Annotated in this window: 204 protein-coding genes, 9 tRNA genes, 3 rRNA genes, 3 pseudogenes and 1 riboswitch (2 of these 220 only partly in view); of the genes and pseudogenes, 115 read left to right on the top strand and 104 right to left on the bottom strand. The window is 55.1% G+C overall.

Going from position 1 to position 227985, the window contains the following annotated elements; all coding sequences use genetic code 11:
* From thiH to ACMGG1_RS22710, 7 genes are all read right to left on the bottom strand, one after another.
* Window positions 1-771: the 5' portion of a 2-iminoacetate synthase ThiH gene (gene thiH, locus ACMGG1_RS22740; RefSeq protein WP_116691432.1), read on the bottom strand. It extends 363 nt beyond the left edge of the window; 771 of the gene's 1134 nt are visible here — the first part of the coding sequence; it begins with the start codon at window positions 769-771; its stop codon lies off the left edge, out of view.
* Window positions 771-1550, bottom strand: a complete 780-nt coding sequence (locus ACMGG1_RS22735; protein ID WP_130016993.1) for a thiazole synthase — start codon at window positions 1548-1550, stop codon at window positions 771-773. The genes thiH and ACMGG1_RS22735 overlap by 1 nt, the downstream gene beginning before the upstream one ends.
* 1 nt (window position 1551) lies before the next feature.
* Complete coding sequence (gene thiS / locus ACMGG1_RS22730) at window positions 1552-1752, bottom strand: sulfur carrier protein ThiS (RefSeq protein WP_046374694.1); 201 nt, start codon at window positions 1750-1752, stop codon at window positions 1552-1554.
* The gene (locus tag ACMGG1_RS22725) at window positions 1749-2498 is read right to left on the bottom strand and encodes a HesA/MoeB/ThiF family protein (RefSeq protein ID WP_414161039.1); all 750 of its coding nucleotides are present in this window, start codon (window positions 2496-2498) and stop codon (window positions 1749-1751) included. The genes thiS and ACMGG1_RS22725 overlap by 4 nt, the downstream gene beginning before the upstream one ends.
* 4 nt (window positions 2499-2502) lie before the next feature.
* A complete protein-coding gene (gene thiE / locus ACMGG1_RS22720; protein WP_046374692.1) occupies window positions 2503-3141 on the bottom strand; it encodes a thiamine phosphate synthase in 639 nt (212 codons plus the stop codon).
* Window positions 3134-5077: a phosphomethylpyrimidine synthase ThiC gene (thiC, locus tag ACMGG1_RS22715; RefSeq protein ID WP_020828732.1), complete on the bottom strand. Its 1944-nt coding sequence runs from the start codon at window positions 5075-5077 to the stop codon at window positions 3134-3136. Before thiC ends, thiE begins: the two co-directional genes overlap by 8 nt.
* A 114-nt stretch (window positions 5078-5191) precedes the next feature.
* A riboswitch (TPP riboswitch) is annotated at window positions 5192-5316 on the bottom strand.
* A gap of 38 nt (window positions 5317-5354) precedes the next feature.
* The gene (locus tag ACMGG1_RS22710) at window positions 5355-5858 is read right to left on the bottom strand and encodes an Rsd/AlgQ family anti-sigma factor (protein WP_020828731.1); all 504 of its coding nucleotides are present in this window, start codon (window positions 5856-5858) and stop codon (window positions 5355-5357) included.
* Window positions 5859-5957: 99 nt separating this feature from the next.
* Between ACMGG1_RS22710 and nudC the strand changes: the two genes are divergently transcribed.
* From nudC to ACMGG1_RS22680, 6 genes are all read left to right on the top strand, one after another.
* Window positions 5958-6725: an NAD(+) diphosphatase gene (nudC, locus tag ACMGG1_RS22705; RefSeq protein ID WP_261136878.1), complete on the top strand. Its 768-nt coding sequence runs from the start codon at window positions 5958-5960 to the stop codon at window positions 6723-6725.
* A 40-nt stretch (window positions 6726-6765) separates the two neighbouring features.
* The gene (gene hemE, locus ACMGG1_RS22700; RefSeq protein ID WP_020828729.1) at window positions 6766-7830 is read left to right on the top strand and encodes a uroporphyrinogen decarboxylase; all 1065 of its coding nucleotides are present in this window, start codon (window positions 6766-6768) and stop codon (window positions 7828-7830) included.
* Between the two features lie 9 nt (window positions 7831-7839).
* A complete protein-coding gene (gene nfi / locus ACMGG1_RS22695; protein WP_046374690.1) occupies window positions 7840-8526 on the top strand; it encodes a deoxyribonuclease V in 687 nt (228 codons plus the stop codon).
* 48 nt (window positions 8527-8574) lie between these two features.
* A complete protein-coding gene (locus ACMGG1_RS22690; protein ID WP_004953973.1) occupies window positions 8575-9165 on the top strand; it encodes a YjaG family protein in 591 nt (196 codons plus the stop codon).
* 188 nt (window positions 9166-9353) lie between these two features.
* A complete protein-coding gene (gene hupA, locus ACMGG1_RS22685; RefSeq protein ID WP_012004757.1) occupies window positions 9354-9626 on the top strand; it encodes a nucleoid-associated protein HU-alpha in 273 nt (90 codons plus the stop codon).
* 69 nt (window positions 9627-9695) lie between these two features.
* Entirely contained in the window at window positions 9696-10334 is a 639-nt protein-coding gene (locus ACMGG1_RS22680; RefSeq protein ID WP_020828727.1) for a DUF1481 domain-containing protein, read from the top strand.
* A gap of 45 nt (window positions 10335-10379) precedes the next feature.
* Here the strand turns inward: ACMGG1_RS22680 and purD are convergent, their stop codons facing one another.
* Both purD and purH read right to left on the bottom strand, forming a co-directional pair.
* Window positions 10380-11663, bottom strand: coding sequence for a phosphoribosylamine--glycine ligase (purD, locus tag ACMGG1_RS22675; RefSeq protein WP_142816092.1), 1284 nt, complete (start codon window positions 11661-11663; stop codon window positions 10380-10382).
* Window positions 11664-11711: 48 nt separating this feature from the next.
* On the bottom strand, window positions 11712-13301 hold the full coding sequence (gene purH / locus ACMGG1_RS22670) for a bifunctional phosphoribosylaminoimidazolecarboxamide formyltransferase/IMP cyclohydrolase (protein WP_128865722.1): 1590 nt from the start codon (window positions 13299-13301) through the stop codon (window positions 11712-11714).
* Between the two features lie 666 nt (window positions 13302-13967).
* Between purH and ACMGG1_RS22665 the strand changes: the two genes are divergently transcribed.
* The 5 genes from ACMGG1_RS22665 to rrf all read left to right on the top strand — a co-directional run bounded on the left by ACMGG1_RS22665 (window position 13968) and on the right by rrf (window position 19104).
* Window positions 13968-15508 (top strand): 16S ribosomal RNA (locus ACMGG1_RS22665).
* 75 nt (window positions 15509-15583) lie between these two features.
* Window positions 15584-15660 (top strand) — tRNA-Ile (locus tag ACMGG1_RS22660).
* A 37-nt stretch (window positions 15661-15697) separates the two neighbouring features.
* Window positions 15698-15773 (top strand) — tRNA-Ala (locus tag ACMGG1_RS22655).
* Window positions 15774-15978: 205 nt separating this feature from the next.
* Window positions 15979-18886 (top strand): 23S ribosomal RNA (locus ACMGG1_RS22650).
* Between the two features lie 102 nt (window positions 18887-18988).
* A 5S ribosomal RNA gene (rrf, locus tag ACMGG1_RS22645) occupies window positions 18989-19104 on the top strand.
* Together the 16S, 23S and 5S rRNA genes with 2 tRNA genes alongside form the textbook arrangement of a ribosomal RNA operon.
* A 198-nt stretch (window positions 19105-19302) precedes the next feature.
* Here rrf and actP read toward each other — a convergent pair.
* The 3 genes from actP to acs form a co-directional block, all read right to left on the bottom strand.
* A complete protein-coding gene (actP, locus tag ACMGG1_RS22640; RefSeq protein WP_122076651.1) occupies window positions 19303-20955 on the bottom strand; it encodes a cation/acetate symporter ActP in 1653 nt (550 codons plus the stop codon).
* Window positions 20952-21263 carry a DUF485 domain-containing protein gene (locus ACMGG1_RS22635; protein ID WP_020824859.1) on the bottom strand — a complete coding sequence of 104 codons (312 nt, stop codon included), beginning with the start codon at window positions 21261-21263 and terminating at the stop codon, window positions 20952-20954. The genes actP and ACMGG1_RS22635 overlap by 4 nt, the downstream gene beginning before the upstream one ends.
* A 92-nt stretch (window positions 21264-21355) precedes the next feature.
* On the bottom strand, window positions 21356-23314 hold the full coding sequence (acs, locus tag ACMGG1_RS22630) for an acetate--CoA ligase (protein WP_048762782.1): 1959 nt from the start codon (window positions 23312-23314) through the stop codon (window positions 21356-21358).
* Between the two features lie 833 nt (window positions 23315-24147).
* On the opposite strand from acs, the gene gltP reads away from it, so the two are divergent.
* Entirely contained in the window at window positions 24148-25464 is a 1317-nt protein-coding gene (gene gltP, locus ACMGG1_RS22625) for a glutamate/aspartate:proton symporter GltP (RefSeq protein ID WP_414161038.1), read from the top strand.
* A gap of 71 nt (window positions 25465-25535) precedes the next feature.
* On the opposite strand, the gene actS is transcribed toward gltP, so the two are convergent.
* Window positions 25536-26285, bottom strand: coding sequence for an amidase activator ActS (gene actS / locus ACMGG1_RS22620; RefSeq protein WP_414161037.1), 750 nt, complete (start codon window positions 26283-26285; stop codon window positions 25536-25538).
* Between the two features lie 210 nt (window positions 26286-26495).
* On the opposite strand from actS, the gene ACMGG1_RS22615 reads away from it, so the two are divergent.
* On the top strand, window positions 26496-27119 hold the full coding sequence (locus ACMGG1_RS22615) for a DUF2238 domain-containing protein (protein WP_259219786.1): 624 nt from the start codon (window positions 26496-26498) through the stop codon (window positions 27117-27119).
* A gap of 79 nt (window positions 27120-27198) precedes the next feature.
* Window positions 27199-27945 (top strand): sulfite exporter TauE/SafE family protein, encoded by a 747-nt coding sequence (locus ACMGG1_RS22610; protein WP_414161036.1) that lies wholly within the window; start codon window positions 27199-27201, stop codon window positions 27943-27945.
* A 141-nt stretch (window positions 27946-28086) separates the two neighbouring features.
* On the opposite strand, the gene torD is transcribed toward ACMGG1_RS22610, so the two are convergent.
* Genes torD through torC form a run of 3 tightly spaced genes read right to left on the bottom strand, consistent with a single transcriptional unit; the run spans window position 28087 to window position 32451 of the window.
* Window positions 28087-28728: a molecular chaperone TorD gene (gene torD, locus ACMGG1_RS22605; RefSeq protein ID WP_122076668.1), complete on the bottom strand. Its 642-nt coding sequence runs from the start codon at window positions 28726-28728 to the stop codon at window positions 28087-28089.
* A 12-nt stretch (window positions 28729-28740) separates the two neighbouring features.
* Window positions 28741-31275, bottom strand: a complete 2535-nt coding sequence (gene torA, locus ACMGG1_RS22600; protein ID WP_414161035.1) for a trimethylamine-N-oxide reductase TorA — start codon at window positions 31273-31275, stop codon at window positions 28741-28743.
* A 12-nt stretch (window positions 31276-31287) separates the two neighbouring features.
* Window positions 31288-32451 carry a pentaheme c-type cytochrome TorC gene (gene torC / locus ACMGG1_RS22595; protein WP_130016072.1) on the bottom strand — a complete coding sequence of 388 codons (1164 nt, stop codon included), beginning with the start codon at window positions 32449-32451 and terminating at the stop codon, window positions 31288-31290.
* Window positions 32452-32585: 134 nt separating this feature from the next.
* Between torC and torR the strand changes: the two genes are divergently transcribed.
* Complete coding sequence (gene torR / locus ACMGG1_RS22590; RefSeq protein ID WP_414161034.1) at window positions 32586-33281, top strand: two-component system response regulator TorR; 696 nt, start codon at window positions 32586-32588, stop codon at window positions 33279-33281.
* Here torR and torT read toward each other — a convergent pair.
* Window positions 33261-34310: pseudogene (gene torT, locus ACMGG1_RS22585) on the bottom strand (TMAO reductase system periplasmic protein TorT); the annotation flags it as partial. The gene torR and the pseudogene torT sit on opposite strands and share 21 nt — an antisense overlap.
* Window positions 34311-34391: 81 nt before the next feature.
* Between torT and torS the strand changes: the two are divergent.
* Complete coding sequence (gene torS / locus ACMGG1_RS22580; RefSeq protein WP_400827123.1) at window positions 34392-37133, top strand: TMAO reductase system sensor histidine kinase/response regulator TorS; 2742 nt, start codon at window positions 34392-34394, stop codon at window positions 37131-37133.
* A 398-nt stretch (window positions 37134-37531) separates the two neighbouring features.
* On the opposite strand, the gene ACMGG1_RS22575 is transcribed toward torS, so the two are convergent.
* From ACMGG1_RS22575 to aspA, 6 genes are all read right to left on the bottom strand, one after another.
* Window positions 37532-37607: transfer RNA gene (locus ACMGG1_RS22575), tRNA-Phe, on the bottom strand.
* A gap of 159 nt (window positions 37608-37766) precedes the next feature.
* The gene (dicD, locus tag ACMGG1_RS22570; RefSeq protein WP_020824878.1) at window positions 37767-38342 is read right to left on the bottom strand and encodes a division control transcriptional repressor DicD; all 576 of its coding nucleotides are present in this window, start codon (window positions 38340-38342) and stop codon (window positions 37767-37769) included.
* A gap of 40 nt (window positions 38343-38382) precedes the next feature.
* A complete protein-coding gene (locus ACMGG1_RS22565) occupies window positions 38383-40092 on the bottom strand; it encodes a protein-disulfide reductase DsbD (protein ID WP_409325261.1) in 1710 nt (569 codons plus the stop codon).
* On the bottom strand, window positions 40068-40391 hold the full coding sequence (gene cutA, locus ACMGG1_RS22560) for a divalent cation tolerance protein CutA (protein WP_020824880.1): 324 nt from the start codon (window positions 40389-40391) through the stop codon (window positions 40068-40070). The genes ACMGG1_RS22565 and cutA overlap by 25 nt, the downstream gene beginning before the upstream one ends.
* A gap of 124 nt (window positions 40392-40515) precedes the next feature.
* The gene (locus ACMGG1_RS22555; RefSeq protein WP_044553921.1) at window positions 40516-41817 is read right to left on the bottom strand and encodes an anaerobic C4-dicarboxylate transporter; all 1302 of its coding nucleotides are present in this window, start codon (window positions 41815-41817) and stop codon (window positions 40516-40518) included.
* 126 nt (window positions 41818-41943) lie between these two features.
* On the bottom strand, window positions 41944-43380 hold the full coding sequence (gene aspA, locus ACMGG1_RS22550; protein WP_020824881.1) for an aspartate ammonia-lyase: 1437 nt from the start codon (window positions 43378-43380) through the stop codon (window positions 41944-41946).
* Window positions 43381-43725: 345 nt separating this feature from the next.
* Here aspA and ACMGG1_RS22545 point away from each other — a divergent pair, with 345 nt between their 5' ends.
* From ACMGG1_RS22545 to ACMGG1_RS22530, 4 genes are all read left to right on the top strand, one after another.
* Window positions 43726-44217 (top strand): FxsA family protein, encoded by a 492-nt coding sequence (locus ACMGG1_RS22545; protein ID WP_020824883.1) that lies wholly within the window; start codon window positions 43726-43728, stop codon window positions 44215-44217.
* 184 nt (window positions 44218-44401) lie between these two features.
* Complete coding sequence (locus tag ACMGG1_RS22540) at window positions 44402-44695, top strand: co-chaperone GroES (protein ID WP_004952634.1); 294 nt, start codon at window positions 44402-44404, stop codon at window positions 44693-44695.
* Between the two features lie 44 nt (window positions 44696-44739).
* Window positions 44740-46386 carry a chaperonin GroEL gene (gene groL, locus ACMGG1_RS22535; protein ID WP_020824884.1) on the top strand — a complete coding sequence of 549 codons (1647 nt, stop codon included), beginning with the start codon at window positions 44740-44742 and terminating at the stop codon, window positions 46384-46386.
* A gap of 239 nt (window positions 46387-46625) precedes the next feature.
* Window positions 46626-46970, top strand: coding sequence for a DUF4156 domain-containing protein (locus ACMGG1_RS22530; protein WP_020824885.1), 345 nt, complete (start codon window positions 46626-46628; stop codon window positions 46968-46970).
* Between the two features lie 83 nt (window positions 46971-47053).
* Here the strand turns inward: ACMGG1_RS22530 and epmB are convergent, their stop codons facing one another.
* Window positions 47054-48082 (bottom strand): EF-P beta-lysylation protein EpmB, encoded by a 1029-nt coding sequence (gene epmB / locus ACMGG1_RS22525; protein WP_142816086.1) that lies wholly within the window; start codon window positions 48080-48082, stop codon window positions 47054-47056.
* 42 nt (window positions 48083-48124) lie between these two features.
* On the opposite strand from epmB, the gene efp reads away from it, so the two are divergent.
* The 4 genes from efp (at window position 48125) to sugE (ending at window position 49678) form a co-directional block, all read left to right on the top strand.
* Window positions 48125-48691 carry an elongation factor P gene (gene efp / locus ACMGG1_RS22520; protein WP_020824887.1) on the top strand — a complete coding sequence of 189 codons (567 nt, stop codon included), beginning with the start codon at window positions 48125-48127 and terminating at the stop codon, window positions 48689-48691.
* Window positions 48692-48762: 71 nt separating this feature from the next.
* A complete protein-coding gene (locus ACMGG1_RS22515; protein WP_232103375.1) occupies window positions 48763-48891 on the top strand; it encodes an entericidin A/B family lipoprotein in 129 nt (42 codons plus the stop codon).
* 122 nt (window positions 48892-49013) lie between these two features.
* Window positions 49014-49145 (top strand): entericidin A/B family lipoprotein, encoded by a 132-nt coding sequence (locus tag ACMGG1_RS22510; protein ID WP_020824888.1) that lies wholly within the window; start codon window positions 49014-49016, stop codon window positions 49143-49145.
* 215 nt (window positions 49146-49360) lie between these two features.
* A complete protein-coding gene (gene sugE, locus ACMGG1_RS22505; protein WP_020824889.1) occupies window positions 49361-49678 on the top strand; it encodes a quaternary ammonium compound efflux SMR transporter SugE in 318 nt (105 codons plus the stop codon).
* Here the strand turns inward: sugE and blc are convergent.
* The 5 genes from blc to frdA all read right to left on the bottom strand — a co-directional run bounded on the left by blc (window position 49672) and on the right by frdA (window position 53596).
* The gene (blc, locus tag ACMGG1_RS22500) at window positions 49672-50205 is read right to left on the bottom strand and encodes an outer membrane lipoprotein Blc (protein ID WP_020824890.1); all 534 of its coding nucleotides are present in this window, start codon (window positions 50203-50205) and stop codon (window positions 49672-49674) included. The two genes, sugE and blc, sit on opposite strands and share 7 nt — an antisense overlap.
* Before the next feature lie 87 nt (window positions 50206-50292).
* The gene (gene frdD / locus ACMGG1_RS22495) at window positions 50293-50652 is read right to left on the bottom strand and encodes a fumarate reductase subunit FrdD (protein WP_020824891.1); all 360 of its coding nucleotides are present in this window, start codon (window positions 50650-50652) and stop codon (window positions 50293-50295) included.
* 12 nt (window positions 50653-50664) lie between these two features.
* On the bottom strand, window positions 50665-51057 hold the full coding sequence (frdC, locus tag ACMGG1_RS22490; RefSeq protein WP_020824892.1) for a fumarate reductase subunit FrdC: 393 nt from the start codon (window positions 51055-51057) through the stop codon (window positions 50665-50667).
* Between the two features lie 15 nt (window positions 51058-51072).
* Entirely contained in the window at window positions 51073-51807 is a 735-nt protein-coding gene (locus tag ACMGG1_RS22485) for a succinate dehydrogenase/fumarate reductase iron-sulfur subunit (protein ID WP_128865700.1), read from the bottom strand.
* Complete coding sequence (frdA, locus tag ACMGG1_RS22480) at window positions 51800-53596, bottom strand: fumarate reductase (quinol) flavoprotein subunit (protein ID WP_020824894.1); 1797 nt, start codon at window positions 53594-53596, stop codon at window positions 51800-51802. The genes ACMGG1_RS22485 and frdA overlap by 8 nt, the downstream gene beginning before the upstream one ends.
* Before the next feature lie 385 nt (window positions 53597-53981).
* Here frdA and epmA point away from each other — a divergent pair, with 385 nt between their 5' ends.
* The gene (epmA, locus tag ACMGG1_RS22475) at window positions 53982-54959 is read left to right on the top strand and encodes an elongation factor P--(R)-beta-lysine ligase (protein WP_020824895.1); all 978 of its coding nucleotides are present in this window, start codon (window positions 53982-53984) and stop codon (window positions 54957-54959) included.
* Window positions 54960-55027: 68 nt separating this feature from the next.
* On the opposite strand, the gene mscM is transcribed toward epmA, so the two are convergent.
* The 3 genes from mscM to rsgA all read right to left on the bottom strand — a co-directional run bounded on the left by mscM (window position 55028) and on the right by rsgA (window position 60411).
* Window positions 55028-58375 (bottom strand): miniconductance mechanosensitive channel MscM, encoded by a 3348-nt coding sequence (gene mscM / locus ACMGG1_RS22470; protein WP_048762797.1) that lies wholly within the window; start codon window positions 58373-58375, stop codon window positions 55028-55030.
* Between the two features lie 13 nt (window positions 58376-58388).
* On the bottom strand, window positions 58389-59285 hold the full coding sequence (asd, locus tag ACMGG1_RS22465; RefSeq protein ID WP_414161033.1) for an archaetidylserine decarboxylase: 897 nt from the start codon (window positions 59283-59285) through the stop codon (window positions 58389-58391).
* 76 nt (window positions 59286-59361) lie between these two features.
* Complete coding sequence (gene rsgA / locus ACMGG1_RS22460) at window positions 59362-60411, bottom strand: small ribosomal subunit biogenesis GTPase RsgA (protein ID WP_020824898.1); 1050 nt, start codon at window positions 60409-60411, stop codon at window positions 59362-59364.
* Window positions 60412-60594: 183 nt separating this feature from the next.
* Between rsgA and orn the strand changes: the two genes are divergently transcribed.
* From orn to ACMGG1_RS22440, 4 genes are all read left to right on the top strand, one after another.
* Window positions 60595-61140, top strand: coding sequence for an oligoribonuclease (gene orn / locus ACMGG1_RS22455; RefSeq protein ID WP_020824899.1), 546 nt, complete (start codon window positions 60595-60597; stop codon window positions 61138-61140).
* A 204-nt stretch (window positions 61141-61344) separates the two neighbouring features.
* Window positions 61345-61420 (top strand) — tRNA-Gly (locus tag ACMGG1_RS22450).
* Window positions 61421-61484: 64 nt separating this feature from the next.
* Window positions 61485-61560, top strand: a tRNA-Gly gene (locus ACMGG1_RS22445).
* A 55-nt stretch (window positions 61561-61615) separates the two neighbouring features.
* Window positions 61616-61691: transfer RNA gene (locus tag ACMGG1_RS22440), tRNA-Gly, on the top strand.
* 299 nt (window positions 61692-61990) lie between these two features.
* On the opposite strand, the gene queG is transcribed toward ACMGG1_RS22440, so the two are convergent.
* Entirely contained in the window at window positions 61991-63130 is a 1140-nt protein-coding gene (gene queG / locus ACMGG1_RS22435; RefSeq protein ID WP_414161032.1) for a tRNA epoxyqueuosine(34) reductase QueG, read from the bottom strand.
* Here queG and nnr point away from each other — a divergent pair.
* The 16 genes from nnr (at window position 63129) to ACMGG1_RS22355 (ending at window position 81805) form a co-directional block, all read left to right on the top strand.
* Window positions 63129-64640: a bifunctional ADP-dependent NAD(P)H-hydrate dehydratase/NAD(P)H-hydrate epimerase gene (gene nnr / locus ACMGG1_RS22430; RefSeq protein ID WP_142816083.1), complete on the top strand. Its 1512-nt coding sequence runs from the start codon at window positions 63129-63131 to the stop codon at window positions 64638-64640. The genes queG and nnr overlap by 2 nt on opposite strands.
* A 14-nt stretch (window positions 64641-64654) precedes the next feature.
* Complete coding sequence (gene tsaE / locus ACMGG1_RS22425) at window positions 64655-65125, top strand: tRNA (adenosine(37)-N6)-threonylcarbamoyltransferase complex ATPase subunit type 1 TsaE (protein ID WP_142816082.1); 471 nt, start codon at window positions 64655-64657, stop codon at window positions 65123-65125.
* A gap of 7 nt (window positions 65126-65132) precedes the next feature.
* A complete protein-coding gene (gene amiB / locus ACMGG1_RS22420; protein ID WP_020824903.1) occupies window positions 65133-66929 on the top strand; it encodes an N-acetylmuramoyl-L-alanine amidase AmiB in 1797 nt (598 codons plus the stop codon).
* Between the two features lie 26 nt (window positions 66930-66955).
* Window positions 66956-68830 (top strand): DNA mismatch repair endonuclease MutL, encoded by a 1875-nt coding sequence (gene mutL, locus ACMGG1_RS22415; RefSeq protein ID WP_142816081.1) that lies wholly within the window; start codon window positions 66956-66958, stop codon window positions 68828-68830.
* Complete coding sequence (gene miaA, locus ACMGG1_RS22410) at window positions 68823-69764, top strand: tRNA (adenosine(37)-N6)-dimethylallyltransferase MiaA (RefSeq protein ID WP_020824905.1); 942 nt, start codon at window positions 68823-68825, stop codon at window positions 69762-69764. The genes mutL and miaA overlap by 8 nt, the downstream gene beginning before the upstream one ends.
* A gap of 114 nt (window positions 69765-69878) precedes the next feature.
* Window positions 69879-70187: an RNA chaperone Hfq gene (hfq, locus tag ACMGG1_RS22405; RefSeq protein ID WP_012004894.1), complete on the top strand. Its 309-nt coding sequence runs from the start codon at window positions 69879-69881 to the stop codon at window positions 70185-70187.
* Between the two features lie 95 nt (window positions 70188-70282).
* The gene (gene hflX, locus ACMGG1_RS22400; RefSeq protein ID WP_020824906.1) at window positions 70283-71563 is read left to right on the top strand and encodes a ribosome rescue GTPase HflX; all 1281 of its coding nucleotides are present in this window, start codon (window positions 70283-70285) and stop codon (window positions 71561-71563) included.
* Window positions 71564-71631: 68 nt separating this feature from the next.
* Window positions 71632-72891: an FtsH protease activity modulator HflK gene (gene hflK / locus ACMGG1_RS22395; protein ID WP_115060329.1), complete on the top strand. Its 1260-nt coding sequence runs from the start codon at window positions 71632-71634 to the stop codon at window positions 72889-72891.
* A gap of 3 nt (window positions 72892-72894) precedes the next feature.
* Window positions 72895-73902: a protease modulator HflC gene (gene hflC / locus ACMGG1_RS22390; RefSeq protein ID WP_020824908.1), complete on the top strand. Its 1008-nt coding sequence runs from the start codon at window positions 72895-72897 to the stop codon at window positions 73900-73902.
* A 63-nt stretch (window positions 73903-73965) separates the two neighbouring features.
* Window positions 73966-74166 carry a DUF2065 domain-containing protein gene (locus ACMGG1_RS22385; protein WP_020824909.1) on the top strand — a complete coding sequence of 67 codons (201 nt, stop codon included), beginning with the start codon at window positions 73966-73968 and terminating at the stop codon, window positions 74164-74166.
* Between the two features lie 97 nt (window positions 74167-74263).
* Window positions 74264-75562, top strand: a complete 1299-nt coding sequence (locus ACMGG1_RS22380) for an adenylosuccinate synthase (protein WP_041415174.1) — start codon at window positions 74264-74266, stop codon at window positions 75560-75562.
* Window positions 75563-75795: 233 nt separating this feature from the next.
* Window positions 75796-76221 (top strand): nitric oxide-sensing transcriptional repressor NsrR, encoded by a 426-nt coding sequence (nsrR, locus tag ACMGG1_RS22375; RefSeq protein ID WP_020824911.1) that lies wholly within the window; start codon window positions 75796-75798, stop codon window positions 76219-76221.
* A gap of 59 nt (window positions 76222-76280) precedes the next feature.
* Window positions 76281-78767, top strand: coding sequence for a ribonuclease R (rnr, locus tag ACMGG1_RS22370; protein ID WP_020824912.1), 2487 nt, complete (start codon window positions 76281-76283; stop codon window positions 78765-78767).
* Between the two features lie 59 nt (window positions 78768-78826).
* Window positions 78827-79558, top strand: a complete 732-nt coding sequence (rlmB, locus tag ACMGG1_RS22365) for a 23S rRNA (guanosine(2251)-2'-O)-methyltransferase RlmB (RefSeq protein WP_020824913.1) — start codon at window positions 78827-78829, stop codon at window positions 79556-79558.
* Window positions 79559-79687: 129 nt separating this feature from the next.
* Entirely contained in the window at window positions 79688-81319 is a 1632-nt protein-coding gene (locus ACMGG1_RS22360; RefSeq protein WP_414161031.1) for an isovaleryl-CoA dehydrogenase, read from the top strand.
* An 87-nt stretch (window positions 81320-81406) separates the two neighbouring features.
* The gene (locus ACMGG1_RS22355; RefSeq protein ID WP_020824915.1) at window positions 81407-81805 is read left to right on the top strand and encodes a DUF350 domain-containing protein; all 399 of its coding nucleotides are present in this window, start codon (window positions 81407-81409) and stop codon (window positions 81803-81805) included.
* Here the strand turns inward: ACMGG1_RS22355 and ACMGG1_RS22350 are convergent.
* The gene (locus ACMGG1_RS22350) at window positions 81802-82077 is read right to left on the bottom strand and encodes a DUF1471 domain-containing protein (RefSeq protein WP_020824916.1); all 276 of its coding nucleotides are present in this window, start codon (window positions 82075-82077) and stop codon (window positions 81802-81804) included. The genes ACMGG1_RS22355 and ACMGG1_RS22350 overlap by 4 nt on opposite strands.
* 122 nt (window positions 82078-82199) lie before the next feature.
* Complete coding sequence (bsmA, locus tag ACMGG1_RS22345) at window positions 82200-82508, bottom strand: biofilm peroxide resistance protein BsmA (protein ID WP_020824917.1); 309 nt, start codon at window positions 82506-82508, stop codon at window positions 82200-82202.
* Window positions 82509-82634: 126 nt separating this feature from the next.
* Here bsmA and yjfP point away from each other — a divergent pair, with 126 nt between their 5' ends.
* Window positions 82635-83387, top strand: a complete 753-nt coding sequence (gene yjfP / locus ACMGG1_RS22340; protein ID WP_414161030.1) for an esterase — start codon at window positions 82635-82637, stop codon at window positions 83385-83387.
* Between the two features lie 94 nt (window positions 83388-83481).
* Here the strand turns inward: yjfP and ACMGG1_RS22335 are convergent, their stop codons facing one another.
* Entirely contained in the window at window positions 83482-83748 is a 267-nt protein-coding gene (locus ACMGG1_RS22335) for a DUF1471 domain-containing protein (RefSeq protein ID WP_020824919.1), read from the bottom strand.
* A 457-nt stretch (window positions 83749-84205) separates the two neighbouring features.
* Between ACMGG1_RS22335 and rpsF the strand changes: the two genes are divergently transcribed.
* From rpsF to ACMGG1_RS22310, 5 genes are all read left to right on the top strand, one after another.
* On the top strand, window positions 84206-84604 hold the full coding sequence (gene rpsF / locus ACMGG1_RS22330; protein ID WP_006317459.1) for a 30S ribosomal protein S6: 399 nt from the start codon (window positions 84206-84208) through the stop codon (window positions 84602-84604).
* Between the two features lie 8 nt (window positions 84605-84612).
* Window positions 84613-84930: a primosomal replication protein N gene (gene priB, locus ACMGG1_RS22325; protein WP_006317460.1), complete on the top strand. Its 318-nt coding sequence runs from the start codon at window positions 84613-84615 to the stop codon at window positions 84928-84930.
* Window positions 84931-84934: 4 nt separating this feature from the next.
* The gene (gene rpsR / locus ACMGG1_RS22320) at window positions 84935-85162 is read left to right on the top strand and encodes a 30S ribosomal protein S18 (protein WP_000135199.1); all 228 of its coding nucleotides are present in this window, start codon (window positions 84935-84937) and stop codon (window positions 85160-85162) included.
* Window positions 85163-85201: 39 nt separating this feature from the next.
* Entirely contained in the window at window positions 85202-85654 is a 453-nt protein-coding gene (gene rplI / locus ACMGG1_RS22315) for a 50S ribosomal protein L9 (protein ID WP_004933629.1), read from the top strand.
* Between the two features lie 110 nt (window positions 85655-85764).
* Window positions 85765-86124 (top strand): DUF488 domain-containing protein, encoded by a 360-nt coding sequence (locus ACMGG1_RS22310; RefSeq protein ID WP_128865489.1) that lies wholly within the window; start codon window positions 85765-85767, stop codon window positions 86122-86124.
* On the opposite strand, the gene ACMGG1_RS22305 is transcribed toward ACMGG1_RS22310, so the two are convergent.
* The gene (locus tag ACMGG1_RS22305; protein WP_128865490.1) at window positions 86121-86789 is read right to left on the bottom strand and encodes an OapA family protein; all 669 of its coding nucleotides are present in this window, start codon (window positions 86787-86789) and stop codon (window positions 86121-86123) included. The genes ACMGG1_RS22310 and ACMGG1_RS22305 overlap by 4 nt on opposite strands.
* 288 nt (window positions 86790-87077) lie before the next feature.
* Here ACMGG1_RS22305 and fklB point away from each other — a divergent pair, with 288 nt between their 5' ends.
* The gene (fklB, locus tag ACMGG1_RS22300; protein ID WP_020824922.1) at window positions 87078-87698 is read left to right on the top strand and encodes an FKBP-type peptidyl-prolyl cis-trans isomerase; all 621 of its coding nucleotides are present in this window, start codon (window positions 87078-87080) and stop codon (window positions 87696-87698) included.
* 43 nt (window positions 87699-87741) lie between these two features.
* Here fklB and ytfE read toward each other — a convergent pair whose 3' ends face one another.
* Together ytfE and ACMGG1_RS22290 are read right to left on the bottom strand one after the other, a co-directional pair.
* Entirely contained in the window at window positions 87742-88407 is a 666-nt protein-coding gene (ytfE, locus tag ACMGG1_RS22295) for an iron-sulfur cluster repair protein YtfE (protein ID WP_046374657.1), read from the bottom strand.
* Window positions 88408-88526: 119 nt separating this feature from the next.
* On the bottom strand, window positions 88527-90479 hold the full coding sequence (locus ACMGG1_RS22290; RefSeq protein ID WP_414161029.1) for a bifunctional 2',3'-cyclic-nucleotide 2'-phosphodiesterase/3'-nucleotidase: 1953 nt from the start codon (window positions 90477-90479) through the stop codon (window positions 88527-88529).
* 256 nt (window positions 90480-90735) lie between these two features.
* Between ACMGG1_RS22290 and cysQ the strand changes: the two genes are divergently transcribed.
* Window positions 90736-91476 carry a 3'(2'),5'-bisphosphate nucleotidase CysQ gene (gene cysQ, locus ACMGG1_RS22285; protein WP_041415176.1) on the top strand — a complete coding sequence of 247 codons (741 nt, stop codon included), beginning with the start codon at window positions 90736-90738 and terminating at the stop codon, window positions 91474-91476.
* Between the two features lies 1 nt (window position 91477).
* Here the strand turns inward: cysQ and ACMGG1_RS22280 are convergent, their stop codons facing one another.
* Window positions 91478-92035, bottom strand: a complete 558-nt coding sequence (locus ACMGG1_RS22280; protein WP_400827097.1) for a YtfJ family protein — start codon at window positions 92033-92035, stop codon at window positions 91478-91480.
* A 326-nt stretch (window positions 92036-92361) separates the two neighbouring features.
* Here ACMGG1_RS22280 and ACMGG1_RS22275 point away from each other — a divergent pair, with 326 nt between their 5' ends.
* Window positions 92362-92568: a DUF1107 domain-containing protein gene (locus ACMGG1_RS22275; RefSeq protein ID WP_012004917.1), complete on the top strand. Its 207-nt coding sequence runs from the start codon at window positions 92362-92364 to the stop codon at window positions 92566-92568.
* A gap of 196 nt (window positions 92569-92764) precedes the next feature.
* On the opposite strand, the gene ACMGG1_RS22270 is transcribed toward ACMGG1_RS22275, so the two are convergent.
* Together ACMGG1_RS22270 and msrA are read right to left on the bottom strand one after the other, a co-directional pair.
* On the bottom strand, window positions 92765-94096 hold the full coding sequence (locus ACMGG1_RS22270; protein WP_020824927.1) for a hemolysin family protein: 1332 nt from the start codon (window positions 94094-94096) through the stop codon (window positions 92765-92767).
* 177 nt (window positions 94097-94273) lie between these two features.
* On the bottom strand, window positions 94274-94915 hold the full coding sequence (gene msrA / locus ACMGG1_RS22265) for a peptide-methionine (S)-S-oxide reductase MsrA (protein WP_020824928.1): 642 nt from the start codon (window positions 94913-94915) through the stop codon (window positions 94274-94276).
* Window positions 94916-95201: 286 nt separating this feature from the next.
* On the opposite strand from msrA, the gene tamA reads away from it, so the two are divergent.
* The 3 genes from tamA to ACMGG1_RS22250 are packed head-to-tail and all read left to right on the top strand — an operon-like array spanning window position 95202 to window position 101103.
* A complete protein-coding gene (tamA, locus tag ACMGG1_RS22260; RefSeq protein WP_128865492.1) occupies window positions 95202-96938 on the top strand; it encodes an autotransporter assembly complex protein TamA in 1737 nt (578 codons plus the stop codon).
* The gene (tamB, locus tag ACMGG1_RS22255) at window positions 96935-100753 is read left to right on the top strand and encodes an autotransporter assembly complex protein TamB (protein ID WP_414161028.1); all 3819 of its coding nucleotides are present in this window, start codon (window positions 96935-96937) and stop codon (window positions 100751-100753) included. The genes tamA and tamB overlap by 4 nt, the downstream gene beginning before the upstream one ends.
* A gap of 2 nt (window positions 100754-100755) precedes the next feature.
* Window positions 100756-101103: a gamma-glutamylcyclotransferase gene (locus ACMGG1_RS22250; RefSeq protein WP_006317485.1), complete on the top strand. Its 348-nt coding sequence runs from the start codon at window positions 100756-100758 to the stop codon at window positions 101101-101103.
* 52 nt (window positions 101104-101155) lie between these two features.
* On the opposite strand, the gene ppa is transcribed toward ACMGG1_RS22250, so the two are convergent.
* Window positions 101156-101686: an inorganic diphosphatase gene (gene ppa / locus ACMGG1_RS22245; RefSeq protein ID WP_004952787.1), complete on the bottom strand. Its 531-nt coding sequence runs from the start codon at window positions 101684-101686 to the stop codon at window positions 101156-101158.
* A 256-nt stretch (window positions 101687-101942) separates the two neighbouring features.
* Between ppa and ACMGG1_RS22240 the strand changes: the two genes are divergently transcribed.
* On the top strand, window positions 101943-103496 hold the full coding sequence (locus ACMGG1_RS22240) for a methyl-accepting chemotaxis protein (protein ID WP_020824932.1): 1554 nt from the start codon (window positions 101943-101945) through the stop codon (window positions 103494-103496).
* A gap of 37 nt (window positions 103497-103533) precedes the next feature.
* Here the strand turns inward: ACMGG1_RS22240 and fbp are convergent, their stop codons facing one another.
* Entirely contained in the window at window positions 103534-104538 is a 1005-nt protein-coding gene (fbp, locus tag ACMGG1_RS22235; protein WP_020824933.1) for a class 1 fructose-bisphosphatase, read from the bottom strand.
* A gap of 168 nt (window positions 104539-104706) precedes the next feature.
* On the opposite strand from fbp, the gene mpl reads away from it, so the two are divergent.
* Window positions 104707-106086, top strand: coding sequence for a UDP-N-acetylmuramate:L-alanyl-gamma-D-glutamyl-meso-diaminopimelate ligase (gene mpl / locus ACMGG1_RS22230; protein WP_020824934.1), 1380 nt, complete (start codon window positions 104707-104709; stop codon window positions 106084-106086).
* 203 nt (window positions 106087-106289) lie between these two features.
* On the opposite strand, the gene yhcN (ACMGG1_RS22225) is transcribed toward mpl, so the two are convergent.
* From yhcN (ACMGG1_RS22225) to argR, 3 genes are all read right to left on the bottom strand, one after another.
* Window positions 106290-106553, bottom strand: a complete 264-nt coding sequence (gene yhcN / locus ACMGG1_RS22225; RefSeq protein WP_020824935.1) for a peroxide/acid stress response protein YhcN — start codon at window positions 106551-106553, stop codon at window positions 106290-106292.
* Window positions 106554-106677: 124 nt separating this feature from the next.
* Complete coding sequence (gene yhcN, locus ACMGG1_RS22220; RefSeq protein WP_048762811.1) at window positions 106678-106941, bottom strand: peroxide/acid stress response protein YhcN; 264 nt, start codon at window positions 106939-106941, stop codon at window positions 106678-106680.
* Between the two features lie 405 nt (window positions 106942-107346).
* Window positions 107347-107817 (bottom strand): transcriptional regulator ArgR, encoded by a 471-nt coding sequence (gene argR / locus ACMGG1_RS22215; RefSeq protein ID WP_020824937.1) that lies wholly within the window; start codon window positions 107815-107817, stop codon window positions 107347-107349.
* A 47-nt stretch (window positions 107818-107864) separates the two neighbouring features.
* On the opposite strand from argR, the gene ACMGG1_RS22210 reads away from it, so the two are divergent.
* Both ACMGG1_RS22210 and mdh read left to right on the top strand, forming a co-directional pair.
* Complete coding sequence (locus ACMGG1_RS22210; RefSeq protein WP_153263177.1) at window positions 107865-108032, top strand: hypothetical protein; 168 nt, start codon at window positions 107865-107867, stop codon at window positions 108030-108032.
* Between the two features lie 251 nt (window positions 108033-108283).
* Window positions 108284-109222, top strand: coding sequence for a malate dehydrogenase (mdh, locus tag ACMGG1_RS22205; protein ID WP_020824938.1), 939 nt, complete (start codon window positions 108284-108286; stop codon window positions 109220-109222).
* 68 nt (window positions 109223-109290) lie between these two features.
* Here mdh and ACMGG1_RS22200 read toward each other — a convergent pair whose 3' ends face one another.
* Complete coding sequence (locus ACMGG1_RS22200) at window positions 109291-109551, bottom strand: helix-turn-helix domain-containing protein (protein WP_020824939.1); 261 nt, start codon at window positions 109549-109551, stop codon at window positions 109291-109293.
* 182 nt (window positions 109552-109733) lie between these two features.
* On the opposite strand from ACMGG1_RS22200, the gene ACMGG1_RS22195 reads away from it, so the two are divergent.
* On the top strand, window positions 109734-110084 hold the full coding sequence (locus ACMGG1_RS22195; protein ID WP_020824940.1) for a DNA-binding protein: 351 nt from the start codon (window positions 109734-109736) through the stop codon (window positions 110082-110084).
* A gap of 49 nt (window positions 110085-110133) precedes the next feature.
* On the opposite strand, the gene ispB is transcribed toward ACMGG1_RS22195, so the two are convergent.
* Window positions 110134-111105 carry an octaprenyl diphosphate synthase gene (gene ispB / locus ACMGG1_RS22190; RefSeq protein WP_020824941.1) on the bottom strand — a complete coding sequence of 324 codons (972 nt, stop codon included), beginning with the start codon at window positions 111103-111105 and terminating at the stop codon, window positions 110134-110136.
* A 269-nt stretch (window positions 111106-111374) separates the two neighbouring features.
* On the opposite strand from ispB, the gene rplU reads away from it, so the two are divergent.
* From rplU to cgtA, 4 genes are all read left to right on the top strand, one after another.
* Entirely contained in the window at window positions 111375-111686 is a 312-nt protein-coding gene (gene rplU / locus ACMGG1_RS22185; protein ID WP_004933561.1) for a 50S ribosomal protein L21, read from the top strand.
* A gap of 17 nt (window positions 111687-111703) precedes the next feature.
* Window positions 111704-111961, top strand: coding sequence for a 50S ribosomal protein L27 (gene rpmA, locus ACMGG1_RS22180; protein ID WP_004933559.1), 258 nt, complete (start codon window positions 111704-111706; stop codon window positions 111959-111961).
* A 106-nt stretch (window positions 111962-112067) separates the two neighbouring features.
* A complete protein-coding gene (locus ACMGG1_RS22175) occupies window positions 112068-113039 on the top strand; it encodes a DMT family transporter (protein WP_414161027.1) in 972 nt (323 codons plus the stop codon).
* 16 nt (window positions 113040-113055) lie between these two features.
* Window positions 113056-114228 (top strand): Obg family GTPase CgtA, encoded by a 1173-nt coding sequence (gene cgtA, locus ACMGG1_RS22170; RefSeq protein ID WP_020824943.1) that lies wholly within the window; start codon window positions 113056-113058, stop codon window positions 114226-114228.
* A 51-nt stretch (window positions 114229-114279) separates the two neighbouring features.
* On the opposite strand, the gene pmrB is transcribed toward cgtA, so the two are convergent.
* The 3 genes from pmrB to dacB are packed head-to-tail and all read right to left on the bottom strand — an operon-like array spanning window position 114280 to window position 117445.
* Window positions 114280-115344: a two-component system sensor histidine kinase PmrB gene (pmrB, locus tag ACMGG1_RS22165; protein ID WP_142816072.1), complete on the bottom strand. Its 1065-nt coding sequence runs from the start codon at window positions 115342-115344 to the stop codon at window positions 114280-114282.
* Window positions 115341-116003, bottom strand: coding sequence for a two-component system response regulator PmrA (pmrA, locus tag ACMGG1_RS22160; RefSeq protein ID WP_020824945.1), 663 nt, complete (start codon window positions 116001-116003; stop codon window positions 115341-115343). Before pmrA ends, pmrB begins: the two co-directional genes overlap by 4 nt.
* A gap of 8 nt (window positions 116004-116011) precedes the next feature.
* The gene (gene dacB / locus ACMGG1_RS22155) at window positions 116012-117445 is read right to left on the bottom strand and encodes a serine-type D-Ala-D-Ala carboxypeptidase (RefSeq protein ID WP_414161026.1); all 1434 of its coding nucleotides are present in this window, start codon (window positions 117443-117445) and stop codon (window positions 116012-116014) included.
* A 256-nt stretch (window positions 117446-117701) separates the two neighbouring features.
* On the opposite strand from dacB, the gene greA reads away from it, so the two are divergent.
* Entirely contained in the window at window positions 117702-118178 is a 477-nt protein-coding gene (gene greA / locus ACMGG1_RS22150) for a transcription elongation factor GreA (protein ID WP_020824947.1), read from the top strand.
* A gap of 114 nt (window positions 118179-118292) precedes the next feature.
* Here the strand turns inward: greA and yhbY are convergent, their stop codons facing one another.
* A complete protein-coding gene (yhbY, locus tag ACMGG1_RS22145; protein WP_004933536.1) occupies window positions 118293-118586 on the bottom strand; it encodes a ribosome assembly RNA-binding protein YhbY in 294 nt (97 codons plus the stop codon).
* A 144-nt stretch (window positions 118587-118730) separates the two neighbouring features.
* Between yhbY and rlmE the strand changes: the two genes are divergently transcribed.
* From rlmE to yedF, 19 genes are all read left to right on the top strand, one after another.
* Window positions 118731-119360, top strand: a complete 630-nt coding sequence (rlmE, locus tag ACMGG1_RS22140; protein ID WP_012004940.1) for a 23S rRNA (uridine(2552)-2'-O)-methyltransferase RlmE — start codon at window positions 118731-118733, stop codon at window positions 119358-119360.
* Window positions 119361-119416: 56 nt separating this feature from the next.
* Window positions 119417-121348, top strand: a complete 1932-nt coding sequence (gene ftsH / locus ACMGG1_RS22135) for an ATP-dependent zinc metalloprotease FtsH (RefSeq protein ID WP_041414147.1) — start codon at window positions 119417-119419, stop codon at window positions 121346-121348.
* A gap of 92 nt (window positions 121349-121440) precedes the next feature.
* A complete protein-coding gene (gene folP, locus ACMGG1_RS22130) occupies window positions 121441-122274 on the top strand; it encodes a dihydropteroate synthase (protein WP_020824949.1) in 834 nt (277 codons plus the stop codon).
* A 7-nt stretch (window positions 122275-122281) separates the two neighbouring features.
* Window positions 122282-123619, top strand: a complete 1338-nt coding sequence (gene glmM, locus ACMGG1_RS22125; RefSeq protein WP_020824950.1) for a phosphoglucosamine mutase — start codon at window positions 122282-122284, stop codon at window positions 123617-123619.
* Window positions 123620-123871: 252 nt separating this feature from the next.
* Entirely contained in the window at window positions 123872-124207 is a 336-nt protein-coding gene (gene secG / locus ACMGG1_RS22120; protein WP_020824951.1) for a preprotein translocase subunit SecG, read from the top strand.
* A gap of 77 nt (window positions 124208-124284) precedes the next feature.
* Window positions 124285-124371, top strand: a tRNA-Leu gene (locus ACMGG1_RS22115).
* Between the two features lie 60 nt (window positions 124372-124431).
* Window positions 124432-124508 (top strand) — tRNA-Met (locus ACMGG1_RS22110).
* A 217-nt stretch (window positions 124509-124725) separates the two neighbouring features.
* Window positions 124726-125178, top strand: a complete 453-nt coding sequence (gene rimP, locus ACMGG1_RS22105) for a ribosome maturation factor RimP (protein WP_071827073.1) — start codon at window positions 124726-124728, stop codon at window positions 125176-125178.
* A 21-nt stretch (window positions 125179-125199) separates the two neighbouring features.
* Window positions 125200-126708, top strand: coding sequence for a transcription termination factor NusA (nusA, locus tag ACMGG1_RS22100; RefSeq protein ID WP_004952855.1), 1509 nt, complete (start codon window positions 125200-125202; stop codon window positions 126706-126708).
* 24 nt (window positions 126709-126732) lie between these two features.
* On the top strand, window positions 126733-129420 hold the full coding sequence (gene infB / locus ACMGG1_RS22095; protein ID WP_020824953.1) for a translation initiation factor IF-2: 2688 nt from the start codon (window positions 126733-126735) through the stop codon (window positions 129418-129420).
* A 68-nt stretch (window positions 129421-129488) separates the two neighbouring features.
* A complete protein-coding gene (gene rbfA / locus ACMGG1_RS22090; RefSeq protein ID WP_020824954.1) occupies window positions 129489-129899 on the top strand; it encodes a 30S ribosome-binding factor RbfA in 411 nt (136 codons plus the stop codon).
* Window positions 129899-130843 carry a tRNA pseudouridine(55) synthase TruB gene (truB, locus tag ACMGG1_RS22085; RefSeq protein ID WP_020824955.1) on the top strand — a complete coding sequence of 315 codons (945 nt, stop codon included), beginning with the start codon at window positions 129899-129901 and terminating at the stop codon, window positions 130841-130843. Before rbfA ends, truB begins: the two co-directional genes overlap by 1 nt.
* Window positions 130844-130966: 123 nt before the next feature.
* Window positions 130967-131236 (top strand): 30S ribosomal protein S15, encoded by a 270-nt coding sequence (gene rpsO, locus ACMGG1_RS22080; protein ID WP_012004950.1) that lies wholly within the window; start codon window positions 130967-130969, stop codon window positions 131234-131236.
* A 255-nt stretch (window positions 131237-131491) separates the two neighbouring features.
* A complete protein-coding gene (pnp, locus tag ACMGG1_RS22075) occupies window positions 131492-133609 on the top strand; it encodes a polyribonucleotide nucleotidyltransferase (protein ID WP_020824956.1) in 2118 nt (705 codons plus the stop codon).
* Window positions 133610-133737: 128 nt separating this feature from the next.
* Complete coding sequence (nlpI, locus tag ACMGG1_RS22070; RefSeq protein ID WP_012004952.1) at window positions 133738-134622, top strand: lipoprotein NlpI; 885 nt, start codon at window positions 133738-133740, stop codon at window positions 134620-134622.
* Window positions 134623-134738: 116 nt separating this feature from the next.
* The gene (gene yrbN / locus ACMGG1_RS22065) at window positions 134739-134819 is read left to right on the top strand and encodes a protein YrbN (protein WP_096335046.1); all 81 of its coding nucleotides are present in this window, start codon (window positions 134739-134741) and stop codon (window positions 134817-134819) included.
* On the top strand, window positions 134809-136776 hold the full coding sequence (locus ACMGG1_RS22060; protein ID WP_020824957.1) for a DEAD/DEAH family ATP-dependent RNA helicase: 1968 nt from the start codon (window positions 134809-134811) through the stop codon (window positions 136774-136776). The genes yrbN and ACMGG1_RS22060 overlap by 11 nt, the downstream gene beginning before the upstream one ends.
* 147 nt (window positions 136777-136923) lie before the next feature.
* Window positions 136924-138138: a selenium metabolism membrane protein YedE/FdhT gene (gene yedE / locus ACMGG1_RS22055; RefSeq protein ID WP_414161025.1), complete on the top strand. Its 1215-nt coding sequence runs from the start codon at window positions 136924-136926 to the stop codon at window positions 138136-138138.
* Window positions 138135-138374 carry a sulfurtransferase-like selenium metabolism protein YedF gene (gene yedF, locus ACMGG1_RS22050; RefSeq protein ID WP_046374647.1) on the top strand — a complete coding sequence of 80 codons (240 nt, stop codon included), beginning with the start codon at window positions 138135-138137 and terminating at the stop codon, window positions 138372-138374. Before yedE ends, yedF begins: the two co-directional genes overlap by 4 nt.
* A gap of 82 nt (window positions 138375-138456) precedes the next feature.
* On the opposite strand, the gene ACMGG1_RS22045 is transcribed toward yedF, so the two are convergent.
* Window positions 138457-139470, bottom strand: coding sequence for a luciferase-like monooxygenase (locus ACMGG1_RS22045; RefSeq protein WP_414161024.1), 1014 nt, complete (start codon window positions 139468-139470; stop codon window positions 138457-138459).
* A gap of 224 nt (window positions 139471-139694) precedes the next feature.
* Here ACMGG1_RS22045 and ACMGG1_RS22040 point away from each other — a divergent pair, with 224 nt between their 5' ends.
* The 4 genes from ACMGG1_RS22040 (at window position 139695) to ACMGG1_RS22025 (ending at window position 144167) form a co-directional block, all read left to right on the top strand.
* Entirely contained in the window at window positions 139695-140666 is a 972-nt protein-coding gene (locus ACMGG1_RS22040; protein WP_122076769.1) for an HlyD family secretion protein, read from the top strand.
* Complete coding sequence (locus ACMGG1_RS22035; RefSeq protein WP_414161023.1) at window positions 140648-141802, top strand: ABC transporter permease; 1155 nt, start codon at window positions 140648-140650, stop codon at window positions 141800-141802. The genes ACMGG1_RS22040 and ACMGG1_RS22035 overlap by 19 nt, the downstream gene beginning before the upstream one ends.
* A complete protein-coding gene (locus tag ACMGG1_RS22030; protein WP_020824962.1) occupies window positions 141799-142941 on the top strand; it encodes an ABC transporter permease in 1143 nt (380 codons plus the stop codon). Before ACMGG1_RS22035 ends, ACMGG1_RS22030 begins: the two co-directional genes overlap by 4 nt.
* Before the next feature lie 104 nt (window positions 142942-143045).
* Window positions 143046-144167, top strand: coding sequence for a JmjC domain-containing protein (locus ACMGG1_RS22025; RefSeq protein WP_414161022.1), 1122 nt, complete (start codon window positions 143046-143048; stop codon window positions 144165-144167).
* 68 nt (window positions 144168-144235) lie between these two features.
* Here ACMGG1_RS22025 and ACMGG1_RS22020 read toward each other — a convergent pair whose 3' ends face one another.
* Both ACMGG1_RS22020 and ubiU read right to left on the bottom strand, forming a co-directional pair.
* Window positions 144236-145114, bottom strand: a complete 879-nt coding sequence (locus ACMGG1_RS22020; protein WP_020824964.1) for a U32 family peptidase — start codon at window positions 145112-145114, stop codon at window positions 144236-144238.
* A gap of 11 nt (window positions 145115-145125) precedes the next feature.
* Window positions 145126-146121 (bottom strand): ubiquinone anaerobic biosynthesis protein UbiU, encoded by a 996-nt coding sequence (ubiU, locus tag ACMGG1_RS22015; RefSeq protein ID WP_044553975.1) that lies wholly within the window; start codon window positions 146119-146121, stop codon window positions 145126-145128.
* Window positions 146122-146375: 254 nt separating this feature from the next.
* Between ubiU and ubiT the strand changes: the two genes are divergently transcribed.
* Together ubiT and ACMGG1_RS22005 are read left to right on the top strand one after the other, a co-directional pair.
* Window positions 146376-146897 (top strand): ubiquinone anaerobic biosynthesis accessory factor UbiT, encoded by a 522-nt coding sequence (ubiT, locus tag ACMGG1_RS22010; protein ID WP_020824966.1) that lies wholly within the window; start codon window positions 146376-146378, stop codon window positions 146895-146897.
* Entirely contained in the window at window positions 146891-147394 is a 504-nt protein-coding gene (locus ACMGG1_RS22005; protein ID WP_020824967.1) for a GNAT family N-acetyltransferase, read from the top strand. The genes ubiT and ACMGG1_RS22005 overlap by 7 nt, the downstream gene beginning before the upstream one ends.
* Here the strand turns inward: ACMGG1_RS22005 and ACMGG1_RS22000 are convergent.
* The 4 genes from ACMGG1_RS22000 to speFL all read right to left on the bottom strand — a co-directional run bounded on the left by ACMGG1_RS22000 (window position 147381) and on the right by speFL (window position 151696).
* On the bottom strand, window positions 147381-147689 hold the full coding sequence (locus ACMGG1_RS22000) for a GIY-YIG nuclease family protein (RefSeq protein WP_139285490.1): 309 nt from the start codon (window positions 147687-147689) through the stop codon (window positions 147381-147383). The two genes, ACMGG1_RS22005 and ACMGG1_RS22000, sit on opposite strands and share 14 nt — an antisense overlap.
* Before the next feature lie 90 nt (window positions 147690-147779).
* Complete coding sequence (gene potE / locus ACMGG1_RS21995) at window positions 147780-149096, bottom strand: putrescine-ornithine antiporter (protein WP_041415181.1); 1317 nt, start codon at window positions 149094-149096, stop codon at window positions 147780-147782.
* 60 nt (window positions 149097-149156) lie between these two features.
* Entirely contained in the window at window positions 149157-151322 is a 2166-nt protein-coding gene (gene speF / locus ACMGG1_RS21990; protein ID WP_414161021.1) for an ornithine decarboxylase SpeF, read from the bottom strand.
* A gap of 269 nt (window positions 151323-151591) precedes the next feature.
* The gene (gene speFL / locus ACMGG1_RS21985; protein WP_112363015.1) at window positions 151592-151696 is read right to left on the bottom strand and encodes a leader peptide SpeFL; all 105 of its coding nucleotides are present in this window, start codon (window positions 151694-151696) and stop codon (window positions 151592-151594) included.
* A 438-nt stretch (window positions 151697-152134) separates the two neighbouring features.
* On the opposite strand from speFL, the gene ACMGG1_RS21980 reads away from it, so the two are divergent.
* Together ACMGG1_RS21980 and ACMGG1_RS21975 are read left to right on the top strand one after the other, a co-directional pair.
* On the top strand, window positions 152135-152563 hold the full coding sequence (locus ACMGG1_RS21980) for a YhbP family protein (RefSeq protein ID WP_414161464.1): 429 nt from the start codon (window positions 152135-152137) through the stop codon (window positions 152561-152563).
* A 47-nt stretch (window positions 152564-152610) separates the two neighbouring features.
* Window positions 152611-153249: an NAD(P)H-binding protein gene (locus ACMGG1_RS21975; protein WP_201895808.1), complete on the top strand. Its 639-nt coding sequence runs from the start codon at window positions 152611-152613 to the stop codon at window positions 153247-153249.
* On the opposite strand, the gene phnP is transcribed toward ACMGG1_RS21975, so the two are convergent.
* The 11 genes from phnP to phnF are packed head-to-tail and all read right to left on the bottom strand — an operon-like array spanning window position 153200 to window position 161501.
* Window positions 153200-153982, bottom strand: coding sequence for a phosphonate metabolism protein PhnP (gene phnP / locus ACMGG1_RS21970; RefSeq protein ID WP_041414151.1), 783 nt, complete (start codon window positions 153980-153982; stop codon window positions 153200-153202). The two genes, ACMGG1_RS21975 and phnP, sit on opposite strands and share 50 nt — an antisense overlap.
* Before the next feature lie 14 nt (window positions 153983-153996).
* The gene (locus ACMGG1_RS21965) at window positions 153997-154599 is read right to left on the bottom strand and encodes a DapH/DapD/GlmU-related protein (protein WP_261135918.1); all 603 of its coding nucleotides are present in this window, start codon (window positions 154597-154599) and stop codon (window positions 153997-153999) included.
* Entirely contained in the window at window positions 154596-155165 is a 570-nt protein-coding gene (gene phnN, locus ACMGG1_RS21960) for a ribose 1,5-bisphosphokinase (RefSeq protein WP_116691394.1), read from the bottom strand. The genes ACMGG1_RS21965 and phnN overlap by 4 nt, the downstream gene beginning before the upstream one ends.
* Entirely contained in the window at window positions 155165-156301 is a 1137-nt protein-coding gene (gene phnM / locus ACMGG1_RS21955; protein WP_414161020.1) for an alpha-D-ribose 1-methylphosphonate 5-triphosphate diphosphatase, read from the bottom strand. The genes phnN and phnM overlap by 1 nt, the downstream gene beginning before the upstream one ends.
* Window positions 156301-157005, bottom strand: a complete 705-nt coding sequence (gene phnL / locus ACMGG1_RS21950) for a phosphonate C-P lyase system protein PhnL (protein ID WP_020824977.1) — start codon at window positions 157003-157005, stop codon at window positions 156301-156303. Before phnL ends, phnM begins: the two co-directional genes overlap by 1 nt.
* A 16-nt stretch (window positions 157006-157021) precedes the next feature.
* Entirely contained in the window at window positions 157022-157810 is a 789-nt protein-coding gene (gene phnK, locus ACMGG1_RS21945; protein ID WP_414161019.1) for a phosphonate C-P lyase system protein PhnK, read from the bottom strand.
* On the bottom strand, window positions 157810-158670 hold the full coding sequence (locus tag ACMGG1_RS21940) for an alpha-D-ribose 1-methylphosphonate 5-phosphate C-P-lyase PhnJ (protein ID WP_414161018.1): 861 nt from the start codon (window positions 158668-158670) through the stop codon (window positions 157810-157812). The genes phnK and ACMGG1_RS21940 overlap by 1 nt, the downstream gene beginning before the upstream one ends.
* Window positions 158663-159748 (bottom strand): carbon-phosphorus lyase complex subunit PhnI, encoded by a 1086-nt coding sequence (locus ACMGG1_RS21935; RefSeq protein WP_142816062.1) that lies wholly within the window; start codon window positions 159746-159748, stop codon window positions 158663-158665. Before ACMGG1_RS21935 ends, ACMGG1_RS21940 begins: the two co-directional genes overlap by 8 nt.
* Window positions 159748-160329, bottom strand: a complete 582-nt coding sequence (phnH, locus tag ACMGG1_RS21930) for a phosphonate C-P lyase system protein PhnH (protein ID WP_130016099.1) — start codon at window positions 160327-160329, stop codon at window positions 159748-159750. Before phnH ends, ACMGG1_RS21935 begins: the two co-directional genes overlap by 1 nt.
* A 2-nt stretch (window positions 160330-160331) precedes the next feature.
* A complete protein-coding gene (phnG, locus tag ACMGG1_RS21925; RefSeq protein WP_046374634.1) occupies window positions 160332-160775 on the bottom strand; it encodes a phosphonate C-P lyase system protein PhnG in 444 nt (147 codons plus the stop codon).
* Complete coding sequence (gene phnF, locus ACMGG1_RS21920) at window positions 160776-161501, bottom strand: phosphonate metabolism transcriptional regulator PhnF (RefSeq protein WP_170868571.1); 726 nt, start codon at window positions 161499-161501, stop codon at window positions 160776-160778. It abuts the gene before it with no gap.
* Window positions 161502-161761: 260 nt separating this feature from the next.
* Between phnF and ACMGG1_RS21915 the strand changes: the two genes are divergently transcribed.
* Window positions 161762-162820, top strand: a complete 1059-nt coding sequence (locus tag ACMGG1_RS21915; RefSeq protein ID WP_130016100.1) for a permease — start codon at window positions 161762-161764, stop codon at window positions 162818-162820.
* A gap of 45 nt (window positions 162821-162865) precedes the next feature.
* Here the strand turns inward: ACMGG1_RS21915 and nrdG are convergent, their stop codons facing one another.
* The 3 genes from nrdG to ACMGG1_RS21900 form a co-directional block, all read right to left on the bottom strand.
* Complete coding sequence (gene nrdG / locus ACMGG1_RS21910; protein WP_116691389.1) at window positions 162866-163330, bottom strand: anaerobic ribonucleoside-triphosphate reductase-activating protein; 465 nt, start codon at window positions 163328-163330, stop codon at window positions 162866-162868.
* Between the two features lie 173 nt (window positions 163331-163503).
* A complete protein-coding gene (gene nrdD / locus ACMGG1_RS21905) occupies window positions 163504-165642 on the bottom strand; it encodes an anaerobic ribonucleoside-triphosphate reductase (RefSeq protein WP_020824988.1) in 2139 nt (712 codons plus the stop codon).
* A gap of 283 nt (window positions 165643-165925) precedes the next feature.
* Window positions 165926-166834, bottom strand: coding sequence for a LysR family transcriptional regulator (locus tag ACMGG1_RS21900; RefSeq protein WP_187962185.1), 909 nt, complete (start codon window positions 166832-166834; stop codon window positions 165926-165928).
* Window positions 166835-166938: 104 nt separating this feature from the next.
* On the opposite strand from ACMGG1_RS21900, the gene ACMGG1_RS21895 reads away from it, so the two are divergent.
* Window positions 166939-167463, top strand: a complete 525-nt coding sequence (locus ACMGG1_RS21895; protein WP_048762834.1) for an NAD(P)H-dependent oxidoreductase — start codon at window positions 166939-166941, stop codon at window positions 167461-167463.
* 28 nt (window positions 167464-167491) lie between these two features.
* Here the strand turns inward: ACMGG1_RS21895 and treC are convergent, their stop codons facing one another.
* Together treC and treB are read right to left on the bottom strand one after the other, a co-directional pair.
* Window positions 167492-169156: an alpha,alpha-phosphotrehalase gene (gene treC / locus ACMGG1_RS21890; RefSeq protein WP_400827059.1), complete on the bottom strand. Its 1665-nt coding sequence runs from the start codon at window positions 169154-169156 to the stop codon at window positions 167492-167494.
* Window positions 169157-169212: 56 nt separating this feature from the next.
* Window positions 169213-170628, bottom strand: coding sequence for a PTS trehalose transporter subunit IIBC (gene treB / locus ACMGG1_RS21885; protein WP_020824992.1), 1416 nt, complete (start codon window positions 170626-170628; stop codon window positions 169213-169215).
* A gap of 331 nt (window positions 170629-170959) precedes the next feature.
* On the opposite strand from treB, the gene ACMGG1_RS21880 reads away from it, so the two are divergent.
* The gene (locus ACMGG1_RS21880) at window positions 170960-171376 is read left to right on the top strand and encodes an Exc2 family lipoprotein (RefSeq protein ID WP_410529121.1); all 417 of its coding nucleotides are present in this window, start codon (window positions 170960-170962) and stop codon (window positions 171374-171376) included.
* 90 nt (window positions 171377-171466) lie between these two features.
* Here the strand turns inward: ACMGG1_RS21880 and ACMGG1_RS21875 are convergent, their stop codons facing one another.
* From ACMGG1_RS21875 to treR, 5 genes are all read right to left on the bottom strand, one after another.
* Window positions 171467-171739, bottom strand: a complete 273-nt coding sequence (locus ACMGG1_RS21875; RefSeq protein ID WP_128865506.1) for a colicin immunity domain-containing protein — start codon at window positions 171737-171739, stop codon at window positions 171467-171469.
* A 137-nt stretch (window positions 171740-171876) separates the two neighbouring features.
* A complete protein-coding gene (locus ACMGG1_RS21870; RefSeq protein WP_400827056.1) occupies window positions 171877-172419 on the bottom strand; it encodes an S-type pyocin domain-containing protein in 543 nt (180 codons plus the stop codon).
* Between the two features lie 63 nt (window positions 172420-172482).
* Entirely contained in the window at window positions 172483-172749 is a 267-nt protein-coding gene (locus ACMGG1_RS21865) for a colicin immunity domain-containing protein (protein WP_142816056.1), read from the bottom strand.
* A complete protein-coding gene (locus ACMGG1_RS21860) occupies window positions 172746-173261 on the bottom strand; it encodes a colicin D domain-containing protein (protein ID WP_277986134.1) in 516 nt (171 codons plus the stop codon). The genes ACMGG1_RS21865 and ACMGG1_RS21860 overlap by 4 nt, the downstream gene beginning before the upstream one ends.
* Before the next feature lie 817 nt (window positions 173262-174078).
* On the bottom strand, window positions 174079-175026 hold the full coding sequence (treR, locus tag ACMGG1_RS21855) for a trehalose operon repressor TreR (RefSeq protein ID WP_130016107.1): 948 nt from the start codon (window positions 175024-175026) through the stop codon (window positions 174079-174081).
* Window positions 175027-175443: 417 nt separating this feature from the next.
* On the opposite strand from treR, the gene mgtA reads away from it, so the two are divergent.
* Together mgtA and ACMGG1_RS21845 are read left to right on the top strand one after the other, a co-directional pair.
* Window positions 175444-178152 (top strand): magnesium-translocating P-type ATPase, encoded by a 2709-nt coding sequence (gene mgtA, locus ACMGG1_RS21850; protein ID WP_400827053.1) that lies wholly within the window; start codon window positions 175444-175446, stop codon window positions 178150-178152.
* 272 nt (window positions 178153-178424) lie between these two features.
* Window positions 178425-180818 carry a beta-N-acetylhexosaminidase gene (locus tag ACMGG1_RS21845; RefSeq protein ID WP_400827051.1) on the top strand — a complete coding sequence of 798 codons (2394 nt, stop codon included), beginning with the start codon at window positions 178425-178427 and terminating at the stop codon, window positions 180816-180818.
* A gap of 79 nt (window positions 180819-180897) precedes the next feature.
* On the opposite strand, the gene ACMGG1_RS21840 is transcribed toward ACMGG1_RS21845, so the two are convergent.
* From ACMGG1_RS21840 to ACMGG1_RS21785, 12 genes are all read right to left on the bottom strand, one after another.
* The gene (locus tag ACMGG1_RS21840) at window positions 180898-181626 is read right to left on the bottom strand and encodes a proteasome-type protease (protein WP_020824997.1); all 729 of its coding nucleotides are present in this window, start codon (window positions 181624-181626) and stop codon (window positions 180898-180900) included.
* 75 nt (window positions 181627-181701) lie between these two features.
* Window positions 181702-182496: a transglutaminase family protein gene (locus ACMGG1_RS21835; RefSeq protein ID WP_046374624.1), complete on the bottom strand. Its 795-nt coding sequence runs from the start codon at window positions 182494-182496 to the stop codon at window positions 181702-181704.
* Window positions 182493-183422 carry an alpha-E domain-containing protein gene (locus ACMGG1_RS21830; RefSeq protein WP_020824999.1) on the bottom strand — a complete coding sequence of 310 codons (930 nt, stop codon included), beginning with the start codon at window positions 183420-183422 and terminating at the stop codon, window positions 182493-182495. The genes ACMGG1_RS21835 and ACMGG1_RS21830 overlap by 4 nt, the downstream gene beginning before the upstream one ends.
* The gene (locus ACMGG1_RS21825; protein ID WP_041415185.1) at window positions 183416-184852 is read right to left on the bottom strand and encodes a circularly permuted type 2 ATP-grasp protein; all 1437 of its coding nucleotides are present in this window, start codon (window positions 184850-184852) and stop codon (window positions 183416-183418) included. The genes ACMGG1_RS21830 and ACMGG1_RS21825 overlap by 7 nt, the downstream gene beginning before the upstream one ends.
* A 245-nt stretch (window positions 184853-185097) precedes the next feature.
* Window positions 185098-188079, bottom strand: coding sequence for an amino acid adenylation domain-containing protein (locus ACMGG1_RS21820; protein ID WP_400827048.1), 2982 nt, complete (start codon window positions 188077-188079; stop codon window positions 185098-185100).
* A 207-nt stretch (window positions 188080-188286) separates the two neighbouring features.
* A complete protein-coding gene (ridA, locus tag ACMGG1_RS21815) occupies window positions 188287-188673 on the bottom strand; it encodes a 2-iminobutanoate/2-iminopropanoate deaminase (RefSeq protein ID WP_044554008.1) in 387 nt (128 codons plus the stop codon).
* Between the two features lie 157 nt (window positions 188674-188830).
* Window positions 188831-189295, bottom strand: coding sequence for an aspartate carbamoyltransferase regulatory subunit (pyrI, locus tag ACMGG1_RS21810; RefSeq protein ID WP_020825003.1), 465 nt, complete (start codon window positions 189293-189295; stop codon window positions 188831-188833).
* A 12-nt stretch (window positions 189296-189307) separates the two neighbouring features.
* Window positions 189308-190243, bottom strand: coding sequence for an aspartate carbamoyltransferase (gene pyrB, locus ACMGG1_RS21805; RefSeq protein WP_400827046.1), 936 nt, complete (start codon window positions 190241-190243; stop codon window positions 189308-189310).
* A gap of 313 nt (window positions 190244-190556) precedes the next feature.
* Window positions 190557-191561, bottom strand: a complete 1005-nt coding sequence (locus ACMGG1_RS21800) for a FecCD family ABC transporter permease (RefSeq protein ID WP_400827044.1) — start codon at window positions 191559-191561, stop codon at window positions 190557-190559.
* Entirely contained in the window at window positions 191561-192517 is a 957-nt protein-coding gene (locus ACMGG1_RS21795) for an ABC transporter substrate-binding protein (protein ID WP_046374621.1), read from the bottom strand. Before ACMGG1_RS21795 ends, ACMGG1_RS21800 begins: the two co-directional genes overlap by 1 nt.
* Before the next feature lie 236 nt (window positions 192518-192753).
* A complete protein-coding gene (locus ACMGG1_RS21790; RefSeq protein WP_187962196.1) occupies window positions 192754-193542 on the bottom strand; it encodes an ABC transporter ATP-binding protein in 789 nt (262 codons plus the stop codon).
* Between the two features lie 19 nt (window positions 193543-193561).
* Window positions 193562-194803, bottom strand: a complete 1242-nt coding sequence (locus ACMGG1_RS21785; RefSeq protein ID WP_130016112.1) for an amino acid deaminase — start codon at window positions 194801-194803, stop codon at window positions 193562-193564.
* A 193-nt stretch (window positions 194804-194996) separates the two neighbouring features.
* On the opposite strand from ACMGG1_RS21785, the gene ACMGG1_RS21780 reads away from it, so the two are divergent.
* Genes ACMGG1_RS21780 through ACMGG1_RS21770 form a run of 3 tightly spaced genes read left to right on the top strand, consistent with a single transcriptional unit; the run spans window position 194997 to window position 197754 of the window.
* Window positions 194997-195860 carry a MurR/RpiR family transcriptional regulator gene (locus tag ACMGG1_RS21780; protein WP_046374619.1) on the top strand — a complete coding sequence of 288 codons (864 nt, stop codon included), beginning with the start codon at window positions 194997-194999 and terminating at the stop codon, window positions 195858-195860.
* Window positions 195861-195898: 38 nt separating this feature from the next.
* On the top strand, window positions 195899-197359 hold the full coding sequence (locus ACMGG1_RS21775) for an amidohydrolase family protein (protein ID WP_400827040.1): 1461 nt from the start codon (window positions 195899-195901) through the stop codon (window positions 197357-197359).
* Complete coding sequence (locus ACMGG1_RS21770) at window positions 197356-197754, top strand: RidA family protein (RefSeq protein ID WP_020825011.1); 399 nt, start codon at window positions 197356-197358, stop codon at window positions 197752-197754. Before ACMGG1_RS21775 ends, ACMGG1_RS21770 begins: the two co-directional genes overlap by 4 nt.
* 237 nt (window positions 197755-197991) lie before the next feature.
* Here ACMGG1_RS21770 and ACMGG1_RS21765 read toward each other — a convergent pair whose 3' ends face one another.
* A complete protein-coding gene (locus ACMGG1_RS21765; protein WP_400827038.1) occupies window positions 197992-199560 on the bottom strand; it encodes an ABC transporter substrate-binding protein in 1569 nt (522 codons plus the stop codon).
* Between the two features lie 201 nt (window positions 199561-199761).
* Entirely contained in the window at window positions 199762-200781 is a 1020-nt protein-coding gene (gene argF / locus ACMGG1_RS21760) for an ornithine carbamoyltransferase (RefSeq protein WP_400827036.1), read from the bottom strand.
* A gap of 163 nt (window positions 200782-200944) precedes the next feature.
* On the opposite strand from argF, the gene rraB reads away from it, so the two are divergent.
* Window positions 200945-201373: a ribonuclease E inhibitor RraB gene (gene rraB, locus ACMGG1_RS21755; RefSeq protein WP_020825014.1), complete on the top strand. Its 429-nt coding sequence runs from the start codon at window positions 200945-200947 to the stop codon at window positions 201371-201373.
* A 99-nt stretch (window positions 201374-201472) separates the two neighbouring features.
* A complete protein-coding gene (gene miaE, locus ACMGG1_RS21750; protein ID WP_187962200.1) occupies window positions 201473-202237 on the top strand; it encodes a tRNA isopentenyl-2-thiomethyl-A-37 hydroxylase MiaE in 765 nt (254 codons plus the stop codon).
* A gap of 24 nt (window positions 202238-202261) precedes the next feature.
* On the opposite strand, the gene ACMGG1_RS21745 is transcribed toward miaE, so the two are convergent.
* Window positions 202262-203869: a GMC family oxidoreductase gene (locus tag ACMGG1_RS21745; protein ID WP_400827034.1), complete on the bottom strand. Its 1608-nt coding sequence runs from the start codon at window positions 203867-203869 to the stop codon at window positions 202262-202264.
* Between the two features lie 352 nt (window positions 203870-204221).
* On the opposite strand from ACMGG1_RS21745, the gene ACMGG1_RS21740 reads away from it, so the two are divergent.
* Window positions 204222-205211, top strand: a complete 990-nt coding sequence (locus ACMGG1_RS21740; protein WP_414161017.1) for an acyltransferase family protein — start codon at window positions 204222-204224, stop codon at window positions 205209-205211.
* 47 nt (window positions 205212-205258) lie between these two features.
* Here ACMGG1_RS21740 and ACMGG1_RS21735 read toward each other — a convergent pair whose 3' ends face one another.
* The 4 genes from ACMGG1_RS21735 to pepA form a co-directional block, all read right to left on the bottom strand.
* Entirely contained in the window at window positions 205259-205762 is a 504-nt protein-coding gene (locus ACMGG1_RS21735) for a GNAT family N-acetyltransferase (RefSeq protein WP_041414155.1), read from the bottom strand.
* 328 nt (window positions 205763-206090) lie between these two features.
* Complete coding sequence (locus ACMGG1_RS21730; protein WP_116691369.1) at window positions 206091-208967, bottom strand: valine--tRNA ligase; 2877 nt, start codon at window positions 208965-208967, stop codon at window positions 206091-206093.
* Between the two features lie 13 nt (window positions 208968-208980).
* Window positions 208981-209430, bottom strand: a complete 450-nt coding sequence (locus ACMGG1_RS21725; RefSeq protein WP_012005017.1) for a DNA polymerase III subunit chi — start codon at window positions 209428-209430, stop codon at window positions 208981-208983.
* Window positions 209431-209639: 209 nt separating this feature from the next.
* Entirely contained in the window at window positions 209640-211151 is a 1512-nt protein-coding gene (gene pepA, locus ACMGG1_RS21720) for a leucyl aminopeptidase (protein ID WP_020825020.1), read from the bottom strand.
* 280 nt (window positions 211152-211431) lie between these two features.
* On the opposite strand from pepA, the gene lptF reads away from it, so the two are divergent.
* The 5 genes and pseudogenes from lptF to ACMGG1_RS21695 form a co-directional block, all read left to right on the top strand.
* Window positions 211432-212526: an LPS export ABC transporter permease LptF gene (gene lptF, locus ACMGG1_RS21715; protein WP_020825021.1), complete on the top strand. Its 1095-nt coding sequence runs from the start codon at window positions 211432-211434 to the stop codon at window positions 212524-212526.
* Window positions 212526-213596: an LPS export ABC transporter permease LptG gene (gene lptG, locus ACMGG1_RS21710; protein WP_198640272.1), complete on the top strand. Its 1071-nt coding sequence runs from the start codon at window positions 212526-212528 to the stop codon at window positions 213594-213596. Before lptF ends, lptG begins: the two co-directional genes overlap by 1 nt.
* Before the next feature lie 562 nt (window positions 213597-214158).
* A tRNA-Leu gene (locus tag ACMGG1_RS21705) sits at window positions 214159-214243 on the top strand.
* A 240-nt stretch (window positions 214244-214483) separates the two neighbouring features.
* Window positions 214484-215119 (top strand): carbonic anhydrase, encoded by a 636-nt coding sequence (locus ACMGG1_RS21700; RefSeq protein WP_020825036.1) that lies wholly within the window; start codon window positions 214484-214486, stop codon window positions 215117-215119.
* Window positions 215120-215272: 153 nt separating this feature from the next.
* A pseudogene (locus tag ACMGG1_RS21695) lies at window positions 215273-215410 on the top strand (transposase); the annotation flags it as partial.
* Window positions 215411-215417: 7 nt separating this feature from the next.
* Here the strand turns inward: ACMGG1_RS21695 and ACMGG1_RS21690 are convergent.
* Window positions 215418-215705 (bottom strand): annotated as a pseudogene (locus ACMGG1_RS21690) (hypothetical protein); the annotation flags it as partial.
* Between the two features lie 884 nt (window positions 215706-216589).
* On the opposite strand from ACMGG1_RS21690, the gene ACMGG1_RS21685 reads away from it, so the two are divergent.
* The 4 genes from ACMGG1_RS21685 to ACMGG1_RS21670 are packed head-to-tail and all read left to right on the top strand — an operon-like array spanning window position 216590 to window position 223834.
* Window positions 216590-218080 carry an ATP-binding protein gene (locus ACMGG1_RS21685; RefSeq protein ID WP_414161016.1) on the top strand — a complete coding sequence of 497 codons (1491 nt, stop codon included), beginning with the start codon at window positions 216590-216592 and terminating at the stop codon, window positions 218078-218080.
* Complete coding sequence (locus ACMGG1_RS21680) at window positions 218070-220820, top strand: Z1 domain-containing protein (RefSeq protein WP_414161015.1); 2751 nt, start codon at window positions 218070-218072, stop codon at window positions 220818-220820. Before ACMGG1_RS21685 ends, ACMGG1_RS21680 begins: the two co-directional genes overlap by 11 nt.
* A complete protein-coding gene (locus tag ACMGG1_RS21675) occupies window positions 220810-221778 on the top strand; it encodes a PD-(D/E)XK motif protein (RefSeq protein WP_414161014.1) in 969 nt (322 codons plus the stop codon). The genes ACMGG1_RS21680 and ACMGG1_RS21675 overlap by 11 nt, the downstream gene beginning before the upstream one ends.
* Window positions 221771-223834, top strand: coding sequence for an AIPR family protein (locus ACMGG1_RS21670; RefSeq protein WP_414161013.1), 2064 nt, complete (start codon window positions 221771-221773; stop codon window positions 223832-223834). The genes ACMGG1_RS21675 and ACMGG1_RS21670 overlap by 8 nt, the downstream gene beginning before the upstream one ends.
* 91 nt (window positions 223835-223925) lie before the next feature.
* On the opposite strand, the gene ACMGG1_RS21665 is transcribed toward ACMGG1_RS21670, so the two are convergent.
* A complete protein-coding gene (locus tag ACMGG1_RS21665) occupies window positions 223926-225500 on the bottom strand; it encodes a DNA cytosine methyltransferase (protein ID WP_414161012.1) in 1575 nt (524 codons plus the stop codon).
* Between the two features lie 65 nt (window positions 225501-225565).
* Between ACMGG1_RS21665 and ACMGG1_RS21660 the strand changes: the two genes are divergently transcribed.
* Window positions 225566-226024 (top strand): very short patch repair endonuclease, encoded by a 459-nt coding sequence (locus tag ACMGG1_RS21660; protein ID WP_308530106.1) that lies wholly within the window; start codon window positions 225566-225568, stop codon window positions 226022-226024.
* 42 nt (window positions 226025-226066) lie between these two features.
* Here the strand turns inward: ACMGG1_RS21660 and ACMGG1_RS21655 are convergent, their stop codons facing one another.
* Window positions 226067-227497, bottom strand: coding sequence for a 6-phospho-beta-glucosidase (locus tag ACMGG1_RS21655; RefSeq protein ID WP_414161011.1), 1431 nt, complete (start codon window positions 227495-227497; stop codon window positions 226067-226069).
* 222 nt (window positions 227498-227719) lie between these two features.
* On the bottom strand, window positions 227720-227985 hold the end of the coding sequence (gene ascF, locus ACMGG1_RS21650; protein WP_414161010.1) for a PTS cellobiose/arbutin/salicin transporter subunit IIBC. Its footprint extends 1177 nt past the window's final position; the window shows 266 of its 1443 coding nt (coding positions 1178-1443); its start codon lies beyond the right edge, outside the window; it ends in the stop codon at window positions 227720-227722.

Here is a 227985-nt window from a genome sequence, read left to right as displayed (position 1 = left end):
GGAATAACGGCTCTGCCAATAGGTTTGCTGCAGGTAGAATAAGTGCTCGGCCAGCATATAGCAGTCGGTGCGCCAACTGTTGGAGAGCCCGACCAGAGCGCCGAGACCGATCTTGTCGATCCCGGCGCGGCCCAGGCGATCCGGCGTGGCCAACCGCCAATGAAAGTCCTGTTTCTGCCCACGGAGGTGATGCTGCAGATAGGTGGCGGGATGATAGGTTTCCTGATACACCAACACGCCATCCAGCCCCAGCGTTTTCAGTTCGGCATACTCTTCCTGCGCCAGCGGTTGAACCTCCATCATCAGCGAACTGAAATGGCGGCGGATCGCCGGAATATGCTGGCGAAAGTAATCCATGCCGACCTTGGTTTGGTGTTCACCGGTGACCAGCAGCAGATGCTCAAAACCCAAAGCTTTAATCGCCAGACACTCGCGTTCGATTTCTGCGGCATCCAGGGTTTTGCGCTTAATGCGATTGCTCATTGAAAAACCGCAGTAAGTGCAGTCATTAGCGCATAGATTAGACAGGTATAAGGGCACATAGAAGCTGACCACGTTACCAAAACGTTGGCGAGTCAGTTGCTGTGCACGTTGCGCCAAAGGTTCCAGATAGTGCGCCGCGGCAGGGGAGATCAATGCCATAAAGTCTTCACGCGTCAGCTTGTCCGCATTGAGTGCACGCTCCACATCCCGCGGCGTCTTACTGTTAATGCGCAGCGAGATGTCGTCCCAATCCAACTGCTGCCAGCGGCGGCTGAAATCATCGGCCATCACAACGTCTCCCCGGCCTGGCTGAGAAAAGCCGTCAGCGGGCTGGAAGCCGCCGCACTACGTTGGCTACTGCCCAAACCGGCCTGACGCGCCAGTTCACCGGCTTCCAAGGCCAAACGGAAAGCATGCGCCATCTGTACGGGATCGCGTGCCACGGCGATAGCCGTATTCACCAGCACCGCATCGGCACCCAGTTCCATGGCTTCCAGTGCATGGCTCGGCGCACCGATACCGGCGTCCACCACCACCGGCACTTTGGCCTGTTCGATAATGATCTCCAGAAAGTCGCGGGTGCGCAGCCCCCGGTTGGAACCGATTGGCGATCCGAGCGGCATGACCGCCGCGCAGCCCACTTCTTCCAGCCGTTTGCATAGCACCGGGTCGGCACCGCAGTAAGGCAGCACCACAAAGCCTTCTTTTACCAAGGTTTCCGCCGCTTTCAGGGTTTCGATGGGATCTGGCAGCAGGTATTTCACATCAGGGTGAATTTCCAGTTTTACCCAGTGAGTACCGAGTGCCTCACGCGCCAGCCGGGCGGCGAATATCGCTTCGGCAGCGGTTTTGGCACCAGAGGTGTTGGGCAGCAGGCGTACGCCCAACTGTTGCAGCGGCGCCAGAATGGCATCATTGCCGCCGTGCAGATCGACGCGTTTCATCGCCATGGTGACCAGCTGCGAACCGGAGGCCTGCAGGGCTTCCAGCATCAGCGCTGGGGTGGCGAACTTGCCGGTGCCGGTAAACAGGCGTGAAGTAAAGGTGGTATCGGCGATTTGTAGCATGTCAGCCTCCGGCGATCGCTTGAAACAACAGGATGTCATCACCGTCCTGCACCTGGTGGTTAGCCCAGTCGGCGCGCGGGATGATGGTTTGGTTGATAGCCAGCGCGGTACCCGGCTGGTGGCGTTGCAGTTGCTCCAGCAAAGCATCGACGCTCAGGGGCTGCGCCAGTTCCAACGGCTGGTCATTAAGCCGGATCTTCATGCTGCCCCTCCGCATACCGCACAGGTGCTGGCCTGGCTGAGTTGCAAGGTGCTCCAACTTTGTTGTTTACCGTCGAACAACCGTAGTTTGCCGTTCAGTGGTGAAGACATACCTGCCAGCATCTTTATCGCTTCCAGGGCTTGCAGCGTACCGATGACGCCGACCACCGGGCCGAGCACGCCAGCGGTGCGGCAATTGCGCTGCGGTTCTGCCGATTCCGGGTAAAGGCAAGCGTAACAGCCGTGGACATAAGGCGGTTCAATGACCAGCAACTGGCCGCTGAAGCCCACCGCGCTGCCGCTGATAAGCGGCTTGTCGGCACTGATGCAGGCGGCGTTCACCGCATGGCGGGTTTCCATATTGTCGCTGCAGTCCAAAATGAGATCGGCGCGCTCCACGGCGTGGTGCAAGGTTTCGCCTTGCAGCCGTTGCACAAGCGCAATAGCTTCAACCATCGGGTTCAGTGCCTGTAACTGGCGCTGCGCCAGAGCGGCTTTGCTTTTTTCCACGTCGGGGCTGCGGTACAGGATCTGGCGCTGCAGGTTGGTGACGTGAAGCGTATCGTCATCGGCCAGCAACAGCGTACCGACACCGGCAGCAGCCAGATAGAGCGCTGCAGGGGAGCCTAAGCCCCCAAGCCCGACGATCAGCGCCGTCGAACGCTTCAGCTTCTCCTGACCTTCCGGGCCGATATCTTCCAGCAGCAGTTGGCGGCTGTAACGCAGGAACTCTTGATCGTTCAACATGGCGTTACTCCTTGCCTTCGATCAGCTGCAGCAGTTGAGCGGTGGCGGCGCGCCAGTCCGGCGCCTGAGTAATGGCGCTGACCACCGCCACGCTACCTACGCCACAGGCCAACACGTCGGCCACGCGATCGATACTGATCCCGCCGATCGCCACCGTCGGATAGTCACTCAACCCGAGGATATGGCGTTTCAGCTCTGCCAGGCCCTGGGGAGCGGAAGGCATGTCTTTGGTTTGCGTCGGGAAGATATGCCCCAGCGCAATATAAGAAGGCTTCACCGCAATGGCTCGCGCCAGCTCGGTGTCGTCATGGGTGGAAACGCCTAAACGCAATCCGGCGCGGTGAATGGCCGCCAAATCGGTGGTCTCCAGGTCTTCCTGGCCCAGGTGTACGCCATAGGCATCGTGTTTAATCGCCAATTGCCAATAGTCATTAATAAACAGCCGGGCGTTGTACCTTTTACCGAGCGCAATGGCGGCGGCAATATCCTCTTCGACCTGCTCATCCGGCAAATCCTTGATGCGCAGTTGGATCGTGGTAACACCCGCATCCAGCAGGCGAGCAATCCATTCGACACTGTCGACTACCGGGTATAACCCCAGCTTGTGCGGAGTGGCGGGGAAAGGCGTGGTGATATCAGTCATTGCTCAGTTCCTCTTGCAGGTTGCCGGCGCTGTGGTAGAGCTCACTGCCGCGTGAACGGAACTCGGCCGACATTTTTTCCATGCCGGTGAGTTGTACTTCTATCGGTTTGGCGGCTTCCTGCGCAGCGGCATAGTCGCGTACTTCCTGCGAAATTTTCATCGAGCAGAATTTGGGGCCGCACATGGAACAGAAGTGGGCGATTTTGCCGGACTCTTGCGGCAGGGTTTCGTCGTGATAAGCGCGGGCGGTAGCCGGGTCGAGCGCCAGGTTGAACTGATCTTCCCAGCGGAATTCGAAACGCGCCTTGGACATGGCGTTATCGCGGATCTGGGCACCCGGGTGGCCTTTGGCCAAATCGGCGGCGTGGGCGGCAATTTTGTAGGTGATCAGCCCCTGTTTGACGTCTTCTTTGTTCGGCAGCCCGAGGTGCTCCTTCGGCGTGACGTAACACAGCATGGCGCAGCCGAACCAACCGATCATCGCGGCGCCGATGCCGGAGGTGAAGTGGTCATAGCCCGGGGCGATATCGGTGGTTAGCGGGCCAAGGGTGTAGAACGGCGCTTCGTGGCAATGCTCCAACTCTTCGGTCATGTTGCGGCGGATCATTTGCATCGGTACATGACCCGGGCCTTCGATCATCACCTGCACGTCATATTCCCAGGCAATTTTGGTCAGTTCGCCCAGCGTGTGCAGTTCGGCGAACTGCGCTTCATCATTGGCGTCCTGAATTGAGCCGGGGCGCAGGCCATCTCCCAGGGACAGCGAGACGTCATAGGCGGCGCAAATTTCGCAGATTTCGCGGAAGTGCTGGTACAGGAAGTTTTCCTGATGGTGTGACAGACACCATTTAGCCATGATCGAACCGCCGCGCGAGACGATGCCGGTCAGGCGCTTGGCGGTCATCGGTACATAGCGCAACAGTACGCCGGCGTGGATGGTGAAGTAGTCAACGCCTTGCTCTGCCTGCTCAAGTAACGTATCGCGGAACATTTCCCAGGTCAGGTTTTCCGCCACGCCGTTCACTTTTTCCAGCGCCTGATAGATAGGCACCGTTCCGATCGGTACCGGGCTGTTACGCAGGATCCATTCGCGGGTTTCGTGGATATAGCGGCCGGTGGACAGGTCCATCACCGTATCCGCGCCCCAGCGGGTGGACCAGACCAGTTTTTCGACCTCCTCTTCGATGGATGAGGTCACCGCCGAGTTGCCGATGTTGGCGTTAACTTTCACCAGAAAATTGCGACCGATGATCATCGGCTCGGATTCGGGATGGTTGATATTAGCGGGGATGATGGCGCGTCCAGCGGCCACTTCCTGGCGAACGAATTCCGGCGTGATGTTCTCCGGCAGATTGGCGCCCCAACTTTGCCCTGGATGCTGCTGGCGCAGGACATCGCCACGGATACGCTCGCGGCCCATGTTTTCGCGGATGGCGATAAACTCCATCTCAGGGGTGATTACGCCAGCGCGGGCGTAGTGCAACTGGGTGACGCATTTGCCGGGTTGCGCCTTGCGCGGCCGCGGCAGATGTTCAAAACGCAGGTGATCCAGACCTTCATCCGCCAGGCGCTGCTGGGTAAAGCCGGAACTGACGCCATTGAGCAGTTCGGTATCACCGCGTTCAGCTATCCAGCCTGCACGCAGTTTTACCAGGCCGGTATGCACATTAAGTTCAGATTGCGGATCGCCATAAGGACCGGCAGTGTCGTATACCGGAATGGCTTCGTTGGGCTGGTACTGTGGGTTGTCTTTGTCGCCGCCAAGCAGCGTCGGGCTAAGCTGGATTTCACGCATCGGCACCTGCAGATCGTTGCGTGAGCCCTGCAGATAAATCCGGCGTGAATTGGGAAAGGACACGCCCTGAAGGGTATCGATAAACTGCTGGGCTTCTTCGCGTTGCTCTTTACGGGCACGGGGTTTTTTAACGTTAGACATAGCAAGTTCCTACCAGTGTGTTGGGTTGGGAATGTTGCTTGTCTGGAGCTCGGAGGGAGTAATGATGCTGGCCGACAGGGCGGGATTATCCCTGTTGGGATCACCTGCCTGTGGCGATAGATTACTCTTGTTCCCTTCGCGGGTATTAACCCGATCAGGTTCCGCGGATCCCGAATTAACGGTCTCAGCCTGGCCAATTTGATGAACAAATCAGGCGCTAGGCACTCCGACAAGATGCCCCCAGTATAGGAGGGTGAATAAAAAAAACTACAAAATTCTAACGTGCCTGATCCAGCGCTTTATCCGGCATCGTTTGCTGCCAGGCTTCGGTCGCCAGTTGGATCAGCTTATCTTCCAGGGTAAAACGTGCCGCCAGGGTTTCACCGATATCCGACAATGCCTGATGGAGTTCCAGGCACACATCCTGATCGATATCCACTTCGGTATAGCGATCGTGAAATGCCATAATCTGTTCGGTATTTGCCCACAGTTTGGGGTAGATGTTTACCGACAGCGTCATTTTCGGACTGGATGCGCCTTCCACTTGCTTGATAATTCTGTCATAGATATGAAAATGACCGGCGGAAAGGTAATCCACCAGATTATGGCAAAAGTTCTCCAGCGCTTTTTCATTCAGCGGCGTATGCTTTTCTTTATTCGGTTTGATACCCACGAGGGTGCAATAGGCGACCAGCAATTGCTTGCGAGCCTGAAGCCATTGATCAACTAATTCATTACTACCACCAACGCGCTGAGTCAGGCTTTCCAAACGGTTGAGCATGTTTGACTCCGTAAGTAATAAAACGTAACAGTAAGTTATTAAAATGTTACAAGGCCGATTTGTAGAGTGCCAGTGAAGCTGAGGTTGTGCAACAACGATATGGAACTTGCATTAACGGGTAATGAAATTGGCTGGTGGATTGTCAGCCATGAAAGCAAACTTTGGTTACCAAACGGTGAATTGCCGTGTGGTTTGGCGGCGTCATTCTCCCTGCAGGGGCGGATGGCCAGGGCTATTGGTGAATGGGAAGGGCTGCCGGTCTGGCTGGTGCGTCAGGCGATGCCGCAGGACATGGGCTCGGTACGCCAACTGCTTGAGCTCGATCGTGGACTGTTCCAGCTCGCTGGGCGCGGGGTGCAACTGGCCGACTTCTACCGTTCCCATCGCTACTGCGGTTACTGCGGCCATGAGATGCATCTCAGTCGCACGGAGAGTGCCTGTCTGTGCGGCAATTGCCGCGAGCGTTACTACCCGCAAATCGCCCCTTGCGTGATTGTTGCCATTCGACGTGACGACGAGATCCTGCTGGCCCAGCACGTGCGCCATCGCGGTGGAATTCATACTGTCCTGGCCGGTTTTGTTGAGGTCGGCGAAACGCTGGAGCAGGCGGCTGCGCGCGAGGTAATGGAGGAAAGTAATATTGAAATCAAAAACCTGCGCTACGTCACCTCGCAACCCTGGCCATTCCCGCATTCGCTGATGATGGCCTTTATGGCCGATTACCATCGGGGTGAGATCCGTCACGATCCGAAAGAGCTGCTTAACGCCGGCTGGTACCGCTACGATCGGTTGCCGCTTTTGCCGCCGCCTGGCACCGTGGCGCGCCGCCTGATAGAGGACACCGTAGCCTTATGCCGCGAGCAATAACTCGCTACAATAGCGGCAGATGAATAAGGGAGCCCCATAAATGAATGAGTTGAAGAACGATCGTTACCTGCGCGCGCTGCTGCGTCAGCCGGTGGATGTGACCCCCGTATGGATGATGCGTCAGGCCGGTCGTTATTTGCCGGAGTACAAAGCCACCCGTGCCCAGGCCGGTGATTTTATGTCGCTGTGCAAGAATGCGGAACTGGCTTGCGAGGTTACGCTGCAGCCGTTGCGCCGCTTCCCGCTGGATGCGGCCATTCTGTTCTCCGACATCCTCACCATTCCCGATGCCATGGGGCTGGGGCTGTATTTCGAAACCGGCGAAGGCCCGCGTTTCTCCTCGCCGATTACCTGTCGTGCCGACGTGGACAAGTTGCCGGCCTTCGATCCTGAAGTGGAGCTGGGCTATGTGATGAACGCGGTGCGTACTATCCGCCGCGAGCTCAAAGGCGAAGTGCCGCTGATCGGTTTCTCCGGCAGCCCGTGGACCCTGGCGACCTATATGGTGGAAGGCGGCAGCAGCAAGGCCTTCACCAAGCTGAAAAAAATGATGTATGCGGAGCCGGCTACGCTGCACCTGCTGCTGGATAAGCTGGCAGACAGCGTCATTTTGTATCTCAACGCCCAGATCAAAGCCGGCGCGCAGTCGGTGATGGTTTTCGATACCTGGGGCGGCGTGCTGACCGGCCGTGACTACCGCGAATTCTCTCTGCATTACATGCATAAGATTGTCGATGGGCTGCTGCGTGAAAACGATGGCCGCCGCGTGCCGGTCACGCTGTTCACCAAAGGCGGTGGCCAGTGGCTGGAGGCTATGGCGGCCACCGGTTGTGACGCGCTGGGTCTTGACTGGACGACCGACATCGCTGACGCGCGCCGTCGCGTAGGGGATAAAGTCGCGCTGCAGGGCAACATGGATCCTTCTATGCTGTATGCGTCACCTGAGCGTATTGCCCAGGAAGTGGAAACTATTCTGGCCGGTTTCGGTCACGGTGAAGGGCACGTATTTAACCTGGGTCACGGCATTCATTTGGATGTGCCACCAGAAAACGCCGGCGCCTTTGTCGAGGCGGTTCACGCTCAATCGGGCAAATACCATCGCTAAGGGCCGGACGTGATAGATACTCAAGCCCTACGCGCGGAGCAATTGCAGCGCGCCTCGGAGGTGATTCGTTACGATGACTTCCAGACCGAGTCGCCGGCCTTTATTGCCGGTGCCGACGTGGGCTTTGAACAGGAAGGTGAGGTGACGCGTGCTGCCATTGCCATTCTGCGCTATCCATCGCTGGAGCTGGTGGAGTACCGGGTGGCTCGTGTCGCGACCACCCTGCCTTACATTCCCGGTTTTTTATCATTTCGTGAATACCCTGCGTTGCTCGCGGCTTGGGAGCAATTGCAGCAGAAGCCGGACCTGGTTTTTGTCGACGGCCATGGTATCTCACACCCGCGCCGTCTGGGCGTTGCCAGCCATTTCGGTCTGTTGGTCGACGTACCGACCATTGGCGTCGCCAAAAAGCGCCTGTGCGGTAAATTCGCCCCTTTGGACGCCGCCGCCGGCGCGTTGGCGCCGCTGGAAGATAAAGGCGAGCAGCTTGGCTGGGTGTGGCGTAGCAAGGCGCGTTGTAACCCGTTGTTTATCTCTACCGGCCACCGCGTCGGGGCCGACAGTGCGTTGGCCTGGGTACAACGTTGTATGGCGGGCTACCGTTTGCCGGAACCTACGCGCTGGGCCGATGCCATCGCCTCGCGCCGGCCGGCCTTCCAGCGCTGGTTGCAGCAGCATCCAGAGGTGTCGCAATGACCGATTTCGGGTACACTGCGGCGCAGATAACGCGTAAGAGAGTGAATAATGCTACGTAACCCGATCCATTTACGTCTGGAAAAGCTTGAAAGCTGGCAACATTTGACCTTTATGGCCAGTTTGTGCGAGCGTATGTATCCGAATTACCAGATGTTCTGCCTGCAAACCGAGTTTGGCGATCCGGCGATTTACCGCCGCATTCTGGATTTGGTGTGGGAAACGCTGGTGGTCAAGGACGCCAAGGTCAACTTTGACAGCCAGTTGGAGAAGTTGGAAGAGGCGATACCTTCGGCAGAAGATTACGATCTTTACGGCGTTTACCCGGCTATTGACGCCTGTATCGCATTAGGGGAACTGATCCATTCGCGACTCAGCGGGGAGACGCTAGAGCACGCCATCGCCATTAGCGAAACGTCAATTCGCACCGTGGCGATGTTGGAAATGACTCAGGCCGGTAAAGAAATGACCGACGATGAGCTCAAGGTTTTGCCTGCGGTAGAGGAAGAATGGGACATCCAATGGGAAATTTTCCGCCTGTTGGCTGACTGTGAGGAACGCGATTTAGAGCTGATCAAAGGCTTGCGTTCTGACCTCCGCGAGGCCGCGGTGAGTAATATCGGGATAAATTTAACGCAATAAGGCAAGAAAACGTGATTTAACGCCTGATTTGTCATGCCTTAAGGCTTCACATCCGCACCCTGTCTGGTCTACATTTGGGGGGCGTAAAAAAAGTGGCTATCGGTGCGTGTATGCAGGGAGTGCTGTCAATCGGCATATCCGTCGCACTCGATGCTTTGCAAACGATAAACACACTGTAAGGATAACTTATGAACAAGACTCAACTGATTGATGTAATCGCGGACAAGGCTGACCTTTCCAAAGCACAAGCTAAACTGGCTCTGGAATCCACCCTGGCTGCTATTACTGAGTCTCTGAAAGAAGGTGATGCAGTACAATTGGTTGGTTTCGGTACTTTCAAGGTCAACCACCGCAACGAGCGCACTGGTCGCAACCCGCAGACTGGTAAAGAAATCAAAATCGCAGCTGCTAACGTGCCTGCGTTCGTTTCTGGTAAAGCACTGAAAGACGCGGTTAAGTAATACTGCGTGTTGGTGAAAAGATTAAACAGAGGGGCAATAGCGCCCCTTTTGTTTATCCGACAGGCGCTCATGGTCATCGGCCTTGCCGGTGTCCTGAGCGCCTGCAGCAGTCATTCAGATCCCCCTGCCTTTAGTGCCAGCGGCTTTGTGGCCGACCAGGGCGTTATTCGCCTGTGGCGCAAAGACGACGATCGGCATCGCCCACAGGTGCTGATGAGCGTCTACAGTCCTTATCGCGGTCCGGGCACCGTCACCACGCTGTACGAATACCAAAACGGCGAACTGCGCCAGATTAAACGCACCGATGCCGATGGCGATCGTGACTCTATTCAACTTCGCTTCACCGATGACGGCGAAGTAAGCTTTATGCAGCGTCAACTGGCCACGCGGCGTGAACAACTGACCGCCGATGAAATCGCGCTGTACCAATACCAGGCGCGTCGAGTGCTTGAAGTGAGTAATGCGCTGCGTGCCGGCAATGTGAAACTGCTGCAGGGGCGTTGGCAACAGGGCACGGTGCAAACCTGCGATGGCCAAACGTTGAAACCAGGGCTGGACGGCAGTGCCGAAGCCTGGATTGAGCGTCGCGCCCGCAACAGCAGCCAACCGGTGAATATTGCCTGGTTGGATGCGCCGGAAGGGCGTGAACTGCTGCTGGTGGCAAACGACGATTTTTGCCGCTGGGAACCGAAAGAAGATCAGCTATAAAAAAGGCCCCGCATGGCGGAGCCCTCAGAGATTTTAGCGTTCAGATCATTTGCCGCGTGCAATCGCACGATAGCCAATGTCCTTACGGCAGAAGCTGCCTGTCCACTGAATGCCATCCGCCAATTGGTAAGCGCGTTGTTGCGCCTGAGCCACCGTTTCACCCAGCGCGGTAACGCACAGCACGCGGCCACCGCTGGTCACCACGTCGTTACCCTGCATGCGGGTGCCGGCATGGAATACCTTGCCGTCGGCGCTTTCTTGCTGCGGCAGACCCTGAATGACCTCACCGTTGTTATAGTCACCCGGATAACCGCCGGCTGCCAGTACCACGCCCAACGCAGGACGTTCATCCCATTCAGACGTTTTCTCATCCAGCTTACCTTCCGCACCGGCCAGGCACAGTTCAACCAGATCAGAGCGCAGACGCAGCATGATCGGCTGGGTTTCCGGATCGCCAAAGCGGCAGTTGAATTCAATGACTTTCGGTTGACCGTCCGCAGAGATCATCAGCCCGGCATAAAGGAAGCCGACATAGGTGTTACCTTCCGCCGCCATGCCACGCACGGTTGGCCAGATAACCTGGTCCATCGCGCGCTGGTGGATTTCATCGGTTACCACTGGCGCCGGGGAATAAGCCCCCATACCGCCGGTGTTCGGGCCGGTGTCGCCATCGCCGACGCGTTTGTGATCCTGGCTGGTGGCCATCGGCACTACGTTTTCACCGTCGACCATAACGATAAAGCTGGCTTCTTCCCCATCCAGGAATTCTTCCACCACGATGCGGTGGCCTGCATCGCCGAAGGCGTTGCCTGCCAGCATGTCTTGCACGGCGTCTTCCGCTTCCTGCAGCGTCATGGCAACAATCACGCCTTTACCGGCCGCCAGGCCGTCGGCCTTGATGACGATCGGTGCACCTTTACTGCGAACATAGGCCAGCGCCGGTTCGACTTCGGTAAAGTTTTGGTACTCGGCGCTTGGGATATTGTGGCGCGCCAGGAAATCTTTGGTGAAGGCTTTAGAGCCTTCTAACTGGGCTGCGGCCTGAGAGGGGCCAAAGATTTTCAGACCGGCGGCCTGGAAGGCGTCAACCACGCCAATCACCAGCGGCGCTTCCGGCCCGACAATGGTGAGGCCGATATCGTTGCTCTGGGCAAAAGTGAGCAGGGCCGGAATATCGGTAGCGGAGATCTCGACGTTCGTAAGACCTGGTTCCAGCGCGGTACCGGCATTGCCCGGTGCTACGTAAACTTTGTCCGCCAGCGGTGATTGGGCTGCTTTCCAGGCCAGCGCGTGTTCGCGTCCGCCGTTGCCGATAATTAAAATGTTCATCAGGTGCTCCACGAAGGGCGTGCGCCGCAGCGCACGCAGCAAAAAGGATTAATGGCGGAAGTGACGCATATCGGTAAAGATCATCGCAATGCCGTGTTCGTTGGCGGCGGCAATCACTTCATCATCACGGATCGACCCGCCTGGCTGGATCACGCAGGTGATGCCAACGGCTGCCGCGGCATCGATGCCGTCACGGAACGGGAAGAAGGCGTCGGACGCCATGGCGGAGCCTTTGACTTCCAGACCTTCGTCGGCGGCTTTGATGCCGGCGATCTTGGCTGAGTAAACGCGGCTCATTTGCCCCGCACCTATGCCGATGGTCATGTTGTCGCGCGCATAAACAATGGCGTTGGACTTAACAAACTTGGCCACTTTCCAGCAGAACAGCGCATCACGCAATTCCTGAGCGGTAGGTTGGCGTTCGGACACTACGCGCAGATCGCTTTCACTCACCATGCCCAGATCGCGATCCTGCACCAGCAAGCCGCCGTTGACGCGCTTGAAGTCCAGAGCGGCAACGCGTTGCTGCCATTGGCCGCAGGCCAGCACGCGGACGTTCTGTTTGGCGGCCAGCAGGGAGCGCGCTTCCTCGCTGATGCTAGGTGCGATAATCACTTCCACAAACTGACGACTGATAATGGCTTGCGCAGTGGCGGCGTCCAGTTCGCGGTTGAAGGCGATGATGCCGCCGAACGCGGAGGTAGGATCGGTTTGATAGGCACGCTCATAGGCTGCCAGAATATCGTCGCCTATCGCCACGCCACAGGGGTTGGCGTGCTTGACGATAACGCAGGCCGGTTCGGCGAACTCTTTCACGCACTCCAGTGCCGCATCGGTATCGGCGATGTTGTTGTACGACAACGCTTTGCCCTGTAGCTGATCGGCGGTGGCGACAGAAGCTTCCTGAACATTCTCTTCTATATAGAAGGCGGCCTGCTGGTGGCTGTTCTCACCGTAGCGCATATCCTGCTTCTTGATGTAGTTAAGGTTCAGCGTGCGAGGGAAGCGACCGGAAGGCTGCTCGGTTTCGCCATGGTAGGCCGGCACCAGCGCGCCGAAGTAGTTGGCGATCATGCTGTCGTAAGCGGCGGTGTGTTCAAACGCCTTGATAGCCAGATCGAAACGGGTGGCGTATTGCAGTGAGCCGTCGTTGTTATCCATCTCGGTAATGATAGCGGCGTAGTCACTGCTCTTTACCACGATGGCGACGTCTTTATGGTTCTTGGCCGCGGAGCGCACCATGGTCGGGCCGCCGATGTCGATATTCTCTACTGCATCTTCCAGCGAGCATTCCGGGCGCGCCACGGTTTGGGCGAACGGATACAGGTTTACCACTACCATGTCGATCGGCTTGATGTCATGTTGGCTCATGATGCCATCGTCCTGACCGCGACGGCCCAGAATGCCACCGTGCACTTTCGGGTGCAGCGTCTTTACTCGTCCATCCATCATTTCCGGGAAGCCGGTGTAGTCGGAAACTTCGGTAACAGGTAGACCGGCATCTGCCAGCAGGCGAGCGGTACCGCCGGTGGAGAGCAGTTCAACGCCACGGCTTGAAAGCGCTTCGGCGAATTCAACGATACCGGCTTTGTCAGAGACGCTGAGCAGGGCCCGGCGGATTGGACGAGGTTGTTGCATGGTTTTATCCCTTGGCTTTGGAGTCGCAATAAAAGAGCGTTACGTGAATTTCCACCTTCTACTCTCTATAAGGAAAGGTTTTTCTCTCTATAAAGGGGGTATCGGGCACAAATTCAGGTAACGCCCCCATAAAAAGGGGAGCGTTTCGTCGCGGGGAATTGTAGCGAAAACGTTTGCGTGGCGCTCGTAAATTTTCCGTGCAAATGGCTTCTGTGGATAAGTTTGTGCACAACAGGGTATAAGGCGGGCTTTTGCTGTGGAATGCAGCAAACGATCGTTTTTGTCGAAAATACCTGTTGCGGCCTGCGAGGAACTCCCTATAATGCGCCTCCATCGACACGGAACATGTGAACAACTTCACAGAGTCTCCGGGGTTCGAAGAGAAAAAATCCTGAAATTTAGGGGTTGACTCTGAAAGAGGAAAGCGTATTATACGCCACCTCGAGATAGCAAGCTACGGCGGCTAACTCACTGCTCTTTAACAATTTATCAGACAATCTGTGTGGGCACTCCACAAGACGATATCCAGAACCTTCGGGTTCAAAAAAATATCAAGTCTTGAAGAGTGACCAAGCAATAATTCATTTAGTTGACGTGTTTAACTGATGAATATTACGAAAGTTAATTTTCGAGCATCGCTTCACGAGTTGAAGCAAATCAAGCTTTTAATTGAAGAGTTTGATCATGGCTCAGATTGAACGCTGGCGGCAGGCCTAACACATGCAAGTCGAGCGGTAGCACAGGGAGCTTGCTCCTGGGTGACGAGCGGCGGACGGGTGAGTAATGTCTGGGAAACTGCCTGATGGAGGGGGATAACTACTGGAAACGGTAGCTAATACCGCATAACGTCTTCGGACCAAAGTGGGGGACCTTCGGGCCTCATGCCATCAGATGTGCCCAGATGGGATTAGCTAGTAGGTGGGGTAATGGCTCACCTAGGCGACGATCCCTAGCTGGTCTGAGAGGATGACCAGCCACACTGGAACTGAGACACGGTCCAGACTCCTACGGGAGGCAGCAGTGGGGAATATTGCACAATGGGCGCAAGCCTGATGCAGCCATGCCGCGTGTGTGAAGAAGGCCTTCGGGTTGTAAAGCACTTTCAGCGAGGAGGAAGGGTTCAGTGTTAATAGCACTGTTCATTGACGTTACTCGCAGAAGAAGCACCGGCTAACTCCGTGCCAGCAGCCGCGGTAATACGGAGGGTGCAAGCGTTAATCGGAATTACTGGGCGTAAAGCGCACGCAGGCGGTTTGTTAAGTCAGATGTGAAATCCCCGCGCTTAACGTGGGAACTGCATTTGAAACTGGCAAGCTAGAGTCTTGTAGAGGGGGGTAGAATTCCAGGTGTAGCGGTGAAATGCGTAGAGATCTGGAGGAATACCGGTGGCGAAGGCGGCCCCCTGGACAAAGACTGACGCTCAGGTGCGAAAGCGTGGGGAGCAAACAGGATTAGATACCCTGGTAGTCCACGCTGTAAACGATGTCGACTTGGAGGTTGTGCCCTTGAGGCGTGGCTTCCGGAGCTAACGCGTTAAGTCGACCGCCTGGGGAGTACGGCCGCAAGGTTAAAACTCAAATGAATTGACGGGGGCCCGCACAAGCGGTGGAGCATGTGGTTTAATTCGATGCAACGCGAAGAACCTTACCTACTCTTGACATCCAGAGAATTCGCTAGAGATAGCTTAGTGCCTTCGGGAACTCTGAGACAGGTGCTGCATGGCTGTCGTCAGCTCGTGTTGTGAAATGTTGGGTTAAGTCCCGCAACGAGCGCAACCCTTATCCTTTGTTGCCAGCACGTAATGGTGGGAACTCAAAGGAGACTGCCGGTGATAAACCGGAGGAAGGTGGGGATGACGTCAAGTCATCATGGCCCTTACGAGTAGGGCTACACACGTGCTACAATGGCGTATACAAAGAGAAGCGAACTCGCGAGAGCAAGCGGACCTCATAAAGTACGTCGTAGTCCGGATCGGAGTCTGCAACTCGACTCCGTGAAGTCGGAATCGCTAGTAATCGTAGATCAGAATGCTACGGTGAATACGTTCCCGGGCCTTGTACACACCGCCCGTCACACCATGGGAGTGGGTTGCAAAAGAAGTAGGTAGCTTAACCTTCGGGAGGGCGCTTACCACTTTGTGATTCATGACTGGGGTGAAGTCGTAACAAGGTAACCGTAGGGGAACCTGCGGTTGGATCACCTCCTTACCTAATGATATTGATTCGCGTGAAGTGCTCACACAGATTGTCTGATGAAAAAGTAACGAGCAGAAATACCTTTATAGGCTTGTAGCTCAGGTGGTTAGAGCGCACCCCTGATAAGGGTGAGGTCGGTGGTTCAAGTCCACTCAGGCCTACCACTTCTCGAAGTGGAAAAGGTACTGCACGTGACTGTATGGGGCTATAGCTCAGCTGGGAGAGCGCCTGCCTTGCACGCAGGAGGTCAGCGGTTCGATCCCGCTTAGCTCCACCATATAGTCCTGTATTTCAATACTTCAGAGTGTACTGGCAACAGTATGCTGCGAAGTATTTTGCTCTTTAACAATCTGGAACAAGCTGAAAATTGAAACATGACAGCTGAAACTTATCCCTCCGTAGATGTATTGGGGTAAGGATTAACCTGTCATAGAGTCTCTCAAATGTAGCAGCACGAAAGTGGAAACACCTTCGGGTTGTGAGGTTAAGTGACTAAGCGTACACGGTGGATGCCTAGGCAGTCAGAGGCGATGAAGGGCGTGCTAATCTGCGATAAGCGTCGGTAAGGTGATATGAACCGTAATAACCGGCGATACCCGAATGGGGAAACCCAGTGCAATTCGTTGCACTATCGTTAAGTGAATACATAGCTTAACGAGGCGAACCGGGGGAACTGAAACATCTAAGTACCCCGAGGAAAAGAAATCAACCGAGATTCCCCCAGTAGCGGCGAGCGAACGGGGAGGAGCCCAGAACCTGAATCAGTTCTTGTGTTAGTGGAAGCGTCTGGAAAGTCGCACAGTAAAGGGTGATAGTCCCGTACACTAAAATGCATTAATTGTGAGTTCGATGAGTAGGGCGGGACACGTGACATCCTGTCTGAATATGGGGGGACCATCCTCCAAGGCTAAATACTCCTGACTGACCGATAGTGAACCAGTACCGTGAGGGAAAGGCGAAAAGAACCCCGGCGAGGGGAGTGAAATAGAACCTGAAACCGTGTACGTACAAGCAGTGGGAGCACCTTCGTGGTGTGACTGCGTACCTTTTGTATAATGGGTCAGCGACTTATATTTTGTAGCAAGGTTAACCGTATAGGGGAGCCGTAGGGAAACCGAGTCTTAACTGGGCGAATAGTTGCAAGGTATAGACCCGAAACCCGGTGATCTAGCCATGGGCAGGTTGAAGGTTGGGTAACACTAACTGGAGGACCGAACCGACTAATGTTGAAAAATTAGCGGATGACTTGTGGCTGGGGGTGAAAGGCCAATCAAACCGGGAGATAGCTGGTTCTCCCCGAAAGCTATTTAGGTAGCGCCTCGTGAACTCATCTTCGGGGGTAGAGCACTGTTTCGGCTAGGGGGCCATCCCGGCTTACCAAACCGATGCAAACTCCGAATACCGAAGAATGTTATCACGGGAGACACACGGCGGGTGCTAACGTCCGTCGTGAAGAGGGAAACAACCCAGACCGCCAGCTAAGGTCCCAAAGTCATGGTTAAGTGGGAAACGATGTGGGAAGGCATAGACAGCCAGGATGTTGGCTTAGAAGCAGCCATCATTTAAAGAAAGCGTAATAGCTCACTGGTCGAGTCGGCCTGCGCGGAAGATGTAACGGGGCTAAACCATGCACCGAAGCTGCGGCAGCGACGCTTAGGCGTTGTTGGGTAGGGGAGCGTTCTGTAAGCCGTTGAAGGTGACCTGTGAGGGTTGCTGGAGGTATCAGAAGTGCGAATGCTGACATAAGTAACGATAAAGCGGGTGAAAAGCCCGCTCGCCGGAAGACCAAGGGTTCCTGTCCAACGTTAATCGGGGCAGGGTGAGTCGACCCCTAAGGCGAGGCCGAAAGGCGTAGTCGATGGGAAACAGGTTAATATTCCTGTACTCGGTGTTACTGCGAAGGGGGGACGGAGAAGGCTAGGCTAGCCGGGCGACGGTTGTCCCGGTTTAAGCGTGTAGGGGGAGTGACCTGGTAAATCCGGTTACTTATTAACCCTGAGGCGTGATGACGATGCACTACGGTGCAGAAGTAGTTGATGCCAAGCTTCCAGGAAAAGCCTCTAAGCATCAGGTAACACAGAATCGTACCCCAAACCGACACAGGTGGTCAGGTAGAGAATACCAAGGCGCTTGAGAGAACTCGGGTGAAGGAACTAGGCAAAATGGTGCCGTAACTTCGGGAGAAGGCACGCTGGCGCGTAGGTGAAGAGACTTGCTCTCGGAGCTGAAGCCAGTCGCAGATACCAGCTGGCTGCAACTGTTTAATAAAAACACAGCACTGTGCAAACACGAAAGTGGACGTATACGGTGTGACGCCTGCCCGGTGCTGGAAGGTTAATTGATGGGGTCAGCCGCAAGGCGAAGCTCTTGATCGAAGCCCCAGTAAACGGCGGCCGTAACTATAACGGTCCTAAGGTAGCGAAATTCCTTGTCGGGTAAGTTCCGACCTGCACGAATGGCGTAATGATGGCCAGGCTGTCTCCACCCGAGACTCAGTGAAATTGAACTCGCTGTGAAGATGCAGTGTACCCGCGGCAAGACGGAAAGACCCCGTGAACCTTTACTATAGCTTGACACTGAACATTGAGCCTTGATGTGTAGGATAGGTGGGAGGCTTTGAAGCGTGGACGCCAGTCTGCGTGGAGCCAACCTTGAAATACCACCCTTTAATGTTTGATGTTCTAACTCGGCCCCGTGATCCGGGGTGAGGACAGTGTCTGGTGGGTAGTTTGACTGGGGCGGTCTCCTCCCAAAGAGTAACGGAGGAGCACGAAGGTTAGCTAATCACGGTCGGACATCGTGAGGTTAGTGCAAAGGCATAAGCTAGCTTGACTGCGAGAGTGACGGCTCGAGCAGGTACGAAAGTAGGTCTTAGTGATCCGGTGGTTCTGAATGGAAGGGCCATCGCTCAACGGATAAAAGGTACTCCGGGGATAACAGGCTGATACCGCCCAAGAGTTCATATCGACGGCGGTGTTTGGCACCTCGATGTCGGCTCATCACATCCTGGGGCTGAAGTAGGTCCCAAGGGTATGGCTGTTCGCCATTTAAAGTGGTACGCGAGCTGGGTTTAGAACGTCGTGAGACAGTTCGGTCCCTATCTGCCGTGGGCGTTGGAAGATTGAGAGGGGTTGCTCCTAGTACGAGAGGACCGGAGTGAACGCACCACTGGTGTTCGGGTTGTCATGCCAATGGCACTGCCCGGTAGCTAAGTGCGGAAAAGATAAGCGCTGAAAGCATCTAAGCGCGAAACTTGCCTCGAGATGAGTCTTCCCTGGGCCTTTAAGGTCCCTGAAGGAACGTTTAAGACTAAGACGTTGATAGGCTGGGTGTGTAAGTGCAGCGATGCATTGAGCTAACCAGTACTAATGATCCGTGAGGCTTAACCTTACAACACCAAAGGTGTTTTAGAGAGATTGTAGAGATTTTCAGCGAGTTCCGAGATTGGTTTCAATGGCTGCGAGAGTAGCGGTTGGAATGAAACAGAATTTGCCTGGCGGCAATAGCGCGGTGGTCCCACCTGACCCCATGCCGAACTCAGAAGTGAAACGCCGTAGCGCCGATGGTAGTGTGGGGTCTCCCCATGCGAGAGTAGGACACTGCCAGGCATCAATTAAGCCAAGAGGCCATCCGCAAGGATGGCCTTTTTGCTGTGCGCAAAAGAAAAAGGCGCAGCCAGGCTGGGTCTTGTATTCCTCGTCGTCAAATCTCTTTTCCAGCAATACCGTTAATCATCTTTATCCAAGAGAAAAGGCCCCGAAGGGCCTTTGATTAGGGTGTGTTTGCTTTTTTCACTTATTATTCGTTTAGTGTGAGCTGCCCTGGGAAATGCCCAGGCCGGTTTGTGAACGTACAAATTGAGCACGGAAGCGTTCGCGTTCTTGTTGCCCGGCTAAAGAGCTGTCGGTAACCGAGAACAGCCAGGTGCCGACGAACGCGACAATCATCGAGAACAGCGCCGGATATTCATACGGATAGATGGGTTTCTCATGCCCCAGGATCTGCACCCAGATCGTCGGGCCGAGGATCATCAGGATCACCGCAGTGAGCAGACCCAACCAGCCGCCGATCATGGCACCACGGGTTGTCAGACGTGACCAATACATCGAAAGAATAATAATCGGGAAGTTACAGCTGGCAGCGATAGAGAAAGCCAAGCCGACCATAAAGGCGATATTCTGTTTCTCAAACAAAATCCCCAGAGCTATCGCCACGATACCCAGGATCACCACGGTAATCTTGGAGACGCGCAGTTCGTCACGCTCAGTCGCTTTGCCGTTTTTAATCACGCTGGCGTACAAATCGTGAGATACCGCTGAAGCCCCCGCCAACGTCAGGCCTGCGACTACGGCCAAAATGGTGGCAAAGGCGACAGCAGAGATAAAGCCGAGGAAGAAGTTGCCGCCCACGGCGTTGGCTAAATGCACCGCCGCCATATTGGTACCGCCCAGCAGCGCCCCGGTGGCATCTTTGAACGCCGGGTTAGGGCTGACCAACAAGATGGCCCCGAAGCCGATAATAAAGGTCAGGATATAGAAGTAACCGATAAAACCGGTGGCGTAGAACACGCTTTTGCGGGCCTCTTTAGCGTCGCTCACGGTAAAGAAACGCATCAGAATATGTGGCAGACCAGCGGTACCGAACATCAGCGCCAACCCCAGAGACAACGCAGAAATAGGGTCGGAAACCAGACCGCCCGGGCTCATGATGGCGAGGCCTTTTGGATGCACCTTCACGGCTTCGGCAAACAGGGTGTTGAAGTCGAAATTGACCGATTTCATCACCATCAACGCCATAAAGCTGGCGCCGGCCAGTAACAGCACCGCCTTGATAATCTGCACCCAGGTGGTGGCCAACATCCCACCGAACAAGACGTACAGCACCATCAGAATACCGACCAGAATGACCGCCACGTGGTAATTGAGGCCGAACAGCAGCTGAATCAGCTTGCCGGCACCGACCATTTGGGCAATCAGATACAGTGCGACCACCACCAGAGAGCCACAGGCGGAGAGCGTACGGATTGGCTTTTGTTTTAACCGGTAGGAAGCCACGTCGGCAAAGGTGTAACGGCCCAGGTTACGCAGGCGTTCTGCAATCAGGAACAAAATGATCGGCCAACCGATCAGGAAACCGATGGAGTAAATCAGTCCGTCATAGCCGGAGGTATACACCAGGGCAGAAATACCCAGGAAAGAGGCCGCTGACATAAAATCGCCGGCAATCGCCAGACCGTTCTGCAGACCGGTAATTTTCCCGCCGGCGGTGTAATAGTCCTGACGTGAGCGAGTGCGTTTTGAGGCCCAATAGGTGATATACAGCGTGGCGCCGACAAACAGGATGAACATGACGATGGCCTGAATGTTCAACGGTTGGCGCTTCACTTCACCGCCAATGGCATCGGCAAAGGCCAGGCCCGGTAGCATCATCAGAGCGGCGGCGGACAGTAAACGCTTCATTTCTTCACCTCACGCAGGATTTCTGCAGTCAGGCGATCGAATTCGCCGTTGGCGCGGAATACGTAGATCCCGGTGAGCACAAAAGAGATTACGATCAGGCCAACGCCTACCGGGATCCCGCGGGTAATAGTAGATCCTGCGGCGATCGGGGTGCCCAACCACTGAGGATCGAAGGCGATCAATAAAATAAAGCCAACGTAGAGCGCCAGTGTAATCAGCGACAGCAGCCAGGCAAATCGGCTGCGTTTTCGCACCAGCTCGATAAAGCGCGGGTTTTCCTCAATCCCTTGATAAATGGTGTCATTCATCAGAGTGTCTCCAGTAGGTATTGAACGAATACGCCGCGCTTGAAGCCGATCATTGGGTTATCTTCCCGCCGATCGGCCAGAGGCGGCGTAAATTATGACGGCACTTTCATTGATTGTTTTTCTTCCAACAGCTTGTCGACTACGGCCGGATCCGCCAGCGTTGAGGTATCCCCCAGGTTGCTGGTATCGCCGGCGGCAATTTTGCGCAAGATACGGCGCATGATCTTGCCGGAGCGCGTTTTGGGCAGGGAATCTGTCCAGTGCAGCACGTCCGGGGTAGCGATCGGCCCTATTTCTTTACGTACCCAGTTACGGACTTCGGTATAAAGCTCAGGCGAAGGTTCCTCGCCGTGATTGAGCGTGATATAGGCGTAAATAGCCTGGCCTTTAATGTTATGCGGAATGCCGACTACCGCCGCTTCGGCGATTTTCGGATGAGAGACCAGGGCGGATTCGATTTCGGCGGTGCCCAGACGGTGGCCGGACACGTTCAGAACGTCGTCGACGCGGCCAGTGATCCAGTAGTATCCGTCTTCGTCACGGCGCGCGCCGTCACCGCTGAAATACATGCCTTTAAAGGTGGAGAAGTAGGTTTGCTCGAAGCGATCGTGATCGCCGAACAGGGTTCGCGCCTGGCCAGGCCAGGAGTCGGTGATCACCAGATTGCCTTCGCAGGCACCTTCTTGCGGCGTGCCGACATTATCGACCAGCGCCGGCTGTACGCCGAAGAACGGACGCGTTGCCGAGCCGGCTTTCAGCTCGGTGGCGCCCGGTAGTGGGGTGATCATAAAGCCGCCGGTTTCGGTCTGCCACCAGGTGTCTACGATGGGGCATTTGCCGTTGCCGATTTTATTGTAATACCACTCCCAGGCTTCCGGGTTGATTGGCTCACCCACCGATCCCATGATACGCAGCGAGTCGCGTTTGGTGCCTTCGATCGCTTTGTCGCCTTCAGCCATCAGGGCACGAATGGCGGTGGGCGCGGTGTACAGAATATTGACCTGATGCTTGTCGATCACCTGTGACAGACGGTTGACGCCAGGGTAGTTCGGCACACCTTCAAACATCAGGGTAATGGCGCCACAGGCCAGTGGGCCGTACAGCAGATAGCTGTGGCCGGTGACCCAACCGACGTCGGCGGTACACCAGTACACGTCGCCATCGTGGTAGTCGAACACGTACTTAAAGGTCAGGGCGGCATAAACCAGGTAGCCGCCAGTGGTGTGTAGCACACCCTTGGGTTTGCCGGTTGACCCCGAGGTATAAAGGATAAATAGCGGATCTTCCGCATTCATCTCTTCCGGCGGGCAGTCGGCTGAGACGCCTTCGGTCAGCTCATGCCACCACAGATCGCGGCCTTCCTGCCAGTAGCCCGGTTTGCCGGTGCGCTTGAACACCACAACGTTGGCGACGCTTTTCACACCAGGATTTTTCAGCGCATCATCGACGTTTTTCTTCAAGGGTACGGCACGTCCGGCACGCAGGCCTTCGTCAGCGGTAATAACCAGTTTTGAGTTGGAATCGATAATGCGTCCGGCGACCGCTTCCGGTGAGAAACCGCCAAAGATGACCGAATGCACGGCCCCGATGCGGGCGCAGGCCAGCATGGCTACCGCAGCTTCCGGTACCATCGGCATATAGATAGCCACGACGTCGCCTTTTTTAACGCCCAGCTTTTTCAGCACGTTGGCGAACTGGCAGACATCGTGGTGCAGTTGTTTGTAGGTCACTTTTTTTGACTGGGTGGGATCGTCACCTTCCCAGATGATGGCAGTTTGGTCACCACGTTCGGCCAGGTGGCGATCGAGGCAGTTGGCCGCCAGGTTCAGGGTACCGTCTTCAAACCAGCGAATGCTGATATGGCCCGGATCAAACGAGGTGTTTTTTACCCGGCTATAAGGCTTTATCCAGTCGAGAATTTTTCCCTGCTCGCCCCAGAACGTTTCTGGGTCTTGCACAGATTGTTGATAATATTGTTGATATTGTGTCGGACTGATCAGGGCGTGTTCTGCAATTGCAGAAGGAATAGCGTGTTTATGCACTTGGCTCATAGCTTTTCTCCTTGAAGTTGTTAATGATATGTCAACTGAAGGTTAAGTATAGTTTGCTCCGATTCTTTGTTTCTTTTTTGCGCGGCAGATCACGCAACGAAGATATTGATTTGTAATAGTTCTGCCCCATTTGTGTTGAGCATCTATCTGCTTGGCGGGAAAAAACGTTCAGATACCAAGTTTTCGCCAGAAAACACTATCTAAAGAACTAAAAAGAATAAACAATCCCACAATAAACCCGTTTTTTATCGCCATTTTTTAATATAAAACGCCACTGTTAAAATCTCGGTTAAATCCTTTTGGAACATAGTTCCCTTTTGATATTCGATGTTGATATTAATAGTGGAGTGGTCAGTCAGCGGCGTTAATAAGAGAATGATTTGAGAATCATCCTAATAAATAGACGATAAAATGCGGTACCTGAACGTTCTGATATTTTCATTTTTAAAACTTTATTGCAACAAAATATAAACATGTACGATGGACTAAATATGCAAGATTAGCGAAAATAAACGCACTTCCATCCGGCTAAAAAAGCAAAGTATGAGGTGGTTTCGTGATACATCTCGCATAAAATTATGCTTTTAATAACAACTAATTATGTTTGGTGAAATTAAATACTAAATTCATTGGTGATTATATTTTGCACAGAAGGTCGATAAAACAAGGCTTGCAGAGCATGCCTTTCAGATGGTACAGATTTAAATAGCGTCACACTAAGGGCAGGTGAGCGCTTCGTTGTCATCAACATAAGCCTGTATTAAATGATTAAGTATTCTTTTCGGCGAATTGTTTTAAATACGCGGAAAAGAGTCTTTGAGGACTTTTTGGGTATGAAAAGTGTAAAAATCAGTCTTGCTTGGCAAATCCTGATCGCGTTGGTACTGGGTATTATCGTTGGGGCCGTACTCCATAATCAGACGGAATCACGAGAGTGGTTAGTCAGCAATATTCTTAGCCCGGCGGGAGATATATTTATTCGCCTGATTAAGATGATTGTTGTGCCGATTGTTATTTCTACACTGGTTGTCGGTATCGCCGGGGTGGGAGATGCGAAAAAGCTGGGTCGGCTCGGATTGAAAACCATTATTTACTTTGAAGTGATCACCACTGTTGCCATCGTGGTGGGGCTGACGCTAGCTAATGTTTTTCAACCCGGTCACGGTATCGACATGTCGACGCTGACCGCAGTCGATATCTCGCAGTATGAAAAAACCACTGAGCAGGTGCAAAGTGGATCGCACAGCCTGGTTGCCACGGTTCTGTCGTTGATCCCGTCGAACATTTTCGCTTCGATGGCGAAGGGCGACATGTTGCCGATCATCTTCTTCTCGGTGCTCTTTGGTCTTGGTCTGTCGTCATTGCCGAAAGAAACCAAAGAGCCGCTGCTGAAGGTGTTTAAAGCCGTTTCCGAAAGCATGTTCAAAGTCACTCATATGATCATGCGCTATGCGCCGATCGGGGTATTTGGTCTGATCTCAGTGACGGTTGCCAACTTTGGTTTCGCCTCGCTGTGGCCTTTGGCCAAGCTGATGGTGCTGGTGTACTTTGCTATCGCCTTCTTCGCTTTGGTGGTGCTGGGCGCCGTTGCCCGCATCTGCAATCTGCGTATCTGGACGTTGATTCGTATTTTGAAGGATGAACTGATCCTGGCCTTCTCCACAGCCAGTTCAGAAACGGTGTTGCCGCGTATCATCGAAAAAATGGAAGCCTACGGTGCACCGAAGGCGATCACCAGTTTTGTGGTGCCGACGGGTTATTCCTTTAATCTGGACGGCTCGACGCTGTATCAGAGCATCGCCGCCATTTTTATTGCGCAGCTGTACGGTATTGAGCTGTCCCTGGGGCAGGAGATTGTCCTGGTGGTGACGCTGATGCTGACCTCTAAGGGCATTGCCGGCGTGCCGGGGGTTTCCTTTGTGGTGCTGTTGGCCACGCTGGGCAGCGTCGGGATCCCGTTGGAAGGTCTGGCGTTTATCGCCGGGGTTGACCGTATTCTGGATATGGCACGTACCGCGCTGAACGTGGTGGGTAATGCGTTGGCGGTATTGGTGGTCGCGAAATGGGAGCACCAGTTTGACAGCAAAAAGGCGCGGGCTTACGAACAAGCGTTCTTGTCCGGCAAGGTAAAGCAGGTCAACGAGTCTTAACGGCTATTGCGCTTGCTTATGAAAAAACCCGCCTTGTGCGGGTTTTTTTTCGTTCATTTTCCACAGAGGAATTAACAGGAAGGTGCGGAACCTTGCGGTGGCAAGAAGCGCAGCGGATCCAGAGCGGTAGCGCGATAGCGTATTTGGAAGTGCAGCATGACCTTATCGGTACCTGTGCTGCCCATGGTGGCGATTTTTTGCCCGGCTTTCACTTCCTGCGCGTTGCGCACCAGCAGGGTGTTGTTATGAGCGTAGGCGCTGATGTACTCGTCATTGTGTTTGATCATAATCAGGTTGCCGTAGCCCCGCAGTTGGTTACCCACGTACACCACTCGACCTTTGGCTGCGGCAAATACCGGCTGCCCGCGGTTACCGGCGATATCAATGCCTTTATTGCCACCGTCGGCGGTAGAATACTTGCTGACGATATTGCCCTGGGTTGGCCAGCGCCAGCATTTGATACTGCTGCGGATCGGCGGCGCAGCGACCGCAAGTTGGCCTGTCGATTTCGTTTTACGCGTTTTACCTTTCTGCGCCGTCATATTATTTAACGCCAGCTTTTGGCCAATCTCGAGATTGTAAGGCTTGGGGATCTTGTTGCGACGCGCCAGCTCGCTGACTTCACTATTGGTGATCCAGGCAATATAGAACAGAGTATCACCGCGTTTGACGGTATAGGTGCTGCCGCTATAGCTGCCTCTGGCCAGGCTATCGTAGTCGCGGTCATAGGTGTTGGCCTTCTTTCCGGAGCCACAGCCCAGCAACGCAAGACTGACTACGCACACGGCAATCAGCCGCCATACAGCGAATGTGCTTCCCATACTCAAATATCGTCCTTAAACGTCGTCGCCCTTAGTAGTTATGCTGCCAGGTGGTACTTGTGCGGGAGCATAGTGATCTTCGTATAGTAACATCAACGGCTATGTGGTCAAAAAAGCTGCCTGGTGGTTTCACTGGACGGCGAAATATGCCGCCTTCATTTTGTCACTGTATAATAATGCGATAATTTTCACCGTCCTGGTAACTTCACCATGTCCCTCTTGTCTGCCCGTTATTTATTACCCACCGCCGCGTTGTTGCTGATTGCATTGCTGATTTATAGCGGTGTTTACCCCTATGACCGAATGACCTGGCTGATGGAAGTCATGCCGGTTGTGATAGCGCTGGTCGTCTTGGGGCTGACCCGGCGTCGTTATCCGCTAACCCCCTTGTTGTACCAGCTGATTTTTCTCCACGCGTTAATTTTGATTTTTGGCGGTATGTATAGCTATGCGCGCGTGCCCGCCGGGTTTTACGTGCAGGAGTTATTGGGATTGGGGCGTAACCCCTACGATAAGCTTGGGCATTTTTTCCAGGGGCTGGTGCCTGCGCTGGTGGCGCGGGAAATTCTGCTGCGTGGGGATTATGTCCGGGGCCGAAAAATGTTGGGTTTCGTGGTGTGCTGCATTGCGTTGGCCATCAGCGCGGTTTATGAACTGATCGAATGGTGGGCCGCATTGGCATTAGGGCAGGGTGCCGATGAGTTTCTGGGAACACAGGGCGACCCATGGGATACCCAGTCTGACATGTTCTGTGCCCTGTTGGGGGCGGCATGTGGGCTGTTGCTGTTCGGCCGTCGACAGGATCGGCAACTGGCTGGTTTAAGCGCGAAATAGCGTTCCTCCGTTTATCAACTAAAGTATTAGGTTTTAGCCTGCAGCTCGCTTCGGGGTAATGGAGTAGGCGGAAATGGATATGCAAGAAACCTTAACGCTCTCAAGCTATCTGGTACTGGCCGCCACCTTGCTGGTGGCCTATGTCATTTTCGGCATTGCCGGTTTTGGCTCGGCGTTGGTCGCCAGTCCGGTGATGGCGCTTTATATTCCGGTAGCGAAAATTGTTCCTTTGCTGGCGCTGCTGGACATGTGCGCGGCCATTGTTAACGTCAGCCGCGATGGTCGCAATGCACAATGGGCAGAATTAAAACGGCTGATCCCGGTGATGATTATCGGCAGTCTTCTGGGCGCGGTGATCCTGCTGAAAACCCGGCCGGATATCCTCTTGTTGGCGTTGGGCGTTTTTGTGGTGCTCTATGCTCTTTATTCGCTCAGCGGTTTAAAACCCGATCGGCAATTTTCGCCCAAGGCTTCGGTGCCTTTTGGCCTGGTGGGCGGGATTTTCAGTGCATTATTCGGCAGCGGCGGCTTTATCTATGCCATCTATCTCAGCGGTCGTATTGAGAAGAAAGAGGCTTTCCGGATGACTCAAACCACGCTTATCGGGATGAGTACGCTGACGCGGGTGGTTATTTTCACCTTTGCCGGTGTTTATCTGGACATTGATTTATTGCTACTGGCATTGGTGCTGCTGCCGGGGATGTTGGTGGGGATTACCCTGGGGCGTCATTTCACTTTGAAAATGTCACGTGAGCAATTCCTGAAGCTAATCAATGTGATTTTGTTGGCCTCGGGTACCGCGCTGATGATTAAGTATTTCAGTTGAGCATGCTGGGCGGAATGCTTTCTGCCATGCCAGCGAGCTTTGCTTCGATCCTAATTAAGCGGCGCTGGTGGGTGTGGCCACTTATTCAGGCATTCTCTCAGGCGCGCCAGGCCCTCAGGTTATGAGGGCCAAGCCGGTGATTTATTGCATGGGCATGCCGGCATCAAGGCGCATCAGGGCAAGCAGTAAGCCGCTGAGTGCGGCATAGAAGCCAAACTTGTCGTAACTGAGGCAGCGCTGATTAAACTCCGGCAGCCAACTCAGACAGTGAATCAAGGCTTCACTTCGCAGTTCAAGCAATTCTCTGCGCTCATTCCCAGCTTCTGTTAATGCGAAATTCAGGTGGCTCAACAGTTCGACAACCAGAGCTAAATGATCTTCCGGTTCGCCAAAGGAACTCTCCACCGCCATGCCCGATTGTGCCAACAGCGCTTTCATCTGCGCGCTGGGTTCCTGCTTAAAACGCGAAGATTCCAACTGATAACAAGAGGAATAGGGTAACGCAGCGGACTTCTCCGTCATCAGGAACAGCCCGGCGAAGTCGGCGGCCAATTCCAGTTGGGCGTCGGGCCGCTGTTGGAGTGCCGTAACGGTTTGTCTGAATTGGGTTACCGGCGCTGTCAGCCCCGGCAGCGGTTCAATTATTGCCAGCCATGCGGTGAGTTCAGGGCTGGTCAGTTCTGCAATTTGCAGGTCGCTAAGCTCGCGGGCGAAACTGCCGGATAACCAGGCATAGAGGCAAGCATAATGCGGATGTCCCAGCGCTGAAATATTATCTTCCATGGAACCACCTCCTTACTGCGGCACGTTTGCTGGCGTCATCGGCACGTAGTCGCATTGCGCAACCATTTCCAATGGGCCATCAAAGGCGGTAACAGGTTCGATTTTGCCATTAAAGCGTTCAATCTCAACCAGTGCCGTATGGGCGCTAGTCGCCTGAGCCAGCTCGGAAGAACCGATATCCAACGTCAGTACATTTGGATTGCCGTATTTGCACAGGCTACCCGCCACGCCGCCACGTTCAGGATCGTACCAGGCACCCTCATGGATGCGGATCACTCCCGGCGAATAGCGATCTGAAACTACCGCACCCGCTAAAACCTGCCCGCGGGCGTTAAACACCCGAACAACATCACCATTATTGATGCCGCGAGCATCCGCATCTTCCGGGCTGATAAATACCGGTTCCTTACCTGCAACGCTGTACTGTGCACGCAAGGTTTCAGACTCGCACAGCTGGGAGTGCAGCCGGAAATCGGGATGTACCGACTGCAAATGAAGTGGATAGCTCGCTGAAAGCGGCCCGCCGTGTGAACGTTCTGCCTTTTCAAACCACATTGGGTAACCTTTGCAGTTCTTATAATTCATATCCGCAATACTCTTTGAGTAAATCTCGATCAGGCCGCTTGGGGTGCCTAAAGGTTCCAGATCCGGGTCTTGACGAAACGCCTGGTGACGCACGAACATTTCGGGGTGATGGAACTCGACGTAGCCATCGCCATCCCAAAACTCATCGAATGCAGGCAAAGTCACGCCGCGTCCTTTGCCCTGGCGCGCGCCGTCCTGATAAATGCGTTTGATCCAACCCATGTCATCCAGGCCTTCGGTGAAATCACGTTCGCGATCGAACAGTTTGCAAAGTTCGCGCAGGATATCGAAGTCATTACGTGCCTCAAATTGCGGCGGTACCAGCTGTTTCATCGCGATAATGCCGCGATTGGAGTGGTTGCCAAACTGATCGAGATCGTTGCGTTCGAATTGTGTGGTAGCAGGCAGAACGATATCGGCAAAACGACAGGTTGAGGTCCACTGATTATCAATAGAAATCACGGTTTCCAGTTTCTGCCAGCCGGCAATCATCCGGTTAACCTGCTGATGGCGATGGAACGGATTGGTGCCTGCAAACACGCACATTTTCAGCATTGGCAGCTTGACGCGTTTGCCATTCCAATCGATCTCCTTGCCCGGCTCCAGCATGGCATCGATAAAGCGCGCGATCGGAATGGTACTGCTGTAACCTTTGAAATCCCCCTTGGCATGGCGTGCCGGCGTAGCGGTGGAACCGGAGAAACCGCTCAGGATCACCCCTTTGCGGCTCGGTGTACCTGCGCCGTTGTAGTGCCAACCAAAACCGAACCCGCCGCCAGGTAAGCCGATTTGGCCAAGCATCGCCGCCAGCACTACCGTCATCCACGCCCATTGTTCGCCGTGTTGCATACGTTGCACGCACCAGCCCGCAATGATTTGCGTACGGTTGGCTGCCATTTGGCGGGCCAGTGCCCGGATGATTTCGGCATCAATACCACACAGCGCCGATGCCCATTGGGCATCTTTAGGTTGGCCGTCCGTTTGGCCCAGCAAATAAGGGAGGAATTGCTCGAAGCCAACGCAATAGGTTTTGAGGAAGTGGGTATCGTGCAGATTCTCGCTGTACAGCGTGTGTGCCAGCGCTAACTGTAGGGGCACGTCTGTTTGCGGATTCAGAGCGATGTGCTGCACATGCTCACGGCCTAAAAACGCATGGGTAGATGACACCACTGGGTCAATGCTGACGACGTTGATTTCGCCTTTGGCCACTTTGGCTTTAAGTTCGGCGTAATATTCATAAACATCATGATCCGGACACCACCAGTTGGCCTGCTGGTTTTTCACCAGATCCGATCCCCAAAGCACCAGGGTTTTGCTGTTTTGCAGCACCAGTGGCCAGGAAGTTTGCTGTTCATACACTTCCATTGAACCCACCACCCTCGGCAGAATCACCTGGGCGGCACCGGTTGAATAGTCGCCGCCGGTACCGACAGAATCTCCGTGCAGGGCCAGCGCCCGAGCCAGCATGCCCGCGGCATTGTGGAACATGCCGGTCGATTGCCAACCGGTGCCGGATAGCAGAGCAGACGGGCCGTAGGTGTTCTGCACCCGCTCAAGCTCTTGATAGAACAGGTTCAGTGCTTCATCCCAACTTACCCGCACAAAACGGTTGTCGCCGCGCTGTGTGGTATCACTCAAATGGCGTTTACGCATCCAGTCAATTCGTACCATCGGGTAACGGATGCGTGCCGTGCCATGGACATGGTCGGGTAAGCCCGCAATCATTTTCGAGGGATATTTATCCATTTCGAAGGGTTTGGCAGCGACAAATCGCCCGTCCACCACGGTCGCGCGGATGGCTCCCCAATGGGAACCGGTCAGTATGCCTTCTTGCAACCCTCCCTGAGCCAGGGCGTTTTTGGGTACTAACAGCGAAGGGCCTATCATGCCAATGGCCGTTAAGCCACCAAGCTGAGCCAGAAAACGACGGCGGGACAAGCTGACTTTCTGTGATGATTTCATGTGCATTCTCCCTTAGTGCTTCTGGTCTGCGCCGCCGGTATCGGAAGCATTCATCTGCAAATATTTCAGCAGGGTGCGTTCTTCGCGCTTATCAAGGCTGGTAAAGCCGACCATGCCGTTCAGCGTGCCGATCCAGCCGTTGGCATCAAAGTGCGCAATGTCAGGGGCACCGTGGCACTGATTGCAGGTTCCGGTGTACAGCGCGCTGGTGTAGGCCCAAATCGGTTTGATATCGTTGACCAGGTCGCCTTTTTGTACCCAGGCGGTGGTTTGCAGTTTGCTCCACTCCGCACCGGTGGCGGCTACCGTGGTTTTTTCAAGCGTTTGGGCGTGTTTTTGCACTTCATCGCGAATGGACGAAACAAAAATGCGTTTGCCAGGCAGCAGCGAAAGCACGCGTTGGCGCCCCTCGGTTTCTGTCCAGCCCACGATTTGCACTTCGAGCCAATCGCCGTCACGTTTTAAGACCTTAACTTCTGAGGCCGGCAGCAGAGAGCCCGCCGGTTCTTTATCGCCTTTGGCCGCGTAGATAGGTTTCATGTCCAGCGTATATAGCGTGTTGCCGTCGCTGTTTTCGTTGGCCTGCAGGCGCATATCTTCAAATTGCTTGCGGAAACCGCTACTCATGTCCGGCAGTTGGTGAGCAATCCCCTTGTGACAATCAACGCAAGACTGATTGTCCTTCGCCGCAATGCTCATCTGTTTGGCCGCTTCCGGGTGCTGCTTGCTGTGCTCCATGGCCTCGTAGTTATGGCAAGAACGGCAGCCGACGGAGTTGTTGTCTTTCATGCGCTTCCATTCACGCTTGGCCAATTCGGCGCGTTTCGCTTCGAATTTCTCAGGCGTATCAATCGAATGGGCAATAAAGTTTTGATAGAGATCGTTGGCTGCTTCCAGCTTGCGCCACAGCATGCCTGGAATATCTGGTGGGATATGGCAGTCACGGCATTCTGCGCGTACGCCGGACGCATTCTTGAAGTGAACGGACTGTTGATATTCTTGATATACCGGCTGCATCGCATGGCAACTGACGCAGAATTCCGTATTGCTGGTCAGCTTAATGCCAGCGTGCGGCACGATGATGATGGCCAATCCGAGAATACAACCGATCCCTAACAGTGCCAGCACTGACCATTTGGCGCTGGGCCGTGTCAGTTTTCGCCAAAGTTTGCTCATAAATAAACCTTCTCGTTATTATGGGTACTCCTTTAGTAGGATATTGAGTAAATATGAATGGGGTCACCGGTCTGGATGAATGGAGTAAGTCAGAATATGAATGGATATGAACAGGCTGAAGCGAGCGTGAAATCATGAGCCATCACATTGTTATCGTTGAAGACGATCCGGTTACACAGGCGCGCTTACGTGATTATTTTGTTCATGAGGGCTATCAGGTTTCTGTAGCCGAAAGCGGGGCGGGGCTGAAGGAAATTATGCTGCTTCAGCCGGTGGATCTGGTACTGCTGGACATCAACCTGCCCAATGAAAACGGCTTGTTGCTGACCCGATCTCTGCGTGAACGCTCAAACGTCGGCATTATTCTCGTGACCGGCCGTTGTGAGCAAATTGATCGGATTGTAGGGCTGGAAATGGGGGCGGATGACTATGTCACTAAACCCCTCGAGTTGCGTGAGCTGGTGGTGCGCGTCAAAAACCTCCTTTGGCGTATCGATTTGGCCAAGACGCCAGCAAGGCAAGGGCAACAGGAAAACTGCTATCTGTTCGCCGGATATTGCCTTAATCCTTCCAGGCATACGCTGGAATGCGAGGGGGAGCCGATTCGCCTGACGCGAGCCGAATACGAAATGCTGCTGGCGTTTATTACCAACCCGGGCACGGTGTTGAGCCGCGAACGGCTGTTGCGCATGTTGTCATCGCAGCGGGTGGAACAGCCGGATCTCCGTACTGTGGATGTGCTGATCCGCAGATTGAGAAACAAACTGAGCCACGAGCTGTTCGTCACCAGGCATGGCGAGGGTTATTTTCTCGCGGCTGAGGTTAGCTGAAGGGAACAGGTACACCGGGCGAAAACCCAGGGGAGAAAGGGATAGCTTTACCTTCTCAGGGGAAATGTTCGCTGGCGTCAGTACCAGAATTTGCGGGCTGATGTTCATGTCCACGTTTTGATGCTGCAAGGCTCGAATGGCTTGATCGACGGCCAGCTCGCCCTGTAGCGCCATCTGGTCACTGGCTGCCACGATGATTCTGCCCCGTTTCAGTCCCCGATATACCTGATGTGACAGGTAAAAAGAGACAATTCCCAAGGGATGGCGACGGTTGCGTGCTTCCCCCATGGCGACCTGAGCGGCAATGGCATTCCCGGCAATCAGGTTGATTTCAGGGTGTTTTTCCAGCATGTCCTGTAATAAGTTGCGCTGTATCTCTACGTCGTTATCGCCATAAACCACATCAACGATCTGTATCGAACTTCCTTCCACCGCGGTGCGAAATCCGTCAACCATTTCCCGGCTGCCTCCGGCATCCTTTGGCCCAGGCATCAGCAGCACATGGAGTGAAGGGTGAGGGGGATGCTCGGCCAGATATCGGCCGGGTTGGTAGCCCATTTGAAACCAGGGCACGCCCACCCGGGCTTTGGCCGCCGCAAAATTCAGTTCATTCACCACGGCAATCACCGGCGTGTTGCCAACGGATGCTGCCAGGTTGGGGAATTGAGCCAGGCTGCTGCCAAGCAAAATCGCATCGGCCCCCCATTGGCGACAGAGCGTTAATTGTTCGCGTTGGGTTTCAAGCTGCGAATAGCCACCGGCTTCAAATATCTTCAGCTGCACTTTGGTTCGCTGGGCTTCACGGATCATGCCGTAATTGATCGAGAGCCAGTAAGCGTCCTTCAGGCTGGGGTAGAGGGCGCACAATTTCCAACGGCGTTCCATCTGCAATACCGGCATGGCGGCAACCGGCTCTGATTGTCGCTCGTTTAGCCAGCGCACCAGAGGAGCTTGCGAAACAGCCAATGCCGAGCAGGTTATCGTGCCGCAGAAAAACGGCAGAAGAAAACGGAAAATCGCGCTGCGCATAATAGCCTCATATTTAATAAGTCTTTATGCTAGAGGTTTCGTCACTGATAAAACAACTTTAATTTCATCATCAGGATACCTATGGGGCACCCTTCGTTAACACAGCGACTTTGGTTGGCTTTTCTGCTGATGGCAGGGTTAGCGCTGATCAGTTCGCTGATAGGTTGGTTGGGTTTTCGCTTTATGGGCGAGGTCGAACAAAACCACACCCGGTCGGTGATCCCGACGATGAATTTGGCCCGGCAACTCAGTGAGGCCAGTGCATACGAACTGTTTTCCGCCCAAAGTTTAACGAATGCCGATACCCAAGCCGATTGGATGGCACAGGGAAAGATGCTCACGGTGCAAAGTTTGCGTATCAGCCGGCTTTTGGAACGTTTGCGCAGCCAAGGGTTTGATACGACGGCGATAGAGCAGCAGGAGTCCGACATTACGCGCAGTTTAGGTCTGCAGGGTGAGTTGGTTGGTCAGCGCCTGACGCTGCGAAAACAGCAGCGCGATCTTTCCCGTGAAATTATGGATGCAGCGGCCCGCATTGCCGAGTTGGCCAAAGGGCAGTTAAACAATGCCGCAACGGCCGCAGGCGTTACGCAGGCAGGGATTTACGATTTGATTGAGCAGCATCGCAATCAGGCCGCGGAGCAGGCGTTAGACCGCCTGATCGATATCGATTATGAATATCAAAATCAAATGGCCGAGCTACGGCTCAATGCGATACAAATTGAGCATCTGATTTTGCTGCTGGAGAAGGAGCTGGCCGAGCGTGCGCCAGCAGAATTAATCTCCCGTATCGGCAACTACGTTCGTATTCTCCAGCGCAGGCAGGAGCGAGTCGAAGATCCCCTTACAAGCGAAAAGATAGCGCGTGAATTACAGACCCTGGAACGTTATCAACAGCTTGCGGCACTGTATCAGCGGGAACGGGATCTCCGCGCGCAGCTTCAGGCGCTGTCGCAAGACAACCTGGATATGTTTACTCGCTTCAGTACTGAAATCAGCCGTCAGGTCAGCGATATCGAGCGGCGTAATACTCAGGCGTTAGAGGCACTTCGGCAGGCTCGGGAAACGGGAAAGTTCTGGCTGATTATCTTGAGTTTTTTCTCGTTGGTGGCGCTGTCATTGATCCTGTGGCGCGTGGTGTGGCGCTCGGTGACGTTGCCCTTGGCGAAGCAAACAGCGGCTCTGGAAGGGTTATTGGAGGGCGATCTCAACACGCCATTCCCGGCGACTTCCGGTGTGCGGGAGCTAAATACCATGGGGCAGTTGATGGAGGCTTTTCGCGCCAATGCCTATGCCTTACAAAACCAGCGCCAAGACCTGGTGAAGCAGGTCGAATTACGTACTGCAGAATTAGAAGCCATGGTAATGGAGCACCACCAGGCTCGCGCTGAGGCGGAAAAGGCCAACCGGGCTAAGTCGGCCTTTTTGGCCGCGATGAGCCATGAAATTCGAACCCCGTTGCACGGTATTCTGGGCACGGCTCAGCTGTTGTCGGAACAGGCGCTGTCGCTAAAGAACCTCTCCTACGTACAGGCGATCAATGACTCCGGTGAGAGTCTATTGGCGATCCTCAACGATATTCTGGATTACTCTGCGCTCGAGGCGGGTAAGAGCAGCGTGACGCTCAACGAAGAGGCTTTCGACCCACGTCAGTTACTGGCGAGTATCATGAGGTTAATCTCCGGGCGGGTACGTAATCGTGAGATTACATTGGCTCTCACTTGTGCTGACGAATTGCCGCAATGGCTCAAGGGTGATGCGCGGCGTATTCGCCAAATTGTGATGAATTTGTTGGCTAACGCCCTGCGTTTCACCGATCAAGGCCGGGTGGATATTCGCTGCCATATTGATGGGCCGCGCTGGCAAATTGACGTTGCAGATACGGGGTGTGGCATTGCCGGTGAAGCACTGGCACAGATTTTCAAACCCTTTGTACAGCTGACGGCCAAGCGCGGTGGCACCGGGCTGGGATTGGCGATCAGCCGGGGGCTGGCGGAGGCACTGCAAGGCAGCTTAAGCGTTACCAGCACGCTGGGGAGCGGCAGCTGTTTTTCACTGAGTCTGCCGCTGATTATCGCGGCTACGCCCATACAGCATCGGGCAGAAGAACGAACGGATCTTTCCGGTTACCGTCTGCTGCTGGTGGAAGATAACCTGGTCACCCAGCGTATTACCGCCGAAATGTTGCTGTCTTGCCATGCCATGGTTGAGGTGGTTGGCGATGGCCAAAGCGCATTGAACCTATTGGCAGTTGATGGCGCATTCAGCGGTGTACTGGTGGATTTGGATCTGCCGGATATGGACGGTGTGACGCTCTCTGGGCTGATTGCTGCGTTGCAGCCACAGTTACCCCTTATTGGTTTCAGCGCCCATGTTGCCGACGAAACGTTAAGGCTCCGCGTCGGCGAAATATTCTGCGGATTGATACAAAAGCCTATCGCCTGTGCAGCATTAAGCCGACTGATTGAGCACTATTTAACAGCAGAAAAATGCCCGATGCAGCTCGCTCCCAGTTTGGATTTCGTTCAGCTAACGCAGGATATGGCGGTGTTCGGTAAAGAGAAAATCAGCGAGTGGCGAGCCTTGTTCGTAGAACATGCCTTGTTATGGGTTACTGAGCTTGAACAGGCCAGCGAAGCGGGGGATGTGCGCAGAGTTGTGCATTTGGCACATAAACTAAAAAGCAGCTGTGCCAGTTTGGGCATGCAGCATGCGGTTGAGGCCTGTTCCGAGCTGGAGCAGACACCGGATAAATTGATTCCGCTGCGCCAAATCCTCACGGAAGAATTGCGGCAGCTTTCGGCCTGGCTCGATGCGCAATAAGGTCGTGCGATCGAACTTGTTCAATGAGGAGTCCTGTCTCAGAAAGCAAAAAACCCGCCATAGGCGGGTTCTTCTAAATAGGGTGCCGGACTCGGACAACCGGCGCTTGCGCCGGATTGAACAACGCTTTAGCGTTGGCCCGCAGGGTGAGGCCTCTGGCCGAATAATCGAACTTGTTCGATGAAGAGTCCCACTCCAGAAAAGCAAAAAACCCGCCATAGGCGGGTTCTTCTAAATAGTGGTGCCCGGACTCGGACAACCGGCGCTTGCGCCGGATTGAACAACGCTTTAGCGTTGGCCCGCAGGGTGAGGCCTCTGGCCGAATAATCGAACTTGTTCGATGATGAGTCTCACTCCAGAAAAGCAAAAACCCAGCCATTGGCTGGGTTCTCTAAATATGGTGCCCGGACTCGGAATCGAACCAAGGACACGGGGATTTTCAATCCCCTGCTCTACCGACTGAGCTATCCGGGCAACGCGCAGCATTAAACCGTATTGGCCGAAGTCAGTCAACGGCTTTGTGAACGAAATAAGGCAAAACGCGTCCGGTTGCTGGCTTTTCAGTCAAAGGGAGCAAAAAAAGCGCGAGATGGGCGTAAAGTACCGTGGTTGCGCTCGCCGCCACGGTGTCATTCAGCTTAATGCGCCATTTCTGCGGCACTGAGCGACCTGCAAGATGTCTTCCGCCAAGCGCTTGGCAACGGATACGTCCTGGAGCTGACGTTTTATCAGCAGTTTGCTGAGGCAGCCCTCTTGGATCAGTTCCATCTGCTGCGCCACCATATCCGCATCGTCGGCGTCCATTTCTCGCAGCAGGTCACGGGTCAGTTCCAGCGAAGTCAGCTTCTGCTGCTCGGCCAACTGGTGGATAGGGTGATCCACCTCCGGGAAGAAGCTACAGGCGGCAATAAACAGGCAGCCGGGATAGCGATCGTGTTGTACGTACTCTGCCAGCACGTCGTAGCGTGCCAGCAATTTTTGCTGTGGGCTCAGGGCTTCGTCCAGCAGCAACTGACGACGCCAGGTGTCAATTTGCTGGCCGTGATAGCGCAGGCAGTCATACAGCAGCGCTTCGCGATCCGGCCAGAAGCGTTTAAGATCGCTCGGCTGTACGTCGAGTTTTTCTGCCAGCATTTCTAATGTGGTGGTTGCCAGGCCCTGTTGTTCCAACAGCCCCAGTGCCGTATCAAGAACTTGTTCGCGTTGCACTTGTGCTCCCTCCAAATTCGGTTCTGAACTTCAGTGTTATTTATTGCACTACTTTCTGCAAATGCGCGTTGAACGTTGGAGCATCCATAAATCCGGTCACCCGCTGGGCCGTCAACTCTTGTCCTGCGTCGTTAAAAAATAGAATTGTCGGCAAACCCAGGACTTTCAAGTGCTTGAGCAGCGCTGCCTGTTCGGCATTGTTGGCGGTCACATCCGCCTGCAGCAGCACGGCATTGGTCAGCTTAGCCTGAACGGCCGCATCACTAAAGGTATACTTTTCGAACTCTTTGCAGGCGACGCACCAATCGGCATACAGATCCAGCATCACCGGTTTACCCTGTGCTTGCTGCAGCGCCAGGTTGAGCTGCTCCACATTACTGATCTGCGTAAAGTTCAGATGTGGTGCTGCCTGCTGAGTGCTGTTAACGCCAAAAGCCCAGTCTTGCAACGGCCGTGCGGCAATCACCGCCGCTGCCAGTAATAGCATCTGTAAAACACGGGCCCAGCCGCGGGAGGTTTTCAGGCTAAGGGCAAATGCCCAGCCGAAGAACGCCAGACCCAGCAGGCTCCACAGCCGCAGCCCCCACAGATCGCCGATCACACGCTCCAGCAGAAATACCGGCAGGGCGAGGATCACAAAGCCGAAAGCCTCTTTGACATACTGCATCCATGGGCCGCTGCGCGGCAGCAGGCGGTTACCGAACAGGGTGACGAGCACCAGCGGGATCCCCATGCCTAATGCGTAAAGGTACAAGGTACCGCCGCCGGCCCACATATTACCGCTCTGGGCAATGTAGAGCAGGATCGCGCTGAGTGGTGCGGTGGTACAAGGGGAACAGATCAATCCAGCCAGAGCCCCCATCAGGAACACGCCGGGCAGCGAGCCTCCTTTTTGGGTATTGCTCCAGCCCGCTAAACGCGTTTGCAGCGATGCCGGTAATTGCAATGAATAGAGGCCAAACATCGACAATGCCAAGGCGATAAACAGCACTGAGAGGCCGATCAACACGTACGGATGTTGCAGTGCCGCTTGAAACTGCAGCCCGGCGGCAGCGACCACCAAACCCAGCAAGGTATAGGTCAGCGCCATACCCTGCACGTAAACCACGGCCAACGCCAAAATTCGACCGCTGCTATGCGGTTTTTCACGGCCCAGAATGATGCCGGAAATCAGAGGGTACATCGGCAAAACGCAGGGGGTGAAAGCGATACCGATACCGATCAGCAATGCCCACAGCGGTGAAAACGGCAGATCATTGGGAGCCGGTACCGGCTCTGCCGCAGTAGGGAGTATCGGAGCGGCGGAGGCGCTCACGGCATTCAACGGGATCACGCGCGTTTCCGGCGGGTAGCAGAAACCGGCTTCCGCGCAGCCCTGGTAGGTCACGCTCAGGCTGGCATCTGCCGTTGCTTGTTGCAGCGGAATCTTCAGATTCAGTTGTTGCTTGAAAATGGCGACCTCGCCGAAAAATTCGTCTTTGTGGCTCAGCCCGGCGGGCAGTTCAACGGCGCCCAGCGTGGCCTGCTTTGGCACCAGTTTGATCTGCTGGCGATAGAGGTAATAACCGGGACGAATTTGCCAGTCCAGCGACAGCTGATTGCCTTGCTGTTTGAAATCAAAGGCGAAGGCCTGATCGACAGGCACGAACTGGCTACCGCCGTTTTGGCCGAACAGCGAAGCCTGGGCCGCCTGCGGCAGAAAGAACAGGCTGCAAAGCAGGAAAATCAGTTTAATGAGGCGTTGATCCATAACAGGTAGTCTTTATCTCCGGCCATCACCGGCAACACCAACAGTTCTGGCGTCTGGTAGGGGTGATGTTGTTTCAGGTAGCTGAGCAGGGCATCTTGATGGTGGCAATCGCTTTTGAACAGCATCTGCACTTCATATTCCTGTTCCAGTTTCCCTTCCCAGTAATATAACGACGTTGCGCCGGGTAACAGCGTGGCGCAGGCCGCCAGTTTTTCCCCCAGAACCCGGGCCGCCAGGTCTTGTGCCGTGGCCTCATCGGGTGCGGTGCAGAGTATGACGACAGCTTCGCAATCAGACATCTTCAGCCCTCTCATCCAGATTATCAGTGGGCACTATACCTTGAAGGGCGGTCAGCTAGAAGGCGAGTTTATCGCCAGTGGGGCAGGAGAGGGGAAACCGGGGCCGCAGCCCCGGGGTGAAGCATTACAGCATCACGCTGCCCAGCAGGAAGCCAAACAGCACCGCCAATATCACGCCGATGGTGCCGGGGATAAAGAACGGGTGGTTAAACACAAAACGCCCGATGCGGGTGGTGCCGGTATCATCCATTTGTACCGCGGCGACCAGCGTTGGGTAGGTTGGCAGGATAAACAGGCCGGAAACGGCGGCGAAGGAAGCCACTGCGGTCAATGGCGATACGTTCAACGCCAGCGCCATCGGCATCAGCGCCTTGGCGGTGGCGGCCTGAGAATACAGCAGCGCCGAGCAGAAGAAGAAAATCACGGCCAACAGCCACGGATGCGATTGAATCACCGTGCCAGCAGTCTCTTTGATCCAGTCAATGTTGGCTTGAACAAAGGTATCACCCAACCAGGCTACCCCCAGAATACAGATACAGGCGCTCATGCCGGCCTTAAAGGTGCTGGAATTAAGCACCATATCGGTATCGACGCGGCACAGCAGGGTGGTCAGGGTAGCGACGCTAAGCATGATGATTAGAATGGCGTTGGTGGTGTTCATCAGCGGTTTTGCTACCAGGCCCAGGCCCGGGCTGTTGATGATGGCGTAAGCCACCACGCACAGCACGCCGAGCAGGAACAGCAGCACCGACACTTTGGCGCGGGGTTTGATTTCCATGATCTTGTTGCCGCGCAGGGTCACCAAACCTTCTTCCAGGCGCTTCAGGTAAACCGGATCGTCCGACAATTTGGAGTCGAACAGCCAGCTTACCAGCAGCGACATCACCAGTACGGCGCAGAAGGTAGACGGCATCACGACCATCAGCAGGTGCAGATAGCTGACGCCGTGCCCTTCCATCACTGAAGACATGTACACCACCGCGGCAGAAATTGGCGAGGCGGTGATGGCGATCTGTGCGGATACCACGGCGGTAGACAGCGGACGGCAAGGCTTGATGCCCTGTTCTTTCGCGACTTCAGCGATCACCGGCAGCGCGGAAAGCGAAATGTTGCCGGTACCGGCGAAGATAGTCAGAAAATAGGTGACGATCGGTGCCAGAATGGTGATGTGCTTGGGGTTCTTGCGCAGCAGTTTTTCCGTTTGCTGCACCAGATAGTCCATACCGCCAGCGACCTGCATCGCCGAGATCGCAGCAATCACTGCCATGATGATGGAAATGACGTCGAACGGAATACTGCCCGGTTTCACGCCAATCAACGCCAGGACCAAAACCCCCAGCCCGCCTGCAAATCCAATCCCGATACCGCCCAGCCTGGCCCCTAAAAAAATGGCCAGCAGAACGATAACCAATTCTACGGCTAACATAGTGTCTACTCCTTAAAATAAGTTTTTTTGAAAACGAAAAGTTAAAATTTTGTGGGCGATGGAAAGTAAAAAGGCACGCTATCCAGGGGGATTTAGCGTGCCTTTTTGGGCTACCGGGTGTGTCTGTTATTGTTCATTTTCATCCGTATAGCGTTTGGCTTTATAGGCCGGGTGCATCAGGTTCTCCACGGAGAAGATGTCATCCAGCTCGGCTTCGGTCAGCAGACCGCGTTCCAGCACGACTTCACGTACGCTCTTGCCGGTTTCGGCGCAGATCTTCCCGACGATGTCACCGTTGTGGTGGCCAATGAACGGGTTCAGATAGGTGACGATACCGATAGAATTGAAGACGTAGTGCTCGCACACTTCTTTATTCGCGGTGATGCCGTTAATGCATTTTTCCAGCAGGTTATAGCAGGCGTTGGTCAGGATGTGAATGGACTCGAACATCGCCTGGCCAATCACCGGCTCCATGACGTTCAACTGCAGTTGGCCCGCTTCGGCCGCCATGGTAACGCAAGTGTCGTTGCCAATCACCTTGAAACATACCTGATTGACCACTTCCGGTACGACCGGGTTGACCTTGGCCGGCATGATGGATGAGCCCGCTTGCAGTTCCGGCAGGTTAATTTCGTTCAGACCGGCGCGTGGGCCTGAAGACAGCAGGCGCAGGTCGTTGCAAATTTTAGACAGTTTAACTGCGAGGCGTTTCAGCGCACTGTGCACCATTACGTAGGCGCCGCAGTCGGAGGTGGCTTCGATCAAGTCTTCGGCCGGCACGACAGGCAGGTTGCTGACCTCTGCCAATTTTTGAACCGCCAGTTGCGGGTAGCCTTCCGGGGTGTTCAGCGCCGTCCCGATTGCTGTCGCACCCAGGTTCACTTCCAGCAGCAGCTCGGCGGTGCGATGCAGGTTGCGGGTTTCTTCTTTCAGCAACACGCTGAACGCATGGAATTCCTGACCCAACGTCATTGGCACCGCATCCTGCAACTGGGTGCGCCCCATTTTCAGGATGGTTTCAAACTCTTTTGCCTTGCGGTCAAACCCTTCGCGCAGCTGGTTGATGGCGTCGATAAGCTTCTGATTGGAGGCGTAAACCGCAATGCGGAAACCGGTTGGGTAGGCGTCGTTGGTAGACTGGCACTTGTTGAGATGATCGTTAGGGTTCAGGTATTGGTATTCGCCTTTCTGGTGGCCCATCAGCTCCAGACCAATATTCGCCAGCACTTCGTTGGTGTTCATGTTCAATGAAGTGCCCGCGCCGCCCTGGAACACATCCACCGGGAACTGGTCCATGCATTTGCCTTTATCCAGCACTTCGTCACAGGCCTGGATGATGACATCAGCGATTTTACGTGGAATGGTTTTGAGTTCTTTGTTCGCCATCGCTGCGGCTTTTTTTACCATTACCATGCCGCGAACAAACTCGGGCACATCGCTGATTTTGCTGTTGCTGATATAAAAGTTTTCAATCGCACGCAGAGTGTGAACACCGTAATAGGCTTCTGCGGGGACTTCACGTGTTCCTAACAGGTCTTCTTCGATACGAATGTTATTTGACATGTGAACCTTCTTTGTATTGCTGCCGAATTAATTAATTGTCAGGGAACCAAATTATGTTGCCGAAGGCTTCAGGCATGAAACGATTAACCACTGTGCCCGTTGCTGCCCAGATCATATGCTGGTTAGTAATAAATGACTGAATCCAGATCACCTTCTGAGCCTTCTTAAATTGCCTGTTTCTGGTTCTGTGATCCCTTTCACGTTTATTAACTTTAGCAATAAAAAAGGGCCTTTGGTTGAAATGCACGCCGGCAGACCCCATTGTATTTAGGTTGGCCGTTAACCGGCCCCCTTTTCGCGCCGTCGCCAACGTGCGGTTGCGCAGATCTACCAGAGGAGAACCAGGTGCGCTGGTTACCGTTACTGCTGATATTTCTGTTGGCTTACATAGAGATATCCCTATTTATTAAAGTCGCCGCCGTATTGGGCGTGGCGATTACCCTGTTGCTGGTGGTGTTCACCTCCTGCGTCGGCATTTCGCTGGTGCGCAACCAGGGCATGAAGACCTTCATGCAGATGCAACAAAAGCTGGCTGCAGGTGAAAGCCCTGCGTCGGAAATGGTGAAAAGTGTTTCACTGGTATTAGCGGGCTTCTTGCTGCTGGTGCCGGGATTCTTTACCGATTTCCTCGGCCTGTTGTTGTTACTGCCCCCGGTGCAAAAATCGCTGACGTTGAAACTGATGCCGCATCTTTCCGTTTACCGCCCCGGCGGTTGGAGCCAGGGCGGTAATGCTGCCAACGGCAACACCTTCGACGGCGAGTTCCAGCGTAAAAACGACGATCGCTATACGCTGGATCATCAGCCCGACGATCATGACAAACGCAACGATCGTTGAAAAAACGCGGCCCAGGCCGCGTTTTTCGCATCAGTAGCTCAGTATTGCCATCAAAAGCGAAAATTTTTTTGGCCGCCCCCTTGAAGGGGGATGGAATGCCCCCATTTCAAATCCCACAAGCCGGTATTCACAATCCGGTGACAACCCTAAATCTGATAGAGACCTTCTTACAGGAGAGCGTTCAATGAGTATTCGTCCATTGCATGACCGCGTTATCGTCAAGCGCAAAGAAGTTGAATCAAAATCTGCTGGCGGCATCGTCCTGACTGGCTCTGCAGCGGGTAAATCTACTCGTGGCGAAGTTGTCGCGGTGGGTAAAGGGCGTGTTCTGGAAAGCGGCAACATCCAGCCGCTGGATGTGAAAGTTGGCGATATCGTGATTTTCAACGACGGTTACGGCGTGAAAGCAGAGAAGATCGACAATGAAGAAGTGTTGATCATGTCCGAAAGCGACATTCTGGCAATTGTTGAAGCGTAAGTGCGCTTTATCTTCTGAACTGAACGAGTTGAAGGGAAATACCAATGGCAGCTAAAGACGTAAAATTCGGCAATGACGCTCGCGTGAAAATGCTCCGCGGCGTGAATGTTCTCGCTGATGCAGTAAAAGTGACCCTGGGCCCGAAAGGCCGTAACGTAGTGCTGGATAAGTCCTTCGGCGCTCCTACCATCACTAAAGATGGCGTATCTGTTGCTCGTGAAATCGAACTGGAAGACAAGTTTGAAAACATGGGCGCGCAAATGGTGAAAGAAGTTGCCTCTAAAGCGAACGACGCTGCGGGCGACGGTACCACCACTGCAACCGTACTGGCTCAATCCATCATCACCGAAGGCCTGAAAGCTGTGGCTGCCGGCATGAACCCAATGGATCTGAAGCGCGGTATCGACAAAGCGGTTATCGCCGCTGTTGAAGAGCTTAAAAAACTGTCCGTACCTTGCTCTGACTCCAAAGCTATCGCTCAGGTAGGCACCATCTCTGCAAACTCCGACGAAACCGTGGGTAAACTGATTGCAGAAGCGATGGAGAAAGTGGGCAAAGAAGGCGTTATCACCGTTGAAGAAGGCACTGGCCTGCAAGACGAGCTGGACGTTGTTGAAGGTATGCAGTTCGACCGCGGTTACCTGTCTCCATACTTCATCAACAAGCCAGAAACCGGTTCTATCGAACTGGAAAGCCCGTTCATCCTGCTGGCTGACAAGAAAATCTCCAACATCCGTGAAATGCTGCCAGTACTGGAAGCCGTAGCGAAAGCCGGCAAACCACTGCTGATCATTGCTGAAGATGTTGAAGGCGAAGCGCTGGCTACTCTGGTGGTTAACACCATGCGCGGCATCGTGAAAGTGGCTGCGGTTAAAGCACCTGGTTTCGGCGACCGTCGTAAAGCTATGCTGCAGGATATCGCTACCCTGACTGCCGGTACCGTTATCTCTGAAGAGATTGGTCTGGAGCTGGAAAAAGCGACCCTGGAAGACCTGGGCCAGGCTAAGCGCGTTGTGATCAACAAAGACACCACCATCATCATCGATGGCGTGGGCGACGAAGCGACTATCCAAGGCCGCGTTACCCAGATCCGTCAGCAGATCGAAGAAGCGACCTCTGACTACGATCGTGAAAAACTGCAGGAGCGTGTCGCTAAACTGGCTGGCGGCGTTGCCGTTATCAAAGTGGGCGCAGCAACTGAAGTTGAAATGAAAGAGAAGAAAGCCCGCGTTGAAGATGCCCTGCACGCGACCCGTGCTGCGGTTGAAGAAGGCGTGGTTGCCGGCGGTGGTGTTGCACTGATCCGCGTAGCAAGCAAAATTGCTAACCTGAAAGGCGACAACGAAGACCAGAACGTCGGTATCAAGGTTGCTCTGCGCGCGATGGAATCTCCACTGCGTCAGATCGTAATCAACGCCGGTGAAGAAGCTTCCGTGATTGCCAACAACGTGAAAGCAGGCGAAGGCAGCTACGGCTACAACGCTTACACTGAAGAATACGGCGACATGATCGCGATGGGTATCCTGGATCCAACCAAAGTAACCCGTTCTGCTCTGCAGTACGCGGCTTCTGTGGCTGGCCTGATGATCACCACCGAGTGCATGGTGACCGACCTGCCAAAAAGCGACGCACCTGATTTAGGTGGCGCTGGCGGTATGGGTGGCATGGGCGGCATGGGCGGCATGATGTAATCATCCCCCACGTTCGCGTGTGCAAAAGCCCTGGCCAATTGGTCGGGGCTTTTTTTTGCGTGCTTTGTCTCACTGCTTTTGATGATATTTATGCAGACCGGGCTGATTTAGCTGGTAAACTGATCTTTCATCAGCTGTCGCTCAAGACGTTGGCCAGCACCAGTGGCAACGGATGCTTAAGAGATAGCAACGCTTTCTGATAAGCTTTTGCGAAACTCTCAATATAGATGGGGAACAAGATGCGGATTAAAGCCTTACTGGGTCTTTCGGCAGCCTTGCTGCTGGCAGGTTGCAGCAGCACCAATGAACTTTCCGCCGCAGGTCAGCAGGTTAAATTTACCGATACCAAACCGGCGGCAGAATGCCAGCTGGTGGGCGAAGTGACTGGCACCCAGAGCAACTGGTTGTCCGGTAACGGTGGTGAAGGCAGCTCCATGCGCGGCGCGGCAAACGATCTGCGCAACAAGGCAGCGGCAATGGGCGGCAACGTGATTTATGGTGCTACCAGCCCAAGCCAGAACCTGCTTTCAAGCTTTGCCCCGCTGGACAGCAAAATGGCCGGCCAGGTTTATAAGTGCCCGTAACGCAAGATTAATGCGTACGTCATAGCATAAAAAAGAGGCATGCCCAGGCATGCCTCTTTTGTTTTTGTCATTCCGTCGGTCAGTCAATCTTGCATCAGGCGCAGGTCGAGCGGCGTTTTGCTTGGCTTGCCGCCGACTTCACGGGTCAGACGCGGCACCATATATCCGGAAACCTTGCTCAGCAGCGCCTGCATAATGGCGCGCGCTTCGTCGTCACTGACCATAAAGTGCGCCGCGCCCTGTACCTTATCCAGCACGTGGATGTAATAGGGCAGGATACCTGCGTCAAACAGCGCATTGCTCAGCGCCGCCAACGTGTCGGCGTTGTCGTTGATGCCGCGCAGCAACACACTTTGGTTCAGCAAGGTGACGCCGGCCAGACGCAGTTGCGCCATGGCTCCCTGCAGTTCACGGTCAATCTCATTGGCATGATTGATGTGCGTGACCATCAGTACCTGCAGGCGTGAGGCCGACAGCCTGCGGCACAGTTCTGGCGTGATACGTGCCGGGATCACCACTGGCAAACGGGTGTGGATGCGCAGGCGTTTTACGTGCTCAATGGCTTCCAGTTCCCCGATCAGCCAGTCCAGCTCGTGATCTTTGGCCATCAGCGGATCGCCACCGGAGAAAATAATCTCATCCAGTTCCGGGTGTTGGCGGATATAATCCAACGCCTGACGCCAGTTGGCTTTATTGCCCTGGTTGTCCTGATACGGAAAATGGCGACGGAAGCAGTAGCGGCAGTTAACCGCACAGCCGCCTTTAACCAACAGCAAAGCACGATTACGGTATTTGTGCAGCAGGCCTGGCACCACGCTACGCTGTTCGTCCAGCGGATCGGTCGTGAAGCCGGGTGCATTGATGAATTCTTCGCTGGCGGTCAGAACCTGACGCAATAGCGGATCATTGGCGTCGCCGGGACGCATGCGTGCGGCGAAGGCGCGGGGTACGCGCAATGCAAACAGCCGACGGGCTTCACGGCCCTGCGGCAGGTCCGGATGCATATTCAGTGACAAAAGCTGCAGTAATTCATCGGGATCGGTAATAACATCGGCGAGTTGATGCAACCAATCTTCTCTATATGCCGTACTTTGGGTTATAATGTGTGCCATTTTTTTGGCTAAGCTACCAGTTTAAATATTCAGAGGGCCATCATGGCGACTTATTCTAGCAACGATTTCCGTCCGGGTCTTAAAATCATGTTCGAGGGCGAACCTTACGCTATCGAATCCAGTGAGTTCGTTAAACCGGGCAAAGGCCAGGCATTTGCGCGCGTTAAAATGCGTCGTCTGCTGACCGGCACTCGCGTTGAGAAAACCTTCAAATCTACCGACTCTTGCGAAGGCGCGGACGTGGTAGATACCAACATGAACTACCTGTACAACGACGGTGAGTTCTACCACTTCATGCACCCTGAGACTTTCGAGCAACACGGTGTTGAAGAAAAAACCGTTTCTGATGCGGCAAAATGGCTGCAAGACAACGCAGAATGTATCGTTACCCTGTGGGACGGTCGTCCAATCGCGGTTCAGCCCCCGAACTTTATCGAAGCAGAAATCACTGACACCGATCCAGGTCTGAAAGGTGATACTGCCGGTACCGGCGGCAAGCCTGCCACCCTGAGCACTGGCGCCGTGGTTAAGGTTCCATTGTTCGTACAGATTGGTGAAGTTGTTCGCGTTGACACCCGCTCTGGCGAATACGTTTCACGCGTAAAATAAGTTTCAAAAGAAAGGAGCCCTGCGCGGCTCCTTTGTTTTACCTTCCGTATCTCGTTGGCAGAATCTACATAATGAAAAAAACTCTGTTAGCCGTTGTCTCCCTACTGTTACTGATGTCCCTTAGCGGCTGTAATACTTTCCGTGGTTTCGGTGAGGACGTTCAGCACCTCGGCGGCGCTATTTCGCGTACTGCCAGCTAATAACCATTAAAGCCTCTAATGTAATCGTGCGAAATAAAACCATTTTAAACAGCAACTCTCGCTAATATTTACTACGCTTAGAAAGCCGTACTTTTTCATCACTGACAAATAAGGACTTTCCTATGCTGAAGAAAAGTATTATCGCGATTTTCTCTTTGATGATCTTGACCTCATTGACCGCATGCAACACCACTCAGGGCGTGGGCGAGGACATCCAGGCTGGCGGCAAGGCTATCCAGCGTAGCGCGGAATAACTCCCTTTACTGACTTGCGGTATTCCGCGAAAAGCTGCCCAAAGGCATCGTTGTGGGATACCGCTTCCCCTGTTGACCTATCTCCTGCCGAAAGCTTTGTACTGTTATCCTCCCCGGCAGTGGGTATAATCCCCTGGCATATCACAACGCTAAATGGGACGACCCGTTTACGCATCTGCATTCGGGGACGACCCCACCGTTATGGAGCCTGTTTCATGGCTTGGATTATTCTGCTTATTGCCGGTTTGTTGGAAGTCGTATGGGCTGTTGGCCTGAAATACACCCATGGTTTTACTCGTTTGACCCCCAGCATTATTACTGTTGCCGCCATGGTGGTCAGCATGCTGCTGTTGGCACATGCGATGAAAACGCTGCCCGCCGGCACGGCTTATGCCGTTTGGACAGGCATTGGTGCGGTAGGCGCGGCAATTATGGGGATGGTGTTACTTGGTGAATCAACCAATATCGCGCGCATCCTCAGCCTGTGCCTGATTGTTGTCGGCATACTTGGGTTGAAGTTCAGCAGTCACTGATGCTGCGTTTGTTTCACCCAGATTAGCTTATCCGTATCAAAGCCGTTGTTTTTCGCGGTTTGCACTAATCTGTCGCGCGTGGCGGCGTCCAGCGTCGGCGTGCGCGACAGTATCCACAAATACCCTCGGTTTGGGCCGCAAACCAGCGCGTAGCGATAATCTGCATCCAACTCAATCACGTTATACCCACCGTAGAAAGGCCCAAAAAAGGACACCTTGAGTGCGGCTACCTGTGGTGAGCCGGTAAAATAGGCCTTGCCCGTGCTTTCCTGCCATTGTTGTTTTTGCGTATTAAAACCCCGGTTCACCACTTTGAGGCCGCCGTCTTCGCGTGGGCTGTAGTTGGCGGTGACCTGTTCGAGGCCGCGTTCAAAACGGTGATCAAAACGCGCGATTTCATACCAGGTGCCGAGATAGCGCTGGCTGTCGAAATCATTCACTACTTTGATGTTCTTCGGCGGGGAAACGCTGCAAGCGGCGGAAAGGAAGGCGGGAATGATCGCGCATAGCTTTGACCGAAAACGCATTGGTTACTCCTGTTTACCGGGTTGGAATAAACAGTGTAGCCGAAAGGCAAAGCAGACGGCCAACGGGAGTTGGCCGCCAGAAGTGTTTTACAGCGTCACCACGCCGATAACGGTGACGACGCTGAGGATGGCCGCCAGGCCATAGAAGACCCATTTACCGGCCGGCACGTGGATTTTCAAATCGTGCATCGCATGGTGTATACGGTGCAGACCGCACCACAGCGGCAGGATAATCATCAGCAGCAGGAACAGCCGGCCAATCAGGCTCTGGCAGAAAGCCAACACACGGTCATAGCCCAGCGCATCGCCAGGGAACCACCCCAGTGGCAGCAGAATGCCGACCAGCAGCACGATAGCGGGCGCGATGATCGCGCCCCACATGCCGCCGGCGCCGAATAATCCCCAGAAAACCGGTTCGTCTGAGCGTTTAGGTGCTTGATTTATCATGTTTCCTCCGGATTACAGCAGGGCCACGGCCAGGATGACCACGCTGGCGACCAGCGTTACCGCCCACAGCGCTTTGACGATAGGCCCTGGCCCCATTTTTTCGCTGTTGACCACGATATTGGCGGCTTTCGGTGCCAAATCGAACCAGGTTTTGGTGTGCAGCAACGCCGCCAGCAGGGCGACTACGTTAATCAGCAGCACCAGCGGGTTTTGCAGAAAACCGACGAACCCTGCCCAGCTCTCCGCACCGCCTTTCAGCGCAAAAACGCCGTAGATCAGCACGATGCTGAACCACACGGCCGGCACCGAGGTCCCTTCACGCAGCATATAGAAACGATAGAAGCCGAGCTTTTGCCACCAGGTTGGCGTCATGGTGCGCACATAGGGCTTACGTTGTGTTGTCATTGCGGTTTCTCTCCCTTATTGCGGCTTCAGCATGGCGATCATGAAGTCTTTGGCACTTTCCACCTTGCCCTGCTGGATAGCAGCGGCCGGGTCGACGTGCTTCGGACACACTTCAGAGCAGTAGCCGACAAAGGTACAGCTCCACACGCCGTTTTGGCCGTTGAGTTGCGCCATGCGCTGTTTCTGGCCGTGGTCGCGATTATCCAGGTTGTAGCGGTGCGCCAGGGTGATTGCCGCTGGGCCGATGAACTCTGGGTTCAAACCGAATTGCGGGCAAGCGGCGTAACACAGCCCGCAGTTGATACAGCCGGAGAACTGGTGGTACTTGGCCATCTGCGCCGGTGTTTGCACGTTAGGGCCGTCTTCCGGTTTGCGGTTATTGCCGATGATGTAAGGCTTAATCGCCTCCAGGCTTTCGATAAAGTGGGTCATATCGACTACCAGATCGCGTTCAATCGGGAAGTTACCCAGTGCCTCTACCTTCATGCCGTTGGTGTATTCGCGCAGGAAGGTCTTGCAGGCCAGTTTCGGTACCCGGTTGACCATCATGCCGCACGAGCCGCAGATAGCCATGCGGCATGACCAGCGGTAGGAAAGGTCCGGCGCCAGGTTATCCTTGATGTAACCCAGCGCGTCGAGCAGCGAGGTTTGTTCATCGTAAGGCACCGCGAAGGTCTCGAAATGTGGCTCTGCGTCGCATTCCGGGTTATAGCGCATGACCTCGATTTTCAGGGTGTTCATCTCAGCCATTTGCCTGCTCCTTATCCTTTTTGTCCTGCGCTTCGGCTTCAGCGCCGTACACACGTTTGGCCGGTGGCAGTTTGGTGATCTTCACGTCGCTGTATTCCAGGCGCGGTGCGCCGTTAGGGTTATGGAACGCCAGCGTATGCTTCAGGAAATTCACGTCGTCACGTTCGGTGCAGCCTTCATCCAGACGCTGGTGGGCGCCGCGGGATTCTTTACGGTTAAAGGCGGAGTGCGCCATGCACTCGGCGACGTCCAGGCCGTAGCCCAGCTCGATGGTGTACAGCAGGTCGGTATTGAACACGCTGGAGTTATCGGTGATTTTGACGCGCTTGAAGCGTTCTTTCAGCTCAGCCAGTTTATCGATGGTTTTTTGCATCAGTTCTGGCGTACGGTAGATACCGCAGCCTTCTTCCATCGACAGCCCCATTTCATCGCGGATCTTCGACCAGTTTTCGCTGCCTTCCTGCTTCATCAAATTGCTGAGTCGGGTTTCGACGTCGCGCCCTTGCGCATCAAGGGCACTGCCATTGGCCGGGCCAGATTCCAGCGAGCGACGAGCTGCATGCTCACCGGCCACCCGGCCGAACACCACCAGTTCCGCCAGCGAGTTGGATCCCAGGCGGTTGGCACCGTGCAGACCGACGGAAGAGCATTCGCCGACGGCAAACAGCCCCTTGATGCGGGTTTCGCAGTTTTGATCGGTTTCAATGCCGCCCATGGTGTAATGCGCCGTTGGGCGTACCGGGATGGGGTCTTTTACCGGATCGACGCCGACGTAGGCCTTGGCCAGTTCACAGATGAACGGCAGGCGTTCGAGCAGCTTCTTTTCCCCCAGATGGCGCAGGTCGAGATAGACCACGTCGCCGCGCGGGGTGGCGATGGTGCGACCGGCACGCCATTCGTGCCAGAAGGCCTGCGAAACTTTATCGCGCGGGCCCAGCTCCATGTATTTGTTCTTCGGCTCGCCCAGCGGGGTTTCCGGGCCCATGCCGTAGTCCTGCAAATAACGGTAGCCGTCTTTATTCACCAGAATACCGCCTTCGCCGCGGCAGCCTTCGGTCATCAGGATGCCGGAACCCGGCAGGCCGGTAGGGTGATATTGGACGAACTCCATATCGCGCAGTGGGATGCCGTGATGGAACGCCATGCCCATGCCATCACCGGTGACGATGCCGCCATTGGTGTTGTAGCGGTACACGCGTCCGGCACCGCCGGTGGCCATGATCACCGCATTGGCGCGGATCTGCACGCGGGTGCCTTCCATCATGTTCATTGCGACCAAACCGCGGACCTGACCGTCATCCACCAGAATATCCAGCACAAAGTGCTCGTCGAAACGTTGGATTTGCGGGTATTTGAGCGAGGTCTGGAACAGGGTATGCAGCATGTGGAAGCCGGTCTTGTCGGCGGCGAACCAGGTTCGTTCAATCTTCATGCCGCCGAAGCGACGCACGTTGACCGAACCGTCCGGTTTACGGCTCCACGGGCAGCCCCACTGTTCCAACTGGGTCATTTCCCGCGGGCAGTTGTGGACGAAATGGTCGACCACGTCCTGCTCACACAACCAGTCGCCACCGGCAACGGTGTCGTTGAAATGGTAGTCAAAAGAGTCGTGATCCTGAGTGACGGCGGCGGATCCCCCTTCGGCGGCTACCGTATGGCTGCGCATCGGGTAGACTTTTGAGATGAGCGCGATTTTCAGTTGGGGGTTGGCTTCCGCTGCGGCTATTGCTGCACGTAAACCAGCACCCCCGGCCCCAATAATGGCAAGATCGGCGTTAAAGGTTTGCACTGCATTCCTCCAATATTCTTGTTAAGAACGGCAAATTAAATATCTATGCTTAATATTTATAAATATTCTTCGGGTGCTAACTAACTGAGTTCATTGTCGTTGCATAAAGCTTAAGGATAGATATCTCCCACCAATAATGTGGAATTAACTATACCTAAAGTTAAGTAGAAGAAATTTGATGTGATCGATTGTTTTGCCTTTTAACCGGCGGGCGGAAGGATAATTGCCTGTGGGTTGGATTTAACGTTTATTCAACTTTTATTAACCTTTTTGCCAACTATTTATCAGGTAATGTCGAGGTTAAAGCGGCCGAGCTGTTAAGAATTTGTTTGCATGCCAGGATACGAGTAGACTGCATCCCCTGTTTGATTTCGGAGTAATTACCATGAGCGAAACGGCAAGCTGGCAGCCAAGTGCACCCATCGCCAATTTGTTGAAACGCGCAGCGATCCTGACTGAGATCCGGCGTTTCTTCGCCGATCGTGGCGTGCTGGAAGTTGAGACGCCAACCATGAGCCAGGCGACGGTCACCGATATTCACCTGTTCCCGTTCCAGACGCGTTTTGTCGGGCCCGGTGCGGCGGATGGCATGACGCTGTACATGATGACCAGCCCGGAATACCACATGAAACGTCTGCTGGCGGCGGGCAGCGGGCCGATCTATCAGATGGGGCGCAGTTTCCGCAATGAAGAGGCCGGTCGTCATCACAACCCTGAATTCACCATGCTGGAGTGGTACCGTCCGCACTACGACATGTACCGGCTGATGAACGAGGTGGATGATCTGCTGCAGCAGGTACTGGACTGCGAGAGTGCGGAGACCCTGTCTTATCAGCAGGCTTTCCTGCGCCATCTGGATATCGATCCGCTGTCAGCGGAGAAGGTACAACTGCGTGAAGCGGCGGCCAAACTCGATCTGAGCAACATTGCCGATACCGAAGAGGATCGCGATACGCTGCTGCAATTGTTGTTTACCGTTGGCGTGGAGCCGTACATCGGCCGTGATAAACCGGCGTTTGTTTATCACTTCCCGGCCAGCCAGGCGTCGTTGGCGGAGATCAGCACTGAAGATCACCGCGTGGCGGAGCGTTTCGAAGTCTATTTCAAAGGTATTGAACTGGCGAATGGCTTCCGTGAACTGACCGACAGCCGCGAGCAGCGTCAGCGTTTTGATCAGGATAACCGCAAGCGAGCGGAACGCGGTTTGCCGCAGCACCCGATTGATAACAACCTGCTGGATGCGCTGCAGCACGGTATGCCGGAGTGTTCCGGTGTGGCGCTAGGCGTTGATCGGCTGGTGATGCTGGCGTTGGGCGCTGAAAGCCTGAGTGAAGTGTTGGCCTTCCCGGTCGGGCGCGCATAACCGCTAATTCAGCGCCATTGCGATAAAAAAGGGTTCGGCCATAGCCGAACCCTTTTTGCATGCGGCGGTTACAAACTGCCCGATTCGCGTTTGGTGTTGGGCGCCGGTGTGGAGGCCGGCGTGCGACCGTTGCTGGTCAGGCGGGACAGCGTCTCGCTGCGAACCTGGAATGGTGGGTACGGCAGCGTAATGCCGTGCTCGCGATAGCCGGACAAGATCAACTGATGGATCTCATGGCGCAACGGCATGCGGTGGCCCATCTCGGCGGCGTAAATACGCAGTTCAAAGATCTGGATACCCTGCTGCAGATCGACCAGATAAACCTCCGGTGCCGGATTATCAAGCACCAGCGAACAGCGTTCGGCGGCATTGGTCAGGATCTTGGTCACTTCTTCGCTGTTGGCTTCTGCCGGTGCCGGTACGGTCAGTACCACACGAGTCAGGTTGTCCGACAGCGACCAGTTAATGAACTGCTCGGTGATAAACGCCTTGTTCGGCACGATGATCTCTTTGCGATCCCAGTCCGAAATGGTGGTGGCGCGGGTGTTGATCTTGGTGACGGTACCGGTCAGGTTGCGGATCGTCACGGTATCACCAATGCGGATCGGTTTTTCAAACAGGATGATCAGGCCGGAGATAAAGTTGGAGAAGATCTCCTGCATACCAAAGCCCAACCCCACGCTGAGCGCGGTCACTACCCACTGCAGTTTCGACCATTCGATACCGATCCAGGAAAAGCTGAGGATGGCGCCGAACAACAACAACAGATACTTGGTAATGGTGGTGATGGCGTAGCCGGTGCCCGGCGACAGATCCAGGTGCTGCAGTACCGCCAGCTCCAGCAGGGCCGGCAGGTTACGCACCAACTGCATGGTAACGATCAGCACCAGGATGGCGATCAATACCGCACCCAAGGTGATTGGATGCGCGGTTTCCACGCCATTGACCGTCGACGTCACGTCCCACAGGGAGATGTTTTCCAGGAAGGCGAAGGCCGAGTGAATTTCTGACCACAGCACGATCACCGACACCAGCGCGATCATCGTCAGGATCGAACGAACCAACCGGAGCGACTGGGCGCTGATGGTATCCAGATCGATTTCTGAATCATCCATGTCCATCGATCCTTCGGTGCTATTGGGCGTATGCGGTGTTTCTTCTTCACCGCGCGCACGCTGAGCCAGAATATCGGCCCGGCGTTGCTTGGCGCGGTCAAAGGCGATACGTCGCCGTTGGATCAGCATCCAGCGGCGAATAATGTGGTAAATCACCAGCAGGAAGAACCAGATGGCCACCGACGTTTCCAACCGCGCCAACAGTGCCTGAGAGGTGGTCAGATAGCCGACGGCGGAGGCCAGCGCCGCCAGCAGCGGCGCGGACAGCAATAGCCCCCACAGCGCGGTGTTGACCATGTTGTCGCCGGAGCCTTTTTTATCCAGATACAGCGGGATGCCGGCGCGTTTCAGGCTATTGGTGACGATGGCCAAAGCCAGACACAGCAGGATAAAGCACAGCCGTCCCAGGGTATTGGCAAACTCGCGTTCTTTCAGGCTGTCGAAGGTGATCAACGCCATGATCAGCGGCACTATCAGCCAGATCGACATTTTGTAATAGCGCATGGCGCGTGAAACCTGCTTCACCGGCCAGCGGAAATGCACGATAAACAACCCCTGTGGGTGGGCGAAGGCGGCGCAAATCATACATACCCACAGGATCGGCAGCGTGGCGGTGACACCCTTGCCGATCGCTTCGGCTACCGGGTAGTTCCAGGCGCTTTGCAGGCCAAAGCCGAGCGCTGCCCAGAGCACCGGCAGCGGCAGTGCCACCAAAATCGACCAGAATACGGTGCGCAGGGTCAGGAAGAATTCGTCCTGGGTCACTTTGCCAACCCGGCTGCTGGCGCGCGTCAGGAAGGCGTGGTAGTGCTTGCGAGAGCTGATGCTGAAAATAACCAGCAGCAGGGCACCGAAGATGGGGATCAGCGTTTCGCGGCTGGTCACCATCATCATGAAGGCCCCACCGAGCTGTGACAGCGTATCCAGCGACAGCAGACGTGTCAGATCGTGCGCGACGTTAATCGGATAGGACAGGGTGATAGGATTGACGTCAGGCACCCAGAACAGATAGCGGTGGGTGGCGTCCTTGATTTCGTTTAACGCCTCGATCAACTGGGTGTTGGCCACTTTCAGCTTGGTCAGCTCGAGGATCTGAGTATCGCACCCGGACAGCAGTGAATTCAGCAGTTCCCTCTGAGTGCGCAACTGGGCGTCGACAATGCGTCTTTCCGCGCTGGTCAGTTCACTGCCGTCGTCACGTTTGAATTCGCGCTGAGACAGTTTTTCCAGTTGGCTTTCAAACTGCAGGCGCTGTACGCGCAGTTGGGCCATATCGCCATCGAGCTGCTGCGGCTTGGGCATTTCCGGCAGCGTGGCGACCTGAGCACGCAGGGTTTCTCCCAGCGCCGATGAGGAGCCGAGCCACTGGGCCTGTTCGATAATGGTGCTTAATGCCTGGCGCACCTGCAGCGTTTGCGCGGCGGCCTGACGTTGTTGGGATGAAATCAGATCCATGCGCTGGGCCTGATTGTTCAGCGCCGCAGACAGTTCACGGTTGATTTGCAACTGCTGACTGATACTTTTCGGCAGATCGCCATTTTGCTCGGCCAACTGCTCGGTTTTTTCCAGTGCCAGTTCGGCTTCGCGCTGTCGCTGGGCATTGAGGTTATTGCGCAGCGCCTGCAGTTGAACGTCAATCTTCTCGTGGCGCTTTTTGTAGACTTCGGCGCGCATCCGCGCCAGTTCCTGGCGGTTGTTGGCCGACAGCTGTGCCAGTTCGAGCTCATCGACTTTGGCTTTGCGTGCAGCGGCTTCCGCCTGCAATAACGCCAGCGCAGCCTGAGCATGCGGAGTGGTCGGGTTGGCGGGTTGGGCCTGCAGGCGACGTTGAACCTCGGTCAATGCACGGCGAGCGTCGGTCTGCTGCTGTGGCAATTGGCCGAGGGAATCGCTGATTTCCCGCGTGCGTTCCTGCTCTTGCTGCAGCAAACGCGCCTGTTCCAGCAGCAGGCTGCTGGTTTGCAGGATTTGCTGTTCCAAATCGCTGGCCGGCAGGTTATCGCCGTTCGGCAGGATTTTGCTGTCTTCCAGCGCTAACTGACGACGCAGTTCCTGCGTCATCTTCGGGAAATCGTCGATCACGCGCTGATATTGCTCAACGCGCGTTAGCGACTCTTTACGCTCCGACAGCCAGTTGAGGGCGCTTTGCAACGCCTCAGTGGTTTCCGCCTGATTAGGCGCGCTCTTGTTGCTCTCGGCCTGCTTCAGCTCCTGTTTGAGCTGTGTTTCGGTGGGCACCGTGGCGGCCAGCACCGGTTGAGCCAGTAAGCAACCGAGCAATAACGTGATAATCAGGCGCACAGCGTCAATTCCTTCAGATCTGCGGTGTTTCAACGGCAGCAGACGCGGCCGGGATTTCTGCGAAGGCTTCGCCCATGCGGATCACGGTGCCGTTGTTCAACTGCGGCGCGAACTGTACGCTGCCTGGGGTAAACAGGTTAATGACCGTCGAACCCAGCTTGAAGCGGCCCATTTCTTCGCCTTTCTCCAGCACGATAGCGCCTTCCGCACCTTCTTCAGGATAGGTCCAGCGTTTGATAATGCCTTCGCGTGGCGGGGTTACCGTGCCGGCCCAGACGGTTTCGATGCTGCCGACGATGGTGGCGCCCACCAGGATCTGCACCATTGGCCCGACAGCGGTATCAAACACGCAGATCACACGCTCATTGCGCGCGAACAGGTTTGGCACGTTGGCCGCGGTCAATGGGTTAACGGAGAACAGGTCACCCGGCACATAAATCATTTCGCGCAGCACGCCGTTGCACGGCATATGTACGCGGTGATAATCCCGCGGAGCCAGGTAGGTGGTGGCGAACAGACCGTTACGGAACGGCTCTGCCAGCACATAGTTGCCGGCCAACAGCGCTTCCAGGCTGTAGTTGTGGCCTTTGGCCTGGAAAATTTGGTCGTCGTGGATCTGGCCGAGCTGGCTGATGGCACCGTCTGCGGGCAGGGCCAGCCAGTTGGCGTCGCTGATGATCGGGCGGGCGCCGTCACGCAGCGGGCGTACAAAGAATTCGTTGAAGCTGGCGTAGGCGCTCAGCTCTGGATGTTGCGACTCTTGCATGTTTACGCGGTAATAACGGGCAAAGCCCTTCAGAACCAATTGGGTCAACCAACCGGCCTGCTTGTCCGCACCCCAGCCCGCCAGGCGGGTCAGAGCCAGCTTCGGTAACCAGTACTGCAATTTAATTTTGATGCTATCCAGCACGTTTAACCTCTTGAATCAGGGTAAAGGGCGCGCATTGTAACGCTGGCTCTGCCACCGTCAACGCCGCCCGGCATTATCAGTCTGCGGCATCGGTGAAGTTCTTGCGAACCTTCACTTGCGCCATGCTTTCCAGAATACGGTGATAGTTGTCGAAACGTTCTTTGGCGATATCGCCTTTTTCCATTGCGGCACGGATAGCACAGCCTGGATCGGTATCGTGGCGGCAATCACGGAACTTGCAACCGCCTAAATAGTTACGGAATTCGACAAAACCTTGGGTGATTTGTTCCGGTTCAAGGTGCCACAGGCCAAACTCACGTACGCCTGGGGAGTCGATCACGTCGCCGCCGTGCTGGAAATGATACAGCCGTGCAGCGGTGGTGGTATGTTGCCCGAGCCCAGAGACATCGGAAACCTGATTTACCAGAATTTGCTCTTTGGAAGCTGGCAGCAGAGCGTTAAGCAGGCTGGACTTGCCGACCCCCGACTGCCCGGCGAAAATACTGATGCGGCCGACCAGCGCCTGTTCGAACGCTTCCATGCCTTCGCGCGTCTGGCTGGAGACTTCCAGCACCCGATAACCAATCTTGCGATAGGTATCCATCATGCCGTCGACCCGTTTGCGCGCTTCGGCATCCAACAGATCGATCTTGTTCAGTACGATCAGCGGCTCAACTTCCAGCGTTTCACAGGCTACAAGGTAGCGGTCGATGATGTTCAGCGAAAGCTCGGGTAATATCGCCGAAACGATAACGATTTGGTTGATATTGGCGGCGATAGGCTTCACGCCGTCGTAGAAATCTGGGCGTGTCAGCACCGAGGTGCGTTCATGCACGGCCTCGACAATGCCTTTGACCCCTTCATGGGTACCGACGCCAGGGCGCCACACTACGCGATCGCCGGTGACCAGCGAACGCAGCGTACGGCGAATATTGCAGCGGTGTTGGGTGCCGTCCGCTGCCTCAACGTCGGCATGCATCCCGAAACGGCTGATGACGATGCCGTCCTGCGGCTCGCCCAGTTGGGAATCATCCAGTTCCGGTTTTTTATCGGTGCGTTTCAGGCGACGTTGATGGTTCGCCTGTACACGGCGTTCTTGACCTTTGGACAGTTTGTTCTTGCTCACTGCGCCTCACTTGAATCCGCTTTATCGCTCATGGCGACCAAAAGGACTATGATACACGCTATTTTATATTAAATAACCGTTGTTAGCCGCCACGCGCAGCGCACCTTGGCCGCTGAACGGCCAGCGCCGGTCGCCGCCTTGCCTACAGTTTGTTTATCTTTTGGCTTTTACGCAGGAAATATCATGACAGGAAACGAAAATAACCTGATTTGGATCGATCTGGAGATGACCGGCTTGGATCCTGAACGCGATCGCATTATCGAGATCGCTACGCTGGTCACCGATGCCAATCTGAACATTCTCGCGGAAGGGCCGGTGATCGCCGTACACCAATCCGATGAACAGCTTGCCCTGATGGATGACTGGAACGTGCGCACCCATACCGGCAGCGGCCTGGTGGAGCGGGTGAAAGCCAGCCAGTTCGACGACCATGCCGCTGAGCTGGCCACCATCGCCTTCCTGCAGCAGTGGGTACCGGCGGGCAAATCGCCGATCTGCGGCAACAGCGTGGGTCAGGACCGCCGTTTCCTATTCCGCTATATGCCCGAACTGGAAGCCTACTTCCATTACCGTTATCTTGACGTCAGTACGCTGAAAGAACTGGCGCGCCGTTGGAAGCCGGAAATCCTCAGTGGCTTCAAGAAGCAGGGCACCCACCAGGCAATGGACGACATTCGCGAGTCGGTAGGTGAACTGGCCTATTACCGCGAGCATTTCATCCAGTTATAACGAATGCCGGGCCTCTTGATCGGGGCCCTACTGCCGAAAGCAGCCAATTCCGCCGCTTAATTAATCAGTTTGGCGCTTTAATCGGCAATCAAACAAAAATCGCGTTTTTTTGCTTTCAGGGGCTTGCGGCAAAAAGGATTTCTCGTATAATGCGCACCCCGTACCGATGAAGAATTTCGTTTAGTTCCGACATCGATACGCCGGGCGGGAATAGCTCAGTTGGTAGAGCACGACCTTGCCAAGGTCGGGGTCGCGAGTTCGAGTCTCGTTTCCCGCTCCAAATTCAACAATGCTGCTGATGTGGCGTGATGAATAAAAAAAGTATCAGGTAGTACCCATGCGACGCGGGAATAGCTCAGTTGGTAGAGCACGACCTTGCCAAGGTCGGGGTCGCGAGTTCGAGTCTCGTTTCCCGCTCCAAAAAATTCAAAGGCCATGTTGTTGTTTGATGGCCGGATGCCCAAAGCATCTCAATGCGGGAATAGCTCAGTTGGTAGAGCACGACCTTGCCAAGGTCGGGGTCGCGAGTTCGAGTCTCGTTTCCCGCTCCAATTTTCTCTTCGTTTTAAACTCAGTCCAACGCCTTTAGCGGCGCGGTTCTTTGTCTCGTTATACATACCCTGTCGAAATGTTGTGAACAGACTTATCCACAGGTAGCGCTCATAATACCCGCAGCTCAAAAAATCAACGCCACACAAATGAAATATTTATCGCATTGATTTGTATGCATATTTATTTATCCGAAAACGTTATACCGATCACTTGCTCTTTTTGTTGCAGTTGAAAGACAAAGCATTTTTATTTTTATGCACAAATCCACAGAGTGACTATCGGGTCTGAATGAAAGATTTCAGGCATCCCTCGGCAATCCTTTTTCCACAGCCCGTACCAATCGTTTTTTCTGCGTTGTCTGCACTTCTATGCCTTGCGCCTCACGCCGCGCCAACTGTTGCTCCAGTGCCCAGTGGATATGTTCGTCCAGCATTGCGTCCTGTGCCAGCCGGGAGCGCAACGCCACCACTGCCGCATCCTGGTAAGGGGCGTTGCCCAGCGCCACGGCGATATTGCGCAGCCAGCGTAAATGGCCGATACGCCGGATGGCGGAGCCTTCGGTGATGCGCAGGAATTTCTCTTCCGTCCAACCAAAGAGTTCGATCAGTTGCGGTGCATGCAGTGCGGCGCGTGGGCTGAAATCGTCTTCGTCGGTAAGTTGCGAGAAGCGGTTCCACGGGCAGATAAGCTGGCAATCATCACAGCCGTAAATACGATTGCCCAATAACGGCCGGAATTCTTCAGGAATGGCGCCTTCCAACTCAATCGTCAGATAGGAGATGCAGCGGCGCGCATCTACGGTGTAGGGGGCGACGATGGCGCCGGTTGGGCAAGTAGTGATACAGGCGACGCAGCGGCCGCACTGTTCCTCCTGGGGCTTATCCACCGGCAGCGGCAGGTCGATCAGCAGTTCGCCAAGAAAGAACCAGGAGCCGGCTTCGCGGTTTAAAATAAGTGAGTGTTTACCAACCCAGCCAATCCCGGCCTTGGAGGCCAGTGCGCGTTCCATCACCGGCGCGGAGTCGACAAAGGGGCGGAAATTAAGTTCGCCGCAGTAAGCCTGGATCTGATCGCCGAGTTTTTTCAGCCGTTGGCGCAGCAGTTTGTGGTAGTCCCGCCCGAGCGCATAGCGGCTGACATAGCCTAATTCTGAGTTGTTGAGGGTGCTGGCGAAGGCCGCTTTGGCCGGCAGGTAGTTCATGCGCACGCTGATCACGCGCAGCGTGCCGGGCAACAGCTCATGTGGCCGGGCGCGCAGCATGCCATGGCGTGCCATCCACTCCATTTCACCGTGGTATTGTTTGTCCAACCAGGCCTGCAGCTTGGGCTCTTCCGCGCTCAGATCGGTGTCGCAGATGCCTACCTGCTGGAATCCTAGCGATTGCCCCCATTGCTTGATATGTTGGGCGAGTTGATTGAGATCGAGGGGGTGAGTCATGACGGGCCACAGTGAAAAACGATACTCTGACAGTTTACCACACTCTGTCTGGTCTGCGGACTGGATCCGGCGAGCAGAAGCAAGCGCCGCCGCCTCGCAGGGCATTTCTCTCTATCAACTGATGCAACGTGCCGGTGAGGCGGCTTACACGCTGGCGTGCGACCAATATCCTGCCGCCCATCACTGGCTGGTGCTGTGCGGTCATGGCAACAATGGCGGTGACGGCTATGTTGTCGCCCGTTTGGCTGCGGCGGCCGGTGTCAAAGTCAGCCTGATTGCCTGCGAAGGCACACGACCACTGCCCCCAGAAGCGGCTGAAGCCAGACAGGCATGGTTGGCTAGCGGCGGCGAGATCCATCCGGTCGACAGCCGCTGGCCGGAAGACGTTGATCTGATCATCGACGGCCTGCTCGGTACTGGGTTAAGCAGTGCGCCACGGTCGCCGTACGATGCCCTGATTGAAGCGGTTAACCGCAGCCGCGCGCCGGTTATCGCACTCGATATCCCCTCGGGCCTGCTGGCTGAAAGCGGTGCCGCGCCTGGAGCCGTCATCCGCGCAACGCATACCATGACTTTCATCGCGCTTAAACCTGGCCTGCTGACCGGCCAGGCTCGTGATTGGGTGGGGCAACTTCACCAGAGTACGCTAGGATTATCGGGGTGGCTGGCAAAGCAACCGACGCAGATTCAGCGGCTTACTGCCGAATCGCTGTCCCAGTGGCTGAAACCGCGTCGTCCCTGCTCACATAAAGGTGAACAGGGGCGTTTGTTAGTGGTGGGGGGCGATCACGGCTTTGGCGGCGCGATACGCATGGCGGCAGAAGCGGCGTTGCGCAGCGGCGCAGGATTGGTGCGAGTACTCACTCATATTGAGCATGTCGGGCCCTTGCTGACCGCCAGACCGGAACTGATGGTGCAACCGCTGAGCGACGAAGGGTTGCAGCAGGCGCTCGACTGGGCGGATGTGCTGGTGATTGGCCCGGGGCTGGGTCAGGACGAATGGGGTAGGAATGCGCTGAAAATATTGCAAGCCAGTGATAAACCGGCGTTATGGGACGCCGATGCGCTGAACTTACTGGCATTAAATCCCGAGAAGCGTCAGAATCGTGTGATTACCCCGCATCCTGGGGAGGCGGCACGTCTGCTGGGGTGCCGTACCGCCGAGATTGAGAGTGACCGCTTACTTGCAGTTCGTAATCTGGTCACGCATTACGGTGGCGTGGCCGTGCTGAAAGGTGCGGGTACGTTGATCGCCGATGATCAAGGCCAGATGGCGATCGCCGACGTCGGCAACGCCGGCATGGCCTCTGGTGGAATGGGCGATGTGCTGTCCGGTATCATCGGCGGTTTGCTGGGGCAAAAGCTCTCACTGTATGATGCAGCCTGCGCCGGTTGCGTGGCGCATGGCGCAGCTGCCGATCGCGTGGCGGCAAGACAAGGAATAAGGGGGATGCTGGCGAGCGATTTATTGCCGGAAATCCCTTATTACGTTAATCCTGAGTTGGCATAAATAGAAACTATCGAATGAAAGAACTCGTTTTACCTCTGCCGGATGAGGCAGCGACTGTCGCATTGGGTACCGCCTTGGCCAAGGCGTGCGATCGCGCCAGCGTAATTTACCTTTACGGTGACCTGGGCGCCGGTAAAACCACCTTCAGCCGTGGTTTTCTGCAGGCATTGGGCCACCAGGGCAACGTTAAAAGCCCAACTTATACGCTGGTGGAGCCTTATGCGCTGCAGCCGCTGGCGGTATACCATTTTGATCTGTATCGCTTGGCCGATCCGGAAGAACTCGAATTTATGGGCATTCGCGATTATTTTGCGCAGGATGCCATTTGCCTGGTGGAATGGCCACAGCAGGGGACCGGCGTCTTGCCGGAACCTGATTTGGAGCTGCATCTCAGCTACCAGGATCAGGGGCGCGAAGCAAAAGTTCAGGCGGTTTCTGCCTACGGCAGCCAGCTTTTAGACCGTATTCACGGGCCACAGGAATGACGCCGCAATGACGTATGCGTTGAGAAAATTACTCGTAATCGCCCTGATCGCCGTATTGGGGCCTTTGGGTGCAGCCAGTGCGTTGGCCGCATCGTCGTTGTCTGATATTAAAGTCACCAATGCCCAGCGCGAAGCCACGGTATCGGTGAGCTTTACCGGTCCGCCGGACTATGCCTTCTTCCCGTTGCACGGCCCGGATCGCGTGGTGTTGGATGTAAACCAGAAAGGCAAGGTGGGCGGTTTACCGTTAAATTTCAGCGGCCAGAACCTGGTGAAAAGCATTCGTTCCAGCGCGCCGAAAGACGCCCAGAGCGTAAGGCTGGTGTTTGATCTGACCCAGCGCGCGAAGACCCGGGTAGCCACACGCCAGAACGGCAGTGTCTATACCGTGGTGTTCACCATCGCCGCCGAGGGCAGCGCAAACACTACAGTACGAAAAGCCCCGACGCCGGCACCGGTGGTCGTGAACCCACCGACGCGTAAAGCCCCGGTGGTGGTGAGTGAGCCTGAACCAGAGCCCGCTCCGGTGCGTAGAGCGCCAAGTGGTTCCAATCCTTTCACCAATAAGCCTACCGTGGTTGCGGGTACCGCATCTGAGGTCACGCCGCGCAGCAGCCGCGTATCCGCCGGTTCCGGCGATCGGGTGGTGGTGGCTATTGATGCCGGTCACGGCGGTCAGGATCCGGGCGCCATTGGCCCGAACGGCCTGAAAGAGAAAAATGTAACTATCGCTATCGCTCGCCGCCTGCAGGCATTGTTGGATGCCGATCCCCAGTTTAAACCGGTGTTGACGCGCAACGGCGACTACTTCATCTCGGTTATGGGCCGCTCTGACGTGGCACGTAAGCAAGGCGCTAACGTGTTGGTCTCGATTCACGCTGACGCCGCGCCAAACCGCAGCGCCAACGGGGCTTCGGTTTGGGTTCTGTCCAACCGCCGCGCCAACAGTGAGATGGCCGGCTGGCTGGAACAACATGAGAAGCAGTCCGAGTTGCTGGGCGGTGCGGGTGATTTGCTGGCCAACAGCCAGGCGGATCCTTACCTGAGCCAGGCGGTGTTGGATCTGCAGTTTGGTCACTCGCAACGCGTGGGCTACGATGTCGCAGTAAAAGTGCTGCAGCAGTTGCAGAGCGTCGGCTCATTGCATAAACGTCGTCCTGAACACGCCAGCCTTGGCGTGCTGCGTTCGCCGGATATCCCATCCTTGTTGGTGGAAACAGGATTTATCAGTAATAGCACGGAGGAGCGGCTGCTCGGCAGTAGCGCATATCAGGAGAAAATTGCCCGGGCGATCCACAACGGCCTGCGCAGTTATTTCCTGGCGCACCCGCTACAAGCCGACCCAAAGGTGGAAAACCGACCGCTGGACGTCGCAGCGGCGGTTAACTCCTCAACACAAGACGTCAGTCAGCCCGCGCCGATCGTCAGTTCGGCCGGCAGCAGCCGCATTAGCGGTAAAACGCAGATCCACGTGGTGAAGCGAGCCGAAACGCTTTCCGGCATTGCCGACAGCTATGGCACCACCATGGCGGCGTTGCGTGATCTCAACAAGCTGAAAAAAGACGGCGTGTGGGTCGGCCAGCGCCTTAAAGTGCCGGCGGGTAAAACCGCCGCGACGGTCAGTACGGTCGCCAAGGCAAAACCCAGTGTGAAGAAGCCGTCCAGGCACAAAGTGACCCGCGGTGATACCTTATCCTCCATCGCTACCCGTTACGGTGTCAGCGTCAGCGACCTGAAACGCGTGAATAAACTGAAGTCGGACGTCGCGCCGCTGGATCGGACGCTGACCATTCCGCAGGCCTAGCGCCACTATTAGATAGAGGAGTCAGCATGCCCATCCAGGTGTTACCGCCCCAGCTTGCCAACCAGATTGCCGCCGGTGAAGTGGTCGAACGGCCCGCGTCAGTGGTAAAGGAACTGGTGGAAAACAGTCTGGATGCCGGTGCAACGCGCATTGATATTGATATCGAACGCGGCGGTGCCAAGCTGATTCGCATCCGCGATAACGGCTGCGGCATCGGTAAAGACGATCTGGCATTGGCATTGGCGCGTCATGCCACCAGTAAAATCAGCACGCTCGACGATTTGGAAGCCATCGTCAGTCTCGGTTTTCGCGGCGAGGCGTTGGCCAGCATCAGCTCGGTTTCCCGTTTGACGCTCACTTCGCGCACGGCGGAACAGAATGAAGCCTGGCAGGCCTATGCCGAAGGCCGCGATCAGGCGGTGACGGTCAAACCAGCGGCACATCCGATAGGCAGCACGCTGGAAGTGCTGGATCTGTTCTACAACACCCCGGCGCGGCGCAAATTCATGCGCACCGAGAAAACCGAATTCGGCCATATCGATGAAGTGGTGCGGCGCATTGCGCTGGCGCGTTTCGATGTGGCGATCAACCTCAGCCACAACGGCAAACTGATCCGCCAATATCGCGCAGCCAAAGACGAGAGCCACTATGAGCGCCGCCTGGGCAGCATTTGTGGCCCGGCTTTTTTGCAGCATGCGTTGAACATTTCCTGGCAGCATGGCGACCTGACCATTCGCGGCTGGGTGGCTGATCCCGCCGGTGCACGCCAATTGGGCGAGATGCAGTATTGCTACGTCAATAGCCGTATGATGCGCGATCGTCTGATCAATCATGCCATCCGCCAGGCCTATCAGGATCAGTTGAAAGACGATCAGCAGCCCGCGTACGTACTTTATCTCGAGGTCGATCCGCACCAGGTAGACGTGAATGTGCACCCGGCCAAGCACGAAGTACGTTTTCATCAGGCGCGATTGGTACATGACTTTATTTATCAGGCGGTAACTACCGTGCTGCAGCAGGTCGGCAACGCGCCGCTGCCGCTGGACGATGAGCCGGAACAACCGTCGGCGCCAACCTGGCAGCCGGAAAACCGCGTCGCCGCCGGCGGCAACCATTTCTCGCAGCCGGCGCCGCGCCGTGAACCTCAGCCGAGTGAACCGGGCGTCGCGCGCGAGCGTGCACCTCAACCGGCCTATCAGGCAGGCAACGGCTACCAAAAGCGCGAAGGCGAGCTTTACGGCAATCTGATGCAGGCTGCTCCGGTGGTGGAGCCAGCGCCAGAAACGCCGAAACAACCGCTGTTCCCACCGGTAAAGGCTGAGCGAGAAGTGCCGCTGGACGGCAGCCAGCACAGTTTTGGTCGGGTGCTGATGATCCATCCGCCGTGCTTTGCCCTGATTGAGCGTCGCCAGCAATTGATGTTGCTCAACCTGCCGGTGGCCGAGCGCTGGTTGCGCCAGGCGCAGCTTAATCCGGCTGAAGAAGGCCTGCGGCCGCAGCCGCTGCTGATCCCCATCAAACTGACGCTGAATAAGCAAGAAGCGGCCGCCTGTGTGCGCCATCAGCCGTTACTGGTCAAAATGGGATTGGATTTGCAGACGGATCATGGGCGTGTGACGTTGCGCGCAGTACCTTTACCATTACGCCAACAAAATTTACAAAAACTGATACCCGAACTGTTAGGCTATCTGGCCGAGCATCAGGAGATGTCGCCCCCGGTGTTAGCCACCTGGTTCGCCCGCCACTTGGGCAGCGAACATGAGCAGTGGAACACCTCGCAAGCGATACAATTGCTGACCGACGTTGAACGACTTTGCCCGCAGCTGGTCAAATCACCACCGAGCGGACTTTTACAACCTGTTGATTTACAGGCTGCACTGGCAGCCCTTAAGCATGATTGAAACTGAAATGACACCACGTCCCCCTGCTATTTTTATGATGGGGCCGACCGCCTCGGGCAAGACCGCGTTGGCGATCGCGCTGCGTGAACGCCTGCCTGTGGAACTGATCAGCGTGGATTCCGCGCTGATTTATCGCGGCATGGATATCGGCACGGCTAAACCGAGCGCTGAGGAATTGGCGCAGGCACCGCACCGGCTGATTGATATTCGCGATCCCGCCGAAGTTTACTCAGCAGCGGATTTTCGCGCCGATGCACTGAAAGAGATGGCCGCCATTACCGCCGCCGGGCGTATCCCGCTGCTCGTCGGGGGCACCATGCTTTACTTCAAGGCGCTGCTGGAAGGTTTATCGCCGCTGCCGCCTGCCGATCCGGCGGTGCGTGAGCGTATCGAACAGCAGGCTGCGGAGCAGGGTTGGGACGTTTTACACCGTCAGTTGCAAGAGATTGACCCGGTTGCGGCATTGAGAATTCATCCTAATGATCCGCAGAGACTGTCCAGAGCACTGGAAGTTTTTTTTATTTCGGGTAAAACTTTAACGGAACTGACTAAAATTTCGGGTGAATCGTTGCCGTATCATGTTCACCAATTTGCGATAGCGCCGACCAGCCGTGAGTTGATCCATCAACGCATCGCGCTGCGGTACCATCAAATGTTGGCGGCAGGTTTTGAGACGGAAGCGCGTGCACTTTTTGCACGGGGTGATTTGCATACGGATTTGCCTTCCATTCGCTGTGTCGGTTATCGCCAGATGTGGTCATATTTATCTGGCGAAATTAGTTACGATGAGATGGTTTATCGTGGTATTTGCGCAACACGTCAGTTGGCCAAGCGCCAAATGACCTGGTTACGAGGCTGGAACTCGGTACATTGGCTGGACAGCGAGAAGCCGGGAGAGGCTTTGGACTCGGTAATACAGGTTGTTAGTGCATAGGTCGAGTGATTGTGTACAATTGATGAGTATTCAGCGCGCAAATTTTTTAGGTCGTTTATTTTAGAGCCGACAGGTTCTTAGTTAAAAACAACAAGCAAATAAGGAAAAGATAGAATGGCTAAGGGGCAATCTTTGCAAGATCCGTTCCTGAACGCATTGCGTCGTGAACGTGTTCCGGTTTCTATTTATTTGGTGAATGGTATTAAGCTGCAAGGCCAGATTGAGTCTTTTGACCAGTTTGTCATCCTGTTGAAAAACACGGTGAGCCAGATGGTTTATAAGCACGCTATCTCTACCGTTGTCCCGTCACGCCCGGTTTCGCACCATAGCAATACCCCGAGCGGCGGCACCAGTAACTATCACCATGGTAACAATCCGTCTGCGCCGCAACAGCCGCAGCAGGAAAGCGATGACGCTGAATAAAGCGCGTTGCGAGTCAACCATGAAGGGGAGCATAAGCAGCCGTGGGCTGTTTATGTCCCCCAAACTCACGGGTTCCCGTTTGAGAGGTTGCACGCTTGTTTGACCGTTATGAAGCCGGTGAGCAGGCCGTCCTGGTTCATATCTATTTCTCGCAAGACAAAGACACAGAAGATCTCAGTGAGTTCGAATCCCTGGTGTCCTCTGCGGGTGTCGAAGCTTTGCAAGTGGTGACTGGTAGCCGCAAAGCCCCGCATCCCAAATACTTTGTCGGTGAAGGAAAGGCCGAAGAAATTGCAGACGCGGTAAAAGCCAGTGGCGCATCTGTTGTCCTGTTTGATCACTCCCTTTCTGCAGCGCAGGAGAGAAATCTTGAACGCCTGTGCGAATGCCGAGTGATCGATCGCACCGGGTTGATTCTAGACATCTTTGCCCAGCGCGCCCGTACCCATGAAGGTAAGCTGCAGGTAGAGTTGGCGCAGTTGCGTCATATTGCCACGCGTTTGGTGCGTGGCTGGACCCACCTTGAGCGTCAAAAAGGGGGGATAGGCCTGCGCGGGCCAGGGGAAACCCAATTAGAGACCGACCGTCGTCTGTTGCGCGATCGCATTAGCTTGATTCTACGCCGCCTGGAGCGGGTAGCTAAGCAGCGTGAACAGGGCCGACGTGCGCGTACCCGTGCTGAAGTGCCGACCGTATCGCTGGTAGGGTATACCAACGCCGGAAAATCCACCCTGTTTAACCGAATTACGTCCGCCGATGTCTATGCGGCAGACCAGCTATTTGCCACTTTGGATCCTACCCTGCGGCGCATTGACGTGGCCGATGTGGGCGATACCGTGTTGGCGGATACCGTAGGCTTTATCCGGCACCTGCCGCACGATCTGGTGGCCGCCTTCAAGGCGACGCTGCAAGAAACGCGTCAGGCGTCTTTGCTGTTACATGTAATCGATGCCGCGGATACTCGCGTCGATGAAAACATTGAAGCGGTCAATACCGTGCTGGCAGAGATTGAATCGGATGAGATCCCTACACTTTTAGTGATGAACAAAATAGATATGCTGGATGATTTTGTCCCGCGTATCGACCGCAACGATGAAAACTTACCGATCCGGGTGTGGCTGTCCGCCGCCAGCGGTGAAGGTATCCCGTTGCTGTATCAGGCGTTGACGGAGCGCTTATCGGGGGAAATCGCGCATTATGAGCTGCGCTTACCGCCAGAGGCAGGCCGTCTTCGTAGCCGTTTTTACCAGCTTCAGGCAATTGAAAAAGAGTGGAACGAAGAAGACGGCAGCATTGGCGTGGTGGTACGTATGCCTATCGTCGAATGGCGTCGCCTCTGCAAACAGGAACAGGAACTGATTAACTTTATAGTATGATCATATCCTGTTACATTTGAGCTTCGCGTAAGCCTGAAGTACCCAATCACAGAATATGGAGCTAAAACATGGCGTGGAATCAGCCCGGTAATAACGGACAGGACCGCGACCCGTGGGGGAGCAGCAATAACAATGGCGGCAACTCTGGCGGTAATAACAAAGGCGGTCGTGATCAAGGGCCACCTGATTTGGACGATATCTTCCGCAAACTGAGCAAGAAATTGAGCGGTTTGGGCGGGGGCAAAGGCTCCAACAGCAATAACAACGGCGGCACCGGCACTTCTGGCCCGGGCCTCAGCGGTCGCATCATCGGCATTGCCGCGGTAGCGGTAGTGGTGATTTGGGCTGCCAGCGGCTTCTACACCATCAAGGAAGCCGAACGTGGTGTTGTGACCCGTTTTGGCAAGTTCAGCCACCTGGTTCAGCCAGGTTTGAACTGGAAGCCGACCTTTATCGATGAAGTGCGTCCGGTTAACGTGGAGTCGGTTCGTGAATTGGCGGCGTCTGGCGTGATGCTGACCTCCGACGAGAACGTAGTGCGCGTAGAAATGAACGTGCAGTACCGCGTGACCAACCCGGAAGCCTATCTGTTCAGCGTGACCAATGCCGACGACAGCCTGAGCCAGGCTACCGACAGCGCCCTGCGTGGCGTTATCGGCAAGTACACCATGGACAAGATCCTGACCGAAGGTCGTACTATCGTGCGTAGCGATACCCAACGCGTACTGGAAGAAACTATTCGTCCGTACAACATGGGCATCACGCTGCTGGACGTCAACTTCCAGGCCGCTCGTCCGCCGGAAGAGGTGAAGGCCGCATTTGACGATGCGATTGCCGCACGTGAGAACGAGCAGCAGTACATCCGTGAAGCGGAAGCTTACGCCAACGAAGTTCAGCCACGTGCTAACGGCCAGGCGCAGCGTCTGTTGGAAGATGCCAAAGCGTATAAAGACCGTACAGTCCTGGAAGCTCAGGGTGAGGTTGCTCGCTTTGCCAAGCTGTTGCCGGAATACAAATCGGCACCGCAAATTACCCGTGAGCGTCTGTATATCGAAACCATGGAAAAAGTCCTGAGCCACACCCGTAAGGTGTTGGTGAATGACAAAGGCAACAATCTGATGGTGTTGCCGCTGGATCAAATGCTGCGTGGCCAAACCGGCGCGGCGGCGGACGGCAATAAAGACACCAGCCTGATTCGTCTCAACCCCGCTCCGTCTGCCAACAGCGGCGCCAGCTCCAGCAGCCAGCGCACCAGCAGCGGCTCGGTCATGGACCAGCGCCGGGCAAATGCGCAGCGTGACGACACCACTCGCGTAGGGAGAGAGTAATCAATGCGTAAGTCTTTTGTAGTAATCGTCCTCGCGGTGCTGGTGGCGTTATACGCTTCTTTGTTCGTGGTTCAGGAAGGCCAGCGTGGCATCGTGCTGCGCTTTGGCAAGGTTCTGCGTGACAGCGACAACAAGCCGCTGGTGTATGCGCCAGGCCTGCACTTCAAGATCCCGTTTATTGAATCAGTGAAGACGCTGGATGCGCGTATCCAGACCATGGATAACCAGGCTGACCGCTTTGTGACCAGCGAGAAGAAAGACCTGATTGTCGATTCTTACCTGAAATGGCGTATCAGCGATTTCAGCCGTTACTATCTGGCAACCGGCGGCGGTGATGTTTCACAGGCCGAAGTGCTGCTGAAACGTAAGTTCAGTGACCGTCTGCGTTCCGAGATTGGTCGTCTGGACGTGAAAGACATCGTCACCGACTCGCGCGGTAAGCTGATGTCAGACGTGCGTGATGCATTGAACACCGGTACCGTGGGTGACGATCAAGAAGTCACCACCACCGAAGCCGATGACGCTATCGCCTCTGCCGCGGCGCGTGTTGAGAAGGAAACCACCGGCAACCTGCCGAAGGTTAACCCGAACAGCATGGCGGCGTTGGGTATTGAAGTGATCGACGTGCGTATCAAGCAGATCAACCTGCCGGCGGAAGTGTCTGATGCGATCTACCAGCGTATGCGCGCCGAGCGTGAAGCGGTAGCCCGTCGTCACCGTTCACAGGGTCAGGAAGAAGCCGAGAAGCTGCGTGCGACCGCAGACTACGAAGTGACTCGTACCCTGGCGGAAGCTGAACGTACTGCACGTATCACTCGCGGTGATGGTGATGCCGAAGCGGCCAAACTGTTTGCCAACGCATTCAGCCAGGATCCGGACTTCTACGCCTTTATCCGTAGCCTGCGTGCTTACGAAACCAGCTTCAGCAGCAATAACCAGGACGTGATGGTTCTGAGCCCGGACAGCGATTTCTTCCGCTACATGAAGTCGCCTGACTCCACGCGCAAATAATCACGACAGGTAATTGATCGAGGGCCCGTTTAAACGCGGGCCCTTTCTTTTTGGGAGTTTCTGATGAATTCAACGATCTGGCTGGCGTTAGGGCTGGTTTTGGTGCTGGAAGGCCTGGGGCCGATGCTGTTTCCACAGGCCTGGCGTAAAATGATACTGGCGATGACCCAGTTGCCTGACTCTACCTTACGGCGGTTTGGCGGCGGAATAGTGGTTGCGGGCTGTGTGATCTACTACATGTTGCGTAGTCGCACGGGGGTTTAAAGGTTAGCCTAAAAAATACGCAACTCAACGCTAAAAGTGCTGAAACTCACGAATTACGGTGGTAGAATCCATTTTTAAGCAACCGGTGATTTTTAAAATGGGTAAGAACGTCGTCGTACTGGGCACTCAATGGGGTGACGAAGGTAAGGGCAAGGTCGTAGACCTGCTGACCGAACGGGCTCAATATGTAGTGCGCTATCAAGGTGGTCACAACGCTGGCCATACTCTGGTAATTAACGGTGAAAAAACCGTCCTTCATTTAATTCCTTCAGGCATTCTGCGTGAAAACGTGACCAGCATCATCGGCAACGGTGTAGTTCTGGCGCCAGACGCGTTGATGAAAGAAATGGGTGAACTCGAAGCGCGCGGCATCCCGGTACGCGAACGTCTGTTACTGTCCGAAGCCTGTCCGCTGATCCTGCCTTACCATGTTGCGTTGGATAACGCGCGTGAGAAAGCACGTGGCGCGAAAGCTATCGGTACCACCGGTCGCGGTATCGGCCCGGCTTACGAAGATAAAGTAGCTCGTCGCGGTCTGCGCGTCAGCGACCTGTTCAACAAAGAAACCTTCGCCGTTAAGCTGAAGGAAATTGTTGATTATCATAACTTCCAGTTGGTTAACTACTACAAAGTCGAAGCCGTTGATTACCAGGCGACTCTGGATTACGTGCTGTCTATCGCCGACATCCTGACTGCAATGGTTGTTGACGTTTCTGAACTGTTGGACGGCGCGCGCAAGCGTGGCGACCTGATCATGTTCGAAGGCGCACAGGGCACCCTGCTGGATATCGACCACGGTACCTATCCGTACGTAACCTCTTCCAATACCACTGCTGGCGGCGTTGCTACCGGTTCAGGTATTGGTCCGCGTTACGTGGATTACGTGCTGGGCATCGTGAAAGCCTACTCCACCCGCGTGGGTGCAGGTCCGTTCCCAACCGAACTGTTCGACGAAACTGGCGAATACCTGTGCAAACAGGGTAACGAATTCGGCGCCACTACTGGCCGTCGTCGTCGTACCGGCTGGTTGGATGCCGTAGCGGTTCGCCGCGCAGTGCAGATCAACTCCCTGTCTGGCTTCTGCCTGACCAAGTTGGACGTGCTGGATGGCCTGAAAGAAGTGAAAATCTGCGTGGGCTATCGCATGCCAGATGGCCGCGAAATGACCACCACGCCGCTGGCGGCTGAAGGTTGGGAAGGTATCGAACCAATCTACGAAAGCATGCCTGGCTGGAGCGACACCACTTTTGGCGTGAAAGAACACAGTAAACTGCCACAGGCAGCGCTGGACTACATCAAGCGCATTGAAGAACTGACTGGCGTACCGGTAGACATTATCTCTACTGGCCCGGACCGTAGCGAAACCATGATCCTGCGCGACCCGTTCGACGCATAATCTGACTTTGCTGCAATAAAACAAACCGGGCGTGTCCCGGTTTGTTTTTATCCTGATTTTCCCCGATTGCGGTTTCACGTCCAAAAATCCTTTCTTTAACCTGTCCCCGAGCTCGACATGCGCTAAATAATTAGCGGCGAACTCTCTGGCTGGTTTATTATCCAATAAGTAATCTTTTGAATAGTGCCGAAAATCGGCGTATCAGACGGGTAAAATGATACCCAGAGGTAGATGTGCAGTTAACAAGTTTTACTGATTATGGCCTGCGGGCGTTGATCTACATGGCCTCGCTGCCACCGGACAAAATGACCAGCATCTCGGAAGTCACCGAGGTCTACGGCGTGTCCCGAAACCATATGGTAAAGATCATCAATCAGTTAAGCCGGGTTGGGTTTGTCACCGCAGTGCGCGGTAAGAACGGCGGCATCCGTTTAGGCAAACCGGCCGAAACCATTCGCCTCGGCGACGTGGTCAGGGCGCTGGAGCCGCTCTCACTGGTTAATTGCAGCAGTACGTTTTGCCACATAACCCCTGCCTGCCGCCTGAAGCAGGTGCTCCAACAGGGCGTACAGAATTTCCTTGAAGAGCTGGATAACCACACGTTGGCCGATATGGTCGAAGACAATCCATCGCTCTACAAGCTATTGCTTGTCGAATAAAGCGTCGCTGAGAAGACAAGGCTCAGCGGCACCCTGCTGATGACAACGGAGGAACCGCAATGTCACAAGATCCATTCCTGGAACGAGAAGCAGAAAAATATGAATCCCCCATTCCGAGCCGTGAATTTATTTTGGCCCATTTGGCGAAAAGAGAAACGCCGGCCAGCCGCGAAGAGCTGGCCAAAGAGCTGAATTTAACCGGCGAAGAACCCCTGGAAGCGTTGCGCCGTCGCCTGCGGGCGATGGAACGTGATGGCCAATTAATCTTTACCCGCCGCCAGTGCTACGCGCTGCCGGAACGCCTGGATCTGCTGCGCGGCACCGTGATCGGCCACCGCGATGGCTTTGGCTTCCTGCGTATCGAAGGCAGTAAAGACGACCTGTATCTGTCAGCTGAACAGATGAAGATGGCGATCCACGGCGACGTGGTGTTGGCACAGGCCATGGCTGCCGATCGCAAGGGCCGCCGCGAAGCGCGTATCGTCCGTGTGCTGGTGCCGAAAACCAGTCAAATCGTCGGCCGCTTCTTCATGGACGCCGGTACCGGCTTCGTGGTGCCGGATGACAGCCGCCTGAGCTTCGATATCCTGATCCCGGCCGACGCCGTCAGCGGTGCGCGCATGGGCTTTATGGTGGTGGTTGAACTGACCCAGCGCCCAACCCGCCGTACCAAAGCGGTTGGCAAGATTGTCGAGATCCTCGGCGATAAAATGGGGACCAGCATGGCGGTAGATATCGCGCTGCGCACCCATGAAATCCCGCATGTTTGGCCGCCGCAGGTGGAAAAACAGGTAGCCGACCTCAGTGAACAGGTACCGGAATCCGCCAAAAAAGGCCGCGTTGATCTGCGTAAACTGCCTTTGGTAACGATTGATGGCGAAGATGCCCGCGATTTCGATGACGCAGTCTACTGCGAGAAAAAACGCGGCGGCGGTTGGCGCCTGTGGGTTGCCATTGCCGACGTCAGCTATTACGTGCGTCCGCGCACGGCACTGGATGACGAAGCCCGTAACCGCGGGACTTCAGTGTACTTCCCATCGCAGGTTATTCCGATGCTGCCGGAAGTGCTGTCTAACGGCCTGTGTTCGCTTAACCCGCAGGTAGACCGTCTGTGCATGGTGTGTGAGATGACCATCTCCGCCCAGGGGCGCCTGTCGACGGCCAAATTCTATGAAGCGGTCATGAGCTCTCACGCCCGCTTAACGTATAACAAGGTCTGGCATATTCTGCAGGGCGATCAGGAGCTGCGTGAGCATTATCACCCGCTGGTCAAACACCTGGAAGAATTGCATGCGATGTACAAGGTGCTAGATCAGGCGCGTGCTGAACGTGGCGGTATCGCTTTCGAAACCGAAGAAGCCAAGTTTATCTTTAACGCCGAACGCCGTATTGAGCGCGTCGAACCTACGGTGCGTAACGACGCTCACAAACTGATCGAAGAGTGCATGATTATGGCGAACGTCGCCGCTGCACGCTTTGTCGAGAAAAATAACGAACCGGCGCTGTTCCGCGTGCACGATCGCCCAAGTGACGATCACATCAGTGCACTGCGCAGCGTGTTGGGCGAGTTGGGCCTGACGCTGGGCGGTGGCAACAAGCCGCAGCCGAAGGACTACGCCACACTGATGGATGAAGTGTCCGAACGTCCTGACCATGAAATGCTGCAAACCATGCTGCTGCGTTCGATGAAGCAGGCGGTTTACGATCCGGAAAACCGCGGCCACTTTGGTCTGGCGCTGGCTTCTTATGGCCACTTCACCTCACCGATCCGCCGTTATCCGGATCTGGCGATGCACCGTGCGATCAAGTACCAACTGGCCAAAGAGCACGGCGAACCGAAAGAGCGCTGGACGCCGACCGGTGGTTGGCACAGCGAATTCGAAGAAATGCTGCAGTTGGGCGAGCACTGTTCAATGGCTGAACGCCGCGCCGATGAAGCGACGCGCAACGTTGCCGACTGGCTGAAATGCGACTTTATGCAGGATCACGTCGGTGAAGTGTTCAGCGGCATTATTGCCAGCGTGACCGGCTTCGGTTTCTTCGTGCGTCTCAACGATCTGTTTATCGACGGCCTGGTGCACGTATCGTCGCTGGATAATGATTATTATCGCTACGATAATATCGGCCAGCGTCTGATTGGCGAATCCTCAGGCGTGGTTTATCGCCTGGGCGACACGGTAGAGATCCGTGTGGAAGCGGTGCATATGGATGAGCGTAAAATTGACTTCGCTCTGGTCTCCAGCACCCGCAAACCACGCGGTGAAGGCAAAACTGAACGCGATCGCGCCAAGAAAGGCGGTCAGCGCACCTTGCGTGATGGCGCAGGCGCAGGCCGCACCTCGTCACCGCGCAAACGCCGGGGCGGCAAACCGCCAGCCAATTTTGAGCCTGACAGCGCCTTCCGTAAGGATGAGGCCAAGCCCGCTGACAAGGTGAAGAAAGACAAAAAGGCGAAAGCCAAGAAAGTGTCCGACAAAACCCGGAAAATAGCGGCGGCGACCAAGGCCAAACGCGCCGGCAAGAAGAAAGGTGCTGAGCAGGCTTAACCTGCCACACGTCATTATCACCGGCAGGCGTTTGCCTGCCGCACAGTAAAAAGAGCATCATGAGCGAAATTATTTACGGTATTCATGCCGTCAAAGCCCTGTTAGACAACGATCCGCAACGCTTCCTGGAAGTGTTTATCCTCAAAGGCCGCGACGATCGTCGGCTACAGCCGTTGATTGCCGAGCTGGAAGCGACCGGCATTGTTATCCAGGTGGCGAACCGCCAGTGGCTGGATGAGAAGGTCGAGGGTGCGGTGCATCAGGGGATCATTGCCCGGGTGCGCGAAGGACGCCAGTATCAGGAAAATGACCTGCCGGCGCTGCTGGAAAGCGTGGATACCCCGTTCCTGCTGGTGCTGGACGGCGTGACCGACCCGCATAACCTCGGTGCCTGCTTGCGCAGCGCCGACGCGGCCGGTGTGCACGCGGTGATTGTCCCGCGCGATCGTTCTGCCCAGCTGAACGCTACGGCCAAGAAAGTGGCCTGTGGCGCGGCGGAGAATGTGCCGTTGATTCGCGTCACCAACCTGGCGCGCACCCTGCGATTGCTGCAGGAGATGAACGTCTGGATCGTGGGCACTGCGGGCGAAGCCGACCACACGCTGTTCCAGAGCAAAATGACCGGCCCGATGGCGCTGGTGATGGGGGCGGAAGGCGAAGGTATGCGTCGTCTGACTCGCGAGCACTGCGACGAGCTGATCAGCATTCCGATGGCCGGTACGGTTTCTTCACTGAACGTTTCGGTGGCGACCGGTATCTGCCTGTTTGAAGCGGTGCGTCAACGCAGTTGATTTATCCGTAAGGGCGCAGCTTTTGCGCCCTTAATTCCTTTCTCGATGCCTACCCTGCGATCTCGCCAGCGGCAGAATTCCCCCTGACGACCATAATTACTCCTGACGCTTTTATCAGGGAGCAAGCCAATGGTCTGGAATACACACACCATTTTTAATCAGCCGAAGCCGCTGGGCAACAGTAATCTGTTCCTGTCCGATACGCCATTGCATGAAGCCATTCAGCGTGAGCAGGCCGGTTGGGATGCGGACGTGCTGGCCTCGCTGGGCCAACAGTTGGGCACTCAGGAGTCGCTGGAGTTGGGGCGGCTGGCCAATGCCAATCCCCCGGAACTGCTGCGCTATGACGCCACCGGCCAGCGATTGGACGACGTCCGTTTTCATCCCGCCTGGCATATCCTGATGCAAGGGCTGATAGCCAACCGGGTGCATAACCTGCCGTGGCAGGAGGACGCCCGAATCGGCTCTTTTGTGGCGCGGGCGGCGCGTTTTGTATTACATGCGCAGGTCGAGGCCGGCACTTTGTGCCCGGTGACCATGACCTTTGGCGCAATTCCTTTGCTGCAGCGCTCGTTGCCTGCGGAGTTCCAATCCTGGCTAACGCCGCTACTGTCCGATCGTTACGACGCGCATTCATTGCCCGGCGGGCAAAAGCGCGGTTTGCTGATCGGCATGGGAATGACCGAAAAGCAGGGCGGTTCCGATGTGCTGAGTAATACCACCACCGCCAGCCCGCTGGGTGCACGCGGCCCAGGAGAAGCCTACCGTTTGGTCGGCCACAAGTGGTTTTTCTCGGTACCGCAGAGCGATGCGCACCTGGTGCTGGCGCAGACCGAAGGCGGGCTGTCCTGTTTCTTCCTGCCGCGAATTTTGCCTGACAGCACACGCAATGCCATAAGGTTGGAACGGCTGAAGGATAAGTTGGGCAACAGGTCGAACGCCAGCAGCGAAGTAGAATTCCAGGATGCCAGCGCCTGGCTGGTGGGCGAGGAAGGGGATGGCGTACGACATATCCTGAAAATGGGGGGGCTGACGCGTTTTGACTGCGCACTGGGTAGCCACGGGCTGATGCGGCGCGGACTGTCGGTGGCGTTGTACCATGCTCTGCAGCGGCAGGCGTTTGGTAAGACGCTGATTGAACAACCGATGATGCGGCAGGTGCTGGCGCGAATGGCCCTGCGCCTGGAGGGGCAGACGGCAGCCCTGATGCGTCTGGCGCGTGCTTATGACAGCGCAGGTAGCACGCCCCTGGAGCAGGCGTTATGCCGAGTGATGACGCCTGCGGCGAAGTTTGAAGTCTGCCGGCAAGGCATTCCTTTTATTGGTGAAGCCATGGAGGCGCTGGGCGGTATCGGCTATTGCGAAGAGAGCGAACTGCCGAGGTTGTACCGTGAAATGCCGGTAAACAGCATCTGGGAAGGCTCCGGCAATATTATGTGTCTGGATGTCATGCGCGCCTGGGGCAAGCTGCCGGCGGTGCAGGAGGCGCTGGAGCAGGAACTCGGTGAAGTGAGAGGGCAGAACCGCCATTATGATCACCAATGGCGACGGTTGCTTCAACTGATGCGCAAACCTCAGGAAGAGCAAGGGCGTGCGGTTACCGGCGCCTTGTTTAATCTGTTCGCGGCGGCGCAGCTTCTGCGTTACAGTTCACCACCGCTGGCGGAAGCCTGGTGTCAAATGATGCTTGATGCCCGTGGTGAGCGGACATTGCCGGAAAGGCTGTGCGAAACGCTGTTTACCCGCGCGATGGGCGGCTAGGTAAAACGGTGGCGCCGCAGCCGGAAAAGCTTTTTAATTCAGCTCTTGGCCCGTAAGGGATACTGACCTCTGACCAGGAAACATGACATGGATATTCTCAGCGCGTTGGCGGCATTCGCCTCTTATTTCTTCAGTGGCTTTGCCATGGTTCTGGTGTTTTTGTTCGTTTATACCCGCATTACGCCGCATGACGAATGGGCGTTGATCAAAGCCGACAATCAGGCCGCCGCTTTTGGATTTGTCGGTGCCTGTCTCGGGTATGTCATTCCGCTGGCGAGTGCAGCGATCAACTCCGTCAGCCTGTTGGACTACCTGTTATGGGGCGTGGTGGCGCTGGTGGTACAGCTGCTGCTGTTTGCGGCGGTGAAAATCTATATGCCGCGCATCAGCGACAAGATTGAGTCCAATCACGTGGCGGCCGGGATTTTCCTCGGCGGTGTGTCGATCAGTGGCGGTGTGCTGAATGCGGCCTGCATGACCTACTAAAGGTAAAGTATTGCGGAGGCGCGCCAGCCTGGCTGATGCGCCTGTTCTTCCATTCGCAGGATGCGGTAATAGCTTGCCCCATGCTCATCCGCCTTTTGGGCGATCAATTGTTCTACGTCCTGAGGGGAGCCGGAGAGGTTGTTCAGGGTGATTTCCGCAATTTCGCTGAGTGGTGTAACGCGGTCTGCGGGGGCCAGTTCAGCGGACTGGGCGCTGGCGCTGAGTAACCCCATAGAAAGCAGGAGGGCGGTGAGTGCGGCGGAGCGTGTCATGGCGTTCCCCTTCGTCGGATCCTGGATTCACGGCCGCGGGCTGCGGCGCGCTGTTTGCCAGTGTGCTCTATCCAACTTCAGTCTGTGCAAAGCCAATGTAAATCTTATTAAAACTCCAGCAGTTACCGATACAGGATCGCCTGCGAATACCACTGGCCGGGAACCACGGTTTCGCTGTTCATGATGATCATATAATAGCGCGCGCCGCTGGCATTGGCTTTCTGCTGAATTTCCGCTTCCACATCCATCGGGCTGCCGCGAACCAGGGCGCTGGTGGTGCCTATTTTTTCCAGGCTACCGGTTTGTGCCCGGGTGATCTCCTGCGCCTGTCCGGTCGGCGGTGGGGGCGCTTTTGGCGTCGTGGTCATCATGCCACAGGCGCTAAGCAGCGTGACCAGCGTCAAGGAGAGCAGCAGGCGGGACATTTTCATAGATACCTCAAGAAAGCGGATAGCGTGATTTGAGTGTAACCCATTATAAATTGGAACAGATTGAGCTAATGCTTTTTAGTGCAAGTTTGCCATTATGAAGGCAATGGCGATGCAGAGGGAAAATGAATGATTGAAATTTATGACGAGCGAGCAGGAGATATTGCGGTCATCCATGCCGTGCCGCAGGGGCAGTATCATCAGCCGTTGCCGACGGTATTTTTCTACCATGGTTATACCTCGTCGAAAGAAGTCTACGCCTACTTTGCCTACGCGTTAGCCAGGGTGGGATTTCGCGTGGTGCTGCCGGATGCCGATTTGCACGGCGAGCGTTTTGACGGCGATGAACAAAAGCGGTTGTCCCGCTTTTGGGAGATCCTGCGCAGCAATATCGATGAGTTACCGGCGTTGAAGGCGGACTTTGAACGGCGCGGGCTGATTGCCGAAGGGCGCATCGGCGTCGCGGGCGCGTCCATGGGGGGGATGACGACGTTGGGAGGCTTTGTTCGTTATCCGTGGGTGAAAGCTGCGGCGAGCCTGATGGGGGCCGGTTATTACAGTTCCCTGGCGCAGACGCTGTTCCCACCGCTGGATGAGCAGGGTAAACCCTTAACGGCGAGCGGTTTTGATGCGCGCATTGCCGCGCTTGCGGATTATGGCCTGGAACGCCAGTTGGAAAAGATTGCCGATCGTCCGCTGCTGTTATGGCACGGCGAAGCGGACGATGTGGTCCCGGCGGCTGAAAGTCGACGCCTGGCAACCGAGCTTCGCCAGAGTGGTTGGGACCGGCAACTGACATTTTTGACTGAACCGGACGTTAAGCACCGCATCACACCGTTAGCGCTTGACGCAACGGCCGAGTTCTTCGCGAAAACCTTATAAAAAAAGCCCCCTGCGGGCAGGGGGCTGACGACATTTTCACATTTTAATTTGCCGCTTTTGGGCGCGGCTTGCTTCCCTGGCACTGCATGCAGGCTTAACGATACAGTTCCGCGCTGACGTGAATGGTGCTGTTGTTTTCCGGTTCGTGCAGCGCAATGATCCGGTAAGCGGTCGCGCCGCGCTGATCGGCTATTTTGCTCACCTGGCTGCTGGCGTCATCCGGCGATACCACATTCTGGTTCAACGTGACGAATCCCACGCTCTGGCGTTGGTCAGCCTGATGCGAAGTGATTTCGGTAGCGGCCATGACGTTGGCGGAAAACAGTAAAGCAATGGCGGTGGCGATGGTAATGCGTTTCATAAGTGCCTCTCTTAACTGTTTGCTTCAACGGCCTGACAGCAGGTGCCAGTGCAGCAAAAAGTTATTTGTCTGTATTGAATAACCTCAAATCTTTTTCGTCGCGCTGTCTGCGGCGTATAACAACAATTTTAGACCTTCCGGCAGGATTAAAAAGGGGGGCTTTTTGATGTCATTATTCAAAAAAAATGAATGAATTTTGCGAATCAGTGATGATTTCATTGAAAGATTTTTTGAACTGATGGATCTGTGTACATAGGTTGTACAGATAGCAAATCGTGCTATTTACGCATCGGGCCCGCATTACCGATAATAAATACCCTTCTGTCCTTGAGTTTCCCAGCCTGCGCAAGTATGATTACGCGTCATTTTTTCAGCCGCACACACATACACGTTCCTTGCTTCCATGGGCCGCGGTTGACCCTGACAGGAGGCTGAATAATCCGTAAGGAGCAATTCGATGCGTCATTACGAAATCGTTTTTATGGTCCATCCTGACCAAAGCGAACAGGTTCCGGGCATGATCGAGCGTTACAGTGCTACCATCACTAACGCTGCTGGTCAGATTCACCGTCTGGAAGACTGGGGCCGCCGTCAACTGGCTTACCCGATCAACAAACTGCACAAAGCTCACTACGTTCTGCTGAACGTTGAAGCTCCGCAGGAAGCGATCGATGAGCTGGAAACTAACTTCCGCTTCAACGACGCCGTTATCCGTAGCATGGTTATGCGCGTTAAGCACGCGGTAACTGAAGCATCTCCGATGGTTAAAGCGAAAGACGAACGTCGTGGCGATCGCCGCGAAGACTTCGCTAACGAAACCGCAGATGATGCAGATGCTGGGGATTCTGAAGAGTAATTGCCGCCGTGACATCTAATCGTCTGGTTTTGTCGGGCACTGTGTGCAAGGCGCCGGTTCGAAAAGTGAGTCCTTCCGGGATCCCCCACTGCCAATTTGTGCTAGAGCACCGTTCGCAGCAAATGGAAGCCGGATTTAGCAGGCAAGCATGGTGCCGAATGCCCGTGGTTGTCAGCGGACAACAGTCACAAGCACTAACTCAAAGATTAACGGTCGGCAGTCAGATAACCGTGCAAGGCTTCGTAAGCTGCCATCAAGGGCGCAACGGGCTGAACAAACTGGTTCTGCATGCCGAGCAGATTGAATTGATAGATTCTGGAGACTAGCCTAATGGCACGTTATTTCCGTCGTCGCAAGTTCTGCCGTTTCACCGCGGAAGGCGTTCAAGAGATTGACTATAAAGACATCGCTACGCTGAAAAACTACATCACTGAAAGTGGTAAAATTGTCCCGAGCCGTATTACCGGTACTCGTGCAAAATATCAGCGCCAGCTGGCCCGTGCTATCAAGCGCGCGCGCTACCTGTCTTTGTTGCCGTACACTGATCGTCATCAGTAATCGGCCACTGTCCATTAACGACTTTGAGAGGATAAGGTAATGCAAGTTATTCTGCTTGATAAAGTAGCAAACCTGGGCAGCCTGGGTGATCAAGTTAACGTTAAAGCGGGCTACGCCCGTAACTTCCTGGTACCACAGGGCAAAGCTGTTCCTGCTACCAAGAAAAACGTAGAGTTCTTCGAAGCACGCCGTGCTGAACTGGAAGCCAAACTGGCTGACGTTCTGGCTGCTGCTGAAGCTCGCGCAACCAAGATCAACGAACTGGGTTCAGTCACCATCGCGTCTAAATCAGGCGACGAAGGTAAACTGTTCGGCTCTATCGGCACCCGCGACATCGCTGACGCAGTTACTGCGGCAGGCGTTGAAGTTGCCAAGAGCGAAGTTCGTCTGCCGAACGGCGTTCTGCGTACCACTGGTGAACACGAAGTTCACTTCCAGGTACACAGCGACGTGTTCGCACAGCTGAATGTAGTTGTGGTTGCAGAAGCTTAATCGCTCCTGCCAGCCAAGTTAAAACGCCAGCCTCGTGCTGGCGTTTTGCTTTTCTGCGTCCGGTAAAACGCGCTACCCTGCTATCACAGCTTGAATGAGGAGCAGCGGAAATGGCGGAGATTATCTTGCAGCGCGTTTACGATTTTACCGGCCCTGCACCGGAGCACTGTTATCTGATCGATCGTTTGTGGCCGCGAGGCATCAGCAAGGAACGATTGCAGGGCGTGCAGTGGCTAAAGCAGGTTGCGCCGGATAACGCGCTGCGGCAGTGGTTTCATCAACATCTTGACCGGTGGGACGAGTTCGAAAGCCACTACCGCTTGCAACTGGCTCAAAACGACGCCTGGCAGCCATTGGTGGCTTTACTAAGACAGGGGCAACCCTTGACCTTACTTTATGGCAGTAAAGACACACAGCACAACCATGGCATCGTGCTGCGCGACTTTCTGTTAAGGCAGTTAGCGGATTAACGCTCGCGACGATAGCCGCCGTCGGCCTGGCGGCGGAATAACACCTGACTGTTGTCAGCGGTGGTGACAGATAGCGCGGTGATCACGCCGTTGGTATCACGTTCGATACGCACTTCCTGGCCAGCCTTCATGTTGCTGAGCGGCTTATCGTTCCCTTCCACCTGCGCCATGGCGAAAACTTCGTTCACCGGCAGGTTGTTGTCACGGAAAAGCTGCGCCAGCGTCTGGCCCGGTTGGATCTGGTAGCGTTGCCAGTTGCCCGCCGGTTCCGGCTCTACAGCGTGCTGCTGCTGAGTGTCGTTTTGCAATTCGGCCTGCAAGGGAACGCCGTTTTCCTGCTGGGTGACAGGGAATGGCTGTTTTTCCGATGAATACGGCCACAGCAGTGCCAGCAGCAGGATGATGCCGAAAATCAGGGTCCAGCGACGATGAAAATAAGGCAGTGGCTCCATCCAACCGAAGCCGTCCGGCAGGTGCCAGATCTTCAGCAGTAACGCTTTGATGTTTTGCCCCTTACCGCTTTCCGGTGGTTGTTCTGAATCCGGGTCTTCTACCGACGCTGGCGCGGAGCCGGGCTTCAGGCGCTGACTGAAGTTCAGCCAGGTACGCAACAACGGCTGGTAGATACGGGTGGTCTTCCTTCTCCTGGGCGAGATTCTGCCCATGGTAACCTCTCTTCAACGGCGTAAAAATATCACGGTACAAAAGGGTGTACCGCCGACCCGATACCCTGTTTTCAGTATAGTCCGCTAACTGATTGAAGTGAAAGGCAGCAGCAAACCCATACCTGTTGCGGCAGGCGATTCGCCTGGGCGCGCGGGAGCGGGTGTTAACTGAGGGTTATTGTTTCTTTTTCTACGACAAAAGTCATCATTCTCCACACAAGATTTTACCCGGCATTGCGGCGCTGTTATGCTGCGCTTTCGACTTTTTACAGACTAAAGGAAAACCCCATGACAACCCCTTCTTTTGACAGCGTTGAAGCGCAGGCGAGCTACGGGATTGGTTTACAGGTCGGCCAGCAGCTGCAAGAGTCCGGTCTGGAAGGTTTACAACCGGAAGCTTTGCTGGCAGGTTTGCGTGACGCGCTGGAAGGGAATGCCCCGGCGGTTCCGGTAGACGTGGTGCACCGTGCGCTGCGCGAAATCCACGAACGTGCGGATGCCGTACGTCGTGAGCGTCAACAGGCGATGGCCGTTGAAGGCCAGAAATTCCTGGAAGACAACGCCAAGCGCGACGAAGTTACGCTGACCGAATCCGGTCTGCAGTTTTCCGTGCTGGAGCAGGGCAACGGCCCAATCCCGTCCCGTCAGGATCGCGTGCGTGTGCATTACACTGGCCGTCTGATTAACGGCGACGTGTTCGACAGCTCCGTAGAGCGCGGTCAACCGGCAGAATTCCCGGTTAGCGGCGTGATCCCTGGCTGGATCGAAGCGCTGACCCTGATGCCGGTCGGTTCCAAATGGCAGCTGTATATTCCACACGATCTGGCCTACGGCGAGCGTGGTGCCGGCGCATCCATCCCGCCATTCAGCGCGCTGGTGTTCGACGTCGAACTGCTGGAAATCCTGTAATTCTCTAACAGATTTCTCTGGGCGCCTTAATGGCGCCCTTATTTTATGCGCCGTTCAGCGCGCGGGGGAACAACAGGTTGTTCTCCAGATTGATGTGTTCCATCAGGTCATCAATAAACTCGTCGATACCACCATACAGCGCCTGCCAGGTATTGCAGGCACCTTCCGGTGGCGTCACGTTGTGGGTGAGGAACTTCACCACTTCCAGCTGTTCGCCCGCTTCGTCATGCTCATGTTCCATTACCGAGATCGGCCCAGCCGCCTGCCGGCCCATACCCTGCTTGATCATCGGGAACAGGATCTGTTCCTCTTTCATCATGTGATTTTCCAGATCCAGCCGGATCAGGTTCAGCTGTTTCGCCAGACCGCGTGGACAGGTGGCTTTGTCGGCATGAACCCGTTCGACTTTTTCCGCCATCAGTACCAGCTCGGCCAGCTGTTCACGGTGCCGCTGATGGAAGCGTGGCAGAATATAATCAATCAGTTCACCGAGCGGTGCAGTACGCCAGTCATGGCTTGCTGCCGGTCTGGCGGCGAGGGCGGCCAATTCGCTTTCAAGCTGCTCGAGATCCAGTCCTTTACGCTCGGCCGCGCGTTGCAGCGTTTGTTTTCCGCCACAGCAGAAATCCAAATCGTTCAGGCGGAACAGGCGTGATGCCCGGGGAATAGCGATGGCGAGAGCGCCGAGGGATTGATTACGGTAATCCATGAGAGTGCCTCTTTAAATGAAAAATTTATAACATGCATTTTAAATGCAATTTAAAGGGCGCGCCAGCGAGAAAAAGGAGTAGATGGCCGGGGGGAACGCTGTGCCTCCCGGCCTGCAGCTTATTTGCTACTTAAATCAATCTTATAAACTGCGAACCCGATGTTATCCGTGCCTTCGGATTTCATTGGATACTGGGCATGTGCCTTGATAAACGCTGTCGCTTTCTCGCTTGGCGAGGTTTCGAAGCGAATATCCAGCGGTTGCGGGCTGCTGAAGGTCGCCAGGCGCCAGTTGTTATCCACCTGTGGCCGGACTGCGCCATGCTGCTTGGTTTCAGCGCTGATATAGGCCGCCAACACTGAACGGTTCTCGTCCGGCGAAGCGAAGGCAATATGCTGATCGCCAGTGCCGGCGAACTTGCCACCGTAAGCGCGATAGTTATTGGTCGCCACCAGGAAGGTGGCTTTAGGATCAATTGGCTTGCCTTTGAACGTCAGCTGCTTGATACGTTCCGCCTTGTCGTTAATCAACTGGCATTCGCCGTCGTAACGCGCAGGCTGGCTGACGTCGATCTGGTAATTTACCCCATCAATCACGTCGAAGTTATAGGTGCGGAAGCCATCCCAGTTGATCAGGCGCTGCGGTTGGCTGCTGTTGACGTCGATTTGATTGAACTGCCCGGCGGAGCACTCCAGCCACTCCTTCACCTCTTTGCCACTGGCTTTTACTACCACCAGGGTGTTGGGGTAGAGGTAGAGATCCGAAGCGTTACGGAAGGTGAGCTGGCCTTTTTCCACTTCGACGAAGCTGGCCGGATCGTTTTTGCGGCCGCCGACCTTGAACGGCGCTGCCGCTGACAGCACCGGCAAATCGGCCAGATCCGGGTCGCCCTGAATGTAGTGTTCCACATAGGCTTTCTGCGCGTTATTCACGATTTGTACCGTTGGGTCATCCTGCACCAGCGCCAGGTAGCTGTACATGTTGTCATCAGCTTTGCCGACCGGCTTGCTGACAAAATCGCGCGTGCCCTTATGATCTTCCGCCAGGACTTTCACCAGCTTGGCGTCTTCCGCCGCCAGCGATTTCTTGTTCTCTTTGTCGTAGATGGGCCGTGCTTCCGCTTTGGCGGAAGCTACTTTCCAACTGCCAGAGTCGTTGTTCAACTGCAGATCGACAACGCCGAGGTGGTCGCCCCACTGGCCGGGCATGACCGCAGGTATGCCGTTCAGCGTGCCCTGAGCGATGTCAGCGCCTTTGATATTGGCGAAGTCTTTGCTCGGGAATACCGCGTGAGCATGGCCGAACATGATGGCGTCAATGCCCGGAACCTGGCTGAGGTAGTACACCGAATTCTCTGCCATCGCCTTGTACGGCTCGCTGGACAGGCCGGAGTGCGGGATCGCCACGATCAGATCGGCCCCCTGTTTACGCATTTCCGGCACGTAGCGTTTGGCGGTTTCGGTGATGTCGTTGACCTTAACCTTGCCTTGCAGATTGGCCTTATCCCACACCAGAATTTGCGGTGGCACAAAACCGATATAGCCGATGCGTAAACTATGTTCCTTGCCGTCACGGTCTTTTACCGGCGTATCGACGATAATGTAAGGAGTGAACAGCGGTTTCTGCGTTTTAGCGTCGATCACGTTAGCATTGATATACGGGAACTTGGCACCGCTGATGGCGGTTTTCAGGTAATCGAGGCCGTAGTTGAATTCGTGGTTGCCGATATTGCCGACCACATAATTCAGGGTGTTCATGGCCTTATAGACAGGATGAATATCGCCGGGCTTCAGGCCCTTGGCCGCCATATAGTCACCGAGCGGGCTGCCCTGAATGATGTCGCCGTTATCCACCAGTACGCTATTGGTGGCTTGCTGGCGAGCCTGTTCAATCAGGCTGGCGGTGCGCACCAGACCGAACTTGTCGGTCGGTTTGTCCTTGTAGTAATCGAAGTCCATCATGTTGCTGTGCAGGTCGGTGGTTTCCAGCACGCGCAGATCGACTGTTGCCGCCTGCGCTGAGGCGCAAACCAGCACAGCGAGGACAGACAACGTCAGCGGACGCTTCATCATTTTTAGCTTTCTCCATTCTATTTTTCGAGTTTTATCGCAGAGGGGCATGTAAGTAACATTGGTTGTCTCACCAAACTGTGAAGTGTGGCAGAAAATCGGCCAAGGTATCGGAGGAAATGTCACAGTTGTGACGGCAAAGACTCGAGTCATTACCGAAGGTTAAATCGTTATGATGGATATTCGATGCAAAAAAAACTAGGCTGCTAGCAATGAGAAAGGGGAAATGGCCCACGGAACTGTCTATCTGAGGTGAATGATGTTAGAAAAAATTTGCCAACTGTCCCGCGAGGCGGGCGCGGCCATCATGGCGGTGTACAACGGTGAACAACCGCTTGATGTTACACAAAAAAAAGATGACTCCCCGGTGACGGCGGCCGATCTGGCGGCGCACCACATTATCCAGCGCGGCCTGGCGGCGTTAACGCCGGACATCCCCTTGCTGTCGGAAGAAGATCCACCGACCTGGGAAGTGCGGCAGAATTGGACGCGCTACTGGCTGGTCGATCCGCTGGACGGCACCAAAGAGTTCCTGAATCGCAACGGTGAGTTCACGGTAAATATCGCGTTGATTGAAGACGGGCAGGCGGTAATGGGCGTGGTTTACGCCCCGGCGATCGACGTGCTGTATCTGGCCGAGCGCGGTAAAGCCTGGAAAGAAGAAAAGGGCCACCGGCAGGAGATTGGCGTCAGCAATGCCCATCCGCCATTGGTGGTGGTCAGCCGTTCGCACAGCGACGAAGAGCTGAAGGACTACCTGAAACAGCTGGGCGAACACCAGACCGTTTCCGTCGGTTCTTCGCTGAAATTCTGCCTGGTGGCGGAAGGTAAAGCGCAGCTCTATCCGCGCTTTGGGCCCACCAATATCTGGGATACCGCCGCCGGTCATGCCGTGGCCGTGGCAGCCGGGGCACAGATCCACGACTGGCAGGGCAGACCTCTGCTCTATACGCCGCGTGAATCCTTCCTAAACCCCGGCTTCAGGGTTTCGCTGTTCTAAATCAGTTCGCCAGCAACTGGTGCAGTTGGGTCATGACCTGCTGCACCTCTTCTGGCGTCAGGGCGCCGTCTTTGGCGAACTGGATCCTGCCTTGCTTATCCAACACCACAATGGCCGACCCTTTCGGCTGCAAATCCCAGGCCTTGCGCACGTTGCCGTTGCTGTCGACCACAAACTGCGACCAGGGGAACTCTTTCTTGCTGTCTTCAATGCTGTTGCGAACAAACACCGCGGTGCCGAGTATCGCGTCGTCGGTATTCACTATTGTCGTCGTTTGGTAACGATCGTGCGGTAGTTTAGCTTTCTTAATCGCTTCGATCAGCGGATCGTTCATCGCCTTGGCGGAGCTACGGCCGGCAATATGCTGTATGACTCGCACTTTCCCACTGAGTTGCGCGCTATTCCAGTTTTGATAGCTAAACTTATCATTAGCGTAATTCAACTCTCCCTTATCGCTGATGCCGACCGGCGCGACGCGTTGCTGGAGTTGGAAGTTGTGCGCAGAGGCTAAAAAGGGGGCAAGCAGCAGGGAAACAATAAGCAGGTGACTTTTTTTCATGCCTTCTCCTTGGAAGGGGAACGGTGCCGACAGCACCCGACAGCCTAAAGCATAGGTGGTGATCGGAGGTCTGTCCTGTTAGCTGGATCGCAGTTTCCCCTTCTGGCCGGTAATACCTGTGTTTTGAAGGGATATACTGAAAAAGTTATATATTATCATATACAATTCTGTCAAAAAGTGTAAATCCAGTGAAGATATCCGTGCAGAAGTGAACATTATCGTCTTTACTAGGTCTACTACATGGCAATCAAGTTGCGTTCTTACTTTAGAGGCTGCCACCTTGGCGGCCCGCTGAGCGCATGGACCAAACGGAGGAGAGTAATAGAATGAGAATCTTCCAGCGTTATAATCCGTTGAAAGTGGCGAAGTACGTAAAAACCCTGTTTCGTGGCCGGCTGTATATCAAAGATGTAGGCGCGTTCGAATTCGACGAAGGGAAAATCCTGTTACCGAAAATTCGTGACCGGCGCCACTTCAGCGTGATGTCAGAGGTAAACCGTCAGGTGTTGTTGCTGCAAACAGAGATGGGTTGATGCATTACCCGTCGCCTTTCAAGCCGCAGCGTTGTTATCTGCACCCACCCACCCCTGTTACTTACTTAAGTAAGCTCCAGGGGATGAGTGAGCTGGCTGCCTAGCTGCAACTTGAAATTCATAGGGAAATTAGAGCAGCTGAAAAAACTGAAATAATTGCGGCCCGATGGGGCCGCTGACGTTTCTACAGTCCGGATCAGGCAGGGGCGTTGTCTTCTGGCGCCTTCGGCAGTACCGCCGCCGGTTTGTCGCTCAGTTTGGTTACCAGCAACTGGTCAATCTTGTAGCTGTCGATGTCCACCACTTCAAACTTGTAGCCGGCGTATTTCACGAAGTCGGTGCGTTTTGGGATCTTGCGCAGCATGTACATCATAAAGCCGCCGATGGTTTCGTAGTTGCCCGCCTGCGGGAACTCATCAATGTGCAGAACGCGCATCACATCGTCGATTGGCGTACCACCCTCAATCAGCCATGAGCTTTCATCGCGTGCGACGATCTGCTCTTCCTGGCCTTGACCGACCAGATCGCCCATCAGGGTGGTCATTACGTCATTCAACGTGATGATGCCCACGACCAGTGCATATTCATTGAGAATAACGGCAAAGTCTTCGCCGGCCGTCTTAAAGCTTTCCAGCGCTTCGGACAGCGTCAGGGTATCCGGCACGATCAGCGCCGCGCGGATTTGCACACCGCTGCTCAGCACCAGGCTTTGATTGCCCAGCACGCGGTTCAACAAGTCTTTGGAGTCAACGTAGCCGACCACCTGATCGATATTGCCGTCACATACCAGGAACTTGGAGTGCGGATGGGTCGAGACTTTCTCGATAATGCTTTCTTCGGTTTCACGCAGATCGAAGTAAACCACGCTTTCACGCGAGGTCATCGACGAAGGTACGGTGCGTGACTCCAGTTCGAACACGTTTTCGATCAGCTCATGTTCCTGCTTGCGCAGCACGCCAGCCAGGGCACCGGCTTCCACTACCGCATAGATGTCGTCGGAAGTGATGTCGTCCTTGCGCACCATCGGCAGTTTGAACAGGCGGAAGATCAGGTTTGCCATGCCGTTGAAGAACCACACCAGCGGCCGGAAGATCATGATCGAGAAACGCATCGGGTTGATGATCCGGACGGCGACCGTCTCTGGTGCAATCATACCGATGCGCTTCGGGGTCAAATCTGCGAACAGGATGAACAGGCTGGTCACCAGGACGAACGAGCAGATAAAGCTGACTTGCTCCGCCATCTCTGGGGACAAAAAGCGATCGAACAACACCTGGAAGCTAGGGGAGAAGGCAGCATCGCCGACGATACCACCGAGAATGGCTACGGCGTTCAGACCAATCTGCACCACGGTAAAGAACAGCCCCGGGGTTTCTTGTAGTTTAAGGACTTTGGCGGCATTGACGTTACCTTCGTCAGCCATCAGTTTCAGTTTAATCTTGCGTGACGCGGCCAGAGATATTTCCGACAGTGAGAAAAACGCACTCACTGCGATCAGAAAAAGAATCAGTAAAATACTGTTTAACATAATCTATCCATACGTGCCGACGGGATGACGGCGCTCTTGAGGAAGGGTAGTACATTGTAAAAAAAGTAGTGATAACAACCAGAAAGGAGGCTATCAGGCCGCAGATGCGGCCCGCATAGTATAGCAGCAGCCCTACAGGGGCCGCCAGCGGTTAAAAAATTACCGCTGACCAAGGGGTTAGCCCTGGGGTGGCAAACAAACGCCGATGCCGCCCAGGCCGCAGTAGCCTTCAGGATTCTTGTACAGATACTGCTGATGGTCATCCTCGGCATAGTAAAACGGCAGCGCCGGCACCACTTCGGTGGTGATGGTGCGTTGGTCGCCCGCCTCGTTCATGGCCTGCTGGAAACGCTTCAGACTGCTTTCGGCTGCGGTCTGCTGTTCCGGCGTCAGCGTATAAATTGCTGAGCGATACTGAGTGCCGACGTCGCCCCCCTGACGCATGCCCTGCGCCGGATCGTGGTTCTCCCAGAACACCTGCAGCAGCTGCTTATAGCTGATGATTTTCGGATCGAATACCACCCGCACCACTTCAGTATGACCGGTCTGGCCGCTGCAGACTTCGCGGTAGGTTGGGTTTGGCGTAAAACCGCCGCTGTAGCCTGCCGCCGTGCTGTATACGCCCTGCTGTTGCCAGAACAGGCGCTCCACACCCCAAAAGCATCCCATGGCGAAGATAGCCACTTCCATGCCTTCCGGCACCTGGGTCATTGAATGGTGAGTGACCACGTTGAGCGTGGCAACCGGCATGGGCGTCGTGCGGCCAGGCAGCGCGTTCGCCTTGTCGACGGTTTGTGTTTTATCAAAAAATGGCACCACGGTTGACTCCTGTTGTCACAGTAAGAATTGACCTAAGACACGGCAGTTCGGTTGTATCTAACCGCAACTTTGCCCACAATAAGCTACATATTCAGATTATGAATCAGATTAACGCAGTATTTAGAGCGCCAAAAGCTAAGAATGCGCCAGTTTACTGCGGCAGTAAAATCGTAATATGTCGCGTCTGGAATAAGGCTGAAAGGGCTGCCGTCTTGATAGCGCGGAGTATGCCCTGGCACCAGAGTGCGTGTTATAACAGGAAAGTAAAATAAATTAAGGAGAACGCGTGCCACGATACCGTGCCCTGTGCTTTTTGTGTGCGCTGCTCGCGACGCCTGCGGCGTTTTCGGCGAATGTGCGGCTGCAGGTTGAAGGACTTAGCGGGGAACTGGAAAAAAACGTCCGGGTACGCCTGTCTTCCATCACTCCGGAAGAGGTCGGTACTGATGGCCGTTTCCGCGCACGCGTGGATGAAGCTGTTCGTCAGGGGCTGAGAGCGCTTGGCTATTATCAGCCTACCATCGAATTTACGTTGGACGATCGGCCAGGGCTGGCGCGGCCGGTGCTGCACGCCAAGGTCGATCCGGGTGAACCGGTGCGCATTGCCGGGGCCAATATCGTGCTGGAAGGCGGTGCGAAAACCGATGAAGACTATCTGTCGTTGGTCAAAAAAGGCAAACCGACGATAGGTGAGATCCTTAATCACGGTAAATACGACAGTTTTAAAGGTTCACTGACCGGCCTGGCGCTGCGCAAAGGCTATTTCGATGCCGATATGACCAAAAGCCAGCTCGGCGTGGCGGAGGATCTGCATAAGGCCTATTGGGACATCGACTTCGACAGCGGGCAGCGTTACCGCTTCGGCCAGGTGAAGTTTACCGGTTCGCAAATTCGTGAAGACTATCTGCAAAATCTGGTGCCCTTTCATCAGGGGGATTATTACACTTCGGAAGACCTGGCCGAACTGAACCGCCGTTTGTCCGCCACTAACTGGTTTAACTCGGTGGTGGTCTCCCCTGATTTCAAAGATGCCAAAGAGAACAAGATTTTGCCGCTAGATGCGTTGGTGTCACCACGCACTCGCAACACCATCGAAACCGGTGTCGGTTACTCCACCGACGTTGGTCCCCGCGTTAAAGGCACCTGGAAGAAGCCCTGGCTTAACGATCGCGGCCACAGTCTGGAAACCAGCGCCAGTATTTCGGCCCCCGAGCAGCAGCTCGATCTGACCTATAAGATCCCGTTGCTGAAGAATCCGCTGGAGCAGTATTACCTGCTGCAGGGCGGGCTCAAGAACGTCGATCTCAACGATACCAAGTCCGTAACCTCCAAAGTGGTGGCCTCGCGCAACTGGGATCTCTCCAGCGGCTGGCAGCGGGCTATTAACCTGACCTGGCGCTGGGATAACTTTACCCAGGGTAACGTCAGCAATACCACCATGCTGCTGTACCCTGGTGTCAGCCTCAACCGCACCCGCTCGCGTGGAGGCCTGATGCCGACCTGGGGCGATAGCCAACGCTACTCCATCGACGTTTCCGACACCACCTGGGGATCCGGCGTGGACTTCGCGCTGATGCAGGCGCAGAACGTCTGGATCCGCACCCTGGCCGATAAGCACCGGTTCGTGGCGCGCGGGCAGGTGGGGTGGATCGAAACCAACGACTTCGACAAAGTGCCGCCAGACCTGCGATTCTTTGCCGGTGGCGATCGCAGCATCCGTGGCTACAAGTACAAAGACATTTCCCCCCGCAACGATGACGGCAAGTTGACCGGTGCCTCCAAAATGCTGACTGGCTCGCTGGAGTATCAATACAACGTGACCGGTAAATGGTGGGGGGCGATGTTCGTTGATTCCGGTGAAGCGGTGAACGATATCAAGCAGAGCAACTTCAAAACTGGCGCCGGTGTAGGCGTACGCTGGCAGTCGCCGGTAGGGCCAGTGAAGCTGGATATCGCCGCGCCCGTGGGGGACAAGGACACCCACGGGATGCAGTTCTACATCGGTTTGGGGCCTGAACTATGAGCCTGATAAAAAAGATTTGCTTTGGTTTCCTGATTGTCTTGCTGTTACTGGTCGGGGCGGTGGCGTACTTGCTCGGTACCACCAGTGGTTTGCATATGACCCTCAACGCTGCTGCTCGATGGGTGCCGGGGTTGGATATTGCCAGCGTGAGCGGTGGCTGGCGTGATCTGACGCTAAAAGGCGTGAAGTATCAGATGCCGGGCGTCACGGTGAATGCCGGACAATTCCATCTGTCACTCGATCTGGCCTGCTTTAAAAACAGTTCGCTGTGCGTCAATGCGCTGACCGCGCAGGACGTCGACGTGGTGGTGAAAACCAAAGAAATGACGCCGTCTGCGCCGGTGGAAGAGACCAGCGAGCCGACCACCAATCTGAGCACGCCGTACCCTATTACCTTGCGTATGCTGACGCTGAATAACGTTAAGGTAAGCGTAGACGACACGGCAATCTCTCTTGGTGAATTCCGTACCGGAGCGCAGTGGCAAGAGCGTGCGTTGACCTTGCTGCCCACCAAAATCAGCGGCCTGTTGATTGCACTGCCGAAAACCCCGCAGAACCCGTTGCCGGAGGCGATACAGCCGGCTGTCGAGGTCGCGAAAAAAGTGGGTGAACAGGTCGACAAGGCGGCGAAACCGGCACCGGTGCCGGAAGAGAAGCCGCTGGGCGAAACGTTGAAAGAGCTGTTCGCCAAGCCGCTGCTGCCGGATCTGCCGGAAATCCGCCTGCCGTTGGACATCACGGTTAAGGAGATCAGCGGGGAACAACTGCGCTTGACCGGTGATACCGAGGTGTTGATTACCAGCCTGTTGCTGCAGGCCAGTACCCAGGATCAGCATATCAAGCTGGACAATTTCGATGTGAAATCCCCGCAGGGTACGTTGTCTGCGCAGGGGCAGGCGACGCTGACCGGCAGTTGGCCGGTGGAAATGGTGGCTAACAGCACGCTGAATATCGAGCCGCTGAAAGGGGAAAAGGTCAAACTGAACGTCGGCGGTGGGCTGCGCGAAGAACTTAAAGTGGCGCTGAACCTCTCCGGACCGGTCGGTGCGCAGCTTGATGTACAGACCCAATTGGCCGAAGTGGGTTTACCGCTGGCACTGACGCTGCAAAGCAAACAGCTGAAATGGCCGCTGAACGGCGAAGCTCAGTATCAGGTCAACGATTTCCGCCTGCGTTTCAATGGCAAGGCGACTGATTATGCCTTGTCGACCCGGGCCAATATCAAGGGGCAGGATCTCCCGCCGGCGGTGCTGACGCTGGACGGTAAAGGTAACGTTGAACAGTTCAAACTGGATCGCCTGCGGTTGGCGGCCTTGCAGGGCAATACCGATCTGACGGCGCTGGTGGACTGGAGCAAGGCCATCAGTTGGAATTCACAGCTGACGCTGAGCGGCATCAATACCGCCAAGCAGTGGCCGGAATGGCCGGCGAAGTTGGACGGTAAAATCACTACGCGTGGCAGCCTGCACGGCGGCAGTTGGCAATTGCAGGTGCCGGTGCTGCAGCTCGATGGTAACGTGAAGCAAAACAAAGTCACTGCACGTGGCACGCTTAGCGGCAATGCTGCCGGTCAGTGGAAAATCCCGGGCATCGATCTGACGCTGGGACGCAACCAACTGAACGTTAAGGGCCAACTGGACGAGAAAAGCTGGAACCTGGATGCGAATATCGACGCGCCACGTCTGGACGGCGCTCTGCCAGGGCTGGGCGGTACGGCGAAAGGCTTGCTGAAACTGCGGGGCAACCTGCAAGCGCCTCAGTTGCTGGCCGACCTGACCGCTTCCGGCCTGCAGTGGCAGGCGCTGCGCATCAACCGGGTGAAGATTGACGGCGACGTGCGTTCCAGCGACCAGATCCAGGGTCAGTTGGCAGTGCGCGTTGAACAGCTGAAACAGGATGCGCTGGATATCAGCCTGCTGACACTGGATGCCAAAGGCAGTGAGAAGCAGCATCAGCTGCAGTTGAAAATTGACGGCAAGCCGGTATCCGGTCAGTTGGCGTTGCAGGGCAGTTTCGATCGCCAACAGCAGCGCTGGCGCGGCAACCTGAACAATACCCGTTTCGATACCCCGGTGGGCGAATGGCGATTGACTCGCGCCATTGCGCTGGATTACCTGAATACCGCGCAGAAAATCAGTATTGGACCGCACTGCTGGCAGAACCCGAACGCCGAACTGTGCGTACCCAAGACCATCGAAGCAGGCCAGAGTGGCCAGGCCAGCGTGGTATTGAACCGCTTTGATCTGGCGATGATCAAACCTTTCCTCGGTCCGGAGACCGCTTTGAGCGGCGTGTTCACCGGGCGGGCGGACGTAAGCTGGAAACCGGGCGGTGCGCTGCCGGACGCGAAAGTTTCCCTGGTGGGTAACGGCGTGAAGGTGGTTCAGCAAGTGCAGGGCAACGCGTTGCCGATCGCCTTTGATCGGCTGAACCTTAATGCCGGCCTGTCCAACGGTCGTGCACAGGCCGACTGGTTGATCAAGTTGACCAATAATGGCCAATTTGACGGTAACGTGCAGGTTGCCGATCCGCAGGTACGACGTAATATCAGCGGCAACGTCAATATCACCAATATCTCGCTGGCGATGATCAATCCGGCGTTGATGAAGGGGGAGAAGGCCGCGGGCATGCTGAATGCCAATCTGCGCTTGGGTGGCAGTGCGCAGAAGCCTCTGGTTTATGGCCGGATGGCGTTGGATAAGGTTGATATAGATGGTCACTGGATGCCGTTTGATATGACGGACGGCCGCCTGGTGATGAACTTTGACGGCATGACCTCGACCATGGAAGGGCTGGTCAGCACCACGCGCGGACAGCTTAACCTGTCGGGCGATGCTGACTGGCGCGACATCAACGCCTGGCGCGCACGTATCGCCGCCAAGGGCGATAAGCTGCGGGTGACGGTGCCGCCGATGATCCGCATCGACGTTTCACCCGATCTGGTGTTTGAAGCCACGCCGCAGTTGTTCTCGCTCAATGGTTCGGTAGATATTCCGTGGGCGCGCATTACGGTGCAGGAGTTGCCGGAAAGTGCGGTGGGCGTCTCTTCCGACGAAGTGATGCTGGACGACCAACTGAAACCGATACAGCCGAAAACCGCAGGGATCCCGATCAACAGCAACCTGATGATCCACGTGGGTAACGATGTGCGGCTGGATGCCTTTGGCTTAAAAGCCCGCCTGAAGGGCGATCTGAAAGTGGTGCAGGACAAGAATGGCCTGGGCCTGAACGGCCAGATTGACATCCCTTCCGGTCGCTTCCATGCTTATGGTCAGGATTTGATCGTCCGCAAGGGTCAACTGATGTTCTCAGGGCCGCCGGATCAGCCGCTGCTGAATATTGAAGCCATTCGTAATCCTGAATCGACAGAAGACGACGTTACCGCTGGGGTACGCGTTACCGGGTTGGCGGATGCACCCAAGCTGGAAGTGTTCTCGGATCCGGCCAAATCTCAGCAGGAAGCGCTGTCTTATCTGCTGCGCGGGCAGGGATTGGGCAGTTCCGGCGCCGATGGTAACGCAATGACCTCAATGTTAATTGGGATGGGGGTTGCACAAAGTGGTCAACTTGTGGGTAAAATCGGCGAGGCGTTTGGCGTAAGCAATTTGGCCCTGGATACTCAGGGTGTCGGCGACAGTTCCCAGGTTGTCGTGAGCGGTTATGTTCTCCCAGGCTTACAAGTAAAATATGGGGTGGGTATTTTCGACTCGCTGGCTACGTTGACGTTGCGTTACCGCCTGATGCCTAAATTGTATCTGGAAGCGGTGTCTGGTCTCGACCAGGCATTAGATTTGCTCTATCAGTTTGAGTTTTAGCGATGCGAATAATTGTCTACGGCAGTTTACGACGCAAACAGGGAAACAGCCATTGGATGACCAACGCCCAATGGCTCGGCGAGCATGAGCTCGAAGGCTATCAGATTTATAATCTGGGCCATTACCCGGCGGCGATCCCTGGAGAGGGCACGGTACATTGCGAAGTGTACCGCATCAACTCATCGATTTTGGCTGAGCTGGACGAACTGAAAAGCAACACCAAGGACTATAAGCGCGAGCTGATTCAGACGCCTTATGGGAGTGCGTGGATCTACCTGTATAAACACAGTGTGGACGGTTACCCGCGAATTAACAGCGGCGACTGGCTGAAGCGTCTCGACGAAAAGTAAAAAAAAACACCGCTCACTGAGCGGTGTTTTTTTATCGGACGGCGGGCAAGAATTACTTCTTGGCGGCACGCTCGAAAGAAGCAACGATTTCAGCTTTGGCAGCGGCAGCATCTGCCCAGCCTTCGACTTTCACCCATTTGCCTTTTTCCAGATCTTTGTAGTGCTCGAAGAAGTGAGCGATCTGGGCACGCAGCAGTTCCGGCAGGTCGTTCACGTCTTTGATGTGATCGTACTCTTTGGTCAGCTTGCTGTGCGGTACGGCAACCAGTTTCGCATCTTCGCCGGCTTCGTCGGACATCTTCAACACGCCAACCGGACGGCAGCGGATCACAGAACCAGGCTGCAGTGGGTATGGGGTTGGCACCAGCACGTCAACCGGGTCACCGTCCAGAGACAGGGTGTGGTTGATGTAACCGTAGTTGCACGGGTAGAACATCGCGGTGGACATGAAACGGTCAACGAACAGCGCACCGGTGTCCTTGTCGATTTCATATTTGATCGGATCGGCGTTTGCCGGGATTTCGATAACAACGTAGATGTCTTCCGGCAGGTCTTTGCCAGCAGGGACCAGGTTCAAGCTCATGTCGGTTTCCTTTAATCAAACCAGAAATGGAGTGGCGGCTATTATAGCGGACTCTTTTGCGATTTCCTGCCCTTTTCATCATCCCCGCCCCGGCGCAGAGCCATCCATCGAATTTCCAGATAAATCCTCCCACGGCGTTAAGTTTTCTCGAGGGTTGCCGATAACTTCATCAAATAATAATGAGTCGGCGAAGTCTGGCTCCGCGTTTTACCTCCTCTACGTAAGATCTCACTATTTCTGAAGCCGGGAAGAACTCATGCTAAAAAAGATTACGGTCAAGGCCGGGCTGATTGCCCTGTTGAGCCTGATGACGCTGCTGTTGATTATGGTCAGCACGATTGGCGTCAACGCGATTAACGAAGGATCGCGCTCGTTACACACCCTGAATCAAATCCTGGGGGAAGAGTTGGGGTCGCTGGCCAGCAGTTCCAACCTGACGCTGCGCGCCAGAACCGCTGCCTCACTGGCGGTACGCCAACGGGAAATCGGCCAGATTGAGGTTTCAGATGCTACGGTGGGCCGTATCTATGACTATCTTGCGCAATCGAAGCAGGAAATGGCGCGTTTTGTCAGCGTCGGTACCGTCACCGAACGTGGACGCGAGCTGTCCGGTCGTTTGCAAAACAGCTACCGCGCCTATCTGGAACAGGGCGTTGGGCCGATGGCCGATGCCATCAAGGCCGGCAAAGTTGATGATTACTACGACATTCAGGAAACAAAAATTTCCGCGTTGAGCATCGCTTTTGAAAAGGACCTCAGCGACTTCCGCAGCTTCGCCATGAAGATTGGCCAGCAGCGGGTGAATGAAGCGGAAAGCAATGCCAGCACCAAAATTACGCTGATCGTGATTGCCGGCCTGCTCAGCATTTTGCTGGCGCTACTGGCCTGGTTTGCGCTGCGGGTGATTATCCTGCGTCCGCTCGATGAGTCAATCGCCCAGCTGGAACATATCGCCAGCGGCGACCTGACGCACCGTATCACTGGCGAAGGCGAGACCGAAATGGGCCGTCTGGTGCGTGCGATGCAGCGGATGCAGCAGGCCTTGGTCAGTTCGGTCAGCAAGGTGCGCGATGCCAGCAGCCAAATCGATACCGGTTCACGCGAACTGGCTGCCGGCAACCTGCACCTGGCGCAGCGTACCGAAGAATCAGCTGCTTCTCTGGAAGAAACCGCCGCCAGCATGGAACAGCTGACCTCGACGGTGAAGATGAACGCCGAGAACTGCGAACAGGCGAATCAACTGGCGCTGAGCGTATCCGATATTGCCAACCAAGGCAGTGAAGTGGTCAGTCAGGTCATGGACAAGATGCAGGCGATCACCGACAGCTCACGCCGTATTGCCGATATCATCAGCGTGATGGACGGCATTGCCTTCCAGACCAACATTTTGGCGTTGAATGCGGCGGTGGAAGCGGCACGTGCCGGTGAACAAGGGCGTGGTTTTGCCGTGGTGGCCGGTGAGGTTCGCAGCCTGGCTCAGCGCAGCGCGCAGTCGGCGAAAGAGATCAAAGGGTTGATTGAAGCGTCGCAGAACCGGGTGCAGGAAGGCGAACAAATGGCCGGTTCGGCGGCGAAAACCATGAACGGCATTACCGGTGAAGTGGGCCGGGTGACGGCGCTGATGCGGGAAATCTCTGCGGCTACGCGTGAGCAAAGCAGCGGTATTGAGCAGGTAAACCTGGCGGTGGCGCAGATGGATCAGGTGGCGCAACAGAATGCGGCCTTGGTCGAAGAGTCGGCGGCTGCGACGCGCTCGCTGGAGGATCAGGCGCAGTTGCTGGCGCAGAGCATGGCAGCGTTCAAATTATAATGCCGGGGACGGCAAGCCGTCCCCCACATCGAACTCGTTATTCGTCCGGGTTCTCAGCGATAAAGCGCTCTGCGTCTTCCACCATGGATTTGGTGCCGACAAAGAACGGTGCGCGCTGGTGCAGTTTCACCGGGGTGATGTCCAGAATACGGTTTTTACCGTCGCTGGCTTTACCGCCGGCCTGTTCCGCCAGGAACGCCATCGGGTTGCATTCATACAGCAGGCGCAGCTTGCCTTGCGGGTGGCTGGCGGTGCTTGGATAAATGTAGATGCCGCCTTTCAGCAGGTTGCGGTGGAAGTCGGCAACCAGTGAACCGATGTAGCGTGAGGTATAAGGGCGTTGTGTAGCTTCGTCCTGTTCCTGACAATATTTGATGTATTTCTTCACGCCGCGCGGGAACTTGATGTAGTTACCTTCGTTGATGGAATACATATTGCCGCTGGCCGGGAAGCGGACTTTCTCGTGGGAGAGGCAGAACACGCCCAGAGAAGGATCGTAGGTAAAGGCATGCACGCCATAACCGGTGGTGTACACCAGCATGGTGGATGAACCGTAAACCACGTAGCCTGCGGCGACCTGTGCGCTGCCTGGCTGCAGGAAGTCTTCTTCGGTCACTGGCGTACCGACCGGGGTAATGCGACGATAGATAGAGAAAATCGTACCGACCGAGACGTTGACATCGATGTTGGACGAACCGTCCAACGGATCCATCAGCACCACATACTTGGCATTTTCAGCCCGCTCGCCGTCGAATATCACGATTTCATCTTCTTCTTCAGAAGCGATACCCGCAACTTCACCGCGCGCTTTCAATGCTGCTTTCAGCTTTTCATTCGCGTACAGGTCCAGTTTCATCTGAACTTCGCCCTGTACATTGGAAACGCCGCTGGTGCCCAGAATATCCACCAGACCCGCTTTGTTGATATCGCGGTGGATGATTTTGGCGCCCAGTTTAATTGCAGAAAGTAGCGCAGTCAGCTCGCCGGTGGCGTGTGAGAAGTCGTGCTGTTTCTCGACGATAAATTCGCCTAACGTTTTCATGACACAATCCCTGAATCTACGGATGGGTAGCGGTTTGTTAACAAACCGCCAACGTATTCGCGAGCAGTGTAGCCCAAAGATGAACGCTATTCATAGGCAAATCCATTTCTTCTGGACGATTCTGAGCGTTAGAATGAGCCAACATTCGACGTACTCTATGAGAAAACTATGCGCATTCACATTCTTGGGATCTGTGGCACCTTTATGGGCGGGCTGGCGGTGCTGGCTCGTTCGCTTGGGCATGAGGTGACCGGCTCTGACGCTAATGTCTATCCGCCGATGAGCACGCTGCTGGAGAAGGAAGGGATCGACCTGATCCAGGGCTACGATCCTGCTCAATTGGATCCGGCGCCGGATCTGGTGATCATCGGTAACGCCATGACGCGGGGTAATCCTTGCGTTGAAGCGGTACTGGAACAGGGGATCCCTTACGTTTCCGGCCCGCAGTGGCTGCACGACTATGTGCTGCGCGATCGCTGGGTGCTGGCCGTGGCCGGCACGCATGGCAAGACCACTACCGCCGGTATGGCCACCTGGATCCTGGAAGCCTGCGGCTATCAACCGGGCTTTGTTATCGGTGGCGTTCCGGGCAACTTTGACGTTTCCGCGCGTCTGGGCGGTAGCCCGTTCTTTGTGATCGAAGCCGATGAGTATGACTGCGCCTTCTTCGACAAGCGTTCCAAGTTTGTGCATTACAGCCCGCGTACGCTGATCATGAATAACCTGGAGTTCGATCACGCTGATATCTTCGACGATCTGAAAGCGATCCAGAAACAGTTCCACCATCTGGTGCGTCTGGTGCCGGGCAAGGGCAAGATCATTTTGCCTGATAACGACAACCACCTGAAACAGGTGATGGCGATGGGCTGTTGGAGTGAGCAAGAGCTGGTCGGGGAAGAGGGCGCATGGCGCGCTCAAAAATTAACGCCGGACGCCAGCCATTATGCGGTGTTCCTCGACGGCGAACAGGTGGGCGAAGTGAAGTGGTCGCTGGTGGGTGAACACAACATGCACAACGGTTTGATGGCCATTGCCGCCACGCGCCACGTTGGTGTGCTGCCAGCCGATGCCTGTCGCGCGCTCGGTGAGTTCATCAATGCTCGCCGCCGTCTGGAACTGCGCGGTGAAGCTCATGGCGTTACGGTGTATGACGATTTTGCCCATCACCCAACGGCGATCCTGGCGACCTTGGCCGCATTGCGCGGCAAGGTTGGCGGTACCGCGCGCATTTTGGCTGTGCTCGAGCCGCGCTCCAATACCATGAAAATGGGGATCAGCAAGAATGATTTGGCACCGTCTCTGGGCCGTGCCGATGAGGTCTTCCTGTTCCAACCGCACCATATCCCCTGGCAGGTGGCGGAAGTCGCGGAAGCCTGTGTACAGCCGGCCCACTGGAGCGCCGATCTCGACACGCTGGTGGACATGATCGTGAAAACGGCCCAGCCTGGCGACCACATTTTGGTGATGAGTAACGGCGGCTTCGGTGGGATCCATGACCGTCTGCTGGAAGCATTGGCCCACAAGTCAGAACCTAAAGTGACTTATTGATCGTCGATTCAGTGTGACTGAAGCAAAACTAAAAGGCCGCTTACGGCCTTTTCTTTTGCCCATAAAAAAGCCCTCGCGAGCGAGGGCAACGGGGTTCGTCGGATAGGACGACGAAGTTTCTTCAAGGAATCAGTGCTTACGATAGAACTCGGCAGTGGCAGTGACGAGGGTAATCAGTTCGGTAAGCAGGGTTCCCTGAATTGTTATTTGTAGATTTCGGCTGTCGCGTGCCAATTGCCGTTTTCGTAGGCTTCGATCACGCGGTAGGCTTTAGCGCCTTGTTTATCGGCTTTGTCAGACAGCGCCTGGCGAATATCGGAAGGCGCGCCGGTGACGCCGCTGACGGTGATGGTACCGGCAGACTGGAGCGTATTGGCCTGGTCGTTAGTGATTAACGTCGCGGCGGAAGCGCCGAACGAAACGACAGACAGCAGGCTAAGTGCAGCGAGAGTGGTTTTCATGTTCATGATAGTGCGTCCTGTTGTGATAACCGCCTGGAAGGGCTTTTGCAGCGTTTTTGTACTTGAAGGCTGTTATCAGTGGTGCTCGGTACCAGAGTTATATTGCCCGTTGCCGGGTAACGCCTTGTACTTATTTGTAAATTTCTGCGGTCGCGTGGAAGTTACCTTCGTTGCGTGCTTCGATTACACGGTAAGCGGTCGCCCCTTTGGCATCGGCTTTTTCAGACAGTGCCTGACGGATATCTGAAGGTGCACCGGCAACGCCGCTGACGGTAATGGTGCCTGCAGATTGCATTTTTGCGGCCTGGTTTGCATCAACAGATTGTGCTGCAAATGCTCCGAAAGAAAGCATGGAGAGAACGCTCATGGTTGCAATGGTAGATTTAATTTTCATGATTTGACCTTTTCGTATTCTTTTATCAGTTCCAGTGAACTGTGATTTACGTCACGGAAATGAGTATACATCTAGTAACGCCAAAAATTAATAGTTCGCTAACAGTTTCTAGTGAAACTTTATTATGACGATCCTTATCTTTTATAACCAGATGGAATAAAAAGCGGTTATAAAACGATCTTTTGATGTTAAATTTATGTAATTTCAATAAGGTAAGTGCTTTTGACCAAAAGTGCGGAAGATCACAGTAGCTATCACTAGCTAAGCGGAAATGTCATTGAAATGTGTTGCGAAGAGAAAGAAACCTGGCGTTAAAAGTGGTAGGGGGAGGGGGAAAAGTAAGGATGGGGTTAAAGAAACGCTAACAAAACGCGACGGCTCGCCGCATTTTGTTAGCGTGATGCATCACAGCTCCTGTTCGAACAGGGTCAGGATGGCTTCGTACAGCTGGCGCGCGGTAAAGCTGCTGGCTGGGGTAACGAAAATGGTGTCGTCACCGGCGATGGTGCCGAGAATACCTTCGGATTTGCCCAGAGAATCCAGCAGGCGAGCAATGAGCTGCGCGGCGCCGGGGCTGGTGTGGATAACGACAACTGCATCGTTATGATCGACATCCAGCACCAGATTCTTCAGCGGGCTGGTAGTGGTCGGCACGCCGAGTTCAGCGGGAAGGCAATACACCATTTCCATTTTGGCATTGCGCGTACGCACCGCGCCGAACTTGGTCAGCATGCGCGATACTTTGGATTGATTGATGTTTTCGAAGCCTTCTTCTTGCAGCGCCAAAACAATCTCGCCTTGAGAACTGAATTTTTCTTCTTTCAATAACGCTTTAAACGCCTTGATCAGATCTTCCTGCTTTGCGGGATTACGCATTTTGCACCGTGGAATGTTGACAATAGAAGTGATGATTATGCATATAAATGAATTTTTATGCAATCAAAGGACGCCCGGAAAAAATAACAATGCCCGGACAACGAGGAAAGGGCAGCATTTTAACAAAATCCGTACCCCATGAATATGCCCTTTCGGTGACCGAAAATGCCGCCCTCGGTGGTAAAGAAAATGTTATTAAAATGATGTTGTTCTGATGTTGTGTAAGGGTGTAATGTAACCGCCGGTTAACTTGCTCGTGAATAACCTCGCAGTATTTTTGATTAGTGTGCGCTATGCCCTTAATGCGTAAGCTATTTAATCTAAAATGAGCGCGACATCGGCTGTTTTATTGCGCCAGTTCTCAAACAGACTGTTAAGAGATTGTTTTTAAAGGTGTAATAATTTAAGGTCCGTAACCAACATATTCACGGCGCTTTATATATTTAAGATAATAAAGGAGTATAGGATGAAAGTTGCAGTTCTCGGTGCTGCTGGCGGTATCGGCCAGGCCCTCGCCCTTCTACTCAAAACCCAGCTTCCTTCAGGTTCTGAACTCTCTCTCTACGACATTGCCCCCGTTACCCCAGGCGTTGCCGTCGATTTAAGCCACATCCCAACCGCAGTGAAAATCAAAGGCTTCAGTGGCGAAGACGCTACTCCAGCTCTGCACGGTGCAGACGTGGTGCTGATTTCTGCAGGCGTTGCGCGTAAACCAGGTATGGATCGTTCAGATCTGTTCAACGTGAACGCAGGTATCGTGCGTAATCTGATCCAGCAAGTGGCAACCACCTGCCCGAAAGCCTGCATCGGCATTATCACCAACCCGGTCAACACCACCGTGGCTATCGCGGCAGAAGTGCTGAAGAAAGCCGGTGTTTATGACAAGAACAAACTGTTCGGCGTGACCTCGCTGGATATCATCCGTTCCAACACCTTCGTGGCTGAGCTGAAAGGCAAAAAACCTGAAGAGCTGAACGTACCGGTTATCGGCGGACACTCTGGCGTGACCATTTTGCCGCTGCTGTCGCAGATCCCTGGCGTGAGCTTTACCGATCAGGAAGTGGCCGATCTGACCAAGCGTATCCAAAATGCGGGTACTGAAGTGGTTGAAGCCAAAGCCGGCGGCGGGTCTGCAACCCTGTCTATGGGCCAGGCGGCGGCGCGTTTCGGCCTGTCTCTGGTTCGTGCGCTGCAAGGCGAAAAAGGCGTGGTGGAATGTGCTTATGTGGAAGGCGATGGGAAATACGCTCGCTTCTTCGCGCAACCGCTGGTGCTGGGTAAGAATGGCGTTGAAGAACGCAAAGACATCGGCACTCTGAGCGCGTTCGAACAGAAAGCGTTGGAAGACATGCTGGATGTTCTGCACAAAGATATCGAACTGGGCGAAAAGTTTATCAATAACTGATCATCCAGCAGTGCATGAGTATGCATAGGCCGCCGGACAACGTACCGGCGGTTTTTTTATGCCCGCAGCTAGGACCGAATACGGGCTTTTCGATCCAGTAAGTTATTGGTATGGGGATCGAAATAGCGGCTCGGCCAGATTTCCGCAGGGTGTATATCGAGCGTTTCGGCAATCAGCCATTCTCCTTTTGGCCAGGGACGCGACAGTGCGTTTGCCAGCGTTGATGAGCTAAGTCCTGCCTTGCGCGACACCGCCGCCAGTGTCGTTCCCTTCTTACGTAAAGCCGCAATGATATCCGCCGGATGCCAATCCTTATTCCTTGAGTTCATGTTTGCATTCCTTTTTTGATTAGCGAAAGTTCTGTTAGTGGTATAACTAACAGGTCAAGATTAATCGTTTGAACAACATGAAACGCTTATACGGAAACTAGGATACCACTAAATTTCTTAAAAAATATCCAATAAATTTCCTAAAAAAGATCTTCGCCTACTTTTGTCCAGAGAACATGGCCATGAAAAAAGAGTGGTTTGCCGCCAAGGAATTGACCGGCGTGGCAGGGTTACCTTCCTCACCACAGGGAATAAACTTGATGGCGCGTCGTGAAGGCTGGATCAGCCGCCGGCGCAAAGGCGTACAGGGAAAGGCGCTGGAGTATCACATTGACAGTTTGCCGACCGGTACGCGCAATTTACTGATCTTGAAAGAGGACCCGGCGCTGTATGAAGTTGAGCGCAAGGATCCGCTGACGGTGTGGATTGAGTATTATTACCACCTGACGGAGAGCGAACGCGAAAAGATGTTGGCTTTCCTGATGCGGGAAGGGATTGGCGGCCTACTGGCGCGTGTCTTTCCGGGGAAATGAACAGACCCGCATCGCGGGTCTGTGGAAACTGCAGGGCGTTTATTATTTCTTAAAAATCGCGTTGAACTGCAAGATGGGCTAATCCTTCCAGCGCGGCACGGTGGGCAGACTCCGGCAGCACCTGCAGTGCGGCAATCGCCTTGTCGGCCTCTTCCTCAGCGCGTTGGCGGGTATATTCCAGCGAGCCGCATTGCTCCATGGCCTGTAAAACCGGCTCCAGCAAATGACGACCGTTGCCCTGTTCAATCGCGCCGCGGATCATGGCTTTCTGCTCGCCTTCACTATTATGCATGGCATGCAGCAAGGGCAGCGTCGGTTTGCCCTCGTTAAGATCGTCACCGGTATTTTTACCCAGGGTGCTGCCGTCGGCGCTGTAATCGAGCAGGTCGTCGATCAGCTGGAAGGCGGTGCCAAGATAGCGGCCGTAATCCTGCAGCGCTTTTTCTTCTGCCTCGCTGGCGCCCGAAAGGATCGCCGAAGATTGTGCCGCCGCTTCGAACAGGCGTGCGGTTTTGCTGTAGATCACCCGCATGTAGCTTTCTTCGGTAATGTTCGGATCGTTCACGTTCATTAACTGCAGCACTTCACCTTCGGCAATCACATTGACCGCCTCGGACATCAGCGCCAATACACGGAGCGATTCCAGGCTGGTCATCATCTGGAAAGCACGCGTATAGATGAAGTCGCCAACCAATACGCTGGCGGCATTGCCGAAGGCGGCATTGGCAGTGGCCTTGCCGCGACGCATATCGGATTCATCCACCACATCATCATGCAGCAGGGTTGCGGTATGAATGAATTCGATCAGCGCAGCGACGGTAATGTGTTTATCACCCTGATAATGCAATGCCCGCGCCGCCAGAACGGCGATCATCGGGCGGATGCGTTTACCGCCACCACTGATAATGTAATAGCCAAGCTGATTGATGAGCGTGACATCGGAATTCAGCTGTTCGAGAATTGTTGCGTTCACGGCCGCCATATCTTGCGCGGTTAACTCGGTAATTTGCTCTAGGTTCATTGTATTTTTTTCAGCTGTGTTTCTCTTCACCGCGTTGAGATCGCTGCTCACATCGGTACATGGCGGTAACTGTCCTACTGATTGTACTTGAAAAACGCCTCAGATAAACGCCATGAAAGAAACTGTGCTTTTTTTCTTCTTTTTTGTACTTCTGGTCTTATTCTGCTCTTGTCATATGCTGGATTATTGCGTAGAATTCGCGCCCTATTGTGAATATTTATAGCGCGCTCTGTACTGAACAGTTGGGCACGCGGAAAGCGGAGTTTTATATGTACGCGGTTTTCCAAAGTGGTGGTAAACAACACCGAGTAAGCGAAGGTCAAACCGTTCGCTTGGAAAAGCTGGACATCGCAACTGGTGAAGCTGTTGAGTTTGACCAGATTCTGATGATTGCTAATGGCGAAGATATCAAAATCGGCGTTCCTTTCGTCGATGGCGGTAAGATCAAAGCTGAAGTCGTTGCTCACGGTCGTGGCGAGAAAATTAAGATTGTTAAGTTTCGTCGTCGTAAGCACCATCGTAAGCAGCAGGGCCACCGTCAGTGGTTCACTGACGTTAAAATCACCGGCATCAGCGCTTAAGTTAGGGGAGCAGATTAATGGCACACAAAAAGGCTGGCGGCTCGACTCGTAACGGTCGCGATTCAGAAGCTAAACGTCTGGGCGTTAAACGCTTTGGCGGCGAAGCAGTACTGGCAGGCAGCATCATCGTTCGTCAGCGCGGCACTAAATTCCACGCTGGTACCAACGTGGGTTGCGGCAAAGACCACACTCTGTTTGCTTTGAAAGACGGTAAAGTCAAATTCGAAGTTAAAGGCCCGAGCAATCGTAAATTCATCAGCATCGAAGCTGAATAATTTTTCGAGCCTTACGAAATAGATGTAAGCCCCGCAACTCGTTGCGGGGCTTTTTACATTTATGGGCTGCTTGTGCATCGGCCCGTCAGCGCTGGCAAAAGGTAAGATGGAAACGAAACAGCAGGTCGGAATTGGCATTTTCCTGGCGGTAACTACGGCAGTTTGCTGGGGTGCATTGCCGATTGCGATGAAAGAAGTGCTGGTAGTGATGGAGCCGTTTACCGTCGTTTGGTATCGATTTACCATCGCGGCGCTGGGGCTTGGGATCATTTTGGCCGTGCGCGGCAGATTGCCGCCGGTGACCATGTTCCGTCAACCACGCTGGCTGCTGATTTTGGCCATCGCCAGCGCGGGCCTGCTGGGGAATTTTATCTTCTTCAGCTCTTCGTTGCAGTACCTTAGCCCGACCGCATCGCAGGTCATCGGCCAGCTGTCGCCGGTCGGTATGATGTTTGCCAGCGTGCTGGTTTTAAAAGAGCGGATGCGCATCACCCAGGTGATTGGCGCACTGATGCTGATTTGCGGGCTGCTGTTGTTCTTCAATGTCAGCCTGATTGAGATTTTCACCCGCCTGACGGATTACACCCTGGGGGTGCTGTTGGGCGTGTGTGCGGCGATGGTCTGGGTGACTTATGGCGTGGCGCAGAAAGTGTTGCTACGTCGATTAGCCTCGCCGCAAATTCTGGTAATGTTGTACACTTTATGTGCGATCGCGCTATTCCCTCTGGCCAAGCCTGAGGTGATTTTCCAGCTCAGCGGCTGGCAATTAGCCTGTTTGCTGTTCTGTGGCGCCAACACGCTGATTGGCTATGGTGCACTGGCGGAAGCCATGGCGCGCTGGCAGGCGGCGCAGGTGAGTGCGTTAATCACGCTGACCCCGCTGTTTACCCTGCTGTTTTCAGATTTGTTGGCGCTGGCCTGGCCACACGTATTCGCCGCCCCGACATTGAATGTTGTCGGTTATGTCGGCGCTTTCGTCGTGGTAGCGGGCGCCATGTTTTCCGCAATTGGTCACCGTTGGTGGCCGCGACGGGCAGAAACCCGCCTGGTTGCTCCTTTGAAGCAGCCCGGTGAATGATTTACGGAGACGGTAAATGAAGTTTGTAGATGAAGCAGCGATTTTGGTCGTTGCAGGTGACGGTGGTAATGGTTGCGTCAGCTTCCGCCGCGAAAAGTATATCCCGAACGGCGGCCCTGATGGCGGTGACGGCGGCGATGGCGGCGACGTCTATCTGTTGGCGGACGAAAACCTCAACACGCTGATCGACTACCGCTTTGAGAAATCTTTCCGTGCTGAACGTGGCCAGAACGGCCAAAGCCGTGACTGTACCGGCAAGCGTGGCAAAGATATCACCATCAAGGTACCGGTCGGTACCCGCGTGCAGGATCAGGGCACCGGTGAGATCCTCGGTGACATGACTCGCCATGAACAACGTCTGATGGTGGCGAAGGGCGGTTGGCACGGTTTGGGCAACACCCGTTTTAAATCATCGGTTAACCGTGCGCCGCGCCAGAAAACGCTGGGCACCGCCGGTGAAGCACGTGACATCTTGCTGGAGCTGTTGCTGCTGGCCGATGTTGGCATGCTTGGCCTGCCAAACGCCGGCAAATCCACCTTCATTCGTGCAGTGTCTGCCGCTAAGCCGAAAGTGGCCGACTATCCATTTACCACTCTGGTCCCAAGCCTGGGCGTGGTACGTATGGATCACGAACAGAGCTTCGTTATTGCCGACATTCCTGGCTTGATCGAAGGGGCTTCCGACGGTGCCGGCCTGGGTATTCGCTTCCTGAAGCACCTGGAGCGTTGCCGCGTTCTGCTGCACCTGGTGGATATCGCACCTATCGATGAATCCGATCCGGTAGAAAACGCCAAAGTCATTATCAACGAGTTGAATCAATACAGCGAAAATCTGGCGCAGAAGCCACGCTGGCTGGTTTTCAACAAGGTTGACCTGATAGGTGAGGAAGAAGCTGCCGAGCGCGCCAAGGCGATTGCAGAAGGCATGGGCTGGGAAGGCAAGTACTACATGATCTCCGCGGTGAATCGCGAAGGCGTGAATGCGCTGTGCTGGGACGTGATGAAGTTCATCAACACCCAACCGAAAGCCATGGCTATCGAAGAAAGCGCACCGGAGAAAGTCGAGTTCATGTGGGATGATTACCACCGTGAACAGATCGCTGAAGTGGAAGCTGAAGCGGAAGACGATTGGGATGATGACTGGGACGAAGATGACGACGAAGGCGTCGAAATCATTTACCAGAAATAATCTTGCAAAGAAAAGGGCTCAGTTAAGAACTGGGCCCTTTTTTTATCGGCATTATTTGTTCAGGACATTCTCAGGTAACCAGCATTGTGCATTCAGCCCGTGCGTGTCGCGACGATTTTCCAGAGTCAGACGGCCCTGATGCAGTTGCACTATGCGAGTGACAATGTTCAGTCCCAGTCCGCTGCCGCCATAGCGCTGATCCATACGGCGGAATGCCTGTGTGAGCTCGCCTTCCATTTGTTCTTTGATTCCCGGGCCCTCATCCGTCACCTGCAACTGATAGCCGGGTTTCTGCTGTGTCAGCTGCACCTGAATGCTGCTGCCTTCCGGGCTGTAGCGGTGAGCATTTTCTACCAGATTACGCAGCAGCAGGCGAAGCAGGACCGGATCGCCATGCATCGGGGCCGCTGCCGGGAGCTGCCATTGCAGTTTTTGTCCGCGCTGGCGGGTCAACTCCTCAAGTTCTTCTTGTAGCGGCAGGATCACGTCGCTCACCCAATCGAAACGCTGATAGTGGCCGCTGGCAAAGTCTTGTCCGGCGCGTGCGAGCATCAGCAATTGTTCGACGGTATGCATCAGTTGATCGATGCGGGTGATCAACGGCTTACTTTGCGGGACCCCCTGTTTTTCCATTAACTCCAGGTGCAGTCGTATCCCCGCCAGTGGCGTACGTAACTCATGTGCGGCATCTGCGGTGAACAGTCGTTCCTGTTGAATGGTGTTATCCAACCGTGAGAACAGTTGGTTGAGTGTGGTGGTGACCGCCATAATTTCGAGGCTGTCTCCGCTGAGCGGCAGAGGCGTCAGGTTATCGGCGGAACGCTTCTCCAACCGTTGCTGCAGCTGATTGAGCGGGCGAATAATCCAGCTGATAGCCCAGAATGAGGCCAGCAGGGTGACGATCATCATGATCAGCGAAGGGGCGAGCAGTGAGGCTATCGCCTCGGCGATTTCCGTATCGACACGCTCGGTACGCACCTTGGCCGACAGGGTTTCATCCACCAGGAAACTGATTTGCTCCTGGCTTTCATGCCAGAGCCAAAAGGCGCTGATTAACTGGGTGACCAACAGGATCAGCGCCAGCATCAACAACAGACGACGGCGCATGCTGATCATGATGAGGATTCCAGACGATAGCCAATGCCACGAACGGTACGGATGCGGTCCTTGCCCAATTTACGGCGCAGGTTATGGATATGCACTTCCAGCGTGTTGGAGCCTAAATCATCCTGCCAGGTATAAAGATCCTGCTGCAACAGCTCGCGATTAACCGTTTGACCGGCGCGCATCATCAGGCGGGAGAGGATGGCGAATTCTTTCGGCGTCACCTCCACCGGCTGCTGCTGAACATAAACCTGCTGGCTGGAGAGATTGAGCTGGAGATCGTCCAACTGAATAAGATTGTCGCTGTGGCCCTGATAGCGGCGGATCAGGGCGCGCACGCGCGCCTGTAGTTCAACTAACGCGAAGGGCTTGACCAGGTAATCGTCAGCACCGGCATCCAGCCCGTCGACCCGGTCTTCCAGTGCGTCACGGGCGGTCAAAATCAGCACCGGCAGATCGACCTGCTGGCGGCGCCACTGCCGCAGCAGGCTGGCGCCATCCATGTCGGGCAAGCCCAGATCGAGGATAATCATGCTGTATTGGCTGGTGATGAGCAGAGCATTGGCCTCCGCTGCCGTGGCGGCGCAGTCACAGGCATAGCCTTCCCCGGCTAATGCCAGTGCCAACCCTTGTTGCAGCAGCTCATCGTCTTCCACAATCAGCAGTTTCATCATAACCCTCAGTTATTCTGATAAATATCCCGGTACAGGCGGCTTTCGAAACGCACCAGTGGTGCTCGACGCTGCTTTTGATCTTCCGGCGGTACGGCATAGCCTGACAGATATTGTACGAAGGCAAAACGCTGGCCGCTGGCGGTTGTAATAAATCCGGCCAGGTTATATACGCCCTGTAGCGCACCGGTTTTGGCGGACACCTTGCCGTCAACACCGGCTTCGTGCAGCCCGCCACGGTAGCGCAGCGTTCCGTCGTAACCGGACAGCGGCAGCATCGAAATAAAGTTCAGCTCGCTGTCATGCTGCGCAATGTATTGCAGCGCCTGCATCATGGTCGCCGGAGCCAGCAGGTTATGGCGTGAAAGGCCTGAGCCGTCTACCACGATGCTGTTGCCCAAATCCACGCCGGCCTTCTGACGCAGCACCTGACGCACGGCGTCAGCGCCAGCACGCCAGGTACCCGGAACGCCAAAACGTTCATGACCGATGGTACGGAAGACGGTATCGGCAATCATGTTGTCCGATTTCTTCAGCATAATTTTCAGCAATTCGTGCAACGGCGCTGATTGAGTCTGGGCGATCACCGTGCCTTTCAGGCCCGGCTGCGTCTGGCGCTTCAGGTGTCCGTTGATCTGGATACCGGCTTGGGTCAGCTCATCTTTCAGGATCGCCCCGGCATAGCTGGCACCATCCTGAATGGCGAAGGCCAGCGGCAACGGTTCGCTACGTTGGGTCAGGCAACCGGTCAGGGTAAAGCGGTTCAATTCGCCCGGCACCACATCCAGCTCGCAGTATTGGGCATCCGCAGACCCTTTCGCCAATGTGCGAACCTGGCTAAACATATTGACCGGATAATAGGAGGCCACGCGAATAAAGGCCATATCGCCCGGATTGGGGGCGCTGTACAGCGACACTGAGAAACAGTTGCGGTCGACTATCGCCGCCGCCGGCGGTGCGCTGAAACACTGCGTCAGGTCGTTCCACGGCCAGCCGGGGGCTTTGTCATGGCTGGCGAATACCGAGGTATCGACCAGCACATCGCCGGTAATCTGGCGCACGCCCTGTTTTTTCAGGATCGCCACCATGTTGCGCAGGCTCTGGCGCTTAAAGGTCGGATCGCCGCCAAAGCGAGCAATCAGGTTGCCGCGCAGCACGCCGTCGCTGATGTCGCCCTGGCTCTCCAGCGTGGTGATGAAGCGATAGTCTGGGCCGAGCTGCAACAAGGCAGCTAAAGCGGTCAGTACTTTTTGGGTACTGGCCGGCAACGCCATTTGCTGAGAGTGATAATCGATGGTCGGAGCGCTAGCGCCGATCTTCTGAACTACCAGGGCAAGGTTGGCCCCATCAGGCAAATATTGTGTGTAATCTTCAACCGGGGCCGCATTCGCATTCAGAACAAATGCGCAAGCCAATGCACTGACAATTCGTGAAAAACGCATAATCTCGGGATAACAGCTGGATAACGTGCCGTCATACTACGGTGCATTCAGGGAAAAAGTAAACGATGACCCTCAAGGAACTCTAGGCTAAAATGCGTATCAAAATGCAAAATCGATCCTGACTTGGGCAAGGGTTCCGAGTCAGGCTTCTTTTGTTTATCGCCTGGAGGCGGGGGGCACGTACCCACCGTTTTTTCATACGAACACGTCAGGATGACGGCTATTTGAACAGGAAAGATTTAGAGGTATTTATACTATGAAACAGATTCCGATGACCTTGTTTGGCGCTGAAAAACTGCGCGAAGAACTCGAATATTTGAAAGGCGTGCGCCGTCCGAAAATCATTGCGGACATCGCTGACGCCCGTGAACACGGCGATTTGAAAGAAAACGCAGAGTATCATGCGGCGCGTGAGCAGCAGGGATTCTGTGAAGGACGTATCCAGGAAATTGAAGCCAAGCTGTCGAACGCGCAGGTGATCGATATCACCAAGATGCCAAACAATGGCCGCGTGATTTTTGGCGCTACCGTATCGGTGCTGAACCTGGATAGCGAAGAAGAAGTGACCTACCGTATCGTTGGCGACGACGAAGCTGATTTCAAGAAAAATCTGATTTCTGTCAATTCGCCTATGGCACGTGGCCTGATCGGCAAAGAACAAGATGATGTGGTTGTGATAAAAACCCCGGGTGGCGATGTCGATTATGAGATCTTGAAGGTTGAATATCTCTGATCACCTTCCAATCGTGCAGAAAATCGCCAGGGTTTTGTAAAGAAAGGAAAAAGGCCGCGTGCGGCCTTTTATCTGAATCAGGTGCATGGCACCTTTTCGTTAACCCAATGCTTATTAACGCGGTAGACTGATCTTGCGCTCTTTAGACGGGCGGTAAAGAATAAGCGTACTACCGATGACTTGCACATTGCAGGCACCCGTTTCGCGCACGATAGCGTCGGCGATCAGGGTTTTGGTTTCGCGATCTTCAGCAGCGATTTTTACCTTGATCAGCTCATGATGCTCCAGAGCCTGTTCAATTTCAGCCAGCACCCCTTCGGTGAGACCGTTATTACCCAGCATGACAACCGGTTTTAACGGATGCGCCAGGCCTTTCAGGTGCTGTTTTTGTTTATTATTCAGATTCATTGTCTTTTTTGCTTAAGTTGGGATTGAAAACGGTACATTCTACCGCCATCTCATGTATATCACCAAATCGGTCTTCATCGGTGTGAGTCTACATGAGCTGCGAACCTGACATTAAGACTCTTTTTATGATAGTTGGAAAACGAGATGGCTAATAAAAAGCGTTCTGCTAGCTCCAGTCGCTGGTTACAAGAACACTTTAGCGATAAATATGTGCAACAGGCGCAGAAAAAAGGGCTACGTTCGCGCGCCTGGTTTAAACTTGATGAAATACAGCAGAGTGACAAACTGTTTAAACCTGGCATGACCGTAGTAGATTTAGGTGCGGCGCCGGGTGGTTGGTCGCAGTATGTCGTGACCCAGATTGGCGGTTCCGGCCGCATCATCGCCTGTGATATTTTGCCAATGGATCCTATCGTTGGCGTCGATTTCCTTCAGGGCGATTTTCGTGATGAACTGGTGCTCAAGGCTCTGTTGGAACGTGTAGGTGAAAGTAAGGTTCAGGTGGTCATGTCTGACATGGCCCCGAATATGAGTGGCACTCCGGCCGTCGATATTCCAAGATCGATGTATCTGGTGGAATTAGCACTGGGAATGTGTCGTGATGTCCTCGCACCAGGCGGAAGTTTCCTGGTGAAGGTGTTCCAGGGAGATGGCTTTGACGAGTACCTACGGGAAATTCGCTCCCTGTTTACGAAGGTTAAGATTCGTAAGCCAGACGCTTCCCGCGCACGTTCGCGCGAAGTGTACATTGTAGCGACAGGGCGCAAGCTGTAGTACCCTAACGCTGTTTGTTAACACAGTTGTAATATGAGGTTAATCCCTTGAGTGACATGGCGAAAAACCTAATTCTCTGGTTAGTCATCGCGGTAGTGTTGATGTCTGTATTCCAGAGCTTTGGGCCCAGCGAGTCGAATGGCCGTAGGGTGGATTACTCTACCTTCATGTCCGAACTGACCCAAGATCAGGTTCGCGAAGCGCGAATCAATGGACGTGAAATTAACGTTACCAAGAAAGACAGTAACAAATACACGACCTACATCCCTGTCAACGATCCTAAGTTGCTGGATACGTTGTTGACCAAGAATGTGAAAGTGGTTGGTGAACCGCCTGAAGAGCCGAGTTTGCTGGCTTCTATCTTTATTTCATGGTTCCCGATGCTGTTGCTGATCGGGGTCTGGATCTTCTTCATGCGTCAAATGCAGGGCGGCGGCGGCAAGGGCGCGATGTCCTTCGGCAAGAGCAAGGCCCGCATGCTGACGGAAGACCAGATCAAAACCACTTTTGCTGACGTTGCCGGCTGTGATGAAGCGAAAGACGAAGTAAGCGAACTGGTGGAATACCTGCGCGAGCCGAGCCGTTTCCAGAAGCTGGGCGGCAAGATCCCGAAAGGCGTGCTGATGGTTGGCCCGCCGGGGACAGGTAAAACCCTGCTGGCGAAAGCGATCGCCGGTGAGGCGAAAGTGCCGTTCTTCACCATTTCCGGTTCTGACTTCGTGGAAATGTTTGTGGGTGTCGGTGCTTCCCGTGTGCGTGACATGTTCGAGCAGGCGAAGAAAGCGGCACCGTGCATCATCTTTATCGATGAAATCGATGCCGTCGGTCGCCAGCGTGGTGCCGGCCTGGGCGGCGGTCATGACGAACGTGAGCAGACGCTGAACCAGATGCTGGTTGAGATGGACGGCTTTGAAGGCAACGAAGGTATCATCGTTATCGCTGCGACCAACCGTCCAGACGTGCTTGACCCGGCGTTGCTGCGTCCAGGCCGTTTCGACCGCCAGGTTGTGGTGGGCTTGCCGGACGTGCGTGGCCGTGAGCAGATCCTGAAAGTGCATTCACGCCGCGTGCCACTGGCACCCGATGTTGATGCTTCTGTACTGGCTCGTGGTACGCCTGGCTTCTCCGGTGCTGACCTGGCCAACCTGGTCAACGAAGCTGCGCTGTTTGCCGCACGTGGAAACAAACGTGTTGTGTCGATGGTGGAGTTCGAAAAAGCCAAAGACAAGATCATGATGGGTGCAGAACGTCGCTCCATGGTGATGACCGAAGCGCAGAAAGAGTCGACCGCGTATCACGAAGCTGGCCACGCCATTATTGGTCGCCTGGTTCCTGAGCACGATCCGGTGCATAAGGTCACGATTATTCCTCGTGGCCGTGCGTTGGGTGTGACCTTCTTCCTGCCGGAAGGGGATGCGATCAGCGCCAGCCGTCAGAAGCTGGAAAGCCAAATCTCTACTCTGTACGGCGGTCGTCTGGCTGAAGAGATCATTTACGGACCGGAAAAAGTCTCTACCGGTGCCTCGAACGACATTAAAGTGGCGACCTCGATTGCACGCAACATGGTGACCCAATGGGGCTTCTCCGAGAAGCTGGGGCCATTGCTGTATGCGGAAGAAGAGGGCGAAGTGTTCCTGGGCCGTTCAGTGGCCAAGGCGAAGCACATGTCGGACGAAACCGCGCGCATTATCGACCAGGAAGTTAAATCCCTGATTGAACGTAACTATGTGCGAGCGCGTTCGCTGTTGATGGAAAACATGGACATCCTGCATTCAATGAAGGACGCCCTGATGAAGTACGAAACCATCGACGCGCCGCAGATTGACGATCTGATGAACCGTAAAGACGTGCGTCCGCCAGCGGGTTGGGACGATGTGGGCAAGGGCAGCAATTCCGACAACGGTGGCACACCAAAAGCCCCGACGCCGGTTGATGAACCGCGCACACCAAACCCAGGCAATACCATGTCTGAACAGCTAGACAAGTAACTTTGGCTGTGTAATAACATCGAACCCCGGCATGCCGGGGTTTTTTATTGCCCGGCGGGCAGTGAACCAGGCAACAGTAAGGTGGATTAGCAATGCAGTTAACCGTGCGAGACATGACTCTCGATCTTTCCCATCCGCGGGTGATGGGGATCCTCAACGTGACCCCGGATTCTTTTTCTGACGGCGGCCAGCACAACCAGCTCAATCAGGCTTTGCTGCACGCGCATGCGCTGATTTCGGCCGGTGCGACCATGATTGATGTGGGCGGCGAGTCGACCAGACCGGGAGCGGCTGAGGTCAGCGAAGACGAAGAGATCGCGCGCGTAGTCCCCGTCGTTGAAGCCATTGCCCGGCGTTTTGAAGTTTTTATCTCGGTGGATACTTCGAAAGCGGGGGTGATCCGCGAGTCGGCTCAGGCCGGTGCGCACCTGATCAACGACGTTCGCTCATTGCAGGAGCCGGGCGCATTGGCCGCTGCGGCGGAAAGCGGGTTGCCAGTGTGCCTGATGCACATGCAGGGCGAGCCACGAACCATGCAGCAGGCACCGCACTACGACGATCTTATTGGCGATGTGAACGCCTTTTTTCAGCATCATATCGAACGCTGTAATGCCGCCGGTATTACAAATCAGAAATTGCTGCTCGACCCCGGGTTCGGTTTCGGTAAGAATTTAGCGCACAATTATCAGCTTCTGGCCAGATTGTCTGAGTTTCATCACTTCGGCCTGCCGCTTTTGGTGGGAATGTCGCGTAAGTCGATGATTGGGCAACTGCTGAATGTCCCCCCTGATCAGCGGGTTATCGGCAGCGTAGCCTGCGCGGTTATCGCCGCCATGCAGGGAGCGCAGATTGTCAGAGTGCATGACGTTAAAGAAACCGTCGAGGCGATGCGTGTCGTCGAGGCAACCATTTCAGCTAAGGGATGATAGAGACATGAGCGAGCGCAAATATTTTGGTACCGACGGCATTCGTGGCAAGGTCGGTGAGAGTCCTATTACCCCTGATTTCGTTCTGAAACTGGGCTGGGCGGCGGGCAAGGTGCTGGCACGCCACGGTTCTCGTAAAATTATTATCGGCAAAGACACCCGTATCTCAGGTTACATGCTTGAGTCGGCTTTGGAAGCCGGTCTTGCCGCAGCGGGGCTGTCTGCTTCCTTCACGGGGCCAATGCCGACGCCGGCGGTAGCCTATTTGACGCGTACCTTCCGTGCTGAAGCCGGTATTGTGATCTCGGCTTCTCATAACCCTTTTTACGACAACGGCATTAAATTCTTCTCCATTGATGGCGCGAAGCTGCCGGACCATGTGGAAGAAGCCATTGAAGCCGAAATGGAAAAACCGCTGACCTGCGTAGAATCTTCCGAACTGGGTAAAGCGAGCCGGATCATCGATGCCGCCGGCCGTTACATCGAATTCTGTAAAGGCACCTTCCCGAGCGAACTGAGCCTGAAAGGCCTGAAAATTGTGGTGGACTGCGCCAACGGCGCGACCTATCACATTGCGCCGAGCGTGCTGCGTGAACTGGGTGCCACGGTGATTGCCATCGGCGTTGAACCGGACGGCATGAACATCAATGAAAAATGCGGTGCAACAGACGTTCGCCAACTGCAAGAGCGCGTGCTGCAGGAGAAAGCGCACGTCGGTCTGGCATTTGACGGTGACGGTGACCGGGTGATGATGGTTGATCACCTTGGCCACAAGGTCGACGGCGACCAGATCCTTTACATCATTGCCCGTGAAGGGTTGCGTCAGGGCCAACTGCGCGGTGGCGCGGTAGGCACGCTGATGAGCAACATGGGGCTCGAACTGGCACTTAAGCAACTGGGCATTCCCTTCGCTCGCGCCAAAGTCGGTGACCGCTATGTACTGGAGAAGCTGCAGGAACTGGGATGGCGCATTGGTGCGGAGAACTCCGGCCATGTAATCCTGCTGGATAAAACTACCACCGGTGACGGCATCGTTGCCGGTCTGCAGGTGCTGACGGCGATGGTCCGCAACAACATGAGCCTGCACGACCTGTGCAGCGGCATGAAATTACTGCCGCAGATCCTGGTCAACGTGCGTTTTGTCGGCGAACACAACCCGCTGGAATCGGAAGAGGTGCGTAAAATCACCGAGCAGGTCGAGGCTGAACTGGCCGGCCGCGGCCGCGTGCTGCTACGTAAATCCGGTACCGAGCCGCTGATCCGCGTGATGGTGGAAGGCGAGGACGAGCAGCAAGTGACGGCATTGGCACATCGCATTGCCGACGCGGTGAAATCTGCTGGCTAACGCTTTTTTGATCGGTCCGGGGGCAACCGCTGCCCTCGGAAATCACAGCCTGCGAATTTTATTGGCGTTTTTTTCCGCAAACGCGCCGGTGGCTGCAAATTGCCCTTGCGTGGTTTGGCGCCTTTGGTTAGTATTCACACCCGCTTCAGTGGGCAGTTTGATATAACGCCTGCGACTTCTTAATAGAATTAGAAGCCTTTGGGGTGTGAAGCATTTGGCACGCGGTGAAGCCGCAAGGATACGGGTACAACTATGTACGAAGCTCTTCTGGTAATTTTCCTGCTGATCTCAATCGGGCTGGTTGCTCTGATTATGCTGCAGCAAGGTAAAGGCGCTGATATGGGAGCCTCATTCGGAGCAGGTGCTTCTGGCACATTGTTCGGTTCGAGCGGTTCCGGTAACTTCATGACCCGCATGACGGCTGTGCTGGCGACGCTGTTCTTCGTCATCAGTCTGATCCTGGGCAACCTGAGCACCAACCAGAGCAAGAAAGGCAGCGAGTGGGAAAACCTGGGTCAGCCAGTGAAATCTGAGCAGACTACCGCGCCGGCAGCACCAACCAAGCCGAGCAGCGATATCCCGCAGTAAGCAGCACGCAGTAACAGAGTTTGAAAACGGTTGTTATTACCTCATTAAAATAACGGCCGTTAGCAGTAAGAATCAGTACCGAGGTGGTGGAATTGGTAGACACGCTACCTTGAGGTGGTAGTGCCCTAACGGGCTTGTGGGTTCGAGTCCCATCCTCGGTACCAAATCCCAGAGATAACTTGCAATTTTGCGATTATCGGCGTAATATTTGCCACGTTTTCGGACGCGGGGTGGAGCAGCCTGGTAGCTCGTCGGGCTCATAACCCGAAGGTCGTCGGTTCAAATCCGGCCCCCGCAACCACTTTCCTTTAAGTGTTTATTTTCAAATACACTTTTCGATTGAATTCCGCTTTTCTCGATCAACATTTGAAAATGACACTTGTTAGAAAGTTGCACCGAAGCCGCTTAGCGGCAAACAGGGTCCAGTTGCATAAAGCCCCGAATTTTCGGGGTTTTTTGTTATTTGGCAACAGAATCACTGGGCTATTAGGCCCTTTTTTTATGTCTTGGGGGTGGGCTTGTCCACATTAGAGCAAAAATTAACAGAGATGCTTTCGGCACCGGTAGAAGCGTTGGGCTTTGAACTTGTAGGCATCGAATTTATTCGTGCGCGCCAATCGACGCTCCGTATCTATATTGACAGTGAAAACGGCATCAATGTTGACGATTGCGCTGATGTCAGCCACCAGGTCAGCGCTGTATTGGACGTCGAAGAGCCAATCACAGTCGCTTACAACTTGGAAGTCTCCTCTCCTGGCCTTGATCGCCCGATGTTCACCGCCGAACACTATACTCGTTTCCTCGGTGATGAAGTCAGCTTGGTCCTGCGCATGGCCGTACAGAACCGTCGCAAATGGCAGGGCATTATCAAGTCTGTCGATGGCGAGATGATCACGGTTACTGTGGAAGGGAAAGATGAAGTGTTCGCGCTGAGCAATATCCAGAAAGCGAACCTGGTACCCCACTTTTAAAGTTTGGATGAGGCAACTAGGATGAATAAAGAGATTCTGGCTGTTGTTGAAGCTGTTTCCAATGAAAAATCCCTTCCGCGTGAGAAGATTTTCGAAGCGCTGGAAACCGCATTAGCCACCGCCACCAAGAAAAAATACGAGCAGGAAATCGAAGTTCGCGTCAGCATTGACCGCAAAACTGGCGATTTCGATACCTTCCGCCGTTGGGTCGCCGTAGATGAAGTGACTCAGCCAACGCGTGAAATCACGCTGGAAGCTGCGCAGTATGAAGAGCCAGGCATCGAGCTGGGCGGTTACATCGAAGATCAGATTGAATCTGTGACCTTCGACCGTATCACCACTCAAACCGCGAAGCAGGTTATCGTACAGAAAGTACGTGAAGCCGAGCGCGCTATGGTCGTTGATGCTTTCCGTCAGCACGAAGGTGAAATCGTCACCGGCGTAGTGAAGAAAGTTAACCGTGACAGCATTGCGCTGGATCTGGGCAGCAACGCCGAAGCGGTAATTGGCCGTGAAGACATGCTGCCGCGCGAAAACTTCCGTCCAGGCGACCGCATCCGCGGCATCCTGTACGCCGTTCGTCCCGAAGCCCGTGGTGCCCAGCTGTTCGTCAGCCGCTCCAGCGCCGAGATGCTGAAAGAACTGTTCCGCATCGAAGTACCGGAAATCGGCGAAGAAGTGATTGAAATTAAAGCGGCAGCCCGCGATCCAGGCTCCCGTGCGAAAATTGCAGTGAAAACCAACGACAAACGCATCGACCCGGTCGGCGCTTGCGTAGGTATGCGCGGTGCGCGCGTTCAGGCCGTTTCGAGCGAGCTCGGCGGTGAACGTATCGACATCATCCTGTGGGATGATAACCCTGCGCAGTTCGTCATCAACGCCATGGCGCCGGCAGACGTTGCCTCGATCGTGGTTGATGAAGATAATTGCACTATGGATATCGCCGTTGAAGCCAGCAATCTGGCACAGGCGATCGGCCGTAATGGCCAAAACGTGCGTTTGGCATCCCAGCTGTTAAAACAACACCGTGACGACGACCGTTGGGAACTGAACGTGATGACGGCGGACGATCTGCAGGCCAAGCACCAGGCCGAAGCTCATGCCGCCATTGATACCTTCACCAAGTATCTTGATATCGACGAAGATTTCGCCACCGTACTGGTTGAAGAAGGCTTCTCTACGCTGGAAGAATTGGCTTACGTGCCAATCAAAGAGCTGCTGGAAATCGACGGTCTGGATGAAGATATGGTTGAAGCGTTGCGCGATCGCGCCAAAGCTGCATTGACCACGCTGGCCCTGGCCCAAGAAGAAAGCCTGGGCGACCAAAAACCTGCTGACGATTTGCTCAACCTTCCGGGTCTTGAGCGCAGCATGGCCTTTAAACTGGCCGCGCGTGGGGTTTGTACGCTGGAAGATCTTGCCGAGCAGGGTGTTGACGATCTGGCTGATATTGAAGGGCTTAGCGATGAGCAAGCCGGCGAGCTGATTATGGCCGCACGTAATATCTGTTGGTTTGGCGACAACGCGTAATAAACTGTAGCAGGAAGGAACAGCATGACGACAGATGTAACCGTAAAATCGCTGGCAGCAGAGATTCAGACTCCAGTTGATCGCCTGGTACAGCAGTTTGCTGATGCAGGGATTAACAAGTCTGAGACAGACTCTGTAACCCAACATGAGAAAGAAGCCTTACTGGCGCACCTGAACCGTGAACACGGTAGCGCGCCTGGTAAGCTCACGTTGCAGCGCAAAACGCGCAGCACCTTGAATATTCCGAGCACCGGCGGTAAAAGTAAATCGGTGCAAATTGAGGTCCGCAAGAAACGCACTTATGTAAATCGCGATACGCCAGAAGCCCAACAGGCTGAAGCGGCAGAGCAGGCACAGCGTGAAGCGGAAGAGCAGGCACAGCGCGAAGCGGAAGAGCTAGCGAAACGCGAAGCAGAAGCGAAGCGCGCAGCCGAAGAGCAAGCCAAACGTGAGGCCGCGGAGATTGCTAAGCGTAATTCAGCGGAAAAAGAAAAAGTGACGAATCAACATACCGACGAAATGACCAAGCCAGCTCAGGCAGAAAAAGCACGCCGTGAAGCCGAAGCCGCTGAACTGAAACGTAAAGCGGAAGAGGAAGTACGCCGTAAGGTCGAAGAAGACGCCAAACGCGTAGCGGAAGAAGCTCGCCGCATGGCAGAAGAGAACGGTGAGAAGTGGGCCGAAGCTGAAGCAGCAAGCGCTGCGGTTGAAACAGCCGATTACCACGTGACTACCTCTCAGCACGCCCGTGCCGCTGAAGACGAAAACGACGCTAAAGTTGAAGGCGAACGCCGCAGCCGCACCCGTGGCGGTAAAGCGACCAAGCAGAAGAAAGGCAACAAGCTTTCCGAGTCTAAAGCAGACCGTGAAGAAGCGCGCGCCGTTACCCGTGGCGGTAAAGGCAAGCGTAAGCCAAGCACTCTGCAGCAGGGCTTCAACAAGCCGGCTCAGGTGGTTAACCGCGACGTTATTATCGGCGAAACCATCACCGTAGCCGAACTGGCTAACAAAATGGCGGTTAAAGGCTCTCAGGTCATCAAAGCGATGATGAAGCTGGGCGCAATGGCCACCATCAACCAGGTCATCGATCAGGAAACCGCGCAGCTGGTTGCCGAAGAGATGGGCCACAAAGTTATCCTGCGTCGTGAGAACGAGCTGGAAGAAGCGCTGATGAGCGACCGTGATACCGGTGCAGCGGCTGAGCCACGTGCGCCAGTTGTGACCATCATGGGCCACGTCGACCACGGTAAAACTTCTTTGCTGGACTACATCCGCTCCACCAAGGTGGCAGCAGGCGAGGCCGGCGGTATTACCCAGCATATCGGTGCTTACCACGTAGAAACCGACAACGGCATGATCACCTTCCTGGATACCCCAGGCCACGCAGCCTTTACTTCAATGCGTGCCCGTGGTGCTCAGGCGACTGACATCGTTGTTCTGGTTGTTGCTGCCGACGACGGCGTGATGCCGCAAACCATCGAAGCTATCCAGCATGCGAAAGCAGCGCAGGTACCGTTGGTGGTTGCAGTGAACAAAATTGACAAGCCGGAAGCCGATCCGGATCGCGTTAAGCAAGAACTGTCCCAGTACGGCGTTATGCCGGAAGAGTGGGGCGGCGAAGCTCAGTTCGTTCACGTATCTGCGAAAGCCGGTACCGGTATCGACGAACTGCTGAACGCTATCCTGCTGCAGTCCGAAGTTCTCGAACTGAAAGCAGTACGCAGCGGCATGGCCAGCGGCGTAGTTATCGAATCCTTCCTGGATAAAGGTCGTGGTCCGGTTGCTACCGTGTTGGTACAGGAAGGTACGCTGAACAAAGGCGATATCGTTCTGTGTGGCTTCGAATACGGCCGCGTGCGTGCGATGCGTGACGAGCTGGGTCGCGAAGTGACCTCTGCGGGTCCTTCTATTCCGGTTGAGATCCTGGGTCTGTCCAGCGTTCCTGCCGCCGGTGATGAAGCGACCGTTGTGCGTGACGAGAAGAAAGCGCGTGAAGTTGCGCTGTACCGTCAAGGCAAGTTCCGCGAAGTTAAACTGGCGCGTCAGCAGAAATCCAAACTGGAAAACATGTTTGCGAACATGACCGACGGTGAAGTTTCTGAGCTGAACATCGTACTGAAATCCGACGTACAGGGTTCTTGTGAAGCCATCATGGATTCACTGTTGAAACTCTCTACCGACGAAGTGAAAGTGAAGATTGTTGGTTCTGGCGTAGGTGGTATCACTGAAACCGACGCAACGCTGGCAGCCGCTTCCAACGCCATCATCCTGGGCTTCAACGTCCGTGCCGATGCTTCTGCGCGCCGCGTGATTGAAGCAGAAAGCCTGGATCTGCGTTACTACTCCGTGATCTATAACCTGATCGACGAAGTGAAGCAGGCGATGAGCGGTATGTTGGCGCCTGAGTACAAGCAGCAGATCATCGGTCTGGCCGAAGTGCGTGACGTGTTCAAATCACCTAAATTCGGTGCTATTGCCGGTTGTATGGTTACCGAAGGTAACATCAAGCGTCACAACCCAATCCGCGTTCTGCGCGACAACGTGGTTATCTATGAAGGCGAGCTGGAATCCCTGCGCCGCTTCAAAGATGACGTTAACGAAGTCCGTAACGGCATGGAATGTGGTATCGGCGTTAAGAACTACAACGACGTGCGCGTCGGCGACATGATCGAAGTCTTCGAAATCATCGAGATCCAACGTACCATCGCTTAACGCTAGCACATCTGCTTAAGTCTTTTCTGGGGGGCCTTGTGCCCCCCGATTTGTCTGGAGAATCCATAATGGCAAAAGAATTCAGCCGCGGTCAGCGCGTGGCACAAGAGATGCAAAAAGAGATTGCTATCATTCTGCAGCGTGAAGTCAAAGATCCGCGTATCGGCATGGCTACCGTTTCTGGTGTAGAAGTTTCTCGCGATTTGGCCTATGCCAAAGTTTATGTCACCTTCCTGAACGTGTTGACCGAAAACCCGGATCCGGAACTGGTGCCAAACGGTATCAAAGCGCTGCAAGACGCTTCGGGCTACATCCGCACATTGCTGGGCAAAGCCATGCGTCTGCGTGTAGTACCTGAGCTGACCTTCGCTTACGACAACTCTCTGGTTGAAGGCATGCGCATGTCCAACCTGGTGACTAACGTAGTGAAGAACGACGCCGAACGCCGTTCCGCATCAGGCGATGACGAGGAGGCTTAATGAGTCGCCCTCGTCGCCGCGGCCGTGATATCCACGGCGTCCTGTTGCTGGACAAACCGCAGGGCCTGTCGTCTAACGACGCCCTGCAAAAAGTAAAACGCCTCTATAACGCCAACCGCGCGGGACACACCGGCGCGCTCGACCCGCTGGCGACCGGCATGCTGCCGATTTGCCTCGGTGAGGCGACCAAGTTCTCACAGTTCCTGCTCGACTCCGACAAACGCTATCGCGTTATTGCTCGACTGGGGCAGCGCACCGATACTTCGGACGCCGACGGCCAGATTGTGCAGGAACGTCCGGTGAACTTCACCCAGGCGCAGCTCGATGCGGCGCTGGACAGCTTCCGCGGCGATATCAAGCAGGTGCCTTCGATGTATTCGGCGCTGAAGTACCAGGGCAAGAAACTCTATGAGTATGCTCGTCAAGGTATCGAAGTTCCGCGCGAAGCACGCAGCATCACCGTTTACGATCTGCAGTTTATCCGCTGGGAAGGGGACGAACTGGAGCTGGAAATTCACTGTTCGAAAGGCACCTACATCCGCACCATTACCGACGACCTCGGTGAGCTGCTGGGGTGTGGCGCACATGTGATCTACCTGCGTCGTCTGCAGGTGGCGACCTATCCGATCGAAAGGATGGTCACGCTGGAACAGCTGAACGAATTGCTGGAGCAGGCACAGGCACAGGAAGTCGCGCCAGGCGAGCTGCTCGATCCTCTGCTGATGCCGATGGACAGCCCGGTGGAGAACTACCCGGAAGTGAATTTGCTGCCGGTAGTCGCGGGATACGTTAAGCAGGGGCAGCCCGTACAGGTTGCCGGTGCGCCGGCCTCGGGCATGGTACGTATCACCGAAGGTGAAGAGCGTAAATTTATCGGCGTGGGTGATATCGCCGATGACGGTCGTGTGGCGCCGCGCCGCCTGGTCGTCGAATATTTCGACTGAGGGCAGAAAACGCACTGCCTTGCGATCGCACTGCGCTAAGGGTAGAATGGCGCAGCTTATGCATTGGGTTGCTGAATTAGAGATCGGCGCCTGTATTTATTATCTATAATCTGGAGTATTACAATGTCTCTAAGTGTTGAAGCTAAAGCTAAAATCGTAGCTGATTTCGGTCGTGGTACTAACGACAGCGGTTCTTCCGAAGTTCAGGTTGCCCTGTTGACTGCGCAGATCAACCATCTGCAAGGCCACTTCTCAGAGCACAAAAAAGATCACCACAGCCGTCGTGGTCTGCTGCGTATGGTTTCTCAGCGTCGTAAGCTGCTGGACTACCTGAAGCGTAAAGATGTAGCACGTTACACCAGCCTGATCGAGCGTCTGGGTCTGCGTCGCTAATCTAGCGAGTTTCAGTGGAAAGGGGCCTATTTGGGCCCCTTTCTTCTAGGAAGCATAAGCAAATCAGGTTAATGTATTACTGATGTTTCCAAACAGGATCTTCCATTACAGAGGTTCGCGCGGCTAATGAGAGGCTTTGTCTCAGGCTTGAGATAAGGATTGTCATTAGTCGCGAGGATGTAGTGAGAAGGCAAATCGAGTCAATGGCGTGTCGAGTCGTCAATACGATTGCGCGCCTAATCTAAGGATATAATTTTGCTGACACCGATCATTCGCAAATTCCAGTATGGCCAGCATACCGTCACTATTGAGACCGGTATGATGGCTCGTCAAGCCACCGCCGCCGTGATGGTGAGCATGGATGACACCGCCGTATTCGTTACCGTAGTTGGCCAGAAAAAAGCCAAACCAGGCCAGAGCTTCTTCCCACTGACCGTTAACTATCAGGAGCGTACCTACGCTGCTGGTCGTATCCCGGGCAGCTTCTTCCGTCGTGAAGGCCGTCCGAGCGAAGGCGAAACTCTGACTTCCCGCCTGATTGACCGTCCGATCCGTCCACTGTTCCCGGACAGCTTCCTGAACGAAGTTCAGGTAATTGCTACCGTGGTTTCCGTTAACCCGCAGGTTAACCCGGACATCGTTGCGATGATCGGTGCCTCTGCAGCCCTGAGCCTGTCCGGTATTCCGTTCAATGGCCCAATCGGTGCCGCTCGCGTGGGTTACATCAACAGCCAGTACGTGCTGAACCCAACGACTGACGAGCTGAAAGAAAGCAGCCTGGACTTGGTGGTTGCCGGTACCGCAGGCGCAGTGCTGATGGTTGAATCCGAAGCTGACGTTCTGAGCGAAGATCAAATGCTGGGCGCGGTGGTCTTTGGCCACGAGCAACAGCAGATCGTTATCGAGAACATCAATTCCCTGGTTGCCGAAGCCGGCAAGCCTAAGTGGGATTGGCAGGCACCTGCAGTCAACGAAGCGCTGCACGCGCGCGTTGCAGAACTGGCAGAAGGCCGCCTGGGCGACGCTTATCACATCACCGAAAAACAAGAGCGTTACGCTCAGGTAGATGCGATCAAGAACAGCGTTGTTGAAACCCTGTTGGCACAGGACGAAACCCTGGACGCGTCTGAAATTCAGGACATCCTGGGCAGCGTTGAGAAAAACGTCGTTCGTAGCCGCGTGCTGCGTGGCGAGCCGCGTATCGACGGCCGTGAAAAAGACATGATCCGTGGCCTGGACGTGCGCACCGGCGTACTGCCGCGTACCCACGGTTCCGCACTGTTCACCCGTGGTGAAACTCAGGCTCTGGTTACTGCAACTCTGGGTACCGCACGTGATGCGCAGAACCTGGATGAGCTGATGGGCGAGAAGACCGACAGCTTCCTGTTCCACTACAACTTCCCTCCGTACTCCGTTGGTGAGACCGGGATGGTAGGTTCGCCTAAACGTCGTGAAATTGGTCACGGCCGCCTGGCGAAACGCGGCGTATTGGCTATGATGCCTAAAGCAGAAGATTTCCCGTACACGGTGCGTGTGGTTTCCGAAATCACCGAATCTAACGGTTCTTCTTCCATGGCTTCAGTCTGTGGCGCTTCTTTGGCGCTGATGGACGCTGGTGTGCCAATCAAAGCCGCCGTTGCGGGTATCGCAATGGGCCTGGTGAAAGAACAAGACAACTTTGTGGTTCTGTCCGACATTCTGGGTGACGAAGATCACCTGGGCGACATGGACTTCAAAGTGGCGGGTAGCCGTGACGGTATTACCGCGCTGCAGATGGACATTAAAATTGAAGGCATCACCCGCGAAATCATGCAGGTTGCACTGAACCAGGCCAAGGGCGCGCGTCTGCACATCCTGGGCGTAATGGAACAGGCTATCAGCACTCCGCGTGGCGATATCTCTCAGTTCGCACCACGTATTCACACTATCCGAATCAACCCGGACAAGATCAAAGACGTGATTGGTAAAGGCGGCTCTGTCATCCGTGCGTTGACCGAAGAGACCGGCACTACCATCGAAATCGAAGATGATGGTACAGTGAAAATCGCTGCTACCGACGGTGAGAAAGCGAAATTCGCTATTCGCCGCATCGAAGAGATCACTGCCGAGATCGAAGTGGGCCGTATTTACCAGGGTAAAGTTACCCGTATCGTTGATTTCGGCGCATTCGTGGCGATCGGTGGTGGTAAAGAAGGTCTGGTGCACATCTCTCAAATCGCAGACAAGCGCGTTGAGAAAGTGACCGACTATCTGCAGATGGGTCAGGAAGTACCGGTTAAGGTACTGGAAGTTGACCGTCAGGGCCGCGTGCGTCTGAGCATCAAAGAAGCGACCGCACCAGAAGCAGGTTCACCTGCGCCTGAAGCAGAATAACTGTATAGATAGATTTACAGCTCCCGGCCATGGGGTTGGGAGCTGTTCGTATCGCGCGGGTAGGATGCTTGCGTATTAGCAAACGGATGAAAGGATGTTCATCCAATGTTTGTCTTCGGGAGTGGGAAATGAAGCCTTTCTTGCGCTGGTGTTACGTTGCGACAGCACTCATGCTGGCAGGATGCAGCAACCATGATTGGCGTAAAGACGAAGTTTTGGCGATCCCGTTGCAGCCAACTCTGCAGCAGGAAGTGATCCTGGCGCGCATGGAACAAATACTTGCCAGCCGGGCACTGACGGACGATGAGCGTGCGCAGCTTTTATATGAGCGCGGTGTGCTGTATGATAGCCTCGGGCTACGTGCACTGGCGCGCAATGATTTCTCGCAAGCGCTGGCGATACGTCCTGATATGCCAGAAGTTTTCAACTACCTGGGCATTTACTTAACGCAGGCAGGCAATTTTGATGCTGCCTATGAAGCGTTTGATTCTGTACTAGAGCTTGATCCAACTTACAATTACGCGCGTTTAAACCGGGGCATCGCACTGTATTATGGCGGCCGCTTCCCGTTGGCGCAGGATGATCTGCAGGCGTTTTATCAAGACGACCCAAACGATCCCTTCCGTTCGTTGTGGCTTTATCTGGTGGAAAGAGAAATCGATCCCAAGAAGGCTGACGTAGCGCTCCAGCAGCGTTATGACAAAGCGAACCGAGGGCAATGGGGATGGAATATTGTCGAATTCTACCTGGGCAACATCAGTGAAAAAACGCTGATGGAAAGGCTCAAGGCAGATGCAACGGATAACACTTCGCTCGCTGAGCATCTCAGTGAAACTGACTTCTATTTAGGTAAGCATTACCTAAGTCTGGGGGACAAGGACACCGCTTCGGCGCTGTTCAAACTGACGGTCGCTAACAACGTTCATAACTTCGTTGAGCACCGCTATGCATTGTTGGAATTGGCGCTGTTAGGCCAAGAACAAGACGACCTATCGGAATCGGACCAGCAATAGCTGACGAACAACTATCAGCCTGATATACATTGGTTTTTTGCCAAAGTTATCGTCTTAACGGGCGAGGGCTTTTTTGTTCGTTTTATAATCTAATTTGAGCCGGTTCACACTTTTCAATGAAAATGACTGAAAATTTTCTCGACGAGTTATGTAGACTGGCTGCCATTATTAATGAGGCACGTGTACATGACTACTGAGCTTGAAACCTCTTTTGCTGACCTGGGGCTGTCTGCTCCGATCATTTCTGCCCTGACCGATCTGGGCTATGAAAAACCTTCACCGATCCAGGCTGAGTGTATTCCTCACCTGTTGAACGGCCGTGATGTGCTGGGCATGGCACAGACCGGTAGTGGTAAAACTGCAGCATTCTCGCTGCCACTGCTGCACAACCTTGACGCTTCCCTGAAAGCACCTCAGATCCTGGTGCTGGCACCGACCCGCGAACTGGCGGTTCAGGTTGCTGAAGCGATGACTGATTTCTCCAAACACATGCATGGCGTTAACGTTGTGGCCCTGTACGGCGGCCAGCGTTATGACGTGCAGCTGCGCGCTCTCCGTCAGGGCCCGCAAATCGTAGTAGGGACTCCAGGCCGTCTGCTGGACCACCTGAAGCGTGGCACCCTGAACCTCTCTAACCTGAGCGGTCTGGTGCTGGATGAAGCCGACGAAATGCTGCGCATGGGCTTTATCGAAGACGTAGAAACCATCATGGCAGAGATCCCGGCTGAACATCAGACCGCGCTGTTCTCCGCAACCATGCCGGAAGCGATCCGTCGCATTACCCGCCGCTTTATGAAAGAGCCGCAGGAAGTGCGCATCCAATCCAGCATCACTACCCGTCCGGACATCAGCCAGAGCTACTGGACTGTGCACGGCATGCGTAAAAACGAAGCGCTGGTGCGTTTCCTGGAAGCGGAAGACTTTGATGCGGCGATTATCTTCGTTCGTACCAAAAACGCGACTCTGGAAGTGGCTGAAGCGCTTGAGCGCAGCGGTTACAGCAGCGCAGCACTGAACGGCGACATGAACCAGGCACTGCGTGAGCAGACCCTGGAGCGCCTGAAAGATGGTCGTCTGGATATCCTGATCGCAACCGACGTTGCTGCTCGTGGCCTGGACGTTGAGCGTATCAGCCTGGTGGTAAACTATGACATCCCTATGGATTCAGAGTCTTACGTTCACCGTATCGGCCGTACCGGCCGTGCTGGTCGTGCCGGCCGTGCGCTGCTGTTCGTAGAAAACCGCGAACGCCGCCTGCTGCGCAACATCGAACGCACCATGAAGCTGACCATTCCAGAAGTTGAGCTGCCAAACGCAGAACTGCTGGGTGAGCGTCGTCTGGCCAAGTTCGCCGCTAAAGTACAGCAACAGCTGGAAAGCAGCGATCTGGACATGTACCGCGCACTGCTGGCTAAACTGCAGCCGGAAGAAGAGCTGGAAATGGAAACACTGGCCGCAGCACTGCTGAAAATGGCACAGGGCGAACGTCCTCTGATCTTGCCACCGGATCCCGTGTTCAAACCACGTCAGCGTCGTGAATTCAACGACCGTGACGATCGCGGTAGCGACCGTCGTCGTGACGCACGTCCAGACAGCCGTGATGGTGGCGCAGATCGCCCACGTCGCGAGCGTCGTGACGTTGGCGAAATGCAGCTGTACCGCATTGAAGTGGGCCGTGATGACGGCGTTGAAGTTCGTCATATCGTTGGCGCGATCGCTAACGAAGGTGACATCAGCAGCCGTTACATCGGTAACATCAAGCTGTTTGCTGGTCACTCGACCATCGAACTGCCAAAAGGCATGCCGGGCGAGATCCTGTCTCACTTCACCCGTACTCGTATCCTGAACAAGCCGATGAACATGCAACTGCTGGGCGATGCACAGCCGCATGAACGTCGTGAGCGTCGCGAAGGCGGTGCTGGTGCAGGTAACGGCGAGCGTCGTGGCGGTGGTCGTCCATTCAACGGCGAACGTCGTGAAGGGGCAAACCCAGGCCGTCGTTCTTTCGGTGATCGTCGTGAAGGCGGTGCTGCTGCACCTGCCGGCAACGGTGGCGAACGTCGTGGCGGTAACTTCAACCGTGACGGCCAACGCGCCCCACGTCGTGATGACGCCGCTCCGGCTGCACCACGTCGCCGTTTCGGTGATGCATAACATCTGATTTGACCGCTTGCGGTTAATCGGACTAAGAAACCAGCCTTCGGGCTGGTTTTTTTATGCCTGAAATTCACCGTTAAATGGCAGAAAATGGCGTATCATTTATAAGGTTTTTTCTTATGGATACTACGCACGGGAGATGCCATGAGTTGGCAGCAGTTCAAGTCTCAATACCTGGTGCGCTTTTGGGCACCTTTACCCGCGGTGATTGCCGCAGGGATCCTATCTACCTACTACTTTGGTTTGACCGGTACCTTCTGGGCGGTAACCGGGGAATTTACCCGCTGGGGTGGCCATGTATTGCAGTGGTTCGGCCTGCACCCTGAGCAATGGGGCTACTTCAAGGTTATCGGCCTTGAGGGCACGCCGCTGCAGCGCATCGACGGCAGGATGATCATCGGCATGTTCGCTGGCTGTATCGCTGCCGCACTGTGGGCCAATAACATCAAGCTGCGCCAGCCACAGCACCGCATTCGCATTGTGCAGGCGCTGTTGGGCGGCATTATCGCCGGCTTCGGTGCCCGTCTGGCGATGGGCTGCAACCTGGCGGCATTCTTTACCGGTATTCCTCAGTTCTCGCTGCACGCCTGGTTCTTCGCACTGGCGACCGCTGCTGGCTCCTACTTTGGCGCCAAATTTACCCTGTTGCCGATGTTCCGCATCCCGGTGAAATTACAGAAGGTAAAAGCCGCCGCCCCGTTGACGCAAAAGCCGGAGCAGGCGCGCCGCCGCTTCCGTTTGGGCATGGTGATTTTCTGCCTGTCGGTAGCCTGGTCACTTTGGACGCTGTTCGATGCGCCGAAGCTGGGTATCGCCATGCTGTTCGGTATCGGTTTTGGCCTGCTGATTGAGCGTGCGCAGATCTGCTTCACCTCAGCCTTCCGCGATTTATGGATCACCGGGCGTACCCACATGGCGAAAGCGATCATTATCGGCATGGCGGTGAGCGCCATCGGCATTTTCAGCTATGTGCAGTTGGGTGTCGCGCCGAAAATCATGTGGGCCGGCCCCAATGCGGTTCTGGGCGGCCTGCTGTTTGGTTTCGGCATCGTGCTGGCCGGCGGCTGTGAAACCGGCTGGATGTACCGTGCGGTGGAAGGACAGGTGCACTATTGGTGGGTGGGGCTGGGTAACATCATCGGCGCGACCCTGCTGGCTTACTACTGGGATGACCTGGCCCCGGCGCTGGCCACAGATTACGACAAGATCAACCTGCTGGATACTTTCGGGCCGATCGGCGGCCTGCTGGTGACTTACCTGCTGCTGGCGTTGGCGTTTGCCGCCCTGCTGTGGTGGGAGAAACGTTTTTTCCGCGCCAAACCCGATGCGCAGGTGGTTAATTTGAGGAGTGTGTCATGAAGCAAGCGGCGATAGTGCCAAATTATCGGTTGGATATGCTGGGTGAACCTTGTCCGTATCCGGCAGTGGCCACGCTGGAGGCGATGCCGCAGTTGAAGCCGGGCGAGATCCTGGAAGTGATCAGCGACTGCCCGCAGTCGATCAACAACATTCCACTCGACGCGCGGAATCACGGTTACAAAGTGTTGGATATTCAGCAGGACGGGCCAACCATCCGCTATCTTATCCAGCGTTAACCGACGTGGGGCAGCGGTGTGCTGCCCCATTTTTGCATGGCGGACGTTGAGGGAAATGATTGCCCTGCGGCCCGCCGTTGACTTACCCTTTCGCCAGCGTGTCTTTTACTCCGGCGACAATCTCAAACGAATGCAACCGTGCCTGATGGTCAAAGATCTGGCCGTTAACCATGATCTCATCCGCACCGGTTTCGTTGAGCAACGTTTGCAGCCCGTGACGCGCGGTATTTTCGTTACCGATGATCGACATGCGCAGTGCCTGATCAACCCCGTACTGTTCCCCGGCGGTCCATAGCGCGTGGATATTGTCCACCGGCGCCGGCAGTGGGCCTGGCGAACCACGACGCAGGTTGATGAACTGCTGCTGCATCGACGTAAACAGGAAGCGCGCATCGGCATCGCTGTCGGCGGCCACCACGTTGACGCACACCATCGCATGCGGCTGCTGGCACTGCTCGGAAGCTTTGAAGTTATCACGATACAACTTCAGCGCCTGGAACAGCATCTCCGGTGCAAAGTGAGAGGCGAAGGCGAACGGCAGGCCAAGCTGTGCCGCCAACTGCGCGCTGTACAAACTGGAACCGAGCAGCCAGAGAGGGACATGCAATCCTTGGCCGGGTACCGCCTGAACCGGCTGGCCCGGTTGTGCATCGCAGAAGTAATGTTGCAGTTCCTGCACGTCTCGGGGGAAGTTATCCACCTCGCCGGACAGATGGCGGCGCAGTGCCATCATGGTGCGTTGATCGGTACCGGGTGCGCGGCCGAGGCCCAAATCGATACGCCCGGGGTACAAAGACTCCAGCGTACCGAACTGCTCGGCGATCACCAGCGGCGCATGGTTAGGCAGCATCACGCCACCGGAACCAAGGCGAATGCTTTGGGTACCCGCGGCCAGATAACCCAGCAGTACCGAGGTGGCGGCACTGCCGATGCCGGTCATGTTGTGATGCTCTGCCAACCAATAGCGTTGATAACCCCATTTTTCGGCATGTTGTGCTAAATCTAAAGAAGCGTGAAACGCATCACGTGGTTTGGCCCCTTGTGGGATAGGGGATAAATCCAGTACCGAAACCGGTACCGCAGTTTTTTCAGTCATGGCATCGTCCATCAAAAGGTGATCGCTTAAAGGGCGATTGCAGAAGTCTGCAAACTACAAAGCATAATGTGCTTTTAGTGTTAAAAGCATAATCCAATTTATAGTTATAAAAGAGGATATATGTGCTCGGAATATCCTTATGAGTAAAATGGTTTTTTTGGGGGTTTATTGAAATATGGACATGATGATTTCACCTGCCGCTTACTGCTCAGGGAGCTGAGAGAATGAAAAAAAAGACGTTGTTTACCCTACTGTTGATGGTGGTGGCGATCGCCATGGCGATATTGTTCCGCGCGCATAATCAGGATTTGTTGTTGCAGGGCGAAGTGGATGCGCCTGAGGTGATTGTGGCTTCCAAAGCTAAGGGACGAGTGATTGAACGTCTGGTGGAGCGTGGGGACGACGTGCAGGCAGGGCAAGTGATAATTCATCTCGACAGCCCGGAACTGATGGCGCAACTGCGTTCCGCGCAGGCGTCGCGCGATGAGGCCAAAGCGCAGCTCGAGCAGTCGCTGCACGGCACGCGTGAAGAAAGCATCCGCAACCTGCGCGCCAACCTGGCGCAGTCCGAAGCGCAATATCGCAACGCGCAAAACGACTACAACCGCAACCTGAGCGTGGCCGGTAAAGGTTATATTTCGAAATCTGAATTGGACGCTTCACGCCGCGCGCGCGATACCGCTTTCCAACAGGTGCAGGCGGCCAAAGCCAACCTGGACGAAGGGATTAACGGCGACCGTGTCGAATTACGGCAACAGTACGCTGCGGCACTGCGAGCAGCGGAAGAAAACTTGCTGCAGGTGAAAGCCCAGACGGACGACTTGCAGGTATTAGCTCCGGTGACCGGCGAAGTTGGGCCAATACCGGCAGAAGTGGGCGAGTTGTTGAATGCGGGTAGCCCATTGCTGACGCTGATCCGCATTCCGGACGCTTATTTCGTGTTTAACCTGCGTGAAGATATTTTGGCTCACGTGCGGAAGGGCGACAAAGTCCAGATGCGGGTACCGGCACTGAAGGACAAAATGATCGAGGCGGAAGTGCGTTATATCGCCCCGCTGGGCGACTACGCCACCAAACGCGCCACCCGAGCTACCGGTGACTTCGATCTGAAAACGTTTGAAGTGCGCCTGTATCCGTCACAGCCGGTAGACGGCCTGCGCCCAGGGATGAGCAGCTTATGGCTATGGAAAGAGTAAGGGCCGGCTGGCGCTGCTTCTGCCATGCGTTTGGCAACGAGTGTCGGCTTGCCTTCCGCAGCCCGGTGGTGCATTGGCTGAGTTGGATCTTCCCGCTGATCCTGTTTGGTCTGATCAGCAGTAACTTTTCGGAAGGGACCTTGCTCGATCTGCCGGTGTCGGTAGTGGACAGCGATCACAGCCCGCTATCCAAATCGCTGACGCGCCGTCTGGATGCCGGTTCGCACGCCCACGTCGAGGCTTACCCCGGTGGGCTGCAAGAATCGCTGCATCGCCTGCGTAGCGCGCAGGATTACGCGCTGCTGTATGTGCCGCCGGATTTTGAGGCCAACGCGCTGGCTGGCAAACAGCCGAGCGTGGTGATGTACTACAATGCGCTGTTTTACGGTGCGGGGCTGTATTCCACCCAGGACTTCAGCGGCCTGATGACCGAAATCAACGCCAGCTACCGCAGCATCATCGCCGGCGAGATGGGCAAAACACTGCCGCCCCTGGCGGACGTGACGCTTTCCTACGGCAGTTTATTCAACGCCAGCGGCAGCTATATTTATTATCAACAGTTTGCCGCCACCATCCACCTGCTGCAGCTGTTCGTAGTGACCTGCATGATTTACGTGTTGGCACGCAGTAAATCCTTGTTGAAGGCGCGGCCGTTCAGCCTGGCGCTGCTCGGCAAGTTGGCGCCGTACACCTTATGTTTCACCAGCTTGCTGATGGTTGAAATTGCCGCGCTGGTGGGCATTTTTGACGCCCGCGTCAGCGGCAATCCGCTGTTCATGCTGATGATTGGTTTCTTCTACGTGATGGCGGCGCAGAGCATTGGCCTGCTGCTGTTTACCTTTACCAGCAGCACCATCACCGCCTACAGCCTGATCGCCATTTTGGTGAGTATTGCGCTGACCTTTTCGGGCATGGCGGTGCCGGAACTGTCGATGCCGCTGCCGGCGCGCATTATTTCTAATATTGAGCCGTTAACTCATGCGTTGTACGCCATGTTTGACGTATTCCTGCGGCAAGTCCCTGCCAGCGCCATCTTCAGCGTCTGTGCGTTGCTGTCGATTTATCCGCTGGTGACCGCACTGCTGGTGCGTAACCGGCTGTTGGCGCGGCTGTTAAAAGAAGGGGGGGCAGGATGAAACTTTATTGGCAAACCTTCGTCCGGGTGCTGCTCGGCATGCTGGAGCGGCCGATGTGGCTGATGTTGATCCTGTCGTTGTGCGTCATGAGCATGGTCTATGCCAACCGCACGGTATGGGATCTGCCGGTGGGCGTCATCGATCAGGACCACAGCACCGCCAGTCGCCAGCTGATCCGTCAACTGGACGCCACCTCCAAAATCGCTATTGAAACCTACGACAGTCTTGAGCAGGCGCAGCGGGATCTTGGCTGGCGCAAGCTGTTCGCGGTGATCATCATGCCGGTGGATCTGGAGAAGAAGATCCTGAGCGGCCAGAATATCGTGGTGCCGGTGTATGGCGATGCGACCAACCGCCTGGCCAACGGGCAGATCCAGCAGGATGTGGTGGCGGCTTATCAGCAGTTGCTGACCCAGTACAACAACGGCCTGCTGTTACGCAGCGGTTTCAGCGAACGCCAGGCGCAGGTGATCCTGACGCCGATCGTCGGACAGACGCTAGATGTGTTCAACCCGGGCATCAGCTTTGCGGCGATCATCTTCCCCGGCCTGCTGGTGATGCTGTTGCAGCACTCGCTGTTGATTGCCTGCGTGCGCGTCAGCATTGCCATGAAGAGCATGCCCGGGGGTAAAGCGCCGCTGGCGGCGCATCTGGGGGGGCTGACGGCGTTGCTGCCGATCTGGCTGTTCCTGTCGATCGTGCTGTTTGTGTTGTGGCCATGGGTGCTGGGCTATCGGCAAACGGCGGGCATTGCGGAAATTCTGCTGCTGACCTTCCCGTTCTTACTGGCGGTGCTGGGGTTGGGCAAGCTGGTGACCGAGTGCCTGCGCAGCGTCGAAATGATCTACCTGACGCTGGCGTTTATTACGACGCCGATATTTTATCTTTCGGGCACCATCTGGCCGCTGCAGGCGATGCCGGGCTGGGTGCGGGCGATTTCCTACAGCATTCCCTCCACCTGGGCAACCAAGGCCGTTGCGGGGGTTAACCAGATGGGGTTGTCGCTGAACGAAGTGTGGGGGGACGTGGCGATGCTGCTGGTGCTGGGGATTGTTTACACCCTGTTGGGCTTCGGCGTAGGTTTCGTACGCAACAGCGTCGCGCTGCGCAGTATGTTCCGCAAACGGCAGGTTAATTAACGTTCCAGCAAGGGAGCCCCACCATTTCCTTGACCCTTAACAAGGTGGACAGACGCGCTGTCTCGCATAATCACGTCCGTGAATTTTCTTACTGGTGTGATTGTATGGCTTACCAACTGAACCTGAACTGGCCCGAGTTTTTAGAGAAGTATTGGCAGAAAAAACCTGTTGTTTTGAAAAATGCCTTCCCGAATTTTGTCGATCCTATCACGCCAGACGAACTGGCGGGGCTGGCGATGGAGCAGGAGGTTGACAGCCGTCTGGTGAGCAACGCAGAAGGAAAATGGCAGGCCAGCAACGGTCCGTTTGAACATTTCGATGACCTCGGTGAAACGGGGTGGTCACTGCTGGCGCAGGCGGTTAACCACTGGCATGCGCCCTCAGCCGAGCTGGTGCGTCCGTTTCGCGTCTTGCCGGACTGGCGCCTGGATGATCTGATGATCTCCTTCTCGGTGCCGGGAGGCGGTGTGGGTCCGCATATCGACAACTACGATGTGTTCATCATTCAGGGGATGGGCCGCCGTCGCTGGCGCGTAGGCGATGCCTTGCCGATGCGTCAGTTCTGCCCGCACCCGGCGCTGCTGCACGTTGATCCGTTCGAGCCGATCATTGATGAAGAATTGGAACCGGGCGACATTCTGTACATCCCGCCAGGCTTTCCCCATGACGGCTTTACCCACGAAACGGCGTTCAACTATTCAGTGGGCTTCCGTGGGCCAAACGGCCGCGACTTGATCAGCAGCTTTGCTGATTACGCGCTGGAAAAAGATCTGGGTGGTGCGCATTACAGCGATCCTGATTTAACCCTGCGTGAACATCCGGGCCGGGTTGAAGAATATGAGCTTGAGCGCCTGCGCTCAATGATGTTCGAAATGATCGGCCAACCGGAAGACTTTAAGCAGTGGTTTGGCCGTTTTGCCACTACGCCACGTCATGAGCTGGACATCGCTATGGCGGAACCCCCTTATGAAGCGGAAGAGGTACTGAATGCGCTGATGGGCGGTGAAACCCTGACTCGCCTGAGCGGCCTGCGTGTGCTGCAGGTCGGCGACAGCTTCTTCGTCAACAGCGAGCGTCTGAACACCGTGGACGATCGTGCGGCCGATGCGCTGTGTCGTTATACCGAGCTGGGCCAGCCGGAGCTGGGTGATGCGTTGCAAAATCCGGCCTTTGTGGCTGAGCTGACCGAGCTGATCAATCAGGGATACTGGTTCTTCAAAGAGTAGTTGTCGCTGTTGGCTGACTTGCCGGGTGGCGCTACGCCTACCCGGCAGTTTTGTATTTTCTCAACGAATTAAGACACCAATTCCAGCCCCGCGACCCGGCGCCAGTAGCCGTTGCAGTCGGCTTGATCGGTGAGCGTTAACGGCTGCGCACCCTGCTCGTTGGCACGGAAACGTTCGACCAGAGCCAACGTCTCCGTGCTCTGCGGCGACAGGCGCACGATGTCTACCAATCCCTGCATACCGCTCAATTCGTTACCCAGGTTATAACAGTAGCCGCTCATGGTCTGAATACCGTTGAGCACGAACACCTGCTGCTGTTCTTGGGAACGCATCATGCGGCCCTGCGGGTATTTGATGCAGCAGGTTTCGCATTCGTCCTTGGCGCGGTCTTCAGACCGTGCGGTGAAGCAGCGTGCCGAATAGGCCAGCGGCAGGTGGCCGTAGCTCAGCACTTCCACTTCAAACTGCTGGCGGAAGCCCAGTTCTTCGCACTGCGCCAACAGTTTGGCCAGCCAGTCGCGTGACAGCTCGACCGGCATACACCAGCGGGTCATGCCCTGGCGGTGCAGCAGACGCAGGGTGTAGGCGTTGTAGCAATTCAGCGCGTGACCGGCGACGAACGGCAGGCCACGTTCCGCGGCCATGTTCACCGTGCCCAGATCGTTGGCTTCGATCAGGAATTCGCCGTTTTCCACATAACGCTTCAGTTCGTTCAGCTCGGACGGCGCCTGTAACAGTGCCAGGGTAGAGATCACCACCTGCTTGCCGCTGCGGGCTATCTCTTGCGCCAGCGCCAGCCAGTCCCCCACCTTCATTTCACGCCGTTTGGTGCAGACGCTTTCACCGAGATAAATAATCTCCGCGCTGCTGTTTACCGCCTGCTGATAAAAACTCTCGACCTCGGTTTTTGGCCAGTAGTACAGCACTGGGCCTAATGCGTATTTCATGCGTCCTCCTGCTACTGCCATTTGCGGTGATAGGCACCGAGGGTGGTTTGGGTGCCTTCGGACATCGAGCCGAGCGCCTCCATCCAGCCGGCCTCGGCCTGATAAGCGGCCGGATCGGCCTGGCAGCGGTCGATGGCCTGACGCCACACGCGGGCAACCTGGCTGACATAGGCCGGGCTGCGCTGGCGGCCTTCAATCTTCACCGAAGCGATATTGGCAGCCAGCAGTTCCGGCAGCAGTTCCAGCGTATTGAGGCTGGTGGGCTCTTCCAGCGCGTGGTAGCGCACGTCATCCACCAGATAGCGGCCCTTGCACAGCGTCGGGTAACCGGCATTTTCATCGTCCCGGTAGCGGTCGATCAGCACGCCGTTCAGGCGTGACTCCATACCCTGAGCCGTTTGCTGCCAGCGCACGTAGCGCGCCGGCGAACAGGCACCGACGGTATTGGGGGATTCGCCGGTCAGGTAAGAGGAGAGGTAGCAACGCCCCTCGGCCATGATGCACAGGCTGCCGAAGGCGAAGACCTCCAGCGGCACAGGGCTGGTACGCGCCAACTGTTTAACCTGGTGCATCGACAGCACGCGCGGCAGCACCACCCGACCGACGTCGAAATGGCGTTGGTAGAAGCGAATTGCCTCTTCGTTAGTGGCAGAAGCCTGCACCGACACGTGGCGCTCCAACTGCGGGTAACGTTCGGCGGCGTATTCCAGCATCGCCAAATCGGCGAGGATCAGCACGTCGGCACCCAACTGCGCCGCCATGTCTACCGCCCGCTGCCAGCGGGCATAGCCGTCCGGGTGGGCGAAGGTGTTGATGGCGATGTGCAGCTTACGGTTGTGGCGATGGACGTACTCGACCGCTTCCTGCAGCTTTTTCTCGGTAAAGTTGAGGCCGGCAAAGTGGCGCGCGTTGGTATCATCTTTCAGGCCGATGTACACGGCGTCAGCGCCGTTATCCACCGCAGCCTTCAGGGCCGGCAGATTACCGGCGGGACAAAGCAGCTCCATAGATTTATCCTGACTCAGCATGCACCCATGGCGGATGCGGGCTGTCACAATGTTTACCGGTGACCGTTTTTAACCGGCAAACGCTAATCGGGAGGCAATTTTAGTGAAAGCGCGCTGAACAGGCTTTGATTTGAGGCAGCTTCTGGCGTATTGATAAAGCTGGCGGCGAAATGCACTATTTGTTGATATAGAGCGCTTCTGCCGTGCGCCACTGTGGCAAAATAGTGCATCTGTGTTGAAAGGAGTGAACGACAGTGTTGGAACAATTACGAGCGCGCATTGTGCGCCAGGGGCCGTCGCTGCTGCGAGTACCGCTAAAATTCACGCCGTTTGCTTTGCAGCGCCAGCTTCTGGAACAGGTGCTGGGCTGGCAGTTCCGCCAGGCGTTGGCGGATGGCGATTTGGAATTTCTTGAATCGCGCTGGTTAAAGATCGAAGTCCGCGATCTGGCGCTACACTGGTTTATGACGGTAGAAAACGGCAAGCTGGTTGTCAGCCAACATGCCGAGGCTGATGTCAGCTTCAGCGGCGACGCCAACGATCTGATTCTTATCGCAGCGCGTAAGCAAGATCCCGATACGCTGTTCTTTCAGCGTCGGCTGCAGATTGAAGGGGACACCGAATTGGGCCTGTATGTAAAAAATCTGATGGACGCCATCGAGTTGGAAGCCATGCCTGCGCCATTGCGCCTGGGCCTGCTGCAACTGGCTGAATTTGTCGAAGCAGGGCTGCAGGAGGGCACGGTGCAAACTTCCCGTGTGCCGGTATCATGCTAATCCGCGTAGAAATTCCGGTAGATGCCGCAGGGATCGACGCGCTGTTGCGTCGTGCCTTTGGGCGTGACGACGAGGCCGATCTGGTGCAGCAACTGCGCGAAGATGGCCTGCTGACGCTGGGCATTGTCGCCACCGACGACGAAGGCGGCGTGGTAGGTTATGCGGCGTTCAGTCCGGTGGACGTGGCCGGGGAGGATCGCCAATGGGTCGGTCTGGCACCGCTGGCGGTGGACGAAAGCCTGCGTCGCCAAGGGCTGGGTGAAAAACTGATCTACGAAGGATTGGATTCGCTCAATGAGTTCAGCTATGCCGCAGTAGTGGTGCTGGGCGATCCCGCTTATTACGGCCGCTTTGGCTTTAAACCGGCTGCTGCCTACGGGCTGCAGTGCCGTTGGCCGGGCAGCGAAGCCGCCTTCCAGGTGTATCCGCTGGCGGAAAATGCTCTGGATGATGCGCGCGGGGCGGTGGAGTTTTCCGAGCCGTTTAACCGGTTTTAATCTCAGCGTCCGGCAGTAAATGATCCAAAGTAAGAGGCGGGTGATTCACCAGCCTCTCTTTTTGCGTTTTGCTCAGTTGCTTCACCCGGTATTCCAGCCTTAGCGCTTTAGAACGATCCCCCGCCAGGCAGTGAAACGCCAACACCAGCTCGCCTTTGCCCCGCAGTGCCTTTGCACCTTTGCCAGCCTGATGCTGCGCCAGACGTCGTTCGACGTCGGTAGTAATGCCGGTATACAGCATGCCGTTAGGCAGACGCAGCATGTAAAGGTACCAGGGGGAGAGGGTATCGGTCATGAATAAGCAGCAACTTCGGTGGTCAGGGTGGGAATATGATGGCATGTTCGCCGTCGTAATCCCACCCTGTCCGCCTGCGGATGATTACGGTTAGCCTTTTTTGCCCGCCATTTCAAAGCGAGGTGAAACGAGGCCGTACAGCGTCCAGCCGAGGAAAGTGGCGATGGCACCCCACATCATGGCCTCTTCACCGGAACTGTAGAGCGCATAGAAGCTGTAAAGCGCGCCAATGCCGGCAATGATGTTGGCGATCCGCGCTTTTTTCTCCGGCACTTTCGCCACCTTCTGAATAATGATCAGCGCCGCCATCGACAAGATGTAGGGGATAATATTGGTCACCACGGCCAGGTTAACCAGCACGTTGAACTGCTTGTTCAACGAGGGGCTGATGGTCATCAGCGACAGTACGCTCTGGATAACGACGATGGTCAGCATGCCTTTGACCGGGGCGTCCGCCTTGCTGAGTTTCGAGAAGATTTTCGGGAAGAAACCGCTGTCGGCGGAAGATTTGAATACCTGAGCGATGGTGAACTGCCACCCCAGCAGCGACCCGACGCAGGACATGATCATCAGTGCCATGATGATCTTGCCGACCGTTGGGTTGAACATATGGGAAAACGCCAGCCCAAACGGCGCGGTGGAATTGGCCAGGTCCATATTCGGTACTATACCGGCGATCACGTTGGTCGAAACGATGTAGATCACTGCGGCGCTAAGCGTGCCGCCCAATACGGCGATCGGCACATTACGTTCTGGGTTCTCCACCACATCGGTATTGGCACAGGCGGATTCGAGGCCCAGGAAAGCCCATAGGGTCATGGAAATCGAAGCGCCAATGGCTTCAAAAGTTGGCACCTGATGCGGGTTCCACGCGGCGACGTAAGCGCTGCCGCTGAACCAGTGCCAGCCGATGATCGAAATCCCGACCACCGGGATGATGACGCCCCAAACGGTGATGCCGCTGATCCTGCCGGTAATGCGAGCGCCGCCGAAGTTGGCGACCGTGGCTAACCACAGCACACCAATGGTGGCGATACAGATCCCTAACGGGCTCAGGTTGGCGCCAAACAGCTCGGTACCGTAGCCCACGGCGGAAATGGCGATGGCGATATTGGCGATCAGTAACGAAACGCCGTAGGTATAGTTCGCCATAAAGTTGCCCGATTTGCCGAAGGCATATTCAGCATACCCCCCCATACCGCCGGATTTACGGCTGAACATCCCGCATTTGGCGAAGGCATAGGCCAGCGCCATTGAACCAACCGCAGTGACCAACCAGGAAACAATAGAAATTGTGCCTACCTCGGCCAATTTGGTCGGCAGCATAATTATGCCGGACCCCATCATGTTGACGGCCGTCAGGATCGTTAACTGCACGACCCCCATTTTATTATTAGACTTACTCATGATCATTCTCTCTTTTATGATGCGATCTGGGCGGTGAATAATATTCACCGCCTTGTGAGGTCATTCATTACTCATGACGTAGCCGTAAGCGCGATTCCAGCCATCTTCATCTTGTTGGATATAAACACCCTGCAATTCCGGTGAGAAACCAGGAAGTAAATTAATGCCTTCCTCCAATGCCAGGAAATAACGCTGTGCAGCGCCACCCCATATTTCTCCAGGGACGACACATAAAACACCCGGAGGGTAAGGCAGTGCACCCTCTGCCGCAATACGGCCCTCAGCCTTGGCCAATGAAACCAATTCGATATTACCGCGGACAAATTCTGTATTGGCATCTTGCGGGTTCATGGCGACACGAGGGAAATAATTCTTGCGGAACATCTCTTTTTGCAGTTCTTTTACATCGTAACTGACATAGAGATCGTGCATTTCTTGGCAAAGTTGACGCAGGGTATAATTCTTGTAGCGTTGCTCATTGCTTTTATATACCGCGGGCAGGACTTCACTGAGTAATGAATCCTGCTCGATGTGTTTTTCAAAGCGGGCAATCAGCGCCACCAGATGTTGCATTTTGGCGATGTCTTCGGCTGGCGTAAGCAGGAACAGGATCGAGTTGAGATCGCATTTTTCCGGTACTATGCCGTTTTCGCGCAGATAGTTGGCCAAAATGGTCGCCGGAATGCCGAAGTCACTGTAGTTACCGCTCGCCGTGTCTATGCCCGGCGTGGTGAGCAACAGCTTGCAAGGGTCGACAAAATACTGCGATTCCGCATAGCCTTCAAAGGCATGCCACTTCTCGCCTGGCACAAAGTTGAAGAAGCGCAAATCGTTGGCCATTGTCTCGGTGTCATAAGACTGCCAGGGCTTGCCGTCGATCTGGTCTGGAACAAAAGGTTTGATTAACTGGCAGGTCTCCAGCAGCATTTTACGGGCTTCAATCCCTACGCGAACGCACTCCTTCCACAGGCGCTGACCGCTTTTCCCTTCATGCATTTTGGCATTGACGTCCAGAGCGGCAAACAGCGGATAGAACGGGCTGGTGGAAGCATGCAGCATAAAAGCGTTATTAAAGCGTTTATGGTTGCAATAGCGACTTTGGCCTTTGATATGTTTGTCTTTTTTATGGATTTGTGAGGTTTGCGAGAAGCCGGCCTGCTGTTTGTGAACGGACTGGGTCACAATGATCCCCGGGTCGTTTTCATTCAGTTCAAGCAGTAAAGGCGAGCAATCTTTCATCATTGGGATGAATTGTTCGTAGCCCACCCAGGCGGAGTCAAACAGGATGTAATCGCACAGGTGCCCAATCTTGTCGACCACCTGGCGAGCGTTGTAAATGGTGCCGTCGTAGGTGCCTAACTGGATGATTGCCAGACGGAAAGGCCGGGCTTCATTGGCACGTTCCGGCGCCACTTCGCGGATTTGCTGACGTAAATAACGTTCATCGAAGCAGTGCGCATCAATACCGCCGATAAAGCCAAATGGGTTGCGGGCGGTCTCCAGATACACCGGCGTTGCACCAGCTTGAATCAGTGCGCCATGGTGATTGGATTTATGGTTATTACGGTCGAACAACACTAAATCGCCGCGTGTTAACAGGGCGTTGGTCGCAACTTTGTTTGATGCCGAGGTCCCATTCAGCACGAAATAGGTCTTATCGGCGTTAAACACCTTGGCTGCGTGTTGCTGCGCGGCACAGGGTGCCCCCTCGTGGATCAATAAGTCGCCCAGTTTGACGTCCGCGTTGCACATATCGGAACGGAACAGCGTCTCGCCATAGAAATCAAAGAACTGACGTCCGGCCGGATGTTTACGGAAGAATTCACCGCCCTGATGGCCCGGACAGGCAAAGGTGGCGTTACCCATTTCGACATACTGCGTCAGCGTGTTGAAGAACGGTGGCAGCAGATCTTTTTCATATTTTACCGCCGCGGCCTCCAACTGCTTGCCGTAGAACTGGGTGTTTTTCCCGCAGAGTTCAAATACCCCGTGCAGCGCCGGTAATACGGCATTGTCCAACTCTTCTTCGCAGCAAACCGCCACAAACAGCGGGATGTTCAACCCGATCTCTTCGAGATGCGTCACCATGCCCTTTGCAACGTCCTCAACGGACAGCACAATGGCGGCGACATCATTGAAATCGCTCTGATGCACATCGACAATTTCACGTTCTGTTTCAAAGCAGCCCAGTGTTTTTTCATTAGCGGCAATTTTTAACTTTTTCATTTTCTCATTCTTCAGACAAAGGTATTCCACCGGAAAATAATTAAATCTGCCGTTAATACCTTATTAAAATAAAGGTGTGCGAGAACCTGGCATGCCGGAAGGCATTCCTGAGTTCACTCTATTATTTTGTGATGACGTTCTTATCCCATGAAGATGAATTACGATATTTTCCGCTGCGTAAGCAACAGGAGTTTATCTCTGTTGATCAGAGTGAAAAATAAGTCGTAATGATATCTTGCGTTCGGAATAAGGACGAACGAGGAGGGAGGTTATCTGAAGTTAAAGAAAGCGAAGCTAAAGCAACTACGATGAGCCATCATCATAATATGGGTTGTGCGCCTGATATGCGCCATTTTTCTGTTGTTGTTTTCCATTTCTAATCCACCTTTGTGAGTGAAAAGATGGCGCTATTTTAACGCAGGCTTGAGCAAAATATGTGACATACATCACGCATACACACCTTCAAGTAAATAACTATTCACTGGTTATGCATTGAGTTGCATAAGAATACCTCTAAAGAGTGATTATGCATGTAAATAGATTGATAATAAATAGCCCTTTCTGCTACCTGATTTTTCCTATGTGGGAGAAATAGCAAAAAAAATTGGGTTTAAGAGGGGCGTATAATGCGCAATTGAAGTGAGTTTGTTTTTATTATGTTATAAGTCCATATAATGATATTTTGTATATAAATTCACTTTATCTGGGTGTTTATTCTGTTTTTATTTTTGCCGACATTGTTGTTATTTGTGACCCGCCTCAACAACACGGGTTAAGATGAAACAAGCTAACGGGGAGAATTCACAGTGACTATGACCGATGAGCATCAACCTATCGCACAGTTTCTCAGCAAGCAGCACGTACTGACGCTGTGCGCGGGAAACGGCATGGATATGTGGTGCGCCAATTGTTTCTACGTGTTTGACGCCGAGCGGATGGCGCTGTGGTTGATGACCGAAACCCACACCCGTCACGGTGAGCTGATGCTGCAAAACGCCAGCGTGGTGGGCACCATAGCGCCGAAACCGAAGACCATCGCCTTGATCCGCGGCATTCAGTATCGGGCGCAAGCGACGATGCTGAACGGTGAGCAGGAGGCGTTGGCACGGGCACGTTACTGCAAGCGTTTCCCGATATCCAAGATGATGAAGGCGCCGGTCTGGCAGTTGGATCTGCAGGAGGTGAAGATGACTGACAATACCCTCGGTTTCGGTAAAAAGCTTCACTGGGCGCGGGTCTGAATACCGCAAACTATACTTTTCAGCATCGTCAATCAGCGGGAGGGCATATGGCAAGGGTATTCATTGTCGGGGCAACTGGGTTGGTGGGTAATGCACTGTTGCATCTGCTGCAGCGTGATCCGCAAGTTACGGCGATCGTGGCGCCAACGCGCAGGCCATTGCCACCGCACGAAAAATTAGAGAACCCGGTGGGGGATGATTTGTTTGCGCTGCTGACTGAATGTGAACAGCCGGTCGATATGGTGTTTTGCTGCCTGGGGACGACCCGCCGCGAAGCCGGTAGCGACGCTAATTTCCATTATGTCGATTACACTCTGGTGGTGGAAAGTGCGCTGACTGGCCGTCGGTTAGGGGCGCAGCATTGTCTGGCCGTCAGTGCGTTAGGCGCGAACAGGCGCTCTACGTTCCTCTATAACCGCACCAAAGGGGAAATGGAGCAGGCGCTGCGTGAACAGAATTGGCCGCGCCTGACGCTGGTGCGGCCATCCATGCTACTGGGGTCACGGCCCTCGCCGCGTTTGCTGGAGCGCCTCACCGCGCCACTGTTTAAATTGCTGCCCGGCAAATGGCGAGCGGTGAGTGCCAAAGACGTGGCGCAAACCCTGCTGGAACAGGCGTTCAGCCCTGGCAACGGCGTTAGGGTGCTGGAATCCGATCGGCTGCATTGTTACCGCAGTGTACGCTGAGATTATCGAACGCCAGCTCCAGGCCAGGCGGCAGTTCATTGTCCGTCAGCCACAAATCGAGATGATGGCTGATGTGCGTCAATAGGGTACGGCCAGGTTGCAAGCGTTGCTGAATTTCCTGCGCACGGGTCAAATCGTTGTGGTTACGCGGTGCCTGCGGCTGAGGGGGCAGGCTGCAATCGAGCACCAGCAAATCCAACGGCACTCCGCGTAGAAAAGCGTCGGTATCGGGCGGCAGGCCGACGGTATCGGTCAGGTAGGCGAGCGATGCCCCAGCGGCCTGGATCAGATAGCCCAGCGTGATTTTTGAATGCTGCAGCGGCAACGGTGTGATGCGCAGCCCGCCCAGTTCAAGGGGTTCGAAGGGGGTTAACGGCGGTTGAAACGCCAGAATACCAGGGTGTTTGAACAGGTCATCGCAGCCCTGCTCGTCTGCCGGACCATAGACGGGAATAAAATTTCCGCACCCCCAACGCAAAGGAAATAACCCCTGTACGTGATCCATGTGGTAATGTGTCAGTAAAAAACGTTGAATTTCCCCCGCCGAAAAACGCCGTTCCAACGACGGTAATCCCGCATCCAGCAAGGTCGTTTCCCCCTGAAATTTGAGCATGGCGCTGCACGGTCGTCGCCGAAACGCCGGCTCGCGCCTCGCCCGCTGACAGACCAGACAATCACAGCCAAACACCGGGATCTGTTGCGCGCCACCGGTGCCGAGAAACGTCAGTTGCATGTCGTCACTCCCGATTATAAATACTTCTCCGCGAAGGCATGGATATCACGGAAATCCGCCAACCGTTGTTGCAGCGTCTGGTGGTCCCAGTGCCACCACTGGCTGCGCTCAATGCGTTCGATCAGGGCGTCGTCGAAACGCATGCCGATCTTTTTGGCCGCTACGCCGGCGACAATCTCATAGGGGGCGACATCTTTGGTGACGACCGCCGCGCTGCCGATAACGGCACCGTTGCCGATGCTGACGCCGGGCATGACGATGGCGTTATGACCGATCCAGACGTCGTGGCCGATAGTCACATGCTGTTCGCGCCGCCAGTCGAAGAACGCTTCGTCGTCTTCTCCCAGGTCATACTCTGAAGCGCGGTAGGTGAAATGGTGTTGGGCGATACGCTGGTAACTGGGGTGATTGCCAGGATTGATACGCGCATAAGAGGCAATCGACACGAATTTGCCGATGGTGGCGTAAAAAATCTGGTTGTGTCCTGCGGTATAGGAGTAGTCACCCATCTCCACCTCTTCCAGAATCGCATCGTCGGCCAGATGTACATATTGGCCTAAGCGACTGCGGTTAAGCGTCACGTTGTTACCGATTCTCGGCTGCGCAGCATCGTTCATGGCACGGCATCCTGTGGTTGTTTTGCCAAAGAGGGCAGCAGCGCCAACAGCGCCGCCAGCGTGTCATCAAGGTTGCCGTCGTTATCCAACCGTCGGCAACCGGCAGGGAGTTTTTCCTGGTACTCTGCCGCTCGCGCCAATCGTTGTTCGATCTGCTCGGCATTTTCGCGTCTGCGGTTTTGCAGCCGCTGGCGGAGAATATGCGTACTGACCTGCAGGCAAACCGGCAGCAGCTGTGCGCCATAACGCTGCTGCGCCTGCAATAAGTGAGCGCGCGAGCCATTGACCACCACATCGATCCCCTGCAGCAACCAAAGATCCACTTCGATCCCAAAAGCGTAATGATGCTGGTGCGCGTGCCAGTCGAGGGCGAACAGGCCTTTGGCGCGGCGGCGCAAAAATTCGGGTTCACTGAGCGCAATATGGTTCTCGCAGCCGGCGTCTGCCGGCCGGGTGATATAACGGTGCGCCACCAGCGGCGCACTGTCGGCATGGGCGCGCAGGGCGGCCAGCAGGCTGTCTTTCCCGGCCCCGGAAGGCCCCATCAGATAGATAAGCTGTGCCATCAGAACACCTGCTTGCCCTGGCGCCACACGTTCTGCACGTAGATATGCTCGCCGTGCGGCCGCGCCAGCACCAAATCTGCCCGTAATCCTTCGGCGATGGTCCCGCGATCCTGCAAGTCCAGCGCTTTCGCCGGGTTGCGGGTGATCATCTGCACCGCCTGCGGCAAGCCGTAGCCGTTGCGCTCGTCGGCCGCGATACGAAATGCCGCATCCAGCAGGCTGGCCGGGTAATAATCGGAAGACAGAATATCCAACACCCCCAACGCCGCCAGATGGTGCGCTGCCACGTTGCCGGAGTGGGAACCGCCGCGCACGATATTCGGCGCCCCCATCAGCACCTGTAATCCTTGCTGATGCGAGGCCAGGGCCGCGGCTTCGGTGGTGGGGAATTCGGCAATGGCGCTGCCCAGCGCACAGGACTCGGCTACGTGTTCGGCGGTCGCGTCGTCGTGGCTGGCAAGAGAGATCTTGCGTGCCCGGCAGTGAGCGGCGATCGCTTCGCGGTTTGGCGTGGCCCAGCGAGCGGAAAGCCCGATTTGCTGCTCCTCAAAGTCGCTCATCTGCTGGTCATTGAGGTTGTATTTGCCCTGATAATATTCGCGGTATTTTTCTCGCGAAGCGAACTGGCGCTGACCCGGCGAATGGTCCATCAACGACACCAGAGACACGCCTGGCTTGTTCATCAGCTGTTCGAACAACGGCAGGGTGCTGTCGTGCGGCAGTTCGCAGCGCAGGTGCAACCGGTGTTCGGCGCGATTCACCCCCGCACGCTGGCTGTGGATCACCGCGTCGATCATTTTTTGCAGGTTCTCCAGCCGATGACCGCCGTCGCGTACGTCGCCAATGGCCACTGCGTCCAGCACGGTGGTGATGCCATTGGCCACCATCAATGCATCATGGCTGCTCATGGCCGAATGGGCCGGCCAGTCGACGTTGGGGCGCGGGGTGAAAAACTTGTCCAGGTTGTCGGTGTGTAATTCGATCAGGCCAGGCAGCAACCAGCCGCCTTCACCGTTCAGTGCCTGGGGTAACTGACTGGGCGTATCGGCAAAACTGCGGATCGTGCCGTCGTTGATCTCCAGCGATCCTTCGACAACCTGATCTTCCAGCACCAGCTTCACGTTATTGATGATCATCAGAGGATCTCCAGCGCCTGTGGCGCCTGCATGTCATATAACCGGTCGGCGACCTGCTGACGGACGCCCTCATCATGAAAAATGCCGACGATAGCCGCGCCGCGCCGTTTGGCCTGTTCGATCAAGGCGACCACTGCCGCGCTGTTGCGGCTGTCGAGTGACGCCGTGGGTTCGTCCAGCAGCAAAATCGGATAATCGACAATAAAGCCGCGCGCAATGTTCACCCGCTGTTGCTCGCCGCCGGAGAAGGTCGAAGGCGCCAACTGCCACAGACGCTGCGGCACATTGAGCTGGTTAAGCAAGGTTTCGGCGCGTTCACGGCATTCGGCGCGATCGGCACCCTGTTCCAGTAACGGCTGCATCACGACGTCCAGTGCGCTGATACGAGGGATCACTCGCAGGAACTGGCTGACCCAGCCAAGGGTATGACGGCGAACCGCCAGGATTTGGCGCGCTTCGGCCTGCACCATGTCCAGCCATTCCCCCTGATGGTTGACCCAGATATGGCCGCTGTCGGGCAGATAGTTGGCATACAGCGAGCGCAGCAGGGTTGATTTTCCGCTGCCGGAATGGCCGTGCAGCACCACACACTCGCCGCTGCTGACCGTCATGTTGGCGTCGTGCAATACCGGCAGCCGCGTGCCGTGCTGCTGGTGGAGCACAAAGGTTTTGCTGAGGTGTTCAACCCGGATTTGAATAGTCATCTGTTATTACCTTGAGTTACGACAGCACCGAAGAAACCAGCAGTTGGGTATAAGGATGGTGTGGATCGTCCAGCACCCGGTCGGTCAGGCCGCTTTCCACCACCTCGCCCTGTTTCATCACCAGCAAGCGGTGCGCCAGCAGGCGCGCCACGTCGAGATCGTGGGTGACGATCACCGCTGCCAACTGCATTTCCACCACCAAAGTGCGCAGCAGATCGAGCAGCCGCGCCTGCACCGAAACGTCCAGACCACCGGTGGGTTCGTCCATAAACACCAGCTTCGGGTGGGTCACCAGATTGCGGGCGATCTGCAAGCGTTGCTGCATACCGCCGGAAAAGGTGGTCGGCAGATCGTCAAGGCGCGACAGCGGGATCTCAACGTCTTCCAGCCACTGCCCGGCCTGACGGCGGATGTCGCCATAGTGGCGCTGGCCGATGGCCATCAGCCGTTCGCCGATGTTGCCGCCGGCGGAAACCTTGGGCCGCAGCCCGTCGAGCGGGTGCTGATGCACTACGCCCCAGTCGGTGCGCAGCAGGCGGCGGCGATCGCTTTCCGCCATCGCATATAAATCATGCTGTTGCCCGGCCTGCGGACGATAGAGGATCTGCCCTTGCTGTGGCGCCAGCCGCGCAGAGATCGACTTCAGCAGGGTGGTTTTGCCGGAGCCGGATTCGCCGACGATGCCCAGCACTTCACCGGGGTAGATATCGAAAGACACATCGCTAAAGCCTTTGCCCGGCGCGTACAGGTGGGTCAGGTTAGCCACCGACAGCAGCGGCGTGGTGCTCAGAGGGGTGGAAGTCATCAGTGCTGCGCCTCTTGCGAAGGTTGCGCCAGTTGCTGCTGGCAGTAATCGGTATCGGAGCAGACGAACATGCGGTTGCCCTGGTCGTCGAGCACCACCTCGTCCAGATAACTGTGGCGCGAGCCGCACAGCGCGCAGGGCTCGTCCCACTGCTGTACGCTGAACGGATGATCGTCGAAGTCCAGGTTCTCCACTTTGGTAAAGGGTGGCAGGGCATAGATACGTTTCTCGCGTCCGGCCCCAAACAGCTGCAGCGCCGGCATCATGTGCATTTTCGGGTTATCGAATTTGGGGATCGGCGACGGATCCATCACGTAGCGGTCATTGACCTTCACCGGATAGGCGTAGGTGGTGGCGATGTGGCCGTAGCGCGCGATGTCTTCGTACAGCTTCACCTGCATCACGCCATACTCTTCCAGCGCATGCATTTTGCGGGTCTCGGTTTCTCGCGGTTCGATAAAGCGCAGCGGCTCAGGGATCGGCACCTGATAAATCAGGATCTGGTCTTCGCGCAGCGCGGTTTCCGGAATGCGGTGACGGGTCTGGATCAGCGTAGCCTCGGGCGTGCGTTCGGTGGTGGCGACCCCGGCGACGCGCTGGAAGAAGCGGCGAATCGACACGGCGTTGGTGGTGTCGTCGGCGCCCTGATCAATCACCTTCAGCACGTCGGCACGGCCAATCACGCTGGCGGTCAACTGAATGCCGCCGGTGCCCCAGCCGTAGGGCATCGGCATTTCACGGCCGCCGAACGGCACCTGATAACCGGGGATGGCGATTGCCTTCAAAATGGCGCGACGGATCATGCGCTTGGTTTGCTCGTCCAGGTAGCCCAGGTTGTAGCCGGTTAATACTTCACTCATTGCGGGCCTCCTGACGCTCGCTAAATTCCTGGCGCAGACGCTTAAGCAGTTCCAGCTCTGCCTGGAAATCGACGTAGTGCGGCAGTTTAAGGTGGGAAACAAAGCCGGCGGCTTCGACGTTATCGGCATGGGCCAGCACGAACTCTTCGTCCTGCGCCGGGCTGGCGATGCCTTCGTCGTACTCGGGGCTTTGCAGTGCACGGTCTACCAGCGCCATCGCCATCGCCTTGCGTTCGGCCCGGCCAAACACCAGACCATAGCCGCGGGTGAAATGCGGCGGCTGGTCAAGCGGATCGATAAAACCGTTAACCATCTCGCATTCGGTTAGCAGGATTTCGCCGATATCAATGGTGAAACCCAGCTCTTCTGGCGTGATCTCCGCTGAAACATAGCCGGTGCGGATCTCGCCGGCGAACGGGTGGGTACGGCCGTAGCCACGTTGGGTGGAGTAGCTCAGCGCCAGTAAAAAGCCTTCGTCACCGCGCACCAATTGCTGCAGACGCGCTGAGCGTGAGCAGGGGTAAACCGGAGGATTACGGGTGATATCGTCCGGTATGCTGCCGTCGTCCCGCTCCGCCAACGCCAGCTGTTGCTGACTGAGCAGATCAAACACGTGGGCACAGTTTTCCGGCAAGGGTTCGTCCGCCTGTGGTGCGCGGGGGGCTTCTCCTTCCGCCAGCAACGCGAAATCCAACAGCCGGTGGGTGTAATCGTAGGTTGGCCCCAGCACCTGTCCGCCGGGCAAGTCCTTGTAAACTGCCGAGATGCGGCGCTCCAGTCGCATATTTTCTGTCGCCAGCGGTTCGCCGATCGCCAGGCGCGGCAGAGTGGTACGGTAGGCGCGCAGCAGGAAAATGGCCTCGACCAGATCGCCGCTTGCCTGCTTGATGGCCAGCGCCGCCAGCTCGGGATCGTAGATGCCGCCCTCGGTCATGACCCTGTCCACGGCCAGCCCCAGCTGCTGCTCAATCTGCAGTGCGCTCAGTTCCGCCACGCTGTCATCGCCGCGCCGCAGCTGTTCTTGTAACTGATGGGCGGCCTCAATGGCTTTTTCGCCCCCTTTAACGGCAACGTACATCAGCACACCTCCACGTGGGTGGTTCGCGGTAACGCCAACAGGCATTCGCCGCAGGTCAGCAGGAAATCCAGCCCCAGCGGGAAGCGCTGCGGGCGGTTAAGCAGGTAATCCAGCAGCGCCGGCGGCAGCTGCGGTGAAATAATTCGTTGATGTTCGATGCCTGGCCCGGTCAGGCGCAGGGCGGTGCCTTGTTCCAGGCTAGCTAACTGCACAATCACCGTAGCGCTGAACTCGGGGGAAATTTCGCTGCCGCGCGGCAATGCCTGTAAATCGGTCGCCTGCAGTTGGCTATCGAACAGGGCGAAACACACCTCTTCGGCGCGGTCGGCCAGCGGTGCGCCGCTGTGGAAGCGAATGTTTGTTAGCGCTTGCTCACTTTTTAGCTCAGGACTCAGCTGGATCGGAGTTTCCTGATCCGCCAGGGTCAGCAAGGCAGCGGTACTGGCGGCATTCAGCCTGTCCCAGGTTGGGCTGCCTTGCAGCGTAACCACATGCCCAGGCTCGCTTAACGCCTTAAGAATTAAGCGGAAAGTCTGCTGAGATTGGTCGATCGGCTGGGTAAAACCTGTCAGTAGGCTCATGATTAATCCCCTCGCACCAGCGTAAAGAAGTCCACCCGGCTGGAGGCGACGGCCCTTGCACGCAGCTGACGTTGCTCGTGTTGCAGCGCGGCCAGCGGCTCTATCAGCTGTTGTTGCAGCAATTCGGCCTGCTCCGGCAGTTGCAGCAGGGCATCCAGCAGCGCGCAGAGTTCGGCATGCGCCTTATCGCGCCCGGCGATATAGCTGTAGCCATAGCCGCCGTTTTCGAGCTGGACCACCGCACGGGTGACGGTCATGTCGCCCAAGACGAAGCGGCGGCCAGTGGCCCCCATGCGCCCCTGCAACTGCGCCAGGCCAATCTCCGGTGCACGGATGCTCTGGTAGCGCGGGTTGATATTCAGCGCCTGCCAGTGGCTGCGCAACTGGGCCGGCTGGCTGTGCGCCAGTACCGACATCCAGCGTTGTCTCGGCTGTAAGGCTTGCATTTAGTGCTCCATCGTCAGTTCAATCATGTCGGCGCGCGCCAGGCTGACGGAGTATTCCGCCACGTTGTCGCTGCCGGTGCAGACGTTCAGGGTGCGCACGCACAGCAGCGGCGCCTGGGTGGCAATTTCCAGCATCCGGCTCTCTTTGGCCTGGGCCCGGCGCGCACTGATGCGTGTCTGGCTGCGGGTCAGCGGCTGGTGGATGTTTGATTCGATAAATTCGTGCAGCGAACCGCTGTGGAACTGCTGTAGCGCCGGCCACCAGTCCAGATCGGGCAGATAGTGGTCGATCAGGCTCATCGGTACGCCGTTGACCCGGCGCAAAGTGCGAAGGTGGATCACCGTTTCACCTTCTTCCCGTGACAACGCGCTGGCAACATGCCCATTGCACGGGCGTAGTACAGCGAGTAAGCGCTCACTGGTGGGGTGGCTTCCCTGCTCGAACAGGTTCTGACTGAAACGGGTATTGGCATGCAGCGGGTAGTCGTAGGGGCGCATCAACACCAGAATGCCGATCCCGTGCCGGCGTTGCAGCCAGCCGCGCTCCACCAATTGATCGACTGCACGACGCAGGGTATGGCGATTGACCTGATAGCGTTCCGCCAATTGCTGCTCGGAAGGCAGGTAGTCGCCACAGCGGTATTGGGTGCGCAGCTCTTGTTCCAGCTGCGCGGCGATTTGCTGGTAGCGGGTGGGAAAACTGGTCGGATGTCTAGATAAGTCCATCATAATAAAAAACCTCGGTGGCCATAACGACATAAAAATATGCGGTTTATCGGCATGTCTTACAGTGCTTACCCTGCGGCTTGAAAGACGACGGGTAGGTCCCGTGGTGAAGTTGGCATCATCTTGCAGGCGTCAGATGACAATCGCGTTACGCGTCGGTGGCGAACAGATGAACTATTTTGGACAGGCAGATGATGCGCAGGGGGCCGCTGCGCGCTAAGCTGACGCTATTGATGATTGAACCGAGTTAATCTAAGCCCATGCCACATCCCCTGACTGCAACTGAACACCGCGCCCGCCCTTGGCCGTGGTGGAAACCGGCGCTGTTTCTGCTGGTGGTGGCCATCGGCCTCTACTACGTCAAATGGCAGCCTTATTACGGCAAGGCCTTTCTGGCGGCGGACACGCATTCCATCGGCAAATCGATACTGGTCAACGACGACAGCAGCCCGTGGCTGGCGGCCTGGCATTACGCGCTGGTCTATTTCACGGCGGTATGGAAGGCGGCGGTGCTCGGTGTGGTGTTGGGCTCATTGGTGCAGGTGCTGATCCCACGCGATTGGTTGATGCGCACGCTCGGCCATCCGCGTTTTTCCGGTACCTTGCTGGGCGCGGTGATCGCACTGCCGGGCATGATGTGTACCTGTTGTGCCGCGCCGGTAGCTGCCGGATTACGGCGTCAGTCGGTGTCCAGCGGGGCAGCGATGGCGTTCTGGCTGAGTAACCCGGTGCTGAATCCGGCCACGCTGATTTTTATGGGCTTTGTGCTCGGCTGGCAGTTTGCCGCAATCCGGCTGGTGGCTGGGGTGATCATGGTGCTGGGCATCGCCTGGCTGGTGCAGCGTGCCACTGCCAGGGATCCGCAGCCGGCGGCTTTGCAAACGCCGCTGCTGCCGCTGGATAAAGCTGACGAAAGGCCGTTTTTCGGCCGCTGGCTCAAGGCGCTGTGGTCGCTGTTTTGGTCCACCATACCTGTCTACATTCTGGCGGTATTGGCGCTAGGGGCCGCGCGCGTTTGGCTGTTCCCGCATGCCGATGGGGCGATAGATAATAGCGTGTTGTGGATTATTGGCCTGGCGATCGCCGGTTGCCTGTTCGTGATCCCGACGGCGGCAGAAATCCCGATTGTGCAGACTCTAATGCTGGCGGGTATGGGCACCGGCCCGGCGCTGGCGCTGTTGATGACCCTGCCGGCGGTCAGCCTGCCTTCGTTGCTGATGCTGAACAAGGCTTTCTCTGCCAAGGCACTGTGCCTGACAGCGCTGTTGGTTGCGCTGTGTGGGATCGTCACGGGCGTGGTAGGAATGGGGTTGGTATAGCTATGAAAAGGGCGCAATGCTGAATTGCGCCCCAATTTCAAAGGATTAACGCAGCTTATGCACCACCTGATTAGCGCTGCCGCGCCAAATCAGCGCCGGATCTTTTAAGTCCTGCACAAACTTTCCGTCAATCAACACGTTAATCCTGTCCACTATCTGCATTTGCTGCGCATCCAGCTCCGCCAGCCGGTAGCCGGTCCACAGCCAGATATCCTTGCCGGGGCATTCGGCGCGCACCCGTTTTACCAGTTGCAGCACCGCCGCGACGTTGGCGGGGTGCAGGGGATCGCCACCGGACAGCGACAGCCCCTGGCGCGGAATGCGCGTATCGTTCAGGTCGGCAATCAACTGATCTTCCATCGTCTGGGTAAACGGCTGGCCGGAGTTAAGCCGCCAGGTACTTTTGTTGTAGCAGCCAGGGCACTGGTGCACGCAGCCGGCAACAAACAGCGTGCAGCGGGTGCCGGGGCCGTTGACGACATCAATGGGGTAATACTGGTGATAATTCATGTGAGGTCTGCCCATCTGGCTATTTTACTTGCCATTTTCCCCTCGGGCAGTGCTCTGAATACTCACGTACTGTGTGTACGCTCCGTTTCTTCCGCGCTGGCCGAGGGTAAATTGGCGGCGACAATCACGCCCGATGAACAGACGTATGCTCAGCAGGCTTGACGATCTTTGCTTCAGCCGATCTGCCCGTTCCCCAGGTGTTTCACCCGGCGTTTCACCTCTTCTTGCTTGCCGGCATTGAACGGCCTGGCATCCGGGCTGCCGAGATAGCCGCACACCCGGCGGGTGACGGAGACCTTGGATGGCTCGTGGTTACCGCATTTCGGGCAGGTGAAGCCCTTGCTGGTGCAAGAGAATTCTCCGGTAAAGCCGCACTCGTAGCATTCATCGATGGGCGTGTTGGTGCCGTAATAGGGCACGCGGCTGTAGCTGTAATCCCACACGTCTTCGAGCGCTTTCAGGTTGTGCTGCAGGTTCGGGTATTCGCCGTAACAGATGAAACCGCCGTTGGCCAATGGCGGATAGGGGGCTTCAAAATCCAGCTTGTCGTAAGGATTGACCTTTTTCTCTACGTCGAGGTGGAAGCTGTTGGTGTAATAGCCTTTGTCGGTCACGCCAGACACCACGCCGAAATCGGCGGTATCGAGCCGGCAGAAGCGATCGCACAGGTTTTCGCTTGGCGTGCTGTACAGGCTAAAGCCGTAACCGGTCTCGGCTTTCCAACTTTCCGTGGCGGCCCGCAGGTGCGCAACGATGGCGATCGCCTTGGCGCGCAGCGTTTCATCGTCGTATACGTGTTGTTCGTTGCCGAACAGGGCGTTGATGGTTTCATGCAGACCGATGTAACCCAGCGAAATAGAGGCACGGCCATTCTTGAAGATCTCGGCAATGTTGTCGTCTGCCTTCAGGCGTACGCCGCAGGCGCCTTCCATATACAAAATAGGGGCCACGCGCGCCTTGATACCTTCCAGCCGGGCAATGCGCGTCATCAGCGCTTTTTTCGCCAGCAGCAAGCGCTGATCCAGCAGATCCCAGAAGCGGCTTTCATCGCCCATGGCCTCCAGCGCAATACGCGGCAGGTTCAGGCTGATCACGCCGATATTGTTGCGACCATCGTGTACCAGCTCGCCCTCTTCTTCGTAAGTGCCGAGGAAGCTGCGGCAGCCCATCGGCGTTTTGAACGAGCCGGTGACTTTCACCACCTGATCGTAATTGAGTATGTCTGGATACATGCGTTTGCTGGCGCACTCCAACGCCAACTGCTTGATGTCGTAATTCGGATCGCCGTACTGATGATTCAGGCCGTCGCGGATGGCAAACACCAGTTTAGGGAATACCGCCGTTTTACGGTTTTTGCCCAGCCCGGCAATGCGGTTACTCAGGATAGAACGTTGGATCAAGCGTGATTCCCAAGAGGTCCCCAGCCCGAAACCGAAGGTGACGAACGGCGTCTGGCCATTGGCGGTGTGCAGGGTGTTGACCTCGTATTCCAGCGACTGGAAGGCGTCGTAACACTCTTTTTCGGTGCGCGCCATGGCATAGCCTTGCGCGTCAGGGATCTGCCACTGTTCGGCGACCTGCTGGTGTTTGTTAAAGCTTTCGGTGACGAACGGCGCCAGGATCTCGTCGATACGGTTAATGGTGGTACCGCCATAAATATGGCTGGCCACCTGCGCGATGATTTGCGCGGTCACTGCGGTAGCGGTGGAGATCGACTTCGGGGGTTCAATCTCGGCGTTACCCATCTTGAAGCCGTTGGTCAGCATGCCCTTCAGGTCGATCAGCATGCAGTTGAACATCGGGAAGAATGGCGAGTAGTCGAGATCGTGGTAGTGGATCTCGCCTCGCTCATGGGCCAGCACCACGTCACGCGGCAGGATGTGCTGCTTGGCATAGTGCTTGGCGACGATCCCGGCCAGCAGATCGCGCTGGGTGGGGATCACCTTGCTGTCTTTATTGGCGTTTTCATTGAGCAATGCCACGTTGCTTTGCTCGACCAGGCCGCGGATCTCCTGGTTCAACCGTCCACGCAGTTCACGCGCGACGTCGCGATCGTGACGGTACTCAATATAGGCCCGCGCCAGCTGCTTGTATTCGCCGGCCATAAGCTGGTTTTCCACTGCCCGCTGGATTTCATGGATATCGACGCGCGGCTGCTGTGATATCTGTTGAGCGACTACGCGGGCGACGGTTGCGCAGTAGTCCGCATCGACGATCCCCACGGCCAGCGCGGCCCGCTCGATCGCTTGCCCAATACGTGCCTCGTCAAAAGGTACCTGACAACCGTCCCGTTTAATCACTACTGGTTTCACGTTGTTACTCCTTGTTCCCCGAGGGAGCGTTGATGCCCTGCCTTGCAGATTTCAGCCTGAAAGCTAGCGGGTATCGGTATGATTTCAGCTTATCCACAGGGCAATGCCGCAGCACGCAAGGGCTGAGGCGATGTGTGGATGATTTTGTGGATAACTACTATATATAGTTGCTGTCGTTTCTTAATGCACTATATATAGATGTTGGTGGAGTTCTTTTGACGTAGGACAAAGAAAATGAAAGAGCGCGCGTAAGCTGTACAGACGTTAATTTTGGCCTGAATGCTCAGGCCGGACGAGAGTGGAAATGTTCGAGCAGGAACTCAACCCAGACGCGCACTCGCGGGGGCAGATCGGCCGAGGCATAGTACAACCACAGTTGGGTTGGCTGCGGCCAGCATTCTGCCAGCACCGGCAGCAGGGTACCCTGCGCAAAGTGATGCTCCGCATACCAACGCGCCAGACAGACGATGCCCAGGCCGGCCAGCGCCGCATCCAGTAACATCTCCGGCCGACTGGCCACCAGGCGACCATGCAGCTCCAGCGTTTTGACTTCGCCATGTCGATGCAACGGCCATTTTACGCTGCGGCCGGTGGCCGGGTTACGGTGCAGCAGACAATTATGTTGCAGCAGATCGTCAGGATCCTGCGGCGTGCCGTGCTGCGCAAGATAGCCGGGCGAGGCCGCCAGAACCATCTGCATCGGATACAGTGGCCGCGCCACCAGCCGGCTGTCGGGATCGACCCGGCTGCCGATGCCGACGTCAAATCCTTCGCCCACCAGATTAACCACGCGGGCATCCAGTGAGAGATCGAGATCGATCTGCGGATAACGTTCCAGGAATTGCGGGATCAACGGCATCAGGATCTGGCGGCCGAAGCCGGGGATCATGCTGACGCGCACCGTGCCGGAAGGTGCCTGCTGCGCGCTACCGGCAGTTTCCAGCGTGGCGGACAGCGCCTGCCATAGCGGTGCGACTTGCTGCAACAGCGCCTTACCTTCGTCGGTGAGCACCACGTTGTGGGTATTACGCTGGAACAACCGCAGCGCCAGTTTTTCTTCCAGCACGCGAATATTTTTACTGATTGCCGCCGGGGTGACGCCCAGTTGGCGCGCGGCGGCGGAGAAATTCTGTACCTGGGCGGCCGCGAGAAAGGCCGGCAGCAGGCGGTGCACGTCAAAGGGCAGCGACATAGTGGTTGATACTTTCAGTTGAAATTGAAGTGACGATTCACAGCCTACACCCGGGGCGCTGGAAATGGAAAAATGCGTTATCAAATCTTAATCAAGGATCCTTTATGTCGCGTATTTTAGTGTTGACCGCCCACCGTTTTCCCGACGAATCACGCATCAACAAAGCGCTGATCGAAGCGCTTCGTCCTTTGCCTAACGTCACTGTCCACGAACTGATGCGTGCTTACCCGGACTATCAAATCGACGTGGCGCGTGAGCAAGAGCTGCTGCAAAACCATGATGCGGTGGTGATGCTGTTCCCGTTCTATTGGTACAGCTCACCGGCGATTCTCAGCGAGTGGCAGGATGCGGTATTAACCCACGGTTTCGCCTACGGCAGTGAAGGTACCCAACTGCATGGCAAGCCCTTGCAACTGGTGGTCACCACCGGCGGCAATCAGCAGGCCTATACGGCGGAAGGGTATAACCGCTATCCGGTCGAGGATTTGCTGCGTCCGTTCCATGCGATGGCCAACCTGACCGGCATGGATTATCTGCCGCCGCATCTGGTGCAGGGCGTCTTTGATATGAGCGATGAGCGTCTGGCGCAAGAGGCCGCCGGAGTGGTGGCTCTGTTGAAAAAAGAGTAGGGCGCAGCCTGAGGCCGCACCCTGGGGGTTAGTCCTCTAACAACCACCACACCGCTTCGAACGGGCGCAGGGTGATGGCCTGCGGTTGCGTAGGCGCATCGGCGTAATTGCTCATCAGCGGACGCCACAACGCTGAAGGTTCCACGCCTTCCGCCTGCCAGGCCAGCGGTTCGCGGCTGAGGTTGGCCGCCACCAGCAGGCGTTGGCCGTTCCAGCGGCGCTGGTAGCACCACAGCGCCGGATGGTTGGGCGCCAGATCCTGATAGTCACCGTGGGTCAACAGCGGATACTGCTTGCGCAGGGTGATTAACTGACGGTAGGCGTAAAACACCGAGTCCAGATCGGCCAGTGCCGCTTCAGCATTGATTTGCGGGTAGTTTTCCGCACAGCCAATCCACGGGGTTCCCTGGGTGAAACCGGCGTTGGGCGCGGCACTCCACTGCATTGGCGTGCGGCCGTTATCGCGCGATTTAGTGGCCAGGATCGCCAGCAATTCGGCGTTACTTTTGCCCTGGGAGCTCAGCTCGGCGTACATGTTCAGGCTTTCCACATCGCGGTACTGCCCGATGGTGCTAAAGCCGGGATTGGTCATGCCGAGCTCTTCGCCCTGATAAATATAAGGCGTGCCCTGCATGCCGTGCAGCACCATCGCCAGCATTTTGGCGGCCGGTACTCGCAGTTCGCCTTCATCGCCGAAGCGCGAAACGATGCGCGGCTGATCGTGGTTACACCAGAACAGCGCATTCCAGGCCTGGTTGTGCATGCCCTGCTGCCAGTGGCGGAAAATCTGTTTCAGTTCAACGTAATCCGGCGCCGCCAGCGTCCATTTTTCGCCGCCGGCATAGTCCACTTTCAGATGATGGAAGTTGAAGGTCATCGACAACTCTTCACCGCTTTGCGCAGCGTACTGCCGGCAATGCTCCAGGGTGGTGGAGGACATTTCGCCCACGGTCATCAAGCCGCGCGGCTGGAACACGTCGCGGCTCATTTCCTGCAGGAACTCATGGATCCGCGGCCCGTCGGTATAGAAACGGCGACCGTCCCCCTGGGGATCGGACGGGAAATCCTGCTGTTTGGAAACCAGGTTAATCACGTCGAGGCGCAGGCCGTCGACGCCTTTGTCGGCCCAGAACTGGCACACTTTCTTCAATTCTTCGCGGACCGGCGGGTGTTCCCAGTTGAGATCGGCCTGCTCGGTGGCAAACAGATGCAGGTAATACTGGCCGCTGTCGGCATGCCACTGCCAGGCATTACCGCCAAATTTGGAACGCCAGTTGTTCGGCGGGGTATCACCTTCGCCATCGCGCCAGACGTAGAACTGGCGGAAGGGGCTGTTCGGTTCTTGCGAAGCTTTGAACCACGGGTGCTCGGTTGAAGTGTGGTTGAACACCATATCCATGACGATGCGGATGCTGCGCTGGTGGGCGGCGGCAATCAGTCGGTCGAAATCCTCCATGGTGCCGTAGGCCGGATCGATGGCGCAGTAGTCCGCCACGTCATAACCGTTATCCACCTGTGGGGAGACATAAACCGGCGTCAGCCAGATCGCATCGACGCCCAGCTCCTGCAGATAGTCCAGCCGCTGGGTCACACCGGCCAGATCGCCGTAGCCGTTACCGGTGCTGTCCTGAAAACTCTTCGGGTAGATTTGGTAGATGACGCCGTTTTGCCACCAGAGGATTGGATTGCTCATAGTCATACCTTTAAATCGTGACAACGGGCCCGGCATGCCGGGCCCCTACATTTTAATCAGACCGGCAGCTCACCGCGGCTGGCTTTGCGTTTGTAAACCATCATGGTCAGGACCAGCGGGATAATCACCGCCACCAGGATCGCCACCGTGTAAATCATCCAGAACTGAGGTTTGATTGACAGGATGCCCGGCAAACCGCCGACGCCGATGCCGTTGGCCATCACGCCGTCCAGGCCGCAGATCAGCCCGGCGAAGGCAGAGCCGATCATCGCGCACAGCATAGGGAAACGGTATTTCAGGTTGATCCCGTACATTGCCGGTTCGGTGACGCCAAGGTAGGCGGAGATTGCCGCCGGGACCGAGATTTCACGTTCGTTGGCCTTGCGGCTGACGATGATGATACCCAGCACCGCAGATGCCTGCGCAATGTTGGACAGAGCAATCAGTGGCCAAACCGGCGTGCCGCCCATGCTTTGGATCATCTGCATATCGATGGCCAGCGTGGTCTGATGTACGCCGGTGATCACCAGCGGGGCATACAGGAAACCAAACAGCGCGGCCCCAATCGGCGCGAAGCTGCCGGTCATGACGGCTTTCACCGCCCAGGCTACGCCATCGCCAATCATGCGGCCGAACGGGCCGATAAAGGCGTGCGCCAGGAACACCGCCAGCAGCAGAGAAACGACCGGCACTACCACCAGATACAGGTAATCCGGCACGATCTTTTTCAAACGGGTTTCAATCCAGCCCAGTGCCATACCGGCCAGCATGGACGGGATCACCTGCGCCTGATAGCCGACTTTCTGGATGGTGAACCAGCCGAAGTTCCACACTTCCGGGATCTGCTGGCCGAGCTGATAGGAGTTCATCAACTGCGGCGACACCAGCGTGACGCCCAGCACGATGCCAAGCACCGGCGTGCCGCCCATTTTTTTCACCGTTGACCAACAGATGGCGACCGGCAGGAACATGAAGATGGCTTCACCGAGCAGCCACAGGAAGTCGTAAATGGTTTTCCACGCCGGGTGCATTTGCGCCAGTGTTTGGCCGCCGGACATCGGGATGTCGCCGATCACGTTGCGGAAGCCGAGGATTAAACCGCCGCTGATCAGCGCTGGCAGCAGCGGGAAGAAGATTTCGGCGAAGTGGGAGATAGCGCGCTCGCTCCAGGTCATGTTCTGGCGCGCAGCCACCTTGGCCTGTTCTTTATCGGCCTCGTTGACGCCGGTGGTGGCAATCAACGCCTGATAATAATCACCGACCTCCGGGCCAATCACTACCTGGAACTGCCCGGCATTGGTGAAGCAGCCTTTGACCATTGGCAGCTCTTCGATTTCTTTTGGTTTGGCAAGACTTGTGTCGTTGAGAACGAAACGCAGCCTGGTAATGCAATGGCTGACGGTGGCGATATTCTCGCGCCCGCCCACCAGCACAATCAGGCGATCGATATCCTGCTGTTTTACTTTGCCCATTATTAGATACCTTTCTTGGTATGAGACTGCCGCAGAGGTGTTGTTGGAGTGATGATCAAAGCTTAGTCATTTCGCTTTTTTTATGGAATGGGAACGTTCCCGGTTTGGGGCGAGGATCACAAAACGATAAAAAAATGACCACTTGTTGAACAGGGGAAATTTGAGAGCGGGGCGAAACATTCCGTAATATTATCTTGAACTGATGCAACGCTGGCTATACTGTCAGCCTTAACAATCAATAAGTTGATTGAAATCAGCGGCACTCACGCCTGTGTTTTCAAAACCAATACGCTATACGAGTGCTATTACCACGGACTTTTTTCAAGGAAGAATGATGACTTTGACATTGCCTCGACTGCTTTTTGTCTTTACCGCGCTGCTCCTGAGCGCCTGTACCAGTCAAAAAAGTAGCCCGGAACGCCACGCCAAACATGCGGTTTATCAGTTGGCACGTGAGGATTTCTCCCCCGAAATGCGAACCCAAATCCCAGACTCGATAAAAGCGGCTATCCCATTCTTTGACCAGTTTTACCAAATGGGCAAAGCCGATCGGGCCAAGGGCTTAACGCAACAACAGGCACAGCAGCAGGAAGCCTATTTCCGCAGCCCAGAATTCCTCAGTGACATGGGGAAGAAAGGGCGATTTATCAATCAGCAATATTCAGTGGATAACCCGCAAAAACAACGCCAGATCTTGCTGGATTCCGCCGTGGCCACCTACTGGGATGGTTACGAAGGCCGGCCTTGAGGGGGATAAATAAGCTACTAATGAAAGTGCCCAATAAACTAGAGCTTATTGGGCATTGTTTCAATTATTTTATTCAGAAATTGGTGAGGGTTAAAGTAGATTGAATTTCTCCAGGGTCGCTTTGACTTCTTTCTTTAACCCATCGGAGTCCAATTCACTTTCTCGTCGATCTGGAACGGAAGTATAGCAGTCTGCAAGGATGAAAATCTCAGATGCACACTCACCAACATTTTTACTATCTTTAGCTAATTGCCCTGATTTTCCTTCTTCTCGCCATAATTTAAAGAATTGTGACTCGAAGTCATCAGCAGTTAGTTGTGATGACACTAGCTTTTTAGCTAAGTTGATTAGTTTTTCACTCATTATAAAACCCCTGTCTTAATATAACTATTATATTGTGGGGAATCAGAGATTAAATTCCATCCAGAAATGAAATCTCCATCCTTATCGAGAACGACGACATTGTTTGTTTTAGTGTTAAAGAACACCTTAGATCCCTTTTACCGTCGATAGGTTCGTTTTTCTACAGTATCTCTGTCCTTCAAGTGTGCTTCAATTGCGTCGCGATATTGAGTCAACGTTACTCTATTTTTTTTCGTGTCGGCAATACCAAAATCACTAGCATGCTTAAATTTCTTGTCCAATTGTTTACGCGTAAAACGCCCAGAGTCAAGTGGATCACTGACCATCACATAGAGAGCTTCAACGCCTGTTTCAGTCGAATCCGGCTGCCACAAGATAAAATCCTGTAAATCCTGGACGACGTCTGCAGGGAAGGTCGTAACAACAATGCTGTCCGCATGTCTGACATTGGTGCCGGTATTCACAGGCGTCTTGGGGACCGATGAACCATTGCCTGTATGTGACGGTGCCGCAGGGCCAGTCGGTACAGAATTTATCAGTATGGTCTGGGCAGGTACGCCTCCCATTGCTGGGAACGTAATTTTATCCAGTCTGGTTGCCTCTTCACGAGTTATCTCTTCAGAGGAGAGGGGCAAAAATAGGATAAGTAAGTAGGGTAAGAATATTTTATTAATGAACAAAGCCCAACAAAGTTTCGTTTGTTGGGCTTTGTTTAATGCATAGACATAAGGCCATTCGATAGATTAAAGAAGATTGAATTTCTCCAGGGTCGCTTTGACTTCTTTCTTTAATTCTGATTCGTCCAACTCATAACTGTCACGGTCAGAATCAGGGTTAAAACAATCCGCCAAAATAAATAGTTCACCACCACACATATCTATAGATTTGTTCGGTTCTTCCACACCATATAGCCCACGTCTTGAAATCACTATTTCTTCTGCGAAAGTTTCGGCGCTGATTTTATTTTCTATGAATTTCTTACCAATTTCTATTAGTTTAACTCTACTCATAATACCCCCGATGCTAAATATATCCTGCCGTTCTCTTCCGTTGGGTCTATTTTCCATGCTGACAAGAAGCTCCCATCAGCCTTAAGAATAACGACATTCATTGATTTCGGATTAAAATACACAGTTGAGCTCGTGTTTCGTCGATATGTTCCTTTTTTCACAGTATCTCTATCCTTCAAGTGTGCTTCAATTGCGTCGCGATATTGAGTCAACGTTACTCTATTTTTTTTCGTGTCGGCAATACCAAAATCACTAGCATGCTTAAATTTCTTGTCCAATTGTTTACGCGTAAAACGCCCAGAGTCAAGTGGATCACTGACCATCACATAGAGAGCTTCAACGCCTGTTTCAGTCGCATCCGGCTGCCACAAGATAAAATCCTGTAAATCCTGGACGACGTCTGCAGGGAAGGTCGTAACAACAATGCTGTCCGCATGTCTGACATAGGTACCGGCATGGGGAGGATAAATAAATGGACAGAATAAGACGATTGTATTAATTAAAAAGCCCAACAAATGAGAAATTGTTGGGCTTTGCTGAAAATTAATTTTTTGTAAAACGCAGAATGTTATTCGATGCCGTATTTTTTCTCGGTCACGAATTTTGGCTCTTTCCAGTTGGGGCCTTTTTTAACAAGCATTTTATCTCCCCACTCGACGATGCCTGCTTCCCGTAGCTCCTCAAATAATTTTAACAACTCACCATTACCAACAACATCAAATCGTTAACGCACAAAGAAATTATCCATTTGAGGGTAACCGATCCCGTTTGTTAAACCAGCAAAGAAAGATATGACATCCTTAACTTTTTCTTTTTCAAGCATTGAGTTGAATTCAGTCATAGCTCCTCCCTCTTCGTTTGTTCTTCCGAAGCCCTAAATGCTTCAGGTGTGTATAAAGGTTCATTTCTCTCGTTAACTTTATAGTCTTCCAGAGTTGCTGTATGGGTATTATTCCATACTTCTCCTTGATTATCTGGCACGACTCCATCGTTAATACCTAGGTTACGATAACGTTCAAGCTCCTTGATCTCATAGGTGTAAAAACGCTTGTCGATATCGGTGGGCTGCAGTTCACCCTTACCTCCGTTGCCCCTGAATGGCAGGTCTGGGGAGGTACACATTCCGTGTGCTGAAAAACCACTAAAACACACAGCGATAACTGTATGTATGAACAGTAATTTACTTTGATGGGTGAAGGCGGTCGACTACCGGTTGTTGTGTGGTGGCGGAGACAAAAAAATAGCGATGAAGTGACGCTCACTGGGTGTGAGCACCAACAGGGTATTTCAGGCTGGGGAATTTATCCGGGTAAACAAACCCACCCGCCGTCAGGCGAGTTTGCTTGGCACGATGATCTGACGGATACCCTGTTCGCCGCTGAGCTGGCCCAGCAGCTGTTGCGCAGCCTGCAGTCCGGCGCTGCCGTAGCCGAGATCGACCGAGAACGTTTCGGGGAACAAGAAGTTAAGCAACGGGGTGTTACCGATGCCGCACACCTGCAGCGGCGTAATATGCTGCTGTTGCAGGTATTTGATGGCGCCGAGGGCGATGGTATCGGAGGCGCACACCAGCGCGGTGGTCTGTGGTTTGATGGCTGAGGCAGCCAGTTGGAAGCCGCTCTGATAACTCAATTCACCCAAGGCCACATGGGGGGAAATACCCCGTTGGCGGCAGGCGTCCAGATAGGCCTGGTGGCGGCGCAAACCGGTGGTGGCATCCGACAGTTGCACCCCCAAATAACTGATATGGCGATGCCCCTGCTGGTGCAGGCGTTCCATCAACAGCCGTACGGCGCCGTCGTCGTCGTAGCACACCGAGGAAAAACCGTCGTATTCCCGCGCCAGCACCACCATCTTTTCTTGCCATGGGCTGAGCATGGCCGCCGTCAGGCCGGTGAAGCCAAACAGGATCACCCCGTCGACGTTGCGCTGTTGAAGGACATGCAGATGCTCTTCCACCAGCCGGGTTTCAAACTGGCTTTCCATCACTATAGGGTCGAAACCGTGCTGATACAGCAGCGGCAGCATGGTGCGTACCGCCTGGTTCTCGGATGGCGAATCGAGACGGGAAACGATGATGCCGACCACTTTATCGCTCTGGCCGCGCATGGCGCGCGCCGATTTGGACGGGGTAAACCCCTGCTGACGGATCACCGCTTCCACCCGTTCGCGGGTTTGCGGGCTCACGCTGCCTTCGTTGTTCAGCACGCGTGATACGGTGGATTTGCCTACGCCGCTCAGGCGTGCGATGTCCTTGATGGTCAGCCGGTTTTGCATGGTTTACTTTTCGTTGAGGTTAAAAGGCGTAGACTGGCGGCCTACGCTGAATGCCCGTCAGCATAGCTTATTTTCCGCAACGGATCTTGACGCTATGCAGGGATTTATGTGCTGCGCTGAACGGCCGCTCTTGTCGTTCGATCTTTTCATTTACCGGAGGTTATCACCCGTATGGATCCCGATCCGACCCCGTTAGACACCCACTCGGTGATCCGGTAAAACCTGCTCGCTTTGCGCTGCTGTTTTACCGGTGAAGTAAACGGTAACCGGTAGCGCACGCCCGTCGTTCGCTCCTGCTGCTTTTAAAAAAACAGGATCTGCCCCGGCAGAGGCTTTTTGGCGCATCCAAAAGCCCGGTTGGGAGCGATCCAGCGTTCACCCGCTGCCGGGAGGCAATGGGCGACGAGGTGCAAAATAATGAAACTGAAAAATATTCCCCGTCAGCTGTTGGGCATGCTCAGCCGCAATTTACCGCGCCGTTTGGTGCACCGCGATAGCCTGTTGGACAGCCTTGGCGGCAAAGCGCAAGGGTTGCCCGCCGGATTGGCACAGCAGCGGCTGGAATGCGCCGCTGCCGACGTCACCGATCTGTATCTGCGTTTTCACAGCCACCCGGAAGGCATCACTGCCCATGAGGCTGAACGGGTACGCGAACGCTGCGGCGAGAACGTCATCGACGATCAGCAAAAAGAAGCCTGGTGGCAGCACCTGTGGCACTGTTATCGCAACCCGTTCAACCTGCTGCTGACCGCGCTTGGCATGATCTCTTACGCGACGGAAGATCTGACGGGCGCACTGGTGATCGCACTGATGGTGGTGATCTCCACGTTGTTGAATTTCATTCAGGAAGCGCGATCCAATCGGGCGGCGGACGCGCTGAAGGCGATGGTCAGCAACACCGCCACGGTGATCCGTAGCGACGCATTGTCCGGGAAAAGCGAACACCTTGAACTGCCGATCTCTCAACTGGTGCCGGGTGACATCATCAAACTGGCGGCAGGAGATATGATCCCGGCGGATCTGCGCGTGCTGTCGGCCAAGGATCTGTTTATCAGCCAGGCAGCGTTGACCGGCGAATCTCTGCCAGTAGAGAAAATCGCCGAGCTGCGCGAACAGGCAGAAGATCCGTTGGAGTGCCAGAACCTGTGCTTTATGGGCACCAACGTGGTCAGCGGCACCGCGCTGGCGATGGTGATCGGTACCGGCGGCGGCACCTACTTTGGCCAGTTGGCGCGGCGGGTTATCAGCCAGGATGAACAGCCGAACGCCTTCCAGACCGGCATCAGCAGGGTCAGCTGGCTGCTGATCCGTTTTATGCTGGTGATGACACCGATCGTTTTGTTGATCAACGGCTACACCAAGGGTGACTGGTGGGAAGCGGCGCTGTTTGCGCTGTCGGTGGCGGTGGGGCTGACCCCGGAAATGCTGCCGATGATCGTCACTTCAACGCTGGCCAGAGGGGCAGTGAAACTGTCCAGGCAGAAAGTGATCGTCAAACGTCTGGATGCTATCCAAAACTTTGGCGCCATGGACGTTTTGTGCACTGATAAAACCGGCACCCTGACCCAGGATAAAATCGTGCTGGAGCGCCACACCGACGTGTTCGGTGCCGCCAGCGATCGCGTGCTGCATTACGCCTGGCTTAACAGCTTCTACCAGACCGGCTTGAAAAACCTGCTCGACGTGGCAGTGCTGAGCTGCGCGGAACAAAACCAACAGCCGGATGCGTTGCAGCATTACCGTAAAGTGGATGAGATCCCGTTTGATTTTGAACGGCGCCGTATGTCGGTGGTGGTGGCCAAAGACGCGCAATATCACGAACTGATCTGCAAGGGCGCGCTGGAAGAGATGCTGGCGATTTGCAGCCATGTGCGGCAGGAAGATGAGGTGATCCCGCTCAGCGAAGCGCTGCTGGCGCGAATTCGGCGCATCACCGACGATCTCAACCAGCAAGGGTTGCGCGTAGTGGCGGTGGCCAACAAGATCTTGCCGGCCCAGGCCCATGAATACAGCGTGGCCGACGAGTCGGATTTGATCCTCGAGGGCTACGTGGCCTTCCTCGATCCGCCTAAAGAGAGCACGGCGCCAGCGTTGGCGGCGCTGAAAAACAGCGGTGTCACGGTGAAGATCCTCACCGGTGACAATGAGCTGGTGGCGGCCAAGGTGTGCAAAGACGTCGGGCTGGCGGCGGATCACGTATTGCGCGGCAGTGAAATCGAACAGATGAACGACGAACAGCTGGCGCAGGCTGCGGCGCGTACCACGGTGTTCGCCAAGCTGACGCCGCTGCATAAGGAACGCATCGTCAAGCTATTGCGCCAGCAGGGCCACGTGGTCGGCTTTATGGGGGACGGCATCAACGATGCGCCCGCTCTGCGTGCGGCGGATATCGGTATTTCGGTGGACTCCGCCGTGGATATCGCCAAGGAAGCGGCGGACATCATCCTGCTGGAAAAAAGCCTGATGGTGTTGGAGCAGGGGGTCATCGAGGGACGCCGTACTTTTGCCAACATGCTCAAGTACATCAAGATGACCGCCAGCTCCAATTTCGGCAACGTCTTCAGCGTGCTGATTGCCAGCGCCTTTTTGCCTTTCCTGCCGATGTTGCCGCTGCACCTGTTGATCCAGAACCTGATGTATGACATTTCACAGATCGCCATTCCGTTCGACAACGTCGACGACGATCAGATTACTCAGCCGCAACGCTGGAACTCCGGGGATATTGGACGCTTTATGGTGTTTTTCGGGCCGATCAGCTCGATCTTCGACGTGCTGACCTTCAGCCTGATGTGGTGGGTTTTCAAGGCCAATACGCCTGAAATGCAGACGCTGTTCCAGTCCGGCTGGTTCGTGGAGGGGTTGCTGTCGCAAACGCTGATTGTGCATATGATCCGCACGCGCAAAATACCGTTTATCCAGAGCCGTCCTTCATGGCCGCTGTGCATGATGACCCTGCTGGTCATCGTTACCGGCATCGGCCTGACCTTCTCGCCGTTGGCCGGATTCCTGCAACTGCAGGCATTGCCGCTCGGCTACTTCCCGTGGCTGGTGCTGATCCTGACCGGCTATATGGTGCTGACCCAGTGCGTGAAAGGCTGGTTTGTGCGCCGTTACGGCTGGCAGTAATCGCTGCGCCCCTCTTTCGCCTGGAAGAGGGGCATCTGTGATCCAACCCGGCTTTTCACCCTTGTCGTTGGACATCTGTCCTGTGCTCAGTCTTTATTTACAGCTTAGCTGTCTTCCCCTTTGCCTTTCAAACTACCGCGTTGTTGGCTGCACGTCCTCACCCTAGTCACTTAGCAAATCTAAGCTCCCAGGGATTCAGACGCTTGCTGCCTGGCGGTAATTTGAAATTCGTTGGGGGAGCAATTGATATTTTTTCCTCTGAGGAATTTCTGATGCACAGAACTTTGCGTTATACGCTACTGGCTTCATCGTTATTGCTTTCCCTGGGCGCGCTGGCGCAGCCGGCTGGCGATCTGCCGCTGATGCCCTGGCCGCAGCAGGTTGAACTGACTCAGCCGGCGGGCAAGCTGGTGTTGGATCACCGTTTGTCTATTAGCCTGCAGGGGGACGATCTGGACGATGCGCTGCAACGCTGGCGCCAACGTATTGAGCTGCAAACCGGCTGGACCCTGGTGCCGCAGGCCGAAAAAGCCACGGGCGTGGTCATCAAGGTGAATATCAAAGATAAGGTGGCGGCGCAGCCGCTGCCGGGAAGCGATGAAAGCTATAAATTGACGGTGACGCCGCAGGGGGTAACGCTGGCAGCCAATACCCGTTTCGGCGCGTTGCGCGGCATGGAAACCCTGCTGCAATTGGTGCAGACCGACGGGCAGAACACCTTCCTGCCGTTGGTGAGCATTACCGACGTACCGCGTTTCCCGTGGCGCGGTGTGCTGCTGGATTCGGCACGTCATTTCCTGCCGTTGGCGGACATTCTGCGTCAGCTCGACGGCATGGCGGCGGCCAAACTCAACGTGTTCCACTGGCACCTGACCGACGATCAGGGCTGGCGCTTTGCTTCTGTGCATTATCCCAAGCTGCAACAGCAGGCCAGCGACGGCCAGTTTTATACTCGCGAACAGATGCAACAGGTGGTGGCCTATGCCACCGCGCGCGGTATCCGGGTAGTACCTGAAATCGATCTGCCTGGCCATGCTTCCAGCATCGCCGTGGCCTACCCGGAATTGATGAGCGCGCCGGGCCCGTATTCGATGGAGCGCAAGTGGGGTGTGCATCTGCCGACGCTGGATCCGACCCGCGATGAAGTCTATCGGTTTGTTGACGCCATCATTGGCGAACTGGCTGCGATCTTCCCCGATCCTTATTTGCACATTGGCGGTGATGAGGTTGATGCCAGCCAGTGGAAGCAATCCAAAACCATTCAGGCCTTTATGCAGCAGCACCAGTTGGCGGACACTCATGCGCTGCAGGCCTACTTCAATCAGAAGCTGGAGAAAATCCTCGAGCAGCATCAGCGTCAGATGGTGGGTTGGGATGAGATCTATCATCCGTCGCTGCCGCGCAGCATTGTCATCCAGTCCTGGCAGGGGCAGGACTCGCTCGGCGCCAGCGCACAGGACGGTTACCAGGGCATTCTGTCTACCGGTTTTTACCTCGATCAACCGCAAAGCGCGGCCTATCACTATCGCAATGAGATCCTGCCGCAGCCGCTGGGCGTCGACACCGAGGTACAGCCGGATGAAAAGGCGCAAAGCTGGCAGTTCAGCATGCCGCGGCTGAAGGGCAGCGCGGTAGAAGGCAGTTTTACCCTGATTGAAGGCAAGCAGGGCTGGCGGGGTTTTATCGATTTCAACGGTAAATCGCGCCGTGCGTTGCACGATATCGTCTGGCGTTCTCCACAGCAGGTGAGCTTCCGGCTTGACAGCTGGATGGGGGATACCCGCCCGGTATTTACCCTGAGCCAGGACCAGCTCAGCGGCTATACGCTGGTGGGCAACGTGCGTTACCCGACTACTGGCAGCAAGCTGACGGCGATCCCGGAGGGCAAGATGCCGGTGGTGCCGGAGACGAAGCAGCAGGCCAATATTCTCGGCGGCGAGGCGGCGCTGTGGGCGGAAAACATCAGGGCGCCGATCCTCGATCTCAAGCTCTGGCCGCGTGGGTTCGCGGTGGCGGAGCGCTTGTGGTCTGCGCAGGACGTGACCGATGAAAATAATATGTACCGCAGGCTGGCGGCAGTCGATGCCTGGTCGGTGGTGTCGGTGGGGTTGCAACAGCATGCGGAAACCGCGCGCGAGTTCACCCGGTTGGCAAACAGCGTGACGATAGCACCGCTGCAAACCCTGGCCGAAGCGGTGGAGCCGGGCCAGTACTACACTCGACAGCATCTGAAATTCAAAGCCGGTAACTATCACCAGTTCGAACCGCTGAACCGTTTTGCCGACGCACTGCCGGCGGAAAGCAACGCGGTGCGCGAGATGGTCATGCAGGTTGCGGCGTTGGTGAAGGACCGCAACGATCGGGCGGCGGCGCAGGCGTTGCGCGAACGTTTACAACGCTGGCAGCTCAATACCGCACCGGTAAAAACGGTGATTGCCGGTAACCGGCTGATGCAGGATCTGGCACCGGTGGCGCAGGATGTTGGCGCGCTGTCCACGCTGGGGTTGATGCTGTTGGAGCGTTATCAACAGGGCAAACCGCTGAACAAGGCAGAAGCGACGCAGATACAGCAGCAATTGGACGCGGCGGCGCAGATACGCGACGAAGTGGTGATTGCGGCGGTCTATCCGCTGGAAGCGCTTTTGCGCGCCAGCGCTATCGAATGAGGTAAGTCAGTATATGTAGGGGCTCAGCGTGTGTAGGGCTCTGCATATGTAGGGGCTCAGCATGCTGAGCCCGCAAAACCTACAGTTGCAGCGGCGGCAACTGTTTGAAAATACTGACCAGCCCTTCGCCCCAGCCTTTACGGATGGCGCTAAAATGCGGGTGATCTTCGGTGATACGGTACTGCTGCGCACTGCTAAAGCTGTCGCGCGGGTAGATCATCACGTCGAGCGGCAGGCCGACCGACAGGTTGCTGCGCAGCGTCGAATCCAGAGAGATCAGCGCGCACTGCATCGCCTGTTCCAGCGGGGTGTCGTAGGTCAGTACCCGATCGATAATCGGTTTGCCGTATTTGCTTTCGCCAATCTGGAAATAGGGCGTATCGCGGGTGGCCTCGATAAAATTACCCTGCGGATAAATATGGAATAGCCGCATCTCTTCACCGCTGATCTGGCCGCCGAGCAGCAGGCTGCAGCTAAAGTCGGTCGTGCTGCCGCTTTGCTGGGCTTCGCTGTCGCGTTGGATCACTTCCCGCACCGTTTCGCCCACCAGCGTGGCGGCTTCGTACATGCTCGGTGCGTTCAGCAGGTTCAGGCGTTCGGGATCTTTGCTGCGGCGCTGTAGCAGGCTGATGATGCTCTGAGTGGTCGCCAGGTTGCCGGCGCTTTGCAACACCAGCATGCGTTCACCGTCCTGCTGAAACACGTGCAGTTTGCGGAAGGTGGAAATATGATCCACGCCGGCATTGGTGCGCGAATCGGAAGCAAAGACCAGCCCGGAAGACAAGCGCATGGCCACACAATAGGTCATACCACAATCCCTCAAAACGATACTGGCACGCCGCCAACCGCCAGCGTGCCGTAAACCTTGGTTTTCGGCAAGAGGCTACTGGCCGGTTGGCATCATCTGCACTTCGGCGATGGTCTGCATGTTCTCGCAGCCGCCGCCGAGCCGCATCCCGCGTACCGGGCAGGCGTCGAGATAGTCGATGCCTACCGCCAGCTTAAGGTGTTGATTCGGCAGGCGGGTATTGTTGGTGACGTCAAAGCTGTGCCAGCGGTCGTCGACCCAGGCCTCGGCCCAGGCGTGGGTGGCGACGTGGGCCGAGTCCTCGCTATATAGATAACCGCTGACATAGCGCGCCGGAATGTTCAGGCTGCGGCAGCAGGCCAAAAATACGTGGGTATGATCCTGACAGACGCCGGTGCCGGTCGCGAATGCCTGGGCCGCGCTGTCGGTGACGCTGGTCGACCCTGGGGTGTACGGCATTTTGAGCAGCAGCTCGCCCATCAGATTTTCCAGCCCGTCCAGCACCGCCTGCGGTTGGTAGTAGCGCAGGGCGAAGGCCTGGATCGCGCTGTCGGGTTGGGTCAGCGGGCTGTGGCGCAGGAAGACCAGCGGCGACAAATGCCCCATCACCTGATCTTCGGCACCGTCTTCAATTTCCACCACGCCGTGGGCCTGAATGCTGATGGCCTGGTGCGGGTGATCCAGCGTCAGCACGTGCAGCACGTTGCCGAAGGCATCGGTGGTGCACACGGCATCTTCCGGCAGCGTCAACTGCCATGAAATGATGCGCTGATGCTCCGAATCCTGCGGCGTCAGGCGCAGATACTGAGTGCTGCGCTGCACCTGCTGGGCATAGGTATAGTGGGTGTTGTGCTCAATGTTCAGTTTCATTGCGCCTCCAGATAAGTGTGATGGATGCTCTCCGCGATGCCGCCAATCTGGCCGAGAAACGCGTCCAGCCAGTCGTTCAACCCGACCTTGTTCAGATCTTTCATGCTGCTAAAGCGCAGCTCGGCGTGCAGCGTATGCGCCAGCCGGCGCGGCTGATTGGCACTGTTGCCGCCAATTTGCTCCAGCTGTTGCACCAGATCGCCGACGCAGGCCAGCAGGGAGCGGGGGATTTCATTACGCAGGATCATCAGTTCGGCAATGGTGTCCCGACTGAGCTGCTGCTTGTAGATGCTGTGGTAGGCTTCGCGTGCGCTCACTGCCCGCAACAGCGTGTCCATGCGGTAATATTCGCGCACCGGGTCGCCGTCACTGTCCATCAGCGAGTTCTTGACCCCTAACAGACGGGCAGTGCTGTCTGCGCGCTCCAGCAGGGTGCCGAGGCGGATAAAGCACATGGCGTCGCTGCGCAGCAAAGTGCCGAACATCGCACCGCGAAACAGGTGAGAACGTTCCTTCACCCAGTCGAAAAAGCCATCCGCGCCCACCGATCCTATGCCCTGACGGCGGATCAGCTTCATTTCGATCCAGGTGGCGTTGATGCATTCCCAGACCTCGGAAGACAGGCTGCCGCGCACCGCATGGGCGTTGTTCCAGCCCATTTGCAGGCAGCTGTAAATGCTGCTGTGGTTGCGGCTGTCGAGCGCAAAAAAGCTCACCAGATTGGCCATCGTCAGGTCGGGGTAGGCGGCGGCATACAGCTGCCCGGTACTGGTCAGATTGAGCGGCACCTGCAGATCCTGATCCTCGCTGTCGCGGATCGGCATCATCGACAGCTTGTTGGTGACGTCGAGCACCCGGGCGATGCTTTCCGCCCGCTCCAGATAGCGGGCCATCCAATAGAGTTCACTGGCAGTTCGGCTCAGCATGCGTCGTCCTCCAACACCCAGGTATCCTTGGTTCCCCCGCCTTGCGACGAGTTGACCACCAGTGAGCCTTGCGCCAGCGCCACGCGCGTCAGGCCGCCTGGCACCAGGCGGATTTCCGCGCCGCTGAGGGCGAACGGCCGTAAATCGATATGTCGCGGCGCCAGGCCGTCGTTGACGAAGGTCGGGCAGGTCGACAGCGCCAGCGTATTTTGCGCAATGTAGTTATGCGGCTTGGCCAGCAGCAGGCTGCGGAAGTGAGCGATTTCGTCTTTGGTCGCCGCCGGGCCGATCAGCATGCCGTAGCCGCCGGCACCGTGCACCTCCTTCACCACCATCTGTTCCAGGTTCGCCAGCACGTACGACAGTTCATTCTTGTGGCGGCATTGCCAGGTGGGCACGTTATTGAGGATCGGCTCTTCCTGCAGGTAAAAACGCACCATGTCCGGCACGTACGGATAAATTGACTTGTCGTCGGCCACGCCGGTGCCGATGGCGTTGGCCAGCACCACGTTGCCGGCGCGGTATACCGACAGCAGGCCCGGCACGCCGAGCATCGAATCCGGGCGGAACGCCAGCGGATCGAGGAAGGCGTCGTCCACCCGGCGGTAGATCACATCCACCTTGCAAGGCCCGGCGGTGGTACGCATAAAGACCGCCCCGTCCTTGACGAACAGGTCGGCGCTTTCCACCAGCTCAACCCCCATCTGCTGCGCCAGGAAGCTGTGTTCGAAGTAGGCGCTGTTGAAGCGGCCCGGCGTCAGCACCACCACGGTAGGATCGTTGATCGGCGAGCTTTCACGCAGGGTTTGCAGCAGGTGCGACGGGTAGCGCTCCACCGGCGCGATGCGTTGCTGAGCGAACAGCTCCGGGTACAGGCGCATCATCATTTTGCGGTTTTCCAGCATATAGGAAACGCCGGACGGGGTGCGCAGGTTGTCTTCCAGCACGTAATACTGGCCGTCACCGTTGCGCACCATATCCACGCCAACGATGTGCGCGTAAATATTGCGGTGCAGATCGACCCCTTGCATGCAGGGTTGATATTGATCGTTGGCCAGCACCTGTTCCGCCGGAATGATCCCGGCTTTCAGAATGTGTTGTTGATGGTAAATATCGTGCAGAAAGGCGTTAAGCGCCTGTACGCGCTGGCGAATACCGCGATCGAGCATCGCCCACTCGCTGGCGGGTATGATGCGCGGTACGCTGTCGAACGGAATCAAGCGCTCAGCGCCATCATCCTCACCATAAACGTTAAAGGTAATCCCCACCCGGTGAAACAGCAGTGCAGCCTCTTCCCTCTTGCGTTGAATGGCCTTTTGGTCAGCCTGTTGCAGCCAATGCCAGTAAGCCTCGTAGTGACCCCGGTGCTTACCCTCAGCCAGAAGCATCTCATCAAAAAACGGTGAAGCAGACAGATCGATATTTAGCATCATCACCTCGTCGACATTGCAGGCTGTATACAGAGCCAGCATAAAATGTGCCAAGGTGATAAAGGGGCGAAAATGGCGCGAAAACGCCGGCTCGCGGCAGGAAATGGCCCGCTTTGGGTGCAACCAAAGCGGGCGCTGCCTTAAAACGGGGCAAAACTGCGGCGCGTGTGGGTTGGCTATGAGCAGTGATGGCGCAACTCACCGGGCAAAGGACGCAGGCGGGCCCTGAAGACCCGCCCTGGTATTTATACCTGCAATGCTTGCTGCGAAGTGCCGATAGACTGCCGCAGATAATTCAGTAGCATTTGCCGGGTAAACCGTGGTTCTTCGATCCCGCTGTGCCGCAGGAAATGCTGCAGGTTGCTGCAATCCCATTGGTAGGTATTTTGGTAGAGCTGCACCGTCGATTGCCCATTCACCATATTGTCCCTGAACAGGCTGAGCAACGGGTAGAGCGGTGCATTAGCGTCGTGTTCCCACTGTGCTCGCCATTGATCGAAAGGCAACTGTCGGAAACGGTAGCCACACTCGCGCTCCAGCAGGCGGAAGAAGGCTTGCAGCGTCAGGTTATTCTGGTGCTGGTGGATCAGGTTGAATTTCTTCCCTAACGCCTGAGGGTTGCGAGTGATATGGGCAATGGATTGGGTCATATAGTCCACCGTCGTCAGGCCCTCGCGCAGGTCTTGCAACACCGGCAGGGTGCCGCTGGTGATACAGGTTTTGACTAGCCGTCCCCACCATTGGTAGCTGGCGCTGACGCCGGTTCGGCTGTGGAAGGTGGCGTACCCCAGACGGAAGGTCATTAGCGGCAGGCCTTGCGATGCCGCCAGATCGGCAATTTTCTCCATTACCCATTTGCTGCGGACGTAGCCGATATCGGTGATCACCGCCGGCAGGTTCTGATCTATGTCGTCACTTTCCAGCATCACCCGTTTTCCGGTATGCAAGTGCCCCCAGCTGTAGACCGAAATCGTCGACATCAACATCAGTGGTTTGGTGCGTCGGTACGCGGCAAAACGAATGATTTCGCGCAGGCCCTGCACATTATCGCGTTTCATATAAGAATAGGGCTGGATAAAGTTCACCGCACTTGCCGAATGATAAATGATATCGATCCGCTGGCTGAGTTCACGGAAGTGCTCTGGTGACAGGGCGAAATCGTGCTCGGCCACGTCGCCGGGGATCAGATGGACGCGCGCGTACTGCTCGGCGGATAAAGTAATCTGATAGCGATTCAGGATCTCGTCGAGTCGTTGCTGCGGGGATATCCGGCTGCGCTGCCGCACCAGGCAATACAACTCGGCACGGGTTGTGACGAGCAACTCTGCCAGCAGATGCGCACCGACAAAGCCGGTGGCGCCGGTGAGCAAAATGGCTTTGGGGTCGCTGACCTGTCGCACATCATAATCCGGGTTGATGGTGATATCTGCAGGCAGCCAAACGTCGTCTTGCAGAGCACGTACCGGTTCGCTGTCCACCGTCGGCAGTGCATGGCCGCTGCGTTCATCCAGCGCCTGCGACAGACGGTTTATCGTCGGATATTCATAAATATCGCGCACATAGACTTTGACTCCGATTTTGTTATCGATGGCCGTCGCCAGCTTTGCTGCCAGCAGTGAATGGCCGCCGATGTCGAAAAAGTTGTCTTCGGCGCGGATATTCGCCGTCCCCAATACCTGGCTCCAAATAGCGGCAATGATCTGCCGGCTGCCGGTCAGCGTCTCTGCTGCCAGAGACTGATCCGTGTGGGAAAGGGCCAACAGCGCGGCCTTATCGGTTTTACCATTGGCATTGATCGGCATGCGTTCCATCACCAGGAAGCTGGCGGGCAGGAAGTATGAAGGTAACATTTCTTTCAGTTGCTGCTTCACACGTTCGACCAACTCGCCGTCGTCATTGTCAGCCGCCAAAAACGCCACAATCTGTTTGTTTGCAGGATCCTGGGGTTGGGTGGCGATAGCGACAGCCGCCTTCACTCCCGCAACCTGCACCATAACGCTTTCTATTTCGCCCAGTTCCACGCGGTTACCGCGGATTTTGATCTGGTCGTCTAGACGCCCGAGGTATTGAATGCGTTGATCCGGTAGCCAGCGTGCCCGATCGCCGCTGCGGTAGAGGCGTTTACCGGCAAAATGCACCGGGGTAATAAACTTTTCTGCGGTGAGCTGTGGGTCATTCAGGTAACCACGAGCCAGGCAACGGCCACTGATATAAAGCTCGCCAGCCTGTTGGCCACTCACCGGTTGCAGATGATCGTCGAGAATGAAAATCTCGGTGTCTGCCACCGGTCGACCGATAGTCGCGGCCGAGTTTTGTGTTGCACAAGTGACCCGATTCCAAGTGGCGAAGATGGTCGCTTCAGTGGGGCCGTAGTAATCCACCAAGGGGTAACTCACTCCACGGAGATCGATCGGGTTGAGTTTTTCCCCGGCGGTAAACAGGTAGCGCAGCGCCAGGTTTTCCGGCTGTGGCGCGCCGACGATTTCAGCCACTAACACCGTGGGCACGAATGCATGGGTGATCTGGTGGTCTGCGAAGAAGTTGAGCAGGGCAGAGGGCTGCAGTCGGGTCTCTTCTTGCGGCAAATATAGCGTGCCGCCGCTGAGCAATGCTGCCCAGATTTCCCACTGGGCCACATCAAAGCCGATACCGGCTATCAGCGTGGAACGGCTTTCATGGCTCATGGCGAATTTTTGATTATGCCAGAGAATAATATTCAACAGTGAATGATGTTCAATCATCACCCCCTTGGGCTTGCCGGTAGTGCCAGAGGTAAAAATAATATAAGCCGTTGCATCACTCTTGGGATTTATTAATTCAAAAGGAACCAGTTTATCTGATGTAATATTATCAATGGCAATAATTTTCACATCGGGGTTATTTATTTCAAAAGTAATTGATAAGTTACTCAATATGATTACTTTTGACCCGCTTTGTCTGACAATATCCAGAATTCTTTTTTCAGGATATCGGGCATCGATGGGAATATAACTTGCTCCAGCTTTGATAATCGCCAGGATACCTATCAGCAATTCCGGCGTGCGCAGCGCGACTAATGGCACGTTGTCACCGGGGCTAACGCCCTGCCGTTGCAACTGACCGCAGAGTTGGTTGCTGGCTTCATTTAACTGTCGGTAGGTAATACGTTGATCGTCACTGACGATCGCCAGTGCTTCGGGGGAATAAGTGACCTGTTGGATAAAATAATCCAATATGCTTTGAGCCATGGGATATTCTCCTGAGATAATTAGTCTGGTTAATAAATCACAAGAAATCATAGCCTGGCCGGGCGAAAATAATTATAGACGTATTTTTAATGCGGAATTGTAAATGTGGGGAGGATAGGTCTATCGTTATAAAATAATTGAAATAATAAAAATACTAAAAATAAAAACGGCCAGCCTGGGCTGACCGTTGGGCGCGTGGTCGCGGTATTAGCGACGAACGGCGATGGCTTCGATTTCGATTTTCACGTCTTTCGGCAGACGGGCCACTTCAACGCAGGAACGGGCCGGGAACGGCGCGCTGTGCTCGGTGAAGAAAGCTTCATAAGCGGCGTTAACGGTAGCGAAGTCGTTAAGATCTTTCACGAAAACCGTGGTTTTCACGATATCGGCCACTTTCAGGCCGGCGGCTTCAACGATCGCTTTAACGTTTTCCAGCGACTGGCGAGCCTGAGCGGCAACGTCGTCGGCAACGGCGCCGGTTTTCGGATCGACCGGGATCTGGCCGGAAGTGATGATCATGCTGCCCAGATCAACGCCCTGCACGTAAGGACCAATGGCTGCCGGGGCGAGTTCAGTGCTGATGTTACGTGACATTTTTTCTCCTGATATACCCTTCGTCTTTCAAATCGCAGCGCGGTGGGCTGCGTGGCTCTCCGTAGCGTCGGGCCCGGTATTCGGTGCCCCTACGGGGTTCCCATTATAGGCAGTCACCGGGAGAATAACAGCCTCATCTCCCGGCAGCCGGCCGAACTCAGTCCGCCTGCAAGACCACCTGATGCTCGAACTCTTTTTCGCAGTAGCGGCATTTCAGGTGTACGTCGCCGTCGCGGGATTTCACGCTAAAGCTGGAAGACACCGGTTCGCTGCGGCTGATGCAGTTGCTGTTCGGGCAGGTCAGCACGCCGTCGATGTGATCTGGCAGGCTGAGGGTCAGCTTGCGTACCACTTCATAATTGTCGATGCGGTTAACCGTGGCTTTCGGCGCGTACATGGCCAGTTGGTTGGCCTGTTGCTCCGTCAGGAAGGTGTTTTCGATTTTGATCAGGTCTTTACGGCCCAGCTCGTTGGAAGGCAGGTTCAGGCCGATGGTGATGCGCTGGTCGGTGGCGGTCAGCTTGAACAGCGTCAGCAGCTTAAACCCGATCTGTGCCGGAATATGGTCAATCACCGTGCCGCACTTGATCGCTTCAACCTGCAGTTTGTTATCGTGAGTCATGACGGTTCCCCCTTAAAGAGCCAAATCTGCGTTTAAAACCAGCGCCAGCAGCGCCTGACGGGCGAAAATGCCGTTACCCGCCTGCTGGAAATAGTAGGCGTACGGCGTTTTGTCCACGTCGGTAGTGATTTCGTCAATGCGTGGCAGCGGGTGCAGCACCTTGAGGTTGGCGCGTGCGCCGGCCAGATCCGCTGCGCGCAGAACGAACTGCGCCTTCACGTTGGCGTATTCGGAAGGATCCAGACGCTCTTTCTGCACCCGGGTCATGTAGAGAATATCCAGCTCGGGGACCACCTCTTCAATGCTGCTGTGCAGGCTAAACTCGATGCCTTTCTCTTCCAGCATTTGCAGGATATAGGCCGGCATTGCCAGCGCGTCCGGCGCGATGAAGAAGAAGCGGTTGCCTTCAAACTTGGCCAGCGCCTGCGCCAGCGAGTGCACGGTGCGGCCGTATTTCAGGTCGCCAACCATGGCGATATTGATGTTGTTCAGGCGGCCCTGGGTTTCCTGAATGGTGAACAGGTCGAGCAGCGTCTGGGTCGGGTGCTGGTTGGCGCCGTCACCGGCGTTGAGCACCGGGATGCCGCCGGAGAATTCGGTCGCCAGGCGCGCCGCGCCTTCCTGCGGATGACGCATGACGATGGCGTCGACGTAGGTGCCAATCACCGAGATGGTGTCGGCCAGCGTTTCGCCTTTCTTGCCGAGCGAGGTGTTGCTGCCGTCGGCAAAACCCACTACCGAAGCGCCCAGACGGTGCATCGAGGTTTCAAACGACAGGCGGGTACGGGTCGAGGCTTCAAAGAAGCAGCTGGCGATCACCTTGTGTTTTAGCAGCTCGGGTTGCGGATTGGCTTTCAGGCTGGCGGCGGTGCGCAGCACCAGCTCCAGATCCTCGCGGCTGAGATCGTTAATAGAGATGATATGTTTGTGATACAGCGGGTTGGTCATTTTTCACTCTCCTCGACTCGTGCCCGTGGCGCGGGACTTTGAACAGATTTTTCAGGCAAAAAAAAGCCCCTCAACGAGGGGCTTGAAACGATCGGTTTAGCAACAGGAGAAACAACGGCAGTTGGCTGCCGATTGGCAGTCGGTTTTGTCGGTTGTGGCTAACAAAACAAACGTCGTTTTTCATGCTTTCTCCTGGCAAATTGTCGCGCATTATACTCGCGCCTTTGTCCACTGCAAGCGCTAAAACGCCGATTTTTGTCATTTCGCAATCGATTGGCTGGTGGCCTTTAGCCGCATGGCAGAAATTTTACCTTCAGTGGGCTCGGCGCAGCAAAATCACCAGAACGAAAACGCCGCCCAGCCCGGCGGTAATGATCCCGATGGGCAGCTCTTGGGGGGCGGTGATGACGCGGCTCAGCAGATCGCCGGCAGAGAGCAATATGGCCCCTAACACCCCGACCAACGGCAGCAGACGCTGGTGACGTACGCCGGTAAAAGGGCGCGCCAGATGGGGAACCATTAAGCCGACAAATCCTATCACCCCGGTCAATGCCACCAGTAATGCCGTCGCCAGCGAACAGCAAAGAAACACTTCCGTGCGCAAACGGCGGGTGTTGATGCCCAGCGTGCCGGCGGTCTGTTCGCCCGCCAGTAAGCCGTCCAGCGATCGCCAGCGCAAGGCAATCAATACCACCAGCAACAGCAGCGCTATCAAGGCAAAAATCACATTATCCCAGCGGGCCAGCCCCAGCCCGCCCAGCGTCCAGAACAGTACGCTGCTGGCGGTACGCTGATCGCCGGAAAAAACCAGATAGTTGGTGAAGGCCCCGAATAAAAAAGAGACCGCCAGCCCGCAGATAATCAGCTTTTCGGTGCCTTTTTGCGATTGAGTCATAAAAATAACCAGCACCACGGCAGCAGAGAGCATGCCACCGGCAAAGGAAGACACCGGTAACGTCCAGGCCCCGAGGCTATCACCGAGACGGGTCATCACCAGCACCACGCCGGCGGAGGCGCCAGAGGAGAGGCCAAACAGAAAGGGATCGGCCAAATCGTTGCGGGTTGTGGTTTGCAACAGTGCGCCGACCAACGCCAGGCCAGCCCCCGCCAGCAGCCCAAGCAAGGTGCGTGGCAAACGCAGTTCCAGCACGATGCTCTTGATCATGGGGGGCACATCACCCGGGACGATGCCCAGCGCGCTTAACACCTGGGCAAGAGAGAGCGACACGCTGCCTTGGGCGACATTGGCGAAGATTAACCCTGCCAATAACAGCGGGGCGAGGGTCCAGGCCAGCCTGAAACGTATTTTTTCCGACATCAGCTAACAGCGGCAGGATAAAGGGCCTGAGCCAGTTTGTGGATCGCCTCAATATTGACCGGCCCCGGTGTTAACGCCTGGTATTTCAATTTCAAATAGCGGTGATGGACCACTGCCGGGGTTTGCTTCATCAGGGGGTGTTGTTCAAGGAAAAGCTGCCGCGCATCGATGCTGTCGGTGGGCTCAGCCTGATAGTCCACCAGAATGATAAATTCAGGCTCTGTCGCCGCCACGCTTTCCCAATTGGTGTTCACCCAGCTGGTGTTCAGGGTATCCATCACGTTTGTTGCCCCAGCGGCTTCAATAATCGCCGTCGGCATGGCGTAGGCCCCGCTGGTGTAGGGCTTTTCTTCGCCGGAATCATAAAGGAACACCCTGACGGGTTTCTGCGTCGCAATTTTGCGATGGATATCTGCCACCTGCCGTTGCCAGCCTGCGACCAGCTTTTCCGCCTGTTCCTGTTTACCAAAGACTTTGCCGAGCCTGATCATATCGTCGTAGAGCAAATCCATACTGGCCCGCGGCCGATGGTTGTCGACGTGGATGCAGCTTTCACTCAGCACCAGCGTTTTGATATTGAATTTTGCCAGCGCTTGCGGGGTCACTTCCCCACGAAGACCATAATTCCAGCCGGCGAAGAACAGGTCTGGACTGGCAGCGAGAAGGTTTTCGATCGTCGGGTATTTGGCGGCCAGTTCTGGAATGGTTCCCTGCTGCTGCGTGAATTCAGGGATGTTTTTGTACCAGCCGGAGATCCCTGTCACGCCGACGATAGAAGGCTGGAGCTGCAGGGCAAAGGCCATTTGCGACATATTGATATCTTGAATAATGGCACGCTGCGGCGGGCGTTCAAAGGTCAGGGGCTGGCCGCAGTTGTCCACCGTAACCGGGAAACCAGAGGCCCCGGCGCTTGCCGCGGTGAATGCCAGTAACGCGGCGAGGGTTAACTTTTTCACATCGACTCCAGATTCATTGCACCGAAAGGCTATTGATTGGGCATTACCGTCGGTTGTCTGGCCTGGCGTCAGTGGGGCGGAGGAAGGTCATCCCACTCGGGTAACCCCGTGGGCAAAACGGCAAAACCGAAGTCAATAACCCGGTTTATTGGAAACGTGGGCAACATACCTGAATAATTCGTATGACAAATATAGTTAGATCAAACAATTGTCGGTTGTGGCGAATATCGCGGGGATTATGTCGGTAAAGCCTCGAAGAAACGCACAGCTTCGCCGCTTTCCGGATGACGAACCTGCAGCGTTCTCATGCCAAACACCTGTTGCAGGTGCGCCGATTCCAGCACCGTTTCAGGGCGGCCATAACAAAGGATTTTCCCCTCATTGATGATCATCACCTTATCGGAAAAGGGTTGCACCAGCTCGAGATCGTGCAGCACTTTTATCGTGGCTATCTTTTTTTCATGGATCAGCGACAGCAGTTGATGTCGGGCCAGCGGATCGAGATGGTTAGTGGGTTCATCAAGCAATAACAGCACCGGCTGCTGCGCCAATGCTCTGGCGAACCCGGCGCGCTGGCGTTCCCCTCCTGAAAGCTTGCCCAGCGGGTTATGTTGCAGGTGGCCGATACCCACCTCCTCCATCGCTTTTGCAACTATCAGCGCGTGTTGAGATGGCGAATGATCGGCCAGCCAGGGCAGTCGTCCCAGTGCCACATACTCGCTAACCTTAAGCCGTAAATCCGCATCATCGTGCTGGCTCAGCAAGGCGATAGCGCGGGCGCGTTGCTGGGGTTTTAAGCTGGCTAGGGGCTTTCCCTGAAAGAGAATTTCGCCTTCGGTCGGCTTGAGCTCACAGGTCAGTAGCCGCAATAGCGTGGATTTCCCACTGCCGTTCGGGCCGATAATGGTAACGGATTCACCGGGTTGAATACTGAAGCTGGCCCGATCAATTCGCGGGGCTTTCCCTGGTGTCGCCAGAGAAAGATTCTGCACCGACAGCAGGCTGTCGGTGGGCAGGCTGGTCATGAAATATCCTTTTCCGAGCTCAGAAAAATGTCTCAATGGTTTCTATAACGTTGTAATTATCATCAATCACCAACAGCGTCTTCCATTTATCGAAGGTCAGGCAGGGGTGAGAGGTGGCAAACACCAGTATATCTCCAACCTGCACCGGGAAGTCTGCCGGGCAGCTTAACATGGCGTGCTGGTCCATAACCCCCTGGGTGGTCAACTGCTGCACGCCGCTGTCTTGCCGAACCCCGTTGCGGTAATGGGCGATCGGCTGCGGTAATCCGGCGTCGAAAGCCGCGTCTCGCTTGCCAAAATTGACGATAACCCGGCCCGGCTCCGGCACCGACTGTACCAGCGCTATCAATTCCAATGCCGAGGTTAGCTCCCCCGCGAGATCGCAGGCGTAGCTATCGCGGGCCAGCACCGCATTTTGCGCGTCCTGATAAATTCCCCGATCGTGGGTGATGTAACAGCCGGGGCGGATCACCCGACGGCAGTTTTCCGGCAGCGACTCTTCACCCCAAACGCGGCAAACCACGTCATACCAGGAAGAGCCCGCACCGGTGAGGATTGCTTCTTCACCGCTGAGCAGACGTTGCCGGTGCAGTTCACGCAGCAAGCCGGCGGCGTCACGCAGGAACCGTTCGATTTTACTCTGGGCGTCGTCGCCGTGCATCACGCCTTCATATAGCTCGATACCCTGTAGGCGCAGCCCTGGCAGCCCGGCAATATCCTGCGCCAGTTGCTCGGCTTGTGCCACGCTACGGCAGCCGCAGCGGCCGCCGGGCACGCCCAGTTCCAACAGGACATCCAGGGTTTGCCCATGCTGGCTGAAAAACGCCGAGAGGGCTTGCGCATTGCTCAGGCTGTCGATGCAGCAAAGGAAAAGGGTGGAGGGATGTTGCGCTTTCAATTCGGCCACGAGTCGCATATTGGCCTTGCCGACCAGTTGGTTGGCCATCAGCACCCGGGGTACGCCCGCCTCCATTGCCACCTTCGCCTGCCAGGCGGAACCGACGCCCACCGCCCAGGCGCCCTGGGCTACCTGACGCTGGAAGATCCAGGGGGTCATGGTGGTTTTACCGTGCGGGGCCAGCGAGACGCCGCGTGCATCGGCATAGTTTTGCATCCAGGCGATATTGTTTTCCAGGCTGCTGAGCTTGATCACCGCGGCCGGCAGGCAGACATCTTCGTTAAGCAGGTTTGCCGGCGCAGACGGGTCACTGCGCAGCACGGCGGCCTTATGGGTAACGGTGAAATCTTTTTGGTATTTCATAACATTATCCTTTGGATGCTCTATCTTTTTTAAATTGGGGTATCTTGATTTATTTCTTTGATTTTAATTGTATTTAAATATTATTTTTTGATTTTAGGGTACAAAGTATCATTTTTAACGCTGATTTTTGTGTAGTCTTCCACTGTTTTCTTGCATTGTAAATGACAAAATTTAATCACTATGGGGTGAGGCGATGGGTGTGGATATCGACATTATCTCGCGCATTACAGAGCTTTTTATTGAGCTGAGCAGCGCCGAAAAACGTATCGCGCAATTCATTCTGGACGAGGCGGACGCGGTGACCGCTTTGCCGATTGCCGAGCTGGCCCGGCAGGCCAACGTCAGCCAGGCCTCGATCACGCGCTTCGCCAAAACGCTGGGCTGCCGTGACGTGCGGGACCTTAAGGTCAAGCTGGCGCAGTCGTTGGCGGTGGGGCAACGATTTATCCATGAAGAACCGGACCTGGAAGGGATCCAGGGGATTTACGAAACCATCATCAATGTCCTGACGATTAACCGCCGGACGATCGATGAGCCGGCGCTGGCCAAAGCGGTGGAGTGGCTCAGCGACGCGCGGCAAATTCTGGCCATTGGCATGGGGGGCGGTTCGACCATTTGTGCCGCTGAGGTACAGCACCGCCTGTTTCGGCTCGGGCTGCCGGTGACCGCGCAAAGCGACGGCTTGCTGGTGCGCATGATGGCGGCGGCGGTGGCCAGGCAGGATGTGGTGGTGGCGCTGTCGCTGGGCGGCTACACGCAGGAAGTGGTGGAAAGCGCGGCGATTGCTCGCCAGTACGGGGCCAAAGTAGTGGCCATCACGCCGGCAGGAACGCCGCTGGCGGCGCAGGCCGACGTGCTGTTGGCGCTGGTGGTGCGGGAAAATGATTACATCTATAAACCCAGTACTTCGCGCTACGCCATGTTGGCGATGGTCGACGTGCTGGCGACGGCGCTGGCCATGGCGAATAAACGCCAGTCCCGGGACCGTCTGCGCCGCATCAAGCTGGCGCTGGACAGTCACCGTGGAGGAGAAGATCGGCAGCCGCTGGGGGACTGAGTCGCTGCCCCAAGACACTAACCTGAGGATGATGATTCATGCGGTATCAGTATCTGATTAAAAATGTCACGGTGATCGACGGCAGCGGCGGGCCGCAATACCGTGCCGATGTGGCGGTGAAAGACGATCGGATTGCGGCGATCGCACCAGCCATAGAGGCTGAAGCCGAGATGGTGATCGACGGCCGGGGGCGGGTGCTGTCGCCGGGGTTTATCGACGTACATACTCACGACGACACCAACGTGATCCGCATGCCCGAGATGCTGCCGAAGATATCCCAGGGGGTGACCACGGTGATTGTCGGCAACTGTGGCATCAGCGCTGCCGGGGCGGTAATCAAAACCAGCGTGCCCGATCCAATGAACCTGCTGGGAGAAAAAGCGCATTTCGTTTACCCCACGATTGCCGATTATCGTCAGCAGGTCGAGGCCGCGACGCCGGCGGTGAATGTGGCGACGCTGATCGGGCACACCACGCTGCGCAGTAACCAGATGGACGACCTGTTTCGCCCGGCTAATGCCGAGGAAATCTGCGCCATGCGTGAGCAGCTGCGTGCCGCGTTGCAACAGGGCGCTTTGGGGCTGAGCACCGGTCTGGCGTATGCCTCGGCGTTCTCTGCCCCCACGCAAGAGGTGATGGCATTGGCGGAAGAGCTGGCGGGTGAGCAGGGGATTTACACCACTCACCTGCGTTCTGAATTTGAGCCCATACTCGAGGCAATGGAGGAGGCATTCCACATTGGCCGCCATGGCCGGGTGCCGGTGGTGATTTCGCACCACAAATGCGCCGGGGCGAAAAACTGGGGCCGCACGCAGGAAACGCTCAAGCTGTTCGACAGGGTGCGCCAGACGCAGGACGTGTCCTGCGACTGTTACCCTTATTCCGCCAGTTCATCGACGCTGGATTTAAAACAGATCACCGATGAGTTCGATATCGTCATCACCTGGTCCGAACCGCACCCGGAGATGGCGGGGCAATCCTTGCGGGACATCGCCGGGGCCTGGTCAATGAGCCTGCATGAGGCCGGCAAACGGCTAATGCCGGCGGGGGCGATTTATTACAACATGGACGAGCAGGATGTGCGCCGGGTATTGCGCTATCCGCTGACCATGGTGGGATCGGATGGCTTGCCGAACGATCCGATGCCGCACCCGCGCCTGTGGGGCGCTTTTCCCCGCGTGCTGGGCCACTACAGCCGCGATGAAGGTTTGTTCCCGCTCACGGTGGCGGTGCACAAAATGAGCGGTATGTCGGCGGCGCGTTATCAACTGCCGCAGCGTGGGCTGATCAAAACAGGGTACTACGCCGATCTGGTATTGTTTGACGCATTGAAAGTGAAAGACAGCGCGACGTTCAGCCAACCGCAGCAACCCGCCGCAGGGATCGACGCGGTGTGGGTGAACGGCGTACTGAGTTATCAACATCAGGCCGTGACCGGCCTGCGTGCCGGGCGGTTTTTGTGCCGTCAGGGCAACACAATCGACAGGAGCAAGGCATGACGATCAAAAGATACGGCATTGACGGCGGAACCGGGACCGGTGGGCAGCATCTGCCCTTTTCCCGCGCGGTAGAAGCCGGTGGCTGGTTGTACATTTCCGGCCAAACGCCGATGAAAGACGGTGAAGTGGTGGAGGGGGGGATTATCGATCAGTCTCGCCTGGCGATCCAAAACTGCCTGGATATTATGGCGGAAGCGGGATATGGCCTGGAAGACGTGGTGCACGTTAAGGTCATTCTGACTGATGCGCGTTACTTCCAGTCATTCAATAAAGTCTTTCGCGAGTTCTTTGCCGCTCACCCCCCGGCACGGATTTGCGCGGTCGCCGATCTGGTGGTGGATTGCAAGGTTGAAGTGGATATCACCTGCTATAACGCCGCACGTATTCCCCGCTAGAACGCTTGCCGATTAAAGGGGGGGGAAGCCACCCTCAGACCGCAGACAAACCCGCATAAGGGTTAAACCGGTAGGGGTCGAACATGTCGACCCGATTTAACCGATTGATTATGCGATAGGGCGCAGCATGCAGCGCCCTTACTACGAAACTTGGGAGCACTTTGCCAGTGGCCTTAGGGGAAAAATCTCCCTTAATCATCATTTCACCAGGCGGTGGAGCTCCCTGGCGCGAGTCGGTTATTTGCTGACGCGATCGTAGTAGACCATGTCGGCGTTCAGACCCTGCTGATAGCCTTTGACGTTATCGCGCAGCACCACTTCGGTTTTCGCCTGATCGATAAAGACATACGGCGAACTGCGTTGCAGCTCTTGCTGCATGGCAGTGTACAGCGCGGTGCGCTTGGCGGGATCGGCTTCGGCCACCGCCGCCAGCGTTTGCTGGTTCAACTGTGGGATCTGCCAGCCGTTGAGGCCTGCGACCGTGCTGGTCTTGCCGTCGTTATAGGCGAAGGCGCTGGCGTTGGAGTGGGCGTCGAAATAGTCCGGGATCCACAGGCGGATCGCCGCCTGATGCTGTCGGGCGCGTACCCGCGAATAAACCTGGCTGCCGGCGGCCGGCAACAGTTCCACCTTCACGCCGCCTTCGGCAAAGCTGGCCTGCAACGCCTGAGCAATAGTAATAAACGGCGGTTTGTTCTCGACGTCCAGCGTCAGCGAGGCATTGGTGATACCGGCCTTGGCCAGAATGGCCTTGGCTTTGGCCGGATCGAAACTGAACGGATTGTCTTTCAGCGCGCCCGGCAAGCCGACCGGCAGGAAGCTCTGGTGCACAAAATACTGGCCCTTCAGCAGGTCTTTAGTGATGCCCTGATAGTCGATCAGATAGCGCGCCGCTTCCCAGAACGCCGGGTTTTTCAACAGCGGATTGGCAGTATTGCCGGTGTTGAACACCAGGTAATTCTGCTCGGCAGAGGGGATTTCCAGCACCTTCACGCCCGGCTGATTTTTCAGCGCCACGGTTTGGTCCGGGCCCAGTTCGCGCGCCACATCAGCGTCACCTTGCTGGATCAACAGGCGGCGAGTGGCGGAGTCCGGCACGCTTTTAATGATGATGCTTTTCAGCAGTGGCTTGCTGCCCGGCGACGTCGGGTTGGCGTCCAGCACAATCGCCTGATGCGGTTGATAGACGCGCATTTTAAACGGCCCGCTGCCGGCGGAGTGCATTTTCAGCCAGGCATTGCCGTAGTCGCCGTCTTTGGCGTTAGGCTGCACCGCCTTGCTGTCGACGATCGAGGCGATCGGCGTGGAGAGAATATTCAGCGCCACCGCAGGACTGACGTTCGCCGTCCAGCTCAGTTGCAGGCTGTGGTCGTCGATTTTTTTCAGCTGTGCGTCGATGTTGTCCGGCTGCCAGCCGAGAACGTTGAGGATAAACGCCGGTGACTTGTTCATCTTCACCGCGCGGCTAAAGGAAAAGATCACGTCATCGGCAGTCAGCGGGTTGCCGGAGGCGAAGGCCGCCTGCGGACGCAGTTTGATGGTCAGGGTTTTGGCCGCGGCGTCGCCCTGCCAGCTTTCCGCCAGCACCGGTTCCACTTTTGCCGGATCGTCGCGATCCGCCTGCACCAGCCGCTGATATAGGCTGGGGACGGTCTGGATACTCGACAGCTCGTTGGCCTCCGCCGGATCCAGGCTGACGATATCGTCGAGCGATTGCACGACCACCAGCGTATTGGGCGGGGTGGCGGCCAGCGCGGAGGAGGACAGGGCGGCAAGCATTAACAGCGGCAGGACTTTGGCTTTCATCGATGTTTTCCCTTGAATGTACGGCAAGAAATTATTGTTATCGTTTGTTTTCACGGCGTTTTCGCCGCCAGAATGCCACGGTAGAGTCTTTGTCGGCGGCTGACAAAGGCCAATCGGCTATTTGATATGCTTAAAATATATTAGACGGAAAAGGCGGGGGAGGACGCAGCGTGCTGGATCACTGCGCCCCGGCAATGCAGATTAAAATGTTTCGCTCAGGGTGGCGACCATCACCGCCTTGATGGTGTGCAGGCGGTTCTCGGCCTGATCGAACACCACGCTGTGTGCAGATTCGAACACCTCATCGGTGACTTCCATGCCGCCGTGCAGCCCGTATTGTTCGGCCATTTGCTTACCGAGCGTGGTCTGGTCGTCGTGAAACGCCGGCAGGCAGTGCAGGAATTTGACGTTCGGGTTACCGGTCAGTTTCACCATCGCCATATTGACCTGATAAGGCTTCAGCAGCGCGATACGCTCCTGCCAGGTTTCTTTCGGCTCGCCCATCGATACCCACACGTCGGTATACAGAAAGTCCGCGTCCTTCACCCCTTCGGCAATGTCTTCGGTCAGGGTGATCTTGGCGCCGGTCTGTTTTGCCAATGCCTGGCACTCTGCCACCAGCTCCGGCTGTGGCCAGCAGGCCTTCGGCGCCACCAGTCGCAGGTCCATGCCCGCCAGGGCGGCAGCTTCCAGCAGGGTGTTGCCCATGTTGTTGCGGGTGTCGCCAAGGTAGGCGAGCTTCACCTCGCTCAGCGGCTTGCCCGGTAGGTGCTCCTGTACGGTCAGCAGATCCGCCAGCAACTGGGTCGGATGGAACTCGTTGGTCAACCCGTTCCACACCGGTACGCCGGCATGGTTGGCCAGGGTTTCCACCAGCGCCTGACCATAACCGCGGTATTGAATACCGTCATACATCCGGCCCAGCACCCGGGCGGTGTCTTTCATCGACTCTTTATGGCCGATCTGGTTGCCGCTTGGGCCCAGATAGGTGACCTGAGCACCCTGATCGAAAGCGGCAACTTCGAAAGAGCATCGGGTACGGGTCGAGTCTTTTTCGAAGATGAGCGCAATATTTTTGCCCTGCAGGTGGCGTTTTTCCTGGCCTTTACGCTTGGCCTGCTTTAACTCGGCCGAAAGCTGCAGCAGCGCCTGAAGCTCCGCCGGGGTGAAATCCATTAACCTTAGGAAGTGACGTTTGTAGAACGGGTTTATGCTACTCATTGCCGTGTATCCTGATTGTTGTTATTGAATTAAAATTCACTTTATATGTATGAATATTCAATTTCAACCCCGTGGGAGAAATCTTTCACGTTTATCGTGGAAGCAATGCCGACGGTGTGTGAAAATAGAAGGAATACAGGCCATTTGACTTGAGGATATAGGCATGGCAAACCGCGAACAGCTAGAAGAACAACGTGAAGAGACCCGCCTGATCATCGAAGAACTGCTGGAAGACGGCAGCGATCCGGAAGCGCTCTACACTATCGAACACCACCTTTCTGCTGAGAAGTTTGAAGTGCTGGAGCAGGCCGCCGTTGAAGCCTTCAAGTTGGGCTACGAAGTGACCGACGCCGAAGAGCTGGAAGTGGAAGACGGTACCCTGGTGATGTGCTGTGACGTGATCAGCGAAATCGGTCTCAACGCCGAGCTGATCGACACTCAGGTAGAGCAGCTGGTGGCGTTGGCGGCACGTTGCGGCGTCAACTACGACGGTTGGGGCACCTACTTTGAAGATCCGAACGGCGAAGAAGGTGACGACGACGAAGAAGAAGGTGACTTCATCGACGAAGACGACGACGGTAAACGCCATTAATTAATCTTGTGGGCCGGCGCTCGCCGGCCCCGCCTATCCCGCCGTTTTTCAAGCCGCAGCGCTAGCTGTAACTTGAAATGCATAGGGCAGTTGAAGCAGATGAAATACCAATCCCTGTTAGCCCCCATTTTAAACTTCCTGCATTGCGAAACCCCAGACGCCTGGATAGACGCCGCCCGTCGTCCGGAAAACCTGCCGCTGTTGCTGACCGACCATATGGTGTGCGAGCTGAAAGCGGCGCAAACCGGCATGTGGCTAATCCGCCGTTACGTGGCAGACAAGGAGAGCGGCGATGCCTTGTTGGCGCTGCTAAGGCCTTATGAAGCGTTTCTGCATGAAGCGCAGGGCGTGCCGGAAGCCTTGTTCCAGCAAAACAATTTCACCCGCAAGATCTTGCCTAAGAACGGCTCGGCCTACGGCCAGGATCTGGCGGACAAGATGGTGTTGCTGATCAAAGAAGAGCTGCATCACTTCTCGCAGGTGCTGGAGATCATGCTGGCGCGGCAGATCCCGTATAAGAAGATCACGGCCAGCCGCTATGCCAAAGGCATGATCCGCGGGATCCGCACCCACGATCCGGCCACGCTGATTGATAAGCTGATTTGCGGTGCCTATATCGAAGCCCGCTCCTGCGAGCGTTTTGCCCGGTTGGCACCGCATCTGGACGACGAGTTAAACCGTTTCTACGTTTCGCTGCTGCGCTCCGAAGCGCGCCACTATCAGGATTACCTGCAGCTTGCCGAACAGATAGCCGGTGGCGACATCAGTGAGCGGGTGGCCCATTTCGGCCGCATTGAAGCAGAGCTTATCCAAACGCCGGACAGCGAGTTCCGCTTCCACAGCGGCGTGCCCGCCTTCGCCTGATAGCCGGGCGCCCGCGCAACTCAGTTACGCCGGTGCGCCCAGCAGCAAATCCACCGCTTTTTCCGCCAGCATAATGGTCGGCGCATTGGTATTGCCGCTGGTGACCTGCGGCATCACCGAGCAGTCGATCACCCGCAGTCGCTCAAAACCGTGCACCCGCAGTTGCAGATCGGTCACCGAGTCCTGTGGCGATTGGCCCATGCGGCAACTGCCTACCGGGTGATACACCGTCTTGCAGAAGTTGCGCACAAACTCCTCCAACTGGGCGTCATCGTTCAACCACGCCGGCTGCGGCATCAGCAGATCTTTGATCAGCGGCTTGAGGGCCGCGGTTTGCAGAAAGCGCAGGCCGAATTTCACCGCGCGCACGCTGCCGGCCAAATCCTCCGGATGGCCGAGGTAATTGGCGTGCAGCTTCACCGGATCGCGCGGATCGCGGCTGCGCAGCAGGACTTCCCCTCGCGCCTTGGGCTGCAGATAACCGACCTTGAGCGTGAAACCGTGGATATTGGGCAGCGGTTCGCCGGGCACGTCGTCCCAGCTGTCGAGCATCGGCAGGAAGTGGATTTGCACGTCGGGCCGGCCGTCACCCTGGCTGTCGGTGAAGGCGGCGCCTTCCAGTACGTTGGAGCTCAGCACGCCGCTGCGAAACGCCAGCCATTCAGTGCCGTGGCGTAGCGCCTGCAGCCCGCGATCGGCACCGTACAGGCTGATCGGTTGCCGGGTGCTGACGTTGATCGACATATGCAGGTGATCGTGGAAGTTCTTGCCCACCGGCAGATCGGCGAGCGGCGTTATGCCCAACTGTTGCAGATGTTCGCGTGGCCCAATGCCTGACAGCATCAGGATCTTCGGCGATCCTACCGCGCCGGCGCTGAGGATCACTTCCTTTGCCGCATGCGCGGTGACTTCGGCACCGCCGTTTTGGCTATACACCACGCCGGTGGCGATGTTGTTGTCCAATACAACGCGGTGCACCAGCGCATTCAGTTTCACCACCAGGCGTTGGTCGTTGCGCACCGCTTTCAGGTAGGTGCGTGCAGTGCTGGCGCGCTCGCCGTTATGGGTGGTGGTCTGGTAGAAGCCGACGCCGTGCTGGCTGTCGCCGTTGAAATCGTTGCGGTAGGGCAGGTCCAGCTCCTGGCCGGCGCGGATAAACGCCATGCTGAGCGGGTGTCGGTAGCGGTTCTCGCTGACCTGCAGCAGGCCCTCACTGCCGTGATAGGTGTCGGACAGGCTCTCGTTGGCCTCGGCACGTTTGAAATAGGGTAGCACGTCCTGATAGCCCCAGCCGACGCAGCCGTAACGTTCGGCCCACTCGTCGTAATCCTGCCGCTGGCCACGAATATAGATCATGCCGTTGACCGAGCTGCTGCCGCCCAACACCTTGCCCTGGGCGATCTGCATGCGGCGGTTGTTGGCGTGCGGCTCGGGTTCGGTTTCGTAGGGCCAGCTTTTTTTGGCGATGATTTTCGCCACGCCGGCCGGCATCTTGATGAATAAATTATTGTCGTCGCCACCGGCTTCCAGCAGTAACACCCGCGCCTGAGTGCGGCGGATCAACTGCGCTGCCAGTACGCAGCCGGCGGAACCTGCGCCGACAATGATGTAATCAAAAGCATTTTCCGACATGACTGCTCCCTGTGCGATTACGGCATGAGCCTGTCATGGCAGAGTATCGCAAGCGGGCGGTAGGTCAATTTCAAATCGTTAATTTGTTAATGAATATCACATAAATTGTTTTTAATTTTTATCAACTAATTGATTTTAATATATAAAAAATAAAATGTTCATATTAATATTTTTTGTGGTTTGCGCAACCGTGACGATACCGGAGCGAAAAATACGCGGTGATAAATATCCGGCGCATTGTTTCTAAACGAAATATTAAATATGAGATTTATCCGAGCGGGAAAGAGGATGTCAGCACAAAAATGCTGCTATATGATGAGCCACTCTGTGGTTGGATAAGATATTAAGAAATATGGACATTTCGATTAATAAATCTAATTATTTAAAAGGGATTGCCATCATATTGATGCTGATCCATCACCTGTTTGCCTACCCGATCCGAATTAGCCCGGATATCCCGGTCTATCATATTGTTAACAGCGTTGATCTTGAAATGTATCTTGGTCTGTTCGGCAAGATTTGCGTTTCGATGTTTCTGTTTCTGTCCGGTTACGGGTTTTCGCTGAAAAAAGAAGTGTCGTTTCACTATATTTGGGGAAAGCTGAAGAATTTATATATCAGCTATTGGATACTGTTATTTATCTTTGTCCCTATCGGCATTTTCTTCTTTCCCGGAGAAAGGTATAGCCTTTCCCTGCCGCTGTTTCTCGAAAACCTGATTGGCATTAAATCCACGTATAACAGCGAGTGGTGGTTCTTCAAACTCTATGTGCTGTACGTGCTTTCTCTGCCGCTGTTGTCGCGGCTGAATATCTACCCTCTGCTGGGGTTGCTGGTTCTGGCGGCGCTGTGCGGCAGAGGGCTACAGTATTTCGCCTGGGCGCCTGAAATCTTGATCGAATATTGCACCTGGCTACTGCCTTTCGGCTTTGGCATGGTGTTTGGCCGCAGCAAGCAAATGCCGGCGGACTTCTGGCTGTCGAAGCTGATTGTTACCCTGAGCCGCACCCATCCGCTGATCTTGCTGATGGTGACGGTGGCGGTGTTTATCGTCGCCCATAATCCGGGGCTGCTGCTGGTGACGCCGCTGTTTATCATCGCGATGATGAAAACCGCAGACGGGCTGGGCAGCACGGTGAATCGGGCGGTGGGCGAGCTGGGCAAGCATTCGATGTACATGTGGCTGACCCACAGCTTCTACTGCTATTACTTTACCCAAAAGCTGATTTTTGCGCCGCGCTATACGCCGCTGATCCTGCTGCTGCTGATTGCGGTGTCCTATCTGACCAGCCTGGTGCTGAGCCGGATTGAGCTGGCGATCAAGGGCAGGGTAACGGCGTAGGGAGGCTGAATGTTGCGCCCGTGATGACCGCGGGCGCAGCAGCAAGATTAAAGCGTTTTCAGCATGGTGACTTCGCAGTCGACGTGGCCGGTGGTGCCCATGGCGTGGTCGATATGTTCGAAGCCCAGATGCTCGTACAGGCCGATGGCCTGCGTCAGGCTGGCGGTGGTTTCCAAATAACAACAGCGGAAGCCCTGTTGACGGGCAAACTCCAGTGCCTGCAGCGCCAGGCGTTTTGCCAGGCCCTGGCCGCGCAAAATCGGCAGGAAATACATTTTCTGTAATTCGCAAATATCGTCGTCACCGCCCTGCAGCGGGGCCACGCCGCCACCGCCGGCAATCCGGCCATCGACTTCTATCACCCAATAAGCGCTGCGTGGCAGGCTGTAGAGCTGATACAAGACGTCCAGATTGGGGTCGGAAACGGTATAGCCTTTGTCCGCCGTCAGGCCGTGCTCGGCAGAGACTTCGCGAATGACATTAGCAATAGCGGCATTGTCGTCAGCCGTTATTGGGCGCACCAGAAGACGTACTGGGGTTGCTGTTGTCATAGTTACACTCGCCATAAAAAGAACCCGAAGGGCTCCGGAATATCGTTTTTTGTGCAGACAAAAACGCGCCGGGGTTATATCTCGGCGGCGTCCATGCAGCTTTAATATCTTGTAATAACATCTATACCCTTCATCTTTCAAGCTGCAGATGTGTTGGCTGCGTTTTCTTACCCCAGTCACTTACTTATGTAAGCTCCTGGGGCTTCGCTCACTTGCCGCCTTCCTGCATCTCGAAATCTATTGGGTATTTATATGGCTGATGCAACGGCGATAAAAAAACAGCGGGGAAATCCCCGCTGTTTTTCAACTGTTGCAGTGAACCGTAAGATTACAGCGCGGCGATGGTCGCCTGCTGTTCCTGCAGCTTCACTTTACCTTCTTTGCAGGCTGCCAGACGTTCGCGCTCTTTGGCGACCACGGCTTCCGGCGCGCGCGCTACAAAGCCTTCGTTGGCCAGCTTGCCTTCGATCGAGGCGATTTCTGCATCCAGCTTGCCCATCTCTTTCGACAGACGCGCGATTTCGGCGTCTTTATCGATAAAGCCGGCCATAGGGATCAGCAGCTCGGCGCCGTCCACCAGTTTGGTGACCGATACCGGGCCTTTGTCACCCGCAGGCAGCAGGGCGATAGACTCCAGACGCGCTAGACGCTCGATAAAGCTCTGGTTCTCCTGCACGCGACGCTGAGCGTCGGCACTGCAGTTGCGCAGCAGCACTTCCAGCTGTTTGCTCGGAGCGATGTTCATCTCGGCGCGGATGTTACGCACCGCGGTGATCGCCTGCTTGATCCATTCCAGATCGTTCAGCGCCTGCGCGTCTTCCAACGCGGCGTCGTACTCTGGGAAGGGTTGCAGCATGATGGTGTCTGCGGTTTCGCCGGTCAGGGTTTTCACGCGCTGCCAGATGGTTTCGGTAATGAACGGGATCACCGGGTGCGCCAGGCGCAGCAGGGCTTCCAGCACGGTGATCAGCGTGTGGCGGGTACCGCGCTGTTCCGCTTCGCTGCCGTTGCTCACGACCGGCTTGGTCAGCTCCAGGTACCAGTCACAGAACTGGTTCCAGGTGAATTCGTACAGGATATTGGCGGCCAGATCGAAGCGGTAGGTGTCCAGCGCTTCGCGGTATGCCTTCACCGTACGGTTGAATTCGGCCAGGATCCAGCGGTCCGCCAGCGACAGCACTTTCTCGCCGCCGTTGAAGCCGCAGTCCTGACCTTCCGCGTTCATCAGCACGAAGCGGCTGGCGTTCCACAGCTTGTTACAGAAGTTGCGGTAGCCTTCCAGACGCTTCATATCCCAGTTGATGTCACGGCCGGTAGAGGCCAGCGCCGCCAGGGTGAAGCGCAGGGCGTCGGTGCCGTGCGGCTCGATGCCGTTCGGGAACTGCTTCTCGGTGCGCTTGCGGATTTTCTCCGCCAGCTGCGGCTGCATCATGTTGCCGGTGCGTTTTTCCAGCAGGTCTTCCAGCGAGATGCCGTCAACCATGTCCAGCGGGTCGATCACGTTGCCTTTCGACTTGGACATCTTCTGCCCTTCGTCGTCGCGGATCAGACCGGTCATGTAGACCGTCTTGAACGGAACCTGCGGCTTGCCGTTTTCGTCCTTCATGAAGTGCATGGTCAGCATGATCATGCGCGCAATCCAGAAGAAGATGATGTCGAAGCCGCTGACCATCACGCTGGTTGGGTGGAAGGTTTTCAGCGCGTCGGTCTGCTCTGGCCAGCCCAGGGTAGAGAAGGTCCACAGGCCGGAAGAGAACCAGGTGTCCAGCACGTCTTCGTCCTGAGTCAGCACCACGTCGGCGCCCAGGTTGTTTTCGCTGCGCACTTCTTCTTCGCTGCGGCCCACGTAGACTTTGCCGTTCACGTCGTACCAGGCCGGGATACGGTGACCCCACCACAGCTGACGAGAGATACACCAGTCCTGAATGTCGCGCATCCAGCTGAAGTACATGTTTTCGTACTGCTTCGGCACGAACTGAATTTCGCCTTGCTCAACCGCTTCCACCGCCACTTTCGCCAGCGGTGCGGTACGTACGTACCATTGGTCGGTCAGCATGGGTTCGATCACCACGCCGCCGCGGTCGCCGTAAGGCACCGTCAGGTCGTGCGGTTTGATCTCGTCGAGCAGGCCCAATTCGTCAAAGGCGGCAACCACTGCTTTACGCGCCGCGAAACGCTCCAGGCCACGGAACTGGGCCGGGATTTCGTTGCAGTAATCGGTGCAGATTTCGCCGAGCGTGTTGAACACTTCCGCTTCCTGGCGGATATCGCCGTCGAAAGTCAGGATGTTGATCATCGGCAGGCCGTGACGTTTACCGACTTCGTAGTCGTTAAAGTCGTGCGCCGGGGTGATTTTCACGCAGCCGGTGCCTTTTTCCATGTCGGCGTGCTCGTCACCGACGATGCGGATGCGACGGCCCACCAGCGGCAGAATGATTTCTTTGCCGATCAAATCTTTGTAGCGCGGGTCTTCCGGGTTTACCGCCACGCCGGTATCACCGAGCACGGTTTCCGGACGGGTGGTGGCGACCACCAGGTAATCTTTGCCTTCGGCGGTTTTGGCGCCGTCAGCCAGCGGATAGCGCAGGTGCCACATGGAGCCTTTGGACTCGCGGTTTTCCACTTCCAGGTCGGAGATGGCGGTGCGCAGTTTCGGATCCCAGTTCACCAGGCGTTTGCCGCGGTAGATCAGATCTTCTTTGTGCAGACGGACAAACACTTCGCGTACCGCATTGGACAGGCCTTCGTCCATGGTGAAGCGCTCGCGCTCCCAGTCCACGGAGTTGCCCAGGCGACGCATCTGGCGGGTGATGGTGCCGCCGGATTCCGCTTTCCACTGCCAGATTTTGTCGATGAACGCATCGCGGCCATAGTCATGGCGAGTTTTGTTTTCTTCTGCGGCGATCTTGCGCTCAACCACCATCTGGGTAGCGATACCGGCATGGTCGGTACCGGCCTGCCACAGGGTGTTTTTACCCTGCATGCGCTGGTAACGGATCATGGTGTCCATGATGGTCTGCTGGAAGGCGTGACCCATGTGCAGGCTGCCGGTGACGTTCGGCGGCGGGATCATGATGCAGAAGCTTTCCTGGCTGGTATCACCGTTTGGCTTGAAATAACCCTGGTTTTCCCAGTGATCGTACAGCTTCTGTTCGATCTCTTTCGGGTCGTATGCGGTATCGAGATGACTGTTTGTCTTTTCCATTTTATATCGTTGTTCAGTGAGTTGGCGGCGTTGCCGTGGTCAAATGGAAGCCGACGCTGCGATAGGCTTTATATCGGTCGCGCGCCAACTGTTTTAAGGTGTCTTCGTAAGGGACGAAGTCTACCACTTCATGGAAAGCAGTAGCAAAATCTGCAAACTGCGGCAGCAGGGCGATCAGCAGATCGCGCGGTGAGTTGCCGCGTTTGCCGGGCCAGCACAGCTCGACCGGGGCACCGTAGTGTGGCCCTTCGCCGGCCAGGTTGTGCGGCACGAACTGGTGCGGATCGCGCTGCCACAGCGCTTCGTCCAACCGCTGGGCCTGTTCCTGGCTTTCGCAGGCGATCAACACCCGCTTGCCGGAGCGCCAGCGTTCGGCGGCAACGGCGCAGGCCACGGCCTCATGCGCGCTGAGCGCACCTGCCGGTTCCGCATGTTCAATTAAATAGAACGTAGCCTGTTTCATATAACCCCTTCATCTTTCAAGCTGCAGCCGTGTTGGCTGCCCTCCCTCACCCCAGTCACTTACCCGTGTAAGCTCCTGGGGATTCTCTCGGTTGCCGCCTTGCTGCAACTCGAAAGCTATTGGGTTTATAAAATTGTGCAGCATTACTAAAAACACAAGGGTACAGCATGCTGTACCCTTGGGGATTATACCTGAATTACCGCTCAGATTTAATCGTCGCCGTTCAGCCCCGCGCGATTGAGCAGGAACTGCGCCAGCATCGCTACCGGACGGCCGGTTGCGCCTTTGGCCTTGCCGGAACGCCAGGCGGTGCCGGCGATATCCAGGTGCGCCCAGCTGTACTTGCGGGTAAAGCGCGACAGGAAGCAGGCTGCGGTGATAGCCCCGCCCGGACGGCCGCCAATGTTCGCCATATCGGCAAAATTGGAGTCCAACTGCTCATAGTACTCGTCGGACATCGGCAAGCGCCACGCGCGATCACCGGCCTGTTCGGACGCGCCGATCAGTTCGTGTGCCAGCGGGTTGTGGTTCGACATCAGGCCGGTGATGTGGTGGCCCAGCGCAATCACGCAGGCGCCGGTCAGGGTGGCAACGTCAATCACCAGCTCCGGATCGAAACGCTCAACGTAGGTCAGGGTGTCGCACAGCACCAGGCGGCCTTCGGCGTCGGTGTTCAACACCTCGACGGTCTGGCCGGACATGGTGGTCAGCACGTCACCCGGACGATAAGCGCTGCCGCCCGGCATGTTTTCACAGCCAGCCAGTACGCCGATCACGTTCAGCGGCAGGTTCAATTCCGCCACCACGCGCATCACGCCGTACACGGTGGCGGCGCCACACATGTCGTACTTCATCTCGTCCATGCTGTCGGCAGGTTTGATCGAGATACCGCCGGAGTCGAAGGTCAGCCCTTTACCCACCAGCACAATCGGCTTGGCGTCCGGGTTCGGGTTGCCTTTATATTCCATCACCGACATCAGCGATTCGTTCTGCGACCCTGCGCCAACCGCCAGATAGGCGTTCATCCCCAGCTCTTTCATCTGCTGTTCGCCGATGACGCGGGTGGTGATGTTGGTGCTGAAGGCGTCCGCCAGTTGACGAGCCTGAGAGGCCAGGTAGCCGGCGTTACAGATGTTCGGCGGCATATTGCCGAGATCTTTCGCTGCCTTGATACCGGAAGAGACGGCCAGACCGTGCTGGATAGCGCGTTCGCCGCTGGTGAGCTCACGGCGGGTCGGCACGTTGAACACCATTTTGCGCAGCGGACGGCGCGGCTCCACTTTATTGCTTTTCAGCTGATCGAAGGTGTAGAGCGTTTCTTTTGCGGTTTCCACCGCCTGGCGCACCTTCCAGTAAGTGTTGCGGCCTTTCACGTGCAGCTCGGTCAGGAAGCAGACCGCTTCCATGGAGCCGGTATCGTTAAGGGTATTGATGGTTTTTTGAATCACCTGTTTGTACTGGCGTTCATCGAGCTCGCGCTCTTTGCCACAGCCAATCAACAGGATGCGTTCGGAGAGAATGTTAGGCACATGGTGCAGCAGTAACGTCTGCCCGACTTTACCTTCCAGTTCGCCACGGCGCAGCAAAGCGCTGATATAACCATCACTGATTTTGTCGAGTTGTTCTGCGATAGGGGACAAGCGGCGCGGTTCGAAAACGCCGACTACAATACAGGCACTGCGCTGTTTTTCCGGGCTACCGCTTTTTACACTGAACTCCATGCACTCTCCTGAATCTTAAAGACAAAGGCAGGCGCTACGGCTAGAATAACGTACTCCGTAACGATCTCCCGCCATTGAGTTAACTAACTATGTTAACCTGAACGGCGTAAATTGCTCTGTTTTGGCGACTATAAGTAAGTTCCTATAGGACACCCAAATGCTAGATGTTGTAATACTATTTTAGCTGTGTTGGTTGCCATATGATGAGAATAAATGGCGGATTAGCGATGAAACTATCGATTTTCCTGCAAAAAGACAAGTTTTCACAGGCGTAATAAGCGTGATCATCATAAGATATCTGGTACGGGAAACGCTAAAGAGCCAAATCGCGATCCTTTTCATCCTGCTTCTGATCTTCTTTTGTCAGAACCTGGTCAAGGTGTTAGGCGATGCGGTGGACGGCGATGTCCCGACAAATTTAGTCCTTTCATTGCTCGCATTGGGTGTGCCGAAGATGGCGCAGCTAATCCTGCCGTTAAGCCTGTTTCTCGGCTTATTGATGACGCTTGGGCGGCTGTATACCGACAGCGAAATCACCGTGATGCATGCCTGCGGGCTGGGTAAGCGCACCCTGATTATCGCCGCGATGGTGCTGGCGCTGATCACCTCCGCCGTGGCGGCGGTCAACGTGTTCTGGGCCGGGCCCATGGCCTCGCGCTATCAGGACGTGGTGATCAGCGAAGCCAAAGCCAACCCCAGCATCGCCGGGCTGGCGGAAGGGCAGTTCAAACCTTCGCAAGACGGCAACGCGGTGCTGTTTATCGGCAACGTAAAAGGCAGCACCTTCAACGACGTGTTCCTGGCACAACTGCGGCCGAACGGCAACCAACGCCCATCCGTGGTGGTGGCTGAGCATGGCCAGATCAACCAAATGAAAGACGGTTCGCAGGTGGTGACGCTGGACAAGGGCACCCGCTTCGAAGGCACCGCGCTGCTGCGTGACTTCCGCATTACCGATTTCAACGACTATAAAGCCGTGGTTGGCCACCGCACGGTCGCCGTGGACGGCAACCAGGCCGAGCAGATGTCGATGCAGACGCTGCTGGAGTCTGACGACCCGGACGCACGCGCCGAGTTCCACTGGCGCCTGACGCTGGTGCTTTCCGTGGTGATCATGGCGCTGTTGGTGGTACCGCTCAGCGTGGTCAACCCGCGCCAGGGCCGTGTGCTGAGCATGCTGCCGGCCATCCTGCTGTATTTGATTTTCTTCCTGCTGCAGACGTCGCTGCGTTCCAACGGCGGCAAGGGCAAACTGGACCCGATGATATGGCTTTGGGTGGTCAACGCGGCGTACTTTGCGATCGCGCTGGCGCTAAACCTGTGGGATACGGTGCCGATGCGTAAGCTGCGTGCACGCCTGAGAGGAGCGGCCTGATGTTTGGCGTTTTAGACCGATATATCGGTAAGACGATTTTCAACACCATCATCATGACGTTGTTCATGCTGGTGTCGCTTTCCGGCATCATCAAGTTCGTCGATCAGCTGCGTAAAGTGGGCCAGGGCGAGTACACGGCGCTGAGCGCCGGGATGTTTACCCTGCTGAGTGTACCGAAAGACATCGAGATCTTCTTCCCGATGGCCGCACTGCTGGGCGCACTGCTCGGGCTGGGGCAACTGGCGACGCGCAGTGAACTGGTGGTGATGCAGGCTTCCGGTTTTACCCGCATGCAGATCGCCGGCTCGGTGATGAAAACCGCTATCCCGCTGGTGCTGTTGACCATGGCGATTGGCGAGTGGGTGGCACCGCAGGGCGACCAGATGGCGCGCAACTACCGTGCGCAGCAGATGTACGGCGGCTCGCTGCTTTCCACCAAAAACGGCCTGTGGGCGAAGGACGGCAACGACTTCATCTACATCGAGCGCGTGGCGGGCGAGAAAGAGCTTTCCGGCGTCAATATCTACCACTTCAACGACCAGCGCAGGCTGGAGACGGTGCGCTATGCCGCCACCGCCAGCTTTGAAGACGGCGTGTGGAAGCTTTCGCAGGTGGATACCTCCGACCTGACCAATGAAAAGCAGGTGACCGGCACCCAGACGCTGACAGGCGAATGGAAAACCAACCTGACCCCGGACAAACTGGGCGTGGTGGCGCTGGACCCAACCTCGCTTTCGATCAGCGGCCTGCACAACTACGTGAAGTATCTGAAACAAAGCGGCCAGGAAGCCAACCGCTACCAGCTGAACATGTGGAGCAAAGTGTTCTCGCCGCTTTCCGTTGCGGTGATGATGCTGATGGCGCTGTCGTTCATCTTCGGGCCGCTGCGCAGCGTGCCGATGGGCGTGCGTGTTGTGACCGGTATCAGCTTCGGTTTCCTGTTCTACGTGCTGGACCAGATATTCGGCCCGCTGAGCCTGGTGTACAACATGCCGCCGGTACTGGGCGCGTTGCTACCAAGCATGCTGTTCCTGCTGATCAGCGTGTATATGCTGCTAAAACGCAGGTAGTGGCACGACAGACGATTTAAAAAGGCGTAGCCATGCGGTTACGCCTTTTTTGTTTCTGGGAGCTCTGCAGCGCGCAGCTGATGATATCGCTACGCACAGTGCACATTATCGTCGATATCATCCGTAGCACGGGCGCCGCACGCCGCGCCCGTGCTGTTTGCCACAGTTATCTCCGATGATATGCGTAGAGGCGCCGCATGCCGTGCCCGTGCCGTTTGCCACAGTTATCCCCGATGTCATCCGTAGGCGGGCCGCACGCTGTGCCCGTGCCGTTTACCACAGTTATCCCCGATGTCATCCGTAGGGGCGCCGCATGCCGCGCCCGTGTTGTTTGCCACAGCTATCCCCGATGTTATCCGTAGGGGCGCTGCACGCTGCACGCTGCGCCCGTGCTGTTTGCCACCGTTATCCCCAATCGACACGCCTTACTTCGCCCAAAAAACGAGCCAACGTGACTGCGGCGACGATTTTTTCAGCACTTAACTCATTGAACAACGGATAAGTGTTGCACGTGGATCGCTGAAAGGTATAATGCACCCGTTTTCCGCATACTACTTGCAGTGCCGAAGTGGCGAAATCGGTAGACGCAGTTGATTCAAAATCAACCGTAGAGATACGTGCCGGTTCGAGTCCGGCCTTCGGCACCATTAGTACAGCGCGAACAAGAAGCCACCGAGAGGTGGTTTTTTTGTGCCTGAAATCCAGTCCCGCGAGTTTTCCCTATCTCACCCATACTTATCCATTAACAGATTGCCGCATCCGGTCATTGCCACTTTTGCAGGCACGTTCTGCAGTTCCTTGAACGCCCATTTCCATCCAAGAGTTACTGGACTAACCGGGAGTGATGATTATCATGTTATCGATACTACCGATTCAGAGAGCGTGCTATGCAACATATCATTGAAGGTTTCCTCAGCTTCCAGAAAGAGATTTTCCCACAGCGTAAGGAACTCTTCCGCAGCCTTGCCTCCAGCCAGAACCCTAAAGCGCTTTTTATTTCGTGTTCTGACAGCCGCCTGGTACCCGAGCTTGTGACACAGCAAGATCCGGGGCAGCTTTTCGTTATCCGTAACGCAGGCAACATCGTGCCTTCCTTTGGCCCGGAGCCGGGCGGGGTGTCGGCGACCATCGAATACGCGGTTGTGGCATTGGGCGTCACGGATATCGTGATTTGCGGCCACTCGAACTGTGGTGCCATGAAGGCGATAGCTTCTTGCCAGTGCCTTGATCCGATGCCGGCAGTGGCCCACTGGCTGCATTATGCTGACGCCGCCAAAGCGGTGGTAGAGAAGAAAACGTGGGATAACGAAATCGACAAAGTTAACGCTATGGTCGAAGAGAACGTTATCGCCCAGCTTAATAACATTAAGACTCACCCGTCCGTTGCCGTGGGCCTGCGCAACAACGGCCTGCGTCTGCACGGCTGGGTGTACGACATCGAAAGTGGCGAGATCCGCACGCTGGATAAAAATACGAAGAATTTCGTGTCACTGGCGGATAACCCTGAAGTTCACTTCGAATAAAGCGATGCCAGGCCTTGGCTATGAAATTCAATCCACGTTTCGGCGTGGATTTTTTTTAGGGGCAGATCTAAATTGACCCTGACCCAAAATCCTGCTCCATTCAGAAACAGAATTCCGGCATGATAATGACTCCCCTGAACGGAGGATGTGCCGATGAAAAAGTCACGATTCGCCGAAGAGAAGATTGTTTTTACCCTGAAGCAGGCTGAACAGGGTACGTCAGTGCCGGACGTCTGTCGCAAGCTGAGCATTTCGGATGCCACTTTCTATACGTGGCGTAAAAAGGCTGGACCAACTCTGACTGATAAACACGGCTTTCTTGCATCCGCAACAAGTGGTTGTTTGCCTGTTCACTAAGTTCTAACAGGGCAGGGAGTACATGTGCGGAGGCTTTGAGCCAGGCGCTTACCTGCACTTTATTGTCTATTGAAATGTGCTCTTCGTTTTCAAGTGATTCAGCCAGGTACAATAAGCTGTGACAGAGCCCTTCAGCAGACTCCAAAGCGACGGCGCTCAGATCGCACAGCTGAATACCGTTGAGTTTACAGAATTGCAGGTCGGCAATGAGATTGCGGAAAATGGCGATGGGGCTGTCAGTCGAAGTTTAATTCGTACAGGTCATGATGATATTTCCTTGAAGAATGGTTATCACCAATGCCAAAGAGTTCCAAGCTTTGGTGGTGGCCCAGACAGGTTTGGAACTCCGGTCCTTTGATCACCGGCCAACCTTGCGGTTGTCCTGCCTGAGCCACCGAACTGAGTGTGCACGTAGGCGCTGAAAAAACACAAGCCTTTTCAGTAATGAAGGAGTCAGGGTTCCAATCCTGACTGCGGATTTTGCCGCAGTAAATAGACTATATTCTGGCTACTATCCATATGAAATATGGCTGGATGCATTTACAGGGATTTGTTGTTGGAATCGGACCCGCATAAAAAATAAAACTCTTACGTGCAGAACTACCTTGTCTGCGAGTACTTTATGAATCTGTGCTTTATTGTTCATCTCACTGAATTTTATTATAAATGACTATCCATGACGGGATCCCCGGCAGTAGCTAGTAGCAACAGCATGCTTAGGATCTCACTAGCGCGCTTTCTAATTGATAATTTTATATAAAGACTTATCCTATTTGCATCTTGTTGGTTGCTTTAAGTGAAGTGTGTACAGAATGTGCTCATATCGTGGAGTACTTCTAGCTGCTTTTTTGGTATAGAAATGATCATGCTGCCAATAAGTAGTTATAGCCATGTTACGTCGTCTTTGTTAGAGGCTAGATAGAGAGTTTTTCTTCGTCACTTGTGTAATTACTACTTGTAGCCGATGCACTCATAAAGTGAGTGATGCTTAGGCAGCTACCATGATTAATAGCAATTAATTAATTTCACATGAAATTATATTTTCATTATAAATCACTTGCCCATAAAAATTTATAGCGATTTTTGCGTATAGAATGGGTTGAGGAGAAGAAAATGAGGGTTTCAAATCCCCCACAAGCAAGGGATCTGATGGTAACTGCTCGAAGTTTCGGCAACTATGATCTTGCAGCAGCTCTTGCCGATCTGATTGATAATAGTATCAAGGCTAAGGCTACTCTGGTTGATATCAATTTTGAACTAGAGAAAATAGGTAGAGAAGTAGTTGTCAGGATTCGGGATAATGGGATTGGTATGGGTTTGGATACGCTAAGAGTGGCTATGCGTCCCGCAAGCACCAATCCAGAGGATGTAAGGGAACCGGACGATCTTGGAAGATTTGGTTGGGGGTTGAAATCTGCATCTCTTTCGCAAGCACGAATACTCACAGTTGTGTCTTGGCGTGATGGGGCTATTAGTGCTGCTCGATGGGATATCGATGATATTGACGATTGGGGAATGGAGATCATGGAAGGAGCAGAAGCAGAAAGTCTTTTGTCTGTTCCCTGTACATCTAAATCAGGAACTGAAGTAATATGGTCTCGTTGCGATCGTGTGCTTGATAGTGAAATCAATTCCTCTTTCGATGATTCTCTTACTTTTGCCATTGCACATTCCAATCAACAGCTTTCATTGATATTTCACCGATATCTTGCCGGGGAAGCAGAGAGGCGTTTGACAATCGCGGTTAATAATCGCAAGTTACGTTCAATCGATCCATTTATGATATCTCATAATGCTACACAGACCTTAGATGCTGAGGTTATTAAGACAGCAAACGGAGCTGTAATTAGTATTCAACCCTATATTTTACCGCATTTCTCAAAGTTAACTGTTGAGGAGCAGGTAATACTTGGCGGTTCTGAGGGAATGGTTCGTAATCAAGGATTTTATGTATATCGAAACAAGCGATTAATCATCTTTGGGACTTGGTTCCGGTTGGTTCCACACGGTGAACTCTCTCAGTTGACCAGGATCAAAGTCGATATTCCAAATACTGCTGATGCTGAATGGCGAATCACTGTAGATAAATCGGATGCTCAACTTCCGGTTGCTCTTAAACGCCGTCTTCAAGACGTTGTCAAACGTTTCAATCTACGCTCATTCTCTGTACACCGTAAAAAAGGTGTTTCTCTAGACATCCCGAAAGTCCAGTCTGTCTGGCTCCGTTATATCAAACATGGCCAGATTCATTATCGAGTAAATCGAGAACACCCTATCGTAGCGAGCCTATTGGGTATGGAGTCTGTCTCAAGTAATGCTGATGCCGTACTTCGGCTACTGGAGTCTTATTTTCCAACAGACAGATTTATTGCTGATGCTAACAGTTCAGGTGTTAATCAATGTCCAACTTCTACTGAAGAATTTGAATCTCTTGTTGATCAGTGTGTCATCAATTTTATTCAAGGAAATGAAGGGATACTTGAAGTTGACGCTTTTCTTGATTTCATCAGGGATGTGGAGCCATTTACAAGCCAATGGATATACACACAAAGCTATGTCCGAAAGATTACCGTCAAAAAGTGGGGGATGAAAAATGGATTTTGATGCGGCGCTTAGTTTTATTCGTACAGAGATAGATAAGGTTTTAAAAGGACGAATTCCTGTACCTAAAGGATTTCTCGATGATTATGTGAGAGATAAATCAGGAATTTCAAAAATTCTTGGGGAGGAGTTAGCTGACCGGTTGGTTAGACACCTTGAGACTTTCTATGGAACTAATCAGAGTGATGGTCATGTATTGAAAACCGACTTTGAGGAGTGGTATCCGAAGCGTAAAGGAGAGATAAATTTCTACTTCTGGCGTAGATTACAGAAATATTGGTTAGATCATTCAATTCTTCCGGTCCAAGTTGTTGGGTCTGTAGATAATGTTACAAATGAAATTATAGGCTTTCTTGGCGATCCTCAAGAGATAAAATCATGGCGTCGCCGGGGTCTTGTCATGGGACATGTACAATCTGGTAAGACAACCAATTATTCGGCACTTATTGCTAAAGCTGCTGATGCTGGTTACAGAGTAATTATTGTTTTGGCTGGACTTACCAATTCACTCAGATATCAAACACAAGTTAGGCTTGATCAGACTTTTGTAGGAAAATCTTCTCTTGGAGACTCAGTAACATCTGTTATATATCCGGTTTCTTACTCTTTCAAAGGTATTGAGGGCGAAAGCTCTGAGCTTCGTCATCCATATTGCGGAACAACGCAAGTTTCCGATTTTAATGTTGGGAAGGCCACGGGAATAGTAGCTGCCGAAGGTAACTTTGCTGACCCAATATTATTTGTGACAAAAAAAAATGAGAAAGTTCTTGAGCAACTTGCTGGTTGGCTGAGAGGGCTTCGCCAAGGGGGCCAGCTTGAGGGGCCAATGTTGTTAATTGATGATGAGGCGGATAATGCCTCAATCAATACAGCTAAGGATCCTGGGGTAACTACACGAATCAATGCTCGTATTCGGGAGCTTTTAGACTGTTCTCGACGCTCATCGTACGTAGGATATACAGCAACACCTTTCGCGAATATTTTCATTGATCCAGATACAAATGATGAAATGCTCAAAAATGATTTATTCCCTGAGCATTTCATCAAGTCATTGGAGCCGCCAGAAAACTACATCGGAGCAGATAAACTGTTTTCTGAAAAAGGTGAGTTTTACGATATCTGTGTAAGGCCTATTCCGGATGATTATAAAGATCTCCTCCGCCTCAATCATAAATCAGGAGATAAAGTCAAAGAGTTGCCGCAAAGCCTTAAGAATGCTGTTTTCGAATATGCCTTGTTCAGGTGTCTCCGTACTCTTGCAGGGGAAGGGGATCGCCACTCCTCTATGTTGGCGAATGTAAGCAGATTTAATGCTATTCAGCAGCAAGTGCATGACGAAATCTATCGTTTACTCCAAGATCTGAAAGCTGCTGCTGATGTATGGGGAGCAAGTTCAACTTGGGAACGATCCGAAATCCTTAGTTGTTTAAATGAGGTTTGGCGGAAGGAATATGAGAAATATTCTGAGTTTACTTGGGATGAAGTACGAGAGGTTCTGAAACAAGCTATCTCGTCGGTTGAAGTTCGTCTGGTTAATATGCGTGGGGGAGGATTGGACTATACTAAGGCTCCTGACCTAGGGCTTCATATAATAGCTGTAGGGGGATTGGCTCTTTCACGTGGTCTTACACTTGAGGGGCTTGCGATTTCATATGTTCTTCGCAATGTCGGGGCTGCTGATACTCTTCTTCAGATGGGGCGATGGTTTGGTTATCGTCCGGGGTATGAAAAGTTATGTCGGATCCATGCAACTAGAGATATGTTAGATCATTTCCGCGAGGTTAGTGACTCTGTTGAGGAACTGCGGGATGATCTTGTTCGGATGGAAAGGATGGGGCATACCCCAGATCAATTTAGCCTTAAAGTTCGCCAAAGTCCTACTGGTATAGCTATCACTGCTGCGAATAAAATGCGAGCAGCTAAACCTCTTCTGATTGCATTGGATTTATCAGCTCGCCATCTTCAAGCATATGAGTTGTTCAATAAAGATGATGTAAATGGTAAACATCTCGATGCTGTCAATTCATTGGTAACAATTCTAAATACAAGCTTTTCAGATAAACGTGTTAGAGATGAGTCCGCGTTTGTTTGGTCGGGTGTCCGAGTATCGGTTGTAAAGGAACTGCTTCAGAATTTTAAATTGCCTCAGCTTGAGTTTGCTTTAGGAAATGAAGAAAGGAGTTTGGCTTTGGACTACATTTCTGATCGGTCTGCAGTCGAACTTTCCACTTGGGATATTGCGATTCCATTTAGAAGAAAAGGTTCATTCGATTTCCCCCTCGCAATTGATGGGGCAGATGGTGTCTTCTGTCGTAATCGCCATAGCGGTTTTCCTAAATCTGATGATCCTGATGTTGTAAAAATTACTGAGAAAAACGTAGTTGCAGACGCCGCACCAAATGATCTTAAGTATGGTGAGTGTAGAGCTAAATTGGATGAGAAAATCAAAAAAATTAGAGAGGATAATCCAAAACTCAGTCCCGAGAAGGCGTGCTTGCTTGCCAGAGAGCGCCCTTTACTTGTGATTCATCTGTTCAATTTCAAGCTTGACGATAAGCATGGAAATAGTAAATCGCTTGAATTCAATGAGAAATTTCCTGTTGTAACGGTAAGTTTGGCTTTCCCAAATACTAGTATTCAGCCTCAACCACGCGAATATGCAATTTCCGTTCGGATGGCTCAGTTGTTGGAGAGACAACTCGAAGAAGCGCAGAGTGATGAGGATATATTCGATGAACAGTGATTTTACCGGAAAGTGGGACGAAATATCAGAACGAGGGCATGGTGCCGGGCGTTATCGTGTCTGTCCAGATCACCTGCTTGACATGTTTATTGGTTTTTCAATTGCGGGAGAACGTGAGTTTACTTTGGAGTCTTCTAAGGTGAGCTTTGATGTGGATGAGCTTCCTGAATTCGAGAACATGGTCGCACAATTGGGAGATGATTCGTTTATTCATCGTCTGACTTTGCGATTAACAGATCGTGGACTAACCGATCTCTTTTCGGTTATCTGTATTGATCTTGCAGAGGCGTCGTCAGTAGCGCAAACAGCGGAAGGTGCGGTCCAAACATTTGTGGTACGTCTAAATCGCTGGGCAGAGTTACTGCGTCGACGACGCACTCATGAGCTATCGTTCAAGGAGAGACTGGGCCTTCTCGGTGAACTGAGTATGTTGATTTGGGTAATCGACGAGTGTGGTGTCGATGCTCCATTGGCCATACGAGGATGGCGTGGTCCCGAGGGCGATACTAATGATATAGGTTTGAACAATGTACGCGTCGAAGTGAAAGCGCAGCTTTCAACTCAGCGTCAGTCATTGAAAATCTCATCCTTGGATCAATTGGACTGGGATGGCCGAAATTTGTTTATAACAGTCAATCGATTTAGTCCATCGAGTAAAGGATTAAGTTTAGCATCCTTGTCTTCGACTATTTCCACTCGGCTAGCAACGTGTAGCCACGGTTTTATAGAATTCCAGCGTAAGTTGATTATTGCAGGATATGATCCAGATGCTAGTTATGCTTCTGAGACATTCAAGCCTGAAGGATTGAGCATCTATCGAGTTGATGGGAATTTCCCGCGATTAGTGCCAAGTAATGTTCCTCGAGGGATAGCCAAGGCTAGGTATGATATCGACTGTGAAAGCATAAATGATTTCCTGATAGCTTCATCGGAATTAGAGGTCCTGATAAATGGTTGAACTTCAGGAGGAATACCTGTATCTGCATAAAGAGGTTTGCGTTGGTAGCATTGCGAATCATGAGCTTCAGATTACGGAATTTTTTCGAATCTACTCGTCGCTTGCTGCAGAGAATGGAGATACACCAGATATGGAGTATTGCCCAGTTCTTAGGGAGGGACTGGGTGGATACCGTGTTGATGGGTACGCACTGGATATACTAGAAAGTGAAGCCAGTGAGTCTGGAGATCTCTACTTGGCAGTTTGTGACTACCGCCAAGTAGAAGAACTACCTGCAATCAACAGCCGTGACATTGAGCGTGCTGTCGATGGTGTTGAGCGATTTTTCAAGGCTGCAACAAGTCGAAAATTTCTTGATAGCTTAGAAGAGGCTAGCCCTGCTTATCAACTCGCTTTACTTATTCAGCAATACAGCACGAGAATTAAGCGACTTCGTGTCATAATTTTTACTAACGGTCATTTGCGTATCCGCAAAAGCATCTTTGAAACGAAAGCTCTTGATGGCATTACCATGCATATCAATGTCCTTGACTTAGAACGCTACTCAAGGATTTCTTCAACTGGCGGGGAACCTGTTGAGATTGATTTTGATGAAAATTTCGATGGTGCTATCGAGTGTTTACCAGCCTCGGTTGGTGCAGATAGCTATCAGAGCTATCTCTTTGCGATCCCAGGTTCGGTGTTAGCAGCGGTTTTTGCAGCTTTTGGAAATCGTTTACTTGAGCAGAACGTCAGAACTTACCTTCAGGCGAAGACTGGTGTCAACAAAGGTATCCTGCGCACAATTGCAGATGAGCCAAGTATGTTCTTTGCCTACAATAATGGCGTTACAGCAACGGCATCTTCTGTGCTAACCCGAAGGCTTTCTAATGGTGCATTGGCTATATCCCATATCAAGGACTTCCAGATCGTAAATGGTGGGCAAACCACCGCATCACTTCTCTATGCTCGTGATGGTTTAGGTAAGAAGCTTGACCATGTTTATGTTCAGGTAAAGCTATCGGTAGTTGATGAAATGCGTTTGGCTGATGTCGTTCCGCGAATTTCAGAGTACGCCAACACGCAAAATAAAGTTTCTCTAGCTGATCTTGCCTCCAATAGTCCAGTACAAATCCGAATTGAGCGTTTTTCCAAAGAGACCTCCGTACCACAAAAAGCCGGTGAGCTGCATACTAGTAAGTGGTTCTATGAGCGTACTAGAGGCCAATACAAAAACCTCTTTGCCTATAAAACCAAGTCTGAACGCAACAAACTCGAGCTGATGTACCCGAAAACAAGACTCGTGACAAAGACAGATCTAGCTAAGTATGAATTGTCTTTTGATGGGTGCCCTCATTACGTTAGTGAAGGTGCTCAGAAATGTTTCAACCGCTATACGACATTGGTACTCTTGAAACTTGGAGAAGGCACCTTGCTTAGTGAAACATGGTTTCGCAGAGCAATGGCTAAAGCATTACTATTCATCGGTCTTGATGAGGCCATTCAGAAGTCATCGTGGTATCTAATGGATAGGGGTTACAAAGCCCAAATAGTCACATATACGATCGCAGCCTGTGCGAATGAGTTTCGTATAAGAAGCCAACAGATAGATCTAGATCGGATATGGCGAGAACAAAGTATCCCAATCTCATTGCTTGGCTGGATGCTTAAAGAAGCGAGCCTGGTTGCAAAAATTTTGAGATCTCCCCCTGACAACGTCAGGAACATATCGGAATTTGCAAAACGAGACTTTTGCTGGGAATTGTATGTGAAGGGAAAAATCGGTTCACCGGACGACTCTATTCTTCAGTTCGGCATCTCTATTGAAGATTACAATGATGAAACAAGACAAGGCAGTCGTGAAACAGCTAGGCGATTAGATATTGACTTCGATATTAAGGTAACTGGTTTGGTACATCGAGCGAATGACATCATCATTCAGGCTAATAAAATTGGTGCTGCATCTCCAAAAAACATAAGTGCCTTAACCAAGGTTGCTGCGGGTAATTTAAGTCTATCCAAAGGGGAGAAAACCGCTCTTAAATATTTGCTAGAACGGTTGAAAATCGAATATTAAGATTGATTGGTTATGGCCATTGCAAGCTGTTTACTAAGGTAGTGGCCGATATGTAAATTGTCTAGAATGCTGGAGGTTAGTCTTGGAGCTTCTATGCCAAAATCTTGGCTACGATTCCAGCAATTTGATTCGCCAAAAGTGGTGGCACTGCATTCCCAACTTGGTGGTACTGTTGGGTACGACCACCCTGGAAAAAGTAGTTGTCTGGGAAAGTCTGTAATCGAGCAGCTTCTCGTACTGTCAAACTTCTGCACTGTACCGGGTCATAATGGATGAAATAGTGTCCATCCTTGGATATGTGGCTAGTAATCGTTGTCGACGGATGATCTTTGATTTGTACTCTAAATCTGTCCGAAAACTTGCCTGACTCCCAGTTCTTATGGGCAGGGGCTAGCCCTGGCAAATTAAATTCCTTATGTCCCTTGGGCGATCGGTTGTAGACAGAAGCGAAGGTTGCGGCATAACCGTAACGTCCCAGATCGTCGATACGATGGCCACGAGTTTCATGGTTAAGCCAGACATTTAAGCGATCGTCTAATAGCCATTCATTAAGGTATTCGTGTCCTGTTTGTCCAGAAACACCGGTTTTTTTAGGCAGCCTTGTACTTCCTGTTGCTAGGACGCAACCTATACTGGCAGAGGTTTTTTGCAGATATGGGGCTAAATCTTTTACGGTACCGTCAGATGTCGACGCGACTTCTGTCAGTGTTTGCAGTTCCTTGCCAACCAACTCTGCCCATAAAGTATTGGAGTCCTTTTCTTTGCTTAACAAACTTCTCAAAGCAGGGAGACCTCCAATAGTATCTTTGACTGATACTGAGTTTTGGTAGGACAACTTGGGCAACTTACCTTGATAGCGATCTTCTCGAATCCCTAACAATATGACTCTATGGCGAGCCTGCGGTATGCCAAAGTCTTCAGCACGAATGATATATTTCGATAGATCCAGCTGGTTTGGATCATCACCATCACTAAATACTTGATCACTGACAAGTGACACTATGTGATAGCGCTGACCTTTTTTCGCTGCTCCCAAGGCAGCATTTGGATTGGCAAGATCTTTGAGGATCTCATGGAATATTTTTTGACCGTTGATAGTCGACGAGAGAATTCCTTTGACATTCTCCATGACAAAAATATCAGGTTGGTAGTTTTGTATGATCCTCAGGTATTCGCGATAGAGAAAATGGCGATGATCATCTTCTGCTTTGTAGTCAGCTTTACCCTTGTTTCTGGCTCTACCTACCAGTGAATACGCTTGACAAGGTGGCCCACCAATTAGCACCCAGGGCTCTTCAGGGGAACGTTTATCTAATGCTGTTTTAATTGAAGCATCAAGAGTAGCATTTCCATCGACGCTGCCGATTTCTATGCACATGGCTTCTTCACCTGCTTTATTCCAAAGCTCTTCGGTCTCAGCGCTATAAGGTTCCTCTGTTTGACCATTGCAGAAGCGATAGTAGTCATCCAGCTTCTCTGGTTTACTACTACAGAGAAGTCGGAAGAAGGCGCGGAGACGGAGAGTTTTGTGAGCAATAGGATCTTTCTCGGCTGAGACCGCTATCTGGAAGGTCTCACCATTGTTCAGCGCAGAGAAGCCTTCACCTAGCCCACCAGGTCCTGCAAAAAGGTCAACAATTGGTATCGGTAACGAAATTGTACTCATGAGTTCTATTTGTGATTTTAGTCAGGTAGCCAGGATACCAGGAAGAGACGCAAACAGGAAGCATCATGGATATTGTTGACCCTAAAACACGATCTAGAATGATGTCAGGCATCAAAAGCAAGAATACGCAGCCAGAAATACTCGTGCGTAAGTACCTTCATGAACAAGGGTTCCGGTTCAGACTGCACATTGCGGACTTACCCGGCAAGCCAGATATTGTTCTTCCCAAGTATAAACTGTGCATCTTAGTGCATGGTTGCTTCTGGCATCGACATGAAGGATGCCGTTATGCTACTACTCCATCAACCCGTCCTGAGTTTTGGATTAAAAAACTTGCATCGAATAAACAACGTGATATCCGCGTCAAGATGCAATTGCTGGAAGCGGGGTGGCGAGTATTCGAATTATGGGAGTGTGGTTTTAGAAAGAAGGGGGAAAATTCTTTAAGCTGGTTACCAGAGATGATCAAGAGCAATATTCAAACTCTAAGTTGGCCTGACTATATTTGCAGTGGGGATGCATAGCCAGGCGACAAACTCCTTTAGTGTTTCGTCAATGTCCCCCCATTACCCCAAATCCCCCCCATTACTGGCAATCACCTGCTTGTACCACCAGAAGGATTTCTTGCGCGTGCGGGCGAGGGTACCGTTGCCGTTGTCGTCGCGGTCGACGTAAACCAGGCCGTAGCGTTTGCTCATTTCTCCGGTCGATGCCGCCACCAGATCAATGCAGCCCCAGGTGGTGTAGCCCATCACCGGCACGCCGTCGGCGATGGCGTCGGCCATGGCGCGGATGTGTTCCCGCAGGTAGCTGATGCGGTAATCGTCGGCTATCTCGCCGTCAGCGTTGAACTCGTCATGCGCGCCCAGGCCGTTTTCCACCAGGAACAGCGGCTTTTGGTAGCGGTCGTACATCATGTTCATGGTGATGCGCAAACCCAACGGGTCGATGCCCCAGCCCCAGTCGCTGCGCGGGATATGCGGGTTGGTCAGGGATTTCACCACGTTGGCGGCGCTGCTGTTGTTGTCGTTCATATCGGCAGACGCGCAGCGCGAGGCGTAATAGCTGAAGGAGACAAAATCGACGGTGTTCTTCAGGATCTCGGCGTCGCCTTCCTCCATTACGATGCTTACGCCTTTCTCACGGAACACCCGGGCAGAGTAAGAAGGGTAGGAGCCGCGGGCCTGCACGTCGATAAAGAACAGGTTCTCGCGGTCTTTCTCCAGCGCGGCCCACACGTCTTCCGGCTTGCTGGACCAGGGGTAGAAATTGCCGCCGGCCAGCATGCAGCCCACCTGGTTGGCGGGGTTCACCTCGTGGGCGATGCGGGTTGCCAGCGCACTGGCCACCAGTTCGTGGTGTACGGCCTGGTATTTTACCTGCTCGGGGTTCTCGCCCGTCTCAAACACTAATCCTGCGCCGGAGAACGGGCTGTGCAGCACAATGTTGATTTCGTTGAAGGTGAGCCAATACTTCACCAGCCCGTCGAAGGCTTCAAAGCAGGTGCGGGCATAGCGGGTGAAAAACTCCACCATTTTGCGGCTGCGCCAGGAGCCGTATTCGGTCACCAGGTGCATCGGCACGTCGAAATGGCACAGCGTCACCAGCGGTTCGATGCCGTATTTGCGGCACTCTTCGAACAGGCTGCGGTAGAAGGCGATGCCTTCCGGGTTGGGCGTCAGCTCGTCGCCGTTCGGGTAAATCCGGCTCCAGGCGATGGAGGTGCGGAACACGCTAAAGCCCATCTCCGCCATCAGCGCGATGTCATCGCGGTAGCGGTGGTAAAAATCAATCGCGTCGTGGCTGGGGTAAAACTCGTCTTCGCGCAGGGTAAAGCGCTTCTCCAGGCCAAGCTTTACCGGCATGCGGTTGGGGCCATGCGGGATCATGTCAACCGTGGTCAGCCCTTTGCCACCCTCGCGATAGCCCCCTTCCGACTGGTTGGCGGCCAAGGCGCCGCCCCATAAAAACCCTTGCGGGAAAGTTGAATCAGACATGCAATCCTCAATTACCCGTCATACTTGAAGTTGCATCTGTGTTGGCTGCGTTTCAAGACCCATCCGTGGGTCTTGCCCCTTCGGGGCCGCTGCAAGCAGCGTTCAAATCTGTTCCTGACAGATTTGTCGCACACCCCAGTCACTTAGCTGACTAAGCTCCTGGGGATGTACGGCCTTGCCGCCGTGATGCAACACCAATTATGTAGGGTAAAAAATAGTGTTTTAATGGATAGCGTTAGCGGTATTGGCCGCAGGCGCGGTTGTCGTTGGGGCCTCTTCGCTTTCCGGAATGTCTTCAAAGCCCAACAGCAGCGTGAGCACGAAAGACAACACCACGGAAAGCACCATCACGCCGCCGACCCAGACAATGCTCATCGGGTTCGACGGGTCAAAGAACTGCACGCTGGTGAACAGGCCGGGCGAAGCCATCGAATGGCTGGCTAATCCGCCAATGCCGGCGACGGCGCCGCAGATAAAGCCGCTGATCA

The sequence above is a fragment of the Serratia sp. BNK-12 genome (assembly GCF_047456085.1).
Classification (GTDB): Bacteria; Pseudomonadota; Gammaproteobacteria; order Enterobacterales; family Enterobacteriaceae; genus Serratia; species Serratia liquefaciens.
This window is presented reverse-complemented; position numbering and strand designations above follow the sequence as displayed.

What these genes read in the sequence shown, in the direction of transcription:
- ACMGG1_RS22735 (WP_130016993.1), bottom strand. Translation starts at nt 1,550, where the DNA reads ATGCTACAAATCGCCGATACCACCTTTACTTCACGCCTGTTTACCGGC.
- thiS (WP_046374694.1), bottom strand. Translation starts at nt 1,752, where the DNA reads ATGAAGATCCGGCTTAATGACCAGCCGTTGGAACTGGCGCAGCCCCTG.
- ACMGG1_RS22725 (WP_414161039.1), bottom strand. Translation starts at nt 2,498, where the DNA reads ATGTTGAACGATCAAGAGTTCCTGCGTTACAGCCGCCAACTGCTGCTG.
- thiE (WP_046374692.1), bottom strand. Translation starts at nt 3,141, where the DNA reads ATGACTGATATCACCACGCCTTTCCCCGCCACTCCGCACAAGCTGGGG.
- thiC (WP_020828732.1), bottom strand. Translation starts at nt 5,077, where the DNA reads ATGTCTAACGTTAAAAAACCCCGTGCCCGTAAAGAGCAACGCGAAGAA.
- ACMGG1_RS22710 (WP_020828731.1), bottom strand. Translation starts at nt 5,858, where the DNA reads ATGCTCAACCGTTTGGAAAGCCTGACTCAGCGCGTTGGTGGTAGTAAT.
- nudC (WP_261136878.1), top strand. Translation starts at nt 5,958, where the DNA reads ATGGAACTTGCATTAACGGGTAATGAAATTGGCTGGTGGATTGTCAGC.
- hemE (WP_020828729.1), top strand. Translation starts at nt 6,766, where the DNA reads ATGAATGAGTTGAAGAACGATCGTTACCTGCGCGCGCTGCTGCGTCAG.
- ACMGG1_RS22690 (WP_004953973.1), top strand. Translation starts at nt 8,575, where the DNA reads ATGCTACGTAACCCGATCCATTTACGTCTGGAAAAGCTTGAAAGCTGG.
- hupA (WP_012004757.1), top strand. Translation starts at nt 9,354, where the DNA reads ATGAACAAGACTCAACTGATTGATGTAATCGCGGACAAGGCTGACCTT.
- ACMGG1_RS22680 (WP_020828727.1), top strand. Translation starts at nt 9,696, where the DNA reads ATGGTCATCGGCCTTGCCGGTGTCCTGAGCGCCTGCAGCAGTCATTCA.
- purD (WP_142816092.1), bottom strand. Translation starts at nt 11,663, where the DNA reads ATGAACATTTTAATTATCGGCAACGGCGGACGCGAACACGCGCTGGCC.
- purH (WP_128865722.1), bottom strand. Translation starts at nt 13,301, where the DNA reads ATGCAACAACCTCGTCCAATCCGCCGGGCCCTGCTCAGCGTCTCTGAC.
- actP (WP_122076651.1), bottom strand. Translation starts at nt 20,955, where the DNA reads ATGAAGCGTTTACTGTCCGCCGCCGCTCTGATGATGCTACCGGGCCTG.
- ACMGG1_RS22635 (WP_020824859.1), bottom strand. Translation starts at nt 21,263, where the DNA reads ATGAATGACACCATTTATCAAGGGATTGAGGAAAACCCGCGCTTTATC.
- acs (WP_048762782.1), bottom strand. Translation starts at nt 23,314, where the DNA reads ATGAGCCAAGTGCATAAACACGCTATTCCTTCTGCAATTGCAGAACAC.
- gltP (WP_414161038.1), top strand. Translation starts at nt 24,148, where the DNA reads ATGAAAAGTGTAAAAATCAGTCTTGCTTGGCAAATCCTGATCGCGTTG.
- actS (WP_414161037.1), bottom strand. Translation starts at nt 26,285, where the DNA reads ATGGGAAGCACATTCGCTGTATGGCGGCTGATTGCCGTGTGCGTAGTC.
- ACMGG1_RS22615 (WP_259219786.1), top strand. Translation starts at nt 26,496, where the DNA reads ATGTCCCTCTTGTCTGCCCGTTATTTATTACCCACCGCCGCGTTGTTG.
- ACMGG1_RS22610 (WP_414161036.1), top strand. Translation starts at nt 27,199, where the DNA reads ATGCAAGAAACCTTAACGCTCTCAAGCTATCTGGTACTGGCCGCCACC.
- torD (WP_122076668.1), bottom strand. Translation starts at nt 28,728, where the DNA reads ATGGAAGATAATATTTCAGCGCTGGGACATCCGCATTATGCTTGCCTC.
- torA (WP_414161035.1), bottom strand. Translation starts at nt 31,275, where the DNA reads ATGAAATCATCACAGAAAGTCAGCTTGTCCCGCCGTCGTTTTCTGGCT.
- torC (WP_130016072.1), bottom strand. Translation starts at nt 32,451, where the DNA reads ATGAGCAAACTTTGGCGAAAACTGACACGGCCCAGCGCCAAATGGTCA.
- torR (WP_414161034.1), top strand. Translation starts at nt 32,586, where the DNA reads ATGAGCCATCACATTGTTATCGTTGAAGACGATCCGGTTACACAGGCG.
- torS (WP_400827123.1), top strand. Translation starts at nt 34,392, where the DNA reads ATGGGGCACCCTTCGTTAACACAGCGACTTTGGTTGGCTTTTCTGCTG.
- ACMGG1_RS22565 (WP_409325261.1), bottom strand. Translation starts at nt 40,092, where the DNA reads ATGGATCAACGCCTCATTAAACTGATTTTCCTGCTTTGCAGCCTGTTC.
- cutA (WP_020824880.1), bottom strand. Translation starts at nt 40,391, where the DNA reads ATGTCTGATTGCGAAGCTGTCGTCATACTCTGCACCGCACCCGATGAG.
- ACMGG1_RS22555 (WP_044553921.1), bottom strand. Translation starts at nt 41,817, where the DNA reads ATGTTAGCCGTAGAATTGGTTATCGTTCTGCTGGCCATTTTTTTAGGG.
- aspA (WP_020824881.1), bottom strand. Translation starts at nt 43,380, where the DNA reads ATGTCAAATAACATTCGTATCGAAGAAGACCTGTTAGGAACACGTGAA.
- ACMGG1_RS22540 (WP_004952634.1), top strand. Translation starts at nt 44,402, where the DNA reads ATGAGTATTCGTCCATTGCATGACCGCGTTATCGTCAAGCGCAAAGAA.
- groL (WP_020824884.1), top strand. Translation starts at nt 44,740, where the DNA reads ATGGCAGCTAAAGACGTAAAATTCGGCAATGACGCTCGCGTGAAAATG.
- ACMGG1_RS22530 (WP_020824885.1), top strand. Translation starts at nt 46,626, where the DNA reads ATGCGGATTAAAGCCTTACTGGGTCTTTCGGCAGCCTTGCTGCTGGCA.
- epmB (WP_142816086.1), bottom strand. Translation starts at nt 48,082, where the DNA reads ATGGCACACATTATAACCCAAAGTACGGCATATAGAGAAGATTGGTTG.
- efp (WP_020824887.1), top strand. Translation starts at nt 48,125, where the DNA reads ATGGCGACTTATTCTAGCAACGATTTCCGTCCGGGTCTTAAAATCATG.
- ACMGG1_RS22515 (WP_232103375.1), top strand. Translation starts at nt 48,763, where the DNA reads ATGAAAAAAACTCTGTTAGCCGTTGTCTCCCTACTGTTACTGATGTCC.
- ACMGG1_RS22510 (WP_020824888.1), top strand. Translation starts at nt 49,014, where the DNA reads ATGCTGAAGAAAAGTATTATCGCGATTTTCTCTTTGATGATCTTGACC.
- sugE (WP_020824889.1), top strand. Translation starts at nt 49,361, where the DNA reads ATGGCTTGGATTATTCTGCTTATTGCCGGTTTGTTGGAAGTCGTATGG.
- blc (WP_020824890.1), bottom strand. Translation starts at nt 50,205, where the DNA reads ATGCGTTTTCGGTCAAAGCTATGCGCGATCATTCCCGCCTTCCTTTCC.
- frdD (WP_020824891.1), bottom strand. Translation starts at nt 50,652, where the DNA reads ATGATAAATCAAGCACCTAAACGCTCAGACGAACCGGTTTTCTGGGGA.
- frdC (WP_020824892.1), bottom strand. Translation starts at nt 51,057, where the DNA reads ATGACAACACAACGTAAGCCCTATGTGCGCACCATGACGCCAACCTGG.
- ACMGG1_RS22485 (WP_128865700.1), bottom strand. Translation starts at nt 51,807, where the DNA reads ATGGCTGAGATGAACACCCTGAAAATCGAGGTCATGCGCTATAACCCG.
- epmA (WP_020824895.1), top strand. Translation starts at nt 53,982, where the DNA reads ATGAGCGAAACGGCAAGCTGGCAGCCAAGTGCACCCATCGCCAATTTG.
- orn (WP_020824899.1), top strand. Translation starts at nt 60,595, where the DNA reads ATGACAGGAAACGAAAATAACCTGATTTGGATCGATCTGGAGATGACC.
- nnr (WP_142816083.1), top strand. Translation starts at nt 63,129, where the DNA reads ATGACGGGCCACAGTGAAAAACGATACTCTGACAGTTTACCACACTCT.
- queG (WP_414161032.1), bottom strand. Translation starts at nt 63,130, where the DNA reads ATGACTCACCCCCTCGATCTCAATCAACTCGCCCAACATATCAAGCAA.
- tsaE (WP_142816082.1), top strand. Translation starts at nt 64,655, where the DNA reads ATGAAAGAACTCGTTTTACCTCTGCCGGATGAGGCAGCGACTGTCGCA.
- amiB (WP_020824903.1), top strand. Translation starts at nt 65,133, where the DNA reads ATGACGTATGCGTTGAGAAAATTACTCGTAATCGCCCTGATCGCCGTA.
- mutL (WP_142816081.1), top strand. Translation starts at nt 66,956, where the DNA reads ATGCCCATCCAGGTGTTACCGCCCCAGCTTGCCAACCAGATTGCCGCC.
- miaA (WP_020824905.1), top strand. Translation starts at nt 68,823, where the DNA reads ATGATTGAAACTGAAATGACACCACGTCCCCCTGCTATTTTTATGATG.
- hfq (WP_012004894.1), top strand. Translation starts at nt 69,879, where the DNA reads ATGGCTAAGGGGCAATCTTTGCAAGATCCGTTCCTGAACGCATTGCGT.
- hflK (WP_115060329.1), top strand. Translation starts at nt 71,632, where the DNA reads ATGGCGTGGAATCAGCCCGGTAATAACGGACAGGACCGCGACCCGTGG.
- hflC (WP_020824908.1), top strand. Translation starts at nt 72,895, where the DNA reads ATGCGTAAGTCTTTTGTAGTAATCGTCCTCGCGGTGCTGGTGGCGTTA.
- ACMGG1_RS22385 (WP_020824909.1), top strand. Translation starts at nt 73,966, where the DNA reads ATGAATTCAACGATCTGGCTGGCGTTAGGGCTGGTTTTGGTGCTGGAA.
- ACMGG1_RS22380 (WP_041415174.1), top strand. Translation starts at nt 74,264, where the DNA reads ATGGGTAAGAACGTCGTCGTACTGGGCACTCAATGGGGTGACGAAGGT.
- rnr (WP_020824912.1), top strand. Translation starts at nt 76,281, where the DNA reads ATGTCACAAGATCCATTCCTGGAACGAGAAGCAGAAAAATATGAATCC.
- rlmB (WP_020824913.1), top strand. Translation starts at nt 78,827, where the DNA reads ATGAGCGAAATTATTTACGGTATTCATGCCGTCAAAGCCCTGTTAGAC.
- ACMGG1_RS22360 (WP_414161031.1), top strand. Translation starts at nt 79,688, where the DNA reads ATGGTCTGGAATACACACACCATTTTTAATCAGCCGAAGCCGCTGGGC.
- ACMGG1_RS22355 (WP_020824915.1), top strand. Translation starts at nt 81,407, where the DNA reads ATGGATATTCTCAGCGCGTTGGCGGCATTCGCCTCTTATTTCTTCAGT.
- ACMGG1_RS22350 (WP_020824916.1), bottom strand. Translation starts at nt 82,077, where the DNA reads ATGACACGCTCCGCCGCACTCACCGCCCTCCTGCTTTCTATGGGGTTA.
- bsmA (WP_020824917.1), bottom strand. Translation starts at nt 82,508, where the DNA reads ATGAAAATGTCCCGCCTGCTGCTCTCCTTGACGCTGGTCACGCTGCTT.
- yjfP (WP_414161030.1), top strand. Translation starts at nt 82,635, where the DNA reads ATGATTGAAATTTATGACGAGCGAGCAGGAGATATTGCGGTCATCCAT.
- ACMGG1_RS22335 (WP_020824919.1), bottom strand. Translation starts at nt 83,748, where the DNA reads ATGAAACGCATTACCATCGCCACCGCCATTGCTTTACTGTTTTCCGCC.
- rpsF (WP_006317459.1), top strand. Translation starts at nt 84,206, where the DNA reads ATGCGTCATTACGAAATCGTTTTTATGGTCCATCCTGACCAAAGCGAA.
- rpsR (WP_000135199.1), top strand. Translation starts at nt 84,935, where the DNA reads ATGGCACGTTATTTCCGTCGTCGCAAGTTCTGCCGTTTCACCGCGGAA.
- rplI (WP_004933629.1), top strand. Translation starts at nt 85,202, where the DNA reads ATGCAAGTTATTCTGCTTGATAAAGTAGCAAACCTGGGCAGCCTGGGT.
- ACMGG1_RS22310 (WP_128865489.1), top strand. Translation starts at nt 85,765, where the DNA reads ATGGCGGAGATTATCTTGCAGCGCGTTTACGATTTTACCGGCCCTGCA.
- ACMGG1_RS22305 (WP_128865490.1), bottom strand. Translation starts at nt 86,789, where the DNA reads ATGGGCAGAATCTCGCCCAGGAGAAGGAAGACCACCCGTATCTACCAG.
- fklB (WP_020824922.1), top strand. Translation starts at nt 87,078, where the DNA reads ATGACAACCCCTTCTTTTGACAGCGTTGAAGCGCAGGCGAGCTACGGG.
- ytfE (WP_046374657.1), bottom strand. Translation starts at nt 88,407, where the DNA reads ATGGATTACCGTAATCAATCCCTCGGCGCTCTCGCCATCGCTATTCCC.
- ACMGG1_RS22290 (WP_414161029.1), bottom strand. Translation starts at nt 90,479, where the DNA reads ATGATGAAGCGTCCGCTGACGTTGTCTGTCCTCGCTGTGCTGGTTTGC.
- cysQ (WP_041415176.1), top strand. Translation starts at nt 90,736, where the DNA reads ATGTTAGAAAAAATTTGCCAACTGTCCCGCGAGGCGGGCGCGGCCATC.
- ACMGG1_RS22280 (WP_400827097.1), bottom strand. Translation starts at nt 92,035, where the DNA reads ATGAAAAAAAGTCACCTGCTTATTGTTTCCCTGCTGCTTGCCCCCTTT.
- ACMGG1_RS22275 (WP_012004917.1), top strand. Translation starts at nt 92,362, where the DNA reads ATGAGAATCTTCCAGCGTTATAATCCGTTGAAAGTGGCGAAGTACGTA.
- ACMGG1_RS22270 (WP_020824927.1), bottom strand. Translation starts at nt 94,096, where the DNA reads ATGTTAAACAGTATTTTACTGATTCTTTTTCTGATCGCAGTGAGTGCG.
- tamB (WP_414161028.1), top strand. Translation starts at nt 96,935, where the DNA reads ATGAGCCTGATAAAAAAGATTTGCTTTGGTTTCCTGATTGTCTTGCTG.
- ACMGG1_RS22250 (WP_006317485.1), top strand. Translation starts at nt 100,756, where the DNA reads ATGCGAATAATTGTCTACGGCAGTTTACGACGCAAACAGGGAAACAGC.
- ppa (WP_004952787.1), bottom strand. Translation starts at nt 101,686, where the DNA reads ATGAGCTTGAACCTGGTCCCTGCTGGCAAAGACCTGCCGGAAGACATC.
- ACMGG1_RS22240 (WP_020824932.1), top strand. Translation starts at nt 101,943, where the DNA reads ATGCTAAAAAAGATTACGGTCAAGGCCGGGCTGATTGCCCTGTTGAGC.
- fbp (WP_020824933.1), bottom strand. Translation starts at nt 104,538, where the DNA reads ATGAAAACGTTAGGCGAATTTATCGTCGAGAAACAGCACGACTTCTCA.
- mpl (WP_020824934.1), top strand. Translation starts at nt 104,707, where the DNA reads ATGCGCATTCACATTCTTGGGATCTGTGGCACCTTTATGGGCGGGCTG.
- yhcN (WP_020824935.1), bottom strand. Translation starts at nt 106,553, where the DNA reads ATGAACATGAAAACCACTCTCGCTGCACTTAGCCTGCTGTCTGTCGTT.
- yhcN (WP_048762811.1), bottom strand. Translation starts at nt 106,941, where the DNA reads ATGAAAATTAAATCTACCATTGCAACCATGAGCGTTCTCTCCATGCTT.
- argR (WP_020824937.1), bottom strand. Translation starts at nt 107,817, where the DNA reads ATGCGTAATCCCGCAAAGCAGGAAGATCTGATCAAGGCGTTTAAAGCG.
- ACMGG1_RS22210 (WP_153263177.1), top strand. Translation starts at nt 107,865, where the DNA reads ATGAATTTTTATGCAATCAAAGGACGCCCGGAAAAAATAACAATGCCC.
- mdh (WP_020824938.1), top strand. Translation starts at nt 108,284, where the DNA reads ATGAAAGTTGCAGTTCTCGGTGCTGCTGGCGGTATCGGCCAGGCCCTC.
- ACMGG1_RS22200 (WP_020824939.1), bottom strand. Translation starts at nt 109,551, where the DNA reads ATGAACTCAAGGAATAAGGATTGGCATCCGGCGGATATCATTGCGGCT.
- ACMGG1_RS22195 (WP_020824940.1), top strand. Translation starts at nt 109,734, where the DNA reads ATGAAAAAAGAGTGGTTTGCCGCCAAGGAATTGACCGGCGTGGCAGGG.
- ispB (WP_020824941.1), bottom strand. Translation starts at nt 111,105, where the DNA reads ATGAACCTAGAGCAAATTACCGAGTTAACCGCGCAAGATATGGCGGCC.
- rplU (WP_004933561.1), top strand. Translation starts at nt 111,375, where the DNA reads ATGTACGCGGTTTTCCAAAGTGGTGGTAAACAACACCGAGTAAGCGAA.
- rpmA (WP_004933559.1), top strand. Translation starts at nt 111,704, where the DNA reads ATGGCACACAAAAAGGCTGGCGGCTCGACTCGTAACGGTCGCGATTCA.
- ACMGG1_RS22175 (WP_414161027.1), top strand. Translation starts at nt 112,068, where the DNA reads ATGGAAACGAAACAGCAGGTCGGAATTGGCATTTTCCTGGCGGTAACT.
- cgtA (WP_020824943.1), top strand. Translation starts at nt 113,056, where the DNA reads ATGAAGTTTGTAGATGAAGCAGCGATTTTGGTCGTTGCAGGTGACGGT.
- pmrB (WP_142816072.1), bottom strand. Translation starts at nt 115,344, where the DNA reads ATGATCAGCATGCGCCGTCGTCTGTTGTTGATGCTGGCGCTGATCCTG.
- pmrA (WP_020824945.1), bottom strand. Translation starts at nt 116,003, where the DNA reads ATGAAACTGCTGATTGTGGAAGACGATGAGCTGCTGCAACAAGGGTTG.
- dacB (WP_414161026.1), bottom strand. Translation starts at nt 117,445, where the DNA reads ATGCGTTTTTCACGAATTGTCAGTGCATTGGCTTGCGCATTTGTTCTG.
- greA (WP_020824947.1), top strand. Translation starts at nt 117,702, where the DNA reads ATGAAACAGATTCCGATGACCTTGTTTGGCGCTGAAAAACTGCGCGAA.
- yhbY (WP_004933536.1), bottom strand. Translation starts at nt 118,586, where the DNA reads ATGAATCTGAATAATAAACAAAAACAGCACCTGAAAGGCCTGGCGCAT.
- rlmE (WP_012004940.1), top strand. Translation starts at nt 118,731, where the DNA reads ATGGCTAATAAAAAGCGTTCTGCTAGCTCCAGTCGCTGGTTACAAGAA.
- ftsH (WP_041414147.1), top strand. Translation starts at nt 119,417, where the DNA reads ATGGCGAAAAACCTAATTCTCTGGTTAGTCATCGCGGTAGTGTTGATG.
- folP (WP_020824949.1), top strand. Translation starts at nt 121,441, where the DNA reads ATGCAGTTAACCGTGCGAGACATGACTCTCGATCTTTCCCATCCGCGG.
- glmM (WP_020824950.1), top strand. Translation starts at nt 122,282, where the DNA reads ATGAGCGAGCGCAAATATTTTGGTACCGACGGCATTCGTGGCAAGGTC.
- secG (WP_020824951.1), top strand. Translation starts at nt 123,872, where the DNA reads ATGTACGAAGCTCTTCTGGTAATTTTCCTGCTGATCTCAATCGGGCTG.
- nusA (WP_004952855.1), top strand. Translation starts at nt 125,200, where the DNA reads ATGAATAAAGAGATTCTGGCTGTTGTTGAAGCTGTTTCCAATGAAAAA.
- infB (WP_020824953.1), top strand. Translation starts at nt 126,733, where the DNA reads ATGACGACAGATGTAACCGTAAAATCGCTGGCAGCAGAGATTCAGACT.
- rbfA (WP_020824954.1), top strand. Translation starts at nt 129,489, where the DNA reads ATGGCAAAAGAATTCAGCCGCGGTCAGCGCGTGGCACAAGAGATGCAA.
- truB (WP_020824955.1), top strand. Translation starts at nt 129,899, where the DNA reads ATGAGTCGCCCTCGTCGCCGCGGCCGTGATATCCACGGCGTCCTGTTG.
- rpsO (WP_012004950.1), top strand. Translation starts at nt 130,967, where the DNA reads ATGTCTCTAAGTGTTGAAGCTAAAGCTAAAATCGTAGCTGATTTCGGT.
- nlpI (WP_012004952.1), top strand. Translation starts at nt 133,738, where the DNA reads ATGAAGCCTTTCTTGCGCTGGTGTTACGTTGCGACAGCACTCATGCTG.
- yrbN (WP_096335046.1), top strand. Translation starts at nt 134,739, where the DNA reads ATGAAAATGACTGAAAATTTTCTCGACGAGTTATGTAGACTGGCTGCC.
- ACMGG1_RS22060 (WP_020824957.1), top strand. Translation starts at nt 134,809, where the DNA reads ATGACTACTGAGCTTGAAACCTCTTTTGCTGACCTGGGGCTGTCTGCT.
- yedE (WP_414161025.1), top strand. Translation starts at nt 136,924, where the DNA reads ATGAGTTGGCAGCAGTTCAAGTCTCAATACCTGGTGCGCTTTTGGGCA.
- yedF (WP_046374647.1), top strand. Translation starts at nt 138,135, where the DNA reads ATGAAGCAAGCGGCGATAGTGCCAAATTATCGGTTGGATATGCTGGGT.
- ACMGG1_RS22045 (WP_414161024.1), bottom strand. Translation starts at nt 139,470, where the DNA reads ATGACTGAAAAAACTGCGGTACCGGTTTCGGTACTGGATTTATCCCCT.
- ACMGG1_RS22040 (WP_122076769.1), top strand. Translation starts at nt 139,695, where the DNA reads ATGAAAAAAAAGACGTTGTTTACCCTACTGTTGATGGTGGTGGCGATC.
- ACMGG1_RS22035 (WP_414161023.1), top strand. Translation starts at nt 140,648, where the DNA reads ATGGCTATGGAAAGAGTAAGGGCCGGCTGGCGCTGCTTCTGCCATGCG.
- ACMGG1_RS22030 (WP_020824962.1), top strand. Translation starts at nt 141,799, where the DNA reads ATGAAACTTTATTGGCAAACCTTCGTCCGGGTGCTGCTCGGCATGCTG.
- ACMGG1_RS22025 (WP_414161022.1), top strand. Translation starts at nt 143,046, where the DNA reads ATGGCTTACCAACTGAACCTGAACTGGCCCGAGTTTTTAGAGAAGTAT.
- ACMGG1_RS22020 (WP_020824964.1), bottom strand. Translation starts at nt 145,114, where the DNA reads ATGAAATACGCATTAGGCCCAGTGCTGTACTACTGGCCAAAAACCGAG.
- ubiU (WP_044553975.1), bottom strand. Translation starts at nt 146,121, where the DNA reads ATGGAGCTGCTTTGTCCCGCCGGTAATCTGCCGGCCCTGAAGGCTGCG.
- ACMGG1_RS22005 (WP_020824967.1), top strand. Translation starts at nt 146,891, where the DNA reads ATGCTAATCCGCGTAGAAATTCCGGTAGATGCCGCAGGGATCGACGCG.
- ACMGG1_RS22000 (WP_139285490.1), bottom strand. Translation starts at nt 147,689, where the DNA reads ATGACCGATACCCTCTCCCCCTGGTACCTTTACATGCTGCGTCTGCCT.
- potE (WP_041415181.1), bottom strand. Translation starts at nt 149,096, where the DNA reads ATGAGTAAGTCTAATAATAAAATGGGGGTCGTGCAGTTAACGATCCTG.
- speF (WP_414161021.1), bottom strand. Translation starts at nt 151,322, where the DNA reads ATGAAAAAGTTAAAAATTGCCGCTAATGAAAAAACACTGGGCTGCTTT.
- speFL (WP_112363015.1), bottom strand. Translation starts at nt 151,696, where the DNA reads ATGGAAAACAACAACAGAAAAATGGCGCATATCAGGCGCACAACCCAT.
- ACMGG1_RS21980 (WP_414161464.1), top strand. Translation starts at nt 152,135, where the DNA reads ATGACCGATGAGCATCAACCTATCGCACAGTTTCTCAGCAAGCAGCAC.
- ACMGG1_RS21975 (WP_201895808.1), top strand. Translation starts at nt 152,611, where the DNA reads ATGGCAAGGGTATTCATTGTCGGGGCAACTGGGTTGGTGGGTAATGCA.
- phnP (WP_041414151.1), bottom strand. Translation starts at nt 153,982, where the DNA reads ATGCAACTGACGTTTCTCGGCACCGGTGGCGCGCAACAGATCCCGGTG.
- ACMGG1_RS21965 (WP_261135918.1), bottom strand. Translation starts at nt 154,599, where the DNA reads ATGAACGATGCTGCGCAGCCGAGAATCGGTAACAACGTGACGCTTAAC.
- phnN (WP_116691394.1), bottom strand. Translation starts at nt 155,165, where the DNA reads ATGGCACAGCTTATCTATCTGATGGGGCCTTCCGGGGCCGGGAAAGAC.
- phnM (WP_414161020.1), bottom strand. Translation starts at nt 156,301, where the DNA reads ATGATCATCAATAACGTGAAGCTGGTGCTGGAAGATCAGGTTGTCGAA.
- phnL (WP_020824977.1), bottom strand. Translation starts at nt 157,005, where the DNA reads ATGACTATTCAAATCCGGGTTGAACACCTCAGCAAAACCTTTGTGCTC.
- phnK (WP_414161019.1), bottom strand. Translation starts at nt 157,810, where the DNA reads ATGACTTCCACCCCTCTGAGCACCACGCCGCTGCTGTCGGTGGCTAAC.
- ACMGG1_RS21940 (WP_414161018.1), bottom strand. Translation starts at nt 158,670, where the DNA reads ATGAGTGAAGTATTAACCGGCTACAACCTGGGCTACCTGGACGAGCAA.
- ACMGG1_RS21935 (WP_142816062.1), bottom strand. Translation starts at nt 159,748, where the DNA reads ATGTACGTTGCCGTTAAAGGGGGCGAAAAAGCCATTGAGGCCGCCCAT.
- phnH (WP_130016099.1), bottom strand. Translation starts at nt 160,329, where the DNA reads ATGAGCCTACTGACAGGTTTTACCCAGCCGATCGACCAATCTCAGCAG.
- phnG (WP_046374634.1), bottom strand. Translation starts at nt 160,775, where the DNA reads ATGCAAGCCTTACAGCCGAGACAACGCTGGATGTCGGTACTGGCGCAC.
- phnF (WP_170868571.1), bottom strand. Translation starts at nt 161,501, where the DNA reads ATGGACTTATCTAGACATCCGACCAGTTTTCCCACCCGCTACCAGCAA.
- ACMGG1_RS21915 (WP_130016100.1), top strand. Translation starts at nt 161,762, where the DNA reads ATGCCACATCCCCTGACTGCAACTGAACACCGCGCCCGCCCTTGGCCG.
- nrdG (WP_116691389.1), bottom strand. Translation starts at nt 163,330, where the DNA reads ATGAATTATCACCAGTATTACCCCATTGATGTCGTCAACGGCCCCGGC.
- ACMGG1_RS21900 (WP_187962185.1), bottom strand. Translation starts at nt 166,834, where the DNA reads ATGTCGCTGCCCTTTGACGTGCACCGCCTGCTGCCGGCCTTTCTCGCG.
- ACMGG1_RS21895 (WP_048762834.1), top strand. Translation starts at nt 166,939, where the DNA reads ATGTCGCGTATTTTAGTGTTGACCGCCCACCGTTTTCCCGACGAATCA.
- treC (WP_400827059.1), bottom strand. Translation starts at nt 169,156, where the DNA reads ATGAGCAATCCAATCCTCTGGTGGCAAAACGGCGTCATCTACCAAATC.
- treB (WP_020824992.1), bottom strand. Translation starts at nt 170,628, where the DNA reads ATGGGCAAAGTAAAACAGCAGGATATCGATCGCCTGATTGTGCTGGTG.
- ACMGG1_RS21880 (WP_410529121.1), top strand. Translation starts at nt 170,960, where the DNA reads ATGATGACTTTGACATTGCCTCGACTGCTTTTTGTCTTTACCGCGCTG.
- ACMGG1_RS21875 (WP_128865506.1), bottom strand. Translation starts at nt 171,739, where the DNA reads ATGAGTGAAAAACTAATCAACTTAGCTAAAAAGCTAGTGTCATCACAA.
- ACMGG1_RS21865 (WP_142816056.1), bottom strand. Translation starts at nt 172,749, where the DNA reads ATGAGTAGAGTTAAACTAATAGAAATTGGTAAGAAATTCATAGAAAAT.
- treR (WP_130016107.1), bottom strand. Translation starts at nt 175,026, where the DNA reads ATGCAAAACCGGCTGACCATCAAGGACATCGCACGCCTGAGCGGCGTA.
- mgtA (WP_400827053.1), top strand. Translation starts at nt 175,444, where the DNA reads ATGAAACTGAAAAATATTCCCCGTCAGCTGTTGGGCATGCTCAGCCGC.
- ACMGG1_RS21845 (WP_400827051.1), top strand. Translation starts at nt 178,425, where the DNA reads ATGCACAGAACTTTGCGTTATACGCTACTGGCTTCATCGTTATTGCTT.
- ACMGG1_RS21840 (WP_020824997.1), bottom strand. Translation starts at nt 181,626, where the DNA reads ATGACCTATTGTGTGGCCATGCGCTTGTCTTCCGGGCTGGTCTTTGCT.
- ACMGG1_RS21835 (WP_046374624.1), bottom strand. Translation starts at nt 182,496, where the DNA reads ATGAAACTGAACATTGAGCACAACACCCACTATACCTATGCCCAGCAG.
- ACMGG1_RS21830 (WP_020824999.1), bottom strand. Translation starts at nt 183,422, where the DNA reads ATGCTGAGCCGAACTGCCAGTGAACTCTATTGGATGGCCCGCTATCTG.
- ACMGG1_RS21825 (WP_041415185.1), bottom strand. Translation starts at nt 184,852, where the DNA reads ATGCTAAATATCGATCTGTCTGCTTCACCGTTTTTTGATGAGATGCTT.
- ACMGG1_RS21820 (WP_400827048.1), bottom strand. Translation starts at nt 188,079, where the DNA reads ATGGCTCAAAGCATATTGGATTATTTTATCCAACAGGTCACTTATTCC.
- ridA (WP_044554008.1), bottom strand. Translation starts at nt 188,673, where the DNA reads ATGTCACGTAACATCAGCACTGAACTCGCCCCGGCAGCCATTGGTCCT.
- pyrI (WP_020825003.1), bottom strand. Translation starts at nt 189,295, where the DNA reads ATGACTCACGATAACAAACTGCAGGTTGAAGCGATCAAGTGCGGCACG.
- pyrB (WP_400827046.1), bottom strand. Translation starts at nt 190,243, where the DNA reads ATGACCAACCCGCTGTATCACAAACATATCATCTCTATTAACGATCTC.
- ACMGG1_RS21800 (WP_400827044.1), bottom strand. Translation starts at nt 191,561, where the DNA reads ATGTCGGAAAAAATACGTTTCAGGCTGGCCTGGACCCTCGCCCCGCTG.
- ACMGG1_RS21790 (WP_187962196.1), bottom strand. Translation starts at nt 193,542, where the DNA reads ATGACCAGCCTGCCCACCGACAGCCTGCTGTCGGTGCAGAATCTTTCT.
- ACMGG1_RS21785 (WP_130016112.1), bottom strand. Translation starts at nt 194,803, where the DNA reads ATGAAATACCAAAAAGATTTCACCGTTACCCATAAGGCCGCCGTGCTG.
- ACMGG1_RS21780 (WP_046374619.1), top strand. Translation starts at nt 194,997, where the DNA reads ATGGGTGTGGATATCGACATTATCTCGCGCATTACAGAGCTTTTTATT.
- ACMGG1_RS21775 (WP_400827040.1), top strand. Translation starts at nt 195,899, where the DNA reads ATGCGGTATCAGTATCTGATTAAAAATGTCACGGTGATCGACGGCAGC.
- ACMGG1_RS21770 (WP_020825011.1), top strand. Translation starts at nt 197,356, where the DNA reads ATGACGATCAAAAGATACGGCATTGACGGCGGAACCGGGACCGGTGGG.
- ACMGG1_RS21765 (WP_400827038.1), bottom strand. Translation starts at nt 199,560, where the DNA reads ATGAAAGCCAAAGTCCTGCCGCTGTTAATGCTTGCCGCCCTGTCCTCC.
- argF (WP_400827036.1), bottom strand. Translation starts at nt 200,781, where the DNA reads ATGAGTAGCATAAACCCGTTCTACAAACGTCACTTCCTAAGGTTAATG.
- rraB (WP_020825014.1), top strand. Translation starts at nt 200,945, where the DNA reads ATGGCAAACCGCGAACAGCTAGAAGAACAACGTGAAGAGACCCGCCTG.
- miaE (WP_187962200.1), top strand. Translation starts at nt 201,473, where the DNA reads ATGAAATACCAATCCCTGTTAGCCCCCATTTTAAACTTCCTGCATTGC.
- ACMGG1_RS21745 (WP_400827034.1), bottom strand. Translation starts at nt 203,869, where the DNA reads ATGTCGGAAAATGCTTTTGATTACATCATTGTCGGCGCAGGTTCCGCC.
- ACMGG1_RS21740 (WP_414161017.1), top strand. Translation starts at nt 204,222, where the DNA reads ATGGACATTTCGATTAATAAATCTAATTATTTAAAAGGGATTGCCATC.
- ACMGG1_RS21735 (WP_041414155.1), bottom strand. Translation starts at nt 205,762, where the DNA reads ATGACAACAGCAACCCCAGTACGTCTTCTGGTGCGCCCAATAACGGCT.
- ACMGG1_RS21730 (WP_116691369.1), bottom strand. Translation starts at nt 208,967, where the DNA reads ATGGAAAAGACAAACAGTCATCTCGATACCGCATACGACCCGAAAGAG.
- ACMGG1_RS21725 (WP_012005017.1), bottom strand. Translation starts at nt 209,430, where the DNA reads ATGAAACAGGCTACGTTCTATTTAATTGAACATGCGGAACCGGCAGGT.
- pepA (WP_020825020.1), bottom strand. Translation starts at nt 211,151, where the DNA reads ATGGAGTTCAGTGTAAAAAGCGGTAGCCCGGAAAAACAGCGCAGTGCC.
- lptG (WP_198640272.1), top strand. Translation starts at nt 212,526, where the DNA reads ATGTTTGGCGTTTTAGACCGATATATCGGTAAGACGATTTTCAACACC.
- ACMGG1_RS21700 (WP_020825036.1), top strand. Translation starts at nt 214,484, where the DNA reads ATGCAACATATCATTGAAGGTTTCCTCAGCTTCCAGAAAGAGATTTTC.
- ACMGG1_RS21685 (WP_414161016.1), top strand. Translation starts at nt 216,590, where the DNA reads ATGAGGGTTTCAAATCCCCCACAAGCAAGGGATCTGATGGTAACTGCT.
- ACMGG1_RS21680 (WP_414161015.1), top strand. Translation starts at nt 218,070, where the DNA reads ATGGATTTTGATGCGGCGCTTAGTTTTATTCGTACAGAGATAGATAAG.
- ACMGG1_RS21675 (WP_414161014.1), top strand. Translation starts at nt 220,810, where the DNA reads ATGAACAGTGATTTTACCGGAAAGTGGGACGAAATATCAGAACGAGGG.
- ACMGG1_RS21670 (WP_414161013.1), top strand. Translation starts at nt 221,771, where the DNA reads ATGGTTGAACTTCAGGAGGAATACCTGTATCTGCATAAAGAGGTTTGC.
- ACMGG1_RS21665 (WP_414161012.1), bottom strand. Translation starts at nt 225,500, where the DNA reads ATGAGTACAATTTCGTTACCGATACCAATTGTTGACCTTTTTGCAGGA.
- ACMGG1_RS21660 (WP_308530106.1), top strand. Translation starts at nt 225,566, where the DNA reads ATGGATATTGTTGACCCTAAAACACGATCTAGAATGATGTCAGGCATC.
- ACMGG1_RS21655 (WP_414161011.1), bottom strand. Translation starts at nt 227,497, where the DNA reads ATGTCTGATTCAACTTTCCCGCAAGGGTTTTTATGGGGCGGCGCCTTG.